Genomic DNA, 230,686 nt, shown 5'->3' with positions numbered 1-230,686 from the left:
GACGCCGGCCGGGCTGGTGTGCAACGGCAATACCGCGTTGACGTCGATTGGGCGGGCCGCAGCCAGCCGCATCTGGTACCGCGCGTTGACGGTCTACATGACCTCTTCGACCAACTACGCGGCCGCACGCAGGGCCACGTTGAGCGCGGCCACCGATCTGTATGGCAGCACCTCCACGCAATACCGCGCGGTTGCCGCAGCGTGGAGCGCGGTGTCGGTCAACTGATGTATGCCGGCCCTTGCCACGCGACCGGCGCGTGGCAAGGTGCCCGGCTGCCACAGCGCCATCCGCGCGCGTATGCTTGGGTCATTCCTGGGAGGGAACATGACCGAACGCACCACGACCGCGCGACCGATCGACCGCTATTTCGCCAGCTATTCCGACGATCATCAAAACGCCACCAACCAGCAGATCCATGTGCTGGCAGTGCCGGCGATCCTGTGGTCGGTGGTGGCCTTGCTGTGGTGCATCCCGGTGGGCGGCACCTGGTTCAGTAGCGGCGTTTGGGCGGCGCTGTCGATGTTTGCGGTGTGGTCGTATTACAACCGGCTGTCGCGCCCGCTGGGGTTGGGCATGCTGGGCATCTTCTTCTTCTTCGGCTGTCTGTGCCGCTTGATCGAGAGCAAGCTTGGCCTGGGCGGGGTGTTCACGTTGGGCGTGGCGGTGTTCGTGCTGGCCTGGATCGCGCAGTTCGTGGGCCACAAGATCGAAGGCCGCAAGCCGAGCTTTCTGACCGATCTGACCTATCTGCTGATCGGGCCGATCTGGGTGTTGGCCAAGGTGTATCGCCAGCTGGGTTGGCGCTACTAGCTCGAGGCACCAACCTCACTCGCGAACGCCGAGTTCTTCCGGCAACGGACGAAACGCACGCGGCGCATAACCGAAATCGCGGCGCGCCGGTTCCAGATCGAACACCAGATCATCGCGCATGCGCTGCAACGCCGCTGCATTCATGCCACGCAGGCGGCCAAAGCGTTGCGCAGCGCTCAGCGCCAACCCGAACAGCGTCGGCGGCACCTGATACAAGCGCGCCGTTCGTGGCAGCGCAGCCAGCACGCGCTCCACCATCTGCATGTAGGCCAACACTTCGCCACCGCCCACCGCATAACTGCGCTGCTGCGTGGCCGGCTGGGTCACCACCGCCAGCGCGGCGCTGGCCAGATCGTCCACATGCACCGGCTGACGTAAACCAGTGGCGTTGGCCGGCAACACGAACGCGCCGGTCCGCTGCGCCAGGCTGGCGATCTGGGTGAGCGTACGGTCGCGCCCGGCGCCATAGACCAACGTCGGGCGCAGCACCGTTGCGGTTGCGCCGCGTGCCTGCGCTGCAGAAAACAGCGCCTGTTCGGCGTTTGCCAGGCGCTGGGCGACATCGCGCTCGGCCGCGTCGATCGAATGTTCCTTGACCTCCAGGCTGGTGGAACCGAACGCCACAATGCGCGGGGCGAGCACCGGATTTTCAGCGTACCAACGTGCGAAATGATCCAGCGGGCCACAGCTGAAGATCACCTCGAACGCTTCGCCTGCCGCTGCCGGCACAGCCAGATCGCCTTGCCGCCAGATCAATCCGGTACGCGCCGCACGCGGCTGCCGCGACCACGCGGTGACCTGCCAGCCACGGCTCAATAGCCGCGTCAGCAGGCGTTCGCCGATCTGCCCACCGCCGCCGAACACCAGGGCGCGTGGCGCAGAGACAGCGGTGGACGGGGCGGGATTGGCAGCGGTCACAGGGCTCGGATGCAGTCTTGGTGAGCCCAGCATAGCGAGTGCAACGCAGCGATGCGACGACGGTCCAGCGGCGATTTCCGCATGCGCCCGGCGATGACGTTGACGCGGACGTCAGTCAACGTTTTGTTAAGCTCTCTGGCCTGCTCGCGAATCTTGTGTTCCCTGCATGCCTTTTTCGTTGGAAATCCTGCTCGCGCTGCCATTCGTGATGGCGGCCGCCACCGCGCTGTTCTGGCGCACCTCCCGTTCGATCACTGCGTGGTTGGCTGCGGCCGCGCCGTTGGGCGGGCTGCTGATCCTGGCGATGCTGACACCGGCGGTACTGCGCGGTGAAGTGATCCGCAGCGAACATGCGTGGTTGCCGCAGATCGGTTTGCTGTTCTCGCTGCGGCTCGATGGCCTGGCATGGATGTTCGCATTACTGGTGCTGGGTATCGGCGCGCTGGTGGTGATGTATGCGCATTACTACCTGAGCGCACGCGACAGCGCCTCGCGCTTTTTCGTCTATCTCATGCTGTTCATGGGCGCGATGCTCGGCATGGTGTTGTCGGGCAACCTGCTATTGCTGATGGTGTTCTGGGAACTCACCAGCATCAGCTCGTTCCTGTTGATCGGCTTCTGGTCGCACCGCAAGGACGCGCGCGAGGGCGCGCGCATGGCCTTCGTGTTGACCGCCGGTGGCGGCCTGGCGTTGCTGGGCGGCATCTTGATGATCGGCCGCATCGTCGGCAGTTTTCAGTTGGATGCGGTGCTGGCAGCCGGCGATCTCATTCGCGCCAGCCCGCTGTATCCGTATGCGTTGGGCCTGGTACTGCTGGGGATTTTCACCAAGAGCGCGCAGTTTCCGTTTCACTTCTGGCTGCCGCACGCGATGGCCGCGCCTACACCGGTCTCGGCGTATCTGCATTCGGCCACGATGGTGAAGGCCGGCGTGTTCCTGCTGGCGCGGCTGCACCCGGCACTGGCCGGCACCGATCTGTTTTTCTATACGGTCACCAGCATCGGCGCGATCACGCTGTTGCTGGGTGCCTGGCATGCAATCTTTCAGCACGATCTCAAAGGCGTGCTGGCGTATTCGACCATTTCGCATCTGGGCTTGATCACGATGCTGTTCGGCCTGTCCACGCCGATGGCGGTGGTTGCCGGCGTGTTCCACATCCTCAACCATGCGGTGTTCAAGGCCTCGTTGTTCATGGCGGCGGGCATCATCGACCACGAAACCGGCACGCGCGACATGCGCAAGCTGGGCAATCTGCGCCGGCTGATGCCATTCACCAGCGCGCTGGCGATCATCGCCTCGTTGGCGATGGCCGGCGTTCCGCTGCTCAACGGCTTCTTGTCGAAGGAAATGTTCTTTGCCGTCGCACTGGAAACCGAAGCGCCGCAGGCGATGCGTGTGTTGGCCAGCATCGCTGCGCTGCTGGCCGGTCTGCTCGGTGTGGCCTACAGCCTGCGCTTCGTGCACGACACCTTTTTCGGCAAGGGCCCACGCGATCTGGACACCACCCCGCACGAGCCGCCGCGCTGGATGAAGATTCCGGTGGAGGTGCTGGTGCTGATCTGCGTGGCAGTGGGCATCGTGCCGGCATGGACCATCGCGCCAGTGCTGCGCGCCGGTGCAAGCGCGATCCTGGGCGACAGGTTGCCCGACTACAGCCTGGCCCTGTGGCATGGCTGGAACTGGCCATTGGCGATGAGCATCGCCGGTATGGTGGGTGGCACGCTGTTGTACATGGCGCTGCGCCGCACGCTGGACCTGTATGCGATCCAGAACCGCTCGCCGGGCAAAGCGCTGTTCAACTGGAATCTGCGCGCACTGTATGCCGCCACCGCGCGCATGACCGATGCGGTCACCAACGGCAATCTGCAACGCATGCTGATGTTGCTGGTGTTGAGTGCGGTGGTGGTGGCGCTGGTCCCGTTCCTGCAAGGCGGCACGCTGCCGGCCTGGCCTGCCCCCACGCCCATGCCGCTGCTGGGCTGGACGGTGTGGCTGCTGATGATCGCCTGCGCGCTGGGTAGCCTGTTCCTGTACAAGCAGCGCCTGCTGGCGGTGCTTGTACTCGGCGGCACCGGCCTGGCGGTCAGCCTGACCTTCGTGTTCCTGTCGGCACCGGACCTTGCGTTGACGCAGTTGCTGGTGGAGATGGTGACGCTGGTGCTGATGCTGCTGGCGATGAATTACCTGCCCGAGCGCTCGTTGCCCGAGCCTGCGCGCTTGCGCAAGATCCGCGATGCCGCCATTGCCATCGTCGGTGGCGCCGGCTTGGCCGCCCTGGCCTACACCTTGATGACACAGCCCAGCCACACCGTGGCAGGCGGAAATGCTGCAGCGTGCGCTGCCGGAAGCGTACGGCCACAATGTGGTCAATGTGATCCTGGTGGATTTCCGCGGCTTCGATACCTTCGGCGAGATCACCGTGTTCGCCATTGCCGGGCTGGTGGTGCACGCACTGCTGCGGCGCTCGCGCATGGCGCCGGAGCGCAGCATGCCGGGGCCGCCGATCAAGTTGCCGGTGCCGGCCGATCTCGCGCAGATCATGTTCCCGCTCACGCTGACGGTGTCGTTGTTTCTGTTCCTACGCGGGCATAACGCGCCCGGTGGCGGCTTCATCGCCGGCCTAGTGCTGGCGGTGCCGCTGCTGATGCAGTACGTGATTCAGGGCACCGCCTCGGTGGAATCACGCTTCGGTTTCGATTACATCCGGCTGATCGGCATCGGGCTGTTGTTCGCACTGGTCAGCGGTGCGGGGTCGCTGCTGTTCGGCATGCCATTCTTGAGCAGCGGGCATGTGGAGATTCCGTTGCCGCTATTGGGTGAACTGGAACTGGCCAGCGCGCTGGGTTTCGATATCGGCGTGTATCTGGTGGTGTTCGGCGCGGCGATGTTGATGCTGTCGATGATGGGCACGATCAAACCTTCGCGCACGCGCAGTTCGCAGCGCGGCGAGATCGACCCCACCCAACGTTCGACACGCACCGCGGAGCAACATTGATGGAATTGGCACTGGCAAGCGCGATCGGCGTTCTCACTGCATTGGCGATCTATCTGTTGCTGCGCGCGCGCAGCTTCGATGTGATCCTGGGGATGACCTTCCTGTCGTATGCGACCAACCTGCTGATCTTCGCCGGTGGGCGCGTGCGTAGCGGTCAGGCGCCGGTGCTGCGCGACGACGTGCCCGCCGATCTGATGCACTACACCGATCCGTTGCCGCAGGCGCTGGTGTTGACTGCGATCGTGATCGCCTTTGCGATGACTGCAGTGAGCCTGGTGCTGGCGATCCGCAGCCGCAGCGACAACGGCAGCGATCATGTGGATGCGCACGAAGACGCCACCACCGGCGTGGACACGCGCGAGGCGCGGCGATGAATCACCTGCTGATCCTGCCGATCCTGATCCCGATGCTGGGTGCGTCTGCGTCGCTGTTTGTCGAGCATCGTCGCTATGGGCCACGCGTGCAGCGCACGGTGGCGTGGGTGAGCATGGCCTTGCTGGCTGCGGCAGTGATCGCGCTGTTCGCGCGCGCCGCCGAAGGCGAGGTCCTGGTGTATCTGCTGGGCGATTGGCCGGCACGCATCGGCATCGTGTTGATGGGCGACCGCCTGTCGGCGTGGATGTTGTTGACCACTTTAATGTTGGGCTCGGCCTGCCTGCTGCATGCGTGTGCCGGCTGGGACCGCCGCGCGCCACATTTCCATGCCTTGTTCCAGTTCCAGTTGATGGGTTTGAACGGTGCGTTCCTGACCGGCGACATCTTCAACCTGTTCGTGTTCTTCGAAGTGATGCTGATCGCCTCCTACGGGTTGCTGCTCAGCGGCGGGCGCGGCTTGCAGATGCGCGTGGGCCTGCATTACGTGGTGTTCAACGTGTGTGCGTCGACCTTGTTCCTGGTCGCGCTGGGTTTGTTGTTCGGCGTGTTCGGCACGCTCAACATGGCCGAGCTGTCGCAACGTATCGCCGAGTTGCCGGCGCAGGATGTGCCGCTGGCCAAAGCCGCATTGGGATTGTTGCTGCTGGTGTTCTGCAGCAAGGCCGCGTTGCTGCCGTTGTATCTGTGGCTGCCGGAAACCTACTCGCGTGCGCCGGCCGCCGTGGCCGCGTTGTTCGCGATCATGACCAAGGTCGGGCTGTATGCCACGCTGCGGGTGTCGTCGCTGTGGTTTGGCGCCGGTGCCGGCGCACTGCAGGGCTTCGGTCGCCACGCGCTACTGTGGCTGGGCATCGCCACGCTGGTGATGGCCGCCATCGGGGTGATGGCGGCATCGCGGCTGCGGGTGATGGTGTCGTATCTGGTGGTGTTTTCGGCCGCGACCTTGTTCATCGCCTTCTCGCTGGATGATGCCGGCGCCTTGGGCGCGGGGTTGTATTACCTGCCGCATAGCAGCTTCGTGGCCGCCGCCTTGTTCATGGTGTCGGATCTGATCCGCCGGCGGCGCGGCAGTGCCAGCGATCGCAAGGAAGTGGTCGCGCCACTGCCACGGCGTGGGATGCCCGGCACGATGTTCATGATCGCCGCAGTGGCGGTGGCCGGTCTGCCGCCGTTGTCCGGCTTCCTGGCCAAGGCGGCGTTACTGCAGCATGTGCCCGATGGCCTGGTCGCGCCGGTCTGGGCCGCGATCCTCGGCAGCAGCCTGTTGGTGGTGATCGGCCTGACGCGTGCCGGCGTGCGCCTGTTCTGGCGCGTACCCGAAGCCGTGGAAGATGCGCCGGAGCTGCAACCGCAACGGCGTGGCCGCATGCGCCCGGTGGAAACCGCCGCCACCGTGTTGCTGCTCAGTGGCCTGGTGGCGATGACGGTAGGCGCCGGTCCGTTGATGCGTTACACCGATGCGGCCGGCGCGCAGCTGCGCGACCCCGGTGCGTATGTGGAACAGGTGCGTGCCACCACACCGCAACGGAGGCAACCATGAGCGCGCGTGTGCCGCTGCGGCGGCGGATGTTTCCATCGGCACCATTGAGCGTGATGGTGTTCGTGTTCTGGTTGCTGCTTAGCGACAGCTTCGGGCCGCAGCAGTGGGTGCTCGGCTTATTGCTGGGCTGGGTGGTGCCGATCTTCGCGGCGCGACTGGACCGCGAGTTCGCACAGATCGGTTCGTTGCGTTCGGTACCGCGCATGCTGCTGGTGGCCGCAGGCGATATCGTGCGCTCCAACATCAAGGTGGCCGGCCAGGTGCTTGGCCCGGAGTCGCGCATCCATCCCGGTTTCATCTGGGTGCCGCTGGATATCGCCAACATCCACGGCATCGCCGCGCTGACCAGCATGATCACGCTCACCCCCGGCACGGTGTCGGCGGCGCTCTCGGACGACCGCAAGTATCTGCTGGTGCACGTGCTGCACCTGGACGATCCGGACGCCTTGATCGCCGAGATCAAGACCCGCTACGAGAAGCCCCTGATGGAGATCTTTCCATGACCGGCCACATGTTCATCGAATCGACCATCGTCATCTGCATGCACGCGGTAGGCCTGGCCATGCTGATGGCGCTGTGGCGCCTGCTGCGCGGGCCGAGCGTGCCCGATCGCATTCTTGCGTTGGATACGCTGTCCATCACCGCCATCGCCGAACTGATGCTGCTGGGCATGTATCTGGATTCGCCGATCTACTTCGAGGCCGCGTTGGTGATCGCGATGCTGGGCTTCGGCAGCACGGTGGTGCTGAGTAAATACGTCTTGCGCCGGGACATCGTCGAATGATCGCCTTGACCGAATACCTGCTCAGCGCGTTGTTGCTGGTCGGCACGTTCTTCATCCTGATCGGCGCGTTCGGGTTGGTGAAGCTGTCGGACTTTTTCAAGCGCCTGCATGCGCCAACCAAGGCCAGCACCTTGGGGGTGGGTTGCGTGCTGCTGGCATCGGTGGGCTATCACCTGTTTTTAGGCGTGGACCCGCAACCGCGCGAGTTGCTGATCACCGTCTTTTTGTTCATCACCGCACCGATCAGCGCGCACATGATGGCCAAGGCGGCGCTGTCGCTGATGATGGAAAACCGCCCGGAAGTGCCGAACAAGGGCGAGATGCAGGAGGAAGGATTACCGCAGGTGCAGGGCGATGTCGGCGAGAACGAAGAAACCGAGAAACAGCATCTGGGGCCAGAGTCGGAGCAGCACTAGGCGTTGAACTGAGGCGTCGAAAGGCGGGTGATCGACTGAGCGGCACCAGGCGTTCGAACGCGATCCGGCAAGCGCTTCAGCCACAGCCTTCGACATAATCCACCTGCGGCAGCTGCCCTACCCGCCAGTTGGTCACCCTGCCCTGGGCATCGGTTTCGAACACCAGCGCCGACTGTGCCGCCGCATCGGCAAAGCGCAAGCTCAGCGCGCCGGGGATGTACCTGTGCGGCTGCTCGGTCAGGCCATCGGGATACAGCGCGCGCAGCTGCGTCAGCGTCATGCCGACCTTGCCGCCACCGGGTGCGAGTTCCTTGGGCTCGCTGGTCTGATAGCGCACGAAGTGGTCGCCCTCGAACATGAAACCAAAGCGGCGCGCATCGTCGGCCCATTGCGGCCGCAGCAGATAACAGCCGCCATCGGTTGCCGCCTCGCCGCGCAGGTCGCCACCCCAGGCAGCGCGCGCCTGCGCCGCATCCATGCCCAGACGCAGATCGCCGTAGCCATCCAGACGCGCGAGTGCGACCGGGTCCTGGCGCAATTGCGGCGGAAACGAGCCGGCGGGTGCGGTGGCGGGTGGCACCTCACCAGGTGGCTGGTCGTTGGGGGCTGCGGGGACAGACGCGTGCTCTGCGTTAGCTGCCTCAACAGTGATTTTGGAATCGTCGGCGCGATTGCAGCCGGCCAGTAACAACAGTGCGCCCATCAAACCAAGCAGTCTGGATGTCATGCGTGCATTCCTTCCGGGTCCGCGACAGCCTACACAGCGCGCAGCGCGGCGATGTGCAGAACGCTGTGACCATTACCGGCGTGACCATATTGCCGGTGTGACCATTGCGTCTTGCCGATGTCATCGGCGCTTCATTGGTTGCGGTCACGCTGACGGCTTCGCAGGACTGCCGCCATGACCCCACGCAAGACCGACCTCGCTGTCACTGCGCTGCAATCGCACCGCAGCCCCTGACCTTGCTGCAGCGACGCGCGCTGATCCTGGCCGATGGGCAGCGCGACCTGGCGACGCTGGCCCAGTTGCTGGGCGGCGATGCCGCCACGCTGGTGCAGACCTTGTGTGCGATGGGATATCTGCAGCTGGGTGAAGCGGGTGCGGGTGCGGGTGGCATTGTCGACTCCCCGCAATTCAATGCCAGCCAAAACTAGAGGTCTGCGGTTGATGTTGATCACGGAACTCGGCGGGCGTTAGCCCGCCCAGGCTGTCGTGCGGGATCTGCTGGTTGTAGTCGGCCAGCCAGTGTTCGGTCTGTTCGCGAACCTCGCTCAGCGTGCGGAAGATGTGCATGTCCAGCACGCCGCGCCGGTAGCTGCCGTTGAAGCGTTCGATAAAACCGTTTTGCATTGGACGCCCCGGCTCGATGAAGTCCAAGGCGATGCCTTTGCGCTCGGCCCACTCGGCCAAGGCTAATGCGACAAACTCTGGGCCATTGTCCAGGCGAAGCTTAGCGGGATAGCCGCGCCAGGCTGCAATGCGCTCCAAGGTGCGGATGACGCGGGCGGCCGGAAGATTCAAGTCCACTTCGATCGCCAAGGCTTCCCGGCTGAAGTCGTCGATGACATTGAACGTGCGGAAGCGTCGACCATCCCACAGCGCATCGGACATAAAGTCGATCGACCATCCAGCATTAGGTCGCTCTCCGCATGCCAGCGGCTGTGGATGACGGGTCGGGACCCGGCGCCTGCTGCGGCGACGTTGATTGAGTTTCATCAAGCAGTACACGCGCCAGACCCTTTTGTGATTCCACACATGTCCGCGACGGCGGATGATCTGAAAGAGTTTTCCAAATCCACGCTCGGGAAAACGCTCGGCCAATTCGGACAACAGCGCAATGACCTCCTCATCCCGATCGGGACGGCGCTGATAGCGTGCAGTCGAGCGCGCCACGCCAACCACCGCACAGGCCCGGCGCTCGCTCCAGCCATGCTGCTCGATGAGCCAGGCAAGAAGCGGGCGCTTATGCGCCGGGTCTACAGCTTTCTTGCGATGACATCCTTCAATGCATGGTTTTCCATCGCGAGCTCGGCATACATGCGTTTGAGCTTGCTGTGCTCGGTCTCCAGGTCGCGAAGGCGCTGCACATCAGCTGCCTCCATGCCACCGTACTTGGACTTCCAGACGTAGTACGTCGCGTCGGAAATACCCAGCTCACGGCATACATCCTTGACCTGGCGGCCGCCCTCAACCTGCTTCAGCGTGGCGACAATCTGGCTTTCGGTGAACTTGCTCTTGCGCATCGTTGGTCTCCTTGGTGGCTAGTGTGCCCGGAGACCTCTAGTTATGGCTGGATCAATTTTACGGGGGCTGACAGCATGCCTGGCACGTCCGCTGCGACAGAGCCGACGCCCGCTGCGCCCGTGCAACTGCCGGATGCGCAGCAGACCGAAGAAGATTTGCAGCGTCAGCGGCGGCGTGCGGCCACCAATGCACGGCTGTATCTACTCGACATCCTGCAGCTGCAACGCAATCCCGCCGCTGCCGCGTTGCATCGTCAGCTGCAGGCCGCGCGCGCGGAAGACGACATCGGCGCCGCCATTGCCGAGGCGCTACGCGAACTGCCGCAGATCACCTCGGCAACCTATGCCGAACGCGTGCGGGCACGCATCGGCGAGTTGCTGCCGGATACGTTGCAGGCGGCGTGATCCAACAGCGGTATCCAGCAGCGATGGGTAGCGCGAGCGGTGCGCCCTGATATCACCCTTGGCTAGCTGTGGGTCTGAAGCGATCGACATCACCACTGCTGCTCACCGCCAAGCAGCACGGTCATTGCTCGGTTCGGCATCTTCCCTTCATGCGCACCGTTTTTCCCCGCAAGGCGAGCGATGCCACGCCACTAGCCGTATCGAAACGCGGTCCAGCGCGGGCTGCAACGGCGCGAACGGGACGGCGAGGGTCGTGCGCGCTGCCTGTGCCGCACCGACGACGCCGGGCCTGGGCGACCGCCGCATGAGTTACCCGATTCCAAAGCGGCGCGTGGTGCTCGATGGCGCGGACCTCACCGAATGCCGTGGCGGCGAAGCCGACCAGCTGGATTTACGGATCCACTACCACGACGGCAAGATGGCGCTATCCAAGCGCACCGTGCTCCTGGCCGTTGCACTGGGCTGGAAAGCCACCGGCCTGATCGACGAAGGCACCTTCATCGTGGACGAGGTGGAATACAGCGGTTCGCCCGACATCATCACCGCGCGCGCGTAGTGCGGATCTGACTACCGAATGTGCGCACACGCGCGAACTCAGCTGGCACAACACCACGCTGGCTGCAGTACAGAACACGCTTGCCGGCGAGCATGGCTTAACACCCCGCGTAGCCGAGTCACTGGCGAACATCAAGCTGCCGTATCTCGACCAAGCCAATGAGAGCGACATGAATCTGCTCACCCGCTTGGGGCAACGCTTCGATGCGGTGGAAACGGTGAACGCAGGAGCGCTGGTCTTTACGCAAATCGGCGCCGGGAGCACGGCGACCGATAACCAGCACCACTACTCCGTGGCCGACCGCGATGCCTACACCGGCGTGTGAGCATACTGGATAGACAAAAGCAAGGCGCGGCGGCAGTCGGTGCTGCTGGGCACGTGACCACAACGCCAAGCGCCTGGGCGAGCCGTATGCCGACGGGGCAACGGTACGCCAACATGCGCACGCTGAGCTAGAGCGAATGAAACGCGGCTTAGCGAAGCTTGACTACACGCTCGCGATCGGCCGGGCGGATCTATTCCCAGAGCAAATCTTCACGGTTAGCGACTTCAAGGCGGACATCGATGGGCAACGTTGCCTGATTACAAAAAACAACCCGCAGCGTCAACGGTTTAGGTGGCTTCGTCACTTCGCTTGAGTTGGAAAGCAGCACTTAATTTAGAAACCCAGCAAGAGATCAAGTGCATGGCTTGGAAATGCAGCTATCACGCCAGCTACGGTAGATAGCGAATGCATACCGCAAAAAATGCAATAAGCCATTCCGCGCGAGATTAATTTTAATTATAAAACCTGGGTGTAGCGAGTAAATTCAGGCCTCGCACCTAAACTTAATACTTTTAAATTTTAATCAGCAGGCATTCCATCATGCACCACAGTTCGTCACATATGTCGTTTTCGCCGTTACTCCATCCGCGTCCGTAAATATCACCTCCCAAGTCATCTGAAACTTCTTGAGTGCTGTCCCGTTGTAGTTGCAATTTCCTTGGACCTTGAAAGGAGATGCACCGGTCAAGCTCTTAGTACTACCCGCACATGTAAGACCGCTTGGGCAGCTAGTTGCCTTACTAACCCTTTTAACTGGAAATCTCGGATTTCCTTTGTAATGCGAGAGAACATCAAATGATTTATTCAATGGAGAATTAATATTTGGCGTTTCTGTTATCTGGAAAGGCTCACAAGCTTTCCCTTCCTGATACATGCGGTAACCCTTCTCAAATCCACGCATCGCTGCTTTTTGGAAAACTGGATCCTTAAGCGCAAGTTGATCGTCTGGATTTGTGTGAAAACCCACTTCCGCAATGACGCTGGGCATTGTAGCTTCACGGGTCTCTGCATTATCATCAAAATTTACGGATCCGGTAGGGTATGTCTCGTAACCCGGAGTAGTGCTAATTGCCTCCTTCATGTAGCAATGAACGCTTTCGGCAAACTTCTTATCTTCAACGCGCCCTGTCTGGTAAAAATCCGAAGCCCCGGGCCGTTGTCTCTGCTACTCCATTGGTATGGACATGCAGGAGTGCATCTACTTTTTGATTGTTTGCAAACAAGGGCCTGGCATAAAGATCTTCGGTCCGCTCTATGTCACCCTCCCTTGGTGATTTAGATTTTGAATTCCAGACAGCTGTAAGCTCTGGATACTTATTCGCCAAGTAATAACGCGAAGCGACCTTCCACCATTCAAGACCACTGGGAGCGTGAATCGTAGAATCCTGCGATCGGACAAATGATGTCAACGCGTTACTATTGGAAATCAAGAACTGTGAAAGATAGGTGGACATTGGCGGAGTCACCAAATCTTCAACAACCCCGTTGAAGTTATCTCGCTGATACCGCCAATCTTTATAACCGTAATGATAATAAGCACCATGCCCCGCTGAAATCATCACTTTCTTTTGAGCAGCCACTGCCGCTTGGGGCAGCGCCACTGGCTTTACGTCAGTTTTCTTTTGAACTGGACTTGGCCTATAGTCCTTTGGGAAATAGTAATAGATATCCTTTCCGCTATAGCGAAACTCAATCCCATCAATGGTGACCACATCGTCGAATAGCGGCAACAATGAGCGCGAGATTGCATGCAAATTATCTTCAAATTCGGCACCATTAATTTTTGGAACGTAATCACGACCAAGATCCACAATCAGAACTTTTCCCGCACTGTCAAACCTCGCACTAACGTCATGCTTGTTAGACAGCTGCCCCTCCAAGGGTGGAAGCCTCTTCACGATCCTTTGAGCTTCTTGCGTCAGATCCTTTTCCAGTTGACTGCGATCAGACTTGGACAGACTTGCAACCGCACTCGCACTTTCTGCCCCCCTGAATTAGCAGCCGAGGAGTTTCCAACAAAGAAAACCAGATTAACAGTCAGCGTAAAAGCTAAGGAAGCTCTGAACAACGCACCATAGATACGCGACACTACCCGCCTCATGTTGAGGAGTAATCCATGCAACTGACGTTCGGCGACGCTGAAGGCCTGGGCAAGCGCAAGCAGACCCGCCGGGAGATCTTCCTGGCCGAGATGGAGCAGGTCGTTCCGTGGCAGCACTTGCTCGGTCTGATCGCACCGCACTATCCGGTGTCGGGACGCCCTGGTCGACAGCCATACGCACTGGCGACGATGTTGCGGATTCATTTGCTGCAGCAGTGGTATGCGTTGAGCGATCCGGCGATGGAAGAAGCGTTGCACGAGATCCCGATCTTGCGGAGGTTTGCCCAGCTCGGTGGCTTGGACAACGTTCCGGACGAGACCACGATTTTGAACTTTCGGCGCCTGCTGGAGACCCATGGCCTTGCCGCGCGGATGCTGGACGCGGTCAACGCGCATCTGGCACGCAAGGGCCAGAGCCTGCGGTCGGGCACGATCGTCGATGCGACGCTGATCGCTGCACCCAGTTCGACCAAGAACGCCGATCACGCGCGCGACCCTGAAATGCATCAGACCAGGAAGGGCAATCAGTGGTATTTCGGGATGAAGGCGCACATCGGCGTGGATGAATTTTCCGGGCTGGTGCACCACGTCCATTGCACAGCCGCCAATGTCGCCGACGTCACGGTGACGCACGCATTACTGCATGGCAAAGAAGACAGCGTGTTCGGCGACAGCGGCTACACCGGTGCGGACAAACGCGAAGAACTGCAGACCTGCAAGGCTGCATTTTTCATTGCCGCCAGGCCCTCGACGCTGCAAGCCATCGGCAACAAACGCGAGCGTGCTCGGGAACAGCGTTGGGAACACTTCAAGGCCAGCGTGCGCGCGAAGGTGGAGCATCCGTTCCGGGTGATCAAGCGCCAGTTCGGTTACACCAAGGTCCGCTATCGCGGCCTGGCCAAGAACACCGCACACGTGCTGACCTTGTTTGCGCTCTCCAATCTGTGGATGAAGCGAAAGCAGTTACTGCCTGCCATGGGGAGCGTGCGCCTGTAACCCGGGAATTCCCATGGAAAGCGCCAGAAATGGCGAAAATCCTAAAATCCAAACGCGACTCTCCGGAACGATGCGACATTCCGCACTCTCAGGCCTCGTTGTTCAGACCTTCCCTAACGCCACACTTGATCGCAAACTCATACAGATTCCCTTTATGACGTTGAAACCCCTGAACCTGAAGTTTACTCCTAAGATCAATCGTCAGTACAAGATTCCCGGCTCCGCCAAACCCCTGCGCAGGGGTCAGAAAAATCTGACAGCAGCCTCAAATTTACATGGAAACGTTTTCTTGACTGCTTTAATTGCCTTTTCCAGCGCAAACTGCAGCACGCACCCGCCTGCCAAGCGCTCGTGGCTTCTTATCAGCCGCTCTGACATCGCATCATTCCGAGGTCGGCACCTGAAACGCAGCACGCAATCCGGACCAACACTGCTGGTAGTCGCCCTGCCGATGCGTGGCCTGCAAGGCCTGCTGGGTGGGGCGCAACACCGCGCGCGTTTCGAACATGAAGGCCATGGTGTCGGTAATCACATCCGGACGCGCGAGATCTGCGTGCGAGGCTTTTTCGAAGGTTGCCGCATCCGGGCCGTGCCCGCTCATGCAGTTGTGCAGCGATGCACCGCCCGGTGCGAAGCCTTCGGCCTTGGCATCGTAGACGCCGTGCACCAGCCCCATAAACTCGCTGGCCACGTTGCGATGGAACCACGGTGGGCGAAAGGTGTGTTGCGCCACCAGCCAGCGCGGCGGGAAGATCGCAAAATCCATGTTCGCGGTGCCATGCGTGTCGCTGGGCGAGGTCAGCACGGTAAAGATGCTGGGGTCCGGATGATCAAAGCTGATCGAGCCGATGGTGTTGAAGCGGCGCAGATCATAGCGATACGGCGCGTAGTTGCCATGCCAGGCCACCACGTCCAGCGGCGAATGGCCGATGTCCGCACGCCACAGATGGCCCTGGAATTTGGCCACCAGTTCGAACGCACCTTCGCGCTGTTCGTAGGCGGCATGCGGCGTTTCGAAATCACGCGCGTTGGCCAGCCCGTTCGAGCCGATCGGCCCAAGGTCCGGCAGGCGCAGCAGGCCGCCGAAGTTCTCGCAGACATAGCCGCGTGCACTGCCATCGGGCAGCTCAACACGAAAACGTATACCGCGCGGTATCACCCCGATCTGCTGCGGCTCCAGCTCCAGCACGCCCAGCTCGGTGTGGATACGCAGGCGGCCGAGTTGCGGCACCAGCAACAGCTCGCCATCGGCATCGTAGAAGAAGCGATCGTGCATGGAGGCGTTGGCCGCATACAGATGCACGGCAACACCGGACATGGTCTCCGGCCCGCCGTTGCCCGCCATCGTGTACAGACCATCGATGAAATCGGTCGGCGTGGACGGCAAGGGCAATGGACTCCAACGCAGCTGGTCCGGTGGCACCGGGCCGCTGCCGAAGTCGTTGTGGAAGGCGGATTGCTCAATCAACGAGAACGCGCCATGAACCGCCGCCGGACGGATGCGATACAGCCAGCTGCGCCGGTTTTCGCCACGCGGCGCAGTAAACGCCGTGCCGGACAACTGTTCGGCGTACAACCCGTGCGCCACACGCTGCGGCGAGTTCTGGCCGACGGGCAAGGTATTCGCCACCGCCTCGCTGGCGAATTCATTGCCGAAGCCGGTCATGTAACGCTGGTCGTTGTGCATGGGTGCGTCCGGATGTTGACCCGCCCTCCACGACAGCAGAAGGTTGGGATCGAGTTGTATCAAGCCGCTCTTACCGAGGAAGAGCTAAAGCCTGGCGAATCAAGCCCCTCTCCCACCGGGAGAGGGTTGGGGTGAGGGTACGGCGTAGCGACCATCTTGCAAATCGTCTCAACCACCGCATCCAGCGAAAACAACACATCGTTGTTCCAGAAGCGCAGCACTGTCCATCCCTTCGATTGCAGCCACCGCGTCCTTGCCTGATCGCTGGATGCTTGGTGCTGCGATCCATCCAGTTCAACAACCAACGCCGCATCGATACAACAAAAATCTGCGATGTACGGCGGAATCGGATGCTGACGTCTGAACTTGAAACCTTGTAGCTGGTTGCTGCGTAGACAGCGCCAAAGTGCGCGCTCTGCGTCTGTCATCTCACTGCGTAATGCACGTGCGTGGGTGCGCGTAACAGTGGGTAATGGCGGTTTGATTTTCATCGCTCCACCGTACCCTCACCCCAACCCCTCTCCCGCAGGGAGAGGGGCTTTGACTACGTCCGTTCTTGTGGATTTGTCTTGTCAGACAACCGGGTCCCGATGGTGTGGCGCTTGAACGATTTGCCTTAAGCGAATCCCGAATAGCGAACAACCAATCCCAGACTTACAGCACCCCACGCTTCATCTGATCGCGCTCGATGCTCTCGAACAGTGCCTGGAAATTACCCTCGCCAAAGCCCTCATTGCCCTTGCGCTGGATGATCTCGAAGAAGATCGGGCCGATGCAGTTGGTGGTGAAGATCTGCAGCAACTTGCGCTGCTTGGTGTCCACATCGGCGTCGATCAGGATCTTGTTGCGGCGCAGGCGTGCGACGTCTTCGCCGTGCTCGGGGATGCGCAGGTCCACCACATCGAAATAGGTGTCCGGCGTGTCGAGAAAGCTCACGCCCGCCTCGCGCATCTTTTCCACGCTGGTGTAGATGTCGTCGGTGAAACAGGCAATGTGCTGGATGCCTTCGCCCTGGTAGGCGTCCAGATACTCGTTGATCTGGCTCTTGGGGTCGGAGGATTCGTTGAGCGGGATGCGCACGATGCCGTCCGGCGCGGTCATCGCCTTGGACACCAGGCCGGTCTTGGCGCCCTTGATGTCGAAGTAGCGGATCTCGCGGAAGTTGAACAGGCGCTCGTAATAGTCCGACCAGCGCTGCATGTTGCCGAAGTACAGGTTGTGGGTCAGGTGGTCGATGAAGGTCAGCCCGAAGCCGGCCGGGTGCTGGTCGGCGCCCGGAATCGGCTCGTAGTCGGCGTCGTAGATGCTGCCCGCGTCGCCATAGCGGTCCACCAGATACAGCATGCAATCGCCGATGCCCTTGACCACCGGCGCCGGCACTGCGCGCGTTTCTGCCTTGTCCTGCACCGCTTCGCCGCCGTTGCCGAGCACGGTCTCCAGCACGGTCTCGGCCGGGGTGCGGAAGCGGATCGCAAAGCCGCAGGCGCTCGGGCCGTGCGCGGCGGCGAAGTCGGCGGCAAACGAATCGGGATCTTCGTTGAGCAGGAAGTTGACCCCGCCCTGGCGATAGACGGTAATGGCGCGGCTGCGGTGACGCAGCACCGGGCTGAAGCCCATCTTGCGAAAATAGTCGTGCAGCTGCGCCGCCTGGCCGGCGGGTGCGGCGAATTCGACGAATTCGAACCCGTCGATCCCCATCGGATTGTCGAAGGTGGTGACCTGCATGCCGGGATCGGGGCGGCTGATGGGGGTGTTCGGTTGTGCATTCATCGTCGTTTCTCCACGCTGGGCCATCCGCAGGGCTATGCGGGGTGGCAAAAGACCCGCGAGAATGTGCAGGCCACCCACGGTTTGTAGTTGCAAATGAAACCAAAATCAAGACACAGTGCAACATGAGCGATCTCGACGCCCCCACTCCGCCGCACCATCCTGTGCTGCTCAACCTCGAGCAGTTCCTGCCGTATCGCCTCAGCGTGCTGTCCAACCGCATCAGCAGCAACATCGCCAAGGTCTACGGTGATCGTTACGGGATGGCCATTCCCGAGTGGCGGGTGATCACCATCCTGGCGCTGTATCCGGGTTCCTCGGCCAGTGAAGTCTCCGACCGCACGGCGATGGACAAAGTTGCAGTGAGCCGCGCCGTGGCGCGCCTGCTGGAGCGCGGCTTCATCCGCCGCGAAACCCATGGCGACGACCGCCGCCGCTCGATGCTGGCGCTGTCGCCGGCCGGGCGCCAGGTGTACGAGACCGTCGCCCCGCTGGTCAACGAGATGGAGCAGCGGCTGATGTCGGTGTTCAGCGCCGAGGAGCAGCAGATCCTGGAAAAGCTGATCGACCGGCTGGCCAAGGACGGGCTGCCGAAGATGGCCGGTAAGGAGTGAGGCTCTCGCACCGTTGAGAGGCGGTGCGGGTGATCGGCGTGTCGGCGCAGACCACTCACAATCCATGCAGCGCGGTCGTGCGGTTCGGTCAACAAAACGGCGCTTCCCTTCGCGGGGAAGCGCCGTTTTTTATTGCGCTTGCACACTGCGCCGAGTCGCCAAGACTCGATCAGAGGCCTGAGTGAACAGCGCTACCCGCAGCGCGGGATTTTGCATCACGCTGCAGCGAGCATCACGCCTGCGGCGGCGCCCACTGCTTGAGGAAGTCGAACAGCTTCTTGCGATCGTAGCCCTCGCCCTTGCGCAGCTCCGGGCCGGACTGCAGGGTCAGCGGCTTGCCGTCGTTATCCAGCACCAACAGCGACGGGTCGTCGTTGAGTTGAGCGAACTGCGACAGGAACGCGGCGTTCTGGTTGGCCGCGTCGCGGTTGACCTTGACCACCACAAAGTGCGCATCGCGGAAGCTGCGCAGCTCCGCATCGCCGCCCATCAGCTCGTCCAGCGCCTTGCACGGCTCGCAGGCCGCGTTGCCGACGTTGAGCACGATGCGCTTGCCGCCGCGCTTGGCCTCGACCTTGGCGGTCTCCAGATCTGCGGCCGGATCGCGTGAGGGGTCGTATTGCGCGTTGAGCGCAGCGGCGGCGGCGATATCTGCAGCGGTGGGCGTATTGCCCGACGACACCGGCTGGCTGGGATCGGCGCTGGGCGGCTTCTGCATCGAGGTATCCAGCGGCCGTGGCGCCTCCTGTTGCTCGCTGGGCTGCCCGCAGGCACTCAACAAGCTCGTGAACAGCACGCCCGCCAGCAGCGGGCCACAGACAGTGGATTTCATCGGCATTGCAGTTCTCCTCACTTCACACCATGCATCAGTTTGTTGATCAACGGCGCGATCAGGAACAACACCGCGCCGGCGCCCAGCAGCGCCCAAAACCCGAAGGTATACCCGCTGAGGGCCGAGGACACGCTCATCCCTTCGCTTCCGCTGACATGCCCGGCAAAAATGCCCGACAGGTTGTTGCCGATGCCGGTAGACAAAAACCAGCCACCCATGCCGAAACCGACCAGGCGCACCGGCGCCAGCTTGGTCACCATCGACAGGCCGATCGGCGACAGGCACAACTCGCCCACCGACTGGATCACATACACCATGAACAAGGTCCAGAACGGCACCTTGCCAGCATCGTTGACCAGACTCGACAGCGCAAACATCAGCAGCAAAAACGCCAGGCCGTTGAACAACAGGCCCAGGCCGAACTTGCGCGGAATCGAGGGATTGAAGCGACCGGACTTGACCCAGATCCAGGCGATGATCGGCGCCAGCGTGATGATGGCGATCGAGTTCACCGACTGGAACCAGGCGGTCGGGAAGGTCCAGTCGCCGAAGCCGCGGTCGACGATGTTGTCGGCCAGGAAGGTGAACGAGCTACCGGCCTGCTCGAAGAACATCCAGAACAGCACGTTGAAGGCGAAGATGATCAGCATCGCGATCACCTTGTCGCGCTGCACCTTGCCCTCGCGAATGCCTTCCACCAACAGCATCACCGACAGGCCGACGAACAACACCGTCAGCACGATCTGCAGCACGTCCGCGCCGACCGCGAGCAGGAAGTACACCACCGGAACTGCGAGCACGCAGCCGACCAACACCATCAACACGCGGCCGATGCCCTGCGCGTTCGGCGCCGGTGCGCCGATGCCCTTGAGCTGTGCGCGACCGATCCAGAACCACACCAGGCTGATCAGCATGCCCACACCGGAGGCCATGAACACCATCTTGTAGGACGGCATGGCCTGCGTGCCGAACACCTTTTCGGCCAGCAGTTGGGTCAGTACCGGCGAGATCATCGCGCCAAGGTTGATGCCCATGTAGAAAATGGTGAAACCGCTGTCGCGGCGCGGGTCGGCCACCGAATACAACTTGCCGACCATGGTGGAGATATTGGGTTTGAACAGCCCGTTGCCCACCACCACGGTTGCCAGGCCAATCTCGAACATGGTGTGGTCGGGGATGGCGATCAGGAACAGGCCGGTGGCCATCACTGCCGCACCGACCAGGATCGAGCGTTGGTAACCGAGCACGCGGTCGGCCACGTAGCCGCCGAAGATCGCTGCGGCGTACACCAGTGCCAGATAGGCGCCGTAGGTGCGTCCGGCCGGCGCCTGGCCGGTGGCATCGCCGTTGAAGAACTGCGCCACGATGTACAGCACCAGCGCCCAACGAATCCCGTAGAACGCAAAGCGTTCCCAGAATTCGGTCATGAACAGCATCCACAACGGCCGGGGGTGGCCGAGCAGTGTCGGGAACTCGGGAGGCGCAGGCGGCTGCGGCGGAGTGGTAGCGGAAGTCGGCGCAGTAGCGTCAACGCTCGCGAGGTGTCCCTTGCGTATTCAGTGATGGCTGGGTGCACCAGGGCGAGCCCTGGGCGACGCGCGAGGATCACTTAGACGTCATGTTCACGTCAAATTCGCCGGAGTCGGCGGCCTGATAGGGGTGGGTGGAGTGGCCGGGTGTTGTTGGGGTTGCTGCGCGTCCTCCCACCAGCGTGCGCGAGACCATTTCCACATGTCTGATGTTCTTTTGGCGGCCCTTTGGGTGATCAGTGGGTTGGTCGGCAAGGCGACCAAGGCGCTGCCAGTCAGCGGTAACCAACGCCCGCATCTCCCACCGCAGCATGCCCGCTTCCCCTTCACCCACCGGGAGAAGGGGCTCGTAGGGCGGAGGAGGGTGCGATGTCGCTGGGTGGTGCCGATCGCCGAGATACAAGCGTCAGCAAGTGGTTGATCCCGGGGATGAGGTCCGTACCCTCACCCCAACCCCTCTCCCGAGGGGAGAGGGGCTTCAGCGCGCGACAACTCCTGCGTTGCTAAGCTTTTTGCCTCGCTCAGCGCTTCCCAGCGTCCGCACTCCCCTGCGGCGGTCGGTTGTCCACGCCCACCGACGTGCGCACGTCGAACAGCTCCGGGAAAAACGTCAGTGCCAACGCCTGCTGCAGAAAGCCCACACCGCTCGACCCACCGGTTCCGCGCTTGAAGCCGATCACCCGCATCACCGTGCGCATGTGGCGGAAGCGCCACAGCTGGAACTGGGTTTCCACATCCACCAGGTCCTCGCACAGCGAATACTCGCGCCAGTAGCGGTCGGTGTTTTCGTAGATGCGCTCGAACACCGGACGCAACGCATCGTCGGCCACATGGGCGCTGGTCCAATCGCGCGCCTGGTACTGCTGCGGAATCGCATGCCCGAAGCGCGCCAGATAGCGCAGGAATTCCTCGTACAGACTGGGCGCTTCCAGCACTTCGCGCAGCCGCGCCTGCCCCTGCGGGTCGTAAGCGAACACCTGCAGCATCTGCGGATTCTTGTTGCCGAGCAGGAACTCGATATAGCGGTACTGCAGCGACTGGAAGCCGGACGACGGGCCCAGCACATCGCGAAACCCCATGTACTCGCTCGGGGTGAGCGTCTCCAGCACCGACCACTGTTCGGTCAACTGGCGCAGCACCTGCTTGCTGCGCGCCAGCACCTTGCGGCACTGCCAGACCTGGTCGTTTTGCAAATGCACCATCGCCGCGCGCAGTTCGTGCGCGAGCAGCTTCAACCACAGCTCGGAGGTCTGGTGCTGGATGATGAAGAGCATCTCGTCGTGATGCGCCGGCTCGGACAAGGGCTGCTGCGCGGACAGCAGTTGGTCCAGCCGCAGATAGCCGCCGTAGGTCAGCCGCCCCTCCAGATCGGTGTGGATGCCGGGTTCCAGGTCACGCAGGTTCTTGTCGACGGGCATGGCGTAGCGCTGACGATGGGCAGGCAAGGGTAGCGCAGAGCTGGCCCGGCTGACGCAGAGCCAGCTCTGCGGGATTGGGGATTGATTCAGCGCTGCTGCCGACACCTGCGACTGGGTTGCGGCGCTGCTGCCGCGTTCGGCTTGCGCGGTGCGGCGTTGTGGCGTGCCCCGTCGGGTCCTTCACAGCTGAAAAACCCGAGCGGGCGCGACCGCCCGGTCGCAGCCGCTGCGCCGGTGTCACCGTATCGTCAACCTAGGTCTGCAAATTCATGCAGAATCGAACGGCGCTGCCGGCCAGGGACGTGGTCGGACCAGGGGAGCGTTTCACGTCTCAAGGATCAGGGGACTCTCATCTCATGCATGTGTTGCAGCGTCGTGCAGCCTTACTTTTCTGTGCGCTGGCGGTTGCCGGCCACGCCAATGCCCAGGTTGTCATCAGCCAGGTCTACGGCGGTGGCGGCAACAGCGGTGCCACCCTCCGCAGCGATTTCATCGAGCTGCACAACATCGGCAGCGCCACGGTCAGCCTGGACGGCTGGTCGGTGCAATACGCCTCGGCCGCCGGCAGCAGCTGGCAAGTCACGCCATTGGCGGGCAACGTGCCGGCCGGCGGCTATTACCTGGTCAAGCAGGCCGATGGCAGCGGCGGCAGCGTTGCGCTGCCCACGCCCGATGCCACCGGCACCACCGCCATGAGCGGCACCGCCGGCAAGGTGGCACTGAGCAGCACGGCTGCCGCGTTGAGCGGCGCCTGCCCCACCGGCAATGCCGACCTGGTCGGCTACGGCAGCAATGCCAGCTGCGCCGAAGGCAATGCGCCCACGCCGGCCCCCAGCAATACGCTGGCGGTGCTGCGCGGTGGCGAAGGCTGCACCGATACCGACAACAACGCAGCCGATTTCTCCACCGGCGCGCCGGCCCCGCGCAATAGCGCCAACGGCGCGCGCCTGTGCAGCGGCGGTGGCCAGCCGATCGCCACGCTGGCCGATGTCAGCCAGGCCGAAGGCAATAGCGGCAGCCGCAGCGTCTTGTTCACGCTGAGCCTGAGCCAGCCGGCCGGCGCGGGCGGCGTGCGCTTCACTGCCGCCACCGCCAATGGCACTGCCGTCGCTGGCAGCGACTACGTGGCCTTGCCCGCGACTAGCGTGCAGATCGCTGCAGGCGAGCGCAGCGCCACCATCACCGTGGAAGTGCTGGGCGACACCACGCCCGAGCCCGACGAAACCTTCGCGCTGCAGATCAGCGGCCTCACCGGCGCGCTGCCGGCCACGCTGAGCGCCACCGGCACCATCCTCAACGATGACTTCAGCCTGCTGCCGATCCACGCCATCCAGGGCAAGGACGCGCGTTCGCCGCTGGAAGGCCAGGTGGTCGCCACCTCGGGCATCGTGACTGCTCGCCGCAGCGCCGGCTTCTTCCTGCAAGCTCCGGATGCCGAAACCGATGGCGACCCGGCCACGTCCGAGGGCGTCTACGTCTACACCGGCAGCGCCCCACCGGACACGGCAGCCATCGGCAACCGCGTGCGCGTGCAAGGCACGGTGATCGAATACGTGCCCACTGCCGACCCGACCCAGCCGCCATTGACCGAGATCGGTGGCAGCCTGACCGTGTTGCTGGATTCCACCGGCAACCCATTGCCGATGCCGGTGGCGTTGAGCGCGAACTTCCCCAACCCGAACGGCGCCTACGACCAACTCGAAGCGCTGGAAGGCATGCGCGTCACCGCCGCCAGCCTCACCGTCAATGCGCCCACCGGTGGCAACGTCAACGAGACCAACGCTACCGCGACCAGCAATGGCGTCTTCCATGCGGTGGTCACCGGCGTGCCGCGCGCCTTCCGCGAGCCGGGCGTGCAACTACCCGACCCGCTGCCGGCCGGCTCGCCGGCGGGCGTGCCGCGCTGGAACACCAATCCGGAAGTAATCGCGGTCGGCAGTGCCGGCGTGGGCGCCGAGCGCCTGGATCTGGCGTCCGGTTGCGTCGTGCTGGATGTCACCGGCCCGCTGGATTACAGCTTCCGCCGCTACACGCTGTATCCGGAACGCACCCCGCAGGTCTACTGCAACGGTGCCGACCTGCCGCGCCCGGCGCCGAGGCCGCAGGCCGACGATGTGGCCGTGGCGACCTACAACATGGAGCGCTTCTTCGACGACCAGAACGACCCGGCGATCGGCGAACCGGTGCTCACCCCGGCCGCGTTCCAGGCCCGCCTCAATAAGGCCTCGCTGGCGATCCGCAACTACCTGCACACGCCCGACATCCTGGGCACGGTGGAAGTGGAAAACATCAGCGTGCTGCAGACGCTAGCTGCACGCATCAACACCGATGCGGTGGCAGCCGGCCAGCCGGATCCGCAGTACGTGGCCTATCTGCAGGAAGGCAACGACGTCGGCGGCATCGACGTCGGCTTCCTGGTCAAGACCGCCGAGGTGGCCAGCCGCGTGCCGCGCGTGGAAGTGGTCTCCATCGCCCAGGAAGGCAAGACCACAACCTGGACCGAGCCGGCAGGCGGCGTGAGCCTGCTCAACGATCGTCCGCCGCTGGTGCTCACCGCCAGGGTGCACCAGGCCGATGGCCGCGTGCTGCCGCTGACCGCCATCGTGGTGCATCAGCGCTCGCTCAACGGCGCTGAAACCGACGATGCGGCCGGCACCCGCATCCGCGCCAAACGCCAGGCCCAGGCCGAGTACCTGGCGCGCCTGCTGCAGACGCGTCAACAGCTCGACCCGGCCGAACAGGTGCTGGTGATGGGCGACTTCAACGCCTTCGAGTTCAACGATGGCTATGTGGATGCGATGGGCACCGTCACCGGCAGGCCGGCGCCGGATGCGCAGACCGTGGTGAGCGGCGATGGCGTGGATCTGGTCGACCCGGACTACACCGACCTGACCTGGTTCAACACGCCCGATCAGAGCTACTCGTACGCGTTCGACGGCAACGTGCAGTCGCTGGATCACATCATCGCCAACGAGGCGCTGATGCGCGCACCCAACATCGCCGCGTTGTCGGTGGGCCACGCACGCATCAATGCCGACTTCCCCGGCACTGCGCGCAACGATGCCAATACGCCCACGCGTTTGTCCGATCACGACCCCACCATCGTGCTGTTGCGCATGGCGCCAGCATTACGTGCCGACCTGGGCGTGATGGTGAACGCCGCACGCGCGCAAGTCACCGAAGGCGAGCGTATCGACTTCAGTGTGGATGTGGAGAACCGTGGACCCGACAACGCAGCGTTTGCAGCGGTAGCACTGGCCTTCGACGTAGCGGTGAGCCCACGGGTGACCGCTGCACCGGGTTGGAGCTGCCAACCGCCGGAAACCGGCACCCAGACAGTGGTCACCTGCACCATCGCATCGCTGGCATCCGGCAATGCACAGCGCTTCGCAGTGCAGGTTGAAGCTGACGCGGAACTGGCCGGACGCACCCTCACCCTGGCCGCTTCGGTCGCCTCTCAGACGCCCGACCCGCAGCCGGACAACAACACCGACACCGCCGCAGTGGCAGTGCAGCCACGCCTGCGCAGCGATCTGGCAGTGCGTCTGGAAGGCCCCGCCACGCTGCCGACCACTGCCTTCAATGCCACTTACCGGGTATTTCTGGACAACCGCGGCAACGCACCGGCCACCGGCGTCAACGTGCGCATCGAGGGCAATACGGTGTCGGCGTTGTCGCTGCTGGTGGCACCCAGCGGCTGGCGTTGCACCAAGCAACTGCAGTCGTTGCGCAGCGCGATCTTCATGTGCAGCACCGCCACGGCACTGCAGCCGGGCGCGCAGGCCGCGTTCCAGCTGACCGTGGCGGCCAAGCCGATCCCGGTTGAAGGCGCGGTACGGGTGCAGGCAAGTGCCAGTTCGATCTCGCCCGATGCCAACCCGGCCGACAATGCTGCGCTGATTGTCACGCCGATCGGTGGAGGCGCCGGGCGCCGCTGATCGCAGTGCAACACGTCGCAGTTTGAACTGCGACAAAGGGCGCGGCCTGGTCCGCGCCCTTTTTTTTGTGCAAGCCAGCATCATTGTGTGTTGCGGTGCAGGACAGCCTTTTGCTGCGCGGTCCTTAACATCGCAACTCATATCATTTGAAACTTCTTGGTGAAGGTGTCGCCGCAATGAGCGTAGCCGCGCAGTTCGAGATCGAATATCTGCAATACATGGACGCGGACGGCCAATGGGTCCGCGACGACCTGCCGGCCGACGCCGCCAACCCGCAACAGTTGCTCGCCCTGTTCAAGCGCATGCTGTTCGTGCGCACCTTCGACAGCAAATCGGTGGCCTTGCAGCGCACCGGCAAGCTGGGCACCTACGCCGCCTCGCTGGGCCACGAAGCCACCCATGTGGGCATCGGTGCGTCGATGCGCCGCGGTGATGTGTTCGCGCCCAGCTACCGCGAGTACGGCACCATGTTCGAACGCGGCGTGCGCCCGCGCGACGTGCTGCTGTACTGGGGCGGCGACGAGCGCGGCAGCGATTACCCGCGCGATGCCGATGCGGCGATCGACTTCCCGATCTGCGTGCCGATTTCCACCCAGTGCCTGCACGCGGCCGGCTCGGCGCTGTCGTTCAAGCTGCAGGGCAAGCCGCAGGTCGCTGTTGCGTGCTGCGGCGATGGCGGCAGTTCCAAGACCGACTTCTACGCCGCACTCAATTCCGCCGGCGCCTACAAACTGCCGCTGATCCTGTGCGTGATCAACAACGGCTGGGCGATCTCGGTACCGCGCTCGGCGCAGACCGGTGCGCAGACGCTGGCGCAGAAGGGCCTGGCCGGCGGCCTGCATTGCCTGCAGGTGGATGGCAACGATCTGGTTGCCGTGCTCGAAGCGATGCGCCAGGCGCGCGTACGTGCACTGGCCGGCGACGGCGGCACGGTGATCGAATTCCTGACCTATCGCCTGTCCGATCACACCACCGCCGACGATGCGCGGCGCTACCGCGGCGAAGAAGAGGTCAAGCAGGGCTGGGCACGCGAACCGCTGCTGCGCCTGCGCCGCTATCTCACCGCGCAAGGCCTGTGGGACGAAGCACAGGAAACCGCCTGGAAAACCGAATGCGGCGCGCGCGTGGACGAAGAGGTCAACGCCTATCTCAACACCCCGGTGCAGCCAGTCGAAGCGATGTTCGATTATCTCTACGGCGACCCGCCGGCCGAGTTGCTGGCCCAGCGCGCCGAAGTGATGGCGCTGGAGGCCCGTCATGGATGAGCACACCCAGTCGCACATCGCCGCCACTCAGCAGGCCAGTGCGCCTTACATCGCCGCAGCCACGCGCGGAGAGACTGCCATGAGTTCGCCCATCACCCTGATCGAAGCCATCACCCAGGCGCTGGCCTGGGAGCTGGAACACGACCCTGCGGTGCTGGTGCTGGGCGAGGATGTGGGCGTCAACGGCGGCGTGTTCCGCGCCACCGCCGGCCTGCAGCAGCGCTTCGGCAGTGCGCGCGTGCTGGACACGCCATTGGACGAAACCACCATCGCCGGGCTGAGCGTTGGCCTGGCTGCGCAAGGCATGAAGCCGGTGGCCGAAGCGCAGTTCGACGGCTTCGTGTATCCCATGGTCGATCACCTGATCTGCCACGCCGCACGCCTGCGCAACCGCACCCGCGGGCGCCTGCATTGCCCGATGGTGTTGCGCGTGCCGTGGGGCGGCGGCATCCGCGCGCCGGAACATCACAGCGAAGCTAACGAAGCCATCTTCACCAACGTGCCCGGTTTGCGCGTGGTGTTGCCGTCTTCGCCGCAGCGCGCGTATGGCCTGTTGCTGGCTGCGATCCGCGATCCGGATCCGGTGATCTACATGGAGCCCAAGCGCATCTATCGCCAGTACAAGGAAGTGGTCGCCAATGACGGCGAAGCGTTGCCGCTGGACGTGTGCTTCGTGCTGCGCGACGGCACCGACGTCACCCTGGTCACCTGGGGCGCGCAGGTGAAAGAAGCGCTGGAAGCGGCCGACAAACTCGCTGGCGAAGGCATCAGTGCCGAAGTGATCGACGTGGCCACGTTGCGCCCGCTGGACTTCGACACCATCGCCGAATCGGTGGCGAAAACCGGCCGCTGCGTGATCGTGCAGGAAGCCCCGCGCACCGCCGGCTTCGGTGCGGAAATTGCCGCGCAGTTGGCGGAAAAATCGATGTACGACCTGCTCGCACCGGTCGAACGCGTCACCGGTTACGACACGCACATCCCGTTGTTCCGGCTGGAGATGAAGTATCTGCCGAGCGTGGAGCGCATCGTCACCGCCGCCCGCCGCGCGGTGGCCGCCGGCTGACATGCGCGCCCGCATGCTCTGCGATCACCACGCCAGAGTCGCCAACCCGATTCGCTTCCACGCAGGTCAGCAAGTGGCGATCGGCGTGCGCGATGAAGAATGGCCGGCCTTTGCCTGGGTCAACACCGGCAAGGGCCATGCCGGCTGGGCACCGGTGGCGTGGCTGCGCCCCTTGGGCGACGGCCTGGCCCAGGCCCTGCGCGATTACGACGCACGCGAACTCGTTGCCATGCAGGGCGAGGACGTGTTGCTGCATCACGAACATGGCGGTTGGTGGTGGTCCGAGCGTGCCGATGGCATGCAGGGCTGGCTGCCGGCCGCTGATCTGGAACTCCTCGACGACACCACGCCGCCGCTGCCTGCGGCGCAAGAGAATCTGCCATGAGCCAAGCCAAGAATTTCCACCTGCCCGACCTGGGCGAAGGTCTGCCCGACGCCACCATCGTGGAATGGTTCGTCAAGGAGGGCGATAACGTGCGCCTGGACGACCCGCTGGTCTCGATGGAGACCGCCAAGGCGGTGGTCGAGGTGCCCTCGCCGTTCTCCGGCACCGTGACCAAGCTCGCCGGTGCGGCCGGCGATATCATCGTCACTGGCGCGGTGCTGGCGCAGTTTGCGCTGGATGCCTCGCAGCCGCAGCGTGCCGATGGTCAGGACACCGGTCACTCACACGGCCCTGCACCAACGCACACGCCCAGCACCGGCGACAGCGCCGCCGGCAACACGGCGCGCGTGGTCGCTTCCGATAACGGCGGCGAGATCGCCGATGCCGATTCCCCTAGCAATGGCGAGAGCGACCGCGATGATGCCGGCACGGTCGTCGGCGCGATGCAGAGCTCCAATGCCGTACAGAGCGAACAGGCAATCGCAGTCGGTGGCGTGCGCGCCATGCCGGCAGTGCGCGCGCTGGCTCGCAAGCTGCGCGTGGACCTGAGCCAGGTGGGCGCAAGCGGCCCCGATGGCACGGTGACCATGGCCGACGTAAAGCAGGCTGCCGCTGCCGGCAGCGCGCCGATGTCTGCGGCGCGTGCGAGTGCGTCAGTCACGCCGATCAATGGCGACAACGCGCATGCAGCCGCGCAACACGCCGCTGCGAACACGCAGACCGCAAACACTGCAGCGAGCGATGCGCAACAACGTTCAGCGCTGTCTGCCAGCGGCAAACCCATGCGCACGCAATCACCCAGCGTGATCGCCAAAGGCCAGCCGGAGCAGCTCAAGGGCGTGCGTCGCAACATGGCGCGCGTGATGGCCGATGCGCACAGCAAAGTGGTGCCCACCACGCTCAACGACGATGCCGACATCCACGCATGGCAACCCGGCAACGACGTCACCGTGCGGCTGGTGCGCGGCATCGTGCGCGCCTGCCAGGCGGTGCCAGCGCTCAATGCCTGGTTCGACGGCGAGGTACTCAGCCGCACCCTGCACACGCAGGTGGATATCGGCATCGCGGTGGATACCGAAGAAGGCCTGTTCGTGCCGGCGCTGCGCAATGCCGACATGCTGGATGCGCACGGCATCCGCGAGAGCGTCAACCGGCTGCGCCAGCAGGTGGAAAATCGCAGCATCGCCGCCTCCGAGCTCAGCGGCTACACCATCTCGCTATCCAACTTCGGCATGTTCGCCGGCCGCTACGCCACCCCAGTGGTGGTGCCGCCGTGCGTGGCCATCGTCGCCGCCGGCCGCGCGCGCTACCAGCTCACGCCGGTGATGGGCGGGGTGGAAACCCACAAGGTGATGCCGCTGTCGCTGACCTTCGACCACCGCGCCGCCACCGGCGGGGAGGCCGCGCGTTTCCTGCGTGCACTGCTGGACGATCTGGCAGCCCCAAACTAAACGCCTTCCGCGGTGGCGCCCAAGACGCCACCGCGTGGCGTGGAAGCAGCAGCAAGCGCTTCGCAAGCTACCCCGTGTTGCGTAGTTCGGTAGCGTGGACACGATGCAGACGCGAACATGATCATTAGGGCTCGCAGTTTACCGGCTGTCCAGTTGGGCTCCTGATGCTGATGGAAACGGATCGCCCCGTTTCGACGCTACTCCTAACTAGTCTTCGGACTTTGGCTTGTAGTTCTGCCAGATATGCGGCTCTTGCTCCCAGGGCGGCGCGCACTGTTCAAATTCAAGATGATACCTCGCGGGCGAATCCAACGAATGGTGAACTTCGCTATAGAACTGGACACGCTGCTGGTAACCGGAATCGTCGCGATTGCGATAAAGGTGCCTTAGCTCCGAGTCGGTGACGCTTGTCCCAGCGTAGTATCCATGTTTGTAGAATGGCTTCTTGGCTGGCGCCGACGTCATCTCGCCATGACCGCTTAGGCCAAAGGCGACATCGCGACCGGTCTCCACAGCGAAAGAGATGGCACCTTTGGATTTTTTCTTGAAAACGTTGGTTTCGTTGAGGGCCGCTTGCTTCTTTACCTCCTTGTAGGTTCTACCTGCCAAGGACACTGGATCACCACTCATCGACATCGCCCTACTCATGTCAGGCGTTTCGTTGCTGAAGTTCTCTCTGTTGTGATCATTCACGGCGGACGCCCATTTCGGATTTGATCGCAAATGATCCGCAAAATGCTGGTTCAATTCCGGACAACGCTCCTCCGGGTCGAACGATGGATGACCACCCAAGAACTGACGCACAGTAATCGGAATATTTTGCAAACTATGCATCATGGCGGCTTCATCGCCGTCATGTGCCCACAGCAAGAATTTATCCTGTGTCTCCTGGCGGCCAAAGAAAAGCGTATTTTCAGTCTCTCCAACAAGGCGGCGCTTGGAACTTTCTGGCGCTTGCGATTGCTTTGGCGCGGGCCTCAGGCCCTCGAATCTTCCGGATGAAGATGTACTAGAACTGATTGAATCGGGACTAGGGAATTCTTCTTGGTCGTGTAACGAATTCAAAGTGTTTGTTGCCGGAGAGTTCGGCAAGCTACTGCACTTGGAGATACATGAACCCATCTTGGCTACCTCGCATTAAATTTTGGTCTGGCGATGGCGTTGATCATCGTAGTGGCGAATAATTTAATCACCACTACCCCTCACTGTCTGCGCAAATACGAATTGGCTCGCAAGAATACGAACGGGCCTCGACACTGAAGGAGCAGCAGAGCCTGCCATCCACCGCGATTGCCACACCCGTGAATGCAATTGGCGCCGCCAATCCTAGATAATGTCCGCATGTCATTTTCCTATCTCTCGCTGTCGCCGCAGCTGCAGCCGTTCTTCGACACCGCGCTGACCCGCGCCGGTCACCACACGCCCACGCCGATCCAGCAGCAGGCGATTCCGCCGATGCTGCAGGGCCGCGATCTGATCGCGATGGCGCAGACCGGCTCGGGCAAGACGCTGGCCTATGCGCTGCCGCTGCTGCAGCAACGCTGTCTCGCTCCGGAGTCCGCACCGCGCGTACTCGGGGCGCTGGTGCTGGTGCCCACGCGCGAACTCGCCGCGCAGGTCGAAGACACGCTTAGCCAGCTGGCGGCGCATCTGCCGCGCAGGCTCAAGATCGTTGCGGCGACCGGGGACAGCTCGATCAATCCGCAGCTGCTCGCCTTGCGCGGTGGTGCCGACATCGTGGTGGCCACGCCCGGCCGGTTGCTGGATCTGGTCGACCACAACGCGCTGCGTCTGAGCGAGGTCGCCACGCTGGTGCTGGACGAAGCCGACCGCCTGCTCGAGCTGGGCTTCGGCGCCGAGCTCGATCGCATCCTGGCGCTATTGCCGGCGCAGCGCCAAAGCGTGCTGTTCTCGGCTACGTTTCCAGCCGGCATCGCCTCGCTGGCCAAGCGTCGCCTGCGCGACCCGCTGCGCATCACCATTGCCGCCACGCCCCAGGCTGCACCTGCGATCGAGCAACGCGCCATCGCTGTCGACGCCGGCCAACGCACGCAGCTGCTGCGCCATCTGCTGCAGGAACATGGCTGGTCGCATGTGCTGGTGTTCGTCGCCAGCCGGCACACCGCCGACAAGGTCGCCGAAAAACTGACCAAGACCGGCATCAACGCGCAGCCGTTGCATGGCGAGTTGAGCCAGGGCCGGCGCGAGCGCACCCTGTATGCCTTCAAGCAGCGCGAGGTGCAGGTGCTGGTGGCCACCGATCTGGCCGGGCGTGGCATCGATATCGACGCGCTGCCGGTCGTGGTCAATTACGACCTGCCGCGTTCGACCGTGGACTACACCCACCGTATCGGCCGCACCGCGCGTGCCGGCGCCAGCGGGGTGGCGATCAGCTTCGTCTCTGCGGAGAGCCAGCCGCAATGGCGCCTGATCGAAAAACGTCAGGGGCTGCGCGTGCCGACCAGCGTGGTTGCCGGCTTTGAACCGACCCTGGCGACAGATGCGCCTGCGACGGAAACACCGAACACCGACACACGCGTTCCGGACGACAACGGCGGCATCAAGGGCAAGCGGCCAAGCAAGAAGGACAAGCTGCGCGCAGCGGCAGCACAAGCAGGCAAACCGGACTGAGAGCGGGGAGTTACGTGTAACGCGCCGTCGTCACGCGAACAAGGCGCGGGAACCGCGCTTAGACACGCAGCACATGCGCAGGCCGGGCAGCGTCCAGCACGCGTCAATACCCGTTTTGTGCACTCTTGGCGCGTTGCGCGTTACGACTTCGCACTGAGCAGACATCTGCTGCCAAACACGTGCCTCTTGTAAACCACGCGATCTGTCTTTAGATCCGCTGAGGCAACACGCGGCGACGGCCACCCGCGTTGCTGATCACACCCAAGCAAAACCTTGCCAACGCAGCGGCAATCCACCGCCACGTCTATGCGGCAAAGACTCAGTCCTGCTCGAAATCCAGCTCGCCGCCCATGCCGCTATCGCCATCCACGCGCGGGATGCGCTTGCCGGGCTTGCGCAGGATTTCCACGAAGAACTGCTCGCCACCTTCGCTGGTGAGCGCATTGATCGAGCGGATCAGCTCGGCCGGCGGCAGCGGCGCGGCGCTGGCCTCGTCCACCCCGAAGCGCATGTCGAAGTCCCAATAATCCGCGCCTTCCGGCAAGTCCTTGCGGCGCTCGCGGCGGATGTACTTGCGGATATCGTTCTTGCTGGACTCCAGCAGACGATCGCGGTTCTTGCCTTCGAGGTTGAGCTGGTAGGTCTTGCGCATGGCGACATCGGTTGGGAACTGGCCGCCTATTGTGAGGCCACACGGCCGTTCTGGGTGAATCGGCGGCTGTCCGGGCGGGATTCGGGCCTGCACTGCGACCGAAGCCGGGAACCTCCCCCGACGCGTGCCGGCCCTGGCCTTCGGACGGAAGCTCGGTCAATCCGCTGAGACACCGCGCCGCTGCAACGCTGCAATGGCAGTGGAGTGGGAATCGCGCGAGCGACACTGCCACGCGATCTCTGCGACGGGGCTCTCGCCACCGTCGCAGACCCAGCTCATGCGTGCTTGGCAGACGTCGGCGCGCCGCTGTTCTCCGGCCGGATCTTGAACCAGATCGAATACATCGCCGGCAGAAACACCAGGGTCAAAATCGTGCCGGCCAGCGTGCCGCCGATCAGCGTGTAGGCCAGCGTGCCCCAGAACACCGAGTGCGTGAGCGGGATGAACGCCAGAATCGCGGCCAGCGCGGTCAGGATCACCGGCCTGGCACGCTGCACGGTGGCTTCCACCAAGGCGTGGAACGGGTCCAGCCCTTCGGCCTCGTTGTGATGAATCTGCCCGATCAGGATCAGCGTGTTGCGCATCAAGATGCCCGAGAGCGCAATCAAGCCCACCAGTGCATTGATGCCGAACGGTTGCTGGAACAGGATCAAGGTGGGCACCACGCCGATCAGCCCCAGCGGGCTGGTCAGGAACACCATCACCATCGCCGACATCGACCGCACTTGCAGGATGATGATGATCAAGGTGACCGCCAGCATGATCGGGAACAACGGCAGCATCGCGGCAGTCGCCTTGCCGGACTCCTCGATGGAACCGGCCTCCTTGATCTGATATCCGCTGGGCAGTTTGTCGATGATCGGCTGCAACTGCTTGGTGATCGCAGCCGAGACATCCGGCGGCTGCAGTTGGTCGTCGACATCGCCGCCCACCGTGATCGTCGGCACACGATCGCGGCGCCGCAGGATCGGCTCTTCCATCCGCACATCCACGCTGCCCACCTGCGACAGCGGCACGCGTTGGCCATTGGCGCCGGCCAGGGTGAAATCGGCGATGCGTGCCGGATCAAAACGCGTCTCGCCGGCCGAACGCGCCACCACCTGCACGCTGCGAATATCTTCGCGCACCAGCGTGATCGGCACACCGCTGAGCAGGAACTGCAGCTGCTGAGCGACTGCGGTCGAGGTCAGCCCCACTGCCTGCAGACGATCCTGCTCCAGAGTGAAATGCAGCGTTGGTGTGCGGGTGCCCCAGTCGGTGTTGACGGTGCGCAGCATCGGGCTGTCCTGCAGGACCTGCTTGACCTGCGCGGCGATACCGCGCAACACCTGCGGGTCGGCACCACTGACACGGTACGCCACCGGAAATTGCGAGTACGGGCCGAAGGTCAGTTGCGTCACACGCACGCGCGCCTCCGGTGCCAGGCCTTCGGAGACGGCCTTGCGCATGCGCAGCTTCAATGCATCGCGTTCGTGCGGGTTGTCGGTGCGCACCACGATCTTGGCAAATGACGGATCCGGCAACTCCGGGCCCATTGCCAGGAAGAAGCGCGGCGCGCCCTGCCCGATATACGCGGTCACAATCTTCGCTTCGTCCTGCTTGGCAAGCCAGGCTTCCAGCTTGGCGGTAGCGGCACTGGTCTGGGTGATCGAGGTGCCGTACGGCAGTTGTACTTCGACCAAGACTTCGGGGCGATCGGAGATCGGAAAGAACTGCTTCTTGACGATGCCCATGCCAAGGATGGCCAGGACAAACAACCCGATCACCGAGCCGGCGACCAGCCACTTGCGTGCGATGACGCGTGCGAGCGCATTGCGGAAGCGGTTGTAGCGCGGCGTGTCGTACATCGCGGCGTGGCCGCCTTCGATCTTCTTCAGGTCGGGCAGCATCTTGACGCCAAGGTAAGGCGTGAACACCACGGCCACCACCCACGAGACGATCAACGCGATCCCCACGATCCAGAACATGTTGCTGGTGTATTCGCCGGCAGTGGAAGCGGCAAAGCCGTTCGGCATGAAGCCCACTGCAGTCACCAACGTGCCGGACAACATCGGCGCGGCGGTATGGCTCCACGCATAGGCCGATGCGGCGACGCGGCTGTAGCCCTCCTCCATTTTCACCACCATCATCTCGATGGCGATGATGGCGTCGTCCACCAACAGCCCCAGCGCCAGGATCAACGAGCCCAGCGTGATGCGGTCAAAATTCTTGCCGGTGGCCAGCATCACCACGAACACCGCCGCCAGCGTCAGCGGCACCGCGGCTGCCACCACGATACCCACGCGCCAGCCCATGCTGACGAAGCACACCAGCATCACCACCAGCAGCGCGACGAAGAACTTGGTCATGAACTCGCCCACCGACGCGTCGATGTTGACCGCCTGGTCGGTGACCTTGCTCAGGCGCATGCCCAGCGGCAGCTCGGCATTGATCGCGCCCACTTCGCTATCCAGCGATTTGCCCAACTCCAGGCCGTTCCAGCCATCGCGCATGATGATGCCCAGCAGCAACGCCGGCTCGCCGCCACTGCGGATCATGAAAGTGGACGGATCTTCATAACCACGTTTGACGCTGGCGATATCCGACAGCTTCAAGGTGCGGCCCTGCACCACCAGCGGGGTGTCGCGAATTTTCTGCAAACTGTCGAGCGCGCCGTCCAGGCGAATGAACACCTGCGGCCCACGCGTTTCCACCGAACCTGCCGCATTCAAGGCGTTTTGCGCATTGAGCGCGGCAAACACCTCCTGCGGACCGACGCCCAGCGTAGCCAGACGTTCGTGCGAGAACTCGACAAAGATGCGCTCAGGCTGCTCGCCGATGATGTTGACCTTCTTGACGCCCGGCACGTGCAACATGCGCTGGCGCAGGCTTTCCACATCGCGTGCGAGCAAGCGTTGCGGCTCGCCCTTGGCCTTCAACGCGAACAGCGCAAAGGTGACGTCGGCATATTCGTCGTTGACCATCGGCCCGATCACGCCGGCCGGCAGGTTGCCGACTTCATCGCCCACCTTCTTGCGCGCCTGATAGAACTGCTCCTGCACCTGGCTGGGCGGTGTGCTGTCCAGCAACGTCAACGTCGTAAACGCAAGACCGGGGCGCGTATAGGTTTCGCTGCGGTCGTACCAGCGCAGTTCCTGCAGGCGCTTTTCGAGTTTTTCGGCGACCTGGTCCTGCATTTCCTGCGGCGTTGCGCCCGGCCAGGCAGTGATGATGGTCATCACCTTGACCGTGAATGCCGGGTCCTCCGCACGGCCAAGCTTGAGGAACGCGACCAGGCCGGCCAACGAAATCAGAAAGATCAGGAACAGCGTAATGGAGCGCTCGCGCACCGCGAGCGCCGAGAGATTGAAGCGGCCCTCGCTCACGGCTGCGCTCCTGCCGCGCTCGCGGTCTTGGTAGCATTGGTCGCGCCACTGGCAGGCGCAATCGTGTTGGCTACCCGCACCTGCTCACCTTCGCGCAACAGGTGCGCACCCAGCGCAACGATGCGCTCGCCACGCGCCAGCTTGCCGGCCACGTTGGCATGGTCGTCGTCCAGGCCCAGCACCGTCACCGGCCGCCAGCTCACCTTGGCCGGGTTGCCGGCAATCACCCACACGCCCGTCCCCTTGCCCGCATCGAACAGCGCGGCCAGCGGCACCTGCAGGCCGGCCTGCGTGCTGGCGGCCGGGCCGTCGGCAATGCGGATGCTGACGGTAGTGCCCAGCGGGGCATCGGCCAATGCGCCGTCGAGCACGTAGCGCGCCTCGAAGGTGCGGGTCAGCCGGTCTGCGCTGTCGGACAGCTGACGCAGCGTGGCCGGCACCGTGACGCCTGCATTGCCGAACAGCGTGGCCTGCGCGACCGAGCCAACCGGCGGGCGCAATGTTTCCGGCAGCTGCACGATCGCCTCGCGGCGCCCGGCATGCGCCAGCCGCACCACCGGCTGGCCGGCGGCCACGACCTGCCCTGGTTCGACCAGTGTTTCCATCACCACGCCGTCGGCGTCGGCCAACAGATCGCTGTAGCGCTTGGAATTGCGGGCCACCTCGGCCTGCGCCTGGGCCGCGCTCAGCTGCGCCTTGGCGGCATCCGCTGCGGCCTTGATCTGGTCGTAGGCGGAGGCGGAGATGGCGCCGGTGCCACGCAGATCGCGGTAGCGCGCCTCATCGTCGGCAGTCTGCTGCGCGCGTGCCTGCGCGGCTGCCACCGCGTCCTGCTGCGCGCGTGCGGCGAGCTGGAGATCGACCGGGTCGATCCGCAGCAACGGCTGCCCGCGCGTGACCCGCTGGCCGGTATCGACCAGCCGCTCCAGCACCTTGCCGGAGACCCGAAAGCCCAGATCACTCTGCACCCGCGCGGCGACCGTGCCGGAGAAGCTGCGCGCTGCCGTACCGGCCTCTTCGACGGTGGCCACGCGCACCAGCGGGGTCGCAGTGCGGGGGTCGGGCGGCGGCGCCTCGCCGCAGGCGATCAATGCCAGCGGCAGCGCACACAGGAAGGTGGAGATAACGAGGCGGCGGCGAAGCATGGAAATCCCAGTGCGTGCTGTTGAAGGCTCGCATCTTGAGACTTGTGACCATATCAGTCAATAGTCACTATCGACTTTCAGGGCGAAAGGCTCCGCAACACCAGACCCGACAGCAGCAGCGGCACCTCGTCGGCATGCTCCAGGCTGTGCTGCAGCAGCAGCGGATTCATGTACGGGCGCATCACCACATAGATCGCCTGGGTGGCTTCGTCCAGTGGCGTCTTGCGCTCGAAATCGCCACTTTGCCGGCCTTGCTGCAGCACGTCCTGCAGCACTTTATGGATGCGCACCTCGTAAGCGATCACCGACTGCCAGCGCTCGGTCGCCGCCGAGGTCGCAATCTCATACAGCTTGCGATCCTGGAAAAACAAGCGGAGGCTGGCCTCAATGATCACCTTGAACAGCCGCCGCAGCTTCTCGGGCGGCTGCTCGGCCTCGTCCACCGCCGCGCGCACCTCGGTCTCGATCTCGCGCAGGCAGTTGCTGCAGATCATCTCGCCGATGGCCTGCTTGGATTCGAAGAACTTGTAGATGTAGGCCTTGGAGAACCCGATCGCCTTGGCCAGATCGGACACGGCCGTCTTCTCGTAGCCGTAGCGGCTGAAGTGCTCGGTTGCCGCTGCCACGATCTGGTCGCGCACATCGTGGTCGGCCGGACCACGGCCTGAAACGGGATAGCTGGATGCTTTGCTCATACCGACAGCTTAGCGCTCAAACACAATCTGCACAAAAGTGACCGTTTCGTATTATAGTCACAGCCCGCCATTGCCTTCGTCGGTACCGTCATGTCGTCACTTCGCACCCTTGCCGCGCTCATCGCCGCCAGTCTTGCCGCAGGCTGCGCCGTTGGCCCGGAGTACACCCGCCCATCGGCGCCCCTGCCGGATCGCTATCTCGGCCAGGCAGCGGCCGAGCAGCGCCAGGCCGCCACACGGGCCGATCTACCGACCTGGTGGACCGGTTTCGACGACCCGGACCTGAGCCGCTACGTCACCCAGGCGCTGGCGCAGAACCTGGACCTGGCCCAGGCCAGCGCCCGCGTCACTCAAGCCCGCGCCGGGCTGACCGCTGCCACGGCCGCACTGCTGCCTTCGGGCAACATCAGCGGCAACGCGACCCGCGCCTATCAGTCACTGGAAACGCCGCTGGGCCAGATGCTCAGCAGCACGCCCGACTTCGACCGCTATGCCAGCACCTACGAAGCCAACCTGAGCGCGAGCTGGGAGCTGGATCTGTTCGGCGGCCTGCGTCGCGGGCGCCAGGCCGCACTCGCCGACTATCAGGCCAGCGAAGCCGGTGCAGCCGCCACCAGGCTGGCAGTGGCCGCGCAGACCGCCGACATCTACATCAGCATCCGCGGCCTGCAGGCACGCCTGGAGGTGGCGCAGCGCCAGGTCGCCACGCAACAGGGCCTGCTGTCCATGGTGACGCTGCTGCATGGCAAAGGACTCGCCCCCGAGCTGCAGCTGCACCAGGCACAAGGCGCGCTTGCACAGGCGCAGGCATCGGTGCCCGGTATCGAAAGCGGCCTGGTCGCGGCAATGAATGCACTGGACGTGATGTTGGGTGTTGCGCCAGGGACGCATCGTGCAGAGCTGGCCACCAGCAAACCCATTCCGCTTGCACCGCGCATTGCCGAAACGGGCACGCCCGGCGACCTGCTGCGGCGCCGCCCGGACCTGATCGTTGCCGAGCGCCGGCTGGCAGCGTCGAACGCGCGCATCGGCGTGGCAATGGCCGAGTACTACCCGAAATTTTCGCTCAGCGGATTACTCGGCAGCGCCACCGCCATCTCCGGCGCCAACCTGTTCACCAGCGATGCCAACCAATCTGCCGGCGTGCTGGGTTTGCGCTGGCGGCTGTTCGATTTCGGCCGCATCAATGCGCAGATCGCACAGGCCAAGGGTCAGGAAGCCGAGCAGCTGGCGGCGTATCGCCTGGCCGTGTTGCGCGCCACGGAAGACGTGGAAAATGCGTTGACCGCACTGGTCAAACGCGAGCAGCAGGCAGCGGTGCTATCGCAAGGCGTGGATGCACTCGGCAAGGCGCGTGGTGCATCGGCGCTGGCCTATGAGAAAGGCGTGGTCAGCCTGATCGAAGTCTTGAATGCCGACGACAGCTTGCTGCGTACCTCCGATGCGCAGGTGCAGGCACGCACCGACGCGGCACGCAGTGCAGTGGCCACCTTCAAGGCGTTGGGCGGCGGTTGGCAATCCGGCGCCACCGATGCGGTCGCGGTGCAGTAGTCGTCACCACGTTGTACGTTGATGCTGTAGCACCATCGACGCGATGCCACTCGCTCAAGTGGCATCGCGCAACGCATCGGCGTGTTCAGTGCGCGTGGAAGCGAATGCCCTGATTGATCGTGCATTGATACGCCAACAGTGCCCCGCGTTGCTGCAGACTCGGCAGGTCGTACATGTAGGTGGTCAGCCGCACACTGTTGTCGGCAAGCACCTGGTAGCGCTGGAACTGCTGGAACGGCCTGCCATCGCTGCTGGCAGCGATGAACTGGGTGTCGGAAAACGCCAGGGTGCCGTCCGCGGTAAGACGGTAGGCGCCGATGCGCACACCACCGCGGCTGCGACTGGATGCAGTGCCCGCTTCAGCCGTGCAGCGTGATAGATCAACCGACACCGCCACATTGCGGCCGGCCTCCAACGCATCGATCAGGCTGGCTTGCGTGTTCAACGATTGCGTGGCGAATGCGGGAACCGCGCTGGCTGACAGCACCGCGATAGCAAGTGAAAAATACAGACGTGAGGACATGTGCTTTCTCGGTAATGAGGGGGCAAACGCACTCAATCGGCGTGGAAGCGGATGCCCTGGTTGATCGTGCATTGATAGGCCAGCACCGGGCCACGTTGTTGCAGGCCCGGCAGGTCGTACATGTAGGTGGTGAAACGCACGCTGCCATCCGGGCGCAGCTGATAACGCATGAACTGCTGGATCGGCTTGCCGTCATTGGCCACGGTGAAATGCGAACCGGAGAATGCGGCGGTGCCGTCCTCGGTGATGCGATAGGCATCGATATGGCGGCCGCCACGGGTCTGGGTGACCGGGGTGCCTTCTTCGGGCGTGCAGCGAGCGAGATCGGTCGTCAGGCTGACGTCATAGCCGGCCTCCAGGGCCGCGAGCACTTCAGCACGGGTGTTGAGCGATTCGCTGGCCCAGGCGGGCAGCGCGCAAGCGCACAGCGTGGCGAGCAAGGCAGTGGCAGCAAGACGGGGCATGGCGGACTCCAGGCGGACGAGGGGATGAAGCGACCTGGACTGTAATCAGCCCAGGCCGATCAACATGACCTACTCCTGTCTGCACCGGTGCAGTGCGCTACGCATCACGCTGCATGATTGCGCTGTTTGGCGAAGTCCGCGCGAGATGGCGAGATGAGGGCTATACCTGCGCGCGCAGATCAAGATCCCGCTGGAAGGAGCGATAAGCCCCTCTCCCATCGGGAGAGGGGTTGGGGTGAGGGTACGGAGCGAAGCTACTCGCATCGTCCAACTACACGAGGCTGCGCTCGTACCCTCATCCGCCCCTTCGGGGCACCTTCTCCCGACGGGAGAAGGGTTTAAAGCCCCTCTCCCGTCGGGATAGGGGTTGGGGTGAGGGTACGGAGCGAAGCTACTCGCATCGTCCAACCGCACGAGGCTGCGCTCGTACCCTCATCCGCCCCTTCGGGGCACCTTCTCCCGACGGGAGAAGGGTTTAAGCCCTCTCCCGTCGGGAGAGGGGTTGGGGTGAGGGTACGGCCACTTACAAACGCGCATTGACCTCGCGCGGCACATGTTCCGGCTCCGGCTGTAACGCCGGCATCGCGCCCAACAACAGACGCTCGGCCAACGCACGCGTGGCGACGCGCAACTCCGGCACCGCAGTGATTTCCCAATAGCGCCCACGCAACAGCGGACCAACGCAATACAACCCCGGCACGATTTGCCCGGCGCTATCGCGCACGCGCAATTGCGCGTCGGTATCCACACCCAGTCCCAACGGATCGGCACGCAGCAGGCCGGCCTCGCGCATACCGGCGATCAGCGGGTCGCTGGTGCGGTCGATGTCAGTATCCAAGCCGGTCGCACGGATCACCGCATCGTAATGGCCGGTCTGCGCGTCGGCAGCACCACGCGGGCGGATCACCGCCTCCACGCCATCGGGCACCCAACGCGCACGCAGCAAGCGTGCAGCGGTCACCTGCAATTGGCCTGAGGCCTGCAGCTGCGCCAGTTGTTCTGCCGCGCCCGGCGCAACCCGATGCCGCGCCACTTCCCAATACGGCCGCAAGTGACGCAGAAAGCGCGCACGCTCAGGTAGCTCAAGACGCTGCCACAACGGCTGCAGATGCGGGCGCAGAGCATCCACAACGCGCCGCCAATCGTCGACCACTGCGCTCAGCTGACGCACGCCGCGTAGCAGGCCACGCAGGTCGGCGTCCTTGAGCGCGCGCTGCAGATGCGGCGGCAATTCCAGCGCCGCGCCTGGCTGACGCAGATGCGCCTGTGGTGCCAGCCCCCGCCGCGAGATCGCCACCAGCCGGCCACGATGCCCGCGCGCATGCAGGGTCAATGCCACATCCACCATAGTCAGCCCGGTGCCAACGATCAGCACGTCATCGTCGGGCGACAACCGCGCCAGGGCATCGCCCTGCCACGGCCAACCGATATAGCGCGGATGCACGCTCAAACGCGGGCCGATGCCGGCAAGCGCCTGCGGTTGCAGCGCACCGACCGCCAACACCACGCGGTCGCTATGGAAGGCATCGCCATTGGCCAGAAACACGCGAAACCCCTTGCGCACGCGCTCCACTGCCACCGCCTCTTGCGATAGCCGCATGATCGAGGCCTGCGCGCCGCTGACCGCGGTATCCAGCTCGCTGCGCAGATAATCGCCATAGGCCAGGCGCGGCAGGAATTCCAACCGCCCGCTATCGCCAAGATGCAGGGTATCTGCGAATGCACCGGGCGCTTGTGCATCGATCCCCAGGTCTTTGGCACGCACGTTGAGCAAGTGCTCCGGCCGCGCCGCACCATAGGCAATGCCGCTGCCGAAGGTCTCGGCCACGCCGACCAAAGTGATGCGGACCTGCGCGTCGGCCGTCTGCGCCAGCGCACGAACCAGCGCGGTACCGCAAAAGCCGGCACCGATGACGGTGATATGGGTTTCCATGTGCAACTCCCACTGAATGACCCGCACGTTGTGCCCGCAGCGCGGCGAGAACGTGTAAACAAATGGTTAGCGGGGAGCAAGCGAAAACGCATGAGCTGATCATGGTTGGTGATGAGGCTTGCGTCGCAGGCCACGCGCGCGCCGCATTGCATGTAGATGACAGCGCACGCGACCGCAGGTAGATGCTGGTGCATGGCTCACCGCCCGGCTCGCAGCGCGGCGCTGCGCACCGCGATTTGGATCTTGGGTGCGCTTGCGATGGTGCAGACGACACCGCCATGGCCCCCAACACCCCGTATGACCAGGCTGCTCGATAATGCCGGTTTCCGATCGAGTGCCCGCCATGCTCATTCCTTCAGCACACCCGCAACTCCCGCCGCGCGACCAACGTGTCCTGATCGCAGGCGGTAGCCGTGGCATCGGCCTGGCCATTGCCGACGCGTTCGTGCGCAATGGCGCGCACGTCTCGCTGTGCGCACGCAATGCCGATGGCCTCGCACACGCCGCACATGCGTTGGCGCCGCACGGCGCGCCGGTCCACACCTTCGCCTGCGACCTATCGGATGCTGCGCAAATCGAGGCCTATGTGGATGCTGCAGCGCAGGCATTGGATGGTCTTGATGTGGTGATCAACAACGCCTCCGGCTATGGACACGGCAATGACGATGCAAGCTGGCAGGCCGGCCTGGACGTGGATCTGATGGCCGCGGTGCGTTGCAATCGCGCCGCGCTGCCACACTTACGCAACAGCGCTGCGGCGGTGATCCTCAACATCAGCTCGATCAACGCGCAACGCCCCACACCACGCGCGATCGCCTACTCCAGCGCCAAGGCGGCGCTCAATTACTACACCACCACGCTGGCCGCAGAACTGGCGCGCGAGCGCATCCGCGTAAACGCGATTGCGCCAGGCTCGATCGAATTTCCGGACGGACTATGGGCACGGCGTCGCGATGAAGAACCGGAACTGTATGCACGCATCCGCGACAGCATCCCGTTCGGCGGATTCGGGCAGGTGCAACACATTGCCGATGCGGCGTTGTTTCTGGCATCGCCGCAAGCGCGCTGGATCACCGGGCAAGTGCTGGCGGTGGATGGTGGGCAGTCGCTGGAAGTGAACTGAAGGCAGAGATCACGGTTGTTGCGCCGCAAGCCGATGAGCACCACGGCCGCAAAAATCGCACCCCCAATGCGCTCCAGGCCCTGCGCGCCGCCCACGCCCGACTGACGCCTGCTCGCTACATAGTGTTAGCCGCTTCTGAAGGAGCGATCCGAACCGTATTGCAACAGTTCACTGACGGCGCCGCACTCAGAGCTTGAACGCGCAACGCTTCCGATCCTTATCTGAGCAGATCGACACGTTCGAAAGGTTCGGGTCTTGCACCCAGCTTGCGCCGACGGGCTGCGCTACTTTTTCAGCTTCAGCGACATGCGCAATCCGGAAAGGCCCGGGCCGGCGTAATCGCAGGCGATCAGATGTTCGTCGCTGAGGATGGATACCGAAGTAAAAGTCAGCTCGCGCGGCTCGACATCGTCTGCCTCAGGGGGATTGACGCCGATCCACGGATTGCCATTGGAGGTCGAAATCGTGGTGTAGGTGTCGCCTTCGACAGATTTGGACTTGGCGATACGAGCACTGTGCAGGTCTGGACACGATTTATTGATATCGGTGGCTGCGGCGGCGTTCCCCGCCATAGCGGCCAACGCGACCACCATCACCAGTGATTCACGATACATCTATCTCTCCTGATTGAGACGCCATGAATATGACGTCAAGCACAGTACTGTCGACTATCGGCAGCGTAGATGCATCCAGAATGCCGAAAGGACAACGCGCCATACGAAAAAGGCGACGGAACCTCGTCAAACATCGGCAAGATAACGTGGCTACGGAATGCACATCGCCTTAGAGCAAATCGCCATCGGGAAGATTCGCCTCTTGCTTGTTATGCAGTTGGCGCCCTTGTGCGCTTGCACTGCGGTGACATGCGCCACCTGCACCGACTATGGCCCAGCACATGCGAGACGCGAGGAGTTCTTCCGCCCGCGTGATCGACCTGCCGGCAGATGGCCGTGATTACGACCGCCGTAGTACGAGCGCCGCAGTTAGAGTGAGGCAATTACGCCACCAACTCCGCTGCCTCCACACAATACTCGCCGCGCGCAGGCGCCAGCGCTGCACACACCATTGCCGCGGCGATCCGTTCGGCCGGGTTGATGCGGAAGCGGCGTGGCAGCAGCGGGCCGAGCGCGCCCAGCACGAGACTGCCGATATGTTCGCCGGTACGCCGCTCTTCGCGCTCGCCGCCGATCAGCCCCGGGCGTACGAAGGTCAGCGAGGGAAAGCCGACTGCGCGCAGATCGCGTTCCAGTTCGCCCTTGACGCGGTTGTAGAAGATGCGCGAATGCGCGTCGGCGCCAGCCGCCGAATTCAGTACGAACACCGAGGTGCCCTGCGCGCAAGCCGCGCGTGCCAGTGCCATCGGGTAGCCGTGATCGATGCGATAGAACGCTTCGCGCGAGCCGGCCTGTTTCATGGTGCTGCCCAAGGCGCAGATGGCCGCTTCCATGCGCGGGGCGGTCCAGCTGTCCAGGCGATCGAAGTCGATCACCTGGTTGCGCAGTTTGGGATGGATCTGCGTCAACGGCCGGCGCGTGATCGCAACCACGCCCGTGCAGCGCGTGTCAGTGAGTAACTGCTGCAAGACGTGTTTGCCGACCAGACCGGTCGCCCCTGCCAACAACACGTCCATCAGTGCGCTCCTGCCATCAGCGTGCGCCCTCGGAGACGATGCGCGCACTGCTGGCGATGCGATCGCGCTCCACCGCCAGCAAGGTCAACGAGTGCGCTGGCGCCTTCCATTCGCTGCCACCGGCCACCACGCGGCCGCCGTGGCGTGCGGTGTCGACCAGCACGCGCCAATGTTCGTCGTGCATCGCCGGCAGCGTGAATGTCACGCTGGTGGCGGCGGCATTGATCAACATCAGCAAGCTCACGTTGGCGGCGATCTCGCGCAGGCCGGTGGTCGGCGAGCGGCCATCCAGGCGCAGCATCAGCGCACGCGCTTCCGGGTCGTGCCAACCGGCTTCGTCCATCTCGTTGCCGTTGGGCGCCAGCCAGGTGAGATCGCGCAGGCCCAGCGCTTCATCGAACTTGCCATCGAAGAAACGTGCGCGATGCAGCAGCGGGTAACGCTGGCGGATGCGGATCAGCCTGCGCACGAATGCGGCCTGATCGGCGGCGGCAGCCTTGCTGGCAGCCGTCCAGTCGATCCAGGTCAGTTCGTTGTCCTGGCAATACGCATTGTTGTTGCCGTTCTGGCTGTGGCCGAATTCATCGCCGGCCAGCAGCATGGGCGTGCCTTGCGAGAGCAACAGCGTGGCGAGCAGATTGCGCATCTGCTGACGCCGCAGCTGCTTGATCGCCGGGTCGTTGGTGTCGCCTTCGACGCCGTAATTGGCCGAGATATTGTGGTCGCTCCCGTCCCTGCCCTCTTCGCCGTTGGCAAAGTTGTGCTTGCCCTCGTAGCTGACCAGATCGCGCAGGGTGAACCCATCGTGCGCGGTGACGAAATTGACCGATGCGGTGGGGCGGCGACCGCTGTGATTGAACAGATCGGCCGAGCCGGTGAGGCGTGTGGCCAATTCGGCCAGCTGCCCACCGTCGCCGCGCCAGAACGCGCGCACGTTGTCGCGGAACTTGTCGTTCCATTCCACCCAGCCCGGCGGGAAATTGCCGACCTGATAACCACCCGGGCCGATATCCCACGGCTCGGCGATCAACTTGGTCTGGCTCAGCACGGGATCCTGGCGCACCGCATCGAGAAAGCTGCCCGAGGGGTCGAAGCCATAACGCTCGCGCCCGAGGATGCTGGCCAGGTCGAAACGGAAGCCGTCGACATGCATTTCCTGCACCCAGTAACGCAGCGAATCCATCACCATGCGCAATGCGCCGACGTTGGTCAGATCGAAGGTGTTGCCGGTACCGGTGTCGTTAATGTAGAAGCGGCGATCGTCGGCCAGGCGGTAGTAGCTGGCGTTGTCGATGCCCTTGAACGAGAGCGTTGGCCCGAGTTCGTTGCCTTCGGCAGTGTGGTTGTAGACCACGTCCAGCAGCACTTCCAGCCCGGCGTGATGCAGGCGCGCCACCATCTGCTTGAACTCGGCCACGGTCCGCGTGGACATGTAGCGCGCCTGCGGCGCGAAGAAGCCCAGCGTGTTGTAGCCCCAGTAATTGCGCAGGCCTTTTTCCAGCAGGTACTGATCGTCGACGAAGGCGTGCACGGGGAGCAGTTCCACCGCGGTGACGCCGAGCGAGCTGATATGGTCGATCAACTCGTCGGTCTTCAGGGCCGAGAACGTGCCGCGATCTTCCGGCGGCACTGCCGGGTGCAGCATGCTCAGCCCGCGCACATGCGCCTCGTAGATCACCGTGCGATTCCATGGCGTCTGCGGCGGGCGATCCTGGCCCCAGGTGAAGGCCGGGTCGATCACGGCGGATTTGGGCATGAACGCGGCACTGTCGCGACGATCGAAACTCAAATCCTTGTCGCGATGGCCGATGGTGTAGCCGAACAGATGCGGCGCCCATTTGAGCTCGCCGACGATCTGCTTGGCATACGGGTCCAGCAGCAATTTGTTGTGGTTGAAACGATGACCGGCATCTGGCGCGTAAGGCCCGTGTACACGGTAGCCGTACAACTGGCCGGGGCGTGCATCGGGCAGATAGCCGTGCCAGACCTCATCGGTGTATTCGGGCAGCGCCAGGCGCTCCTGCTCGCGGCCACGCTCGTCGAACAGACACAGTTCCACGCGGGTGGCGTTGCGCGAGTACAACGCGAAGTTGACGCCCAACCCGTCCCAGGTGGCGCCGAGCGGATTGGGACGGCCTTCGCGGATGCGCGAGCGTTGCGTGAACTTGCGAGTGGCCATCGGTAACTCCTGAAAACGGTGAACTCAAAACCAGTGAGCGAATACGAATGCGTGCGGGTGCACGTTCAACCCTGCATGGCGCCGCCAGCAGGGTGCACCATGCAAGATGACAGAGGCACCGTTACTGACGTGCAGTGACGGGCGGGTTGGCCTGTTCGGCGGCGCGTTCTTCGGCGTCCACCAGGCGCTCGGCCATGGCCCAATGACGGGCCGCATGCCCGTCCGGGCGGCCTTCGGCCTCCCAGATCTCCTGTGCCAACTGGCGAAGTCGTGCCTGCCGTTCCGTGTCGTTCATTGCGTACGTTCTCTTAGGGGGTCGTCAACACTGCCACCGGCGCGCGTGCAAACAGCGTGGATAGCGCCAGGCGGCCTTGCTGCGGCTGCAACGTGCTGCCATCGAGCACATTACGGTATGTACCTTGCGGCAATGCCAACGCCGCCTGACCCCAACGTGCCGGCGGCACCAGCAACGGCAGATCGCCCTCGGTCTGGTCACCGGCACCCAGTCGCATGACCGCCACCACCAGCGACTGGCCGCGGTACTGACGACGGAACGCCAGCACCTGCGCATCGCCACTGACCGCCACGTTGAGCGGCTGATAGTCACCCTGCGCGAACAACGCCGGATGTTCGGCACGCAGCTGCAACAGCAGCGCGGTGAGACGCGCCTTGACCGCGCCATCGCGCCAGCTGCGCAGCAGCGTGTTCCAGTCGCGCGCCTGCGCCAGCCATTGCTGGCGCTGCGCGTAATCGACCGGGCGGCGATTGTCCGGATCCACCAGCGACAGATCCCAGCCTTCGGTGCCCTGATAGAGATCGGGCACGCCCGGCACGGTCAGGCGCAACGTGGTTTGCACCAGCGCATTGCGCGCGCCGGCGGCGGCGATGTGGTTGCTGGCGCGCAGCAGCGCACGCCGCAGCGGCAGCCCGGCGCGGCTGCACAACACCTGCTCCACGGTGGCTTGCACGGCCTGTTCGTAGGCTGGCGAGCCATCGGTCCAACTGGTGTGCAACTTGGCCTCGCGCACTGCCTTGAGCAGCCACTGCGCGATGCGCTCGGCGTAGGCGGCCAGCGGTTCGGTCTGATCGGCGCCCAGGCCGATCGGCCAGGCGGCGACCAGGGTCTGCCACAGCATCTGCTGGTCGCCACCGGCCAATGCCGGCGATTCCAGTGTCTCGGACAAGGCATCGAACTGGGTGCTCTGCTCGATCCACCAACGCGGCTGCTCTGAGACCACCGCCAACCGCATGCGCAGGTCTTCGCCGCGCTTGTGGTCGTGCGTGGCGGTGGCCAGCAGCGCGCGTGGGAAATGTTTGGCGCGCTCTTGATTCTGCGCATGGAACTCGGCCGCTTCATTGGCGAAGTGGGTCGGATGGCTGCCGACCTCGTTGCGCGACAGCAGCACGCCGTGCCGATAGAACGCGGTGTCTTCCACCGACTTGGCATTGAGCGGTGCAGACAACTGCTCCACGCGACGACGCAGGATGCGCCGCAAGGCGATCTGCGCGCGATCGGCGCCGGCATCGTCGAGCAACCAGCGCTCGATCGCATCGACGGCCGCAACGATCGACTCCGGCATGCCCTCGCGCGCACGCGCGGCGGTGGCGCGTAAGCGCTCGGCTTCGCTGCCGGTCACGCCCTTGGCACCGGCGTAGGTGCGGTACACAGGGAACCAGCGCAGCAGCACGCACAGGCCGCGCGCCAGCATCTGCGGGCTGAACTCGCGCGTGGGCGGGTCCAGCCGTGCCAATGCCGACAACGCACCGACGGCGCGATTGAATTCGGTCTGCAGCGGGCCACGCAGGATCTCGTCGCGTGCGGCGCGTTCTTCCTGGGCGAAATCGCCACTACGTCCGCTCATCTTCTGCCAGGCACGCGCCAGCGGCTTGAAGCCGGACGCGTCATGCAGCACGCCGCCCACCTGGTCCATGAAGTCGTAACCGGTGGTGCCATCGCAGGGCCAGTCGGCCGGCAAGGCTTCGCCGGGTGCCAGAATCTTTTCCAGATACAAGGCCAGCGTGCCGGGCTTGAGTCCGCGCTGACGACCGGCCGCATCCAGCCGGCTACGCAGCTTGCGCACATAACCGGTGGGGTCGGTGAGGCCGTCCACGTGATCGATACGCAAGCCATCCAGATGGCCCTCGGCCACCAGCCGCAGCGGCAGCGCATGCACCGCGTCGAACACCGCCGGCAGTTCCACCCGCAACGCCACCAGCGAGGTGATATCGAAGAAGCGGCGGTAATTGAGCATGTCGTTGCCCACGCGCCACCAGTTCAAGCGATATGGCTGGCGTTCGATCAGCTTGTGCAGGCGGCCATCGCCGCGTTTGGCGCCGTCGTTGTAGTCGCGCAGCCATTGGGCACGTGCGGCCTTTTCCGGCACCTCCAGCGTCTGCGGACGGATCGGGTAACGCTGGTCGTAATGCGCCAACGCCGCACTGCCGTCGTCCTCGACCACCAGCGTGATCAGGCCTTCGGCCAGTGCGGTGGCATACGGACGGTCCAGCACCGCCAGCCACAATTTTCCATCGCGGCCCGGTGCGCGCCAGTCGATGTCGAACCAGTCGGCATGTTTGGCGCTGCGGCCGTTACGCAAGACATCCCACCACCACGCATTGTCCGCGTGCGTGGCCATGTGGTTGGGCACGATATCGGCAATCAAGCCCATGCCGTGTTCGCGCGCGGCCTGCGACAAGGCGATCAACGCGGCTTCGCCGCCGAGTTCGGGATTGACCACGGTCGGGTCGATATTGTCGTAACCGTGCGTGGAGCCGGGTACCGCAGTGCCGATCGGTGACAGGTACAGATGGCTGATGCCGAGCCCGGCGTAGTACGGCACCTGCGCAAGTGCATCGTGCAGGGTGAAGCCGGCATGCAGCTGCAGGCGGGCGGTGGCGCGAAGGTCGATCATGGATGCGGTTCCGAAACGGCCGCGACGCGACGCGCCTCGGCAAAGCCCTGCAGCGCCGTACTCAGGCGCGCATGCGGCAAGGGATCGGGCAGGCGTCGGCGCCAGTTGGGATGGACCTCGACGGTGCCCGGCAGATTGGGTTGTTCTTCCAGCGCCAGCGCGTCTTCCACCGGCAACAGGGCCAGTGGCGAGACGCTGGTGGCGGTGAAGCGCAGCGCGCCCAGCAGCGGGTCGTTCGCAGCGCTCAGGCCGGCGTGTTCGACCGCCGCATCCAGACGTGCAAGATCCTTGCTCCGCGCGGTGACATCGTCGCTCGCCTGCGCGGGCTTGATCAGTTCCAGCTTGCGTCGCCAATCGATATCGCGGCCTTCGCGCCAGCCGGTCAAGGTGGGCAGATCGTGCGTGGTGGTGGTGGCCACCGCATCCGGCCGCCACAGCGTCGGCGACACAAAGGCGCCGTTGTCGTCGCGGGTGAACATCAACACATCGATGCCCATCACGCCACGTCGCGACAGTTCTTCGCGGATGCCGGGCGGCACCACACCGAGGTCTTCGCCGATCACGATGGCGCGATGCCGCCACGATTCCAGCGCGAGCAGATTGAGCAGATCGTGCAGCGGATAGGCCAGATACGCGCCCTCATTGGAGCTGGCACCTTCGGGCACCACCCACAGCCGCAGCAGGCCAAGAATATGGTCGATGCGGATGCCACCACGGTCGCGCAATACCGCGCGCAGCAGCGCGATATACGGCGCGTAGCCGCTGCGTCGCAATGCAGTGGGCGAATACGCGCCGATGCCCCAATGTTGGCCATCGGCATTGAAGGCATCCGGCGGTGCACCCAACACCAGGCCACGCAACACGGTGTCTGCGGCAGCTGCAGCTTCGGCGCCATTCGGGTCGAAGCCCACGGCCAGATCGGCGATCAAGCCGATCTTCATGCCACGCTCGTGCGCCTCGCGCTGCGCATCCGACCAACTGCGTGCTGCCAGCCATTGCGTGAATACATGCAGCTGCGGATCGCCATCGCCGAAATCCTGCGCGGCAAAGCGTGCAAAGCCCTCCAACGCAGCGCCGCCCTCGCTACGGAACGCGACCAGGTCGGCGTGATCTGCTGCGACGCGCGTGTACAGATGGCGAAGCAATTGCCACTTGGCCTGCGCAGACGCCGGCCAGTCGATCAATGCACTGTGATGCAGCGTATCGAAACGCTCGCGCAGCCCAGGCACTTCGTTGATCGCATCCAGTGCCAGTTCGCCCAGCACGCGCACCGGCGCGGCATGCAACGGATCCAGAAAGCGCCGGTCGCTGGGCGAATACGGGCTGTAGCCGCTGGTGACCGGGCGCGAGGCATGCACCGGGCTCAATGCCAATGCATCGGCACCAGCCAGCGCGGCATGCCGCACCCACTCCACCGTGCCGGACGCGTCACCAATACCACCGTCGTCGATGCTGCGCGCCGAATACACCTGCAGCGCCATGCCCCAGGCACGCGGAGCCGGCAATCCGCACGCATCGGCCACGCTGAAGCAGCGTTGCGGTGCCACTGCGACCTGCTGAGTCAGCCCGCCGATCTGCAGCGTCCAGTAACCGAACCGTTGCGGTGCACGCACCTGTCCTTGCGCATCCGCACGCGCTTGCTCGCTGGCACCGCTGTCATCCACCCAACGGCCGCTGGCATCAGGGGCAACCGACACGGGCAATAGCGCGGCCACCTGTACGGTCAACAGCGGTGCCGGTTCGATTGCCTGCGCCTTGCAGCGACGCAGGCTGTCTTCGCGTTGCGTGGCGGTGGCGGCAGGCAGTTCCAGCGCAGTGAGCACCGCATGCAGCGACTGTTCGGACACCTGCCGCGGCTGGTCGCTGGCATCCACCCAATCCACCATCACCCCGGCCGCTGCGGCCAGCGTGTGCAGATCCGCCCTGCTCAGATCGCGCGTACTCATGCGCGCTCCTCATGCCAGGCGATGAAGCCATCGACCGGCAACTGCTGCGCATCGGCAGCGACGTTTTCGGCATGCGCCACACGTCCGCGCAGTGGCGGCATCGGCACTGCAGAGGTGCCGACGTTGAAGGCGATATGCCACACCCCACCCGGCAACTCCCAGCTGGCAGTCACCGCGCCTTCGGCCAGCACACTGGCGCCCACGGCGCGCGCTTGCGCAAGACCTGGCACCAACCATTGGCGGCGCACGCCCAGCAAGGCGGTGAACCAAGCTGTCCATTGCGCGCCCTCGCCTTGCGCAGCGTCTTCGATCGGCGACCGCGAAGCGGCGAAGGTGGCGTGGCTGTTCGGGTCGGGAATGGTGGCGCGCTGCGCTTCGTCGGCGAATGCGGCGAAGTGGGCAAACTCGCGACGACGGCCTTCGCGCACGGCATCGTCCAGCGGCGGGCCGAAGTCTGTGAAGAACAGGAACGGCTGCGTGGCGCCCCACGGTTCGCCCATGAAAAACAGCGGAATCATCGGCGTCAGCGCGGTCAACGCCAGTGCGGCGCGCAGGCGTTGTTGCGACACCAGCACGCTCAGCCGCTCGCCACGCGCACGGTTACCGATCTGGTCGTGGTTCTGCGCAAAGATCACAAACTTGTGCGGCGGCAGATCACCACTGGGCTCGCCGCGCACATGTCCACGCGGATCCGGCTGGCCTTGATAGGCGAAGCCTTCGCCCAGCACGCGCGCCAGATGCTGGGTCGGTTGATCGGCAAAGGCGGCGTAATAGCCTTCCTCCTCGCCAGTCAGCAGCACGTGCAGCGCGTTGTGGAAATCGTCGTCCCATTGCGCGGTGTAGCCGCGCTGCAGCTGCGAGGCCTGGTTGAATTCGTTCTCCAGCACCAGATGCACGTGGCGACCGGCCGGCAGACTGGCCTGCACGGTCTGCCGCAAGGTATCCAGGAAGGCGTTCGGGGTGATCGCGTGCACCGCATCCAGACGCAGACCGTCGAAGCCGTACTCGTGCAACCACATCAGCGCATTGTCGAGAAAGTAACGCTGCACCTGCGGCTTGCGGAAATCGATCGCTGCGCCCCACGGGGTGGGCTTGTCTTCGTTGAAGAACGGGGCAGCGTAGCTGTGCAGATAATTGCCGTCCGGGCCGAAGTGGTTGTAGACCACATCCAGCAACACCATCAGGCCATGCCCGTGCGCGGCATCGATCAATGCCTTCAATTCGTCCGGTGTGCCATAGGCTTCCACCGGTGCGTACGGCAGCACGCCGTCGTAGCCCCAGTTATGCGCACCCGGAAACGCGCTCAACGGCATCAGCTCGATCGCGGTGATGCCCATTGCCGCCAGCTGCGGCAATTGCGCCTGCACACCGGCATAGCCGCCGCAGGTGCCGACGTGCAGTTCGTAGATCACCGCCTCGTCCCACGGCCGTCCCTGCCATTGGGTGTTGTGCCAGGCGTAGCCATCGCTGGGCTGCACGGCGCTGGGACCATGCACACCCTCGGGCTGCCAGCGCGAGGCCGGGTCCGGCACCGGCTCGCCGCCATCGACGCTGTAGCGATACCGCGCATCGGCGGCGCAGTCGATCAGCGCAGTGAAAAACCCATCCTGCCCGGCGTGCAGCGCGCGACGCACGCCGTCGTCGAAGACCACATCCACGCCCTTGGCATCGGGTGCCCAGAGCGCAAAGCGCACCTGTCCCTCACCCGCTGGCCATGCGCCCCATGCCGGCAGGGTGTCGTTGCGCTCGTTCATCGTTATTTCTCCGCTTGCAGATAGATCGTGGCCAGCGGCGGTAAGGTCAGGCGCAGGCGTTGTGCGTGCCCGTGCATGCCCATCGGCTCGGTCGCAAGACGACCGCTGTTGCCGAGATTGCTGCCGCCGTAATGGGCATTGTCGGTGTTGAGGATTTCGCGCCAGCCGCCGGCACGCGGCACACCAACGCGATAGTCGTGGTGCGGTTGCGGGGTGAGGTTGCTCACCGCCAGCAAGGGTGCGCCGCCATCGGGATCGTGGCGGATGAAGGCCAGCACGCTGTTGCGCGCATCGTCGGCCACGCTCCAGTCGAAGCCGTCGGCGCGATGGGTGCCGCGATACAACGCCGGCACGCGACGCAAGGCCGCGTTGAGATCGCCCACCAGTTGCTGCACGCCGCGATGCGGGGCGCCATCGAGCAGATGCCAGTCCAGCGATTGGTCGTGATTCCAGTCGCGCCATTGGCCGAATTCGGCACCCATGAACAGCAGTTTGTCGCCCGGATGCGCCCACATCAGCGCCAGATAGGCGCGCAGATTGGCGAAGCGCCGCCAGTCATCTCCCGGCATCTGACCGAGCAGACCACCGGTGCCATGCACCACTTCGTCATGCGAGAGCGGCAGCACGAAGCGTTCGGAGAACGCGTAGACCAGTCCGAAGGTCAGCTGGCTGTGGTGCTGCGCGCGCTCGGCCGGATCGCGCTGCATATAGCTCAGCGTGTCGTGCATCCAGCCCATGTTCCATTTGTGCGTAAAGCCCAGGCCGCCTTCACTGATCGGCGCGGTCACGCCCGGCCAGGCGGTGGATTCTTCGGCGATGGTCAGCACACCGGGAAAGCGCGTGGCGATCTCGCTGTTGAGCTGGCGCAGGAAAGCGACGGCTTCCAGATTCTCGCGGCCGCCATGCGCGTTGGGCACCCATTCGCCTTCGGCGCGGCCATAGTCGCGGTACAGCATCGAGGCCACCGCATCCACGCGCAGACCATCGAGGTGGTAGTGGTCGATCCACTCCAGCGCGCTGCCCAGCAGGTAGGCGGTCACTTCCGGCCGGCCGTAGTTATAGATCAGCGTATTCCAATCGCGATGCATGCCTTCGCGCGGGTCGGCATGTTCGTACAGGGCGGCGCCATCGAACTGCGCCAGGCCATGTGCGTCATCCGGGAAGTGCGCGCTGACCCAATCCAGGATCACGCCGATGCCGGCGCGATGACAGGCATCGACGAATTGGGCAAACCCATCCGGGCTGCCATGCCGCGCGGTCGGCGCATACAGCCCCAGCGGTTGATAGCCCCACGAGCCACCGAACGGATGCTCGGTGATCGGCAGCAGCTCGATATGGGTGAAGCCCAGCTGCTGCACATACGGAATCAGTTGTGCGGCAAGTGCCGGCCAATCCAGCGGCTGGTCATGCCCATCGCGGCGCCAGGAGGCGGCGTGCACTTCGTAGATCGACAGTGGCGCCGGCGCCGCACTCGCATCGCGCGCGGCGATCCAGGCAGCATCGGTCCACGCGAACGCTGCGGCGCCCGGTACCACCGAGGCCGTGGCAGGCGGCAATTCGCTTTGACGCGCTACCGGGTCCGCCTTGAGCAGCACGCGGCCGTCGGCGGCAGTGATGGCGTACTTGTAGCGGGTACCGGCTTCCACGCGCGGCAGGAACAGCTCCCAGAAGCCACCGATCCGCTGGCGCATTGGATGCCGCCGCAGCTCCCAGCCGTTGAAGTCGCCGACCACTGCCACACGTTGCGCGTGTGGCGCCCACACGGCGAAGCGCACGCCCGGCACATCGTTGCAGTGCAGATGCTGCGCACCCAAGGCGCTGCGCAGCGCCTGGCCATCGCCTGCGGCAATCTGCAGCAGCACGGACTCATCCAGCGTGGCGGCGAACGCGTACGGGTCTTCGATCTCCTGCACCACGTCCGGCCAGACGATGCGCAGCCGGTAAGGGCCCTCCACCGCCAACATGCCTTCGAACACACCCTCGATCGCGCCGGGCTGCATGCGTGCCAACAACTTGCCGCGTGGATCGATCAGCCCCATCGCCTCGGCGCCGGGCGCCAGCACACGCACCAGGCGGCGGCCGTCGGCTTGCAGACGCGGGCCCAGCACCGCGAAGGCATCGGTGGGCAATCCATCGGCCAGCGCCTGCAGGCTCCGCATGACTTCGGACGCCTCTTCCATGCTCACCGCCGTCGCTTCCGCCTCCTGCCCCTGCACGCCCAGCCGTTCGCTCATGACACCGTCGCAAGCGCGGGCGCAGTTGCGGCGGTGCGTTCGTAGAGGGAGAGGTACTTCTTGCCCGCCACATCCCATCCGCTGGGGCGCAGCATCGCCGCACGGCGCATCGCCGACAGCAGGCTGGGCAGGCGGAAGGTACGGAAGGCGCGCTCCAGGCAGCGGCGCAAAGCCTCCACGCTGGCTTGCTGGAACAGGAAGCCGGTGACGCCGTCATCCACCGTGTCGATCAGGCCGCCGGTGGCGTGCGCGATCGGCAGGCAACCAAAGCGCTGCGCGTACATCTGGCTCAGCCCGCAGGGCTCGAAGCGCGAGGGCATCAGCAGGAAGTCGGCACCGGCGAACATGCGCCGCGCCAGGCCTTCTTCGAAACCGATGAAGGCACCAACCTGGCCGGGATAACGCCGGGTCAGCTCGGCCACCTGCTGTTCGATCTCCGGCTCGCCGCCGCCGATCACCGCGATCTGGCCGCCGGCCGCCACGATCTGCGGGGCGACCTCGCAGATCAGGTCCAGGCCTTTCTGATGCACCAGCCGCGAGACCACTGCAAACAAGGGGCCGGTGCTTTCGCGCAGCCCGAACGCCTTGCGCACCTGCGCGGCGTTGGCCTGACGGCCCTGCCAATGATTCACGCTGAAATGCACGTCCAGATGTGCGTCGGTGCGCGGATCCCAGCTGGCGTCGATGCCGTTGACGATACCGGTGAGCGCGCCCTTGGCCGCGCGACCGGCCAGCAGGCGGTCCAGCCCGCAGCCCTGGGCCGGGCCGGTGATCTGCTGGGCATAGCTGACGCTGACCGTGTTGACGTGGTCGGCATGCACGATGCCACCGCGCAGGAACGACATCTGCCCGTAGAACTCCAGCTCGGCCACCCGCTCGGCGGGAATGCCCAGCGCGGCGGCCATCGAATACGGCACCAGGCCCTGATAGGCCAGGTTATGGATGGTCAACAGGCACGGCGTGGTGCCGCCGGACCAACGTACATACGCCGCCGCCAACGCGCACGGCCAGTCGTTCAAATGCAGCAGGCGTGGCTTCCAGCCCAGGCCGGCATGGCCGGCGGCAATCTGCGCGGCGGCATGCGACAAGGTGGCGAAGCGGATCGCGTTGTCTTCGAACTCCGAACCACTGGTGCTCACATACGGCGAGCCGTCGCGTTCGAACAGTTCCTTGGACAACAGGATGTAGATCGGCAGGCCATCGGACTGCACGATGCGGCCGATGTCGCAGGCAGGCAGCGCAGCATGCGCCAGCACCCGGCCGACGATCTCCACCTTGCCGGCGCGTGCCAGCACCGCGCGGTAGCCGGGGATCAACACCCGCACGTCGTAACGGTGGCGCAGCGCGCGTGGCAGCGCCGCGGCCACATCGCCCAGACCGCCGGCCTTGATGAAGTCCGCCATCTCCGACACCACGAACAGCGCACCACGCGTGTCGGCCAACGAGACCGGCAGGCGCTCGTGGTGCCGGATGAAACGCCCGCGTGCATCGCGCGGTCGCCCGCTCTTCTTCAGAGTAGGGATCATCGTGCTTCGCTCTAAGCGTGCGGTAGTAGCGTGCAGCGGCATCATGGCAACCATCTAAACGTCCGTCGTAAAGTGGGTGGAGACGGAAAAACAGCGAAGCGGAAACCATCGTCTGCCACTACGGCCAGGCGACCTGCTGCGAATGAGGAGCGGGGATGACGCGCGTACTCCACGTTGTCCTTGGAGATGAATCTACACCCCGACCAAATAAAAAATGCGTGAATACGTGCTGACTTTTCTGCGACAACCGACATTCCGTTGCGCATGGTTGCGCATGCAGGCAGGCATAAGCCGCACATTGCAGGGCAATGACGTGCCTCTATTGGTGCACCAGCACTGCAATGCACCGCAGGCGCGATCTTTCGGCGGCGCCCGCCGTCACTTGTATGACTTGTTCATGCGCACGCGCGCGGCACTGGTCGCGCCCGTGCCTGGCCGATGCGCGCATGCTGGTCATGCAGACTCTTGTCTGGCCCGCTTAAGCCACCCGCCTGCGCGCCGATAACGAGCGATAGCACTACGACTTTGAGACCCTGGCGCATGGCAGACCAGCCTGAACTCCCAAGCCGCCCGCGTGGCGGGCTGCGCCGCCTGTTGCCCTGGGGCGGGGCGGACAGCGCGCGCCCGGCTGCGGCCTTGCCGGCAGTGCTGAGCGGCGGGCAAGGCCTGGCGGCGCATCAATTGGTGCCGGCCAAGACCAAATCCGGCGCGCACGATCCTGCCGCCGCCACTGCCTTGCTGATACGCCTGTTCTCGCATGCGTCGCATCCGGAAGCCTTGTTGCTGTCGTTTGCCGAAGGCATCGCCAGCCTGCACGGCGAACTCGGCGACATGGGCGTGCGCCTGAGCGCGGCCTACGCGGCCGGCGACTGGCCTGGCTACGGCCGCGGCCTGCGCCAGTTGATCGACAAGTACATCCGCACCGTCGACACCGGCGATTCGCTGGCCGAAGGCCGCACCGAGGCCGAGCAGCTGCGCGATCTGTTGCGGCATGCATTGGGCAACGCACTGGCCACGCTGCTGCAACGCAGCCCGGAGCTGGCCGAAGAGGCGCAGACACTGGCCTCGGCGCTGCGTCATTGGCGCCCGGGGCATGAACTGATCACGCTGGAACAGCGGCTGCGCGAGCTGAGCCACCAGATCGGCCTGCGCGCCGAAGATGCCAGCGAGCAACAGAACCTGTTGCTCGGCCTGTTCGACCTGTTGCTGGAGAACGTGGGCGAACTGCTCGACGACCGCAGCTGGCTGCAAGGCCAGATCTCGGTGGTGCGGCAACTGATTTCCGGCCCGCTGGACGTCGGCTCGATCGAACAGGCACGCGGCACCTTGCGCGAGGTCATCTACAAGCAAGGCCTGCTCAAGCAAGGCATCACCGACTCAAAGACGGCCATGCGCGAAATGATGGTGTCGTTCGTCGACAGGCTCGATGGCATGGCCACCAGCACCGGCGAATACCATGATCGCGTTGCCGGTTATTCGCAGGCGATCGGCGACGCACGCGGCATTCCCGACCTCAATCGCCTGTTGCAGGACCTGCTGCAGGACACCGCAGGGGTGCAGGCGCAGGCACTGGCCGCACGCGACGAACTGCTCTCGGCCCGACGCCAGGTCGAAGATTCCGAGCAGCGCATCGCCTCGCTCGAACAGGAACTCAAGGACGTGGCCGGCCTGGTGCGCGAAGACCAGCTCACCGGCGCGCTCAACCGGCGCGGTTTCGAAGAACTGTTCCAGCGCGAAGCCGCACGCACCCAGCGCAGCGGGCAGCCGCTATGCGTGGCGATGCTGGACCTGGACGACTTCCGCCGCCTCAACGAGACCCACGGCCATGCCGGCGGCGACGCCGCGCTGCGCCATACCGTGGACGTGGCCAAGGCCGTGCTGCGCACCACCGATGCCATCGCCCGCTTCGGCGGCGAGGAATTCGTATTGCTCTTGCCGGACTCCACCATCTTCGAAGCCAGCGCGGCGGTGATCCGCCTGCAGCGCGCGCTGGCCCAACGCTCGTTGCTGCATGACGACGTGCGCGTGTTCATCAGCTTCAGCGGCGGCGTGGCATTGCGCCATCTCGACGAATCCCAGGACGATGTGATCCGCCGCGCCGACCGCGCCATGTACGACGCCAAGTCGGCCGGCAAGAACCGGGTGATCAGCGCGGATTAGCGGCACGTGCCGACAGGTGCGTCCCCGCACCGGACCCGACGCCTGCGTGGGGCAAGCAGAGTCAGCGCCCTCCGTCGCCTCATTGGCTGGACAGGCATCTTGCCAATCGCTTCAAGGGCTCTGCCAACGCAGCCTGAGATAGTCCACCACCTGCTGCGTCTGGGCCGCAGCGAGAGATCCGTGGCGAAACAACATGCAGCCGCCAACCTCAGGCAGCGATGCATTCACGTCCAGCTGGCGGGCGATCTCGGGCACACCGCCGTCCACTGTCCAATCCGGCTCCAGTGCGTTGGCAGTGCCGACCTTGTACAACGCCATGCCGATATAGAGTTGCACGCGCCGACCGCGCACGGTGTCCGCCCACCAGCGTGCGATGGTGTCGTAGCGCACTGCCTGGCGTGCCAGCGGCCAGTAAATCTGCGGCACGATGTAGTCCACGAGTTCTTCGCGAACCCAACGGCGGGTATCGGCGTAACTGGTATCGAATGCGGGCGCACCTGCCTGTGTGTCCGAGCCCAGCGGATCATCCTGACGATTGCGCCACACCCCGGCCGGGCTGACCCCAAATGCCACCCCTGGCCTGATCGCCCGAATGGTCCTGGCCACCTCTCGCATCAATCGATAGGTGTTGTCGCGGCGCCAATCCCCTTTGTCGGCAAATCCGGCCCCATGGGCGGCATAGGTCTGTGCGTCGTCGAGGGGAGACTGCGCCGATTCGGTGTAGAAGTAGTCATCGAATTGCACCCCATCCACGTGGTAGAACGCCACCAGTTCGGCGACCACGCCACAGATCCAGCGACGCACGGCCGGAATGCCGGGATCGAGCACCAGCCGATTGGCCGCCACGCCCACCCAGTCGGGGTGGCGCAGATAGACGCTCTGCGGCGAATCGGTCGACGCAGTGGCAAACGCATCCAGCGTGGCCTGGTCCAGGCCGGTCGAAACACGATAGGGATTGAGCCAGGCATGCACCTGGATGCCCCGCGCATGCGCATGCCGCAGCAAGAATGCCAGCGGGTCGAAACCCGGGTCTTTGCCTAGAACGCCGGTCATGACCGGCGACCATGGCAGGATGCGCGAGCGGTACAGCGCATCGGCACAGGGCTTGACCTGAAAGACCAGGGTATTCAGATGCAGCGCCTGGGCCTGATCGACGATTGCCAGCAATTCCCGCTGCTGCACCGCGATGCGTTCGGCAGGGTCGACGATCCGTGCGGACGCGGCACTTGGCCAGTCGAGATTGAACACGCTGGTGATCCAGGTTGCGCGCATCTGAACGCTCGCGGGCGTGGCTGCGCTGGCTGGAACGCCCACGATGGCCGCAGCCATTGCTGCCGAACCCAAACCGAGAAAGCGCCGCCGACCGATCACGGGGGAGCCGCCGGCAGGTGCCGCATCCCGATCCGCTGCAGACATTGCCTGGCGCGCTTGATCCGGCTGCTGCACGGCAGGCCGCGCCGCATGCGTGTTGTCTTGTTCTTTAGCCGTCTTTTTCACGCATCCCTCCTGCATCGCGCTGCTGCAGTGTGGCCCGGTCTCTACGCCAGGCTGCCGTCATGCAGCACATTCCGATACAACCCAGGAGGCACACCCTAGCAATGGCGACCGCCCGAAGAAGCGCGCAACATCGGAATCACGAACTTCGCTTCGTCAGGTACGCAGCCGCCGTGACGCAATGCCCGAAACGGCGGCGCCATCGTGCAGATGGGCGCTCGCAAACGGCCGACAGTCACTGGCGGATCGTTGGCAGCCACCGTCATCGCCCTTGCGCTCGACCGACGCCAGCCAACGATGCCACACCGGCGCCGAGTTGCCTCCCAACCCGGCGGCCGTGACGCGGCGTCAATGCGCCGGTTTTTTCCCGCGCAGCTTCTGGAACAGCATCACCGCGCCCAGCACGATCGCGCCAGCGACCACGCCAACCAGCATGTTGCCCAGTGCATCGACCAACCAACCCATGCCGCCAGCCGACTTGGTCAGGTCCTGCACGACATGGTGCAGCGCCGGGATGTTGTGCACCAGGATGCCGCCGCCAACCAGGAACATCGCCAGCGTGCCGGCCACCGACAGGAACTTCATCAGCCACGGTGCGGCCACCAGAATGCCGCGACCCAGTGCCGCCAACGCCGCGCCCTTCTTGCTCAGGTACAGGCCCAGGTCGTCCAGCTTGACGATGGCCGCGACCAGGCCGTACACACCGATCGTCATCGCCAGCGCGATCGCCACCAGTACCGCGACCTGCTGGCCGAACGACACCCCGGCCACCACGCCCAGCGACAGCACGATGATCTCTGCCGACAGGATGAAGTCGGTGCGGATCGCGCCCTTGACCTTGTCCTTCTCCAGCGCCACCACGTCCACGCTCTCGTCGGCCAGCGCGCGGGTGCGTTCGGCATGCCGCTGCGCTTCTTCTTCCTCGTTATGCAGGAACTTGTGCGCCAGCTTCTCCACGCCCTCGAAGCACAGGTAGGCGCCGCCGATCATCATCAGCGGCATCACCAGCGGCACGTTGTAGCCGCGCCCGCGCAGCCAGGCTTCCAGCGCGCTGATCGCCAGCGCCGCCGGCACCAGGATCACCTTGTTGACCAGCGAGCCCTTGGCCACCGCCCATACCACCGGCAATTCGCGGTCGGCGGTCACGCCGGTCACCTGCTGCGCGTTGAGCGCCAGATCGTCGCCGAGCACGCCGGCGGTCTTCTTGGCCGCGACCTTGGTCAGGATGGAAACGTCGTCCAGCAGGGTGGCGATGTCGTCAAGCAGGGTGAACAGGCTGGCACCGGCCATGCGGGGGTCCTTCGTGGGTGGCGCTGAATTCTCGCCGATCCAGCGCCCGCATGGGGTGATGGCTTGCGTCGGATTCACCACGTCACCACCCAGCGCTGGCCACACTCAGCGATTGCACGAGTGCCGGAGATGGCCTTGAGTCCGAACGATCCTTCCCGCACGCCGGCCCAGGCCGCGATCCCGGCCGATAACGCCGTGGTGGGCGGCATGAGCCGGCGTACACAGATCCTGCGCCTGTTGCTGCGCTATCGCGGCTCGGGCGTGTTTGCCGGCATGAACCTGGACCCGGCGGCGATCAACGAGTACGAAGTGCCTGCCGAAGGCACCCCGGACCAATTCGTCTCCGATCTGGAGGCACTCGGCCCCACCTTCGTCAAACTGGGCCAGATGCTGTCCACGCGCCCGGACATCGTGCCGCCGGAATTCGCCACCGCGCTGGAGCGCATGCAGGAAAACACCAATTCGGTGCCGGTGGAGCGCATCCGCCAGATCATCGAAGAAGAACTCGGCGTCTCGGTCAACAAGGCCTTCTCGTTTTTCGATCCGGTGCCGCTGGGCTGCGCCTCGCTGGCGCAGGTGCACCGCGCCGCGTTGCGCGACGGCACCCCGGTGGCGATCAAGGTGCAAAAGCCCGAAGTGGCCGCACAGGTGCGCTCGGACCTGGACGTGCTCAAGAGCTTTGCCACTGCCGCCGACCGGCTGACCGGCATCGGCCGGCGCGTGCGCTTTGCCGACTGGCTGGGCGAATTCGGCAAGACCCTGCGCGCCGAACTCAATTACGAGGACGAAGCCGAAACGCTGGTGCGCTTCGGCAAGCACCTCAAGCCGTTTCCGATGCTGTGGATCCCGCAGCCGATCTGGGACCTGAGCAGCCGCAAGGTGCTCACCATGCAGCTGGCCGAAGGCGTGCGCGTGGACAAGATCTCCGGCCTGCGTCGCACCGAACAGCCGATGGACACCCTGGCCGCGGAGCTGGTCAAGGGCTATCTGGATCAGATGTTCGTGCATGGCGAAATCCATGCCGACCCGCATCCGGGCAACCTGCGCGTGCTGCAGGACGGGCGCCTGGCGATCTTCGACCTGGGCATGGTGGCGCACGTGCCGCCGCGCCTGCGCGAGCGCTTGCTCAAGCTGCTGTTCGCCGCCGTCGATGGCCGCGGCGAAGAAGTCGCCGAAGAGACCATCGCGCTCAGCACGCGGCTGGAGGATTACGACGAAGACCGCTACCAGCGCGAGACCGGGCAGATGATCGCCCGCTACGCCGCGCACGACGCCACCTCCGAAGGCCGCGTGGTGCTGGATCTGGTGCGCATCGCCACCGCCAATGGCCTGCGCACGCCGCCGGAGTTGAGCCTGCTCGGCAAGACGCTATTGAATCTGGAAGGCGTGTGCCGCGCGTTGTCGCCCACCCTGGATACGCGCCGCATCGTCGAGCGCCATCTGCAGCACGTGATGCGTGCGCGCCTGAAAAAATCCCTGTCCGCCGCCAACCTGGCCAGCGAGGCGATGGAACTGCAGCATCTGGTGCGCGAAGGGCCGCGGCGCATGTCCGAGATCCTCTCGCTGGCCGCAGAAAACCGCCTGCAGATGCGCGTCACCGGGCTGGAAGAATCGCATCTGATGGAAAGCCTGCAGAAGATCGCCAACCGGGTGGCGGCCGGCATCGTGACGGCGGCGCTGATCATGGCCTCGGCGCAGATGATGCGCATCGAAACCGGGCTGAAACTGTGGGGCTATCCGGCGATTGCGATGGTGCTGTTCCTGCTCGGGGTCTTCCTGGGTCTGGGCATCGTGCTTAGCGCGTTGTTCTTCGACCGCCGCGTGCGTGCGCGCGAGGAACGCGGGCACCGATAGCGCCACACACAAACCACCCCCATGCGTAGGAGCGCACCCGGGCGCGACATGGCTCCACCAGGCGTCGCTTGCCAAGACCGCCGCGTCCAGCGGTCGGGCGATGTGGCGCTATCGAGACGTCGCCTATGTGCGAGAAGCACGGCAGGTGCGGAATGCAGAGACCGCGAATCTCCAGCGAGCGCCACCGCGACCAGGTGATCGTCAGCGCGCGCGCTGTGCCGCGTTGCAGCAGGCGCTCGACTCCAGCAAACATTTCAGTCAGCTTCAGCGCGGCATAGTCCGTCATCCGGGTGTCACATTGCAGGTGGCGCACAGGACAGGCGAGCAAGGCGTCCGGTACGCGCTCGCATCATTCCCCCACGGACGCTGCCGCATGCATTGGATGTTGTTGTTCTCGTTGTTGCTGTTGCTTTGGTTGTTGGTCGCCTCGCCGCGTCTGGCGTGGCTGAAGGCTGGCCTGCTGTCGTTGCTGTTGCTGCTGCTTAGCGCCTGGGGTCTGGTCGACCGGCTCAGTGGCGATGGCATCAACGCCGCAACGCTGTACCACCTGCGCGCCGACATGGACGGCGCCGGGGTAAGCGATTTTTCCGGCTACATCGCCGTGTTCATCGGCATGGTGCTGCTGTCGCTCAGCCCGCTGGTGCTGCTCAAGGTGCGGCGTTTCCGTCGCCCGCGCGGAGGCGGCGCGGTGTTCGCTGCGTTCGTGACGATGTTGCTGGTCAGCATCGCGGTCAGCCCGCTGTATCGCGATGGCAAGCGCCTGTACTACCAGTTGCGCCCGGTGGATTACGCCACCGTGGTGCCGGAATATCTGGTACCGCAGCAGCCGTTACAGAAGCGCAAGAACATCGTGTGGATCTACGGCGAAAGTCTGGAACGCACCTACTTCGACGAAGACGTGTTTCCCGGCCTGATGCCGAACCTGCGCGCGCTGGCCACCGAGGCGGTGGACGTGCGCAACCTCACCTCCACCGAAGGCAGCGGCTGGACCATCGCCGGCATGGTCGCCTCGATGTGCGGCGTGCCGCTGACCACCGCGCCCGGTGATGAAAACAGCATGGGCCGCATGGGCCTGTTTCTGCCCGAGGCGCGCTGCCTGGGCGACTATCTCAAGGATCAGGGCTACCGCAATCACTATGTCGGCGGCGCCGATGCCAGCTTTGCCGGCAAGGGCAGTTTTCTGTCCAGCCATGGTTTCGATGTGGTGCACGACGTCAGCTATTTCCGCGACAAGGGCGTGGCGCCGAAACATTTTTCCGCCTGGGGCGTGCACGACGATGTGCTGCTGGACGATGCCTGGGACAGCTTCCAGACGCTGTCGCGCGCCGGCCAGCCGTTCATGCTCACCACGCTGACCATGGACACCCACCATCCTGCCGGGCACTTGCCACTGGCATGCAAGGGCCAGCACTACGACAGCGCGCTGGGCGACATCGGTTTGTTGCATGCGATCAAGTGCAGCGATCGGTTGATCGGCGAGCTGGTCGCGCGCATTCGCAACAGCCGCTACGGCAAGAACACCATTATCGTGATCGCCTCCGATCACCTGGCGATGCCCAACGATCTCAGCGATGTACTCGCCAAGCAGAAGCGCGAAAACCTGCTGCTGTTCCTGGGCAAGGATATCGCGCCGCAGCAAGTGGTCACGCGCGCCGGCAGCACACTGGATTCGGGTGCAACGCTGCTGCAATTGCTGGAACCGGGCATGCGTACGCTGGGCTTCGGCCGTTCGCTGCTGGCCAGCGATGCGCCGCCCAGCGCCAGCGTTGCGGCCAGTCGCGACAGCGGCAAGGACTACCCGCGCTATCTCGCCTACGCACGCACGCTATGGACCGGGCGCAGCACACGCATGCTGCGCATCAACGGCAATGGCGATGTGGTGGTGGGCGTGCAGCAGGTACGCCCGCCGGTGCTGCTGGAATACGACGAGGACACCAATCTGAAAACGGTGTATCTGGAAAACACTTCGCGCCAGTTCGATCGCACGCATACCGAAGGCACGCTGGCGTATGTGGACCGCTGCACGGCATTCGAAGACGGCTCGGCCGACGGCGACTGGTGCGCACTGGTGGTCGATCGCCAGCAGAGCATGAAGCTGTATCGCGACCCGGACCTGACCCGTGGCATCGCCGTCGATGCACCGCTGGAAGCCAGCCAGCAAGGTCCGCGCCCACGCGTGCGTCAGCCGATCATGCTCACCCAGACTGCGCGCAAGACCGAGGCCGGCCGCTACATGCTGGAGCTGTACGCTAAACGCCGGCCCACGCGTGCATTCTGGGTGGAAGCAGTGTCGTCCGAGCGCAAGGTGGTGCTGGCCCAGCAATGGGTAGTGCCCGATGCGGCGGGACGCATCCGCATGCCGGTAGGCCTGGAACATGCGGTGGAGGACCTGGAAATCCGCGCCTGGCTGGATTACACCGAAGACGTCAGCGTGGACGATCTGGCACTGGTCAAGGAAACGCCTGTCGCAGACCGCTCCTGAGTTGCGGCGCTGTACGGGCATCAGGCGTTCGCCGCTGTTGATCGGTGCGGCTGCTCAGCGCTGGTTGCTCGGTGCGGCATGTACCACGCGTACATGCCGGTTCTGAGCGTACCGTCCATAACCGTGTTGCCAATTGCGCGCGACGTTTTGTCGGTCACTTCAAGACCGTGAGATCTCGGTCGTCTTGAAACGATTGGAGGATGTGATTGGACGATGCTCATAGATCAGCTGTAAAGCCGCTGATCTGCTTGTTGGCTGCAGGGCCCTTGCCCGCCTACCATCGCGAGACACGCCGCAAGTACGTCCATGTAGGCTCTTACGCGGCATCCATGCCGCGTAAGGTCCCGCGACGGTAGGCGGGCAAGGACCAGTCGAGGGTGTCGTTTTGCACGGTTGCAAGCAATGCGCGACATTCGCTGTTCGGGTAAGGGCGTGTCCTATCAGCTTTCTAACGCAAGCCGAGCAACCAACAAGCTTTTAAGAAAGCAGCCGACCAACTTTCTGGTGCGGTGCCCTCACCGATTGCGGGACCGTGTGGCGGCATGGATGCCGCCACCGAGCCTACATGGACGTACTTGCGGCGTGTCCCGCGAGCGGTGAGGGCACCGCACCCTCGACTCGACTCGACTCGACTAACCAAGCTTTTGATCTGATCGTTTGACTGTACCCAAACAACGCGAAGCCTCGACATCCCGGCTGTTTTGGAGCAGTTGGACAGTGCGGATAGATCAGTCGTACAGCAGCTGATCTACGGCGTGGCTATGGGTCCCATCCCCGCACACTGCGTGCACTCGCAGGCTCAGTCTTCCGATGCAGGCGTGCCATCGCCTGCATCGCGCGCCACCGCCGCGCCCGCACGGCTGAAACGAATCTCCTGCGGCGATTGCGGTGCAATGCCCACGGTTTCCATCCGCTGCAGCAGCGCAAAGAACAACTCGCTGCGCACGCCATATGCATCGCGCGGGCTGCGGACATAGGCGAACGAATTGAAGTTGACGTGGCCGCCGGCCAGCGAATCGATGAACACCGCCGGCGCCGGCTCAGCCAACACCTTGGTGTGTTCGGTGAACAGTTCCAGCAACATGTCTCGCACCTTGCCCACTTCGGCTTCCAGCGGCACCGAGAACTGCAGCTGCACCCGGCCCATCGGGTTGGACAGCGTCATGTTGCGCACGCTTTTGGTGATCAATTCCGAGTTGGGCACGATCAGGGTGGAGCGGTCACCGACCTGGATTTCGGTGGCGCGCACGCTGATCTTGCGCACATCGCCCTCCTGGTCACCAATGCGCACCCAATCGCCGATCTTCACTGGCCGCTCGGCCAGCAGGATCAAACCCGACACGAAGTTCTGCGTGATCGCCTGCAAGCCGAAACCGATACCCACCGACAATGCGCTCAACACCAGCGCCAGCCGCTTCAGATCCAGCCCCAGCGCGGTCAGGCCCCAGATCGCCACGATCAGCCAACCCAGATAGCGCGCCACCGTACTGATGGAGTTGCGCGCACCGGCATCCAGCTCGGTCTTGGGCAGATAGGTGTTGAGCAGCCACTGCTGTACCACGTGCACCAGCCCCATGCCGAGCAGGAACACACACAGCGCCCTGAACACATCGCTGGGGGTGATCACCAGTTCCTTGCCAATGGGGATGCCGTGGGTAATGTTCTCCGCCCAGCCGGTCACCACATTGATGTTGGCTCCGTAAGGCGTCAGTAGCACTGCGATGCCCAACAGCACCAGCAGCACCCGCGTTGCTGCGGACATCAGCAGCCCCAGCTGGACCAGGCGTCCGCTCCCGATGCTCAGCGCATGCGACAGCGCGCGGCTGAAACGGCCGTCGGGATTGAACATCCAGCTCATCAGATCGTCGGCAAACACCACCAGCAAACCGAGCAGGCTGCAGATCAGGGTGATCCAGATGATCTGCCGCTCCACGAACAACGCCAGATTGAGGTAGCCGAACAAGGCCGATATCAGTGCGAAAATCACCGCCAGATGGCCCAGCAGCCGAATCAGCACGATGAAGCCGCCGCCCCGCGACACCACCGGCGTTGGCGCATCGCTGTCGGGATCGACCGCGCCCGCAGTCGCCGCCTGCGCCCGCAACGACAGGCTCAGGCCGGCCAGCGCCGACAGGATCAACCCCGCATACAACAACGCGGCGACCGCATCGGTGGCGGTCGTCAGCGCAGGGCTGCTGCCTGCGGCTTCACTGATCTTTGCGGCCATGCCGCTGAGCCAGATGACCGCGGCGGTAACCAGGCAATGCACGCGCAGGCGATCGACGGTGGCATCGTCCAGCGGAAACAAGCGCCAGCTGGGCTGGTGCTTCATCAGCAGGCTTGCACTGAGCGAACCGACAAAGGCGGCCACCAGACTGACGGCGACAAACCCGGTCAGCAGTTGATCCAGATCGTCCGGCAGCTCGCCGAGCGCGCGGATGCCTTCAACCAGCACGAACGCCGCAATCCCCAGGCTAAGCGTACCGACCAGCAAGAACCACAATGCCAGCCCGGAGCGTCGCAGGCGTCCGCCGGGCGCACGCGAGGCTGCGTAACGGCGCCCCAGGTGGCGCAGGAAGATCCGCATCGGGATTGCCAGCAGTAACGCGATCACGGCGGCGGTGATCAGCCCGCCCATGCCGTTGGCTGCAGTTCCCGCCTGCACCATCTGCACCGTCTTGGCGGAGAGCGCCTGCAGACGGGCACGATCGTCAGGCCATTGCTGTGCGATCTGGTTCCACAATGTCGGCGACAGCGGCGAGGCGACACGCGTGGAGAGCTGCACGCTGAAGCGTTGCACCCGTTCGCGTTCGAGCCGATCGGCCAGGTCCTTGGCATTGGAGACCAGCAGTGTGGCGCGCTTGAACTCGGCATCCAGCCGATCGCGCTGCTTGGTCAGCGACTGGCGCTGCTCGCGCAAGTCGTTCGGTTCGTTCTTTTGAGCGACGCCCAGCCCCTCCAGCCGCACGTTGAGTTCCTTCAGCGGCGGCTCCAGCGTGCGTACCAGATCCTGCGCCTGCCGCTGCGCGCCGGTGACATCGTCGGTCAGCTTGCCGAGCTGGTCCTTATCGGCCTTGTCCATGCCGGTGTCGGCCTGGCTCAGCACCTTCTGCATGCTGTCCAGCTGGGTCTGCGCGTTCTCCAGCAGCGTGTCGTCGTCCTGCGCCACTGCGGCGCCCACGCACACCATCCATAAAGCAGCCAGCAACAGCACACGCCGCAACACGCCGCGATGGGCACCCAGAGCAAATCGAAATTCAGACACAGGCAGGCATTGGACAAGCGCGGACTACCGCAGTGACGGCATCTTAATCCACTGCTTCGGGTACAGCCGATCGCTGCTGCCGTGAGGATTCAGTCTGGCAGAGCTCGCCAGTGTGGACTGGCACTCCGCGATTGGCGGTTCGTGCGCGACAGCTGCGGCACAGCTGGCAGCCGCAGGGGGGATGGACGCCCCACCCATCCCGACCTGCGCATGAACGCTGTGCAGCTTGTCACCTCGCGGCAACGGTGCGCTGTCGCAGAATCGAGTCACCGCTACGGCAGACGCAGCGGATGACCGCGAAGGAGACACTCTATGCAGATTCAGATCCAGACCGACAAGCACGTGCCGCATGACCCCTCTGTCGTGCAGCATGTCGAGAAGACCTGCTCCGCCCAGCTGGCGCATTTCGCCAACGACATCACCCGCGTCGAAGTGCATTTGCGCGATGAAAACGGTCAACGCGGCGGCGCGGCGGATCGAACCTGCAGCATCGAGGCACACGTCGCCGGCCTGCCGCCGATCGCGGCCACCAATAGCGCCGAAACCACCGCTTCCGCCGTCACCGGCGCCGCGCGCAAGCTGCGTACCGCCATCGAACATGCGCGCGGCAAGCAGCACGCCAAGGCGACCGCACCGCCGCCGGACATGCTCTGATCTGAGCATCCGAGCTACGGCAGGGCCGCATTACGCCCCTGCCGTGCCAAACCGAAAAGAACATCGGCCCGCTGCGGTGACACTGCAGCGGGCCGCTTAGCTAAGCGAGGTGGAGGCACCAGCCACTGCGAGCTGGCGCTTGGACGCCGTCGTTTACGGCACTACTTGCCGCAACCATGCGTGATGGCCTGCGCTTGCGCAACAACGCGGCATCAACGTTTTGCCGGCTGCCATCCGGCCTCCAAGGCTTCTCTGGAACTGCAGAACATCCGCTCGCCACGTGCGGTCGCAATGGAGGTGCGTTCGTAGTCGCGCTGACCGGGCATGTGGAAAATCTTTTCTCCCTTGCCAGAGATATTCCCTTTGATCTTGCAACCCGCGATGCCAACAGTCGATGCGTGGGATGACGCCTTCACCGAAGACGCGCGTTTGGCGCGTCGGAAGTCCGATGGCATCTGAAAGGACCCGCTCCAGATGTTGCGCTCCTGCTGCTGGGCAATGCGTTCGTCTGCGACGAAGGAGGTGGCGTATTGGCGATACGCCACTGCCCAACCCGAGCGGACCATCCAGCCGTTGAGGGACTGTCCCTGGACAAAGCACTCCGCAACGATCCTTCCATAGCGATCCATGTCATGCGGTTCACAACGCACGGTTTTGTCCAGCAGATGGCTGTCCAGCGCTGCGGCTGAGCGTCGGCCACACGGCCAGGCGCGCCCGTCCTTGGCTGTGCACTGCTGTGCGCTTTCCGGGGCATCGATGCCCCAAAGACGGATGCGCTTTTGAGCGACGGTGATGGTGTCTCCGTCGGTCACCGTCGCGCGGCCGCTGAGCTCTTGTGCGAAAACGGATGAAGCAATAAACGCAAGCGAAAAAAACAACGAACATCTGAACAACATCAACAGCAACTTCCTTCAAGAAATCGGCAACGCGCGGTCCTTTCTGCTCGCCTTGTTGGCAACGCTTCAGCCGGTTGGCTGTGTCAGGTCGGCTCCGTCGGCCTGATCGCTGGCAAGCAATGGATGCGTGCCAAAACGGCCCGGCACTGTAGCGGGAAGCGGCTGCGAAAGGGAGCGCGATTCCCATCCCCTTGCCGCCAGGCTGACGTTCTTCCGGCCGCCGATGACCAGGTGGTCAAGCGCTCCGATGTCGAGCAGGTCCGGTGATTGCTGCAGGCGCTCAATGAGCTTGCGGTCGGCTACGGGTTGAGCGAGCGGACAACAACCAGCCGGCCGCCGGCGCTGTCTGGCGGGGGTGAGGCCGGCGCACCTGCGAAGGTGGATCCGCATACTCGTCCCTGTCCTGGGGCTAGCGCCCTCATCCATGCCCCCAATCACGACGGATTCGAGTGAATCGAGGTGGACACACAAGGACCCACAGGCAACAAAAAAACCCCCGATTTCTCAGGGGTTTTGGACTTTCTTGGATGTCCCCGGAGGGACCATCTGGTGCGCCCGGAGGGATTCGAACCCCCGACCAATGGCTTCGGAAGCCACTACTCTATCCGGCTGAGCTACGAGCGCCTGGCCGCGCATTATGCCAGAACAGGCGCCCAGGTGACGGCCTGGCGGGGTCCAGCCTGTGGGAAACGCCCGGAGCACGCGGCGCTTGCCCGGCCAGCGGCCATGCCGGCCCATCTTCGCCCAGACCATTGGCTCATGGCCGCGCCACGCCCAGCGCGCATCGGTGGCGGGCTCGACCACCAGCCAGCGCATGACCGCATCCAAGCCGCACTGCTACCCTTTGCGGCATGAGCAAGCATGCTGTCGAACACGTGCCCGTTGCGGCCGCGCTGACCTGGCCGCAGCGACTGGGCCAGTACTGGAAGTTGATCCGCGGCGATCGCCCGATCGGCAGCCTGTTGCTGCTCTGGCCCACCTGGTGGGCGCTGTGGCTGGCTGCCGATGGCCTGCCGCCGTTATGGACGCTGTGCGTGTTCACCGCCGGGGTCTGGCTGACCCGCTCGGCCGGTTGCGTGATCAACGACTACGCCGACCGCTGGCTGGACCCGCATGTGGAGCGCACCAAGTCGCGTCCGCTGGCCACCGGCGCTGTGTCCGGGCGCGAGGCGCTGTGGGTGTTCGTGGTGCTGATGCTGGTGGCGTTCGCGCTGGTGCTCACGCTCAACTGGCTGACCGTGGCGCTGAGCGTGCCGGGCGTGTTTCTGGCCGCCAGCTATCCCTATCTCAAGCGCCACACCCACCTGCCCCAGGTCTATCTGGGCATGGCGTTCGGCTGGGGTATCCCGATGGCGTTCGCGGCAGTGCAAGGCAGCGTACCGCCACTGGCCTGGCTGCTGTATGCGGCCAATATCCTGTGGGCCACCGCGTACGACACCTGGTACGCCATGGTCGACCGCGAGGACGACATCCGCATGGGCAGCAAGTCGACCGCCATCCTGTTCGGCAAGTTCGATCTGGTTGCACAAGGCGTGCTGTATGCATTGATGTTCGCGGCCCTGGTGCTGGTGGGCCTACGTGCCGGACTCGCCACCGCTTACTGGGCCGGGCTGGGCATCGCCGCGCTGCTGGTGGCCTACGAATTCCGCATCGCCCGCCATCGCGAACGCGGCCCCTGCTTCCGCGCCTTCCTGCACAACAACTGGGTAGGCCTGGCGATCTTCGTCGGCATCGCCGCGGCGCTGGCGTTGCGCTGACGGTCAGATGCGGCAATCGCGTCGCTAGTTAAGCCCGGGACGAGAAGGCACTGTTTGCGCGCCACTGGCGCGCGCGCTTGGAGCGCCCACGTCGCAGACGCGGGCTGAAGCGCGGAGCGGGGTTTGGGGTACGGCGTGGTTCCACTTGTCAGGTGCCGGCTTCGGTGGGATGCGACAGCGCGACCGGGAATCGGCTCCTCGGCTCGGTCAGACATCCTGTCTGACTCGCCGCCGCGACACATCCCTGTGCCGCTCTCCGCCAATCCCCGGTCACGCTGTCGCTTCGGCACGTCATTTTCATGACTTAGGTGGGCTCGCGACTTGATGACCAGTCGCATCAAACAGTGCGGGCGAAGCCACACGGTGCAGGCTACAACGCGCAAGCCAAGCCTCACGGCACCCGCGCGCATACCCACGCATCCACCCGCTGCACACCCGCGTGCCGCAACGCCTGCGCGGCCGCATGCAGCGTGGCACCGGTCGTCATCACGTCGTCCACCAAGGCCACATGCGCTGGCAACACGCCGCGCGCCACGAACGCATCCCGCACATTGCGTTGGCGTTCGTCCGCATCCAGCTCCGATTGCGGTGCGGTCGCCCGCACGCGGCGCAATAACGGCAGGCAGGGCAACCGCAGCGCGCGGCCAATCGGTTTGGCCAGCTCCAACGCCTGGTCGTAGCCGCGCTGGCGCAGGCGCTGCCGATGCAGGCTCACCGGCACCAGCGCCTGTGGGCGCGGCAAGTCCGCACAGCGTTTGGCCATCAACTCGCTGAGCAAGCGCCCGGCCGGTAGATCCTGATGAAACTTGAAACGCCGCAGCAAGCCATCCACCGGCCAGCGATAGGTGAAGCACGCATGCACGCGCTGCAGCGGTGGCGGGTGCTGCAGGCAGTGTCCACATCGCAGCGCTCCATCGGAAACATATAACTGCGTCGCGCAACACAGGCAGGCGTGGCCGTGATCTGGCAGGGCGGCGCGGCATGCCGGGCACAGATCGCAATCGGCAGTGCCGGCCTCTGCACAGACCAGGCACACGCTCGGCAACAGCAGCCGCAACACCCGTTGCGGCCACCTGTAAACCGAGCGCACCCCATCGAAGTTGACAGCCTCTTGCATGCTCACCAGACTGCCTGCCTTCCAAGCCGCTGACTGTCAGGAAACCCCAATGTCTGTTGTCGTACGCCATGACTGGGATCGCAAAGAGCTGCAGGCGCTGTTCGATCTGCCGTTTCCGGAGCTGCTGCACCGCGCCGCCAGCGTGCACCGCGCCCATTTCGATCCGGCCGAAGTGCAGGTTTCCACGCTGTTGTCGGTCAAGACCGGCGGCTGCCCGGAAGACTGCGCGTACTGCCCGCAGGCGCAGCGCTACGACACCGGCGTGACCGCGCAGAAGCTGATGGAGACCGAAGAGGTCGTCGCCAAGGCGCGGCAGGCCAAGGCCGCCGGCGCCTCGCGTTTTTGCATGGGCGCGGCCTGGCGCTCGCCCAAGGAGCGCGATATCCCCAAGGTCGCGGCGATGATCCGCGAGGTCAAGGCGATGGGCCTGGAGACCTGCGCCACGCTCGGCATGCTCGACGCCGGCCAGGCGCGCGCGCTCAAGGACGCCGGGCTGGACTACTACAACCACAATCTGGACACCGCGCCGGATTACTACGATTCGATCATCCACACCCGCCAGTACCAGGACCGCCTGAACACCCTGGAGCACGTGCGCGATGTGGGCCTGAAGACCTGCTGCGGCGGCATCGTCGGCATGGGCGAAACCCGGGAGCACCGCGTCGGCCTGCTGCTGGCGCTGGCCACGCTGCCGTCGCATCCGGATTCGGTACCGATCAACCAGCTGGTGCAGGTCGCCGGCACGCCGTTGCATGGCACCCAGCAACTGGACCCGTTCGAGTTCGTGCGCATGATCGCGGTCGCCCGCATCGCCATGCCCAAATCGATGGTGCGCCTGTCTGCAGGCCGCGAAGCGATGAGCGATGAGCTGCAGGCACTGTGTTTCCTGGCCGGTGCCAATTCGATCTTCTACGGCGAAAAACTGCTGACCACCGGCAACCCGGACACCGAACGCGACCAGGCACTGTTCCAGCGCCTGGGCCTGCGCCCGATGCAGATCACCGTGGACGCCGCCGAGCATGACCACCCCGGCACCGTGCATGCGGACATCACCCGCGGCGCGGCCTGCGAACACGCCGCGTAACCGCAGTTCCACCCAGCCGGCACCGATCGTCGGTGCCGGCTGGGCGCGTTGAGCCGGGCACGCTACGCTAGCGGCCCTTCCCGCCGTTGAACGACTCCATGGCTCGCCCCGATCTGCACGAACGGATTTCGTCGCTGCGCAAGTTGCGTGTGGCCCAGGAACGGGTACGGGTACGGCGCCAGGTGGGCCGCCGCGATGGCGTGCGGCTGGAAATCGATGGCCGCTGGCTGACAGGTTTTTGCTCCAACGACTATCTGGGCCTGTCGCAGCAGTTCGAAGTGGTCGCCGCGTTGCAGGACGCCGCCGCGCGCGATGGTGCCGGCGCCACCGCCTCGCATCTGATCTGCGGCCACCACACCGCGCACGAAACGCTCGAACGCGAGATCGCCGACTGGCTCGGCTATCCATCGGCGCTGCTGTTCGGAAGCGGCTTTATCGCCAATCTGGCCGTGCAGCAGGCCTTGCTCAGCGAAGAAGACGATGTCTGCGTGCAGGACCGGCTCAATCACGCCAGCCTGCTCGATGCCACACGCCTGGCCGGCTGCCGGCTGCGGCGGTATCCGCATCTGGATGTGGAAGGTGCGATGCGTCAGCTCAAGGGCGCGCCCGAAGGCGCGGCGATGCTGGCCAGCGATGGCGTCTTCAGCATGGATGGTGACGTTGCGCCGCTGCGTGCATTGAGTCTGGTCGCGCGCATGCAGGAAGCGCTGTTCTACGTCGACGATGCGCATGGCGTGGGCGTGCTCGGCCCGCAAGGGCGCGGTTGCGTTGCCGATGCGGGGCTCGGCGTGGCCGAAGTGCCGCTGCAATTGGTGACCCTGGGCAAGGCGCTCGGTGGCTACGGCGCGGTCGTCGTTGGCGACGAAGCGCTGGTGCGCCATCTGGCCGAAACCGCGCGCCCGTACATCTACACCACCGCATTGCCGCCGGCACAGGTCGCCGCGACCCGGGCGGCCGTGCGCCTGGCGCGGCGCGACGACTGGCGGCGTGCGCGGCTGACCGAATTGATCGGCAGTTTTCGCGATGGCGCACGCAGGTATGGCTTCGAACTGATGGCCTCCGATACACCGATCCAGCCATTGCTGTGCGGCGAAGAATCCACGGTGATGGCGATGTCCGCTGCGCTGGAACAGGCCGGCTTTTTGATCGGTGCGATCCGCCCACCCACCGTACCCGAAGGCAAGGCGCGTCTGCGCATCACCCTGTCTGCGTTGCACACGCCGCAACAGGTGCAGGCGTTGATCGAAGCCCTGGTGCAGGCGCGCGATGTGGTGAGCCGGCAACCGCTGCGCGCCTCCGCCTGAGGGCGGCGATCGAAACGACTGCGCAACCGCCGGGCAGCGCAGCCGGTGCGCGCGGTGACATGGATCACCCGGCCACTGCAGTGCCGAACGCGCAGTCCACGCCCAGCTGACACTTGCTGGATCAGTGGCGCGGTCATGGTCATGGTCATGGTCATGCGAGCACGCAACGGAACTGGCTCGAATCCCAGGGTCAACGCGCCACGCGCAAGCGCCATGCACTGACTCAAGACTCACAGCTCCTCCCGCGCGGATCTGTGCACGCCGATCCGTGCCGATCGGCGACAATGCGCGCATGCATATCGACGTCATCGGCCACGGGCCTGCACTGGTTCTTCTGCACGGTTGGGCGCTGCACGGCGGCGTGTTTGCACCGCTGGTGGAGCGGCTGGCGCCGCACTATCAACTGCATCTGGTAGACCTGCCCGGGCACGGTTTCAGCCGCGACGAGAGCACGCCATTTGCGCTGCCGTACGTGGTCGCCGACATCGCCGCCGCCACGCCGCCGGCAGTGTGGATCGGCTGGTCGTTGGGCGGCTTGTTCGCGCTGCATGCCGCCGCCACCCAACCGCAGGTGCGCGGGCTGGCGATGATCGCGGCCACGCCGCGGTTCGTGCGTGGCAACGATTGGCCGGAGGCGGTCGAACGCGAGGTGTTCGTGCAATTTGGCCAGGACTTGTCGCGCGATTATCGCGGCACCCTAGAGCGCTTTCTGGCGCTGGACACGCTGGGCTCGGCGCATGCCCGCGCCGAGCTGCGCAGCCTGCGCGAGACGCTGGTTGCGCGCAGCGAACCGGCCGCCGACGCCTTGCAACAAGGCCTGAGCCTGCTGGAACGCACCGACCTGCGCCGCGCGCTGCCGAAACTCGTACGCCCCAGTCTGTGGATTGCCGGCCAACGCGATCGCCTGGTTCCGGCAGCCGGCATGCACGCAGCTGCGGCCCTGGCCCCGCATGCGCAATCACTCACCATCGCCGGTGGCGGACACGCGCCGTTTCTCGGCCACGCCGATCAAGTGAGCGAGGCGCTGCAACGCTTCGTTGCGTCCGTACCGTGAGCGGATCGCCGATCATGCCAATTCACTGATCGAGGGAGCAGCGCATGGACTTGGGCATCGCCGGACGTTGGGCACTGGTCTGCGCCGCCAGCAAAGGCTTGGGGCTGGGCTGCGCACGCGCGCTGGTCAGCGAAGGGGTGAACGTGGTGATCGTCGCGCGCGGGCGCGATGCATTGGAGCAGTCGGCCGATGCGTTGCGCGCGCTGCCAGGTGCCGGCGAGGTGCGCAGCGTGGTGGCCGATATCGCCACCCCGCAGGGACGCACCGATGCGCTTGCCGCCTGCCCGCAGGTCGATATCCTAATCAACAACGCCGGTGGCCCGCCGCCCGGCGATTTTCGGCAGTGGGAACGCGAGGACTGGTTACGCGCGCTGGATGCCAACATGCTGGCGCCGATCGAACTGATCCGCGCCAGCGTCGATGCGATGCGCGCACGGCGCTTCGGCCGCATCGTCAACATCACCTCCAGCGCGGTGAAGGCGCCGATCGACATCCTGGGCCTGTCCAACGGCGCACGCGCCGGCCTCACCGGCTTCGTCGCCGGGCTGGCGCGCAGCACGGTCGCCGATAACGTCACCATCAACAATCTGCTGCCCGGCCAGTTCGCCACCGACCGGCTGCGCGGCAACTTCGCCGTGATCGCGCAACAGCAAGGCGGCACCGCCGAGGACGTCGCCGAGCGCAAGCGCGCGGGCATCCCGGCCGGGCGCTTCGGCGAGCCGGACGAATTCGGCGCTGCCTGCGCGTTTCTGTGCAGCGCGCAGGCCGGCTACATCACCGGGCAGAACCTGCTGATCGACGGCGGCAGCTACCCGGGCACGTTCTAGAGCGCGTCGGCCACGCGGAGGTTGTGGCGACCGCAGCGGACGTCGCGGTTGTTTTCGGCCACGACTCGGCGTGTCGAAACACAGTGCCGGTCCATTGCGGTCGCCACGCAGTCGCTGGCAGAGCGACCGCGTGCAGAGCTCTCCATGCCGATTGCCACGCCACACCACACATCGATTCCCTCCGCCGCGCGCAGCGGCGACAATAGCCCCGCAATGAACAGTACCTTCGACCCTCGCCACGTCCGGCGCGCCTTTGCGCGTGCCGCCAGCAGCTATGCCGCCGCCGCCGCGCTGCAGCGCGAAGCGGAAACGCGCCTGCTCGAATCGCTCGACTACTTTGACGACCAGCTGCCCAAGGTGGTGCTGGATGTCGGCGCCGGCCCCGGCCATGCCAGCGGCGCGATCAAGAAACGCTGGCCCAAGGCGCAGGTGATCGCCCTGGATCAGGCCATGCCGATGCTGCGCCAGGCGCGCAAGGCCGCGGGCTGGTGGAAACCGTTCGCACAGGTCTGCGCCGATGCGCGCGCCTTGCCTGTGGCCGATGGCAGCGTGGATGTGATCTTCAGCAATCTGTGCCTGCAGTGGGTGGAAGACCTGCCGGCGGTGTTCGCCGGCTTCCGCCGCGCGCTGAGACCGGGCGGGCTGTTGCTGTGCTCCACCTTCGGCCCGGAAACACTGATCGAACTGCGCGAAGCCTTCGCCCAGGCCGACCCGGCCCCGCACGTGAGCAGGTTTCCGCCGATCGCGCAATTCGGCGATGCCTTGCTGATGTCCGGCTTCCGCGACCCGGTGCTGGACCGCGACCTGTTTACGCTGACCTATAACGACCTGCCCGCCTTGATGCGCGAGCTGCGGGCGATGGGCGCGACCAACGCGCTCAGCGATCGCCGCGCCACCCTGACCGGACGCGGCCGCTTCGCCGCCGCCAGCGCCGCCTACGAGCCGTTACGGCGGCCGGACGGCACCTTGCCCAGCTCCTGGGAAGTGATCTATGCGCACGCCTGGGCACCGGCACCGGGCGCGCCGATCCGCGAACAAGGGCACGACATCGCCAGCGTACCGTTGGCCTCGATCCCGATCCGCCGCCGCATCGACTGAGCGGCGGTACAGATCGCTGGCCGCAATACACCTGCTGCCGGTGAGACACACAATCTTGGGCCGATGCCAATGCCGACCTGTCAGGCTCGGCGGCGACACCCGGTAGAATTCATTAGTTAACGGCCGCATGTTCCTGTGACGGCTCGCCTTGTTCAACGCCTCAACCAGAGTGGCTGGCAAAACGTGGCAAGCAGTCGTCAGGTGCGTGCAGACGGCGCGGAGGAACCGGTGTGTACGTGTGCAGTACATGCAGGTTCCGAGCACCGGCAACGTCCGCCGGCTGCATCGTCGTTTTGATCCCCGCTCTTGCGTTTGCGGCTCCCGCTCCCCAATCGGCCTTCTACATGTTGAAGTGGCTCATCATCGCGCTGTTCATCGCATCGGCGCTGTACATCCATTACCGCGGTCGCGTGCGGCACCGGCTCAGCCGGCAGCTGCTGGACCATTCCACCTTCATGGCGCCGATCAACACGCTGATGTATCTGTGTTCGCGCGTGCCGACCACGCCCTTCATCGACCCCGGCAAGGAATTCCCGGAGCTGGCGCCGTTGCGCGCCAACTGGTCGCTGATCCGCGATGAAGCGGTGGCCCTGCAGCAGATGCAGAAGATCCGCGCCGCCGACGGCTACACCGACATCGGCTTCAACTCGTTTTTTCGCCGTGGCTGGAAGCGCTTCTATCTGAAGTGGTACGGCACCGCGCACCCGTCGGCGGCCGAGCTGTGCCCGCAGACCACCGCGTTGCTGAAGTCCATCCCCACGGTGAAGGCGGCGATGTTTGCCGAGTTGCCGCCAGGCAGCGAACTGCGCCCGCACCGCGACCCGTTCGCCGGGTCCATGCGCCTGCATCTGGGCCTGGCCACGCCCAACGACGACCGCTGCTTTATCGACGTCGACGGCCAGCGTCACAGCTGGCGCGATGGCGAATGGACCATGTTCGACGAGACCTATATCCACTCCGCGCGCAACGACACCGACCAGGACCGCATCATCCTGTTCTGCGACATCGAGCGCCCGATGCGCTGGCGCTGGGCGGCGGCGGTGAACCGCTTCGTCGGCCGCAGCCTGCTCTCGGCCGGCGCCTCGCCCAATCAGGAAGGCGACAAGACCGGCGGCATCAACCGCGTGTTCCGCTATTTCTACGCCGGCCGCCTGAAAGCCAAGGCCTTGAAGGAACGCAACAACCCGCTGTACCAGACGCTCAAATGGGGCATCTTCGTGCTGGTAGTGGTCGGCATCGTGTTGCTGTAGCGCCAAGACCGACCGCGTAGGAGCGCGCTTGCGTGCGATGAAGCGTTACCGAGAAAGCCTTATCGCGCGCAAGCGCGCTCCTACATAGGCATAGGTCCGGCCGCACTACCGCACCAACCACGTAGGAGCGCACCCGGGCGCGACCAAGCATTCCCGGTAGCGCCTCATCGCGCCCAGGTGCGCTCCTACGCAGGTCTAGCCCGTGCCGGTCGATGCAATCAGCGCGAGACCTGCGCGATCCATTCCTGCAGGTTGTAGTAGTTGGTGACGCGGGTGAGCTTGCCGTCGCGCACATCGAAGAACGCACCACCCGGCAGCACGTAGGTCTGCCCGTTGGCCTCCGGCAAGCCTTCGTCGGTGGTGTGGTAGACCCCGTGCACCACGTACTCGGCGCCGACCCGGGTGCCGTCCTCGTTGGCGGTGATCACGATGTCGCGCAACTGCTCGCGGTAACTGTCGTTCATGCGCTGCAGGAAGGCGGCGAATTCCGCCCGGCCGATCTCGCGCGGCCCCTGATTGAGGTCGTGCGCAACGTCGTCGGCCAGGAACGCCAACATGGCGTCCCACTCGCCGCGGTTGAATGCTTCGTAGTAGGCCTGAACCAGGCCGGTGGCGCGTTGCCGATTGCTCTCGCTCATGCTCGAACCTGCCGCTGGGAAAGCCGCATCATAGAGCGCGTCTTGCACTGCAACGTTATCGCGCGCCGCAGACCCGGCATCAGGCGCCCTGCACCACCAGGTCGCGGTGGAAGTAATAGACCTCCTGCAGCAGAAAGCGCCAGCTGGTGTGGAAGCTGCGAAAGCGCGTGCTGGGGGTGGACGAGGCCAGCGCATCCACGCCCAGCTCCTGGCTCAGCCGCAGCGCGCGCGCCATGTGCAGCGGGTCGCTGACGATGATGGCCCGGTGCATGCCGTGGCGCTCCATCAGCGCGCGCGCCTGCTGCAGGTTCTGGCGGGTGGTGCGTGATTCGGTTTCGATCACGATCGCTTCCGGCGGGATACCGTGACGCAGCGCATAGCGCCGCGCGACCTGCGACTCGGCAAAGCGCGCGCCATTGCCGAAGCCGCCGGTGAACAACAGCCGCGGCGCATAGCCCTGCGCGTATAGATCCAGCGCATGCCGGATGCGCTCTTCGAACACCGGCGAAGGCCGCGCGTCGTAGGCGGCCGCGCCCAGCACGATGATCACATCGGCCGGCGCGGCCTGGTCGCGGTCGCCGATCCACACGATCCAGCCCGCCACGCCCACCAGCCAGATCGCCGCCAGCATGCACAACCGCCAGCCCCAGCCCCACAGGCCGAGCCCGCGCGAGCGCCTGCTCACGCCGCGGCCCATGGCAGCGCGTCCAGATCGACATTGCCGCCGGACAGGATCAGCCCGACCCGGCGCCCGGCAAAGCGCGCCGGGTCGGCCAGCACCGCAGCCAGCGCAATCGCCGAGGACGGCTCCACGACTTGTTTGAGCACCTGCCAGATCAGCCGCATCGCCTGCACCACCGCGGCATCGTCCACAGTGATCACCTGCGCGCCGGCCGCCTGCAACAGCGCGAAATTCGGTGCGCCCAGGGTGCCGCGCAGGCCGTCGCAAATGGTGTCGGGGACAAAATCGACCAGGCGCTCGCCTGCCGCCAGCGAGCGCGCGGTGTCGGCCGCGCCGCTGGGCTCGGCCAGCACCAGTGCGCACCCCGGCGCGGCCTGCAGCGCCAAGGCCGCACCGGCAGCCAGCCCGCCGCCGCCGACCGGCGCCACCAGCACGTCCAGCCCGCCGCTCTGGTGCAACAGCTCCAGCGTGGCGGTGCCCTGCCCGGCGATCACGGCCGGGTCGGTGTAGGGATGGACCAGCGTCGCGCCGCTGCTGGCCTGCACTTCCGCGCACAGCTGCTCGCGCGCGGCGATGGTCGGCGCGCAGCGCCATAGCGTGGCACCGTGCCGGGAAATATTGGCCAACTTGGCGGCCACCGCACCCTCCGGCACCACTACATGGCAACCGATGCCACGGGTGCGCGCGGCCAGCGCCAAGGCGGCGCCGTGGTTGCCGGACGAATGCGTGACCACGCCGCGCGCGGCCAGCTCCTCGGGCAACGACCACACCGCATTGCAGGCGCCGCGGAACTTGAAGGCGCCGCTGCGCTGCAGGTGTTCGGCCTTGAAGAACACCTGCGCGCCGCAGAGCGCATCCAGGCTGTGCGAGGTCAGCAACGGTGTCGGCGCGCACTGCGGCGCGATGCGCGCAGCGGCTTGCAGGACGTCGGAATGGGCAAGAGAAACCGTCTCGATCATGCCTGCAAGATTAACGTATCCCCCACTCTTCACGGTTGCGCGCACAATTCCCGCGCATGCTGGATCGATGAAAAAGCGCCACATAGCGACACAGTTAAGGACCGATTCAATGCATCGGTTCGAAAGTGGGACCATGGTTGCAGGAGGGCACCATCCATGAAATTCCGTCTGATCTTCGCCGCCGGGCTACTGGCTCTGAGCGGCTGCGCGACTTACGACTACACCGGCGGTGGGTCGGGCGGCTATTACCGTGGCGCTCCGGCCGTACAGTATCGCTACCCGCCTGGTTACTCGCCGTATTTCTACGGCAATCCGTACGGCAACCCCTATGGCGCCGGTTCGATCGGGTTGTACGACTACCCGGTGTATCCGGTCTATCGCGGCGGTGGCGGCTACTACTACCGGCAGAACGATCGGCGCCCACAGTACCGGCCGCCGCGCCCGAACGGCTCGTATCACAATGGCCCGCGTCCGAACGGTCCCCGCCCCAATGGCCCGCGTCCGCAGCAGCCCAATCGTCCACCGGCAACCGGCGCTCCGCCGTCGCGGCCGCCCGCACGCATCGGTGCGCCGCCTGGGGTGATCCGGCAGATTCAACGGCAGACCGCACCCCGCACTACCCGTGAGCAGATCCCCTGAGTTGCTGACTGCGACGCGGCCCACAAATGGATAGATTGGGGGCTTGCGTTCAGCCGGCACTTGGTTGCAAGCTAGGTGCTCTGTGACCCGCCACGTCATTTTTTGACCTGACGCGTTCCAACGACTGACTTATGTCGATGTCCGACAGGGAAATCTGGATCCCCCCTGTTCCGGCCCTGTCGGATATCGGCGCCTTCAACGCATAAAGCCCCGGCATGCCGGGGCTTTATGCGTTTGTCCTTCTGCTTAACCTGGCAGCGCCTGACCGCATCAGCCTGGCAGAGCGCATCGGCAGCGGTGCCAACCGCAGAAAAAAATAAGGGTCGGCAGTCCCCCGACTACCGACCCTTACGCTACCCCATCGCACGCGCGGCTGGCCCCTGTTCCAATTCCAGCCTTGCGCCCATGTCGCAATGCCACGACGGGTGCATTAGGGATATCCGCACGGAACATGCCAACTTGAGTGCCACTGTTCTAAAATGTGATTTAAATCACATTTTTATCGATTGAGTGACCTCAATCGCCCTTCAGCCGATAATTCCGCGGCCGCTTGTCTTCCTTCCGCTTCCTAGTCCACGCCCATGTCCGATTCCTTTTATCGCTACGACGTCATCGTGATCGGCGGCGGCCATGCCGGCACCGAGGCCGCGCTGGCCTCCGCGCGCGCCGGCGCCCGCACCTTGCTGCTGACCCACAACATCGAGACGGTGGGCGCGATGAGCTGCAACCCGGCCATCGGCGGGATCGGCAAGGGCCATCTGGTCAAGGAGATCGACGCGCTGGGCGGGGCAATGGCACGCGCGGCAGACTTGGCCGGCATCCAGTGGCGCACGCTCAATGCCTCCAAGGGGCCAGCGGTACGCGCCACCCGCTGCCAGGCTGACCGCACCCTCTACCGCAACGCGATCCGCTGCATCGTCGAGGCGCAGCCCAACCTGACCGTGTTCCAGGCAGCAGTGGACGATCTACTCATCCACAACGGCGCTAGCGAGGGCGACAGCGTGCGCGGAGTCATCACCCAGACCGGGCTGCGTTTCGAAGCACCCGCAGTGGTGCTCACGGCCGGTACCTTCCTGGCCGGCAAGATCCATGTTGGCGAGACCCAGTACGCGGCCGGGCGCATGGGCGACCCGCCGGCCACCACGCTGGCCGCGCGCCTGCGCGAACGGCCGTTTGCGATCGACCGGCTCAAGACCGGCACCCCGCCACGTATCGACGGGCGCACGCTCGACTACAGCGTGATGGCCGAACAGCCGGGCGACGATCCGTTGCCGGTGATGTCGTTCATGGGCCAGCGCAGCGATCACCCGCGCCAGGTCAGCTGCTGGATCACTCACACCACCGAACAGACCCACGACATCATCCGCAGCGCGCTGCATCGCTCGCCGCTGTATTCGGGACAGATCGAAGGCATCGGCCCGCGTTACTGCCCGTCGATCGAAGACAAGGTAGTGCGCTTCGCCGAGAAGACCAGCCACCAGATCTTCGTCGAGCCCGAAGGCCTGGAGGTCACCGAGATCTATCCCAACGGCATCTCCACCTCGCTGCCGTTCGATGTGCAGCTGGCGCTGGTGCGCTCGATCCATGGGTTTGCGCAGGCGCATATCACCCGCCCCGGCTATGCGATCGAGTACGACTTCTTCGACCCGCGCGGGCTCAAGGCCTCGCTGGAAACCAAGGCGGTGGGCGGGCTGTTCTTCGCCGGGCAGATCAATGGCACCACCGGTTACGAAGAGGCCGCCGCGCAAGGGTTGCTGGCCGGCCTCAATGCCGCGCGCCATGTGCAGGCCTTGCCGGCGTGGTCGCCGCGTCGCGATGAGGCGTACCTGGGCGTGCTGGTGGACGATCTGATTACCCACGGCACCACCGAGCCGTATCGCATGTTCACCAGCCGCGCCGAATACCGGCTGCAGCTGCGCGAAGACAATGCCGACGCGCGCCTGACCGGTGTGGGCCGTGCGATGGGCCTGGTCGACGATGCGCGCTGGGCGCGGTTTTCGGCCAAGCAGAAGGCGGTGCAGCGCGAAAGCGCGCGCCTGCAGGCACTGTGGGCAACCCCGGGCAATGCGCTGGGCCGCGAAGTGGCCCAGACCCTGGGCGTGGCGGTGAGCCGCGAGACCAACGTACTGGATCTGATCAAGCGCCCCGAACTCAACTACGCCGCGCTGATGCGCGTGCCGACGCTGGGGCCGGGCGTGGAGGATGCGCAGGTGGCTGAGCAGGTCGAGATCAGTGTCAAATACGCCGGTTATCTGGACCGCCAACGCGACGACATCGCGCGTCAGCAACGCCACGAAACCACGCCGATTCCAGAAGGGTTCGATTATGCCGGCGTGCGTGGCCTGTCGATCGAAGTGCAACAGAAACTCGAACGCGTGCGCCCGCAAAGTATCGGCCAGGCCCAGCGTATTGCCGGCATGACGCCGGCGGCGATCTCGCTGCTGCTGGTGCATCTGGAACGCGCGCGGCGCAGCCAGGTGGCGTGAGGGGCTTGTGGTTAGTCGATTACGTCGCTGCTCGGCAAGCACGTCGTCCGACGGATTCCGCGATGACGTCGGTCATCCATCGCGCTGCCACTCGGTCGCCAGCGAAGGTCTCGCGTACAGCTAGATCAATCAACCAGCCGTCTCTCCCACAGCCACCGAGAACAGTCGGTGGTGCTTGCGCGCGTGCCGGCGTGGGACCTTATGCGGCAGGGATGCCGCATAAGCGCCTACAGGGACGTACTTGCGGCGTGTCCCACGCCGGTACGCGTGCAAGCACCCTCAGTGGACAAACGCGCGAAACGTTGCCAACAGATGTCAGCATGCGATGCCATGTCGCCACGTGCGAAGCCACCGGTACGCGCAGGCTTGCCGCTCGTCCGGCGGACTCTAGCGACACGGGGGAAGTTGCTATGCTCGATCAACTATGACGACTTTCTAATCCATGAACAGATCGAGTGCGATGTTGAAGGCAACTGTGCGCAGTGCCTGTCCGCTTTTAGTGCTGATGCTGGCGAACATCGCGCCGGCGATGGCCACTACCGAAGAAGATGGCCGTTACTGGTTAAGTGTGTATGCCCAGGGCAAGTTGCCGGTCGAAAATCTGTACTGGAGCATGGATATCCATCCGCGCTGGCGCGAGGAAGGCGAGCAGTTCGACCAACTGATTCTGCGCCCCGCCGTGTTTTACCGGCTCAATCCCAAAGCCAGTGTCTGGATGGGCTACGACACCATTATCAGCCATCCGGCCGGGCAATCCTCCAACCGCGAAAATCGCTGGTGGGGGCAGTTTCAATATCAGTTCGATCCGATTGCCAATATCACCATTACCAGCCGCACGCGTCTGGAGCAACGCCACCGCGAAGGTTTCAGCGATGAAGGTTACCGGGTACGCCAGATGATCCGGGCCGTGCGCCCCAGCGCGTTGTCGCCGCAATTGTCGTGGGTGGCGTTCAACGAACTGTTCGTCAATCTCGATCAGACCGAGTGGGGCGCGCGACGCGGTCTCGACCAGAACCGCGTATTCGTCGGTATCAACTGGAAGTTCAACGCCATCTCCAATGTCGATGTCGGGTATCTGAATCAGTTCGTCAATACGCCTGCAGTGGACCGCGAAAACCACGTACTGATGACGACCTTCCGCTTCAACTTCTAGTCACTCGCCCACCGCCCAATGGCGGGCAGCAAACGCTGGCGCAGCACCAGTGCCGCCAGCGCCAATGTCTCATCGGCGGCGCGCAGTACGCCGCCCATGTTGATGAAACCGTGGATCATGCCGGGAAAGCTGTGCAAGGTGACTTCCACCCCGGCGCCGCGCAGACGCTCGGCATAGGCGCGTCCTTCGTCGCAGAGCATGTCGCGATCGCCCACCACGACCAGTGCGGGCGCAACGCCGGCCACATCGGGCACCAGCATTGGCGAGACGCGCCAGTCCTGTGCAATGGCGGGGTCGGCACCAACCACATGGGGCTGGGCCACCAGCCACTGCAGGGTAGCAATCACGTCTTCCACGCCGGCCGGTGCGGGGTGTTCCGGCGCCAGACGATAGTCGACAGCCAGCAGCTGACAGCCGGCACATGCAGCCAGTTGCCGGCAGACGTCGTCATGGGAGTCCAGATCGCCCACCACACCGCCGCCGCCGTGCACGAACAGGCAGGTCGGGGCGGGGCCAGGGGCAAGATCGGATGGTCGATACAACCGCAACGGCACCGGGCCGGCAGCGGTGTCGGCATGCAGATCGCGTACCTGCGCCATCTCCACGCGCGGGAAGCCGAGCTGCGCGCCGAGCGCGCGCATCATCGCGCGCGCACCTTCGATCGGCAGGGTGTCCATGGCCGGTTGACCGGATTGTTGAAGCTGGGCAAACAGGCGCACGACATCGGGATCAAACGACATGACAGACCCTCCAGGAGACGAGGAGCGAGCCTGCCAGATACTTATGATCAATCACCATTAAATTGCATAAATAATTTCAATGGCATTGCCTGATGCACGCCGCAGCGCTGCAAACCCCTTGACTGGCCTTGCATGCGGCGGCAAGGGCGGTACCCGGCGGGCTTGTGCGACAGTCACGCAATCAGCGTCAGTTGGTTTTTTTGCTGCGCCGCATCGCGTCTGCACGCGCTGGCATCGGCGCGCTCAGCGCGCACCGACACGTTGCCAATGACCAGTGCACGCTGGCAGCGCGCCGTGTGCGACGTTGCCAGTGTCGCGCCGCATAGGGCGCGACAGCCGCTGGCTAATCTTCGTCTTCCGCAGCGGCCTCGCGGCCTTGCTGACGGATGAGGTTTTCCTGGCGTGCGTCTTCGATCGAGGCGCGGATGGCGCGCACGTCGGCGCGGTGGGTGTCGAACTTGAAGCGTCCGGTCAGCACGCTGTCCGGGCGCAGCTCGCCCTTTTCGAACAGCGCCCACATCTCTTCGCCGTAGTAGGTTTCCAGCAACTCCGGCGCAAAACGGCCGAGGCAATCGCGCAGGTTGTGCACGTCGCGCAGCAGCATGTCGCGCGCGGCATTGTTGCCGGCGGCGCTGACCACCTGAGGAAAGTCGATCAACACCGGGCCCTCGGGCGAGACCAGCACGTTGTATTCGGACAGATCGCCGTGCACCAGGCCCAGCGACAGCATCTTGACCACATCGCCGATCAGGCTGGTGTGGAACACGCGCGCCTGCTCCGGTTCCAGCTCCACTTCGCCCAGCCGCGGAGCGCTGTGGCCGGCTTCGTCGGTGACCAGATCCATCAGCAGCACGCCGTGGAAATAGCCGCGCGGCTTGGGCACATGCACGCTGGCATCCATCAGCTGGTAGAGCACCTCGGCTTCGGTATTCTTCCACGCGGTCTCGGCTTCGCGGCGACCGAATTTGGTGGCCTTGCCCATCGCGCGTGCCTGGCGGCTGCCGCGCACCTTGCGGCCTTCCTGATATTGCACGCGCGCCTGGAAGCTGCGCTGCGCCATGTCTTTGTAGACCTTCGCGCACAGGATGTCTGCGCCTGTGCTGACCACATAGACGGATGCTTCCTTGCCGCTCTTCAGTGGTCGCAACACTTCGTCGATGATGCCGTCGTCGATCAGCGGTTGCAGGCCCTTGGGGGTTTTCATGGACTAAGAGGACCGATCCGGAACAAATCAGCAGCGATTATGCGGCAAGCAGGGTGAAGCGATTACATGTCCAGGCACAAGCTGCGACCGGGGGCATGCATCTGCCTGAGCGCTTACCATGCGGGAACCTGTCCAACCTGCGACCCAATGCCCGAGCCCGCCGCCAGCCGACGTAAACGCCCCACCGCCGTGCCCGCAGTCGGTAGCGAACGCGGCCTGCCGCATGAGTTGATGCAGCAGATCGCCGCCGCCCAGGGCGACCCGGACTTCATGACCTCGCTGGGACGCGGGCTGGTGGTACTCAGCGTGTTCGCACAGCACGCGCGCGAGGTGACGATGTCGCAGATCAGCCTGGAAACCGGCATCTCGCGCGCGGCGGTGCGGCGGGTGCTGCACACCTTGGCCAAGCTGGGCTATGTCGGCGAACAGGGCCGCGGCTATGTACTGCTGCCGCGGGTGCTCGGGATCGGCGGTGCGTATGCGGCCTCTTCATCAATGACCGCGGCAGCGCAGCCGGTGCTGGATGGCTTGCGTGACCAGCTGCACGAATCCTGCTCGCTAGGCGTGCTGGACGGCGACGACCTGTTGTACGTGGCGCGCGCCGAGACGGTGCGCATCATGTCGATCGGGCTGCGCCCGGGCACGCGCCTGCCGGCCTACTGCACCTCGATGGGCCGGGTGCTGCTGGCCGCCCTGCCCGGCGACACCTTGCAGGCGTATCTGGAGCGCACCACGCTGCGCCCGCGCACCGACCGCACGGTGACCCAGGCATCGGCGCTGCTGGAGCTGCTGGCACGTACGCGCCGCGAAGGCATGTGCCTGACCGATCAGGAACTGGAAATCGGCCTGCGCTCGATCGCGGTGCCGGTGCGCAACCTGCGCGGCGAGGTGATCGCCGCGCTCAACATCGGTGCCCAGGCCGGGCGCGTGAGCCTGCAGACGATGCAGACGCAGCTGCTGGAACCGCTGAAGCAGGCGGCGCAGCGGCTGGGGGCGTTGTTGAGTTAGGGCTTGTCGAACACGCTCAGCGCGGCCGGCGCAGAAAGCCGACCACCGCATCCACCCAGGCGGCATGCGTGTCTTCGACATGCGCCACATGGTCGGCGTGCGGCAGCGTGACCCAACTGCGATCTTCGCTGCGCAGGCGTGCGTACAGGTGGGCGTTGTCCGGCTGGGTCGCGATGGGATCGTCGACGCCCCGCAGCAGCAGCACCGGCAGCGTTGCCACCTGCTCGGGCTGGAAGGCGAACTGCTCCATCGCGCGCCAGTCGGTGCGCACCGGGTCGGCCGACACCGCCTGCGCAGCGTAGGCCGCACGCACGCCGGAGGGCGCGGCATTGGCGGTGATGAAATCCTCGCCGGCTGCTTCGACCGTGGTGCGTGCGCGCAATGGCTGGGCTGGCGTTGGTGTGGCATCGGGAGCCGCATCGACATCGTCCGGAAAACCGTACAGCACCAGCGCAGACAGCGCCTGCGGGTGTTGCTGGCCGATCAGCAGCGCCACCCGCGCGCCGTTGGAATAACCGAGCAGCGCCGGCGGCGGCAAGTGCGCGTGCTTGCGGGCGATCCAGGCCAGCACCTCGGCGACGTCGGCCACCGCGCGCGCCGGTGTGTTCCAGCCGCTGCCATCGCGCGCACTGCCGCCATAGCCGCGCAGGTCCACCGCGTAGGCGGCGTACCCGGCCTGCGCCAAGGCCGCGAGCACCGAGCGCGAATCGCGCGCTTCGCCGGGAACCTGCAGGTCGAAATTGGGCAGCGCACTCCAGGTACGCCCATGCACCAGCAGGATCGTGCCACGCGGCTGTGCCGGTACGCGCGACCACACCGCCAGCGTCTGGCCATCGTCGGCGCGAACCTGCGACAGCTGCGTGCCCGGTCCGGGATGCGGCTGTGCCTGCAGCGCACAGGTGGCGATCAGCAGCATCAGCAGGCAGGCGAAGCGCAAGGTCATGAGTCATCTCCCTGGGACGTGATGTCCGACAGCGGCCATCTTGCCTGCGATGCTTGGCGGTGTACGAGTGGCACATGCCGATTCCGGGCACCGACGTGCCCACCTGGCGGCTACGTAATCGTTTTTTGGCCGCTCTTGCTGCTCGCGCCTCGAGCACGACACACGTGGTTGCGCTGCCGGCATGCGCAGCATCTTCCGGTTCGGCTTCGCTCGGTCGCTTTGTCGCTCGTCAGAGTGTCTGACGCGATGCTAGCGGCTCAGCCTTCGGCGGCCTGTTCTTCGAGAATCGGTTTGGCCAGTGCGAATGCGTGATTGGCCGCCGGCACGCCGCAATAGACCGCCGCCTGCAACAACACCTCCTTGATCTGATCGGGCGTGACGCCGTTGTTGCGCGCGGCGCGCACGTGCAGCTTGAACTCTTCGTCATGGCCCAGCGCCACCATCATCGCCAGCGTCAGCAGCGAGCGGGTATGCGCGGGCAGGCCGTCGCGGGTCCAGATGCTGCCCCAGGCGTAGCGGGTGATCAGTTCCTGAAACTCTTCGGTGAACTCGGTGCGTGCGGCCAGCGAGCGGTCGACATGCGCATCGCCAAGAACGCGCCGGCGCTCGTGCAGGCCGGCCTGGTAACGCTCGTCTTCGTGCATCGGATCTCTCTTGCTTAGGGAATGGTTGGAGCGGCCGTGCAGCGCTGGCGTGCTGGCAGCTGCTTTAGTCGGCCTGAAGAAAGCGCAATACGGTGTCGTTGAACGCGGCCGGCGATTCCAGATTGCAGATATGCCGGCCGGGCACCTGCGCGTAATGGCCGTGCGGAGCGGCAGAGGCGATCTCGCGCAGATCGTTGGGCGAGCAGACCGGGTCATCTTCGCCAGCGACTGCGAGCAATGGCAGCGCCAGCGTGTCGAGCGCGCCACGGAAATCGGCATCGGCCACGGCCTGGCAGCAGGCGATATAGCCGTCCGGCGAGGTCGACACGAACGCGGCCACGATCATCTCCAGCCGTTGCGCGTGGCTGATGGCAAACGGCGGCGTGAACCAGCGCTGCAAGGTGGCATCGACCAGCACGGCCAGGCCTTCGCTGCGCACCTGTGCGATGCGCGCGTTCCAGGTCTCGCTGCTACCGATCTTCTGCGCAGTGGCGCACACCGCCAGCCGCCGCAGCCGTTGCGGTGCGTGCAGGCCCAGCCACTGCCCGGTGAGGCCGCCGATCGACACGCCGCAGAAGTCGCTCTGATCGATCTGCAACGCATCCCACAGCGCCAGCACGTCCTGGCCCAGGTCGGCGACACTGTACGGGCCGGGCGGCGTCTCAGAATCACCATGGCCGCGGCGGTCGTAGCGCAGGATGCGGTAGTGCGGCGCAAAGGCGGCGATCTGCGTGTCCCACATCTGCAGGTCGGTGCCGAGCGAGTTGCAGAAGGTCAGCCAGGGGCGGCCTTCGGTGCCGTCCAGCCGATAGTGCAGGCGGTGCGTGGGCAACTGCAGATAGGCCATCGAAGTACCTTCAGCGAAGAAGAAGAAGCGGCAAGCACGCGATCGATCCAGACCGAGGACATGCCGCGCCAGCTGTCCACATCGAACAGCGCCTGCAGTTGCGCATGCGTGAGCACCGCACCGACCAGTGCATCCTCGGCGAGCACCTCGCGCAGATGCCGCTGCTGCGCCTGCGCGCGTGCCACCGCCTGCTCCACCACCGCATGCGCCTGCGCTTTGCCGAGCTGCGCTGCGAGCGCGAACACCACCGCTTCGGCATACAACACACCGCCATGGCTATCCAGATGCGCGCGCATGCGCTCGCGGTCCAGTTCCAGATCGGCCAGGCACAGCTGCATCTGCGCAAGACTTCCGGCAGTGAGGCACACGATCTGCGGCAAGGTCTCCCATTCGGCGTGCCATTGCCCGGCGGCACGCTCATGCGGCTGCGCCATCGCGCTGAACAAGGTCGCCACCAGGCCGGGCACACGCGTGGCGGCCGCAATCGCGGCGACGCTGGAGACCGGATTGCGTTTATGCGGCATCGCCGAGGAGCCGCCCTTGCCGGCAGCGGCGGGCTCGAACACTTCGCCAACCTCCGATTGCATCAGCAGCACCACATCGCCGCCGATCTTGCCCAAGGTGCCGGCCAACAGGCCGAAGGCGCAGCCGACCTCGACGAGGCGGTCGCGCGCGGTGTGCCACGGCAATGCGGGCAACGGCAGCGACAGCGTCTTTGCCAGCGCTTCGGCGACCTCGAGGCCGCGCTCCTGCAGCGACGCCAACGTGCCGGCCGCACCACCGAACTGCAGTACCAAGGCATCGCGCTGCAAGGCCTGCAGGCGGTGGTGCGCGCGCTGCAACGCATCCAGCCAGCCGGCGACCTTGAGCCCGAAGGTGACCGGCACCGCCTGCTGCAACAAGGTGCGACCAGGCAGGCCGGTATTGCGCTCGCGTTTGGCCAGTGCGGCCAGATCGGCGCACAGGTGTTGCAGACGCGGTAGCAATAGGTCGAGCGCAGCGCGCAGCTGCAGCACCGTGCCGGTATCGATGACGTCCTGACTGGTGGCGCCCCAGTGCACCCAGCGCGCGGCCTGCGCATCGTGTTCGGCCACGCGTGCAGTCAGCGCCTTGACCAATGGAATGGCGGGATTGCCGGCCAGTGCAGTGGCCTGCGCCAGCGCGGCCAGATCGTAGTGCTGCACGTCGCAGGCATTGGCAATGGCCTGCGCGGCCCCGGTCGGGATCACGCCGCACTGCGCCTGCGCGCGGGCGAGCGCGGATTCGAACGCCAGCATTGCCTGCACACGCGCGGCGTCGTCGAACAACGCGTCGCACGCAGGCTCGCCAAACAAGGATCCCAACAGGGAAGACGTCGCAGTCATGCATGGCCTCTCTTGACGTGCGGGCAGCATGGCACCGATGCGCAGGAGTGCCAACTGGCATGCGCGATGCGCACGCGCGCGCATCGCAGCATGGGCAAACGCGCAATGACGCTGCGATCAATAATGGAAGAACACCGTTTCCGCATCGCCCTGCATGTGGATGTCCCACACGTAGTTGCCACTACCGCGCGATTGCGCCAGCAGCGTGGCGCGACGCTCGGCCGGCACCAGGGCAAGGATCGGATCGCTGCGCAGTTGCGGGTCGTCGGCGAAGTACAGCCGTGTCGACACGCCGCGCAGCAGCCCGCGCATGAACACCAGCACGGTCAGATGCGCGGCCTGCAGCTTGCCGTCGGGCCCGGCGACCTGGCCTGGCTTGATGGTGCTGAAGGAAAAACATCCTTGCGCATCGGTGGGCACGCGGCCCCAGCCATCGAAGCCGGGGTCATGCGTTTCGAAGCGGGTGTCGGCGGCATGCGCATAGATGCCGGCGCCATCGGCTTGCCACAGTTCCAGCACCGCGTCGGCCACCGGAGTGCCGGCGCCATCGAAGACGCAACCACTGATCTGCACCTGCGTGCCTGTGGCCTGCGCAGGTGCAAGCCGGTGGCGATACAGCGGCTCCAGCCCGAGCCGGTAATACGGGCCAACGGTTTGCGACGGGGTGGTGTGCAGGCTCATCGACTCACTCCCAGACGGTTTGCTTGCGACCGCGCAACACGATGTCGAAGCGGTAGGCCAGCGCGTATTCGCTCACCGCGTTTTCCCAGTCGAAACTGGACACCATGCGTTCGCGTGCCAGCGGATCGTCCACGCAGTTGTAGATCGGGTCGTGCGCCAGCAACGGATCGCCGGGGAAGTACATCTGGGTGATCAGCCGCTGTCCGATACCATCGCCATGCAGCGAAAAATGGATATGCGCCGGCCGCCAGGCGTTGTAGTGATTGCGCCACGGATACGCACCCGGCTTGATGGTCTTGAACGCATAGCGGCCGTGGTCGTCGGTGAGCACCTGGCCGGTACCGCGGAAATTGGGATCCAGCGGCGCATCGTGGCGATCGCCCGCATGTTGATAGCGGCCAGCCGCGTTGCATTGCCACACTTCCACCACGCTGTTGCGCACCGGCTTGCCGTTTTCGTCGAGCACGCGGCCGGAGACGATGATGCGCTCGCCCAACGGCTCGCCGGCAAAGCCGGCAGTGAGATCGGCGGCATGCTCGCCCAGCGTGAGCCGATCCAGTCGCGGCCCGGTGACTTCCGACAGCGTGACCGGGATGTCGATCGGCGCGCGCGTGGGGCCGCGCAACGCGGTGGATGCATAGGGAAGATGCAGATACGCCGGCTGCGTGCCGATCCGGATGCGGCGATAGCCGAGCAGCGGATCGACTGGCGTGTCAGAGCTGGGGTCGCGCATGCGGGATCTCCATCGGTTGCGCTACGGCGCGGTCGGGAATGCTAGCGTCAACGCTGCAAGCGTCGAGAACGCTCTGGGTGTGCGGTAACGGCAGCGGTGGTTGCAACGGGCGCACTACACGCGCTCGATCGCCAGCGCCACGCCCTGCCCCACGCCGATACACATGCTGGCCAGGCCAAGCCGTCCGTTGCTGGCTTCCAGTTGCCGCAGCAAGGTCAACGCCAGCCGCGCGCCGCTCATCCCCAGTGGGTGTCCGAGTGCGATGGCGCCGCCGTTGGCGTTGACGTGCGGCGCATCGTCGGCCAGCCCGAACGCGCGCGTGCAGGCGAGCGCCTGCGCGGCGAAGGCTTCGTTGAGTTCGATCGCATCGAACTGTTCGATGGTCAGGCCCAACCGCGCCAGCAAGCGCTGCGTGGCCGGCACCGGACCGATCCCCATGAAGGCCGGCTCCACACCGGCGGAGGCGAAGCCGAGCACGCGTGCGCGCGGGGTCAGCCCATGCATCTGCACCGCCTGCGCGGAGGCCAGCAACAAGGCGGCAGCGCCATCGTTGAGGCCCGAGGCATTGCCGGCAGTCACCGTGCCGGGCTGGCGGAAGACCGGCTTGAGCTTGGCCAGCATCTCGGCGGTGGTATTCGGGCGCGGGGGCTCGTCGCGATCGAGAGCGGTTGCCTCGCCACCTTTGCGTGGGGCCACGGTCACCGGCGTGATTTCTCCATCGAAGAACCCGGCCGCCTGTGCAGCGGCAACGCGTTGCTGACTGCGCAATGCAAAGGCATCCTGGTCTTCGCGCGCGATGGCATAGCGCTGCGCCACGTTCTCTGCGGTTTCGCCCATCAACTCCACGCCGTAAGCGCCCTGCAGACGCGGATTGACGAAACGCCAGCCCATCGTGGTGTCCTCCAGCTGTTGCGTGCGGGCGAATGCGCCCTCGGCCTTGCCCATCACCCACGGCGCGCGCGTCATCGATTCGACCCCGCCGGCAATCGCCAGCCCCAGTTCGCCGGCACGGATGCCGCGCGCCACCGTGCCGATCGCATCCAGCCCGGACCCGCACAGGCGATTGAGCGTGCTGCCCGGCACCGAAGACGGCAGGCCCGCCAGCAACAGACTCATACGCGCGACATTGCGATTGTCTTCGCCGGCCTGGTTTGCGCAGCCCAGATACACGTCTTCGATCAGCGCCGGTTCCAGTTGCGGATGACGCGCCATCAACGCGGCGATCGGTACCGCGCCGAGGTCATCGGCACGCACGCTGGCCAGGGCGCCGCCGTAACGGCCGATCGGCGTGCGGATGCCATCGATCAGATAGACCTCGCTCATGCCTCGGCTCCCGCAGCCTGCTTGCCATGCGCTGCATCGGTGCGTGCCTGCAGCGCGCGCAGTGCCTGCAATTCCGCAGCGCTCGGTGGGGTGGTCTGCGCCAGATCGGCGGCGAAGCGGATCGGCCAGCCGGTGGCCGCACTCACCTGTTCGCGGGTGCTCCCGGGGTGCAAGGCGGTGACGGTGAGTTCACGGGTCACGGGGTCGGGCTCCATCACGCATAGATCGGTGACCACCACGGTGGGGCCGGCGCCAGGCAGGCCGGCACGCTGGCGCGCATCGCCACCGTCCAGATGCCCGACCGTGGTGATGAAGTCCAGCACCGGCACGAAGCTGCGTGTGGATTGGCGCATGATGATGAACACCTGCTTGGCGCTGGCCGCAATCTCCGGCGCGCCACCTGCGCCGGGCAGCCGCGTTTTCGGCGCATCGTACGGGCCGATTACCGTGGTGTTGAGGTTGGCATGGCGATCAATCTGCGCCGCGCCCAGAAAGCCCACATCCACACGACCGCCCTGCAACCAGTAGCGAAAGATCTCCGGCGTGGAGACCACGGTGTCGGCGGTGTCGGCCAGTTCGCCATCGCCGATCGACAGCGGCAGCACGTCCGGGCGCGCGCCGATCGGACCGGATTCGTAGATCAGGGTGACGTCCGGCGCATGCGTCAGCCGCGCCAGGTTGGCGGCAGTGGATGGCAGGCCGATGCCGACAAAGCACACCGCGTTATCGGGCAGGCGCCGCGCCGCCGCCACGGTCATCATTTCGTTGGTGCTGTAGTCGCTCATGCGGCCACCTGCAACAGCGAGTGCGCGTACACGCGCTGGAAGGCAGCGAAATCCTCGGTATCGAGAAGATGCGTCTGGATCCATGCCTGAAAGCGCGCACGGTCGCGGGCGATCGCATCCCAGGCCAGATAGAAGCGGTTGTCGCGGGCGTAGTAGCCATGCGCATACGACGGTGCGGCGCCACCGGGCACATGGCAGACCGCATCCACCACCCAACGCGGCAGGATGCAGGCGTTGGGCGGCGCATCCAGCGTGTCGACGATCTCTTCCACCGTCACGATCACCTTGCGCGCCGCCAATACGGCCTCTTTCTGCACGCCCAGAATGCCCCACAGCAGCACATTGCCGCGGCGGTCGGCCTGTTGGGCGTGAATCACGGTGACATCGGGATTCACCGCCGGCGTGGTGGCCAGCGTTTCGCCGGTGTACGGGCATTGCAGGAACTTAATGCTGTCGTTGACGCGCGGCAGGTCCGAGCCGACATAACCGCGCAACACCGCAAACGGCAGCCCTGAGGCGCCGGCCACGTAAGCGTTGGCCATGTCGGCATGGCTGTGTTCGCGGATCTGCAGCGGCTGCGGCCAGGCATGTTCGACCGCATCGCGCAGCCGGTGCAGCGAGCCGACGCCGGGATTGCCGCCCCAGGAAAACCGCAATGCCGCCGCGCACCCGGCGCCGATCAGCTGGTCGTAGATCAGATCCGGCGTCATGCGCACCAGGCGCAGGTCGCGCTTGCGCTGGCGGATCACCTCATGGCCGGCGGCGTGCGGGATCAGATGGGTGAAGCCTTCCATCGCCACGCAATCGCCATCGGCGATCAGCTGGGACACCGCTTCTGAAAGGGAGACGATTTCGGCCATTGCAATAGTCCTGCACAGCGAGCGTGCGGTCACGGTAGGCGCAGCGGCACAGCCCGGTCAATCCGATTATCGGCGTGCATATTCGATAATCGCACAATTTCGCTTGGCGACTGGCGCTCCAACATTGTCTCCGGTGTATACATAACTTCGCTTGCAAGCAGACGCCAGCGCTGGCAAGCGCGTCAACTGGTCGTCAGCCGGCGTACCACTGCCGATCCGCACCCCAGGTTGTATACAAACCCCAGGAGTCACGGTCATGTCCCAGTCCAAGCAGCTGTTTCCCCTCAACGCGTGGTATGCCGTCGCCTGGGACCACGAGATCGAGCACGCGCTGACCCCGCGCAAGGTCTGCAACCTGGATGTGGTGCTGTATCGCAGCACCGCCGGGGCCGTGATCGCACTCGAAGACGCGTGTTGGCATCGCCTGGTGCCGCTGTCGATGGGCAAGCTGCGCGGCGACGATGTGGTCTGCGGTTATCACGGGCTGGTCTACAACACGCAAGGCCGCTGCGTGCACATGCCCTCGCAGGAAACCATCAACCCGTCCGCATGCGTGCGCAGTTTTCCGGTGGCCGAGAAGCATCGCTATGTGTGGATCTGGCCCGGCGATCCGGCGCAGGCCGACACCAGCCTGATTCCCGATCTGCATTGGGCGCACGACCCGGCCTGGGCCGGCGACGGCCGCACCATCTACGCCAAGTGCGACTACCGGCTGGTGCTGGACAACCTGATGGACCTGACCCACGAGACCTTCGTGCATGGCTCCAGCATCGGTCAGGACGAGATCGCCGAAGCGCCGTTCGATGTGATGCACGGCGACCGCTCGGTGGTGGTGTCGCGCTGGATGCGCAATATCGACGCGCCACCGTTCTGGGCCAGCCAGATCGCGCGCCATCTGGATTACCACGGCAAGGTCGATCGCTGGCAGATCATCCGTTTCGAAGCGCCCGGCACCATCGCCATCGATGTCGGTGTGGCCATCGCCGGCACCGGAGCGCCGGAAGGCGACCGCAGCCAGGGCGTCAACGGCTACGTGCTCAACACCATCACGCCCGAAACCGACACCACCTGCCATTACTTCTGGGCGTTCATGCGCAACTACGCGCTGCACGACCAATCGCTGACCACGCTGACCCGGGCCGGCGTGACCGGCGTGTTCGGCGAGGACGAGGCGGTGCTGGAAGCGCAACAGCGCGCCATCGACGCGCATCCGGATCACACCTTCTACAACCTCAACGTCGATGCCGGCGGCATGTGGGCGCGCCGCGTGATCGATCGACTGATCGCACAGGAACAGCGCGCGCAGGAATTGTCGCTGCGCATGGTGGGCTAAAGCACCGCGACGGAGGTTCGCATGTCACCGACCACCCCGTTTCGCAGCAGTGCCGCGCAAACCACGCGCGCACTGCTGTCGCTACGCGAACTGATTCTCGACGGCACCCTGCCGGCCGGCGCGCGGCTGTCCGAGCTGGCGGTGGTGCAGCGGCTGGGCATGTCGCGCACGCCGGTGCGCGCCGCGTTGCAGCGTCTCTGCGAAGAAGGCCTGGCCAGCGCACTGCCGGGCGGCGGCTACGCGGTGCAGGCCTTCAGCGAACGCGATGTGCACGATGCGATCGAACTGCGCGGCACGCTCGAAGGACTGGCCGCGCGCATGGCCGCCGAACGCGGGGCATCCGCCGCGTCGCTGGCTCAGGCTCGCCAGTTGCTGGACACGCTCGACGGCATCGTCGGCTCGCCGCTGCACGCCATCGACTTCACCGCCTATGTGCAGGCCAACGCGCAGTTCCACGCGTTGCTGGTGGCAATGGCCGGCAGCGATGTCCTGGGCCGCGAGCTCACCCGTGTGCTGCAGTTACCGTTCGCCTCGCCCAATAGCCTGGTCATGGCGCAGACCACCAGCGCCGAAGCACAACTGATTCTGACGCTGGCGCAAGACCAGCATCGCGAAGTCATCGCTGCCATTGAATACCGCCAGGGCGCGCGTGCCGAAGCGCTGATGCGCGAGCACGCACGGCTTGCGCATCGCAATCTGCGCCACGTACCGCAAACCCCGGCGGCGATCACCCAGGTGCGCGGTGGCGCCTTGATCGGCCGCGCCCATCCGTCCAACGCTGGCAGCAGCCAGCACCCCTTTCTGCCCGGAGTTCCCTATGCGTAAAGACACCCAGTGGCACCGCGCCCACGTCGTCAGCATTGCCGATGCCTGCGAGGGCGTGCGCGAGATCGTGCTCGATCCCGGCACTGCGGCGCGCCCGTTCGAGGTGGGCAGTCATCTGGATTTTCGCGTGCAGTTGCATGGCCGGCCAGATGTGCGTTCGTACTCGCTGGTGGGCGAACCGCGCTCCGATGGCTATTACCAAATCGCAGTACGGCAGATGCCCGACAGCCGCGGCGGCTCGCGGCATATGTGGACCCTGCAGCCCGGCGACGTGGTGGAGATCTCGCCGCCCAGCAACAACTTTGCGCTGGATGAGAGCGGCGAGGAAATCCTGTTGATCGCCGGCGGCATCGGCATCACGCCGATCATCGGCATGGCGCAGCGGCTGTCACGTCGTCACCGGTCCTTTCGCCTGCTGTACGTCGGCCGCTCGCGTGCTGCGATGGCGTATGCGGATGAGTTGGAAACCTTGCTCGGCGAGCGCCTGCAGCTGCATTGCGACGACAGCGCAGGGCAGCCGGATCTTGCCGCCGAATTGGCGCGCCTGTCGCCCAATGCCGAGGTGTATGTGTGCGGGCCGCTAGGCATGCTCGAAGCGGTGCGCCAGCACTGGCACGCCGCCGGGCGTTCGCGTGCGCGGCTGCATTTCGAAACCTTCGGCAATAGCGGGCGGGTGCCGGCGCAGGCCTTCGTGGTCAAGTTGCCCGGGCTAGGCCTGGAAGTGCCGGTGGCGGAAAACGAATCGATGCTGGATGCCCTGGCCGATGCCGGGGTGGAGCTGATCGCCGAATGCCGGCGCGGCGAATGCGGGCTGTGCGCGGTGGAGGTGCTGGATAGCGCGGCCGATATCGACCACCGCGATGTGTTCTTCAGCGACGAACAACGCCGCGAGAACCGCAAACTGTGCGCCTGCGTCTCGCGCGCGGTGGGCGGCAGCATCAGTATCGATACGGGATATCGCGGCGAGCTGGGCTGAGAGCGCAGCAAAACTGCTGCGCCAACCATCAGCCAGGCGCGGCAGGCACTCGCTGCGGCGTGTGCCACGCGCACACTGCGGTTTCTGCGCGCGCCGTCCACGCCCACCCGACGACTGCTCGCTACGGCTTGCACGCAGCCGTGTTTGCATCCTCACTCACATGCGCGATCATCTGCGCATGGAGTCGACTCACTACAGGACGGTCCCGGCGCCGGCGCTCAACCCGCGCCAGGAGCAATTGGTGGCATTGGTGCGGCAGCAGGGCTTTGCCGAGGTGGAAGGGCTGGCAACGCGCTTCGACGTCACCCCGCAGACCATTCGCCGCGACCTCACGTTGCTGTGCGATGCCGGCGTGCTGCGCCGCTATCACGGCGGCGTCAGCATGCCCTCGAGCGTGGAAAACCTGGCCTACACCGCGCGCAAGGCGCTACAGGCGCGCGAAAAGCAGCACATCGCCGCCCAGGTCGCCCGCTTCATTCCCGACGATGCCTCGCTGTTCATCAACCTGGGCACCACCAACGAAGAAGTCGCGCGCGCATTGCTGCAGCATCACGGCCTGCGTGTGATCACCAACAACCTCAACGTGGCGGTGATGCTCAGCGCCAACCCCAGCTTCGAGGTCATCGTGGCCGGCGGCGTGGTACGCGGACGCGACCAGGGCGTGACTGGCGAGGCGACGGTGGAGCTGATCCGCCAGTTCAAGGTGGACTTCGGGGTGATCGGCATTTCCGGCATCGACCTGGACGGCACCTTGCTGGACTTCGACTACCAAGAGGTGCGCGTGGCCCAGGCCATCATCGAGCACTCGCGGCAGGTGCTGCTGGCTGCCGACCACAGCAAGTTCGGCCGCAACGCCATGGTGCGGCTGGGTGCGATCGCCCAGGTGCACGACTGGTTCACCGACCGGCCACCGCCGCAGGAACTGGCCACGGTGCTGGCCGAGGCCGGCACCCGGGTGCATTTGGCAGAACCGGCCGACGCGGCCTGAGGCGATTGTTCGTTTTTGTCCGTTTGCGATAAGCACACGCCTCCGGATCGTCAAGATCGATCCAGAAGACCGATCAAAAGCGTATTCTCAATAGCTCGCATCACGAAAAACTGTCCTGAAGTGTAGGCCTGATGGCCCTTCACGTCCCGACAAGGCTTGATGTTCGAATATGTTCGAACATGACAACTTGGGTTCGCTCTTGTGGCGTACCCGGACGGAGACACCGATGGGCGAGATATACGATCTTCTGGTGATAGGCGGCGGTATCAACGGGGTCGGCATCGCCCGCGATGCGGCCGGGCGCGGCTTGTCGGTGTGCCTGTGCGAACAGGACGATCTGGCTGCGCATACCAGCAGCGCCAGCACCAAGCTCATTCACGGCGGCCTGCGCTACCTGGAGCAGTACGAGTTCGCGCTGGTCGGCAAGGCGCTGGCCGAGCGCGAGGTGCTGCTGCGGCTGGCCCCGCACATCATCTGGCCGCTGCGTTTCTTGCTGCCGCATCAACCGCATCTGCGTCCGGCATGGATGATTCGTGCCGGCCTGTTCCTGTACGACCATCTCGGCGGCAGCAAGCGCAGCCTGCCGCGCTCGCGCCGGCTGTCGCTGCGTACGCACCCGGTGGGCCAGCCATTGCAGGAATCGCTGCGCACCGGCTTCGTGTACTCCGATGCCTGGGTGCAGGACGCGCGGCTGGTGGTGCTCAATGCGATGGACGCCGCCAAGCGTGGCGCGCAGATCCATACGCGCACGCGCTGTGTCGGTGCCTGGCGCGATGCCGGGTTCTGGTATGCCGAACTCGAAGGTCGCGACGGCCGCCGCCGCACCGTGCAGGCGCGTGCGCTGGCCAATGCGGCCGGTCCGTGGGCGGTGTCGTTCCTGGACAAGGTGGCCGCGGTGCCGCATAAGCATGCGCTGCGCCTGGTCAAGGGCAGCCACATCGTGGTGCCCAAACTGTTCGACCACGACCATGCGTACATCTTCCAGCAACCGGACCGGCGCATCGTGTTCGCCATTCCGTACGAGCACGACTTCACCTTGATCGGCACCACCGATGTCGACCACGAAGACGACCCCGCCACGCCCAAGATCGACGCGGCCGAGGTGCAGTATCTGTGCGAGGCGGTGAACCTGTATTTCCAGCAGCAGATCAGCCCCGCCGATGTGGTGTGGAGCTATAGCGGCGTGCGCCCGCTGCTCGATGATGCCGAGGACAACGCCGCCGAAGTCACCCGCGATTACCAACTGGAAGTGCTCACCGACGGGGCGCCGTTGCTCAATGTGTTCGGCGGCAAGCTGACCACGTATCGCAAGCTCGCCGAAGAGGCGGTCGACCGGCTGACGCATGCGCTGGGCGCACGCAAGCCGGCGTGGACGGCGCGCGGCGACGCGCTGCCGGGCGGCGAACAGCGCGATATCGCCAGCCTGCTCGAACGCGTCAGCAGCGCGCGGCCGTGGCTGCCGGCACCCACCGCACAGCGGCTGGTTCGCAATTACGGCACCTGCGCGGAGCAGCTGCTTGGCGACGCGCAGAACCTGGCCGCGTTGGGTACGCACTTCGGTGCCGATCTGTACCAGGCCGAGGTGGACTACCTGCGTGCCCACGAATGGGCCGTGACCGCCGACGACATCCTGTGGCGCCGCAGCAAACTCGGTCTGCGCATCGATGCGGCCGGGCGCCAGCGTCTGGAAGACTATCTGCAGACGCAATCGGCCCAGCAGGTGGACGTGGTACCGGCCTGATCGCACAACGTTGCCGGCGAGGACGGGTCGTTCGGCAACGTATCCTGGCGCATTCGCCAGCATCATCCTGAGTCACGTGGAGGGCAACCCAGATGAGCACCAGCCAACACCCCTGCGCGCCAACATGCGCGCCGCACCACCCTGCCTGCGTCATTGAGACCAGCATCGGCACTGTCACAACCATGAGCACGCGCGCATGAGCCGCCAACTCGTGGGTGAGTTGATCTCCGAAGCAGTGGCGATGTTCATCATCATCGCGCTCGGCGATTCGGTCGCGGCGATGTACATCCTCTACGACCCCAGCCCATATCAGAACGCCTACTGGGGCGTGTGTATCGCCTGGGGCCTGTCGGTGACGCTGGCGATCTATGTCACCGGCTCGGTGTCCGGCACGCATGCCAATCCGGCAGTGACGCTAGCGCTGGCGTTGTTCCGCGATTTCTCCTGGAAGAAAGTGCTGCCGTACTGGGGCGCGCAAGTGTTCGGTGCGTTTCTGGGCGCGGCCATCGTTTACCAACTGTACGGGCCGGTGATCGATCACTACAACCAGGTGCAACAGCTCACCCGCGAAGCCGGTGGCGCAGCCGGGGTGTTCTTCACCGCACCGGGTCTGGCAGTCACGCCGATGCATGCGTTGGTGGACCAGATCATCATCACTGCGTTCCTGATCTTCGGCATCTTCGCCATCACCGAACAGTTCAACGAGGCGGCGCCGACCGCCAACTCCGGCGCGCTGATGATCGGTTTGCTGGTGGCCACGCTGGGCGCCTCGATGGGCTACCTGGAAGCCTGGGCGATGAATCCGGCGCGCGATTTCGGCCCGCGCCTGTTCGCCTACTTTGCGGGTTGGGGCGAGGCTGCGTTGCCGGCCAAGGACAATTACTGGTGGATCCCGATCGTCGGTCCGTTGATCGGCGGCCCCATCGGCGCGCTCGCCTACCAGTGGCTGATCCTGCCGTTCCTGCCGGCACGCGTGCGGCATCTGCAGGGCGGCAAACCGCCGCTCGACCCGCAGTAATCGCACTGCTGCGCGACTGACAGCACAGCGCCGCTGTTGAGCAGGTCTTGAGTGTTACCGGCCTCTCACACAACGGCGTGCACCACCCACTTTCTCGCCGTGCGCCAGCGCCGGCATTGTTTGAGGAATCTCCGATGGAAAAGCAATACGTCCTTGCGATCGATCAAGGCACCACCAGCTCACGCGCGATGTTGTTCGACCGCCAGGGCAAGGTGGCCGGTGTGGCGCAGCGCGAGTTTGGCCAGATCTTTCCGCAGCCGGGTTGGGTGGAACACAACCCGCGCGAGATCATGACCAGCGTCTACACCACCATCACCGAGCTGCTCAACAACGCGCAGATCGATGCGCGTTCGATTGCCGGTATCGGCATCACCAACCAGCGCGAAACCGCAGTGGTGTGGGACAAGGCCACCGGCCAGCCGATCTACAACGCCATCGTGTGGCAATCGCGGCAGACCAAGGACATCTGTACGCAGCTCAAGGACGCCGGGCACGAGCAGATGGTGCGCGACAAGACCGGTTTGCTGATCGACGCGTATTTCTCCGGCACCAAGGTCAAGTGGATTCTCGACCATGTGGAAGGCGCACGCGAACGCGCGCAGAAAGGCGAGCTAGCTTTCGGCACCATCGATAGCTGGCTGATCTGGAATCTCACCGGCGGCAAGGTGCACGTGACCGACTACACCAATGCCTCGCGCACGCTGATGTACAACATCCACACGCTGGAGTGGGACGCCGAGCTGCTGGCGATGCTCGACGTGCCGGCGGCAATGCTGCCGGAGGTGCGCTCGTCCAGCGAAATCTACGGCATGACCCAGACCCAGTATTTCTACGGCGAGCAGGTGCCCATCGCGGGCATCGCCGGCGACCAGCAGGCCGCGTTGTTCGGCCAGGCCTGCTTCGAGCCGGGCATGGCCAAGAACACCTATGGCACCGGTTGCTTTGCATTGATGAACACCGGCGACAAGGCGGTCGCCTCCAAGGCCGGGCTGCTGACCACGATTGCCTGGGGCATCGACGGCAAGGTCGAATACGCGCTGGAAGGCTCGATCTTCGTGGCCGGCTCGGTGGTGCAATGGCTGCGCGACGGCCTGCGCATGCTGGGCAAGGCCAGCGACTCGCAGGCCTATGCGGAGCGTGCCGGCGACAACGACGGCGTGTATCTGGTGCCGGCCTTCGTCGGCCTGGGCGCACCGTACTGGCGCAGCGATATCCGTGGTGCGGTGTTCGGGCTGACCCGCGGCACCACCAAGGAACACTTCGTGCGTGCGGCGGTGGAATCGATGGCGTATCAGACCCGCGACGTGCTCACTGCAATGCAGGCCGATTCGGGCATCGAGCTGAAAGAGCTGCGTGCCGACGGCGGCGCGATCGCCAACGACTTCATGGCGCAGTTCCAGAGCGACATTCTCAACGTACCAGTGCTGCGTCCGGAAGTTTCAGAAACCACCGCACTCGGCGCGGCCTATCTGGCAGGTCTGGCGACCGGCTTCTGGAGCAGCCGCGAAGAGATCGCCAAGCAGTGGGCAGTGGATCGCCGGTTCGAGCCGAACATGGCCGACGACAAGCGCGAACAACTGTATGCCGGCTGGCAGCAGGCGGTGGAAGCCACGATGGGCTTCCGCATCAGCTAAACGCTGCCATCGAAACAACTGCGCCCACCATCAGGTGGGCGCAACGTTAGGTTGGCAACTCGCGTGAGTTACGCACTGCAGGGCTGCACGCTGCAGCCCTGCAGTGCCGCAGCACTTACTGGCCGCTGGTATTGGCGCGGCCGGCAATCGTGTCCGGATCCCAATGTTCCTTGATCAGGCCTTTTTCGATGCGGAACATGTCGAACCAGGTGGTGGTGTAGGTCTTGCTCGGATCGCGCGGATCCGGCAGCGTACGCACCGACACCAGCGTGACCAGATCACGATCTGCGGTGATGGCCACCAGCGGCAACTGCACGCGTTCCTGCACCGGCGTCGGCGGCACGAAGGCGGTCAGAAATGCAATGAAGGCGTCGCGCCCGTTGGCCACATTCGGGTTGTGCTGAATGTAGTTCTTGTCCATGTACATCGGCGCGTACTGCACCTGACCGGCTTCGAACACGGTGCGCCAGAAATCGTAGACCAGGCGCTTGTTGGCGGTTTCGAACCAGGTGGAACCGACCAGCATCTTCTGGTGGTTGGGATTGGCGGTCACTGCGGTCTGCGCGAACGCAGCCACGGGCGCCACCAGCATGACCAGTAACAGGGCACGGGAGAACAGGGTTTTCATGGAGCACTCCTGGGTGGAGACGGGCACTGCGCTCGCTGCAGGCAGCAGCACGATGCTCCGCTGATTGGGGGAATGACGCGCCCTTGCACACAGCGATTTGTACGCGTCGCCGCCAGCCTAACGGCCGCGTTCGCTCGCCCGCTAGACGCCTTAAAGTGGACCAGGGAACTTCTGAAATGGGTGGTGAGAAAAACATCACCATTCAACGTGATGCGCGTCATGTCACCAGGCGCGGCGAACGCATGCGAGCAGCGTTTTGGCATGTGAGCATGGGTACTGCGTGGGACACACAATGCACGAATCCGTGCGGAATCCGTGCAGCGAGACTGCTTGCCTGACAGCCGTGCAGTTGTATGTCGGCGACCTTGATCAGATCACTCGCCAGCCAACTCCACCAACGGCAAACCGGCATAATTTTCTGCCAGTGTGGCGCGGCCGGCCTCGCTGCCCAGCAGATAATCCAGCTCGGCAGAACGTATCCGCGTGGTAAACGCATCTTCGTCGTCGAAGGTGTGCAGCAAGGTGGTCATCCACCATGAAAACCGCTCGGCCTTCCAGACCCGTTGCAGCGCGAGCGCCGAATACTGCTGCAGCACGCCGGCATCGCCGGATGTGTTCCAGCGTTCGAACAACTGTGCGAGTAAGCCGACATCGGCCAGCGCCAGGTTCAGGCCTTTCGCGCCGGTCGGCGGCACGATGTGCGCCGCGTCGCCGGCCAGAAACAGACGACCGTACTGCATCGGTTCGGCGACAAAACTGCGCAGCGGCGCAATGCTCTTTTCGATCGATGGGCCGGTCGCCAGTTGCGCAGCCAAGGTGTCTGGCAGCCGCGCACGCAATTCATTCCAGAATGCCTGGTCGCTCCAGGCCTCCACCCGCGCATCTGCTGGCACCTGCACGTAATAGCGCGTGCGTGTGGGCGAGCGCATCGAACACAACGCAAACCCGCGTGGGTGACGTGCGTAGATCAGCTCATCGTGCACTGGCGGTGTGTCGGCAAGCACGCCCAGCCATCCGAACGGATACACGCGCTCGAACAGGCGCAGTCGCTCGGGCGGAATGCTGGCGCGGCTGATGCCATGGAAGCCGTCGCAGCCAACGATGTAGTCGCAGGCGATATGCTGGCGTTGGCCATCATGGGTGAATTCCACTGCGGGCGCATTGCTTTGTACCTCGCACAGGGTGACGTCCTGGGCGTTGTAATAGGTCGGCGCAGCGCTACGCGCACGTGCCTGCATTAGATCGGCGGTGACCTCGGTCTGGCCGTAGACGGTGACGCCGCGCCCGCAGCCGCGCAGCAGGTCGATGCGCTCACGCTGGCCATCCAGCGACAGTTCGAAGCCGTGATGCAGCAAGCCTTCGCGCTGCAGGCGCTCTCCGACGCCTGCGCGCTGCAGCAGCTCCACACTGCCCTGCTCCAGTACGCCGGCACGAATGCGGCCGAGCACATGCGCCGGTGTTTGCCGCTCGATAATGACGGTATCGATACCGGCGCGCAACAACAGCTCGCCCAGCAGCAGGCCGGAGGGACCTGCGCCGATGATCGCAATCTGGGTTCGCATGCAATGCTCCTGCCTCAGCGGGCTGATGCAGGCCAGTGTCGGTAGCCAAGCGTGCGCTTTGAAGGGATGATTGCGCGCAGTGCTTGGACTTTTCGACGATGCCGACATGCGCGCCCGATATTGCTGCAGCCACCCACGTGCCCGCCTTTGGTCTGTACGGCGAGCACGATGCCGACGCGCCGGAGTTATTGCACTGGGAGTCGATCGCCGCACGTAGCCGGTTGCACGATTGGCAGATCGTGCCGCACCGCCACGAAGACCTGGCGCAGCTGCTGTACGTGCAGCGCGGGCCGGCAACGCTGCAGCTGGATGGCCGCAACCAACGCGTGCGCGGCGCAACCGTGGTGTGGCTGCCGCCGTTATGCGTGCACGGCTTCGGATTCGATCCACAGGTGCGTGGGCACATCATCACCTTGTGCATGCCGTTGGTACGCAGTGCACTGAATGCCACACCACTGCTGCAGCGCGCATTGGCGGCGCCTTTGGTGCTGCAGGTCAATCAAGCACGCGGATTGCTCGACGTGTTGTTCGCCACCATTGCCGACGATCACGCGCGCCAGCGCATCGGCCACGAGGCCGCGTTGCAGGCGGCTGCGGCGCAGCTGTTGATCTGGACGGCGCGCACGGCACTGGAACGCGCACAAGATGCAGCTGCGGTAAGCCCGCAGGCCGATCCGGCATTGCGCCATCTACGCGGCTACCAGGCCTTGATCGACCAGCACTATCGCGCGCATTGGCCGATCTCCCGCTACGCCAATCAATTGGGACTGACCCCGGGCCATCTCAACGCGCTGTGCCAGCGACTGGCAGGGGCCTCGGCATTACACCTGCTGCAGAGGCGGATCATGCTGGAAGCACGCCGTAGCCTGCGCTACACCAGCCTGAGCGTGCAACAGATCGCGGCCAGCCTTGGATTTTTCGACGCTGCATATTTCAGTCGTTACTTCGCCCGCCACACCGGCTGCTCGCCGACGCGCTTCCGTGCTGGCGATTAAGAGCGGCTAACAAGACTATGGCGCTCACCGCTAGTTGGGCTCAGCCGGCTATTACTCTACCCCCGTACACGTCTTGAAGTGATTGCAGAGCATGGATAGCTCAGTTGCCAGGGCGGCTGATCTGCGGGTTGGCTGCAGGGCCCTTGCCCGCCCACCATCGCAGGACACGCCGCAAGTACGTCCCTGTAGGCTCTTACGCGGCATCCATGCCGCGTAAGGTCCCGCGACGGTGGGCGGGCAAGGACCAGTGGAGATGGTCGGTGTGCATGTGCAAGCAATGCACGATGCATGTTGTTCGGATAATGGTGAACTCGGTCAGCTTTCCAACGCAAGCCGAGCACCAACAAGCTTTTAAGAAAGCAACCGACCAACTCTCTGGTGCGGTGTCCTCACCGATTGCGGGACCGTGTGGCGGCATGGATGCCGCCACCGAGCCTACATGGACGTACTTGCGGCGTGTCCCGCGAGCGGTGAGGGCACCGCGCCCTCGACTAGCCATGCTTTCGGCTGCATCAAAACGACGCCAGGGATACATCCAAAAAACGAAGTCGGGTGCAACCAACACGCTGCAGCCATCGATGCAGCGTTAGAGAGGTTTTGTCAGCAACTCCAAGTCGGTTGCGCCACTCCGATCAGAACGGGTACTGCGGCACCGTGTTCTTGATCGTCAGCCACTGCCAATGCGTGTACTGCTCCCAATCGGCCGGGCCGCCGACGCTGGTGCCATTGCCCGACGCACCGGTGCCGCCGAACGGATTGATGACTTCGTCCACCACCGTCTGGTCGTTGATATGCAGCGAGCCGATGTACAGTTGCTCGCCCAAGTTCATCGCACGCGACACCGATGCCGACATGATGCCTGCGGCCAACCCATACTCGCCGTAGTTGGCCAGTTCCGCCGCTTCGTCGTCGGTATCGAACACGGTGATGTTGATCACCGGGCCGAATACCTCTTCGTCGAATGCGCGCATGCCCGGACGCACGTTGGACAACACCGTCGGCGCATAGAACAGGCCTTCGTTTGTCGCGCCGGCTTCGACCACCGCACCGGCGGCAACACTGTCGCGCACGATATCGATCACGCGTTGCAGCTGGCGTTGGTCGATGATCGGGCCGAGCGCCACGGTGCCGCTGACCGGATCGCCGACCGGTAGATGACGGGCTTTTTCGGCCAGCCGCTGCGTCAATGCCTCGGCCACACTGCGCTGCACCAGCACCCGGCCGGTGGCCATGCAGATCTGGCCTTGATGCATGTAGGCGCCAAACGCGATTGCCGATGCGGCCTTGTCCAGATCGGCGTCGTCGAGCACGATCACTGCGTTGTTGCCGCCCAGTTCCAGCGCGACCTTCTTCAAGTGCCGCCCTGCAATCTCGCCGATGCGTCGGCCGGCAGCGGTGGAACCGGTGAAGGCGATCATCGGCACATCCGGCGATTCGACCAGCGCCTGACCGATCTGCGCATCGCCATGCAGCACATGCAGCAAGCCCTTTGGCAGACCGGCTTCTTTCAGCACCTGCGCGATGATCACGCCGCCGGTATACGGCGTACGCGGGTCGGGCTTGAGCACCACCGCATTGCCCATCGCCAGCGCCGGGGCGACCGAGCGCAGCGACAGGATCAACGGAAAGTTGAACGGCGAAATCACCGCAATCACACCCAACGGCAGATGCCGCGCCAGGCTGAGCTGACCGGCACCGGTCGGCAGTACCTGCCCCACGGCCTGCAGCGGCAGCGCCGCAGCCTGCTGATAGAACACCACCGATTCGTTCACTTCGCGCTGGGCCTTGGGCAGGATGCCGCCGGTTTCGCGCGCGATCAACAGCACGGCTTCTGCACTGCGCGCTTCCATCAGCTGCGCGGCACGGTGAAATATCGCAGCGCGCTCACGCGGCGCAGTGGCGGCCCACGCACGCTGCGCATGTTTGGCTTGCGCCACCGCAGCTGCGACATCGGACAGATCGGCCTTGCTCACTTCATGCAATAGGTTGCCAGTGGCAGGCTCGTAGATCTGCAAGGTGCCGCCGTTGCCGGGCACCCAGTCGCCATTGAAAATGCAGCCGTGCCACGCCGGGGTGGTGGGCGCGGAAACTGCAACGTTGGGGAGAGCATTCATGGTCTAGCCTCCTGCTGTGGGGTGGTGTTACAGAGTGGTCGACGCCAGCCCGCCATCAACCGGCAGCGTGATGCCGTTGATCCAGCGCGCAGCATCGGACGCAAGAAACACGATGGCCTCGGCCACTTCATCGGCATACGCCGGGCGGGTCATGCGCTTGGCATCTTCCTTGACGCGTTCCTCGCCAAGCATGGCGGCAAAGTCGCCCAGAATCGGCGTAAAGACCGGCCCTGGCGAGACGTTGTTGACGCGCACGCCACGCTCGGCAAACCAGGGCCGCGATTGCAGCAACGTCCACACGATCAGCGCTTCCTTGAAGTACTGGTAGCAAGTGTCGTGTGCCACCGGATGTTCCGCCAACCACGCGCTGCCGGCAGCAAAGCTGTCGGTGGCGGCCAGTTGCTTGTGCAGGTCCAACCGCTGTGGCCATTCGGCGCCCAGGATCGAGGCCACGTTGATGATGCTGCCGCCCGGCACGATACGCGGCAGCAACGCCTGGCTGAGATGACGCAGGCCCAGGTAGTTGACGCGTGCCACCAGTTCCAGCGGTGCGGTGCCGGGGACGCCGGCCACGTTGGCCAGCGCGTCGATATGCTCCGGCAAGGCCTTCACCAGCGCATCGATAGAGGCCGGGTCGCCGAGGTCGGCCTGGTGAAACCCATGCAGCGTCATCTGCACCGGTGTGCGGTCGATGCCAATCACGGTGGCACCATGAAACCGCGCCAGCCGCGCGACTTCTGCACCGATACCCGAGGCCACACCGGTGACCACGATCGTCTTGTTCTGCAAATTCATTGCCACTCTCCGAAGAGGCCGGCCACGCCGGCACTAGAACACATGGACGTACTGCAGGTTGACGTTGTTGCCGGAGGCGGCGTTCTTCACTTCCACCGGCAGATAGAGATTGGCGAACACGATGTTGCTGGCATCCAGTTGCCATGATCCGCCTGGTCCGGCGTAGAACACGCTTTGACGCGTGTCTGCAACGCGCTGCCCATTGGTGCGGTTATCGCGGAACTGGGTGAGGTAATACGCATTCACGCCCAGATGGATATCCGGTGCCACTTCCCAGGAGGTGGCGAAGTTGATCCAGCCCGCATCGCCGGCCTGCCCATTGCGGAATTCGAAGCCGGGCGGCAGATTCGGACGACGCTCACTGCGAAAGTTGTAGATGTAATTCAGACGCGCACTGATTTCCCAGCTCGGCGTCGGCAGCCAGGTCAATGCGTAGTTCGGCACCACCGACCAATAGCCTGCACTTTGATTGAGGTCGCGGTCGCGATCGAACTTGCCGATCGGTGCGATGGCATCGATCTCGAAACGTTGTGAAAACACCGGCCTGCCATCGCGTATCACCGGCAGCATCTGCAGATACGGCCCGAACGTCAGATCGCCCACGCCGGCGCCGTTATCGCGCAATGTAGCGACACTGTTGCGGCCGAACGAGGCATCCAGGTTGATCAGCGGAACCAGCGTATTGATGCCCAGTGCGCCGCCAAAGAGCTTGTAGGGCGTGACATAGGCGATCTGGGTCAGCAGCAGCGTGGAATCGATGCGCGGATTATCGAACACCGGCACATCGTTGCCACGCGCGTCCTTGATCGCATCCAACGAACTCTGACGCAGGTAGGTGATCACCGCCCAACCCGGCGTGGTGCGCGTGAACCCGTCGAAGAAGCTGGTACCGCCGGTGTTGATGCCATTGGTCAGCGTTGCACTCTGCGGCACGCCCTGCGCAAACGCAGGCCCGGCTGCCAGCAGCGACATCACCCCGAGCAACACACTGCACTGCAGTAACCCACGCCACCCCACGTGGCGCACAACCGATAGATAACTCACTGCGAACATCTCCAGCGGTGGGAGGAAAACAGCGGTAGATAGGGCGTGGCAACGGTCAGGCAGGCGCAATCGCCGCGCCGCTCACGGCACGTGCGATGGACAAGTTGGTGGGACGGTGCTGCCGAGCGCGGGCTCGGCAGCGGCGGATCACTGCGTGTCGAGACGATCCAGCCGGTCGAGTGCGCGCAGCAACGGCGCTTCGCTGCTGCCAAGCACCGCGCTGAGTTGCTGTTCCATGCGCAGCACTTCGGCTTCGGCATCGGTCAGCAAGGCCACGCCGGCAGCGGTCAGCGACAGATGCTGCATGCGGCGGTCCTGGCGTCCACGCACCTGTCGCAGCAGGCGGCGCTTGACCAGCCGCGCCACCACGATCGCCAGATTGGGCGGCGACACGTGCAGCACATCGCCGATCTGGCGCTGGTTGATGCCCGGGTTGCCGTCCACCAGCATCAGCAGCGAAAAATCGACCGGCTTGAGATCGAACGCCGCCACGCAGTCCTGAAACATCCGCCGCACCAGCAGTTCGGTGCGGGTGATGCGGTAGCCCAGTAACCGCAGCAGGCGCGCCTGGTCCACCGTGGTGACTGCATCGGGCAGCAGTGCGGCATTGGCAGTGACGGACATAACGGTTCTCGCAACGATGGCAGCGGGCGGACCGGTGCGCGCAACACTCCCCGCCCGCAACGCCGATCCGCGGCGTGAGCTGCATTGTAGACGTGGCCGGGGGTAACGATGCGGGCGTGTGCGTTGCCGATGCTGCCCGTTGCTGCATGCGAACTCGCGCCACCGACCAGCGGCCGGCCGGTGGCAGCGCATGGCAGCCGCGTGTGGCAGCTGCAGCACGTAGGGAACGGCGATGATCCAGGCACGGCGTGGGCATGAGATCCGGGTCGGCATTGATTGCGTTCCGGAATAGTTATGGATCATAACTACATTGCCAAGCTGCAGCGCAGCATGGTCGCGCTCGCCAGCGTGTTCACGCGGTGCGGCCGCTCACGGCAGCCAGAGTTTCTCGAGATCGCGAAAGCCCCAGTCGGTGGGGCTTTCCATCTGCGCGATGCGGTCCTGGCAGTCCGGCCGCGACAGATCGATGTCCTGCACCAGCACATGGCTGCGCAGCTTGGCCGAATAGAACACGCGCACCTTGGGCTTGAGCAGCGCATCGGCCGTCTGCTCGATCACCACCGCCAGTTTCTGCGACTCCAGCCGCACCAGCGAACCGACCGGATAAATACCCAGCCGCCGCACGAATGCCTGGAACACCGCCGGGTCGAAATGCCCCTGCCACGATGCCATGCGCTTGAGCGATTCGGCCGGATCCCAGGCCCGTTTATACGGGCGATCCGAACTGATGGCGTCGTACACATCGCACACTGCGCCCATCCGCGACATCAACGAGATCGTGTCGCCCGCCAGCTGATTCGGATAACCGCTGCCATCCATCTTCTCATGATGATGCAGCGCGATCTCCAACACCACCGCATTCTGCACACCGCCAGCCACCAGCAAGCGATGACCATCCATCGGGTGCTGGCGCATGATGTCCATCTCTTCGTCGGTGAGCTTGCCTGGCTTGTTGAGAATGTCCAGCGGCGTCACCGCCTTGCCCATGTCGTGTAGCAGGCCGCCCATCGCCGCTTCCACCACCTGCGCCTCGGGCAACCCCAGCTGACGCGCCAGCCCGCTCATCAGCCCGGCCACGGCCATCGAATGCAGGTAGGTGTAGTCGTCGGCGGTCTTGAGCCGCGCCACGCTGATCAAGGCCTGCGGATGCCGCAGCACCGAATCGTTGATGGCCTGCACCAGCGGCATCGCCGCCTCGGTGTCGACGGTGCGGCCAAGCCGCACGTCGCGGAACATTGCCTCGACCATGTCGCGGCCGTCTTCGAAGATCTTGCGGGCACGCACCACTTCGGACTCGATACCAACCTGTGCGGTGACGCTGTTGGTGCGCGCGGTACGGGAGGTGCATGCAGGCTTGGGCGGCTCCGATGGCTCCGGCAGCTCCGGTTCGGGCGGTGCATCCGCTGCTACGTGCGCTGCGGCCGGCGTTTCCAGATCCAATCCACGCGCGGTATCGATCACCAACTGCTCGATGCGGCTGCCATGGATCTTGTCCACATCGTCGGAGTCGACCAGGAACGAGGTCTTCCAGAACGGGTGGTGCACCCACGCGCCCAGGAGCTTGTAGACATACATGCCGGGGCGGAGTTGATCTGAGTCGATGGTTCTGAGCATGCCGGCGCTGGTCTGCTTGAAATCCGCGGAAGAGCCCGCCACAGGGATGGGGGGTCTGACGGGTTATCGGCAGTGCAGTGGATTTCTTTGGCGCGGCCGACTCCGCTAGCGGCACCTGGCTGACGCAGCGTGAGCGGTTCAGCGAGGGGGCAGACGCATGCTCAGCACGGCCGCCGCAGCCAGCAGCAGAGGCAGGCTGCAGGCCAGGTAGAGCGTGGCCGGCGACCACCCTGCATCCACCAGCACGCCCACGCACAGCGGCGAGGCAATCGCGCCGAAGCGGCCCACGCCGATCGCCCAGCCCATGCCGGTGGAGCGCACCGCCGCCGTGAAGACCACCGGCGCCACCGCATACAGGCCGGCAATGGCGGCAAACATGGCCGCACCGGTCAACAGCGCGATCACGAACGCCCAGCTCAACACCGTGCTGTAGAGCCCGAACGCAAGCATGGCCAGCGCCGACAACCCCAGCGCCCCGGCGGTCAGCCGCGACAACCGCGCACGCGCCGCCAGCCAGCTGAACATCCCGCCGCCAGCAATGCCGCCCAGATTCAACAGCACCCCGCCAGTGACGCCCTGCTCCGCCGACAGCCCGGCCACAACCAGCAGCTTCGGTGTCCAGCTGAGCACAAAGTAGAACGCGAACATCAGCAGGAAGAACGCCAGCGCGATCAGCAGCGACCGCCGCCGCAAGCCAGGCACGAACAGGGCCGCGTAGCCCTGCGCATCATCGGCAACCTGTGGCGGCGGCAATGGCAATTCCGCAAGCGGCGGCATGCCCGTGCGGGCCAGCACCGCGTTGAAGCGCGCAGACGCACCGGGCGGGCGACGCGCAATCAGAAATTCCAGCGATTCGGGCAGCCAGGCCAGCACCAACGGCACGCACAGCAGCGAGCCTGCCGCACCAAGCAGGAACACCGCGTGCCACGACCACTGCTGCAGCAACAACGCCGCGATCGCACCGCCCAGGGTCGCGCCGATCGGATAACCGGTAGCCTGTAGCGCCAATGCGGTGCTGCGCCAATGCGCGGTGGAATATTCGGCGGCGATCACTGCAACGCAGGCCAGCATGCCGCCGATCCCGATACCGGTGAACGCGCGCAGCGCACCGAGTTGCCACGCGCTGCTGGCCAAGGCCGAGGCGCCCATGCCGACGGTCAATATCGCCAGGCACACCAGGATCATCGCCCGACGCCCAATGCGGTCGGCCAACGGCGCAAGCAACAACGACCCCACCGCCATGCCGACCAGGCCGGCACTGAACAACACGCCGAGCAACTTGCCCGACAACTGCCACTGCGCCGACACATGCGGCGCGGTGAAGGCCATTGCCATCACATCGAAGCCGTCGAGCATGGTGAGCAGCACGCACACCGCCACCGCTCTCCACTGGAAGGGCGTCATCCGCTGCAGCACGAAGCTTGCGGGTGTTGCTGCGCTATGCGGCATGCGTAAATCCTGTGATGGAGATGGGTGATTGCTGCAGTGCGCCGACCTGCATGCAGGTCGTCGGAGGGCGCCGCACAGTTGCGGCGCAGATCGAGCTCATGGATGCAGCCGACGCGGTTACACGAATCAGTAGTTTCGACGACATGTAGCGTTGCGATGCAGTGGCAAACCAACACCGCTGCAACAGTGCGTGGCAACGCTAGGCCGATCGCAGGCAGCGTTCAAGACGGCTGCCTGCACTGGTGTGCGCTTATCGGACAGGCCGGCATGCCGCTTCGTTTCGAAGCTCACGCGTTCGTTGCTGGTGACTGCAATCAAACGCCTGCGTCGTGTGCATCGCATGCACTACAAAAGGAAGGCGTAACCATTCTGTCTTTGCAGCCTTGATGGCCTCGATGCGCAGCCACGCGGCACATCCACCGCGCGCAGCGTGTTCTGCATACCTGAAGACGGCCAGTTATCATGCAAGCAGTGCATGCATTGGGCGGCACGCTGTTTTGCCGGAGAGTGCCGTGACCCCGATTCGTTCGTTCCTGGACCACACCCCGCAGCTGGGCGCACGCGTCTATATCGACCCCGCCTGCACCATCATCGGCAAGGTGAGCCTGGGCGATGACGTCTCGGTTTGGCCGGGCACCGTGATTCGCGGCGACGTCAATCATGTGCAGATCGGCGCCCGCACCAACGTGCAGGACGGCACCATCATCCACGTCAGTCACCATAGCCCGTTCAACAAGGCCGGCTATCCCACCGTGATTGGCGCAGACGTCACCGTTGGCCACGGCACCATCCTGCATGCCTGCACCATCGAAGACCTGTGCCTGATCGGCATGGGCGCCTGCGTGCTCGACGGCGCTACCGTCAAACGCTACGGCTTTATCGGCGCAGGTGCGGTGGTTGGCCCGGGCAAGGTCGTTGGCGAAGGCGAACTGTGGCTGGGCAATCCCGCGCGCCTGGCACGCAAGCTCAGCGACAAGGAAATCGAGAGCCTGCATTACTCCGCGCAGCATTATGTGCGGCTCAGGGATCAGTATCTGGGTGTGCCGGCTGGCGATTGATTGAGGGTCTGCGAGGCGGGCTCGCGCCCGGCGTTGACGTACCGGTTCAAGGCTGCGTCGCACGCTCCAAGGTCGTCAGCATCGTCAACGCCTGCTCACGCGAAGCGCCGCACATCTCCAGCGATGGCCGCAGGCTGCCGCATACCACCGGGCGCGTCGGCGAGCCGAACAACCGGCAGCCCAACCGCGCATCCAGCTGCACGCACGCCACCCCGGCCGGCTTGCCATTGGGCATGCCGGGAATCGGCGAGCTGATCGAGGGCGCGATGCAGCAGGCAGCGCAGCCCAGGCGGCAGGAAAGCGTGGAAGACATCGGCACAGTGTAGCGGCGCGACGCAAATGCGGCGCTGGCAAAAAACCACATTTGCCGAGCCCCCTATCCGGAACGCCACCAGCCGGGCGCGCTGCCCGTGCACTCCACGTCCGTTGAAACCAGCCCACTGCAGCCTGATCGCCCGGCAGCGTGCACGCTGCAATGACGGCCGCGCCGAACAGCTGCGTGCTAACGTGCCAGATCACCGGAACGCGCCGCGACGGTTGCAGCAGCAACAGTTGCGACGCGCTCTAATTGCCAGCCACCGCTCGCCAATCAGCCGTCGAATTCGCCATGCCCGAGTACCGCTCCAAGACCTCCACCCACGGCCGCAACATGGCCGGCGCCCGCGCACTGTGGCGCGCCACCGGCATGCGCGATGGCGACTTCCACAAGCCCATCATCGCCATCGCCAACTCGTTCACCCAGTTCGTGCCCGGGCATGTGCACCTGAAGGATCTCGGCCAGCTGGTCGCGCGCGAGATCGAGCGCGTCGGCGGCGTGGCCAAGGAATTCGACACCATCGCCGTGGACGACGGCATCGCCATGGGCCACGACGGCATGCTGTATTCGCTGCCCAGCCGCGAGATCATCGCCGACTCGGTCGAGTACATGGTCAACGCGCATTGCGCCGATGCGCTGGTGTGCATTTCCAATTGCGACAAGATCACCCCCGGCATGTTGATGGCCGCGCTGCGGCTCAATATCCCCACCGTGTTCGTCTCCGGCGGCCCGATGGAGGCCGGCAAGACCAAGTTGTCCGAACATAAACTCGACTTGATCGACGCAATGGTCATCGCCGCCGACGACAGCGCCTCCGATGAAAAGGTGGCCGAGTTCGAACGCAGCGCCTGCCCCACCTGCGGCTCGTGCTCGGGCATGTTCACCGCCAACTCGATGAACTGCCTGACCGAAGCACTGGGCCTGTCGTTGCCGGGCAACGGCACCGTCGTAGCCACGCACGCCGACCGCGAGCAGCTGTTTCTGCGCGCCGGACGCGTGGCGGTGGAGCTGTGTCATCGCTGGTACGGCGGCGAAGATCGCACCGCCCTGCCGCGCGGCATCGCCACCTTCGAAGCGTTCGAGAATGCGATGACCCTGGATATCGCCATGGGCGGCTCGACCAATACCATCCTGCATCTGCTCGCTGCCGCGCAGGAAGGCGAAGTGCCGTTCGGCATGCAGGATATCGACCGCCTGTCCAAGCGCGTACCGCAGCTGTGCAAGGTGGCGCCGAATACCCCGAAATACCATATCGAAGACGTGCATCGCGCCGGCGGCATCATGGCCATCCTCGGCGAGCTGGCGCGTGGCGGCCTGCTGCATACCAACGCAGCCACGGTGCACGCACGCACGCTGGCCGACGCCATCGCGCAATGGGATGTCACCCAGACCGACGCGGAAACCGTGCACACGTTCTACAAGGCCGGCCCGGCCGGCATCCCCACGCAGATTGCCTTCAGCCAGGCCACGCGTTGGGACACGTTGGACACCGATCGCAGCGAAGGCTGCATTCGCGATGTCGCCCACGCGTTCTCGCAGGAAGGCGGCCTGGCCGTGCTGTACGGCAATATCGCCCGCGACGGCTGCGTGGTGAAGACCGCAGGCGTGGACGAATCCATCCACGTGTTCGAGGGCAATGCCCGCGTCTACGAAAGCCAGGATTCGGCGGTCAAAGGCATCCTCGCCGATGAAGTGAAAGCCGGCGACATCGTGGTGATCCGCTACGAAGGCCCCAAGGGCGGCCCCGGCATGCAGGAAATGCTCTACCCCACCAGCTATCTCAAATCCAAGGGCCTGGGCAAGCAATGCGCCCTGCTCACGGACGGCCGCTTCTCCGGCGGCACCTCGGGCCTGTCGATCGGCCACGCCTCGCCGGAAGCCGCCGCAGGCGGCGCCATCGGCCTGGTACGCGACGGCGACAAGATCCTGATCGACATCCCTAACCGCTCGATCAATCTGCTGGTGCCCGACGAAGAACTCGCCAGCCGCCGCGCCGAGCAGGATGCCAAGGGCTGGAAGCCGGTGGAGGTACGCCCGCGCAAGGTCACCACGGCGTTAAAGGCGTACGCGTTGCTGGCGACCAGTGCGGATAAGGGTGCGGTGCGGGATAAGGCGATGCTGGACGGCTAAAGCCAGCGAATGTGGCGAGGCATGCACGCCTCTTCGCGCGAGAGCACCGCAGGAATGCGCCTCGGCCGCTTGGCACGCACTAGATTTTCCATCGATGGCAGCTCGATGCGCAGAACCTCGCGATAAAGAAATAACAGCGCTGCCAATGCCCGGTCCTGCGTCCCCGCAGACACCTGCCCTTCGGTCGCCGGGTCAGGAAGGCATCGACCTCCGCCTGCTCCATCTGCCCTGGGTGCCGCTTGCCGTTGGCTGGAATGAAACGCCGGATCCAACTTACGTACGCCTGCTCGGTGCGCTCGCTGTAATGCCGCAAGTGTAAGCGTCGCGCAGCTGATCCAGCAGCCTGACCGATGGGATTGCTGTTACGCCGTCGTTTTTCTGGGTATCTCATACGCCTGCGTCCTTGCCGGATAACGCTAAAAGCATCCGCATGGTCGCGCCGGCTTGCCATCGTGCGATTCCGTGATTGCAGCTAGGAGTTCCCACTTTTACAAAATTCTTGCAATCGAAGATACTAAGCGCAACACCGCCTTTGGGCGGTCCAATAATAGTTAGATGGCCTTGGACACTTCAACGGTGCGTGACCAATGCTAGAGAAATTTCTCTATGCCGTTTTCGGAGCGCTGATAGCGGCATTGGGTTTCCTCGTGCGACGCCGCATCGAGCAGAGACCCATGTTCGAACAGATCGATAAGCAGCAAAAGTTGCTCGATCTGAAGAAGAACTTAGAGGCTTCAGGAACTACCCTTGATGATCTGAAAGTGCTTGAAGACACGATTCTAGGAAAGGCCAGCTCAGCAAAGACACTGGCCACCGCCTATGAAGAACAGGCCGTCCAGATCTACGCCAGTGATCAATCGGAACACATGACTCAAGCGGACATGAATCGGCACGCCGCAGCGTCCTTCCACAGAGCCGAAGAAAGACTTGTCGCTCTGGTGGAAGATTTGCGAGAAGAGCTTTCTGCTGGCAGACGAGACGCGTTCGAAAAGTCTCACCAGGCATGGCTTCAATATCGCGAGGCTAGCGCTGAGTTCCAGTCTAGCCAGTACCACGGCGGTAGTATCCAGCCTCTCATACACGCCAGCGCGCTAGAGAGCGTTACCATTTCGCGGATCGTCGAGCTCGAACCTCTGCTTAGGGAGCTGCGGACAATATGAGGCGGCCATCTAACAATTCGTCCAAGCCGACGCCGCTTCGCGGCGCGGCTTTACTCAGGCGTTAGGCGGCCATGGAAGATCACGGCGCACCAGAAAAGCTATTCAAGTACCTTTCGTCAACCCGCATCGGAATTCTGTCCGACCGAATGGTTCGCTACACGCCATTAGGGGCATTCAACGACCCGTTCGAAGGAAGACCCGAGATTACGGGGCTTGCCTCGAAGGAAGCAGCACTTGCCTCTTTTACTGCAGCAATTCCCAGTGAACTTGAGGTCGCATATAGCAGCCTCCCCGCGGCACTGAGGGCCCAATTTTCCCTTCAGCAGTGGGTGCAGTTTGCAACCCCATTGATGCAACAGCAGCAAGGTCAATTTCTGGCCATGCTCGGCTCTGTATCAAACCAACTCATCCCGACGATTGATACGCCCAGGGTTCCGTAGACACTCAAGACCCTCGTTGCGCGTAGCACCGTTCAAACTCTACAGGGGACAAGTCGCCAGTTGAACCGTGGCGGCGGTTGGGGTTGTAGAACATCTCGATGTAGTCGAATACCTCGGCGCGAGCGGCGTCCTTGGTGGGATAGGTCCGCCGCCTGATCCGCTCGCGTTTGAGCAGGCCGAAGAAGCTCTCTACGGGTGCGTTGTCGTGGCAGTTGCCACGCCGACTCATGCTGCACACCAAGCCATGGGACGCCAGGAAACTGCGCCAGTCATCGCTGGTGTAGACAGACCCTTGGTCCGAGTGAACCAAGCAACCAGTGTTGGGTTTGCGCCGCCACACCGCAGACAACAAGGCCTGCACGACCAACTCGGTGTCGGCCCGATCGCGCATCGCCCAGCCGACGACCTGCCTGGAAAACAGATCGATCACAACAGCCAGGTACATCCAGCCTTCATGCGTGCGGATGAAGGTGAAATCGCTCGCCCAGGCCGTGTCCGGCTCCGTCACGTCGAACTGTCGGTCAAGCAGATTGGCAGCCGCCTTGCACTGCATCCCTCCATGGAAGCGCGGTTTGCGACCATAGCCCACCTGGGCACGCAGTCCCTCGGTGCGCATCAGCCGATGCACCCGATGGCGACTACAACGCTCACCCAGATCGCGCAGATCCGTGGTGATCTTGCGATGCCCATAGACACCGCCGCTGGCCAGCCAGTGGTGCTTGATTAGTCCAAGCAAGCGATCATCTTCCTTGGCGCGCTCACTGTTGGGCGAGCACAACCAGGCGTAATAACCCGACCGGTTGACCCGCAATACCCGGCACATCGCACACACCCTGAATTCCCCGCAGTGGGCTTGCATGAAGGCGTACTTTGCCTTTACCCCTTGGCAAAGTACGCGGCGGCCTTTTTTAGGATGTCGCGCTCCTCGGTCACTCGACGCAACTCTGCCTTCAGCCGCCGAACCTCGGCGCTCTGGTCCACCTCGGCGCGATGCACCACGCCAGACTTGCCGAACGTGCGCAGCCAGGCGTACAGGCTGTGCGTCGTGACACCCAGCCGCTCGGCGACTTCTGCCACCTTGAACCCACGATCAGTCACTTGCCGGACCGCCTCGATCTTGAACTCATCCGTATACCGCTTGCTGCTCATAGACACCTCCGAATCGACCATTTTCCATGGCCTTGAGATGTCTAGGAAACCCTGGGCGTATCAGATCCCTGTCAAGATGGATGAAGTCTTGGGCGTCCTTTCACTGTGTGAGATTTCGGATAGCCTTCTCATGTGGGCTCACTACGGAATGAGCCATACAGGGTTTGTGTTGGAGCTAGATCCAGGACATCCATACTTCAACGCCCGCCGAACAGATCAAGATGAGTTTGGCCACCTGCGCCAGGTTCGCTATCGAGATGTCCGCCCTAGTGCGTCTCTCATCGACCTGGACGGGACAGAGATGTTCTTGGTCAAAAGCAAAGAGTGGTCGTATGAGCGAGAGTGGAGGGTTCTTCGCCCGCTCAAAGATGCGCACAACATAGTTAATGCAAACGGCGAGGACATTCATCTATTCCAGTTGCCGCCCGACTCAATTAAGGCTGTTATTCTTGGGGCAAGGGTATCAACCACACTTGCAGATCAAGCCCGGCTGGCAATTTCCGGCAACAGCGCAATGACACACATCAAACTACTTAGGGAAGGTCTGAACAACGAGGCCTGAGAGTGCGGAATGTCGCATCGTTCCGGAGAGTCGCGTTTGGATTTTAGGATTTTCGCCATTTCTGGCGCTTTCCATGGGAATTCCCCGGGTTACAGGCGCACGCTCCCCATGGCAGGCAGTAACTGCTTTCGCTTCATCCACAGATTGGAGAGCGCAAACAAGGTCAGCACGTGTGCGGTGTTCTTGGCCAGGCCGCGATAGCGGACCTTGGTGTAACCGAACTGGCGCTTGATCACCCGGAACGGATGCTCCACCTTCGCGCGCACGCTGGCCTTGAAGTGTTCCCAACGCTGTTCCCGAGCACGCTCGCGTTTGTTGCCGATGGCTTGCAGCGTCGAGGGCCTGGCGGCAATGAAAATGCAGCCTTGCAGGTCTGCAGTTCTTCGCGTTTGTCCGCACCGGTGTAGCCGCTGTCGCCGAACACGCTGTCTTCTTTGCCATGCAGTAATGCGTGCGTCACCGTGACGTCGGCGACATTGGCGGCTGTGCAATGGACGTGGTGCACCAGCCCGGAAAATTCATCCACGCCGATGTGCGCCTTCATCCCGAAATACCACTGATTGCCCTTCCTGGTCTGATGCATTTCAGGGTCGCGCGCGTGATCGGCGTTCTTGGTCGAACTGGGTGCAGCGATCAGCGTCGCATCGACGATCGTGCCCGACCGCAGGCTCTGGCCCTTGCGTGCCAGATGCGCGTTGACCGCGTCCAGCATCCGCGCGGCAAGGCCATGGGTCTCCAGCAGGCGCCGAAAGTTCAAAATCGTGGTCTCGTCCGGAACGTTGTCCAAGCCACCGAGCTGGGCAAACCTCCGCAAGATCGGGATCTCGTGCAACGCTTCTTCCATCGCCGGATCGCTCAACGCATACCACTGCTGCAGCAAATGAATCCGCAACATCGTCGCCAGTGCGTATGGCTGTCGACCAGGGCGTCCCGACACCGGATAGTGCGGTGCGATCAGACCGAGCAAGTGCTGCCACGGAACGACCTGCTCCATCTCGGCCAGGAAGATCTCCCGGCGGGTCTGCTTGCGCTTGCCCAGGCCTTCAGCGTCGCCGAACGTCAGTTGCATGGATTACTCCTCAACATGAGGCGGGTAGTGTCGCGTATCTATGGTGCGTTGTTCAGAGCTTCCTTAGGGAAGGTCTGAATAACGAGGCCTGAGAGTGCGGGATGTCGCGTCGGTCCGGAGAGTCGCGTTTGGATCTTCGGATCTTCCGCTATTTCTGGCACTTTCCTTGGGAATTCCCCGGGTTACAGGCGCACGCTCCCCATGGCAGGCAGTAACTGCTTTCGCTTCATCCACAGATTGGAGAGCGCAAACAAGGTCAGCACGTGTGCGGTGTTCTTGGCCAGGCCGCGATAGCGGACCTTGGTGTAACCGAACTGGCGCTTGATCACCCGGAACGGATGCTCCACCTTCGCGCGCACGCTGGCCTTGAAGTGTTCCCAACGCTGTTCCCGAGCACGCTCGCGTTTGTTGCCGATGGCTTGCAGCGTCGAACGCTTGGCGGCAATGAAAAATGCAGCCTTGCAGGTCTGCAGTTCTTCGCGTTTGTCCGCACCGGTGTAGCCGCTGTCGCCGAACACGCTGTCTTCTTTGCCATGCAGTAATGCGTGCGTCACCGTGACGTCGGCGACATTGGCGGCTGTGCAATGGACGTGGTGCACCAGCCCGGAAAATTCATCCACGCCGATGTGCGCCTTCATCCCGAAATACCACTGATTGCCCTTCCTGGTCTGATGCATTTCAGGGTCGCGCGCGTGATCGGCGTTCTTGGTCGAACTGGGTGCAGCGATCAGCGTCGCATCGACGATCGTGCCCGACCGCAGGCTCTGCCCCTTGCGTGCCAGATGCGCGTTGACCGCGTCCAGCATCCGCGCGGCAAGGCCATGGGTCTCCAGCAGGCGCCGAAAGTTGAGAATCGTGGTCTCGTCCGGAACGTTGTCCAAGCCACCGAGCTGGGCAAACCTCCGCAAGATCGGGATCTCGTGCAGCGCTTCTTCCATCGCCGGATCGCTCAACGCATACCACTGCTGCAGCAAATGAATCCGCAACATCGTCGCCAGTGCGTATGGCTGTCGACCAGGGCGTCCCGACACCGGATAGTGCGGTGCGATCAGACCGAGCAAGTGCTGCCACGGAACGACCTGCTCCATCTCGGCCAGGAAGATCTCCCGGCGGGTCTGCTTGCGCTTGCCCAGGCCTTCAGCGTCGCCGAACGTCAGTTGCATGGATTACTCCTCAACATGAGGCGGGTAGTGTCGCGTATCTATGGTGCGTTGTTCAGAGGTTCCTTAGGTGTTTTCCAGATGAATCTTGCTTTGCAATCAAGATTGTAGTGGACGCCGCCTAACAATTCATTCAAGCCGACACCGCTCTGCGGCGCGGCTCAATTCATGCGTTAGGCCTCATAAGGAGCATCATCGCGTGGTCAGGGTTCTGAAAAAGCGATTCAGTGAACTCACCGTCCAACTTGAAGCCGTTGGGGCTTCGCGGCAAGTCAAGCACAGTGAAATGACGGGCTCGCACGAAATAGTCGATGACGAGCTTCTTCTAAATTGGTGCGTCAAAGCGAGGAACCTCATCTCAAGTGCCTGCGGCAAAGACTCCGAGCACTACACTTCATTCGCGGAAGCAGAGAAGCCGAAAAATTGGGGAAGTAGCTACGGCGTTTTTAAGCGCGTCAAAGCCGTATTTATGGCGGCGCAGGAAGACTTTGAAGGTGGCTATCTCGGCAAAGTTCGAAATCTTGTCCAAGCGGAAATTGCAGATTCCGAGCTCGATCAGTCAAGAGAGCTTTTGCGCTCCGGGTACGTTGCTGCCGCTGCAGTTGTTGCTGGCGTCATCCTTGAAACAACGCTCAGAACACTTTGCGAACGGCATGCAATAGCAACGGGTAAGCTAGATAAAATGAACGCAGACCTTGTGAAGGCTGGTGAATATAACGTACTAGTTCAAAAAAGGGTCACGGCACTGGCAGCCATCAGAAACAGTGCGGCGCACGGAAACTCAAATGAGTTTGGGCTTGCTGATGTTGAGTCGATGATTGCCGAAATCGAAAGGTTCGCCCAAGAGGCACTTTCGTGAAACGTCGTAAAATTCGCTCTAACGCCTCATTCAAGGAGGACAGCTGCGCCGCCGCTCAATTCCAGCGTTAGGGCTCACATCATGAATATGCAGCAGCTTCTACAGAAGATCTTCGCTGGTCAGACCAGCTTCGACCCGTCCGGAAGTTCAGAGCCGGAGCTCCATGCGTTTCAACTCATTGCGGCATTGATACTCAAAGCAGAGGAGCTTGGATAAGTTACTGATGTTCTGCCCCACCGAGAGTCGAACAGCGGTAACGACTATTACGATACGGTAGTCGTCGGGGGCATCACCAAGCGCGGCCGCGCGGTGGCGGGATGAGCCCTAACAATTCTTTCAAACCGATGCCGCTTCGCGGCACGGCTTAACTCAAGCGTTAGGCGGTGGTGGAGCAAATGCAGTGATGGGTGCAGCTTCGGTGAGTTGGCTGGCATGCATGCGGTCGGCTCCGGGCAGCAGTTATCACCCTTGTGGGTTGCGGTAAGTTCGGTGCTTCGCCCTTGTCCGTCATCGCCGCGCTGCGCTCATTGCGCTTGACTTCGGTGGCATCGCGCGCCGCTGCATCGCTGGGCAAGTTCCCTCCCGCAAGCTGTGGCACACTCGGTCAGGGCGGCAGTGCTGGGGAGCATGGTTGCACCATCCAACCTTCGCGGCCACTCACTGCCTAACAACTCATTCAAGCCGAAGTTGCTTCGCAACTCGGCTTAATTCAAGCGTAAGGGCGCACGGAGATGACCATGCGAAATGAGACCACTAAGAAGATCGATCCAGATCCATTCACACTTGCGCTTTCGATCTTCGGCGCTATTGGAACACTTGCGACAATCGCAGATTACTACCGTGGCGGGCGAAACCGCACAGAGGGACGATGAGAGGCGTCGTCGGAAGGCCACACAAGAACTGTCCTGATTAGCCCTGACCATCAGCCGCCTGTCGCAGGATCTGCGCCGCGCTGGGTGGATGCTGCTGTCACCTGAAGCCAACGAGGTGGCGTGATGAGTATCAATGCCGTGCAGTTCCAAGCGGGATTGTCGATGCCTGAGTTCTTCGCGTCCTACGGCACCGAAGCCAAGTGCTATCGCGCGCTTTACAAGTGGCGCTGGCCGCAAGGCTTTCGTTGCCCTGTTTGTGCCGGACGCGTGCGCTCGCGTTTCAAGCGGGGTGCTGCGATCTACTACCAATGCAGCGCGTGCCGGCATCAGACCAGCCTGATTGCAGGCACGATGTTCGAAGGCACCAAGCTGCCGCTGCGCACCTGGATGCTGGCGTTGCACCTGCTGACCTCGACCAAAACCAACATGGCCGCGCTGGAGTTGATGCGGCATCTGGGCGTCAACTACAAGACGGCCTGGCGGATGAAACACAAGATCATGCAGGTTATGGCCGAGCGCGAATCCATGCGGAAACTGGCGGGTTTCGTGCAGATCGACGATGCCTATCTCGGCGGCGAGCGTAACGGTGGCAAGGCCGGACGCGGATCGGAGAACAAACAAGCGTTCCTGATTGCGGTGCAGACCGATGCCACCTTCACCGCGCCGCGCTTTGTGGTGATCGAGCCGGTGCGCAGCTTCGATAACACCTCGCTGCAGGACTGGATTGCCCGTCGCTTGGCGCCCGAATGCGAGGTCTACACCGATGGGCTGGCCTGCTTCCGCCGGCTAGAAGACGCCGGCCACGCGCACACCACGCTGGACACTGGCGGTGGTCGTGCCGCGACCGAAACGGCCGGTGCACGTTGGCTCAACGTGGTGCTGGGCAATCTCAAGCGCGCCATCAGTGGCGTGTATCACGCCATCGCGCAAGGCAAATACGCAAGGCGTTACCTGGGAGAAGCGGCCTATCGTTTTAATCGTCGATTCCGCTTGCGCGAGATGCTGCCACGACTTGCCACGGCCATGATGCAATCCACACCATGCCCAGAGCCGGTTTTACGTGCAGCGAGCAATTTTCATGGCTGAGAGTCGGGGCTAATCAGGAGAACTGTTGGAACTTGCAGTCAATGTCGAGGCTGCTGTGAACAACATCCAAGTCGACTATGAGAGTGTCAGGGGTATTCTGTGGGACAACGTGCCGTTGCTTCCAAACGCCGCACAAGTTAACGACCAACCTCTCAATGGCCCGTTTCTGCTCGGGCAGTTGCAGCTAGTTCTTTCGCCACGTGACTTCAATGACTTCGCCAAAGCCCACGAACAAATCGCCAGTCAGTCACGCGATCTGCTTAAGGCCACCTACCGACTTGTCAAATCTATGCACGAGCACGAGGTGAGTATTGGAGAGGACACATACAACAAGCTCATCTCACTGCAGTCACAGATCAACCGCTTGTTCATGGAGCGTCTCAACTACATCGAGGCACTGGAGTTCATTTCTTTACTACTTCGGTTCTCATCCGAGATATCAGCACAAATCAAGCAGGAATTCTTGCCGGGTTACGGCAATGATCCTCAGCGGCAACGTCGCTTTGGCGGCGGTGCGCCCTAACAATTCATTCAAGCCGAACCCGCTTCGCGGGTCGGCTTAATTCAGGCGTTATGCCCCATGGCGACATCTCAGCCACTCACAGAAGAAGAGCTAGTCGCACACAGGCGCGGCAAGTGGTCTGTAGCCGGAGTACCGCATCGCGGCTGGACATGCGTAGATATTGAGGATCTTGGAGAACCGCTCATCGAGTGCCAGATGTGCGAGTCTCAGACTATTCGCTACGTCCATCACATGGAGCACCCAGATTACCCGGAAGTTCTTGAGGTTGGGTGTGTATGCGCCGGTCACATGGAGGGCGATGTAGCAGCCTCACGAGCCCGTGAAGCCTCTATGAAAAGCCGTGCAGCAAAGCGCAAGCGTTGGGCCGCACGTGCTTGGAAAGTGTCGGCAAAAGGCAATCCACATATCACTTCGGATGGATTCCGCATTACCGTTTACCCGCGCGGTGATGGCTGGGCCTGCACCTTGGCAGCATTGGATAACTCAACGGTGTTACACGCTCGTCGCAACTACAAGTCCCAAGTCGAGGCCAAGCTTGCTGCTTTCGACCACATTACCCGCCTACAATCCAAAGATGGGGCATAACAATTCATTCAGCCGAACCCGCTTCGCGGGTCGGCTTAATTCATGCGTTAGATGCCAGTGAGGTTTCGTCGTGACTTCAACGCTTGCTATCGCACTTGCCTCATTGTCCCTATCCGTGATTTCAACCGGGATCGCGATAGCGAGCTATTGGCGCACTCGAAGCAATCAAACCTATGACTACGCGGCTCGCCTGCAGTTGGAGAATGAAAGCATCCAAGGCGGTAGCGGCCCAGAGGCTTTTCATTACTCTGCAGACTTGGTGAACGTCGGAATTAAGCCTGTAGAGATCCGCAACATCTTCATTGACTATGGTGGGCAGTCTGAAGGCACTTACTACAAATTCAACGTCGAAGGTCTGTTCCATCTTCCTCCGAACGGCAAGCGCAGTGTCGGATTCTCCATTTCCAGAGAGGACTATGAGGATGTGTTAACAAAATTCGGCGTGCAACAGTGTCTGTTTCGCTTGCGCGTTTGCTTCGCCAACGCTACTGGCGGCAATGTTGAGGCCACTCGTAATCTCATGGGGCTGGGTCCGAGCGAGACCACCTTTTACGCGCAGCGCGGCGATGCAGTCGTCTGAGCTGGCATCTAACAATTCATTCAAGCCGAACCCGCTTCGCGGGTCGGCTTAATTCAGGCATTAGGCCGTTGCAGACACTATCCGATCACTCGAACGTTATTTCGTCTTGGGCCGCAGTGAACCCCGAGATCCATCGCGCTTGGATTTTTGGTAGCTACGCAACTGGCAAGGCTAGGCCAGACAGCGATCTTGATGTTGCAATTGATATTGTGCCTGAAGCAACGTGCAAGTACGGCATCGTTGCATTCTGGTTCGATCATCACACGCGCCTTGAGAAGCAACTCCAGCAGTGCGTCGGCTCAGTAAAGGTTCAATTGGAGATGTATCACCGCTACCACGGCTCAATCGTTTATCGGGCCATCAATTCTGCAGGCATTAGCCCCGTGTACCGACGCTCCGCGGGGCAACGGCCCAACAATTCGTTCAAGCCGAAGCCGCTTCGCGGCGCGGCTTAATTCAGGCGTTAGACCTCAGGAGGCCACATTGCCAAAGTACGAAACAGCGTGGTATCTCAACGATCAAAAGCATTGGGAAGAGGTTTCCTTTCGAGAACTTGCTAGGGACGAGAGGCGCGCAGGACTTCGAGAGCGTGACCTTAGAGATGAACGGGATGGTATCGTCGAATTAGGCATACGTAACCATCCTAAAACGCCGCATTTCTTTGAACTGCGTCGAATTCGTACTGACCTAGAGCCTGGAGTAAAAGAAAGTGCCTGATTAGCCCCGACTCTCAGCCATGAAAATTGCTCGCTGCACGTAAAACCGGCTCTGGGCATGGTGTGGATTGCATCATGGCCGTGGCAAGTCGTGGCAGCATCTCGCGCAAGCGGAATCGACGATTAAAACGATAGGCCGCTTCTCCCAGGTAACGCCTTGCGTATTTGCCTTGCGCGATGGCGTGATACACGCCACTGATGGCGCGCTTGAGATTGCCCAGCACCACGTTGAGCCAACGTGCACCGGCCGTTTCGGTCGCGGCACGACCACCGCCAGTGTCCAGCGTGGTGTGCGCGTGGCCGGCGTCTTCTAGCCGGCGGAAGCAGGCCAGCCCATCGGTGTAGACCTCGCATTCGGGCGCCAAGCGACGGGCAATCCAGTCCTGCAGCGAGGTGTTATCGAAGCTGCGCACCGGCTCGATCACCACAAAGCGCGGCGCGGTGAAGGTGGCATCGGTCTGCACCGCAATCAGGAACGCTTGTTTGTTCTCCGATCCGCGTCCGGCCTTGCCACCGTTACGCTCGCCGCCGAGATAGGCATCGTCGATCTGCACGAAACCCGCCAGTTTCCGCATGGATTCGCGCTCGGCCATAACCTGCATGATCTTGTGTTTCATCCGCCAGGCCGTCTTGTAGTTGACGCCCAGATGCCGCATCAACTCCAGCGCGGCCATGTTGGTTTTGGTCGAGGTCAGCAGGTGCAACGCCAGCATCCAGGTGCGCAGCGGCAGCTTGGTGCCTTCGAACATCGTGCCTGCAATCAGGCTGGTCTGATGCCGGCACGCGCTGCATTGGTAGTAGATCGCAGCACCCCGCTTGAAACGCGAGCGCACGCGTCCGGCACAAACAGGGCAACGAAAGCCTTGCGGCCAGCGCCACTTGTAAAGCGCGCGATAGCACTTGGCTTCGGTGCCGTAGGACGCGAAGAACTCAGGCATCGACAATCCCGCTTGGAACTGCACGGCATTGATACTCATCACGCCACCTCGTTGGCTTCAGGTGACAGCAGCATCCACCCAGCGCGGCGCAGATCCTGCGACAGGCGGCTGATGGTCAGGGCTAATCAGGAGAAAGTGAAGCTCATGAAGAACAAAAGAGAATGGTTCGAGCTTTCTTATCCAAGTACGAAAAGCATGACATGGGATACTACGAGCGACCCTGGAATAAAGATAAGGGCTTTGAAAGCCTGCTGAAGCTAAAATACGAGTATCAATGGGGCACGGAAGTTCAGTTTGGACTCGTATATGGGAAATTCGTTCGCTTCGACATATTTGGAAGATCGAAGGACGAAATACAACTAACTGACAGATGCCCGCTGGTTGCTATCGAGATAGTAGATACGCACTTCCATTCCCGAGAGGCATTTAAGGTATTACTTGAGACGAGTAGGAACATCCCCCTTGTCGTTGCTTACTACTTCATCCCGGTAGCGCCCCGTCTTAACTGCGTAAAAAACCAGAGCGAAGCAATGGGTATTCGAGAATCCGCCTACAGTGCTACATCGCGGATGGCTCCTTCTGGTTTCGAAATGAGCGTGTCGAGGAAATGGCCGGTGTCGCTCCTGAAAGCCCCGACGTCTATTACAACTTCATCCGCGAGAAGCTATGTGCAGATGGATACATCCGACCATCCAATTGAGACGCTGAGTTCTAACCCTCCGTTCGAGGCGCCTGCGCGGAAAGCCGCGCAGGCGCCTCAACTCCACGTTGGGCCTACGCCTCAAAGCGACGGAGTGGGCCCGCGCTGCTGTTGCTCCTGTGAACGCTGGTGCTCTAGCGACTGTTCCCGCGCGCGGTCTTGTTCCAGGCGTTGGTTGAGGGACTCCAGTTGCGAAAAGCTTTCCTGTACCGGGCGTTGGGCTGCTTCGACTGTCGGCATATGGGCGCGCATCATGGCTGGGTCATTCGGTTTGCCCTGCACCAAGATCAGAGTGTGTGCAGCCGGCAAGTCCTTGGTCTTTTCGCTGAGCAGTACGTGGTCTACCCGGGTTAGCCCATTGTCTTTGGCTAGCGTCAGCAGACTGGCTGTCATTCGTTCACTGGTGGCGTCAAACGTGCGGCCATTCGCGGCGTCCAACTGCTCCACCTTGCTTTGGATCTGCTGATGCATGGCATGGTCCAGGTGGCCCGCCTCTGCAGGCGTCAATGCGCGGCCGGGCTCAATCGGTGGCGCAAGGTTAGGAGAGCTGATGCCGCGTGCGCCAGTGTCGTTGAGCTGGACCATGCCATAGCCGTCCTTGCCCAGGTCAACGATGTTGAACGTCTTCGCAGACCCCAGCTCCAGCCCGTTGCGCTCCAGCTGCCTTGGGTCCAGCCCCAACGACTTGAGATCAATGCGGATTTCTGGAGGCTGCCGATCATGCGCCAGATGCGCGTAGTTCTGTGCGATGTGGCTGATCGGATTGACGCCATAGTAATTCCGGTAATCGGAGTCGCCATATGGGCCTAGCGTGCCGCTGCTGTCATAAAAGCATTGTTCAACAGAGTTGGTCAGCGCATCGTTGCGGGTAAAGGGGTGCTTAGTGAGTGCATCGTAGGTCAGTCCATCTGCGAATTGCGGGGCGCCGTTTGGTTGCCGCACCACGCAGCGGTTGCTAGACCTGTCTAGCAATTCCCGCTCAACCACGTCGTCGGGCATCTGAGGGTTGAGATGTTTGAGTCGATCGTGTAGGGCACGCATCCCTGAAATTTCCGACAGCGCTTCGTCTGTGCGCGTCGAATCCAGGTAACTACGCGTGGGGCCCGTCAAATCGACCTGATACTCCCGATTTTCGTAGGCCTCCTGCATCCGGCTGCCCATGCTTTTTCCGAACTCGGCAAGGGCGTCGGCACGATGCTGGGCCAACACACCATGCATCGTTTCATGGCCCATGACCTCGGTCAGATAGTCGATACGCTCTGATCCTGCGAAGTCTTTAAACGCCGCTTCACTGATATTGAGCGTGCCTGCCTTGCCGTGCTTACCATCCTGGAAGTGACCCCCGTTGTTCTGTCCGTGCGAGACAGCAATAGCGCCAATTCGGCCTTTCTCAATTGCATCACCTAACAGGTTCGACAGATAGGGTGATTCGGCAATTGTCTGCCGGATGCTCGCCTCGGCACCAGCAGGAAGCGCAGGGTCCTTTGCCATCTGGGCGAGCAAAGGCTCGATACGCGTGTCAACTCGAATCATGGCTTGCCTCCATCGATTTTCACGCTGTAAATGCATTCTTTTGACTGCTTTGTTCATTGGTTCGATAGAGAAGCAATGAGACTGAGAAAATCTGACTCCCGCCATCGATCGCGCGCCAGTGCTGGCGTAGCCAGCCACCCTGGAACGGCCGCTGACCGCCGCGCGTGTATCCCATCGCTTCAAGCGCTTTGGACAGTGCTTCTGCTTCCCAGATGCAGGTCGACGTAGGCACGCGCGTGGGATCACTATGGTCAGGCAGAGTCACTGCAATCTCTATTCGCGAGAATCCATCTTTCGTTGGACGATGTGTCGCGTAGAGTGCATAGCCATCGGCTAGAGCTGCATCTTTCAGTTCACGCCACGGGTATGCCGGATCAGACGGGGGTCCGAGCTTGATCCCAAGTGCTGACTCCATTTGTGGGTAATCCAGATCCGCTGGCACTGTCAGTCTATCGATGAAGCGCAGCAGCCGGCGCTCCAGTTCTTGAAGAGTGGTATTGGCAGAGACAACCTCCGCCCCATTGTTGGTACTTTTGCCCTTTTTCTGAAGGGGCGGCGGCACTGTGGCAGCAGATGACGTACCTGCATCCCGTCTTGCTTCACTAGGCGTGCGAGTGCATGCACTCGGCAGCGCTATCGCAATCATCAGCAAAGGAAGCAGGCTTCGGGAGAAATTGCTGTTCATTGGGTTCCTGTTGACCGGCGTGACATTGCAATACTGGCTCATAGTCACGCGTGCAATTGGTACATCTGCGCTACCGAGCCCGAAACTGATGGGCGCAACATTGATGGATAGAGCGTGAGGAGCATTTGTCGGAGTGTAGCGAATGTGCATTGACTAAACCGCTCTTGACCAATGCCCAGCTCTGACTTTGCCGAGTGAAGCGCCAACGCGAAGATCTTCTATCAACGCTATCCAGAGCGCCAGCATCAACCGGTTGACATGTCACGCAGCGCGTAGCAGTCTCCTCGGCAAGGAGCGTAGAAACTCCTCGAACAGCGGTACCCACCTCCGTCAAACCGGTGGGTTTTTTGTGCCTGCAGATTCTTGTGGGTGCAACCGACGCGATGCCTGCGTCGGGAGGGCGGCTAATACAACACCCCTAGGGGAAATACGCCCGCCGACTGTTCGCGGTTTCTAACCTCCCGACATCCCGTCGCCACCCGGCGGCGGGGCCTGTTCGTCAAGGAGGGCTTTGCCATGCGTCGATCCACGTCCCGTCCCACATCCGCACGCAAGCGCGCAACGGCGCCACCGCCCACCGAGATCGTCTGGCGCTCGCTCGACCCCTCGATCAAGCCGCGGCCCTACGTCGAGCGCACCCCCATCCCCCAACCCCGCACCGAAGCCCGCCCCCCACGCCACGGCCACCCGCGTGCCCCAACACACTGCACCGTCGGCTACGGCTATTACCCCGCCAGCGACCAACGCGTGCCCACGCTGCGCCTGCGCGGCCGCTGGCTGGAACAACTGGGCTTTGCCATCGGCAGCAAGCTCCACATCCGCCTACGCGATGGCGAGCTGGTCGTCAGCCTGGCACCCGCCGACTGAGCCGGTGTACCCCGCACGCGCAGCACGCCCGTGCGCATCGAGTGCAGCGCGCATGTCATACACCGTGCGCGCTCATGGCTCCCCGCGAGAGGAGGACACAGATGGACCACCCCGCCGTCGTCTTGCATCTCACGCTGGACCAACGCGACCAGCTCGACCGCCTGCTACGCAGCCTCATCGCTCATGGCGACGTCATCGCCATGAGCAAACCGGAGTGCCTGGAGGTGCAGACGCTGCCAACGTTGGGACAAGCCATCTTCGATGCCGCCCATGCCGTGCGCGAGATGCTTGAGCAGCGGGTGGAGCAAAGGCCGGGCAGGTCGTATCTGCACGCCGAAGATGGCGGTTAGGTTGGTTTGGACCTACTGATGGGTCACTTGCTTTCGCATGACGGCATCTTGAAATCTCAGTGGCTTGCCTCGTTACGCTGCACGTCGTCGAACGTAACGCGATGTCCCTGCAAAGATGCGGCATGGCACATGGCCATGGGCAGCCGCACTGTTGCGCAGGCCGTGCGATTCACAGGCTTGCAGCGATTGACGGCCGTCAACGCCTCGGCGAGGATCGTGTTACACCGCGCTCAGGCGGCCCAATGATAGCCAGGCGGCTTGGAGGTTTCGATGGAGTTGATACTTCTTTTGGGTGCGGTGCTTGCTCTTGGCAATATCGTTGCATCGGTTGCAGTACTTCGCGTTTCGGTGCTCTCGCCATCACAACGCTTACTGCAACTTGCCCTCATCTGGCTTGTTCCAGTCATTGGCGCGGTCGTTTGTGCGGCGTTTGCCTCTTCTCAGACATTTGGCTCCACATCGTCCAGTACAATTGACCCGCTCTATCCGTCATCCGATGGTGGCGCATTGGACGGCCAAGACATTGGATTCTTTAGTTGCGACGGTGGTGACGCTGGCGGTGCCGGGAGCAGTGACTAGTGGCGAGGCCTGGCAATCCATTCAAGCCGAACCCGCTTCGCCGCGCGGTTTAATTAAAGTGTTAGGCAGCACAGGAGATTTTCATGGCAAAAAATAAGGACTATTGGTTTCCTGCCAAGACTTATGGATGGGGTTGGGGTCTTCCCACTGCTTGGCAAGGATGGCTTGCCTATGGCCTTGCAGCCGCCTTCATTGCTGCCGGCGCCTTCATCTTTTCACCAGTCGGTCGCCCGCTCGCTTTCCAAATCTACACGTGGACCGTCGTTCTGCTCCTTGTTGCCGTGTGTTGGATCAAGGGTGAGCCACCGAGCTGGCGCTGGGGCAAGTAGGGGTGCCGCCTAACAATTCATTCAAGCCGAACCTGCCTCGCGAATCGGCTTAGAGCGTGTTATGAACTTTAGCCTTGTCACGCTAACGTATATGGATGAAGCCTCGTAAGCCATATCCGACCGATATTTCCGACGAAGAATGGGCCTTTGCTGCGCCGTATCTGACACTGATGGATGCGCAGGCACCGCAGCGCAAGTACGCGCTACGCGCGATGTTCAATGCACTGCGCTGGATCGCACGCGCCGGCGCACCGTGGCGATTGCTTCCCAACGATTTCCCGCCTTGGGAGGCGGTGTATCAGCAAACGCAACGTTGGCTACAGGCTGGCTGCTTTGAGGCCATGGTCAGCGATTTGCGCTCACTCCTGCGTGTGGCGCACGGGAAGAAAGGCCAGCCGAGCGCGGTCATTTTCGATGGCCGGACGCTGCAGTCCACCTGTGAAAGCGGACCGCGCGCCGGATACGATGGCTACAAACGCAAGAAAGGGAGCAAGGTGCACATGGCGGTCGATACGCTGGGACACCTACTCGCCGTCCAGGTCACGCCAGCCAATGAGCAAGAGCGCGCGCAAGTCCGATCGTTGGCTCAAGAGGTACAACACGTGACCGGTGAAACGGTCAAGATCGCGTTTGTGGATCAAGGCTATACCGGCGAAGAACCGGCGCAGGCGGCCAAGGAAGAAGGCATCGAGTTGCACGTCATCAAGCTGCAAGAAGCGAAGAAAGGCTTCGTTTTGCTTCCACGCCGATGGGTCGTCGAGCGCAGCTTCGGATGGGTCAATCGTTTCAGGCGGCTGGCACGCGACTATGAGCGATTGCCGGAAACCTTGGCCGGTTTGCACTTTGTTGTCTTCACGATTCTGATGCTTGGAAATGCAGCTACGCTCTTTCAAGGTTCATAACACGCTCTAATTAAAGTATTAGGCCGCTTTGCACATGCGCACCTATCCGAAATCATCAAAGACATCAGTGGCGGATCGCGCTCTTCTGCTATTCGCTGTACTGCTCGTCTTCTTCGGTGTGTCATTCACGCTCACTTGGTGGCATCACACCAGAACTTTCTCGCCCTGCGCCACTTCTGGCTCCATCGCAAGAGATCCGGTCGCGTGTCATTCTGGCCTTTGGCTGTTCGGCACATCCTGGGCCGGGCTTGCCAGCTTTTTGTTTACGCTCTTTGGCGTCTGCTTGCTCTTTTCATGGGGATGGTCCTTGGCTCGCCGCAAGCGAAGCTAAAGCCTTAAAATGTATCCAATCGCTCAACGCTGCAATCTGCCACTCACGCATTACCCCGCCAAGGAAAGCATGTTCTCCATCTTCAAGAAGAAAGCCGCTCCGTTACTGATCGTTCGAGCCGATGGGCGAGAGTTGTGTCGCGTTAGCCAGAGCGATGTCCCGTGCGAGATCAAGCCTTGCGCATGGTTGAAGGCCAATAGCATCCTCGAATTTGTCGACTCGGCGGGAGAGGTGCATCGGCATGAACTTGGTGCTGCGACGGGGTGGTTCCACTTTTCTGTTCGTGTGCATCCCAACCTCGGATGCCAGGCAGACTGTGTCATTTCGCAGACCGAGCAGCTCGATCCAGACGCGTTTGCGAATGGCCAAGCATCCGGGATCAGGTTTCAGCCGTTCTTTCTGCCGGGCGCCAGCGTCGGCAGTTCCGCACTTGCAGGCAAGGGACTTTTTGCCAGGGGCCTGCACTTCAGCGGATTAGTCACCGGTGGCAACGTGCTGCTTTCTTGTGAATGCGACCACTGCAAACGTTCGTTCCTGATCCGCTCCTATCACGCGGGTTTTAGCAACGCGGGATACTTCTACTCGGGATCTGGCAGTTACACCATCACGGTCGATAGCCATCTGCCGGGCAGCCCTGCAGCGCTGTCCGAGCCCGATGCCGAAGCGCTTGCTGCGCTGGAAGACGCACTGCCATTGGCACCGGATGGGTCCCGCTACGCCTACCTCAATCCCTTCCGCTGCCCGCATTGCGCCAAGCCCTATATCGATTTTGAGGCGAATCCAGGTTTACGGAAGGGCGAGTATTACGGGAATTACTTTGAGGGCTCGACGCTGTTGAGCTACGTCCCTGAGCCTGTTTAGCGTCAGTGGACCGAGCTTTGAAAGGAAGGTCGGCCACTGTCACTTCGACCGATCAGCGTGCCTGCTGAGATGGCGACCTGTTGCGCTAAGATTCGGCTGATGAACGCTAAATTTTTTCTGATTGCACTCCTGCTGAGCGCCTCTGCATCGGCGCAAGGTGTTTCGCCGGCTACGACGCGTGAGGTTGGTCAGCTTTTCAAAGTCCTTGCGCAATCCAACTGCGAATTTTCCCGCAATGGGTCGTGGTACGCGGCGCCGAAAGCCAGCGAACACCTGCAGCGCAAGTACGACTACTTGCAGAAGAAGGGGCTGGTGACCTCCACAGAATCCTTTATCGAACTTGCCGCCACCAAGAGCAGCATGTCGGGCAAGCCGTACCAGGTGCGTTGCGGTGGTAATGCGCCGGTGTCGAGCCAGTCTTGGTTTACTGGCAAACTGCGCGAGTTGCGCAGACGATCTTCGGGTAGCAGCACGACTTCTACAAAACCACACATTCCCACACTGCGGTTTGATCCGCTCACCCTCAATCACTGGCAGATATGAAACTCTTTCAGGCTGATGCAGTTGCTCAAGCGATACTCATGCGGGATCCTGCGGAGCAGGAGGCCTTGCGGCTCAAGCGTGCCAAAGAGGCACAATGGCTGATTGAGCAGCGTAAAGTCGCAGGCTTAAGCCTTGCCGGCTTCGTCGCAGGTGCTGCAGTGGCACACTTTTTCGGCGAACGCTGGGTGACCGGCGGACTACTGGGTTCGCTTCTTGGTGCAGCAGCAGGTTGGATCTGGATTTCTGGGCGCAATCCGCCTGACAATTGGCTCAAGCCGAACCCGCTTCACAAGTGGGCTTAATTCACAAGTTAGGGACCGGAACAGGATTGATGCGCGGCGAGATGGAAAACTGGAAGAACGGTTGGTATGGAGTCACTCTCGGGCTATCTGCCGCGGAGATTGATCGAATGATTGGCCTTTTCGCACGACTCGGCGATGACCCAGACCAGCACTTTCATGTTTCAAGCGACTATTCGGGCTCGAGAGGACTCGGTGACATTGAGGTTTACGTCTCCGAGGAAGACTGGAGATGCGATAAGGCGGCGGCGCACGGCTGCGCAAGTAATTTCGCAACCTGCTAATTCATTTCGCACCTGTCCGTTAAAGTGCGGTGTAGCCGCCTCATAATAAGCGCTCATCTAGACCGTTGGCGGCGCTACACCTATAGATCAAACTTCGAATAAAACGCCATATCCTGCTTGCCTCTAAGAAAAAAGCATTCCAGATGCTCCGCGCCCTGCGTCCGAGGTTACTCTTCCCGAGGCGCTGCACCTGCGCCGCGTAGTCGCGCCATCCAGCTCCGCTGACCAGTCAGAATATGCCGGCATTAGATCGATGTCACATTTATTATGTTGGAGATCTCCATATAGGCTAGACGATTTACCGCATTTGTTAACCGGAGGTGGTTGGACGGTCAATTAAATTCTGACCCGCGGCCAAGCATAGCGCTCATTGGCCAAGATCCCGCCTCATTTTTAATCATGAAACAGCGCATCAACGCGGCTCTTCCAGTAAAAAAAGAAGGTCCATGCCAAACATCTGGTGTTACGGAATGGCTTTCTCCATCTGGGCTGGGAAGGTCTCGCCACAAGCTGTATTTGCGTTACCCAAACCTGATGAATTTTCCATAAGGTGAACAATATGAAGGCAGTGCTTGCACGATCCCATTCCTTGTCGTCACTCGATCACATACGCCAACCTGAATCTGGCACGGATAATAACTCCGGTTTGGCACCTGACGCGCAGCTTAACCATAGCGTCTACCGTCAGTCCGAAGACAGCAGGCTGCCAACCACCAGGCCCCCGCAGCGGCGCGGTGTAAGCCTCCGGCCAGCTAGCCCAGAGGCTGCCGGGCAAGGATCCGGCCGCACTGATAACAATGGATTGGAAACCCCACTAATGACCTCGTTAGCGGCTTTTCAAAAACCCGGGCATGTCGGCTCGGTGCGCAGGGAGTCGGGCCGACTTGTTTCTGACAACCCGGTCGTGCACGCGTTGTTATCTTTCGCGCAGGCTGACCAGCCATTCCCGTCACAGGCCGCGAGCATTGAGGGGGTCCGACTAGAGATGGTGTCGCGTCGAGACCCGGAGAAAGCGCTTGAGGAGTTCAAGGACGCATTCACGGTTGAGACGGCGCAATTGATGCCCGCCGCCGACTCGTCAGAGCGGACAGCTGAGCAAATCGATGCTGACATTCATATCCCCTTATTGCTTAAGGCGATTGAGCGGGGCTCCGCAGCATTTGGTTCAAACGCGTTGATCGAGATGGCAGACGGCAGCCAGATCAGCGCGAAAGCGTTCCTCGCCTCGTGCGCCCCCAATGTCATGTCCAATGACGATGTCCTGTCGACGTTCATCAACCAGAAACTCAAAGGGGACGAGGACCTCCAGGTTCGTCTGGGTGCACAGGAATTGCTACATGTAGCGACCAAGAAAGAATTCCAGCTCGGCGGCCTGGCTGGTAGCATCGGCGTCAGCAGCATACTCGGCTCAGCATGGGAACTCGGCGCTTCTGAACTATTGAAAAAAGCCATCTTCGGCAAAAATTTCTCGCCCAGTCAGTATGCTCTGCAATTGGCCGGGATCGATTCAGTGCCGCCTTTGATAATCGAGACCATGGACACCATGTGTGTGCTTGCAATCATCAAGGGGATGAAAGGTGAGGACTGGTCCATGCGCGACTTGCTCCCCAAGGCGATGAAAGCCGGTGCCATCTCTTCAGTTGTGTCATTCCCCAATAACGTCTTGCAGTACGCAGGCTTTAAATCAGGATTAGGTGATCTTGCGGCCAATACGACGACAACCGAAGCTGCCATTTTTGGCGCTGCTTCGGGTATTCCACCCGAAGTCAAGGAAAGCGAAGAGTTGATGCGTGCTGGATTGTTCCAGAGCATCAAGGATGGCGTGATGGCGCATCCCGGCGAGAACATGGGCCCGGAGGAGGCCATTGAGCAGATGACGCGCCATGCGCTCGATATTGCTCCCGGCGAGAGCACCGCTGTCAAGTCTATGGGGCTGGCATCCATTGTCGGGATGATCCCGCTGATCGCCAGCGACAAAGCCACAGGATTGCTCTCGGAAAAGGTGCTACGTATCTTCCGGAGCGCCGTCTTCAATCCGATCGAAGCCATCGCTCTGAACGCGCTGGCGCTTGGCGGACGCGTGCATGTTCCTGGGCTATTCGAATCCGACAATGCCAAGCACGCGCGCGTTGTGCAAACCATTCTGACGCGAGCAAGCGAGCACATGGAAAGCGGGGCACGGGAAATTACCGCAGAAGAGTTGCATCAGATTTTGGCTCCCAGGAGCGAGTTCCTTCGTCATGTAGGAACCGCGATTGTCAAAGGCATGAATGCAAGCTTCGAGGCCCTTCCCGCCCTGGCCCGTAAACTTGGATATGGCGAAACTCCTTTGGCCGAACGTATTCCGTATCAGGACCTGGCTGTGTCTGATACATCGCACCAACCCGCACCCTGAGCCGTAATCCACGGGATAGCCAGGGTTGCGATCAGTGGTTGGAGGGTCATTGGGAGACCTTGCTCCGCAGCTTCGAGGGATGCACGGCGCTGGCGAAGTCAGCGCCGTTGCCTGCTGCCTAATCCAACAAGAGCGGTAGAGTACCTAGCACAACAACTGCAAATGGTTGTGCTAGGCATCTCAAGGCGTGCTACCAAGTTGTTTGCAACTCGGCCCAACTTGGGTTGACAGCGCTTACGCCATCGCTTCGTCGGCATCCAGCGCGACCGCCGGCTGCTGCGCATGATCGAAGCGTTCGCGTGCGGAGCGAATGGCCGCATGGTTCTCGCCTGCCCAGTTGAGCAACTGCGAGATCGGGCCGAGCAGCGCCACGCCAAGCTTGGACAAGGCATATTCCACGCTGGGCGGCTTGGTGGCGTAGACCTTGCGGGTGATCATGCCGTTGCGCTCGAGGTTGCGCAGGGTCTGGGTCAGCATCCGCTTGGAGATGTCCGGCACGGCACGCTGGATGGCGCTGAAGCGGGAGGGCCCGGGGATCAACGTCAGCAGGATCAGCATGGTCCATTTGTCGCCGATCTGATCGAGCACATCGCGCACCGGGCACTTGGTGGCGTCGAAGGGCATGCCTTGCAGGGACGGCGGCGGTGGAAACAGAGCAATCGCGTTCACGGGGGTATCTCACGGTAACCAGGGGGAAGAAAACTGCCTCCTTGTGGAGGATCGAACGGCCCTGATAATGAGTGCGCGGACCTAGAGTCTAGATAGTAGACCACACCTCTTATCAATACCAACTGGAGTTCACCATGGCACACACTTCCCCCCTGATCCTCGTCACCGGCGCCAGCGGGCAGTTGGGCGCGTTGGTCGTCGAAGCCTTGCTAGAGCGTGTGCCAGCGGCACGCATCGTAGCAACGGCCCGCGATACTGCGTCACTCGCAAAGTTCGCAAAACGCGACATCAGCGTGCGTCGCGCCGACTATGCAGACCCGCAGAGCCTGGATGAGGCCTTCGCCGGGGTGGGCCGCGTGCTGCTGGTGTCGTCCAATGCGGTGGGCGAACGCGTGCCGCAGCACCGCAACGTGATCGAGGCGGCCAAGCGTGCCGGGGTGGAATTGCTGGCCTATACGAGCGTGCTGCACGCCGATACCAGCATGCTGTCGCTGGCACCCGAGCATGTCGCCACCGAAGCGCTGCTGCGCGAGAGCGGCGTGCCGCATGTGCTGCTGCGCAATGGTTGGTACACCGAGAACTACACCGGCTCGATCGCGGCCGAAGTGGCGCATGGCGCGGTGATCGGTAGCGCTGGCGAGGGCAAGATCAGTGCGGCCACGCGTGCCGATTACGCCGCAGCCGCCGCAGCGGTGCTGGCCACCGACACACCGCAGGCCGGCAAGGTCTACGAGCTGGCCGGCGATACCGCCTTCACCATGGCCGACTATGCCGCCGAGCTGGCGCAGCAGTCCGGCAAGCCAGTGGCCTATCACGATCTGCCCGAAGCCGACTATGCGGCGGCGCTGGTGCAGATCGGCTTGCCGGCTCCGTTCGCCCAGGTGCTGGCGCAGTGCTCGGCGTCCTCGCGCGGCGGCAGCCTGTTCGACGACAGCCACACCTTGAGCGGGTTGATCGGCCGCCCGACCACCTCGCTGCACGATGCGGTGGCTGCGGCATTGGCGGCTGCGCCTTCGGCAGGCTGACCGGTGTGATCGACCGAAGCCGGGCACAGGCCCGCTTCGGTCGGTGTAGCGCCGTGCAAGCGGCGCATGGACCTTGCGTGCGGTGATCGGCGCAGATGCGGTCAGTGCGCAGGCACTGCGGCGGCCGTGTGCTCCAGGCCCAACCCAGTTCCAGGCACACCCGAGCACCGAACACGCTTGGCAGGCTGCGTGGTCGCCTCTCGGGTCGTGCCTCTGTCATGCCTTCACTTCATTGCCGCGTGGAAAGCAGCAGCACCGGCGCCGTGCAAGACGCGCGCCCCCAGTCGCAAGGCATCCAAGATGCGACCTGATGCCCGATCCGCACGCGATCCCGCCAGCGGCAGGCTAGAACCTGCGCGGACCGGCTCGCCTCGCATTCGTCGCATAACTGACATCGGCTGGACACGCTGCTGACACAGGTATGCGTACGCAGGCGCGGTCGATGTCACCAAACTGACATCAAATCTAAATATAACTGCTGCCATTGCCGCTACGTCAGGACGACCTGGGCGCCTGGCAGGCGCTCAGACGCCATGTTCGCCGCCCCGGTTGGGGGCAGCCGCAGGCCTGACGCTGCCGCCGACCCGTTTCCCTTGCACGAGCCGGACCCATGAAAAAACGCAATCTCGCCACCGTCCTGTGCGCCCTCAGCGCGACCGCCAGCGGCAGTACGCTGGCCGCCGAGCTGGAGTTGTACGTCGACCGCAAGACCAAGCAGATCTTCGCCGAGCCGGCACCGGGGCGCGACAAGCTGGGCAAGTTCGTGCAGGTGGACGAGAACGGCAAGCTGCCGGCCTCGGCACTGCCTGCCGCGCCGGCATTGCCGCCACCGCCCGCCGCGCCAGTGGCGGCCGACACCGCCATCGCCCAGACCGCGCCCGCACCCGTGCCGGCAGCAGCGCCGGCCAAGCCCGGCGAGGCCGGCAAGAAGTGGTACGACAAGCTGAGCCTGCGCGGCTACACCCAGATCCGCTACAACCAGGGCATCGGCGGCGACGCGCAAGACCTGCGTGCGCCGGGCGACCGCTTTATCGGTAACGACCAGAGCCTGGGCATCCGGCGCGCGCGTCTGGTGCTGAGCGGCGATCTCAACGAGCATGTGTCGCTGTACTTCCAGCCGGATTTTGCGAGCACGCCGACCGGCTCGACCACCTCCAACTTCGCCCAGCTGCGCGATGCGTATGCCGATATCTACTTCGACAAGAAGCGCGAATACCGCGTGCGTGTGGGCCAGTCGAAGATGCCGTACGGCTGGGAAAACCTGCAGTCCAGCCAGAACCGTCTCACGCTGGATCGTGCCGACGCGCTCAACTCCGGCCTGCGCGACGAACGCGATATCGGTGCGGTGTTCTATTACAGCCCCACCGTGGCCAAGGGCCGCTTTCAGGATATGGTCAAGTCGGGCCTGAAGGGCTCGGGCGATTACGGCGTGATCGGCGCCGGCGTCTACAACGGCCAGGGCGCCAACCGCGCCGAACGCAACGACGGCATGCATGCGGTGGTGCACGCCACCTACCCGTTCAAATTCGCCAATGGCCAGTATCTGGAAGTGGGCGCCGATGCCTACAGCGGCCGCTTCGTGCCGACTGCGGCGGCGGTGAATATCGGCGGCCGCAGTTTCACCCCGGCCATCACCGACCCGAACGGCTACACCGACCAACGCGTGGCCGCGCACATCATTTACTACCCGCAGCCATTCGGTTTGCAGGCCGAGTGGACGGTGGGTCGCGGCCCGGAGCTGGATGTCGCGCAGCGGCGTATCCGTACCCGTTCGCTGAGCGGCGGTTACGTGCAGGCGATGTTCAAGCACGACTTCAATTATGGCACCCTGCTGCCGTACCTGAAGTGGCAAACCTACCGCGGCGGCTCCAAGTTCGACACCAATGCGCCGCGCATGCGCCTGGACGAAGTGGAAGCCGGCGTCGAGTGGCAACCGATGGATGCGCTGGAACTGGTATTCGCGTATTCGAAGATGAAGCGCACCGACGTCACCACTGCGCCGTATCCGGTGGTGGAAGGCGATCTGCTGCGGCTGCAGTTGCAGGTCAATTATTGATCGCTGCAACCCGATGGAAGACAAACAAGCCCCCGCATGCGGGGGCTTGTTTGTTAGTGCGGTGCCGGTCTCGGTCGCCCGTTGCAGCGGCGGGATAGCGTTCGCATCGGCCCGCATTCCTTCGGCCGCTGATCTACGCAAGCATCAGCGCGCTACCGCGCCGACAGTTCTGCGCGAATGATGTCTGCGCCTGCACTGAGGGCACTGAGCTTGCCTCGTGCAACGTGGCGGGCGAGCGGCGCCATCCCGCAGTTGGTGGACGGGTAGAGCTTGTCGGCGTCGACAAACCGAAGCGCTTTGCGCAGCGTATCGGCCACCTCCTGCGGTGTTTCGATCGTGTTGCTCGCCACGTCGATGGCACCGACCATCACCTTCTTGCCGCGAACGAGTTCGATCAGATCGATCGGCACATGCGAGTTGTGGCACTCCAGCGAGATGATGTCGATATTGGATGTCTGCAGCTTGGGGAACGACTCTTCGTACTGACGCCACTCCGACCCCAGCGTCTGCTTCCAGTCGGTATTGGCCTTGATGCCGTAGCCATAGCAGATATGGACGGCGGTCTCGCACTTTAGCCCTTCGATGGCCCGTTCAAGGGTGGCAACGCCCCAGTCGTTGACCTCGTCGAAGAAGACATTGAAGGCCGGCTCATCGAACTGGATGATGTCCACGCCAGCAGCCTCGAGCTCCCTGGCTTCCTGATTGAGGATCTTCGCAAACTCCCATGCCAGCTTTTCGCGGCTTTTGTAGTGCGCATCAAAGAGGGTATCGATCATCGTCATGGGACCAGGCAGCGCCCATTTGATCGGCTGCCGGGTTTGCTGGCGCAGGAACTTGGCATCGTCGACGAAGACGGACTTCGGGCGGCTCACCGCGCCAACGACGGTCGGGACGCTGGCGTCATAGCGATCGCGGATCCTGACCGTCTCGCGCTTTTCGAAATCCACACCGCTGAGATGTTCGATGAAGGTGGTGACGAAATGCTGGCGGGTCTGCTCGCCGTCGCTCACGATATCGATGCCGGCGTGCTGCTGTTCCTGCAGCGACAAGCGCAATGCGTCCTGCTTGCCTTCGATCAGTTCCTCGTCCTGCAGCTTCCAGGGAGACCAGAGTTTTTCGGGCTGCGCGAGCCAGGATGGCTTGGGCAGGCTACCGGCGGTTGAGGTGGGGAGCAGCTTATTCATGATGAGTGATGTCTTGCGTTCGTGTTGATTAGACAGCGTGGCTGGAGGCCCACTGCTCGAGAATGTTCCCGTAGGGCTTGATGAAGTGCTCCTGCGTGAATTTGCCCTGCGTCACCGCGAGCTGACTGCGCTCTTCGCGGTCGTAGACGATCTGGGTAGACGAGTAATCCTGATGCTTCAGGCTCGGCTGGTAGATGGCCCCTGCTGCGGAATTGGCGTTGTAGATCTCTGGCCGGTAAATCTTCTGGAACGTCTCCATGGTGCTGATGGTGCCGATCAGCTCGAGATTGGTGTAGTCGTTCAGCAGGTCGCCGAGAAAGTAAAACGCCAACGGGGCGACACTGTTCGGCGGCATGAAATAGCGCACCTGCAGGCCCATTTTCTCGAAATACCGATCCGTCAATGACCCTTCGTCCTGCCGGTATTCGATGCCCAGGATAGGGTGCTGGTTTCCGGTGCGGTGATAGACCTTGCTGCTGGAGACGCTGATGCAGATGACCGGCGGCTTGGCGAACCGCGCCTTGTAGGCGTCCGAGTGCACGAAGTGCTTGAACAGCTTGCCATGCAGGCTGCCGAACTCCGCCGGCAGGCTGAAGTTGGACGCGTCCTGATTGTGCGCTGGCAGCAGCACGCTGAAATCGTAGTCGCGCACATAGGAGGAAAAATTATTCCCTGCAATGCCGTCGATGCGCGCGCCGGTCGTTTTATCGAGGATGCTGGGTTTCAATATCTCGATCAGCGGAAATGCATCGCCTGCTTGAAATCCATCACCTGCTTCGCTCCCACCGATCTTCATCTCGACAGAGATGATTTCGAGTTCGACCGCGTAGCGGTCAAGCGTGGGGTTATCCCAATGCGCCAGGTCGTTGAAGCGGTTGTTAATCATCGCCAGCGTGTTACGCAGATTTTCCTGACGACGCTGCCCCCTGGCCAGGTTGGCAAAGTTGGTCGTGTTGCGCGTATTGGCCGCGGGACGGTAGTCCTCATCGAACCAAAGGCTCTTGATGCTGAAGGTCAATTCTTGAGTCATTGCAAGCTGACGCCTTGTTTCGAGATTAAATACGAGCGCACTTTTCAGCGGAGCTGTTGATGCCTGCTGGATGGAAGCCGGAACTCTGGATCGGCGGGCCATCGCCAACGGATCCGGTGGCCGAAGAGGGCGTGGTGGCCCGCCAGGCAACCGTGGGCGGGATGGCCCTCAGGCCGCTGCGACTTTTTCTGCGGCGATGGCACCTGCCTGCCGCGTCAATGCGATCAGCGGCAATGCCCGCTGCACCGCCAGCCTGGCGCGCTCGGCCAGCGCCTCGTTGTGCACGCGGTAATCCAGAAAATCCCGGTCGGTGGCGTAGACGCCCAGCGGCAAGGTGCGTGCCTGGAAGAAACTGAAAAGCGGCCGCAGCTGGTGGTCGATCACCAACGCATGGCGGTCGCTGCCGCCGGTTGCAGCCAACAGCACGGGCGTGTCGATCAAGGCGTCCTGATGGATGAAGTCGAAGAAGTGCTTGAACAGCCCGGTGAAGGAGCCGCGATAGACCGGTGTTGTCACCACCAGCACGTCGGCCTGCTCCACGGCGATCAGTTCCTGCTCCACCGTTGCGGGCAGCTGCGAGCGCCAGACCGCCCCGGCGAACTGCGGTGCCAACGCCCCGAGTTCGACCAGATGCTGCTCGCACGGCACTGCATCGGCGATCAGGGCCAGCAGATGCTCGGCCAGGGCGACGGCCTTGGACGGGCGTTGCATCCCGCCGGAGACCGCGACGACGCGGAGGGGTGTGGCACGTTGACAGTCATGCAGGTGGACCTAGAACGACGAACCCCGATGCTAGGGCTCGCATTCAATGAAGTAAAATGGTGTTATTTCAACAATCCATGAATTCGGATCATCTGAATGCTTGAGCGCATCCATCTCACCATCGTCCAGCAGGTCGAGCAGCAAGGCTCGCTGACGGCCGCCGCCGGCGTGTTGAACCTGACCCAGTCGGCGCTGAGCCACAGCATGAAAAAGCTGGAGCAGCAGCTGGGCACCGACGTCTGGCTGCGCGAGGGGCGCAGCCTGCGGCTGACCCAGGCTGGCCAGTATCTGCTGGCGGTGGCCAACCGGGTATTGCCGCAACTGGACCTGGCCGAAGAGCGCCTGGGGCAGTTTGCGCAGGGCGAACGCGGTGCGTTGCGCATCGGTATGGAATGCCATCCCTGCTACCAGTGGCTGCTCAAGCTGGTGGCGCCCTATCTGGCCACCTGGCCGGATGTGGATGTGGACGTCAAGCAGAAGTTCCAGTTCGGCGGCATTGGCGCGCTGTTCGGCTACGAGATCGATCTGCTGGTCACGCCCGACCCGCTGTACAAGCCCGGGCTGCGGTTCGAGCCGGTGTTCGACTACGAGCAGGTGCTGGTCGTGGCCAGCGGCCATGCGCTGGCGTCGGCTGCCTACGTCAAGCCGCAGCAGCTGACACGCGAGGTGCTCATCAGCTATCCCGTGGACCTTGAGCGGCTGGACATCTACAGCCAGTTCCTGCTACCGGCCGGTGTCACGCCCAGGCGCCACAAGGCCATCGAAACCACCGACATCATGATGCAGATGGTGGCCAGCGGCCGCGGCGTCGCCGCCATGCCACGCTGGCTGGTGGAGGAATATGCCTCCAGGATGGACGTGGTGCCGGTCCGGCTGGGTGCACGCGGCATCCCCAAACAGATTTTCCTGGGGGCACGCGAGGCAGATATCGCCATCGACTACCTGCGCGCTTTCATCGAACTGGCGCGCGCGCCTGGCAATGCCAATGCCACAGCCAATACCAACACCAACCAATACGCCGGGAGCCAACTGATGGACAGCATCGCCACGCGCACTCCACTTCCACTGCCTGCCGGCCACGACAAGGTCTTGTTGCATTCCTGCTGCGCGCCGTGCTCTGGCGAGGTGATGGAGGCCATGCTGGCTTCCGGCGTCGACTACACCATTTTCTTCTACAACCCCAACATTCATCCGCGCAAGGAGTACGAGCTGCGCAAGGACGAGAACATCCGCTTTGCCGAGCAGTTCGGCGTGCCCTTCATCGATGCCGACTACGATCGGGACAACTGGTTCGAACGGGCACGCGGGATGGAAAACGAACCCGAACGCGGCGTGCGTTGCACCATGTGCTTTGACATGCGGTTTGAACGCACCGCACTGTATGCGCACGAACATGGCTTCCCGGTGATCACCAGTTCGCTGGGCATCTCACGCTGGAAAAACATGCAGCAGATCAACGACTGCGGCGTCCGCGCTGCGGCCAAATATCCCGGCCTGCTGTACTGGGAGTACAACTGGCGCAAGGGCGGTGGCTCCTCGCGCATGATCGAGATCAGCAAGCGCGAGAACTTCTATCAGCAGGAATACTGCGGCTGCGTCTACTCCCTGCGCGACACCAATCGGCACCGCGTGGAAAGCGGGCGCAATCGCATTCAACTGGGTGTGAAATTCTACGGCGATGGGGAACAGGAAGACTGAGTGCCTCGCCAGGGCAACAACGCCACCGGGATTTTAGTGCGTTCCATGGCGCCCTTCCCGCTCGATCAGAGCTGATGTACCTATACCACCCAATCACCACCAAAGCACGGCAAAACATCTTGATTTATCCGGATACGCCCAGCCTCGCCAGCACCATTACCGACGCTTATTCGTTGGAGGTCGGCGCAACCGACATGCCCGCGCTGGCCGCAGCGGCGCCGCGGATCTTGCGTGGCTCAACCATTGCCATCCCCTACCTGCCCAGCCAGAACGACGACGCGCGACTGGCCGCCGCACAGACGGTGCGCACCCTCGGCTTCGCGCCCATGCCGCACCTTTCCGCGCGCCGCATCGCCTCGCTCGATGCGTTGCACGCCTTCGTCGGGCGTGCCGTCGATGAAGCCGGCGTTGAGCGCTGCCTGGTGATCGCGGGTGATGCGCCCTCTGCGATCGGGCCGTTTTCGGACAGCGTGTCGCTGATCGATACAGGTGTTTTCGAGCGCTCGGGCATCACCACCATCGGCGTGGCGGGACATCCGGAAGGACATCCGGGCATGCCTGCAACCGATCAATGGGATGTGCTGGAACGCAAGTGTCGCAGCATCGCCGAGCGCGGCATGGCGCCGCTGATCGTCACCCAATTCGCGTTCGATGCCGACATCGTGCTGACGTGGCTGGAAGCGCTGCGCGCGCGTGGCATTGCACATCCCGTGCGTGTGGGCGTTCCCGGTCCTGCCGGCGTCGCGGTGCTCGCGCGCTATGCCGCACGCTGCGGTGTCGGTGCATGCGCATCGATGCTGTCCAAGTACGGCATCTCGATCGGCAAGCTGTTCGGTAGCGCGGGGCCGGATCGTTTTGTGGATCGCCTCGCCACCGGCCTCACTGACGCGCATGGAGACGTGAGCCTGCACTTCTTTCCCTTCGGCGGCATTGCACAGTCTGTCGCGTGGGTAGAGCAGTATCGCTCCCGCAGCGCGGCCCACATCTTGTCGACCTCGGCATCGCGAAGATCGCAATAGATTTCGCACGGTAGTCTGCAGTCCGTGCGGACTAAGACCCGTAGAGTTCGGCGGTCAACAGCGACCGCAGACTTACAGTTTTAGTTGGTACGGAAGTGTGGATCGTCGACATGTCCACGACCTGGATCACAGTCCGTACTATTCATTTATGTGGGTTTGTTGGCTGCGCGTGAGGTGCTGCAGCGCACAGCAGACCTGTCACAAGCGCGCGGTATAACCATCGGCGAATCGCGGCGAGGGGGCGCTGCATCCGGTGTCGTTGCCATGCGCAGCGGCATTGCTTCGCAACGTTCAAGGAGAGATGTCGCCATGCCGAAGCCGTCGCTATTGTCGTTACTATGCAGCCTCTCGCTTGTGTCCCTGCCGCTTGCGGCGGCGGAGCTGCAGCCCAAACAACTGGCTGGCCCACCGGAGGAGTTCGCGCAGATGCGCGCACCCGATCCGGCCGAGTCGGCGATTCTGTCCAAGAGCGCGTTACTACCGGTGGAATTGACGCCGGCCGGTAAATCGGCGCGTTGGCAAGGCACCTTGCCGGTGGAAAACGGCCACCTGCGTTTCATGGTGTTGGCCGGCGATCAGCTGTGGGATGCGGCAGTGACTGCACCACGCGTTGCCGGCGCGCGTGCCGCTGCCGTTGCACCGCAACTGCAGGCACAACGCACATTGCTGGGCAGCGCAGAGAGTGGCACCAGCGGCATGCGTTACGCAGTGGAATCCGCGCAGAACGGTGCATGGTCGCTGACCCTGCAATCGGCATCGCCGGTGGCGCAACGCGGCTATGTCTTGATGGAAGGCGATGCACGCACGCAGTTGGCTTCGTATGCGCGCAATCGTCGCCAGCAGGTGGGTCAATCGCTGACGCTCAATGCGCTGCTCAGCGGCAACGATGCGCGCGGGGCGACCTTGCTTGCCGCGCAGGCTGGGCAGATCGAGACAGCCAGCCTGCGTGTGATCGATCCGCAAGGCGGCATCCGCACGCTGCCGATGGCCGATGACGGGCAACACGACGATGGCGCAGCCGGCGATGGCGTGTATGGCGGTACATTTCAACCGAGTAGTGAGGGCACCTGGATCGCACAGGTGATCGTGCGTGGTCACGACCAGGCCGGGCAGCCGTTCGTGCGCACCAGCGAGCATGTGTTGCCGGTGCTGGATACCTCGTTGCGTCTGCTTGGCAATGCACTGAGCGCACGTGCTGCCGATGGCACGCGGCTCAACATTGGCTTACCCATTGCCGCGCGCGGCAAGGCGCCGTCGCACTACCGCGTGTTCGGCCAGGTGTGGGGCACCGATGCCAAAGGCAAGGAGGTGCCGGTGGCGTGGATCGGCGGCATGCTGACGCTGCAACAAGGCCAGCTGCCATTGAGCCTGGACGAACGCTGGATTGCACGTGCCGGTGCGCGTGCGCCGTTTAGCGTGCGTGGGCTGCGTATCGAAGATCCGGACCATTACATCCCGCTGGTGCAGGCCGACACGCTGCCGTTGCAGCTGCCCGCGTTACGGCGTGCCAGCATCGCGCGGTCTGCCGGTGCGATCGACGAAAGCATGCGTATGGGGCCGCGTCCGACTGCGTTGGCCAGTGCCAGTGCAATGGCGCAGCCGCAGGCCGCCGGCTCGCAACTGGTGCTGGTGCACGGCTATTGCTCCAACGGCGTGTGGCCGCAGGCGCAATTCACCAATGCCTCGTCGTTTATCGATGCCAAACAAAACCGCAGCAACGACCAGTTCGCGCAGCGGTTGGCGCAGTTCGCCAGCCAGTGGTCTTCGTTCGCCACGGTGGCGCACAGCCAGGGCGGCATGGCCGCGCTGCATCTGTATACCTACTACTGGAGCGGGCTGGATAACGCCAGCGGTGGGCGGGTGATGCAGTCGGTGGGCACGCCGTATCAGGGCACCGACCTGTCGGGCATTCTGGCGGCGGTGGGTTCGTGGTTCGGGGTGGGTTGCGGCACCAATACCGACATGACCTACGACGGCGCGAAGGCGTGGCTGGCCGGCATTCCGGCCGATGCGCGGGCCAAGGTCAACTACTACACGACCTCGTTCGCCAAGACCAACTGGTACACCAACGACTACTGCAACGCGGCCTCGGATCTTGTGTTGAACGACCCGGAAGATGGCACGGTGGAGCAGGTCAACGCGCAGCTGCCGGGCGGCGTCAATCGCGGCCACACCACGGGGCAATGCCACACCACCGGCATGCGCGATCCGGCGCAGTATCTGGCTGCCAGCCGCAATGCGGTGATGAACGCCAACGCAGCGAAGTGATGCGGTTGTAGCGGTGTGCAATGCGATGGCCGGCGTCTGCGTCGCCATCGCGGCATGCGGGGGAACACGTAGCGTGTTGGCGGCCGACACAACTCCTACGTTCACCAAATTTGATTCCTCCTCCCCTTGAAGGTAACGAGGTCCCAAAGGGTGCTTGATCCCTTCTCCCGCCGGGAGAAGGTGCCCCGCAGGGGCGGATGAGGGTACGGGCGAATCCTCTCAATTCTCATCTCACTCTCGTGTGGCTTCGCTCCGTACCCTCGCCCCAACCCCTCTCCCGAGGGGAGAGGGGCTTTGGTTGTCTTGAAAGGTGATTGAACGGTGTGGGTGCGTGGGTTTTAGAGCGGATGATTTGCGGGTTTGCTGCAGGGCCCTTGCCCGCCCACCATCGCGGGACACGCTGCAAGTACGTCCTTGTAAGCTCTTACGCGGCATCCATGCCGCGTAAGGTCCCGCGACGGTGGGCGGACAAGGACCAGTCGAGATGGTCGGTGCACGTAGCTCTTTTCCAAGCAACCTACAAACTCTCTGGTGCGGTGTCCTCGCCGCTTGCGGGACCGTGTGGCGGCATGGATGCCGCCACCGAGCCCCAGGGACGAGTTTACGGCGTGTCCCGCAAGCGGTGAGGGCGCCGCGCACTCGACTCACCGACGCAAGCGCATCCATGCAGGACTACTGTTGCGCCAACGGTTGCGACTGCGCATCGGCGCCACCGCCGAGCACCTTGTACAAGCTCACCCGATTGCTCGCCTCGGTCAGTCGCAAGCTGATCAAGGTCTGTTGCGCGCTATAGAGCGTGCGTTGCGCGTCCAGCGCCACCAGATAACTGTCCACGCCATTGCGGTAGCGCGCATCCGAGAGGGTGAAGCCGCGTTGTGCGGCATCCACCAGGGCGCGCTGCGCGTCCATGCGCTCGTCCAGTTGTGTGCGTTCGGCTAGTGCATCGGCCACTTCGCTGAAGGCAGTCTGGATCGCCAGTTCGTACTGCGCGATGGTGATGTCTTTCTGCAACTTGGCGACGTCCAGTTCGGCCTTCAAGGCGCCGGCACGGAAGATCGGCACGCTGACGCTGGGCGAGAACGACCAAGTGTGGTCGCCCTCGAACAGGCTGGACAAGGCATCGCTGCCGCGCCCGACGTTGCCGGTGAGCGAGATGGTGGGGAAGAACGCGGCGCGGGCGGCGCCGATATCGGCATTGGCGGCCTTGAGCGTGTGCTCGGCCGACAACACGTCCGGGCGCTGCAGCAGCACGCGCGATTCCAGCTGGGCCGGTAGCGGTGCCAATGCCACACCGGTATCGATCGCATCGGCAGCCGGGAGCAACGCCACTGGCACCTGTGTGCCGGCGACCAGATTCAAGGCATTGCGCGACTGCGCCAGCTGGGTGGTGAAACTGGCCACGTCGGCGCGCGCACTTTCCACACTGGTCTGGATCTGGGCCAGATCCAACCCGGAGACAATGCCGTTATCGTGTTGCAACTCGGTCAGGCGTAGCGTCTTGCGCTGGCTCTCCAGCGTTTGCTGCGCAAGCGCCAGCCGCTGCTGATCGGCAGCCACGGTGAGCCAGCCGCTGGCCACTTCGGCCACCAGGCTCAGGCGCGTGCTGCGTTGGGTCTGCTCGCTGGCGAGATAGGTTTCCAGCGCCTCGTTCTTGAGGCTGCGGATGCGCCCGAACAGATCCAGCTCCCAACTGGTGATGCCCACTTGCCCGGTAGCGCTGCGGATGATCTGCGGCGCACCGGTAAAACTGGTCGCTGCCGCAGCACGTTGCGCACTGTGCGAGACAGTGACATCCACCGCCGGGAACAGGTCCGCACGTTGAATGCGGTACTGCGCCCGCGCCTGTTCGATGTTGAGCACCGCCACGCGCAGATCGCGATTGTTGTCCAGCGCCAGTGCGACTACTTGCTGCAGGCGTGGGTCGACCAGCACGTGCCGCCAATCCAGCGCAGCTGCATTGGACGTAATGCTGTCCGCGCTGCCGGTGTCGCCGACCACACTGGGCACCGGCGCATCCGGGCGTGCATAACGCGGCGCCATGCTGACGCAGCCACTCAATGCGATGGCACAGGCTACCGCCAGACTTACGGACAGGTTGCGCTTCACGGAGTCACCTCGGACGTACGGACGACGGTGGAGTGATCGGCGGCTTTACCCGGAAACAGGCTGCGCACCATCACGTAGAACAGCGGCACGAAGAAGATGCCCAGCACCGTGGAGGCCAGGGTGCCGCCGAGCACGCCGGTACCCAGCGAATGACGCCCACCGGAGCCGGCGCCGCTGCTGATCACCATCGGCAGCACGCCGAGCATGAAGGCCAACGAGGTCATCAGGATCGGCCGCAAGCGCATGCGTGCGGCATGCAAGGTGGCTTCGATCAACGGCTGGCCTTTTTCTTCCAGTTCCTTGGCAAATTCCACGATCAGGATGCCGTTCTTGGCGGCCAGGCCCATCGTCGCCAGCAAGCCCACCTGGAAGTAGATGTCGTTGGACAAATCGCGCATCCAGGTCGCCAGCAGCGCGCCGACGATGCCTACCGGCACCGCCAGCATCACCGAGATCGGGATCGACCAACTCTCGTACAACGCGGCCAGGCACAGGAACACGAACACCAGGGATACCGCATACAACATCCAGGTCTGGGTGCCGGCGGCCTGCTCCTGATACGACATGCCCGACCAGGCGTAGCCCACGCCCTTGCCCATGCCATCGACCTCGCCGGCCACCGCCGTCATCGCATCGCCCGAGCTGATGCCCGGTGCAGCACTGCCGGTGATTTCCATCGATTCACTGCCATTGAAGCGCGTCAGCACCTGCGGTGCGTAGGCCCACGCACTGCTGGCGAACGCCGAGAACGGCACCATGGCGGCATCGCTGTTGCGCACGTACCAGCGGTCGATATCGCTGGGCAACATGCGTGCGGATGCTTCGCCCTGCACGTACACACGCTTGACCCGGTTGTTGTTGAGGAAGTCGTTGACGTAACGCCCGCCCATCACCGTGGACAAGGTGGTGTTGATGTCGGCGGCGGCCACGCCCAACGCACCGGCCTTGGCATCGTCGATCTGCACGCGGTAGGTGGGCGCATCGTCCAGCCCGTTGAAGCGCACTGCACTCAGGTTCTGATTGCCGTTGGCCAGCTGCAGCAATTGCTTGCGTGCTTCCACCAAAGCCTCGTGGCCGTTGCCGGCGGCATCCTGCAACTGCAGGGTGAAACCGGAGCTGGTGCCCAGCCCGTTGATGGCCGGTGGCGTCAACGCAAACACCTGCGCATCCGGCAGCGTCATCATCATCGCGCCGGTGATGCGTTGCGCCACTTCCTGCGCCGAGCCGTCGCGGTCGGCCCAGTCCTTCAGACGGATAAAGCCCATGCCCGAGTTCTGGCTGCTACCGGCCAGGCTGAAGCCGGAGATGGTCATGATGCCCTGCACTTCCGGTTGCTTGAGGATGAACTGGGTGGCCTGGTCGATCGACTGCTGGGTGCGTTGCTGGGTGGCGCCGGCCGGTGCGCTGAACATCACCATCAGCATGCCCTGGTCTTCCTCTGGCAGGAACGCGCTGGGCAGGCGCCAAAACAGCAGGCCCAGCAGCACCAGCAGCACCACATAGATCAGCGAGCCCAGCTTGCGATGGCTGACGATGCGCTCCACACCGCGCCCGTAACTCTCGGTGCCGCGATCGAAGCGTGTGTTGAACCAGGTGAAGAACCTGCCCAGCACGCCCTTGCGCGAGACATGGCCGCCCTTGTCGATGGGCTTGAGCAAGGTGGCACATAGCGCAGGGCTCAAGGTCAGTGCGACTACCAACGACAGGATCATCGCCGCGGCAATCGTCACCGAGAACTGCCGATAGATCTCGCCGGTAGCACCGCCGAAGAAGGCCATCGGCAGAAACACCGCCGTGAGCACCAGCGCGATACCAACCAGCGCGCCGGTGATCTGGCCCATCGAGGTATGCGTGGCTTCGCGCGGCGACATGCCTTGCTCGGCCATCAGCCGCTCGACGTTTTCCACCACCACGATGGCATCGTCGACCAACAAGCCGATCGCCAGCACCATCGCGAACATGGTCAGCGTGTTGATCGAAAAGCCCAGCAGCGACAACACGCCGAAGGTGCCCATTAACACCACCGGCACCGCGATCACCGGCACCAGCGTGGCGCGCCAGTTCTGCAAAAACAGATACATCACCACGACCACCAGCACGATCGCTTCGATCAGGGTCTTGACCACTTCCTCGATGGAGATGCGCACGAACGGTGTGGTGTCGTAGGCGACCTCGTATTTCAGCCCGGCCGGGAAGTACGGCTTGAGCGCGTCGAGCTTGGCTTCCACCAGTTTGGCGGCGTCCAGCGCATTGGCGCCGGTCGCCAGCTGCAGGCCCATGCCCGAAGCGGCCTTGCCGTTGAACTTGGAACTGGAACCGTAGGATTCCGAACCCAGCTCCACCCGCGCGACATCGCGCAGGTACACGGTGGCGCCGCTGGCATCGGACTTGAGCACGATGTTCTCGAACTGCGCCGGCGTGCGCAGCTTGCTGCGCGAGGTTACCGTGGCGTTCAACTGCTGGCCTTGCAGCGCCGGCAATGCGCCCAGCGCGCCGGAGGACACATCGGCATTCTGTGCGGCGATGGCCGTGCTCACATCCGATGGCATCAACGCGTAGGTGTGCAGTTTTTCAGGATCCAGCCACACCCGCATCGCGTATTCGGCGCCGAACACGTTGACGCTGCCGATGCCATTGAGGCGGCTGATCGGGTCCTGCAACGTGGACACCATGTAGTCGCCGATGTCGGTGCTGTCCATGCTGCCGTCTTCGGAGGTGAAGGCCAGCACCATGAACATGCTGCCGCTGGCCGACTTGGTCACGGTGATGCCGTTGGTCTTGACCTCGTCGGGCAGCAACGCCTCGCCTTGCGACACCTTGTTTTGCACCTGCACCTGCGCGGTATCCGGGTCGGTGCCGGAGTCGAAGGTGAGCGTGAGTTGCGCGGTGCCCGCCGAGCTGCTGCTGGAGGACATGTAGAGCAGATTGTCCAGACCGGTCATCTGCTGCTCGAGGATCTGCGTGACCGAGTTCTGCACGGTCTCTGCAGAGGCGCCGGTATAGGTGGCGCTGACCGTCACCGAGGGCGGTGCGATGTCCGGGTATTGCTCCAGCGGCAGCGAAAAGATCGAGATCGCGCCGGCCAGCGTGATGACGATGGCGATGACCCACGCGAAGATGGGGCGGTCGATAAAGAAACGAGCCATAAGAGTTCCTCAGTCGGCCTTGGGCGTGGCGCTGGCCGGCGCTGCGGGCGTTGGCTTGGCATTGGGCGTAGTTGCGGCGGGTGCACTCGGCGTCACCGTTGTGGGTGCAACCGGTGCCGCTGCAGCTGGCGTGGCCGCAGCGGCCTTTACTTCGCGCGTCTTCACCGGCATGCCGACCTGAATTTTCTGCAGGCCCTGCACGATCACGCTCTCGCCTGCAGACAATCCTTCACTGACCACCCAGCGGTCGCCCACTGCATCGCCGGTCTTGAGCACGCGCTGGGCTACCTTGCCATCGGCACCGACCACCATCGCCACCGCCTCGCCCTTGCTGTTGCGGGTGACGGCCTGCTGCGGCACCAGGATCGCCTGCTCGTTGACGGCCATCGACAGCACCGCCTTGACATACATGCCGGGCAATAGCAGATGGTCCGGATTTGGAATCACCGCACGCAGTTTGACCGTGCCGGTGGTGGCATCCACCGCGGTGTCCACCACTTCCAGCGTGCCGGTACGCGCGTAGGCGCTGCCGTCTTCCAGCAGCAGCTTGACCTCGGCCTTGCCGTCCACCGCCTTGACCTGGCCGGCATCGAGCTTGCGGCGCAACTGCAGCAACTGCGCGCTGGATTGGCTGACGTCTACATAGATCGGGTCGAGCTGGTTGATGGTGGTCAGCACATCGGTCTGGTCGGCAGTGACCAGTGCGCCCGGGGTAAAGCTCGAGGTGCCGATACGGCCGCTGATCGGCGCGGTGATGCGGGTGAAATCCAGATTGAGTTTTGCGGACTGCAACGCGGCCTTTGCGGCGGTCACCGCGGCCTCGTTCTGACGCAACGTGGCAATCGCATCATCGCCATCCTGCTGACTCACAGCATCCAGCTTGACCAGCGTCTGATACCGCTGCGCCTTGGGCTTGGCCGAGAGCACTGCCGCTTGCGCCTGCGCCAGCTCGCCCTGCGCGGAGGCATACGCGGCCTGGAACGCGGCCGGTTCGATCTGATACAGCACCTGCCCGGCCTGCACCTGCTCGCCTTCGGTAAACAGCCGCTTGCGCAGGATACCGCCCACCTGCGGGCGCACCTGCGCGCTTTGATAGGCAACGGTGCGGCCGGGCAGGGTCTGGTCCAGCGCCAGGCGCTGCACGTCCACGCGTTGCACGCCCACTTCCACTTGCCGCTGCTGCGGCGCTTGCGCAGGCGAACAGGCCGCCAGCGCGGCGGTGATCATGGCGGCCAGCAGCCATTGGCGCGGTACCACGGCAGAACGGGAAGAAGCGACGGAACGCATGCGGCGCACTCGGGAATGATCGGAGGATGCGCACGCTACGCTGCGAATATGGAGCAAATTTGAAGATTTGCGTTGACAGACAGCAGGCGCTTGCTTTCGGGGTTTAATGAAGTCCCAATACGGGTGTGCAAGACAGGCAGCGCACTTGGCGTCTGCAGTCGACGCTGCTGCAGTCGCCATTCAATGCAGGCAGTCATTTCAGCAAGCGAACGTGCGTGACCTCATTCGCAACAAGGTTTTCCCAACGTCGATGAAACTCGGAATCACCGCCAAACTCTTTCTCGCCATCCTGAGCGCGTGCATCGCAGTGCTGCTGATCAATGGTCTGGCCGGGCAGCTGTTGCTCAGAAAGCAGTTTCTCGACTATCTCAGCGAGCAAGGCATCGAGCGGATGATGGAAGTGTTGCCGCGCGTGCAGGCCGATTACGCCAAGCATGGCGACTGGAACTTCATCCGCGACAATCCCGATGCCTGGTTCGTGCTGATGCGCCCGGAGCTGGCGCAGAATCTGCCACCGCGCGCGCCGCCGATCTCCGATCAGACCGGCGCGGTGTTTCGCTTCGCGCTGCTGGATCGCGATTACCGCGTGATCATCGGCAACCCCGATGTCAGCCGCACCGACACGCTGCGCCCGGTCGTGGTGCGCGGGCAGACGGTGGGCTGGATGGGCATGCTGCCGTTCGAGAAGGTGCTGACCGCCAACGACGCACGCTTCTTTCAAGCCCAGCAACGTGTGTGGTGGACAGTGGGCGCGGCATCGATCGGTGTCGCTGCGCTGTTTGGGTGGTTGTTGTCGCGCACCTTGCTGCGCCGCCTGCGTGGTTTGACCGTGGCAACCCATCGCCTGGCCGCCGGCGACTACGGCACGCGATTGGACGCGGGCATGCGCGATGAACTCGACCAGCTCGCGCGCGACTTCAACCGGCTGGCGCAGGCACTGGACAACAACGAGCGCGCGCGCCGCGATTTCATGGCCGATGTCTCGCACGAACTGCGCACGCCACTGGCGATACTGCGCGCCGAACTGGAAGCGCTGCAGGACGGTATCCGGCCGATGACGCGTGAGTCGCTGAGCTCGTTGCATCAGGAGGTCGGCCAGCTCGGCAAGCTGATCGAAGATCTCTACGACCTCTCGCTGACCGATGTGGGCGCGTTGGCGTATCGGCGCGCGCCAATCGATCTGAGTGTGGTGTTGCAATCCACACTGGCCGGCATGCAGACGCGCATCGCTGCAGCCGGGCTCACGCTACGCGCCGACGGCATCGATGCGCCGCTGCATGTCAACGGCGATGAGCGCCGCCTGCAGCAGTTGCTCTCCAATCTGCTGGAAAATTCGTTGCGCTATACCGATGCCGGCGGCCAACTCGTTGTGCACTGCGCACGACGCGGACATGCAGTGGACATCGTGGTGGAAGACAGCGCGCCCGGTGTGCCGGCAGACAAGCTGGATCGCCTGTTCGAGCGCTTCTATCGCGTGGAAGGGTCACGCAATCGCGCCAGCGGTGGCAGCGGGCTGGGTCTGGCGATCTGCCGCAATATCGTCGGCGCGCACGATGGCGAGATCCACGCGACCGCCTCACCGTTGGGCGGCCTGCGCGTAACGCTGCAGCTGCCGGCATTGGAGGCGTAATGGACACCCAGACCGCACCGGCCGCACATGTGCTCATCATCGAAGACGAACCGCGACTGGCCGCGGTGCTGGGCGAGTATCTGCACGCGGCCGGCTATTCGCATCATTGGGTAGCCGATGGCGCGCAGGCGATCGCGGCGTTCCGTGCGCAGTCGCCGGATCTGCTGTTGCTGGATCTGATGCTGCCAAATCGCGATGGCCTGGACATCTGCCGCGAACTGCGCAGCCTCAGCGCGGTACCGGTGATCATGGTGACTGCGCGCGCCGAAGAGATCGACCGCCTGCTCGGCTTGGAGATCGGCGCCGACGATTACATCTGCAAACCCTTCAGCCCGCGCGAGGTGATCGCGCGCGTACGCGCGGTGCTGCGCCGGCAACGGCATGACCCCAACAGCGAGCCGACGCACGGCCTGGTCATCGATGACGCCGCCTGCCGGGCCAGCGTGGCCGGACGCGACCTGGATCTCACGCAGGTCGAATTTCGCCTGCTGCGTACGCTCTCCGCATCGCCGGGCCGCGTGTATTCGCGCGAACAGCTGATGGACCGCGTGTATGTGGACCACCGCATCGTCACCGACCGCACCGTGGACAGCCACATCAAGAACCTGCGCCGCAAACTGGCCGATGTGGGCGGCGAAGAGTGGGTGCGCTCGGTGTACGGCGTGGGCTACCGCTTCGAATATTTACCCACCGAGGCGTAATCCCCGCTCCGCCCTTGGTAGGAGCGCGCCCGCGCGCGACGCTTTACCGATAACCCACCGACGACAGGCGGATGACGCCCAACACTCACACCTTCAACCACCGCGTCGACACCGCCACGCCCACCATCAACACCGCAACGCCGATCAAGGCACCGACCAGGCCGATGCCGTGGGCGGCGAAGCCGATCAATGCCGGCCCGGCCAGAATGCCGGCGTAGCCCAATGTGGTGACTGCAGTGATGGCGATGCTCTCCGGCATGTGCGTCTGGTTGCCGGCCAGCGAGAACAGGGCCGGCACGATATTGGCGCACCCCAGCCCCACCAACACGTAACCGGCCAACGAGGCCTGCCACGGGCTCACCAGCGTGAGCACCAAAAACCCCGCGCTGGCCAGCAGCGCGCCAATCACGATCGAACGGATGCGCCCCAGCCGCTCCACCACCGAGTCGCCCAACAGACGGGTCACCGTCATGGTCAGTGCAAACGCCACATAGCCCAGGCCGGCGGTGCTCGGGTTGACCTGGTGCACATCGGCCAGGAACACCGAGCTCCAGTCCAGAATGGTGCCCTCGGCCAGAAACACCACAAACGCCAGAATGCCGATAAACAGCAGGATACCCTTGGGTAACGCGAGCAACGGCCCCTGCTGGGAGATGCGCTCGGCACGCCAATGCCGAACGGACAGTGCACCGACAAGCAGCATGGCAATCACACCGGCGATCGCAGCGCTCAGCGGACCAATGCGCGCCGACAACAGCAGCGTCATCGCACCGGCACCGACAAAGCCGCCGATGCTGAAAAACGCATGGAATCCGGACATCATCGCGCGCCCGGCATCGCGTTCGACCACCACCGCCTGCATGTTCATCGCGCAATCCATCGCGCCCACGCCGGCGCCGAACACGAACAGCACCGCGCCCAGCATCCACGGGTTGGCGACAACGGCCAGAAACGGCAGGCTGATGCAGATCAATGCAGCCGTCACCGCCATCACCGTGCGAAAGCCGAAGCGCGCCGACAGGGCGCCGGCCAACGGCATCGCCAGGAACGAGCCTGCGCCCAGGCACAGCAGGATCAACCCGAGCGCGCCATCGTCCACGCCGGTTCTGGCCTTTGCGAACGGCACCAGCACCGCCCAGATGGCCGCAGCAAAGCCGGGAATGAAGAACGCCGCGCGCGTGGCGTGTTGTTGCGCGCGAACGCTGGAGATAGGTGCAAGCGACATGCAAACAATTCCAATAGGAGCGGCGAACAGAAACGGCAACGGGGTCGCCAAGCCGGTGCTCGCTGGTTGAAACGTGGCATGACCACTGCTCCACCACGCTTGCTGCAATCGTCCCTGGCCGATGGGATGCGACGCGTGAACCGCTAGCGAAACACCACCGTGCGATGGCCATTGAGCACCACGCGATGTTCGACATGACGGCGCACCGCACGCGCAAGTACCAGCGATTCGGTATCGCTGCCCAGCCGCACCAGATCGCGCGGCGTCATCGCGTGATCCACGCGCGCCACGTCCTGTTCGATGATCGGGCCTTCGTCCAGGTCTTCGGTGACGTAATGCGCGGTGGCGCCGATGATCTTGACCCCGCGCGCGTGCGCCTGGTGGTACGGCTGCGCGCCCTTGAAGCTGGGCAAAAAGCTGTGATGGATATTGATCGCGCGCCCAGCCAATGCGCGGCACAGTTCCGGCGAAAGAATCTGCATGTAGCGCGCCAACACCACCAGATCGATCTGCAAGGTCTCGACCAGTGCGAGCAGCTGCGCTTCCTGTGCAGCGCGCGTGTCTGCCGTTACCGGCAGATGGTGGAAGGCAATGCCGTAGGAGGCCGCCAGCGGCGCGAAGTCGGCGTGGTTGGAGACCACCGCGGCGATGTCCACCGGCAGTTGCCGGCTATGCATGCGGAACAGCAGATCGTTGAGGCAATGCCCCTGCTTGCTCACCAGCACCAGCAAGCGCGCACGACGACGCGCGTCGTGCAATTGCCACTGCATCTGGAACTCGTCGGCCAGCAGCGCGAAGCGCCGCTCCAGACCGGCGATCTCGGTGGCCTGCGGCTTGTTGAAGTGCACGCGCAGAAAGAAGCGGCCGCTTTCGTCGTCGCCGAACTGCTGTGCGTCGAGAATGTTGCAGGCCAGATCGAACAATAGCCCGGTCACGCGATAGACGATGCCGGTACGGTCGGGACAGGACAGGGTAAGGATGTAGTCGGAGCGCATCTACACAATGATAGCCAATGCGCGCAGCTGCGGGCGCGGTGCTTGCGCCCGTAACTTTTCCATCCGACTCAACGCGGCGGCAGGCGCAGCATCAGCCGCCGATTGATCTCGTCCAGTTGCGCCATCGATGCCTCCACCGAGGTTTCCATCGCTTCGTGCGTGGTGATGTGCGCGCGCAGATGCGCGGGGTCGGAGAGCTCGCCACGCACCAGGAACACGTTCTCGCCCACTTCGCCCACATGCCGGCTGAGCACCACGTAGTCCACCTGATCGAAGCCGTGCTGTTTGGCCAGCGGCAACAAGCGCGCGGCCATGCGCACGCTGGCCTCGTCGGTGGGTTTGTTCAACTCGGCATCGAGCACCGCCACCGCTTCGCGGATCTGCGCGAACAGATAATGGTCCGGATGCTCGGGATGGTCCGGGCCTACCGGGCCGTGGTCGACGACCGGTGCGGCGGTCATCGTGTAGCACCGGCGCAGGCAAGTGCGCGCGGTGTGCGCTCGGTCGAACCGAGCGTGATATGCAGGTGTCGCATCGCATCCTCCCTGGAGCGGCGGCTATAACGAGCCGGCATTTTAGAAGGTCTGCTGCATGTTGGGGTGAGCAAGATGCATCGCGCATCGCCTTCAAGCGAAGCGCGATGCGCGCAACCCACTTGCGCCCTGGCGCTGCGATCAGGCCACCTGCCCTGCCCGGCGCGCCGACACCTCTGCCAGCACCGCCCAGTCGGCGTTGCCGTCGCCATGGGCGATCGCCTCGTCCAGGCCGGCGCGCAGCAACTCGCCCAGCGGCATCGGCACCTGCTTGTCGGCGCCGGCCTGGATCGCCAGATCCACATCCTTGCGGCCCAGCGTGGCGGTGAAGCCGGCCGGCAGGTACTCGCGCTGCATGATCAAGCGGCCGTAGCCCTGATACGCGGGCGCGGCGAACAAGGTGCTGGTGAGCATGCCCAGGAACTGGGTGGCCTCCACGCCGTGGCCGCGTGCCAGCGCGCTGGCCTCGGCCATGGCGCCGATCGCGCTGGCCAGGCAGAAGTTGGCCGCCAGCTTGACCGCATTGGCCTGCTCAGGAGTGTGGCCGATCTCCCAGGTGCGTTGGCCGAGCACATCGAACATCGGCTGCACGCGCGCCAATGCTGCCTCGTCGCCAGCGGCCAGGATGTTGAGCTTGCCGGCTTCGGCCACATCGACGCGGCCGAGTACTGGTGCGGCCACGTAGGCCACGCCGCGCTCGGCATGCAGGGCGGTCAGCTCGTGCGCCAATGCCACCGAGATGGTGGCCATGTTGACGTGCACGCTGCCGGCCGGCAGCGCATCCAGCACACCGCGTTCCAGTAGGGTTTCACGCACCGCGTTGTCGTCGGCCAGCATCGAGAACAACAGCGGGCCGTGTGCAGCGTCGCGTGGTGCGTCCACCACCGTTGCACCGGCCTGCCGCAGCGACTGCGCGCGCTCGGGCGAGCGATTCCACACACTCAGCTCGAACCCGCCGCGCATCAGGTTGTGTGCCATCGGCAGGCCCATCGTGCCCAAGCCCAGAAATCCTATCGGCATCTGTTTTCCTTATGCGATCTTGCGTCAAGAGCGGCGATCAAGACACCGGCCCGCTCTGCTTCTTTACCACCACCAGCGTAAATCAGCTGGCGAACACGCCGCGCGCCTCACGTGGCTCGCAGCGCAAATATTGCGGCGCGGGCGTGACCGAGGCACCGAGTGCAGCGGCCGCATGCCACGGCCAGCGCGGGTCGTACAGAATGCCGCGCGCCAATGCGATGGCATCGGCTTGCCCGTCTTGCACAATCGCCTCGGCCTGCGCCGGCTCGGTGATCAGGCCCACGCCGATCACCGGCGTGTCGACCTGCGCCTTGATCTGCTGCGCAAACGGAATCTGATAGCCCGCCTGCACCGGAATCTGCTGGCGCGGATCCAGCCCGCCGCTGGAGACATGGATGTAATGCGCACCGCGTGCATCCAGCGCCTTGGACAAGGCAATGCTCTGCGCAAGATCCCAACCGCCTTCCACCCAATCGGTGGCAGAAATCCGCACGCCGATAGCGATCTTGTCCGACACCGCCGCACGCACCGCATCGAAGATGCGCAGGGTCAACCGCATGCGGTTGTCCAACGAACCGCCATACGCATCGCTGCGCCGATTGCTCAGCGGCGACAGGAACTGATGCATCAGATAGCCATGCGCGGCGTGCAGCTCGATCAACTCAAGGCCGAGGCGTTCGGCGCTCTGTGCCGAGGTGACAAATGCATCGACCACCGCATCGATACCGGCCTCGTCCAGCGCCTGCGGCAACGGCTGGCCCTCGCGAAACGCCAGCGCCGATGCGGACACGGTCTGCCAACCATGCGTGTGATCCGGCGCAATCGCCTCGCCACCTTTCCACGGCAGATCGGTGGAGGCCTTGCGCCCGGCATGCGCCAATTGAATGCCGATCGGCATCGGCGACCAGCGCCGTACCGATTGCAGCACTTCATCCAATGCCTGCTCGGTGGCGTCGTCGTACAAGCCCAGATCGGCGTAAGAGATGCGCCCCTGCGGCTGCACTGCGGCCGCTTCCAGAATCAGCAGGCCGGCACCGGATTGCGACAAGGTGCCCAGATGGATGCGGTGCCAGTCGCTGGCGCGGCCGTCCTGTGCGGAGTACTGGCACATCGGGGCGATGACGATCCGGTTGGCAAGCGCAAGCGGACCGAAGCGAATGGGGGAGAACAGCTGGCTCAAGAGGGCATCCACACATGACACGGGGATGCCCATTGCACTGCGCCGCGCGCGCGCGCACAACCGCTGCGATGGATCACTGCGTCATGCCGAGCGCGCACTGACGTCATTGACGCCGCGCGTACGCTGCGGGTCGACCGGCGCATGCAGGAACGCCAAGGCCTGCGCGCACGACTGCTCCACCTTCAGACTGAGCAGTTCGTCCGCACGGGTGCGCCCGAAGTTGAGCGCGGCGATCGGCAGGCCGTTGCGCGCAGCGGTCTGCACGAAACGAAAGCCCGAATACACCATCAGCGACGAGCCCACCACCAGCACCGCATCGGCCACCTGCAGATGCGCAAACGCGCGCTCCACGCGCTCGCGCGGCACGTTCTCGCCGAAGAACACCACATCCGGCTTGAGCACGCCGCCGCACACCGGGCATGGCGGCACCGCAAAACGGTCGAAGGCCACATCGTCCAGATCGGCATCGCCATCGGGGGCCTGCGCGGCCTTCAGCTCGGCCCAACCGGGGTTAGCCTGTTCGAGCAACACCTGAAACTCGGTGCGTGGCATGCGCCGCTCGCAACCCATGCAGCGCACCACATCCAGCCGGCCGTGCAGATCGATCACCGCCTGGCTGCCGGCGGCCTGATGCAGGCGATCCACATTTTGCGTGAGCAGCAGCTCCAGTTGGCCACGCGCTTCCAGCGCGGCAAGTGCGTGATGGGTGGCATTGGGTTGCGCCAACCCGAAGCGCGGCCAGCCGACCAGACTGCGCGCCCAATAACGCTGCCGCGTGGACAGCTCGCCCATGAAAGCCTGGAAGGTCACCGGTTGCGGACGCTTCCAGCCGCCTTGCAGATCGCGGTAATCCGGGATGCCCGAATCGGTGCTGCAACCGGCGCCTGTGAGCACGAACAGGCGCCGATGGCGCTCGATGAAGTCTTGCAGCACGTAGCTGTCTTGAACGAGTGCCGCAGTCATCGTGCAACTCCGGTGGCGATGAGATAACTGTGCAGCAACAGCACCAGTTGCGCCTGTAGCGGTGCAACACGCGCCGCTGGCGCACCATCTTCCAGCAGGCTTCTCAGCGGCCCGGTGATGGCCGCCATGCCGATCTCGGCCACTGCCTCGCAATCGTCGAAGCGCACATCCGAGGCAGTGGCGAGCGCGGCCGCAAATGCCTGCTGCGAGCGCTTGCGCGCCTGCGATCCCAATGCGGCGCCACCATGCAATTCGGAGATCGCATACAACGCGCGTGAGACATCCACGTGCTGCAATTTGGCCTGTACGAAGGCATGCACCAACGCCTCGCATTGCTGCGCCAGCGTGCACCCATGGTGTTGCGCGCAGGCCTGCTCCACCGCGTGGATCGCCGCCTGCAGATGCCAGTCCAGCAAGGCGGTCAACGTGGCCTGACGGTTCGGGTAGTACTGGTACACGCTGCCCACCGACACACCGGCGCGCTCGGCCACCCGCGTGGTGGTGCAACCCTGCAGTCCGTCGGCCACCAAAACCTGAATGCTGGCCTGGCGGATGACCTCCACGGTGGCGCGCGAACGCGCATGTTGCGAGGATTTACGCGTTTTTTGCAGCGGCAAGGAGGTGCTCACGAATGCGAATGTACACACTGACGGATGACACCTAGTCTGGGGGGCCTTCTTGGTGATTCCAAGGAAGCGTCTTCTGTCCCAGCTCCGCGCCTGTTGCGCTGCGCGACGGTGCCGACCGCGCCTGATGCCTTCACCGTGCTGCTGGCAAGGGAGCTGCGTGGCGCAGCTTGCGATGTCCGAGCTTGGCACCGACGCGATGACACCGGAGCGGACGACTGGCTTGGTGATGCGCACCGAATGACGCACAGCCGGAAACCTGCTGCGCACGGTTGAAACCGCTTGAAAAAAGGCAACACGTCACAGATCGGCATGCGGGTCCGCCAAGCTAGCGTGATCCGGTGCACACGCAACGCTGCGGAAACATGTCGCCGCGACAGTGGGCAACTCCCCCGCTGCCCCACTCTTTGCCATGCCCTATACCCACATCCGGACACGCTCCGGAGTGCGTCGTGCCGTGTCGCGTCGTCCGCTCGCCATCGTCCTTGCACTGAGCATGGCCACACCCGCATTCGCGCAGGAAACCGGCGCGCCCTCCACGCCTGCGACACGCAAGAGCGAGGACGGCATCTTCTCGCTGGACCGGATGATCGTCACCGGCGCCGGCCAGGCCCAGAATCAATTCGACGCCTCGTATGCGATCACCGCGCTGACCGCCGAACAGATCGACAAACTGGCACCGCTCAACCTCGCCAGCCTGATCGGCTCGATGCCCGGCATCTATGCCGAGTCCACCGGCGGTGAAGTGCAGAACGTCTACCGTATCCGCGGCATTCCCGACGAAGGCTCGTTTGCGGTGATCCAGGAAGACGGCATCAGCCCCTACCCGGACAACAACGGCTACTTCTACAAGACCGAAGGCCTGGTGCGCCCGGATTTGATGGTCGAATCGGTGGAAACCGTGCGCGGCGGGCCCTCGCCGATCTTCGCCTCCAATGCCGCAGCCATCGTCAATTTCGTCACCCGCCAGGGCGGCGACACGCCCGAAGGCGCAGTGCGCACCACCGTCGGCGACACCGGGCTGTATCGGCTCGATGGTTATTGGTCGGGCAAGCTGGCGCAGGATTGGTATCTGGCTGCTGGCGGCTTCGTGCGGCGCAACGACGGCTACCGCGATGTGGGCTTTCCGGCCGACGAGGGCGGGCAGTTCCGCATGAACCTCACGCACACGCTGGACAACGGCAAGATCACCTTCACCGCCAAGCATCTGGACGACAAGAACGCGTTCTACATGCCGATCCCGTTGTACGACCCGCGCGACACCACGCGCTCGCTGGACCCGCTGATCGACCGCTTCACCGGCACCTTGAGCACCGCGCAACTCAAACGCGCCAGCATCATTTCCAGCGATGCCAACGGCGCGCCGCAGCGCGAGTTGCGCGATCTCTCCGATGGCCGCCATATGAAGTTCAATCATCTGGGTGCCAACCTGGATCTGGCCTTCGACAATGGCTGGAGCCTGTCCAACAAGGCCATCGTCAATCGCCTGGACATGACCTTCGATGCACTGTATTCCAGCAATGCGCCGCAGGACGCCACTGCCTATGCCAACAGCCGCCGCGCTGCCGCCACCGCAGCATTTCCCGGCCTGACCTCGCTCGGCTATGCGTACACCGACGATGGCAGCCGCTTCGACCCGGCCAGCACCGACGGCCTGGTGATCCAGGGCCAGTACCGCGCCATGAACGTGCGTGCCGATTCGTTTGCCGATGATCTGCGCCTGCATCGCAGCTTCGATTGGGGCGGCGACACCCATGACATCACGTTGGGCCTCTACGGCGCCTATTACGCCCGCTCCTACAACTCGCGCTACCAGAGCTATCTGTTCGAGATGCGGCAGAACCCGCGCACGATCGACCTGCTCGGCTACGACGCGGCCGGCAACCTGGTCGGCGGCGTGACCAAGGACGGCGTGGTGATCTACGGCGCCGACCGCACGCAGGGCAAGGCCTACACCAGCATGCTGGCGCCCTACATCGCCGACACCTGGCAGGTGACCGACAAGCTGCGTCTGGAAGGCGGCGTGCGTTACGAGCGCTACCGCTATCGCGCCTGGAGCATGCTGCGCAGCACCGGCAACCTGGGCATGACCGACACCCTGGCCGACGATGCCGCACGCCTGTTCACCGGTGCCCGCGCGCATACCGCGCTGGACGTGGGCGTGACCAACTGGACGGCGGGTTTCAACTACGACATCAACCCGATGGTCGGCATCTACGGCCGCGCCTCGCGTGCGCACCGCGCGCCCAGCGAAGGCGTCAACGAAGGCAACGTCAACATCCCCACCGCCGACCAGTTCGAGCTCGGCACCAAGCTCAACTTCGACACGCTGGACGTGTTCGCCACCGCCTTCTACACCAAGTACGACCCGTACAACATCGGCACCAGCGCGGTAAACCCGCAGACCGGCGCGGCCGAGTCCAAGGACTACCGCGGCAGCGTTACCAACCCCGGTATCGAATTGGCGGCGGTGTGGACGCCGACGCAGTGGCTGCGTTTCGATGCGAATCTGACCTACAACGACACCAAGGTGTCCGATCTGACCGAAGTGGTGGCCAATGGCGCGGTCGCCGTGGTCGATGTGGACGGCAACATGCCCAACCGCCAGCCGAAGTTGTACGGCAACGCGGGGCCAACGCTGTTCTTCACCACCGGCAGGCTCGATTGGGAAACCTCGTTGCGCTACGCCTATGTGGGCAAGCGCTACGCCGATCTGGAAAACACCACTGAGCTGGCCGCCTACGACACGTTGGCAGCCAATCTCCTGGTACGCAGCGGTCCGTGGGATGTGCAGCTGTCGGTGGACAATCTGACCAACACGTTTGCGCTGACCGAAGGCAACCCGCGCACCGACACCATCTCCGGCCAGGGCACGCGCGAGCCGATCTACGGGCGGCCGATCTACGAGCGCAATTCGCGGCTGGTAGTGACTTACCACTTCTGAGTGCGCTGACGTCGAGTGCTGCATCGCTCGATGTCAGCGCCTTACGCTTCCGATGCATCGCCTGCAGCGCGGCGTACGCGCTGCAGGCCAAAAGGACTGCCATGACACTTTCCCGTCTTGCCTATGCGCTGCTAATTGCAGCAGCCACGTGTTCCGGCAATGCCGCCGCCTGGGGCCACCGCGCGCATGCCGCGATCAATCGCGCCGCGGTGCAGGCCCTGCCCGACGATGGCCCGGCCTTTCTCAAACAGTACGCGCAGGTGATTGCCGACGGTGCCACCCTGCCGGATGGCTGGCGCAACGAAAGCGAGCCGTTTCTCAAGATCGAAGAAGACCCCAACCACGGCTGGTTCCGCGAGCAATTTTCCTTCATGCAACACCCGCCGCGTTCGCGTTACGCCTTCGTGCTGGCGCTCTACGACGAGCAGCGCCGCATCGCCAAGCGCAACCCGCAACTGGCGCAGCGTATGAATGTGCGCTGGGCCGGCACCCTGCCGTACGCGGCTACCGAGGGTTACGAGCGCATCGTCGCCACCATCCGTCAGATCCGCACGCTGCGCGCCAAGGGCCAGGACACGCGCGAGCTCGAACGCACCTGCGCGTTCTTCGTCAGCTGGTTTGCGCACTACATCGGCGATGGCGCACAGCCGCAACACGACAGCATCCATCACGATGGCTGGCAAGGGCCAAACCCGAACGGCTATAGCACCGACCCGAAGGTGCACGGCAAGTTCGAGAGCGATTATGTCGACAAGATTGCGCTGACCCCGCAGGACCTGCTGCGCCGCATGCCGGCCCTGGCGCATCAGCAGGGCGATGTGTTCGAGCAGATCCTGGGCTTTCTCGACACCGGTACCGGCCGTGTCGAGCAGGTGTATCGCCTGGAAAAAGCCGGCGCCTTCGACGATGCCTCCCGCAGCGACGGCCGCGCGATGGTCTATCTCACCGCCGGCGATGGCGCGGCGATGCTGCGCGATCTGCTGGTGCGCGCCTGGCGCGAAAGCGCGCTGCAGCCGGGCACATCCACGCTGCCGCGCAGCATGGACCCGAGCCATCCGCAGTACGACCCGGCGACCGGGTCTGCGCCTGCCGGCACCTCGCCAACCTTGTAACCACCATTGGCGGCATGTGCCGCCAGCGGCGTGCCGAGATGTGCGTCGGCCAATGGCCGCTGCGCGCCTGTCGGCAGCGCAGCGGGCAATCCAGATCGGGCATGCCGTCACGTGGCGTCAGTGGGCCGCCTCGGCCTGTTCGACAAAGCGCAGCAGATCCTGAGTGAAGTGCACGCTGTCTTCCACAAATGGCGCATGTCCGGCATCAGGATAAACGCGCGTCTGCGCACGCGGCTGCAATTGCCGCGCACGCGCCAGCGTCGGCTCGGTGGTCACCAGCGCATCGCGTGCACCGTACATCAGCAGCACCGGCAGGCGCGTGCGCTGCAGGCCGGCGACATCGATCGACATGCCCTGCACGGCACGCTGCATGTCCCATGAGGCCAGCGATGCGTTGGCCAGCAAGGTGTCGAACACCGGTGCAGGCGGTTGAGTGGCAAAGCACAGCCGCAGAAAGTCCTGCACCGCCTGCAGATGCGTGCGCAAGTCATCGGAGACCAGATCGCGATAGACCGCCGGATGCGCGCCCAACTGTTCCGCACGCAGTTCGATCACGCCATCGACATACACCACACCCGCAAGCCCCGCATCGCCGTGGCGCGTGAGGTAGTTGGTGATCACCGCGCCGCCCAGCGACCAGCCCACCAGCACGGCGTTGCGCGCGTTTGCGGCTTTCAACACGGCAGCAAGATCGTCAGCCCAGCGCATGCCATCCCGATAGGCCGACGCTGCAATCGGCTTGCCGGACAAGCCATGCCCACGCAGGTCGTAGGTGATCAGGCGATAGCCTTGCAGGCGTGCATCGGCCAGCTGCGCATCCCAATTGATGCGGCTACCGAGCAGGCCGTGCACGAACACGATCGCCGGACCATCGGTGGCGCCATGTTCCTGCACGGCCAGGGTGACGCCGTCGGGCGCGGTCACGGTGTAGCTGCGGGCAGCAGGGGTGACCGCCGGGCCCGCCGCAGCCGCTGTTGAAGAAACCAGCAGCAGGCAAGCCAGCGCGTAGCGCATCGGCAGCATGCCGATGACAGGGAGGAAGCGAACAGACATCGCAGTGAGTTCCAGACAATGGGAGCCGCCATCCTGGAGCCTCACACCAATGTGAGGGTCAAGCGTTGCGTGCAACGTATGCTTGGCGCATGACGAGATCGTCCGAACCATCGCTGAGCATTGGCGCACTGGCGCTACAGACCGGCGCCAGCGTGCGCTCGATTCGCCACTACGACGCGCATGGCCTGCTGACCTCCTCGCGCAGCGCCAATGGCTACCGGGTGTTTCCCGCCACCTGCGTTGCACAGGTGCGGCAGATCCAGCGGTTGATTGCCACCGGCTTCAGCCTGGACGACATTCTCGGCTTCCCCGATTGCATGCGCCTGGTGGAAGGCGCGCAGATGTGCCCGGAAACCGCGCAGGCGCATCGCGCACGCCTGCAGCTGATCGAGCGCCAGCTGGCCGATCTGGAACGGCGGCGTGCGCGTTTGCTGGAAACCCTGGCGCAGGGTGCGGCGGATACAGCGACCACGCGATCGCCTGCAGCGCAGATCAAACCCAGCAAGCGGGCGCCTCAGAGCGGCTGACAAACGCTGCGCAGTCGTGTTGTCAGTCGCGCTTAGACGCGTTGGTGGATCTGCATCACTCGCCCCGCGCAGGGTGCGGGGCAAACCGGCCGTAAGGCCGCGTGTCGTCGGCGCGTTGGCGCAGCACGTAGGCCGCTGCAAAGGCGAGCGCCAGCAACGCCAGGCACATGCCCACCAACGCGCCCCAGCCACCGTGTTGCCAGAACCAGCCACCGAGCGCACCGATCACGCTGGAGCCTGCGTAATACGCCAGCAGATACAACGACGCCGCATGACTGCGATGCGCACCGCCGAGCCGGCTCACCCAGGCGCTGGCGGCCGAATGCGCGATGAAAAAGCCGATCGTCAACAACACGATGCCGCCCACCACCAGCGCCAGCACATGCGCCAGGGTCAATGCCACGCCGAGCACGCACAACACGATACCGGTGGTGACCACCGGGCCGCGACCGAAACGATCCGACGCCGCACCGGCCACCGACGAACTGACGATGCCGAACACATAGGCGCTGAAGATCATCCCGATCTGACTTTGACTCAAGCCGAACTCCGGCCCGCCCAACCGAAAGCCGGCGTAGTTGTAGAGGCATACGAACACGCCCATCAACAAAAACGGCAACGCAAACAGGAACGGCAGATTGCGATCGCGCAGATGCCCGGCCCAGGCGCGCAGATGGAAGCGCAGGTTGATGCCGTGCCGGCGCACGAAGTTGCGCGACGGTGGCAGCAACCAGAAGAACGCCAGCGCGCACAGCAGGTCGAACACGCTCAACAACGCCAGTGCGGTGCGCCAGTCGTAGTGATCGGTCAGCACGCTCATCACGATGCGCCCGCTCATGCCGCCGAACGCATTGCCGGCCACATACAACCCGGTGGCCGCGCCCATCTTGTTGGCCGGCAGCTCTTCTCCCAGATACACCATCGCCACCGCCGGCACCCCGCCCAGCGCAATGCCGGACAGGGTGCGCACCAACACCAACGCGCCCCAATGCGGAAGGAACGCAGCGACCAGGTTGAGCACTGCGGCCAGTGCGATCGACACGAACATCAGCCCGCGCCGGCCGAGGTTTTCAGACACTGCGCCGGCGCAGAAGATCGCCAGCGCCAGCGCGCCAGTGGCCAGCGACAACGGCAGCGAGGCGGTGGCCGCGTCCACGCCGAAGGCGCGCGCAAATTCGGGCAGCACCGGCTGCACGCTGTACAACAGCGAGAACGTGGCAAAGCCGGCCAGAAACAATGCCAACCGGATGCGGCCGCTGGCGGGCGCATCGATGGCAGGCGCCTGGGTTGCACCGCCGGCGGCGGTATCCGGTGAGGTGCCGGAGGGGCGATCAGAACAGGACACGGGGGCGATGATGAGACGTGGGACGGCGAGTATTCGCCTGCCGCCACCCCCTGTCCAATATATGATGCTGGCAGTTGCCATATGCAGAACAGATAGCATGGAGCTTCGTCACTTCCGCTACTTCCTGGCCGTTGCCGAAGAAGGCAACTTCACTCGGGCAGCAGCGCGCGTCGGTATCGGCCAGCCACCGCTGAGTCAGCAAATCCAGGCGCTTGAGCGCGATCTGGGCACGCCGCTGTTCCGGCGCACCCATAGCGGCGCCGAGCTGACCCCGGCCGGCGAGGCATTCCTGGTCGAGGTGCGCCGCGTGCTCGCCGATGTGGAGCGCGCTGCCGAAACGGCGCGCCGGGTGGCGCGTGGCGAATCCGGCCGGCTGCGGCTGGGCTTCACCGCCTCGGCGGCGTTCAACCCGGTGGTGCCGCATCTGATCCGCGACTTTCGCCGGCAATGGCCGCAGGTCGAGTTGCTGCTGGAAGAAACCAACACCGCCGGATTGCTGGTGGCACTGGCAGATGGCCGTCTGGACGCAGCGTTTGTGCGTTACGGCTTGAGTACGCCGCCCGATCTGCAGCTGCTTCGCTTTGCCGATGAGCCGATGAAGATCGCCGTGCCCGCCGCGCATCGCCTGGCTGCACGCAGCAGCGCGCCGTTGGCGGCACTGGCGGGCGAGCCGTTCATCCTGTTTCCGCGCAGTTTCGGTTCGAGTCTCTACGACGAGATTCTCGCCGCCTGCCGCGCATCCGGCGTGACCTTGCGCATCACCCAGGACGCGCCGCAGATGTCGTCCATCGTCAATCTGGTCGCCGCCGAATTGGGCGTCTCGGTGGTGCCCGCCTCCACTGCGCAACTGCAACTGCCCGGCGTGCGCTACCTGGACATCGAAGGACAAATGCCGCTGGCCCGGCTTGCGTTGGCGGTCTCGCCCGGTGCATTGGAGACCGCGCCATTGGTACGGCATCTGTGGGCACTGGCGGAGCTGCTTTGAGCGAAAGCGATTTGAGCCGGTAGCAGTAAAAGCAGCGCGGTTTTTGTAGGAGCGCACTCGTGCGCGATGTGGCTCTCCCGGTATCGCCCCGTCGCGCACAAGTGCGCTCCTACCCGCATCCAGGCTTGAACACGTCTTGACCTCAACCACGATTGAGGTCGTCCAATGCATGCACCTTCTGCCACGTGCGCCTGCCATGCATCTTCGCCATCTGTTGCTGCCCTGCCTCGACCCCGATCTCAGCCTGCGGTTCTACCGCGATGTGCTGCAGCTGCCGCAGCACGGTAACGCGTTGCGTATCGGCTGGAGCATGCTGGAATGCGTGCAGGCACAGCAACCGGTGGGCAGTGTGCATCTGGCCTTCAACGTGGCGCCGTCCCGCTTCGATGCAGCTGCGCAGTGGATCGGCGCGCGCGCAACGCTGCTGGCCGATCCGCAGGGCCGTCAGCAGTTTGAACTGGGTGGCGTCTGGCAGTCGCAGTCGGTGTATTTCGCCGGCCCCGACGGGGCGGTGCTGGAACTGATCGCGCGCAATGCGCTGCAACAGACCACCACCGGGCAAGGCGATTTTCATGGGGAGGAATTGCTGTGCCTGAGCGAGATCGGGCTTCCCAGCAACAACGTCGAGGCGGTCACCCGCAGCATCGCCAATCACTTCGGCATGCACCCGTTTGCACCGGCACTGGACGGCTTTGTGGCGCTGGGTGACGATCAGGGCCTGTTGATCGTGGTCGACCAGGGGCGGCGCTGGTTTCCGCAACAGCGGCAGCTACCCTGGGCCGATGGTTTACGGATCAGCGTGGATGCACCGCAACCGGGGCTGCGGCTACGCGACGCGCAAGGGTGGGAATTGCTGGCGGCGTGACCGCCCACGCCGCTCGACTCAGGCAGCGACCGCAGGCGCGGGCAAACGGAAAAACGCACGTGCTGCTGCCGTGCTATTGGCCGCGGTCAGCGCCACGTCCTCACCACGATCGCGTGCGAGTTCTTCCACGATATGCGACAGAAACATCGGCTCGTTGCGGCGGTCCTTGGGCATCGGCTTGAGCGTGCGCGGCAGCAGGTAAGGCGCGTCGGTTTCGATCATCAAGCGATTGGCGGGAATACTGCGCACCAGCTCGCGCAGATGCGCACCGCGGCGCTCATCGCAGAGCCAGCCGGTGATGCCGATGTAGTAATCGCGATCCAGATACGCGAACAGCTCTTCGCGCGTGCCGGTGAAGCAATGCACCACCGCCGGGCCCAGGCGGCCATCGAAGCTGCGCATGATCGAGAGGAAGTCGTCGTGCGCATCGCGCTGATGCAGGAACAACGGTTTGCCGTTGTCGGCGGCCAATTGCAGTTGCCGTTCGAAGGCCCTGTGCTGCGCCGGGCGCGGGGCGAAATCGCGGAAGTAATCCAGCCCGCATTCGCCTACCGCCACCACTTGCGGGTGCGCGTGCAGCGTGCGCATTTCGGCCTCGCACTCGGCGGTGAATTCCACCGCGTGGTGCGGGTGCACGCCGGCGGTGGCGTAGAGAAATCCAGGGTGTTGTTGCGCCAGTTGCAGGGCGAGTGGTGAGTGCTCACGGCTGGCGCCGGTGATCACCAGTTGCGCAACGCCCGCGTCGCGTGCGCGTTGCAGTACCGCGTCGCGATCGCGGTCGAAGGAGTCGTGGGTGAGGTTGGCGCCGATATCGATCAACTGCATGTTGCGGGTGTCGTGTGGAGAGAGCCGGGCAAGTGTAACGAGTGGGAATTGGGTGCGCTGCCCTTCTCCCTCGGGAGAAGGTGGCGCGCAGCGCCGGATGGCGCCTCCTGCATCTGTCAGTGCCTGCAGTGACAAACGCGTCGCCACGCGCCTTCAGAAGTGCTGCACCGACTGCTTCGCCGCCGGACCCTCACCCCAACCCCTCTCCCGCAGGAGAGGGGCTTTGCTCCCTTCTTCCAAGAGGGAGAGGGGTTCAACCAACCACCGGCACAGCCATCGCTTCAATCCGCGCCGCCAGCGCCTGGATCGCCAGTTGCGCGGAGCGCGAAAGTTGCCGCTGCGGCGCCACACACAGCGCCAGCGTCATCGGCTTGGTCAAATGACGGCGGAACGGCACGAACGCCAACCGCCCATCCGCCACATCCGGGGCGGCATCCAGCCACGACATCAAACCCACACCCGCGCCGGCGCGCACCAGGCCACGCAGGGTGCGCACATCGTTGCAGTGGGTCAGCCGCTTCACGTCGATATGCTGGCGTTGGTACAGCACCTTGGCGTGCTCGCCGACGATCAGCGGGGCGGCCGGCAGCAGCAGGCGGTGCTCCAGCGTCTCGCTCAGCTGCAGCTCGGTGCGGGTGCTCAGCGGGTGGCCCACCGGCATGGCAATCCCCAGCGGGATGTCGGCGAATGCGCGCACCTCCAGGTCCACGCTGCTCACCGGGTCCAGCAGCAAGCCGATGTCCACATCGGCCGAGGTCACCATTTCCATCACCCGCTGGTTGCGCGCGGTGGACAGGTTGAAGGTGATGCCGGGGTACTCCTGCACCAACGCCGCCACCGCCGACGGCACCACGCCCTCGCTGAGCGCATCGATCATGGCGATCTCCACATGCCCGCGGCGCAGCCCCTTGAGCTCGTCGAAGCGCTCCAGGGTGCGCGCATAGGCCTTCTCCCAGCCGCGCACGTCCACCAGCAGCAGCTCGCCGGCGGCAGTCAGCCGCAACCGGCCGGGCAGGCGCTCGAACAGCTGCGCGCCCAGCTCCTCCTCGGCCTTGAGGATCTGCCGGTCGATCGCCGAGGCAGACACGTGCAGCACGTCGGAGGCCTTGCGGATGCTGCCGCAGCGGGCCACTTCGATGAAGTAACGGGTGAAGCGGGAAAAGGTCAGCATGCGGCGGGGCTCGGTTGGCGTTGCATTTTTTGCAATGGCTTGGCTGAAAATCGATGTTTGATAACACACCCCCGGCTTCCTAGAGTCAATCCGGCACCGCTCCCGCCCTACGCCAGAGACTGGACCCATGGATGTCGCCGTCCCCGCCTTGCCGCTGCACTGCACCTTCGAGGCCGCCGACTGGCAGCGCCTGGCCCAGCATTGGCACGCGGTGGCGCTGAGCAGCGAAGTGGGCGAGGCGCCGTTCAAGGCCACCCTGCTGGACGAGCCGCTGGTGCTGTACCGGCTGGGCAGCGAGCTGGTGGCCGCGCGCGATGTCTGCCCGCACCGCGGCGTGCCGCTGAGCATGGGCACCGCCGATGGCGGCGGCGTGGTCTGCGCCTACCACGGGCTGCGCTTCGGCGCGGGCGGGCGTTGCAATCACATCCCCGCCAGTCCCAGCCAGAACATCCCCGCCAAGATGCGGCTGCATACCTACGCGGTGGCCGAGCGCTACGGGCTGATCTGGGTGTGTCTATCCAAACCGGCCGGGGTGAGCGAGGCCGAGGTGCAGATTCCGCCGATGCCCGGCTGGGACGAGGAAGGCTTTCAGCAGATCGTCTGCCCGGCTTTCGATATCGGCGGCAGCGCCGCGCGCCAGCTGGAAGGTTTCATCGACGTGGCGCATTTCGCCTTCGTGCACACCGCGACCTTTGCCCAGCCGGACAAGCGCGAAGTGCCGGCCTACACCACCACCGAAACGCCCACCGGCTTCAATGCCGATTACCTGAGCTCGGTGGCCAATTATTCGGTGGACATGCCGCTGCCGGACGTGGACCCCAACTTCCAGTGGCTGCGCCATTTCGAGGTGCATCTGCCGTTCACCGCCACCCTCACCATCCACTTCCCGGTGCCGGGCAAGCGCTTGGTGATCATGAATGCGGCCAGCCCGGTGTCCAAGCACAAGACGCGCCTGCTGGTGCCGATCGCGCGTAATTTCGACACCCATCTGCCGGTGGAAGACGTGCACGCCTTCAACCTGCGCGTGTTCGAGGAAGACCGCGCCATGGTGGAGGCGCAGCGCCCCGAATACCTGCCGCTGGACCCGCTGCTGGAAGTGCATATCCCGGCCGATCGCAGTTCGATCGCTTACCGCCGTGGCCTGCGCAGTCAGGGCTATAGCGACTTCTTTCTGCGTTGACGGCCGAGGAGCACGCCATGCAACTGCACGAGGTCCGCGTCGCCGACGTCTTTGACCAGGGCCATCGCCAACGCGCGATCCGGCTGGAGCCGGTGGGCACGGAATTGCCGGCATTCGAAGCCGGTGCACATGTGGACCTGCATCTGCCCGATGGCTTGATTCGCCAATACTCGATCGCCAGTGCGCCGCATGTGCGTGATCACTATCTGCTGTGCGTGAAGTTGGCCGATGCGTCGCGCGGCGGCTCGCGGCATCTGTGCGAACAGCTGAGCACCGGCGACCGCCTGCGCATCTCCACGCCACGCAATCTGTTCCCCTTGCATCCGGGCGAACGCCACGTGCTGCTGGCCGCCGGCATCGGCATTACTCCACTGCTGTCGATGGCCGAGGCGCTGGAAGCGCGTGGCGAGCCGTTCGTGCTGCATTACTACGCGCGCCGGCATGCCGATGTGGCCTTCGTGCAGCGGCTGCAACAAGGCTTCACCCATGGGCAGGTGCACGTGCATCTGAGCGACGGCGGCGAGAGCCCGCGCGTGCATGTGCCCGAGGAACTGGCGCAGGCGCGCGCGCGCGATCAGCTATATCTGTGCGGGCCTGCCGCGTTCATGGACCATTTCACGCTGCTTGCCAAAACCCACGGCTGGGCGTCGGAGCAACTGCACCGTGAACACTTCGCCGCTGCCGATGCCGGCCTTGCGCATGATGCCGATAGCGCCTTCGAAGTGGAGCTGGCCGCCAGTGGCCGCGTGGTGCAGGTGCCGGCCGATTGCAGCATTGCCAGCGCCTTGCTCGATGCCGGCATCGAGGTGCCGCTGTCGTGCGAGCAAGGCATGTGCGGCGCCTGCCTCACCGGCGTGCTGGCCGGGACGCCGGATCACCGCGACAGCGTGCTCAGCGACAGCGCGCACGCCGCCAATACCCAGATCACGCTGTGTTGCTCGCGCAGCCGTTCGCCACGCCTGGTGCTGGATCTTTGAGCGCTCCGTATGTCGTGCGCCTGCGCAGACAGGACGACGGCGGGCGCGCAGGTGGCTGACGCCGGTCACGCTGCAGCGCGAAGCGGCGGCCAACGTGGCAGGACACCTGTGGACGGACGTGAGCCCCGCATCTTCTTTCACGGTTTGATCGATGGGTGCACAGGGCGCCGCCGGCGCAGATACAGACAAAGCCTGCGGTCATGCCATTACGCCGCGCAACACGGATTGCACTTGCAGCGCAATCCGCGCCCAAGGTCCGTGGCAACCGCCGTCGCACAGTGCAAGATATTCGGCCCGCGCGCGTCCACCGCAATCGCGCGTGCCCCTCTGTGCCGATGAGATACCTGCCGATGGTTGTTTGTGCGATCGCCTTCGCCCGCCCGTGCTGGGGCGCACGCTGATGCGCTGGCCCGGATTTGCGCTGTCCGCCAATGGCAGCAGCGTGCGTACCGAGGTCCTGGCCGGTGCCACCACCTTCCTGACGATGGCCTACATCGTCTTCGTCAACCCCGACATCCTGGCCACCACCGGCATGGACCACGGCGCGGTGTTCGTGGCGACCTGTCTGGCCGCCGCGCTTGGCTCGCTGCTGATGGGCGTGCTGGCCAACTATCCCATCGGCATGGCACCGGGCATGGGCTTGAATGCGTTTTTCGCTTTCTCTGTGGTGGGCACGCTGGGTTACAGCTGGCAGCAGACGCTGGGGCTGGTGTTCGTGTCCGGCTGCGTGTTCCTGCTGCTCAGCGTCACCGGCGCGCGACGCTGGCTGGTGGATGGCATCCCGCCCACCTTGCGCAGTGCGATTGCAGTGGGCATCGGCCTGTTCCTGGCGTTGATCGGCTTGCAAAAAGCCGGGCTGGTGGTGGCGCATCCGCAGACGCTGGTGACCCTGGGCGACTTGCATCGGCCCGAGCCATTGCTTGCGTTGGCTGGGCTGCTGCTGATCGGCGTACTGGAAGTGCGCCGCGTGCGCGGGGCGATGTTGCTGGGCATCCTGGCGGTCACCGTCGCTGCGCTGGCGCTGGGTCTGGTGCACTATCAGGGCGTGCTGTCGCTGCCGCCGAGCCTGGCGCCGACGCTGCTGCAGCTGGATATTGCCGGCGCCTTGCAAGGCCATGCTGGCAGCGGCGCACTGACCGCCGTCCTGCACGTGGTGCTGGTGTTCGTGCTGGTGGAAATGTTCGATGCCACCGGCACCTTGATGGGCGTGGCCCAGCGCGCCGGCCTATTGCACACACAGGCGCACCGTCGCCAGTTCGACCGCGCCCTGCTCGCCGACAGCACCGCCATCCTGGCCGGCTCGCTGCTTGGCACTTCCAGCACCACCGCCTACGTAGAAAGCGCTGCCGGTGTACAGGTGGGTGGGCGTACCGGGCTCACCGCGCTGGTGGTGGCAGCGCTGTTTCTGCTGGCGCTGCTGTTCTCGCCATTGGCGGCGATGGTGCCGGCGTATGCCACCGCACCGGCGCTGATCTACCTGGCATCGGTGATGCTGCGCGAGTGCACGCAGATCCAGTGGGACGATGTCGGCGACGCGCTACCGGCCGCGATCTGCATGCTGGCCATGCCGCTCACCTATTCCATCGCCACCGGCCTGGCCTTCGGCTTCATCACCTATGCGGCACTCAAGCTGGGCAGCGGCCGCTGGCGCGCCGTGCATCCGGCCACCTGGGCGATTGCCGGCCTGTTCGTGCTGCGCTATGCCTTGGAGTGAGCGTATCGCCGTAGCTATTTCAGCTCCTGCCCCCCTGGTCACCCACCGCGTCGCGCGGCAAGCTGCACCGCAACCGGCAGCGCCACGACGGTGCTGTCTCATTCCCAGAGCTCACCACATGCCACATCGTTATCGCTGTCTGATCCTCAGCTTGTGCACCTTGTTACCGGGCATGACGCTCGCACGCCCGGCGCAGGCGCCTGCGCAACAGCGCGAGCAGCAGGTGGCGCAGCTGTTTCACGACGCGGCCGCGCAACCTGCGCAATTGCGCGCGTGGCTGCAAGCCATGCCCAAGGGCGGCGACCTGCATAACCATCTCTCCGGTTCGGTCTATGCCGAGAACTATCTGCAATGGGCCAGCGACGACGGCGCCTGCGTGCAGCTGGACGACCTGAGCCTGCGCGCGCCGCCGTGCGGTAAAGGCCGGGAGCCTGCACGCGATCTGGCAACGCGCAATGCCGCGCTGTATGGCCGGGTGGTGGATGCCTTGTCGATGCGCAAGTTCCTGCCCAGCCCATCGCAACCCACCGGGCACGATCAGTTCTTCAGCACCTTCGGCAAGTTCGATGCGGTAGTGCGTGCACGCGTCGCCGACACCGTGGCCGCGGTGCTAGAACAAGCCGCACGCGACCGCGTGCCCTATGTGGAAATCATCGCCAACCCGCCGCAGATGGATGAGGCGGCAAAACAGATGCAGGCGCTGCCATGGAAGGCCGATGACGACGCAGCCAATCTGCGCGCCCTGCAGGATGCCTTGCCGCCGCTGGTGCAGGCTGCGCAACGCGACCTTGCCGACACCGATGCCCAGGTGCGCCGCGTGCTGCAGTGCGACCAGCCCGATGCGCGTCCCGGCTGCCAGGTCGCGTATCGCTACGTGCCTTACGTGTTGCGCGTGTTGCCGCAACCGATGGTGTTCGGGCAGATGGCGCTTGCGCACGCACTGATCGCTGCCGGCGGCAGCCGCGCGGTGGCGTTGAACATCGTTGCGCCCGAAGACAACCCGGTGGCGCTGGCCGATTACGCGCGCCACATGGCGATGTTCCGTTTCTTCGCAACGCGCTATCCCAACGTGCCGCTGTCCCTGCATGCCGGCGAGCTGGCGTTGGGCCTGGTGCCGCCCGCGCAACTGCGCTCGCATATCCGCCAGGCGGTGGACGTGGGTGCACGCCGCATCGGTCACGGTGTGGATCTGCCTTACGAAGACGACGTGGATGGATTGCTGCAGCGCATGCGCCGCGATCAGATCGCGGTGGAGATCAACCTCACCAGCAACGATGTGATTTTGGGCGTCAAAGGCGGCGCGCATCCGCTGGCAATGTATCTGCGCGCCGGTGTGCCGGTGGTGCTGTCCACCGACGATGCGGGCGTCTCGCGCGCGGACATGACCCACGAGTATCAACGCGCGATGCAGGAGCAAGGCATCGATTACCCCACGCTCAAGCAGCTCGCTCGCAACGGGCTGACTTACAGCTTCCTGCCGGGCACCAGCGTGTGGAGCGCAGACGGTACAGCTGCGCAGGCCTGCGCCACTGCATTGCAGCGCGAAACCGATGATGCTGCGTGCCAAGCATTCCGCCAGAGCAGCGAGAAGGCACGGCTGCAATGGCAGCTTGAAGCCGATCTGGCGCAGTACGAGCGCATGCTGCTGGAGCAACGCAGAGTGCAGACAACACCAGCTGACGCATAACCCGTAGGAGCGCGCTTGCGCGCGAACAGGCGTTATCGGTGAAGCCTCTTCGCGCGCAAGCGCGCTCCTACAAACGCAACGTCCATCAAACGCAGCCTCCATTCCATCTTCGCCGTGATGCATTCCATCCCCATGACCAAAGCGCAATGACCGATCAGCACTCCGCCCCATCAAAACGCCGCGTCATTCTCGAAGACGATATCGACGGCTTCACGCCTGCGCAGTTGCTGTTGTTGCAATCGCCTGAGGTCGAGGTGCTGGGCATCAGCGCGGTGAGCGGCAATATCTGGCGCGATGAGGTGCTCGCACATGGCTGCCGTCTGCTGGAATTGGCCGGCCATCCCACTATCCCGGTGCTGCCCGGCCCGGTGCATCCGCTGCTCAACAGCGAGCTCGCCACCGAGCGTTGGGAAGCGCTGTACGGCAAGCTGGTCTGGAAAGGTGCATGGACCAAGCACTGGGTGGATGGCGACACCGTGCAGAGCGCGCCGCGTTATCACGCACACGACGTGGTGCCCGACCTAGCGTTGGGCAATCCCAGCGTGGTGCGCGCATCCGACGAACCGGCTGCGTTGTTCATGCTGCGCATGGTGCGCCTGTATCCGGGCGAGGTGAGCATCATTGCCACAGGCCCGCTGACCAATCTGGCGCTTGCGCAATCGCTGGATCCGGCGTTCGCCACACTGGCGCGCGAGCTGGTCTATATGGGCGGCAGCCTCAACCCGCGGCAGCAACGCAACAGCGTCAGCGCACAGCAATTCGCGCGCGAATTCGTTAACTCGCCACGCCGCGAATTCAACATCCGCTGGGATCCGGAAGCGGCCAGCATCGTCATGCGCGCGCCCTGGCGCAAGATCACCATGGTGCCGGTGGACCCATCGACTGACACCGAACTCACGCCAGTGTTGCTGGCGCGCATGAGCGCTGCCGATACCAGCATCGGCCACGCATTGCGCCGTCGCGAACCCGGCTTTCCGATGTGGGATGAGCTGGCCACTGCGGTGTGGCTGCGCCCCGAATTGGCAACGCACACCGAGACGCTTTATGTCGATACCAATACCGCTTTCGATGCCGGCTATGGCGACATCCTGTCGTGGGCACCTGGCTATCAGCCTGGACTGGGCGAACAGGCACAGACGGTAGTGCATGCGGTGGATGTGGAAGCGTTCGAGCAATTACTGGTAGACCACCTCACTGCGCCGCAACCACCAGCAGTCGGGTTGCCGCTACCCCTTCTCCCTCCGGGAGAAGGTGCCCGAAGGGCGGATGAGGGTACGGCAACTGAGAAAAATGCTGCGCCAGTTGATTGGGGTGCAAGCAAGGTAAACGCGTACCTGATACATCTCCAACTAGCGGGGCACCCTCACCCCAACCCCTCTCCCGGCGGGAGAGGAGCTTGGACAACACCCACACCCGCAACTCCCAGCAACCCAAGGTGACCCCATGCAACTCCCAGCGCAGTGGCAGGCCGGCATCGATCGCAATACCGAGGTCCTGCGCGGCCACGCGCAGCTGCTCGCCAGCTTCAATGCACCGCGCCCCGCATCACCGGACACAACCACTTCGCGCGGCCAGATCGCCTCCATCGTCAGCACCACCCGCAGCCAGCCCACGCTGGCCGCACGCCATGCCACCCAGACGCTCACGCATATCCACCAGGCCAACGACCGCCTGCGTGCGATCACTCGCCTATTGCCCGCACGCGCCGCAGCCGATGCCGCGCGCGTGCAGGCCGCGCTGGCCGGTGGCAGCGACGGCGGTGCGTTGGCCGGCGTGCCGTTCGTGGTCAAGGATCTATTCGATGTCGCTGGTGAGGTCACCACCGCTGGTGCCGTCGTCCGCGCGCAATGCGCACCTGCCACCCGCGATGCGGCTTTGGTGCAACGGCTGAGTGATGCAGGCGCGGTGCTGGTAGGCACCGCCAACATGGACGAATTCGCCTACGGCTTTGCCACCGTCAACGCGCATTACGGCACCACCGCCAACCCGCACGATCACCGCCATCTGGCCGGCGGTTCGTCGGGCGGCTCGGCTGCCGCGGTGGCCGCCGGGCTGGTGCCATTCGCGCTGGGCTCGGACACCAACGGCTCCATCCGCGTTCCGGCCGCATTGTGCGGCGTGTACGGCCTGCGTCCCACCCATGGCGCGTTGCCGCTGGACGGCGTGTTCGGCTTCGTCGATGCGCTGGATGTGGTCGGCCCGTTCGCCACCTCCATCGCCGATCTACGCCGCGTCTATGAAGTGATGCTTGGTCACGCCGTTGCCTCCTGCAATGCCGGCAGCTTGCGCATCGCACGCCTGGGCGGCTGGTTCCAACGCAATCTCGACCCCGACCTGGATGCCGGCCTCAGCGCATTGCTCACCGCCTGCAACAGCACCACCATGATCGAATTACCCGAAGCAGAACGCGCCCGCGCTGCTGCCTTCGTGCTCACCGCTGCCGAGGGCGGCCATCGTCATCGCGCCGGTTTGAGCACGCATGCCGAACAGTTCGACCCGGCCACCCGCGACCGCCTGCTTGCCGGCCTGCAATTGCCTGCCAGCGCGGTCGCCGATGCACACCGCTTCGCGCACTGGTTTTGCGCCGCCATGCAACGCCTGTGGGACGAGGTGGATGTGTTGATCGCGCCAACCACACCGTGCGTGGCACCACGCATCGATCAGGACACCATCCAGATCGACGGCCTGCCGGTGTCCGCGCGCGCCAACTTAGGCATCTTCACCCAACCGCTCGGGCTTGCCGCCTGCCCGGTATTGGCCGCACCGTTGCCGCGCCCCGGCCGCCTGCCGCTGGGCGTGCAATTGATTGCCGCGCCCGGCCGCGAAGACCGCTTGTTCGCACTCGCCGCGCAACTCGAACGCGACGGCCTGCTCGCCTTCAGCCCACCGGCGGAGACGCACTGATGCTGCACACCTTGCGCGCGCGTCGCGGCATGGTCGTGGCCCCGCATCATCTGGCCGCACAGGCCGGACGCGATGTCCTGCGCGACGGCGGCAACGCCATCGAAGCCGCCGTCGCCACCGCCGCCTGCCTGGCCGTGGTGTACCCGCACATGACCGGCATCGGTGGCGACGGCTTCTGGCTGATCCACGAACCCGACGGCCGCGTTCACGCCATCGATGCCTGCGGCCGCGCTGCACAGGCGGCGACCTTGGACTTCTATCGCGGCCACAGCAGCATTCCATGGCGCGGCCCCGGTGCGGCGAATACCGTGGCCGGCACCGTCTCCGGCTGGGCACTCGCGCTGCAGCACGCAGGCGGCAGCTTATCGCTGCAACGCTTATTGCAGGACGCCATCCACCACGCCAGCGACAGCGTACCGGTCACGCTTGGCGGCGCGCACATCGCCGCCAGCAAGAGCGCCGAACTGCGCGTGCAACCCGGCGCCTACTCCAGCATTTTCGAACCACACGGCGTCCCCCTGCACGAAGGCGCACTGCTGCAACAGCCGCAACTTGCACGCACCTTGCAACGACTCGCCGACGAAGGCCTGGAGAGTTTCTATCGCGGCGCACTGGCCGACGACATCGCCGCCGATCTGCAAGAGCTCGGCAGCCCGCTCCACGCACACGACCTCGCAAGCCATCATGCCGAAGCCACTGTGCCGCTCTCGGTCGCCATCCACGGTGCACGCCTTTACAACCACGCACCACCCACGCAAGGCCTCGCCTCACTGCTGATCCTCGCCTTGTTCGATCGCCTGCACGCCGAACACCCCGACAGCTACACACACCTGCACGGCCTGATCGAAGCCACCAAACAGGCCTTCCTGATCCGCGACGCACACATCGGCGACCCCGCCTGGATGACGCTCGACGCACAGGCCCTGCTCGATGACAGCGCCGCACTCGACGCGCTGGCCGCACGCATCGACATGCGCACCGCACTGCCCTGGCCACAGCCCTCGCAGGCCGGCGATACCGTCTGGTTCGGCGCCATCGACGCACATGGCCGCGCCGTCAGCTGCATCCAGTCCACCTATTTCGAATTCGGCTCCGGCCTGGTGCTGCCGCGCACCGGCATCACCTGGCAAAACCGCGGCTGCAGCTTCCGCCTCGCCGCCGACGGCTGGAACGCACTCGCCCCTGGGCGCAAACCCTTCCATACCCTCAACCCGGCGCTGGCTACTTTCGACGACGGCCGTGTCATGGCCTACGGCACCATGGGCGGCGAAGGCCAACCACAGACCCAGGCCGCCCTCTTCTCCCGCTACGCCCGCTTCGGCGTGCCGCTGCAACAAGCGATCACAGCGCCGCGCTGGTTGCTCGGCCGCACCTGGGGTGAAGACAGTACCTCGCTGAAGGTGGAAGACCGCTTCGATCCAGCGGTCGTGCAAGCACTGCGCGATGCCGGGCATGCGGTAGAGCTGCTGCCCGCATATACCTCGGTCATGGGGCATGCGGGTGCATTGGTGCGCGAGGTGGATGGCGTGATCAGTGGAGCGAGCGATCCACGATCGGATGGAGTGGTGGCTGGGTGGTGATGGATGGGGCCTAGATCCGTCAATGCTGTGACTGATAATTTCAGCGAAGAACTTAACTGATGATTCATGTTAGGCAAACTAACTTCCCCTGATCATTTGCGCGGAACGAGTCAATGAGATTTTCAAGAACCGTCCTGCTTTCGATACTCGCGCTATGCGGAACCACACTCTGTGCTTGCGCGCACACCTCGGCCGATGCAATACAGCCACCCGCGAAGGAGCATGGCACCATGACCTCGACTGACAGTACATCGGCTAGCACCTCTGAACTCAGCGCCGACGAGATCGGCAAGCGGTTCTTGAAACTGATCGGTGCTCTGAAATCCTCCAGCGATCTCAGCCCTGAGCGTGTGAATGAAGTGGTCGGAGTTCGCCTTGAACACTTCAACGCGATTCCGGGGCAGCGAGTCGAATCCTTTGCCTACAGCCAACTATTAAGAGGCGATTGGGCATACGAAATTCAGTACCTGCCGTCAGCCGCTATGCGTAGCCCTGGCGTGTCGCTGGACTTCGTGCACAAGTCAGATAGATATGCAGCCATGACGGATATTTGTCAGCTCAGTTTCGAGGATTACCACAACGCCATGAAGGCAATGGGCTTTGGCGATGCGCCTAACTACGGCGAACTTGGCCAGCTCATTGATTGGCGCTATTACAAAGACGGCATGACGGTCTCTATTGCTTCCAGGCCTGAAGTAACAGCGCTTGATGGCAAGAAATATCGCGCCTGCGTAACGTCGATTTCTACCGTGAATGAGTAGGAGCACCTACCGACATGGCTAGTCCAAATGCTCAACTTGAAGCGGCTTTGAAGCAGTTCGCAAGTCAATCAGGTGTTACGCCAGAGCAAGTTGCGCAACTTAGCTCGGCCGTAGTTGCTGACTCACAACAGCTTGGGCTTCTCAATCAAGATGCCCAGAATGGGCACTTGAAAGCATTTGCACTGCAAGGTTCTACAGGACAACAAAATCTTGCTGGGAGTTACGATATTCAGTCCGGGACCGTCACTCTACCGGCAGCTGATTTTCAATCCTCTGGTGCTAGACACAACCCGGATCTACAAGCAACTCTCAGGCTGCAGCATATGTCGATCGAATTTTCCCAGAAGACATATCTGGATGCATCGAGAGCGACTCATCCAGTGACGCAAGATATGGTCAACAACCTCCAATCGACCATCAATGGCTCGCCAGTGCTTGCAGATGAGATTAAACGAGCGGTAATGACGACCGACAAGGGTGATCCGCCGCATAAGCATTTAGAACACTTCGACTTTATACCTCCAGGATTCACTGCTGGTGGCACCTACAGCGCTAGCAGTCACTCCATGAACATGCCTGCTGCCAGATTACAGGGAAGGTCTGCGGCAAATCCTAACGGGTACGATCCCAATGACATGACGTTTGTCCTCGGACACGAGATTCAACACGGTTTCAATGCCCCCGAAAGAAGGCTAGCGAACGCGGCGTTCCACAACGATGCCGTTTCCATAGCTAAAAGTACAAATCCTGTTCACGATTACACGCGCGTCTTCGCCACTTCCATTCAAGCAAGCAGAGACGACGAAGCGAAAGCAGAAATTGCAGGTTGGAACGCGTTACTGAGTAGACAAAAGCAGGGCAATCCAGCTGCAGGCTTACCAGAAATGAATGCTCTAGGAAACCGCAGGATTGAAGATTTTATCGTCAAGCCACAGGGTGCCGGCGCAACTATTCAGCCACGGCCAGGACTAAAATTCGACCCGGATGGTCAGCTACAAATGTCGCCGACAAATGTTGCGGCAATGGGACAACATTACTTCAATAGACCAGATCCGACACACCCTATCCCAGGTCGAAACCCAATTGGAATCGGGGATAGAGGTACATCAGACTATCCAAACTATTACGCGACTTCAGGGGTAGAGCATATAGTTGAGTACGAAAGGAAGTATGCAAGGCCCATACAGGGTGTGATGCCTGCTGTAACCGTCAATATGGCCTCTGTCGGAATGAAAGAGCCGATCATTGAAGCTGAGGGTTTGGACTTTGGCAAGAACAAGGCTCCCTTTCCTTACTACGACAGCAGCACAACACCACCAGTCCTCCATCACTTCGATCACACCCAGGATGGAAGCGTAAATCCGGCACATGATCATAAATATGTACCAGTCGCGCCCACATCCAGTTCGACTCCAGCCCAGCACGGTCCAGACGATCCAGATCATCCCGACCACGCCATGCTTGAGCAGATCCGCGATGGCATGCGCAAGATCGACGAGAGCGTTGGCAAGCCCTACGACGAGATGAGTGAGCGAGCAAGCCGATGCCTCCTGGCCGCATGTAAAGATAACCGTGAAAGCTACCCGGAAGCGGCAGATCGCTCTATGGAGAGTAATGCGTTGACGCGCGTCGATCACGTATTGATGAGCAAGACCGGCAACCTGTTTGCGGTAGAAGGCCGGCTGGACGACCCGGCGAACAAGCGCGTGCATGTGCAAATTGATCAAGCGATCAACATTCCGATTGAGCAATCAGACCAGAAGTTGCTGGCAGCTAATCAGGCGATTGCACAGGAAAGACAGGTCACGCAACAACAGGAACTCGCGCGTGGGGTGAGTGATCCTAATCCAAGCGGACCGACACGATGAGGTATGCCACGACCAAGCTGTTTTCCACATAGGTCTGCACATACGTATCCGACCATACCCTCATTGAGTTGAGGTCAGCCTGATATACGACTTTCACCTCTGAAAGGAAAAAACTTCAATTTAAGGTCGCTCGGCACCCTCTCCGCCCACCTCAATGAGGTAGCAAATCATTGATAAGGCAGTCTGTACAATCATTTCAGCCTCGGCTCTCGTAGGAGCTACTCCATCGATGTGTCCATGACGAACGAACGGAGAGTCATTCGAATAGGCATATAGCTTTTCTATGATGTCCAAACTCCAGCGGTTGAAATCACCTCTCTTTCGAAGCTCTTTTACTCCGGCACCAAGAGTAGCTACCTTAGGAGCGATGACCTTGATGACGCTTTCCAATGCGCTGATGATCTCTCGAACACTGTTTGCCTCGTCGACCGGATGAGTTAGCAGGTAGCTCAATGAACGCTTGTAGTGCTCGCGAGCGCTTTTAAACCGGCTATCGAGCGCAGCATTGGCTGAAGAGATTGATCGATTCATTGCACGGATCTTGCGCTTCAGTTCCCCATGCGCATCCATTTGCCAGCCGATGTTCTCCTCATCCAGGAGATCGTTCAGACGAATCCTATAAACTTCAAACTTAGCAGGGCTATCAAACGAAAAGTGATCATCCTTCTCAATAAGCAGTTCGGCGAGCAACTCGACAAAGTCAAAAAACTGAGGCCAACAACTACCTTTGAGGTGTGTCGTCAGTGCTTCCCAAGAACTACACTCGCCCCATTCGTGCGGATCTCCGTCTATACGGCATCGAGCCAAAAACAGCTCATGCACCTCATCGATTCCTAAGGGCTCTCGCCTGGCTATTCGCGTGGAACGGCTTTCACCAACATAAGTTGGTAGCAACAGCTTTATATATCCAACGCGCAGAGATAACGGTGCGTCGTCAAAAATCAGTGGGCCTCGCTTTTTGAGCCTAGCAGAGAAACGACGACGCTTAGTTTGAACAACCATCTGACCAGCCAGGTTTGTGAGTTGGGCTGAGTGTACGAGGGGCAGGCCTCGGCAGCCATGCACAACTCTGTGGATAAGTCCTCTCTGGGATTCAAGAGAAATCTTGGGTACGGCCAAAACCCAATTCGGGCTTAGATATCTTAGGGTGCACCTTATATATGGTAGAACCACCCAGCAGCCTGGCGATCCTTATCAGTGCGCCTGAGGATCGAAGTACGCCTGCCAGGACTGAAGCGATGACTTGAATGCCTTTGACTTGTTGAAGAATGTCATGGCATCACTGCTTCTAGGGAACCTCTGAACAACGCACCATAGATACGCGACACTACCCGCCTCATGTTGAGGAGTAATCCATGCAACTGACGTTCGGCGACGCTGAAGGCCTGGGCAAGCGCAAGCAGACCCGCCGGGAGATCTTCCTGGCCGAGATGGAGCAGGTCGTTCCGTGGCAGCACTTGCTCGGTCTGATCGCACCGCACTATCCGGTGTCGGGACGCCCTGGTCGACAGCCATACGCACTGGCGACGATGTTGCGGATTCATTTGCTGCAGCAGTGGTATGCGTTGAGCGATCCGGCGATGGAAGAAGCGCTGCACGAGATTCCGACCTTGCGGCGCTTTGCCCAGCTCGGTGGCTTGGACAACGTTCCGGACGAGACCACGATTTTGAACTTTCGGCGCCTGCTGGAGACCCATGGCCTTGCCGCGCGGATGCTGGACGCGGTCAACGCGCATCTGGCACGCAAGGGGCAGAGCCTGCGGTCGGGCACGATCGTCGATGCGACGCTGATCGCTGCACCCAGTTCGACCAAGAACGCCGATCACGCGCGCGACCCTGAAATGCATCAGACCAGGAAGGGCAATCAGTGGTATTTCGGGATGAAGGCGCACATCGGCGTGGATGAATTTTCCGGGCTGGTGCACCACGTCCATTGCACAGCCGCCAATGTCGCCGACGTCACGGTGACGCACGCATTACTGCATGGCAAAGAAGACAGCGTGTTCGGCGACAGCGGCTACACCGGTGCGGACAAACGCGAAGAACTGCAGACCTGCAAGGCTGCATTTTTCATTGCCGCCAAGCGTTCGACGCTGAAAGCCATCGGCAACAAACGCGAGCGTGCTCGGGAACAGCGTTGGGAACACTTCAAGGCCAGCGTGCGCGCGAAGGTGGAGCATCCGTTCCGGGTGATCAAGCGCCAGTTCGGTTACACCAAGGTCCGCTATCGCGGCCTGGCCAAGAACACCGCACACGTGCTGACCTTGTTTGCGCTCTCCAATCTGTGGATGAAGCGAAAGCAGTTACTGCCTGCCATGGGGAGCGTGCGCCTGTAACCCGGGGAATTCCCAAGGAAAGTGCCAGAAATAGCGGAAATCCGAAGATCCAAACGCGACTCTCCGGACCGACGCGACATCCCGCACTCTCAGGCCTCGTTGTTCAGACCTTCCCTAGGGAACCTCTGAACAACGCACCATAGATACGCGACACTACCCGCATGTTGAGGAGTAATCCATGCAACTGACGTTCGGCGACGCTGAAGGCCTGGGCAAGCGCAAGCAGACCCGCCGGGAGATCTTCCTGGCCGAGATGGAGCAGGTCGTTCCGTGGCAGCACTTGCTCGGTCTGATCGCACCGCACTATCCGGTGTCGGGACGCCCTGGTCGACAGCCATACGCACTGGCGACGATGTTGCGGATTCATTTGCTGCAGCAGTGGTATGCGTTGAGCGATCCGGCGATGGAAGAAGCGCTGCACGAGATCCCGATCTTGCGGAGGTTTGCCCAGCTCGGTGGCTTGGACAACGTTCCGGACGAGACCACGATTCTCAACTTTCGGCGCCTGCTGGAGACCCATGGCCTTGCCGCGCGGATGCTGGACGCGGTCAACGCGCATCTGGCACGCAAGGGGCAGAGCCTGCGGTCGGGCACGATCGTCGATGCGACGCTGATCGCTGCACCCAGTTCGACCAAGAACGCCGATCACGCGCGCGACCCTGAAATGCATCAGACCAGGAAGGGCAATCAGTGGTATTTCGGGATGAAGGCGCACATCGGCGTGGATGAATTTTCCGGGCTGGTGCACCACGTCCATTGCACAGCCGCCAATGTCGCCGACGTCACGGTGACGCACGCATTACTGCATGGCAAAGAAGACAGCGTGTTCGGCGACAGCGGCTACACCGGTGCGGACAAACGCGAAGAACTGCAGACCTGCAAGGCTGCATTTTTCATTGCCGCCAAGCGTTCGACGCTGCAAGCCATCGGCAACAAACGCGAGCGTGCTCGGGAACAGCGTTGGGAACACTTCAAGGCCAGCGTGCGCGCGAAGGTGGAGCATCCGTTCCGGGTGATCAAGCGCCAGTTCGGTTACACCAAGGTCCGCTATCGCGGCCTGGCCAAGAACACCGCACACGTGCTGACCTTGTTTGCGCTCTCCAATCTGTGGATGAAGCGAAAGCAGTTACTGCCTGCCATGGGGAGCGTGCGCCTGTAACCCGGGGAATTCCCAAGGAAAGTGCCAGAAATAGCGGAAGATCCGAAGATCCAAACGCGACTCTCCGGACCGACGCGACATCCCGCACTCTCAGGCCTCGTTATTCAGACCTTCCTTAAGCAATGCAACACCAAGATTTAAGAAGGTATTTCTGTCCTGTGATCCGTGCGCTATCGCGTAGCGCAACTGCATTGCGGCGGCTTTGTGTTGACCTTGATCACAAAGGACTGCACCCAAGCAGGTGAGCAAGAGCGGGTTGTTTGGATCGTCCAACAGCGCTTCCGAAAGCAGTCGCTCGGCTAGTGCAAGATTTACCTCCCACTTCTCTGGAGATAGAAACCCCTCTCGAACCAGCAATTTGCAGTCTTCTACGGTCTTCATTGGTAGCGAGCTTCTCTCTACACGATATGGGTAAATCTTGATCGAGACCGAGCCAAGTCATTGCAATGGCATCCCTTTCTTAGCTCGCTAAACATCTTGGCAAATGGCTATATATCTTCGGGGGTTCGCTGGGCAACGCGCAACCAATGTGTTCTTTGGGCGACCATCGCCTATCACAGCCACTACGATTGGCCTTCTCTTCGACGCGGTTTGATTTTATCGGTGCCCCTCTAATGAAGAGACGGGCGTGAGTGGCGAGCGATCAAGGCTAACAAGTGTCAGAAAAACCATATCTAGTCGCGAAATTTCATCAGAAAATTTCATCCCTTGAGGCCTATACCGGGCCGTGGCGGACTGCTAAGGACATCGCCAAGCTGCGCCGCTACTCCCCGATGGCTCGGAACGAACGTTGACTGACAGCCCCAATAGAGCACCCGCGCGAGCAAAGAGCTTGTGCAACAGCACAAGCTAGCGCTGAGGATCAAGACTCCAACCAGGGCAGGCCAACAAGGCAAACATGTCATAGACTCTGGGGCATGCTCTCCAAGGCGACGATAGCGGACCCAACCGCGCCGATCACTGGACAGGACGCACCTGCTTTCTTGGGCATGCGGGGCGATACGTAGGCACGTCGCTGCGCTTACTTCAACATACGCGTTACACCTTCCACCAAGGAGAGCCACATGACAGATCAAGACGACAATCAACCGAACCTGGAAGACGTCAAGCTGGCGTTCGATGGCCAGAGCCTGGATTGGTATCTGCAGAAGCTGGTCGCCACCGTCAATAGTTCGAACGTGCAGTTCGGCATTACGCTGTTTGTCGAAGGCATCATCGTTTCTGGCCAGCTGGTCAGCGGCAAGCAGTACTTCGAGGCATTCGCGCAGGAATTTTCTGCGGCCTATCCCGGCAGCGCCGAAGAAAAAGAAGATATCCGTCGCGCGTTTGCCAGCCATGCCAGCATCTACGACACGGAAGAGGACGCTCAGCAGAGCAGCACACCTCCGCAGTTCCTTCACCTGATCGAGTCGCGTTGCTTCTCGCCCGGCGGCCAGCCCCTGCCCAGCAACCGTGGTGTGCTGTGGCGCGGCAAGGTGAATGCCGTCTCCGGTTTTACCCTGGGGTCGCTCTCGGCAGATTAGGCCTGGCAGGCTCGGTCTTCGTGTGAGGTGCCCGTCATCTCACACCGGACTATCTGAAAGATCGGCAAGAGCGCCCTCCGCTGCGCGACGCGATCTGGGCGCAACGCCACGTGGCGAGTGGATCCGCAGACGCTAGGCTTCTGACTGCGCTTTGAAAGGGCAAAGCGCCACACAGGGAGAACACCATGGCGACATTCAACGTGGCAATCGATCCACTGGGCGCAGCCCAAAGCGAGACCCCGTCGGATGCGGTCGGCATCTGTCTCTCCGGCGGCGGCAGTCGTGCGCTGTCGTGTGCGCTGGGTCAACTGCGCGGGCTGCGCTCCCTGGGGCTTTTGGACAAGGTGGCGGCGATCTCTTCGGTGTCCGGCGGGACATAGGCCAATGTGTTGTTCACCTATCTGCCGACGTCGATCAGCGATGACGACTTCCTGGGGCCGGTGGTGCTGGATCCAGCGCAACTCACCTTGGACGAGTTGGGGGAAGATGGGCAGCAACAATCTCGGCCAGGTGCCGTACCGGCTCGGCACGTTGCCGATCGTCGCCGAACTGGCCGAGTACCGGCTGAGCAAACGCTACGCGCCGGCGGATATGTGGCAGGCGGTGATCGGCAAGCTGGTACTGAAGGATTTCGGCTTGTGGAATCCGGATGCCACAGGCGTGGATCCGCGTTATTTCACCGGCACGACGCAGTATCTGGCGGAAGGCCCGCTGCTGCGCAATCCGCAGTTGAGCAGCGACAACTTCTACACCATCCGCGACGGGCGGCCGTTACCGATCTTCAATACGTCTGTCTTCATCAACGACAGCGTGACCTCGGATCTGGTGCCGTTCGAAGCCAACTGGTTGCTTGGCGTGCGTGGCGTTTTCAACCAGCCTGAGCAACTCGGCGTCATGGGCGGAGGCCTGATCGAGTCGTTCGCGATGGGCAGCGATTACGTCGCCGACGCTGGTGCCGGCGGAGTCACTACCAGCGTGCCGCTGCGTGTCTTCAGCCTCAACGACATCGCCGGTTGCAGCAGCATGGCGCCGGCGCAGGACTTCGAAGAGAAGTTTCCCGAGATCAATGGCCTGGTGCCGCGTTATCCGTACTGGCCGGTCGATGGTCGTGAGAGCCAAGCGACGCTAAGTTACCGCTTCGCCGACGGCGGCAACCTGGAGAACCTGGGCATCATGCCGCTGCTGGCACGCGGCATTGCGCGTCTGCTGGTGTTCGTCAATTCCGATCAAGGGGTGAACATCGACCCGGAATCAGGCGAAACCGTGGTTGCCGACGACCTGCCGCCGCTGTTCGGGCTACAGCCGTTCTGCGAGAAAACGCGCAGCTACCCAGCATATGCCAATGAGCAATTATGCGAAGACGCCAACGGCATGTTCCGGCACAACCAGGTGTTCGACACCGCCGCATTCAATGCCTTGAAACAGGGGCTGCTGGCAGCCAAAAAATCCGGTGGCGCGTTACTGGTGCGGCAGACCTTGCGCGTGCTGGCAAATAGCTGGTTCAACGTGCCGGCGCAGCAGTCGGTCGAGGTGCTGTGGGTGTACAACGATCTGGTGCGTGCATGGTGGAAGCAATTGCCGGATGAAACGCAGATTGAGCTGGATCTGCAAAGCGTGGACGATTTTCCACTCTATGGCACGGTCACCCAGCTGCATCTGTCCTACCCGTTGGTCAACGCGCTGGCGCATCTGAGTTGCTGGAACCTTGCTTCCGACAGCACGGTGGGCAACCCCAACGGGCAAAGCAATGCCGATGTGGTGCGTGGCATGTTTGCCTGATACGTGCACAGCGCTGTAGCCGCCAATGCAGCCACTCACCAAACGGGGCCGGAGCGCCCTTTACCAGACAGCATCTGCCTGCAAAGAACGCTCCAACCCCGCGCTGATGCCAATGCCAGCTTTGAATAACACGCTGCATTGGCACGCCACTTACTGCTTTGGCTTGCTAGCCGCATCGCGCGGCGGCGCGTTTTTCACGTAACGGTCGAACCAGTCCAGCATCTCAGCGACCACATCTTCGGTGGATTCGCGTGCGGTGTACCAATGCGGTTCGAACGGCAGCAGCACCAGCCGCGCGGTGCCGCCGTTGCCGCGAATCGCCTGGAACAACCTCGGTGCCTGGGTGGTTTCGGTCCCGGGGTTGGCGTCGTCCATGCCGTGCACGATCAACAACGGTTCGTTGATCTTGTCGGCGTGGAAGAACGCGGATGCCTGCGCATAGACCTCCGGTGCGGCCCAGAACGAACGGCGCTCGTTCTGAAAACCGAATGGCGTCAGCGTCTTGTTGTAGCTGCCGCTGGTAGCCGCGCCAGCGCGGAACAGGTCGGTCTGTGCCAACAGGTTGGCCGTCATCAGCGCGCCGTGGCTGTGCCCGGTGACGCCGATCCGCTGGCGATCGACCACGCCCAATTCCACCGCCTTGTCCACCGCAGCGGTGGCGTCGTCCACCAGTTGCTGCAGGTAGGTGTCGTACGCGGTCTTGGGGTCGCCGACGATGGGGAAGGCGGCATCGTCGATGATCGCGTAACCGGCCAGCAACAGCAGTTGGTAGTAGCGCAGGCGAGTGAAGTCGCGCTCGCTGGCGCCGCTGACCTGGCCTGCCTTGGAGGGGTCGGCATAATCGAGCGGGTAGGCGTACAGGATCGCCGGCACGCGCGTGCCTTCCTTATAGCCGGGCGGCGTGTACAGGGTGAACGACAGCTCCACGCCGTCCTTGCGCTTGTAGGTCACCAGCCGCTTCTTGATCTGCCGCACCAGCGGGGTCGGATCCGGAAAGTGGGTGACCGGCGTGGCGGTCGAGGCAAGGACCGCCTCGCCCGTGGCCGCCGTCGGCAGCGGCTGGCCCAGCGTGCGCAGATACACATTGGGCGGGTCGGTCAGCGACTGGTGCCAGGTCAACAGGCGCGACACATCGTCGCCGGCAAAACCGAAGAACAGCTCGTCCACACTGGCATCGCTGCGGAACAGCCGCTGGGTCTTGCCACTGGCCAGCGCATAGCGATCCAGAAACGGCCGGTCGCCCGCCGGCGAGGCGCCCTGCCCGCTCAGGAACAACGCACCCCGCTCTTCGCGCAGCACGGCCTGGCCGTTGGCCAGCACACGCATCTCCGTCAGGCCAGGATCGGCGTACAGGTCGTCGGTGGACAGGTCGAACAACACCCTTCCGGCAGTGCCGGGGCGGTCGGCATCCAGCAAGGTCGTACGCCGCCAATGGCGGTTTTCGTCGTATTCGTCCAGCAGCGCTTGCCCGCCTTCGGCAAACCACGACACGCCGGAATAACGCTACTGCACGCGGGTGACTTCACGCGGTTTGGCGGTGAACGGTGCAGCCAGCGTCATCAACTTGTCGCGCGCGGGCACATTGATTTTCCAATCGCCACCATCCAGCGCTTCGGCCCAGACCAGCGTGGCCGGCTGGTTGGCGCGCCAGGAATACGCACGCGGGCCGGTCGGCACGCCTTGTACCGGCACCCGGTCGGCAACCGGCAGATCGGCCAGCACGCGCTCGCTGCCATTGGCCAGATCCAACACCGCCACAGCGTGAGCGAAGCGTGCGTAGGTGGTGACGTAGGAATAAGGCTGCTTCAACCGTTCCACCAGCACGTGGCGGCCATCGGGCGCGCCATCCACGTTGCTGTAGACCGCAGGCGTACCGAGCTTGCGCTGGCTGCCGTTGGCCACATTCACCGTGAGCAGCTGGGAGGTGGCGTAGTAGGTAAACAAGGCCTCGTCTTCGGGGCTGGAGAGCGTATCGCGCGCTTCATAGGTGCTGCTTTCGCCCTTGCCCTGGATGGTTTCCTTGACCTCCGGGCCTGGCGGCACCGCGGCCTTGCGCGGGGCGGCGCCCAGGTCTTGCGGCACCGTCTTCAGCAGCAGGGTGTCGCTGCCGCCCAGCCACTGGATCTCGCCGCCCAGCACCGGGTTGAGTTGCACACCGTCGATCCTGCGCACGTTGCCGGTGGCCACCTCGCCCACCCACAGCTCGACGCGATCGGCCGCAGTGTTGTTGAAGGCGAAGCGGCGCCCGTCCGGCGACCACACCGGCGCTGCCGGACAGGCACCGGCCGGCAGGCTCACGGCGGTCTGCCTGCCGCTTGCAACATCCACCAGGCTGAAGCCCTGCAGGCAGGAACGAATGCCGTAACCGTTGGACATGTCGTGGCGGCTATGCGTGCGCGGCTCCACACGCACGCCGGCCAGCTTCAGATACGGCTCGGCCACGCGCGCGATCGGCGGGTACTGGGTGCGCTGCACCAGCAACAAGGTCTTGCCGGTGGGGTCCAACCGCGGCGACGGATTGAGCGGTGCGCGCAACACGCTCAACAATGGCTCCGGTGGCTGCCGGTAACCGCCATCGGGCGTGCCGGCAACCGCGGACACCGGCAAAAGGCTGGCAAGCACCAGTAACCCGCTCCATCGGTACGCGGTGAGCATCTCGGTAGTTCTCCGGGGAATGATCACAGCAACCTAGCACGCCGACACAACGGCTCATATGCGCGCGAACGCAGCCCTGTCGCTGCGTCCGCAGGACGCGTGCAAACGACGCAGTTACGCCGATGCCTTGAACGTGCGCGACAGGAACTCGCCGATGTAGCGCGCAATCTCCGGCGCATGCGTTTCCAGCGCGAAGTGGCCAGCATCCAGCAGATGCACGTCGGCCTTCGGCAGATCCTTGCGATACGCCTGCGCGCCCGGCGGAATGAAGGCTGGATCGTGCTTGCCCCACACCGCCAGCAACGGTGGCTGATGCTTGCGGAAATACGCGTGGAATCGCGGATAGGCGGCCACGTTGCTGCGGTAGTCCAGGATCAGATCGAGCTGGATCTCTTCGGCACCCGGGCGCGCCATGTAGGCGATGTCCAGCGTGTAGCCATCGGGCGACAGCTTGCTCGGGTCGGCACCGGTGCCGTACTGCCAGTCACGGATGGTTTGCGGCGACAGCGACCCGCGGCAAGCCTGGCGATTGGCTGCGGTTGGCTCGCGCCAATATGTCTGCCATTGGCCCCATTGGTCGCTGAAACCTTCCAGATACGCATTACCGTTCTGGCTGATGATGGCGCTCACTTTGTGCGGGTTTGCCGCAGCCAATCGAAAACCGACCGGCGCACCGTAATCGAACACATACATGCTGTAGCTGGCGAGTCCCAACGCCTCGGTGAAGCTTTCGATCACTTTGTAAAGGTTCTCGAACGTGTAATCGAACTGCCCGCGCGGCGGTGCCTTGGTATTGCCGAAACCGGGTAAATCCGGCGCGATCAGGCGGTATCGATCTGCCAGCAGCGGCATCAGATCGCGGAACATATGGCTGGCACTGGGGAACCCGTGCAGCAGCAACAACACCGGCGCATCTTGACGCCCGGCCTCGCGGTAGAACACCTCGACATCGCCGACCTGTTGGGTGTGGAAGCTGACGCGGGATGTGTCGTCGATCGGCATGGCGGTCTCTTTGGTTGCAATTGTTGTATTGGAACGTTCGGCAGCGCCGAGCGCGCCGGCGCCAAGTGCGTACGCGGTGCCTATGCACGATGCCAGCAGCAGGGTGCGGCGGCTGATCCCTGTTGTGGCGTTGTCGGTAGTGGCTGCGATGAGCGCATCGGTATGCGCCATGGAAATTCCCAGATCGCTGACGTGGCGGCCATGCTAGGTGCGCAGGCAGGTGTCGAGAACCGCCGAGAGTGTCAATTCACCATTGCCGTTGCTGCAATGCTGGGCGCAGGTGCGCAGTGCATGCGATCGCCAGTCATTGTGTGGGTCGCGTAGCGCGCGTCTGCAGGCTGCTACCCTGCCGCCACCTCCGACCTTGGAACGCACGTGGACCGCATCCAGGAAATGACACTGTTTGCCGCGCTTGCAGAGCAAACAAGCTTTGCCGGCGTTGCGCGGCGTCTTGGCATTTCCACCGCAACGGTCACCCGCACCATCGCGCAACTGGAAAACCGCCTGGGCGTGCTGCTGGTCGTGCGCACCACACGCAACATGCGGCTCACCGAAGCCGGGCAGCAGTACGCCATCGACTGCCGGCGCCTGCTTGCCGATTTGGACGACATCGAAAATAGAGCGGCCGGGTTGCATGCACTTCCCAGCGGCTTGCTGACAGTGACCGCGCCGCAGATGTTCGGCGCATTGCATGTCACACCGGTATTGACGCGCTTTCTGAGTCAATACCCATCGATGACTGCGCGCGCGGTGCTGGTCGACCGCGTGCTGCCGCTACTGGACGAAGGCATCGATGTGGCGGTACGCATCGGCGTACTGCCCGACTCGTCGCTGACCGCCATCCCGGTCGGCAGCGTGCGTCGCATGGTCTGCGCCTCGCCCGGCTATCTGGCAGAGCACGGCACTGCGCAGCGGCCGGACGATTTGTTGCAGCACGCCACCATCTCCACCGCATCTTCCGAGCGTCCACCCAAATGGCCGTTCCGCATCGATGGCAGCGAGCATCTGGTAGAGGTCGCCTCACGCCTCAATGTGACCTCGTTCAACGCCGCCATCATCGCCGCAATGCACGGCTGGGGACTGACGCAGGTGCCGTCTTACCAGATCCGCGAACACCTGCAGAGCGGCAAGCTCACGTGCATCCTCGACGCGTTCGAGATCGCACCAGAGCCGGTGCACGTGGTCTACGTGGAAGGACGCCGGGGCTCCTCCAAGGTGCGCACGTTTGTCGATTATTGCGTGGATGCCCTGCGGCAGGATCTGGGTTTTTACATCGGCGTTTGAGCTGATGACTTGATCGAACCCTGGTTCTGGCGGCATAGCCTGGCGCGAGCTGCCTTCCATGCGATGAACGCTGCATCGTGCAATCACCAGCACTCATGGCTGCAAACGATCGCCCCGCCCTGCCACCAAGGACGACGCCAGCAGCAACACGCTTGCACCCACGAACGTGGCACCAATGGAGACATGATCCAGCAGGACACCGCCTGCGGCGCCGCCCAGCATGATGGAGAGCTGGATCGCGGCAACCATCAAGCCGCCACCACTTTCCGGCGCATCCTTGATGCAGCGGCTCAGCCAGGTGGACCACGCCACCGGCATCGCCGAATTGAGCGTGCCCCAGGCGATCATCGCAATTGCCACAGCCCACACCACATGGCCGGCGAGCAGCATGCACATGGTCGCCACGCCCAGCGCGACCGGCAGCACCGTGAGCAGGGTGAACAAGCGCTTGGGCACCAGCGCGGTGGCGGCATAGGTCCCGACGAACCCGGCCAAACCCAGGCCAAGCAGCAACAACGACAGTTGCGAGACGTCGACCCGCGCAATGGTTTCCAGAAACGGTCGGAAATAGGTGAACGCAGAGAACGCACCGGCAAAGCCGAGCATCACCGCCAGCATGGCGCGCGCAACATAACGACGCTTCAACAAGGTGACAATGCCGCTCAGCGAGGTGGCGCCTTGCGCGGGCATCGACGGCAGGCTGCGCCATTGCCAGACGATGGTGAGCGCAACCAACGGCAACATGCCCCAGAACACCCCACGCCAGCCGATGCTGGCGCCCAGATAGCTGCCCAACGGCGCGGCGAATGCCGCAGCCACCGCGTTACCGATAAAGATAATGCCCAAGGCCTTTGGCACCGCGGGCTCGGGCATGATGCGCATCACCGTGGCGGTGGACAACGCCCAGAACCCACCGATGACGACGCCGAGCAGTGCACGCGCGGCCATCAACATGCCGAAGCTGTGCGCGTTGGCGATCAACAACAATGACACCAGCATCGTGGCGGTCAATGCGATCAGCACATGGCGTCGATTGAAGCGCGACGACAGCGGCGCGATCAACAAGCTGGCGATCACCGCAAACAGGCCGGAAATCGAAATCGCCTGGCCGGCCATGCCCGCGCTTGCATGCAGATCCGCAGCGATCGGCGTGAGCAGGCTCACCGGCATGAACTCGGAGGCGATCAACAACGCAACGCACAGCGACATCGAGCCGACCGCGCTCCAGGTCTGGCGTGTTGCTGCGGGTGCGGCACGGGATGGTGTGTCTGTGGCGAGCGAACTGGCTGGCATGTGGGGGCCTTGCGCGAAGAGTGGATGCGGTAAGAACGCCACGCCGCAAGCGCGCGATGTAGCGCCGCTCGAGAGCGAACCTGGCGTTCAAGAGGGATGCGCTGCAGACAGCGATGCGACGCATCGACATGCCACTGCAGCGACGTACGACGGGCGCAATGAAGCAACGGATGCTGCGGCTCGGGCGTGCGCGTGTCTGGATGTGCTGCAGCTTACGCAGGCAGTGGGCGGCGATAAAGATGGCTGATCCGCACGGGCTTATGAAGCCCGCTCATCAACGGCCCGTTTGCGTTAAACGCAAGTCCAAGGAGCGCATCCATCAGCCTTTGTAGCGCAACGCATCGACCACCAGGTTGAACGCCGGCGAGGAATGCCGGCGACTGGGATAGAACGCGTGCAAGCCCGGCCAGGTCGGCGACCAATCCTTCATCACCCAGCGCAGGCGCCCGGCCTTGAGATGCGGGCGCGCCAGATCTTCCTGCACGAACGCAATGCCGAAGCCATCCACCGCCGCGTCCAATGCTTCGTAGGTGCCGTTGAAGGTCAGTTGGCCATCGACGCGCACAATGACCTCGCGGCCGTCTTTTTCCAGTTCCCAGGCGTAGATGCCGCCGGCGGTTTTCATGCGCAGATTGATGCAGCTGTGCGCGGTGAGATCCTGCGGCGTCTTGGGAATGGGCCGGCGCGCGAGATAGGACGGCGCAGCGACGATGGCCATGCGCATGTCCGGCGCGATGCGCGCGGCGATCATGTCTTTTTCCACCTGATCGCCCAGGCGCACGCCCAGGTCGTAGCGGTCGGCCACGATGTCGGTCAGACCGTTGTCGACCACGATCTCGACCTTGATGTCCGGGTATTGACGCAGCAGCTTGGACAACTTGGGCCACAGGATCGCGCGCGCGGCGTAGTCGGTGGCTGTGATGCGCACCGTGCCTGCGGGCGTGTCGCGCATTTCGCTCAGTGCAGACAGCGCCTCTTCGATTTCTGCAAAGCGCGGCGCCACCGTCTGGATCAGGCGCTCGCCGGCTTCGGTCGGCGCCACGCTGCGCGTGGTGCGGGTCAGTAAACGCAGCCCGAGGCTGGCTTCCAGCCCACGAATGGTGTGACTCAGCGCCGATTGCGAGACACCCAACTTGGCTGCAGCACGCGTGAAGCTGGCCTCGCGAACGATGGCGATCAGCGCCAGCAGGTCCTTGAAACTGTCGCGGGCCATTGGTGAATCCGATTCATGGAATGTAGGCGACTGTAGCAGCCGTTCGGATGCGAGGCGCCGGCGCTTCTGCCTCTCTCCTTTTTTCGGCAGAGGGGTTGGGGTGCGGGTACGGCTGCTCAGTAGTCTCGATGCGGCCGTACCCTCATCCGCCCTGCGACACCTTCTCGCGATGGGAGAAGGATCCTGCGGGGCGCCAAGGCACGGCTTGCGCGCCACTGGCGTGCGTGCATGTTGCGCCCGCGCCCCAGCGCAGGCCAGGGCGCGGAACGAAGCAGTCGGTGATTCACTTCTGAAGGCGCGTGGCGACGCGTTTGTCATTGAGAGGACTGACAGCTCTCTGCGGCGCACCCTCATCCGCCCCTGCGGCTACCTTCTTCCGTCAGGAGAGGTGATACCAAAGCCCCTCTCCTGCGGGAGAGGGGTTGGGGTGAGGGTACGGCCGCCTAGCATTCTCGACGCTGCCGTACCCTCATCAGCCCCTTCGGGGCACCTTCTCCCGATGGGAGAAGGAAAAAACGCAGCCGCCACCGCCCGTCGCATTTTTTGCAACGCCTGACCCTAAAAAAACCGCTTTGGGGTGACGGGGGCGGTTCGTATAGTCGATTGGACGGCTGCCGACTGCCGTGCACGCTCCTGTCGCCATCGCTGCAAGGGCGACCAACTGTCGGCGCGCCCCTTTTCCACGCCGCCTGCGGAGGTTCCATGCGTCAGCATCTTTCGCCTTGCGGTCCGCGCAGCGCCTATGAAACAAAGTACCTGCACGGCGCAACATGCTGAGCGCTCCAATCACCGCAGCAACCGACCATTGCTCCGGCGCACGCGCGGTAGCGCGCTGCGATGCACTGGGCGTCGCACCGTACAGCGACACGCCCGGCGGCCTGTTCCGCGCCTGGCTCAGTCCGGCGCATCGCGCGGCCACCGCGCAGGTGAGCGAGTGGATGCGCCAGGCCGGCATGCAGGTGCGACTGGACGCAGCGGCCAATCTGATCGGCCGCTACGACGGCGCACATGCAGATGCACCGGTGCTGCTGATCGGCAGCCATCTGGACAGCGTGCGCGATGCCGGCCGCTACGACGGCCCGCTCGGCATCATGCTCGGCATCGAATGCGTGGCCGCGCTGCATGCACAGGGTCGGCGCCTACCGTTTGCGATCGAAGTCATCGCCTTCGGCGACGAAGAAGGTTCGCGTTTCCCGGCATCGATGTTCTGCAGCCGCGCAGTGGCAGGCACACTCGATCCGGCCACACTGGCCGTGGTCGATGCCGACGGCGTCGAGGTGGCGGCCGCACTGACCAACTGGGGCCTGGATATTGCAGCGATCGGCCACGCCGCACGCGCCCCGGGCAGCGTGCTGGCCTATCTGGAAACCCATATCGAACAAGGCCCGGTGCTGGAAGCCGAAGGCCTGCCGGTCGGCATCGTCACCGCCATCGCCGCGCAACGGCGCTTCGCCCTGCGCTTCGACGGCCGCGCCGGCCATGCCGGCACCACCACGATGGGCTTGCGCCGCGACGCGTTGAGCGCAGCGGCCAACGCACTCCTAGCGATCGAGCGCATCGCCCGCGCCGGCAGCGACGATCTGGTCGCCACCGTCGGCAAACTGCAGGTCGCGCCCGGCGCCACCAACGTGGTGCCGGGCCGGGTGGACTGCACGCTGGACGTGCGCGCAGGCGACGATGCCAGCCGCGATGCGGCCGTGCTACAGATCGAACACGCACTCGCACAGATCAGCAAAGAACGCGGCATCGCCATCGCCATCGATCCGTTGCAGACACTCGCCGCCAGCCCCTGCGCACCGGCGTTGATCGCGCGCCTGCAACACGCAGTCGCCGCGCAAGGCATCGCGCCGCGCCAACTGGTCTCCGGTGCCGGCCACGATGCGATGGTGATGGCCGCGCTGTGCCCCACCGCGATGCTGTTCGTGCGCTGCGCCGGCGGCATCAGCCATCATCCGGACGAACACGTCGCCCCGGCCGATGCCGAGGTTGCCTTGGCGGTCATGCGCCACTTCATCGAACACCTGGGAGATCCCCTTGTCACCTGATCTGCGTCACCTGCACACCTTCGGCGAACTCGATCCCCCGCAGCGGCTGTTGATGGGCCCGGGCCCGGTCAATGCGCATCCGCGCGTGCTGCGGGCGATGGCGGCCGATCTGCTCGGCCAGTTCGATCCGGAAATGACCACCTACATGAACGAGGTGATGGCGCTGTACCGGCCGCTGTTCGGCACCGAGAATCGCTGGACGTTTCTGGTCGATGGCACTGCGCGCGCCGGTATCGAAGCGGCGCTGGTGTCGCTGGTCACCCCGGGTGACCACGTGCTGGTCATCAACTTCGGCCGCTTCGGCCTGCTGCTCACCGAAATCCTTGGCCGGCTCGGCGCCGAGGTGCATACAGTGGATGCGCCCTGGGGCGAGGTGGTGCCGCTGAGCGCCATTGCCGAAGCGATCGAGCGCGTGTCACCCAAGCTGGTGGCCACCGTGCACGGCGACACTTCCACCACGATGGCGCAGCCGCTCGATGGCCTCGGTGCGTTGTGCCGGGCGGCTGGTGCGCTGAGTTACGTGGATGCCACCGCCACCATCGGCGGGATGGAGATCGCCAGCGATCGCTGGGACGTGGACGTGGTGACCGGCGGCCTGCAGAAATGCCTGGGCGGGCCGTCCGGCTCGGCACCGATCACCGTGTCCAGCGCGGCGGCCGAAGCGATCTTCGCGCGCCGCCATGTCGAACGCGGCATCGTGCGCGACGACATCGTCAACGGCAGCGGGCCACGCATCGCCTCGAATTATTTCGATCTGGCGATGATCATGGATTACTGGTCCGACAAACGCCTCAACCACCACACCGAAGCCACCACCATGCTCTACGGCGCACGCGAATGTGCGCGCGTGGCCCTGCAGGAAGGATTAGATGCACGCTTCGCCCGCCATGCTGCGGCCGGGCGCGCGGTGAGTGCCGGCATCCGTGCATTGGGGCTGGAGGTGTTCGGCGACGATGCGCACCGCATGACCAATGTCACCGGCGTGGTGATTCCGCCAGGCATCGACAGCGATGCGGTGCGGCGACGCATGCGCGAGGATTTCGAGATCGAGATCGGCACCGCATTCGGTCCGTTGCAGGGCAGGATCTGGCGCATCGGCGCGATGGGCTACAACGCGATGAAGCACAAGGTGTTGATCACCTTGGCCGCGCTGGAAGCGGTGCTGCGCGCCGAAGGCTACGTCTGCACGCCAGGGTTGGCGGTGGAAGCCGCGCTGGCGGCCTGGCATGCGGAGCCGCATGCATGAGCACAACGCGCGACCTGGTCGGCTATGGCGCCACCCCGCCTGCGGCGCAGTGGCCCGGTGGCGCGCGCATCGCGGTGCAGTTCGTCATCAATTACGAAGAGGGCGCGGAAAACTGCGTGCTCAACGGCGATGCCGGCTCGGAAGCGTTTCTGTCGGAAATGGTCGGCACGCAATCGCAACCCGGCGCGCGCGCCATGGCGATGGAAAGCCTGTACGAATACGGCAGCCGCGCCGGCTTCTGGCGGCTGCATCGGCTGTTCACCGCGCGCAACGTGCCGGTGACCGTGTTCGGCGTGGCGCAGGCATTGGCCTCCAATCCCGACGCAGTGGCCGCGATGCAGGCAGCCGACTGGGAAATCGCCAGCCACGGCCTGCGCTGGATCGATTATCAGCACATGGATGAGGCCACCGAACGGGCGCATATCGCCGAGGCCATCGCCGTGCATACCCGCGTCACCGGCAGCCGCCCGCTGGGCTGGTATCAGGGCCGCACCAGCCCCAACACTGCGCGACTGGTGGCCGAAGAAGGCGGCTTTGTCTACGACGCCGACAGCTATGCCGACGATGTGCCGTATTACGACACGCGCCACGGCCACGCACAGTTGATCGTGCCGTACACCCTGGACGCCAACGACATGAAATTCGTCGCCTACAACGGCTTTGCCGATGGCGAGCCGTTCTTCCGCTATCTGCGCGACAGCTTCGAGCAACTACGCAGCGAAGGCGGGCGCATGCTGTCGATCGGCCTGCACGGGCGCATCGTCGGCAAGCCCGCACGCGCGGCCGCACTGGCGCACTTTGTCGATCACGTGCTGGCCAGCGGCGATGCGTGGGTAGCGCGCCGCATCGACATCGCACGCCACTGGCTGCAGGTAAACCCGGCATGAGCATCCACGCCTCCGACATCGATCTGCCTGAAGTGATCGCACAAGTGACTGCCGCCTTCCATGCCTACGAGGATGCCTTGATGGCCGACGACATCGCCGCAATGGACGCGCTGTTTCACGCCGCGCCAAGCACGGTACGCTATGGCGTAGGCGAAGTGCTGTACGGCATCGAGGCAATCCGCGCGTTCCGCATCGGCCGCGGCGGTTCGCCGCAGCGCCGGCTCGCGCATGTGCAAGTGCACGGCTTCGGCCGTGATTTCGCCACCACGCATGCGGAATTCATTCGCGACGGCAGCAGCGCGCGCGGCCGCCAGAGCCAGAGCTGGGTGCGCTTTGCCGATGGTTGGAAAGTGGTCGCAGCGCATGTCTCGCTGCAAGGCACGCACGCATGAGCGTGGTCGATGCCAACGCGCTGGACAATGCCGCCTTCGTGGCACGCTACCGCGAGTTGTTCGAGCACTCGCCGTGGGTGGTCGAACGCGCCGCACAACGGCGCCCGTTCGACGATGTACATCGCGGACTGATGCAGGTGGTGCTGGAAGCCTCGCAGGTAGATCAGGTCGCCTTGATCCGCGCGCACCCGGAGCTGGCCGGCAAGGCGGCGATCGATCGCACGCTCACGGCAGCATCGGCCGCCGAACAGGCCTCCGCCGGCTTGGATCGGCTCAGCGAAGCCGAGTTCAAGCGCTTCCATGCGCTCAATCAGGCGTATCGCCATCGTTTCGGATTTCCATTCGTGATCTGCGTGCGGCTGCACGACAAGGCCGGCATTCTTGCCGCGCTGGAACGGCGGCTGGACGCATCGCGCAGCGAAGAAATTTCCACCGCCCTCGCCGAGATCGGCAAGATCGTTCACCTGCGCCTGGAGGCACTGCCATGAGCCTGGCCCAACTCGAACGCGAGCTCCACCACGATCTGCAACGCCTGGCCCACGGCGGCGACGCATGGACGCAGCCGCGCGTGCATCCGGCCGGGCATGTGTATGACGTGGTGATTGTCGGCGCCGGCCAGAGCGGCCTGGGCGCGGCCTTCGCACTGCAACGCGAGCGCGTGCACAACCTGCTGGTCATCGACGAGAACCCCGCCGGCCAGGAAGGCCCGTGGGTGACCTACGCGCGCATGCAGACCTTGCGCACGCCCAAGCAGATCACCTCGATCGACCTGGGCGTGCCCTCGCTGACCTTCCGCGCCTGGTGGGAGGCCCAGCACGGCACCGCCGGCTGGGACGCACTCGACAAGATTCCGCGCGGCAGCTGGATGGACTATCTGCGCTGGTACCGCGCCGTGCTGCGCCTACCGGTGCGCAATGCCACACAGCTGGCGCGGGTAGAGCCGGACGTGGCGCCGGGCATCCATCGCCTGCATCTGGCGATGGGCGCGCCGCTGCTGACGCGCAAACTGATCCTGGCCACCGGCATCCAGGGCGGCGGGCAATGGATGGTGCCGGAGTGGATCAGCAGCGCGCTGCCCGCACAGCGCTACGCGCACACCTCCGGCCATATCGATTTCGCCGCACTGGCCGGCAAGCGCGTTGGCATTCTGGGCGGCGGCGCCTCTGCATTCGACAACGCCTGTTTCGCGCTGGATCAAGGCGTCGCCACTGCCGAAGTGTTCGTGCGCCGCAGCGAGTTGCCGCGCATCAATCCGTTCCGCCACATGGAGCAGGCCGGCATCATTCCGCGCTTTCTGACGCTACCGGATGCGGACAAGTACCGGATGATGGCCAGCTTCTTCGCGCACAACCAGCCGCCCACCAACGACACCTTCCAGCGCGCCTGCGCGCATGCCGGCTTTGCGCTGCATCTGGGCACGCCATGGCTGGAGGTGGCCGAGCGCGATGGTGAGGTGGTGGTGCGCACGCCGCAAGGCGAACATCGCTTCGACTTTCTCGCCGTTGCCACCGGCCTGGTCACCGACCCGCAGCTGCGCCCGGAGCTGGCCGCGCTGTCCGGGCGCATCGCCTGCTGGGCCGACCGCTACCAGCCGCCACCGGGCCAGGCCAATCCGGTACTGGATGCGCACCCCTACCTGGGGCCGGGCTTCGAACTGCTGCCGCGCACGCCCGAGGATGCCGCGCTGCTGCACGGGCTGTTCGCCTTCAACTATTCGGCGCTGATCAACCACGGCCCTTCGGCAGCGGCACTGTCCGGGCTCAAGGTCGCGCTGCCAAGGCTGGCCCGCGCGGTGGCCGATCAGCTGTTTCTGGACGATCGCCAGGCCATCGTCGACAGCTACCTGGCCTACGACCAGCCCGAATTCGTCGGCCAATGGCCGCAACCGACCCAGGCGGTGGCATGAGCACGCTCTCCACGCACGTGCTGGATACCGCCAGCGGCCGCCCCGCCGCAGGTATCGCGTTGCGCCTGTTCGCCGGCGAGACGCTGCGCTTAGAGGGTGTCACCAATGCCGATGGGCGCTGCCCGGAACTGGCCGCGCTCACGCTGCAACCGGGCCGGTATCGGCTGGAGTTCGAGGTGGCCGGCTACTGGCGCGCGGCCGGCACTGCGCTGAGCGACCCGCCGTTTCTGGAGCAGGTTCCGATCGCCTTCGGCATCGCCGGCGAGGGCCACTACCACGTGCCGCTGCTGCTCTCGCCGTACGGGTATTCCACTTATCGCGGCAGCTGAGCGGCCGTCGGTTCCGCAACTGGTCGGCTCGGCACACGCCGTGTTGCGCATCGGCCCCGTAGAATGGCGCCTTTCCGGCGACAGGCCGGGGCCCCGGAATTGTCATGATCCACAACGATGTACTGCGCAGCATCCGTTACATGCTCGACCTCAGCGACGACAAGGTGGTGGAAATCACCCACCTGGCCGACCCGGAGTTCGCGCTCGACAAGGCGCAGTTGCAGGCCTGGCTGAAGAAGGAAGACGAGCCCGGCTTCGAACCCTGCCCCGACGCGATGATGGCGCGCTTTCTCGATGGCCTGGTGCTGCGCTTCCGCGGCCGCGACGAGAGTCAGCCGGTGCGCCCGCTGGAGACCCGCGTCGGCAACAATCTGGTGCTGAAGAAGCTGCGGGTGGCCTTCGAGCTGAAGGACGTGGACATGCACGCGATCTTCGCCAGCGCTGGCTTCCCGTTGTCCAAGCCGGAACTGTCTGCGCTGTTCCGCCAGCCCGGCCACAAGAATTTCCGCCCTTGCCTGGACCAGTTGCTGCGTGCCTTCCTCAAAGGCCTGACCGCCCGGATGCGCGAAGCGGGTTGATGTCTGTGTGACTGGCCTGTTGTGTGTCACGAGCAATGCGTGGCAAGTGCATCATGGATGGGCCCAGCGCCGGAAATCCTTCAAAAACGTCTGAGTGCGGAACAGCCAACCTTGTTTCCTGGCTCTTATCCCGCTGTCATCGCACCTGGTTGGACAGAGCGGATAGATCAGTTGCAGAGCAGCTGATCTGCGGCTTGGCTGCAGGGCCCTTGCCCGCCCACCATCGCGGGACACGCCGCAAGTACGTCCATGTAGGCTCTTACGCGGCATCCATGCCGCGTAAGGTCCCGCGACGGTGAGCGGACAAGGACTCGTCGAAATGGTCGGTCTGCGTAGCTTTCAACAAAGCAACCGACTACTTCTCTGGTGCGGTGAGGGCACCGTGCACTCGACCGACAAGGCTTTTTACCTGAGCTTCTGATTGCATCTAAACGGCGCTACGACTCAAGTCTCAGTGTGTCGAAGTGATTGCTTAGCACGGATAGATCAGTGGCAGAGCGGATGATCTGCTGCCTGGCTGCAGGGCCCTTGCCCGCCCACCATCGCGGGACACGCCGCAAGTACGTCCGTGTAGGCTCTTACGCGGCATCCATGCCGCGTAAGGTCCCGCGACGGTGGGCGGGCAAGGACCAGTCAAGATGGTCGGTGTGCAGGGTTGCAAGCACTGCATGACGTGCTTCTGATTTGCTAGCTATCGTGTAGTTCTGCGACCCGCACCAGCAAGCCCACTCAACCTGCGAAACGCTCAGCTTTTTACCCGGCGACCGACCAACATTCTGGTGCGGTGCCCTCACCGCTTGCGGGACCGTGTGGCGGCATGGATGCCGCCACCGAGCCTCCATGGACGGATTCACGGCGTGTCCCGCGAGCGGTGAGGGCACCGCGCCCTCGACGAACTCAGCTTTTGATTGTATCTAGACGGATATCGACTGCGCGCCGCGCTGTCCCCAAACGTTGTGCTGCACCACTCTTGCACTCAACGTGAGTGCAAGAGTGGTGCGTCAGTGCTTCGGCAAGCAGTGACACGGCGATCTGGAGCCTTACGCCGCAGCCCCAAGCCGCGGCCGGCGTGCATCCAGACGGAACACCGACACCGCCTCGCTCAGTTCCACCGCCTGTTCTTCCATCGCACGTGCCGCTGCAGAGGCTTCTTCCACCAGTGCGGCATTGCGCTGAGTGGTTTCGTCCATGTCGTTGACCGTGCGGGCAACCTGCTCGATGCCGGACGACTGTTCGCGCGATGCGGCGGAAATCTCGGCAATCAACGTGGTCACCTGCTGCACCGATTGCACGATCTGCTGCATCGTCTGCCCTGCCTGATCCACGCGGGCGCTGCCGCGCTCCACGCTGGCCACCGAGGCGTCGATCAACTGCTTGACCTCCTTGGCCGCGCCGGCCGAGCGCTGCGCCAGCGCGCGCACTTCCGAAGCGACCACGGCGAAACCACGGCCCTGTTCGCCGGCACGTGCGGCTTCCACCGCCGCGTTCAAGGCCAGGATATTGGTCTGGAACGCGATGCCGTCGATCACGCTGATGATCTCGGCGATTTTCTTGGACGAGACCTCGATCTCGCCCATGGTGTCGACCACGCTGGCCACCATCTCGCCACCGCGGCCGGCGATCTCGGCGGCGGCTTGCGCACCGCGGCTGGCCTGCTGTGCGGTGTCCGAATTCTGCCGCACCGTGGAGGTGAGTTCTTCCATCGAGGCGGCGGTTTCTTCCAGATTGGCGGCCTGCTGTTCGGTGCGCTGCGCCAGATCGTTGTTGCCGGCGGCGATCTCTGCCGACGCGGTGCGAATGGTCTGCGCGGCCACGGTGATGTCGCCGACGATATCGGTCAGGCGCTGCACGGTGGCATTGGCGTCGTCGCGCATGCGTGCGAACACGCCTTGCTGGTTGCCGTGCATGCGTGCGGTCAGGTCGCCCTCGGCAATCGCCTTGAGCAGCTGCGACAACTCGGCCAGATTCTGGTCCACGTTCTGCATCAAGCCATTGAGGCCGGTGACCATGCCGCGGAATTCGAACTGGTAGGCCTCGGCATTGCCGCGCGTGGCGAAGTCGCCCGCCGCAGCGGCTTCGACCAGGCCACGGATTTCGCCATTGATCGCAGCCAGATTGCGCTTGGTTGCGTCCATCGCTTCGGTGATCTGCGCCTTTTCGCCCGGCAAACGCGGCATATCCACCGACATGTCGCCCACCGCGTAACGCTGCATCACCTGTAGCATGCCGCCGATCAATTCCACCTGCGCGCCGATCAAGCCATTGGTGTCGTCGACCATGCGGCCGTACGCACCCGGAAAGGCGTGCGCGTCCATGCGGTAACTCATCTGCCCGGCTTCGTGGCGCTGCGCCATGTCGGCCTGCGCGGTGGAGACATCGGTCAATGTGGTGACCACCTGGCACATGGCCTGACCGAGCAAACCGATTTCATCGCGATTGCTGACCACCGCGCGTGCCGACAGATCGCCGGCAGCCACCGAGCGTGCCGCACGTGCAACCGTTTCGATCGGGCGCACGATCGAGCGGCGGATCCACCAGCCCAACACCACCACCAGACACAGCGCCGCAAACATCGTGGCCACCGCCGACAGCACCAGCTTGTGCTGCGCCGCCTGCGAACTGGCGAGCACGGCGGCATCGGCCAGGGTCTTGCTGCGCGTTACCAGCGCTTCCAGCGTCTGGCTGGGCGCACGGTCCATGCCCTTGACCAGCTGGTCGCCAACCTGGGTGTCGTAGCCGGCCTGCGCGAACTTGCCCAGCGCTGCTTCGTAATTGCTCTGCAAGGCCAGATGCGCCTTGGCGAAGTCCTGTGCCAGCGCGCGCGCCTGCGGGTCCTGGGTTGCCTTGACCAGCGCCTCGGTGCCTGCCTGCACCTTGGTGCCGTCCTTGCGGAAGGCGCTCAGGTGTTTGTCCAGCTGCGCCGGGTCGCGGCTGCGGATCAGCACGTTCTTCCATTCCTGCACTTGCAAGCGGAAATCGCGGCTGATCTCCTCGCTGCTGGAAGCCTGCGCCACTTCCGGCGGCACCTTGCCCGACAGGCTGAGCCAGGCCGTGCCCAGGCCCCCGAGCGCACACAGCAAGATGACTGCCAGGCCAAGCGCAAGGGCGCCGAGCAGTTTGCTTTGCAGGCTGACGAACTTCGGAGTGGCAGCAGACATGGTGAATCCAGAAAGGGGGTTACACCGGTTATCGACGTTCCTGCCCGGGTCTGAAGCAATCTCGGCCTTTGAAATAGTCAGATATGCCTTGGCAGGCACTTCGCCACTCGGCATTCCCTGACAGCCTTCACCCAGCAACCCGACCATCGCGCAGATTCGGGCCGCCCCGTATCCTTCCCGCGCATGACCGACCCCGCGTTTCCGATCTCCCCGTTATTGCCGCAAATTCGCGCCAGCCTGGCGGCCCATCCGCGGCTGGTGCTGGAAGCCCCGCCCGGCGCCGGCAAGACCACCCAGGTACCGCTGGCCTTGCTGGACGCGCCGTGGCTGGCCGGCCGCAAGATCGTGATGCTCGAACCGCGCCGCGTGGCCGCCCGTAGCGCGGCGATGTTCATGGCGCGCCAGCTCGGCGAGCCGGTCGGCGAAACCGTGGGCTACCGCATCCGCTTCGAGAACAAGACCTCCGCGCGCACCCGCATCGAGGTCGTCACCGAGGGCATCCTGACCCGGCTGATCCAGGACGACCCGATGCTGGAGAGCATCGGCGCACTGCTGTTCGACGAATTCCACGAACGCCATCTGGCCGGCGACCTCGGTCTGGCGCTGGCGCTGGATGTACAGGCACAGGTGCGCGAAGACCTACGCATCGTGGCGATGTCGGCCACGCTCGATGGCGAGCGCCTGGCCGGCTTTCTCGACGCACCGCGCCTGAGCAGCGCCGGGCGTAGCTTTCCGGTGGACATCGCACACTTCCCCGCGCGGCGCGACGAGGCGCTGGAGCCACAGACGCGGCGTGCGGTGGAACAGGCCTTGGCCACCCATCCGGGCGATGTGCTGGTGTTCCTGCCCGGCCAGCGCGAGATCGCGCGCGTGCACAGCGCGTTGCAAGAGGTGCTGGACCCGGCGGTGCAGGTGCTGCCGCTGCATGGCGAATTGCCGGTCGAGGCGCAAAGCCAGGTGCTGCAACCCGACCCGTCAGGGCGCCGGCGCGTGGTGCTGGCCACCAACGTGGCCGAGTCCTCGGTGACCCTGCCCGGCGTGCGCGTGGTCATCGACAGCGGGCTGGCGCGCGAGCCGCATTACGACCCCAACAGCGGCTTCTCGCGGCTGGACATCGCCTCCATCGCGCAGGCCTCGGCCGACCAGCGCGCCGGCCGTGCCGGGCGTGTGGCCAGCGGCTGGGCGTACCGGCTGTGGCCGCAATCGCAGCGGCTGGAACCGCAGCGGCGCGCGGAGATCACCCAGGTGGAACTGGCCGGCCTGGCGCTGGAACTGGCCGCCTGGGGCAGCGCCGCGCTGCGCTTCGTCGATGCCCCGCCCGCCGGCGCGCTCGCCGCCGCACACGAATTGCTGCAACGGCTGGGCGCACTCACCGACAGCGGCGGCATCACCACCGTGGGCCGGCGCATGCTCGCGCTGGGCACGCATCCACGTCTGGCCGCGATGCTGGCGCAGGCCGGCGATGCCCCGCGCGTAGCGCTGGCCTGCGACCTGGCCGCCTTGCTGGAAGCGCGCGACCCGCTGCGTCAGGGCGGCGATGGGCTGGCCGCCCGCTGGCGTGCGCTGGCCGCATTCCGCCAAGGCCGCAGTGGGCACGACGCGAACCGCGGCGCCCTGGCCGCGATCGACAGCGCCGCCAAACAATGGCGACGCCGGCTGCGTTGCGACAGCGCACCGCCCGCCAGCGTGGAGGCGCATGCACTCGGCGATCTGCTCTCGCACGCCTTCCCCGACCGCATCGCTGCGCGCCATCTTGCCGACCCGCTGCGTTACCTGCTTGCCAACGGCCGCAGCGCGCGCCTGTTCGACCACAGCGACCTGCGCGGCGAACCCTGGCTGGTCGCCAGCGAATTGCGTTACGAAGCCAAGGACGCGCTGCTGCTGCGTGCCGCGCCGGTGGACGAAGGCTATCTGCGCCGCAGCGTGCCCGAGCGCTTCGTGCAGCAGGATCTGGTGCAGTGGGATGCGGACAAACGCGCGTTGGTCGCGCGCCGGCAATCGAGCTTCGACCGCATCGTGCTCGACAGCCGCCCGGCCGGCCGCGTCGATCCCGCCCAGGCCGCCAGCGCACTCACCGAGGCGGTGCGCCAGCTGGGTCTGGATGCCCTGCCCTGGACCGACGGCCTGCGCCAATGGCGCGCACGCGTGCAGTCGCTGTGCGCCTGGATGCCGGAACTCGCGTTGCCCGATCTCTCCGATGCAGCCCTGATGGCCACGCTGGAGACCTGGCTGCGCCCGGCGTTCGTCGGCAAAACCCGGCTCGACGCACTCGACGAAAGCAGCCTGGGCGAAGCGCTCAAGGCCGCCTTGCCATGGGACCGCCGCCAGGCCATCGACCGCCACGCGCCCACCCGGATCAGCGTGCCCTCGGGCATGGAGCGGCAGATCAGCTACGCCGTCGATCACGCCGAGCAACCGTTGCCGCCGGTGCTGGCGGTCAAGTTGCAGGAACTGTTCGGCCTGGCCGAAACCCCGCGCATCGCCGACGGCCGCATCCCGTTGACCTTGCACCTGCTCTCGCCAGGTGGGCGACCGTTGCAGGTGACGCAGGATCTGAAAAGCTTCTGGGTAACGACGTATCCGGAGGTCAGGAAGGAGATGAAGGGGCGCTATCCCAGACATCCATGGCCGGAAGACCCATGGACAGCAGCCGCAACGCACAGGGCAAAACCGCGTGGCACCTAAAGCCCCTCTCCCGTCGGGAGAGGGGTTGGGGTGAGGGTACGGAGCGAAGCACCTGTGTTGCTCCAACTGCACGCGGCTTCGCCCGTACCCTCATCCGCCCCTTCGGGGCACCTTCTCCCGATGGGAGAAGGGAAGTGCCGCACATGCCCATCAGATCTGTTTTTATCGCTTCCCCAGACCCCCACACACCAACACCCCGCATCATTACTTAACCGCAACCCAAACAAGCTCCACCACCGCTAACACGGTCTATACGCACCAGCCCACACACTGCGGCCCACGTACTCAGAAAGGAAACGCCTCCAATGAGCAAGCTGACTGTGATCACCGAACGCGCCCTGGAGCGTGCCCTGGAACTGGCTGGCACTGCCGGCGACCACCTGCGTCATGCTGCGTCCGACGCGGGCGACAAGGCACGCAACGCAGGCAGCAGCCTGCGTCATTTCAGCCCGGGTGCCAGCGAATGGCTCAAGACCGGCGCCGCGCTGGGTGCCGTGCGTACCGGCGGCAAGGTTGTCAGCAAGGCGGTCAAGCGCAACCCCGCCATCACCGTGGCAGCGGCCGTCGCCGGCCTCGGCCTGATCGGCTATGCGGTGTATCGCAAGCGCCAGCGTGATCAGCAGGTACTCGGCGGCAACGTGCATCGTTTCGATCGCGAAAACGCCGGCAACGCCAGCGCACGTCGCGCGGCCTACCAGCGTCGCGGTGCGGTGACCCCGAGCGACGGCATCGAATAAGCCATCGCTCCAGGTAAAACAGACAACGCCACGGCCCTGCGCCGTGGCGTTGTCTGTTATGGATCTGGATTCAACCGCATCCGCGACGATTTAGCGTCGCGTCCGGCTTGGCCGCGCGTGATGGGTTTCATCCGCGCGCCACTGCCCAGGCGCCAGAGTGTCCAACGTCCAGTCACCGATCGCTACACGGATCAGACGCAAGGTGGGAAGACCCACCGATGCGGTCATGCGCCGCACCTGACGGTTACGGCCCTCGGTGATCTGCAGTTCCAGCCATGCGTCGGGCATGGTCTTGCGCACGCGTACCGGCGGATCGCGCGGCCACACCTGCGGTGACGGATCGATGCTGCGCACCTTGGCCGGACGGGTCGGGCCGTCGTTGAGCACCACGCCATCGCGCAAGGCCTGCAACTGCGCTGGCGCAGGCTTACCTTCCACCTGCACCCAATAGGTCTTGGGTTGTTTGTGGCGCGGGTCGGTCAAGCGGTGCGCCAATGCGCCGTCGTCGGTCAGGAGCAGCAAGCCTTCGCTGTCGTGATCCAGACGGCCGGCCGCATACACGTCGGCCGGCAAGCCGAATTCGGCCAGCGTGCGTTTGGGCGGCTGCGAGCGGTCGCTGAATTGCGACAGCACACCATAGGGTTTGTTCAACAACACCAACATGCCAATCCTGTTGCGTCAGAGCGATGCACAACGCCGGCAAGACGCAATGCACGTGCGTGGCGTCATGCGTTGGTTGGTGGTGTGCAAACAGCTGCATGCCGAACGCGCACTGCGCGCCGGCATGCAGGCACTGCCTCACTGCTTGACGAACTTCAATGTCATGCGGTCGCTCTCGCCGATCGCCTTGTACTTGGCATCGTCGGCCTTGTCGTGGCTGTTGCTCGGCGGCAACGTCCACACGCCACCGGCATAGTCCTTGGTGTCGCGCGGGTTGGCATTGACCTCGCTCTTGCCGGCCAGCTTGAAACCGGCCGCTTCGGCCATCGCAATCAACTGCGCCTGGCCCACGTAACCGCTCTTGTCGTCCGCCGGCACATCGGCCTTGGCACGATGCTCCACCACGCCGAGTACGCCGCCGGGCTTGAGCACCTTGTAGAAGCCGTTGAACATCGCCTCGGCATTACCGGCCATGCGCCAGTTGTGCACGTTGCGGAAGGTCAGCACCAGGTCGGCCGAATTGTCCACGCCGAACGAGGGCGTCTTCGGCACATACGACACGAACGCGGGCTTGCCATACACCTGCGGCTTGGCCTGGAACTTCTTTTCCAGCTCGTCGCGCCCGCGCTGCGCGGAGTCGCGGCCACGGCCTTCCGGCACCGCCGCCGGGTCAACCACTGCTGCTACGTACTTGCCCTTCTCGCGCAGATACGGCGCCAGAATTTCCGAATACCAGCCACCGCCCGGTGTGATCTCGATAACGGTCTGGGTCGGCTTGATGCCGAAGAACGCCAGCGTCTGACCCGGATGGCGATAGACATCGCGCTGCACATACACACGGTCGCGCCAGTTGCCGTCGATGGCCGCCTGCAGCGCCGCATCGGGCGCCGGCAGGGTTGCGCTATCGGCCGGTTTGATTGCCATTGCCAGCGGCGCGCTCATCGCCACTGCCATCCCCACCACACATGCACACACCAGCTTGTTGCGGATCATCACAGCGCCCTTTACGGGAAAAAGTAGCGCGAGCCTAGCATGCGATTTGGAGCCTGCCATGTGCAGGACTTCGTATGCTGCACTGCGCGCGACGCACGACATGTTCAAATTCTGTGAGGCATTGCGGCAGCTGGGCGGAACGCTGAATCCACGTTGGTGTCACACGCAACGCCGGCGTGCATGACTATCCTGTTGGGCAGTTTGGAATCAGGAGCTTTCACCATGACTCACTCCCGCGCGCTGGGCCGCTCCGGCCTGCAGATTCAACCGATCGTCTTCGGTGGCAATGTGTTCGGCTGGAGCGCCGATGAAGCGACCTCGTTTGCGCTGCTCGATGCCTTCGTCGACGCCGGTTTCAATCTGATCGATACCGCCGATGCCTACTCCGGTTGGGTGCCTGGCAACCATGGCGGCGAATCGGAAACCATCATCGGGCGCTGGCTCGCACGCAGTGGCAAGCGCGACAAAGTGTTGATCGCCACCAAGGTGGGTAAGTGGAACGAGCATCCGGGCTTGTCGCCCGAAAACATCGTCGCAGCTGTGGAGGATTCGCTCACGCGTCTGCAGACCGATGTGATCGATCTATATCAGGCCCACGCAGACGACGAATCGGTTCCGCTGGAAGCCACGCTGGCTGCATTTGGCCGCTTGATCGAACAAGGCAAGGTACGCGCGATTGGCGCCTCCAACTACAGCGCCGCACGTCTGCGCGATGCACTGGATATTTCCGAGCAATACACGTTGCCGCGCTACGAAAGCCTGCAGCCGGAATACAACCTCTACGACCGCGTCGGTTACGAGGCCGAGCTGGAACCGCTGGTGCGCGAGCGCGAGGTGGGTGTGATCAGTTATTACTCGCTGGCCAGCGGCTTTCTCACCGGCAAGTACCGCAGTGCAGACGACGCCAGCAAGAGCAGCGCGCGCGGTGCGTCGGTGGTCAAGCAGTACGTCAATCCGCGTGGTTTGCGCATCCTGCAGGCGTTGGACGATCTGGCCGCCACCCACACCGCCACGCCCGCGCAGATCGCCTTGGCCTGGTTGATCGCGCGGCCGGGCCTGAGCGCGCCGATCGTCAGCGCCACCAGCGTGACCCAGCTGCACGACGTACTGGCGGCAGCGCGCGTGTCGCTGAGCGCCGATCAGATTGCGCAGCTGGATAGCGCAAGCGCGCCGGATCCTTCCGAAGCCGCTTGACGCCTCGCCTCTGCAGCGCATGTAACCCATCGCACGCACTCCCTCGCGCAGCCGCCGTGCGGCTGTGCTCCCTCGACCGCGCACGCGTGGTCCTTTCCGCGAGGAATTCCGCATGACATCGATCACCAACCGCCGCATCGTGCTGGCCTCACGCCCGCACGGCGAGCCAAGCGCCGACAACTTCCGCCTGGAAGAGGTCGCCTTGCCGCCCACCGGGCACGAACAGGTTCTGGTGCGCAATCGCTTTCTCTCGCTCGACCCGTACATGCGTGGACGCATGGACGAAGGCCCGTCCTACGCCGCACCGGTGGAGATCGATGCGGTGATGGAAGGCGGCACCGTGGGCGAAGTGCTCGAATCGCATCATCCCGACTATCAACCCGGCGATCTGCTGGTGCTGCCGGGCGGCTGGCAGACCCATAGCCTGTTCACCCCTGACACGCCATTGCGCAAGCTGCCCAAAGACGATGCCTTGCCGCTGAGCACCGCGCTCGGCGTGTACGGCATGCCCGGCTTCACCGCCTACGCCGGCCTGCATGAAATCGGCAAGCTGCAGGCGGGCGAGACCCTGGTGGTTGCGGCCGCCAGCGGCCCGGTCGGCGCCACCGTGGCGCAGCTGGCGCGCCTGCAAGGGTTGCGCGTGGTCGCCATTGCCGGCGGCGAAGAAAAGGTGCGCTACCTGCGCGAGACGCTGCGCGTGGATGTGGCACTGGACCATCGCGCCGAGGACTTTGCCGAACAGTTGCGCGCCGCCACGCCGGACGGCATCGACATCTATTTCGAAAACGTCGGCGGCAAGGTGTTCGACGCGGTGTTACCGCAGTTGAACGCGTTCGCACGCATCCCGGTGTGCGGTGTGGTCGCCACCTACAACAGCCGTGGCCAGGTGTTGCCGGGGCCGGACCGTCTGCCGGAGTTCATCGGCCAGGTGCTGCGCAAACGACTGACCGTGCGCGGCTTCATCCAGCACGATTTCATTCGCCTGATGCCCGCCTTCCTGCGCGAAATGGGCCAGTGGTTGCGCGAAGACCAGATCCACTATCGCGAACACGTGCTGCACGGCCTGGACAGCGCACCGCAAGGCCTGATCAGCCTGCTACGTGGCGAAAACTTCGGCAAGGCCGTCGTCGCGCTCGACTAGCTCAACTCACAGCGCCCCGAACACTTCGCTTCTTACAAATCCCCATTCCCGAATCCCGTTACCAAAAGGAACACCATGACAGTCCCCGCATTCGGCCTCGGCACCTTTCGTCTCAAGGACCAGATCGTCATCGACTCGGTGCGCAACGCGCTGGAGTTGGGCTACCGCGCCGTCGATACCGCGCAGATCTACGACAACGAAGAACAGGTCGGCCAGGCCATTGCCGCCTCCAACGTGCCACGCGATCAGCTGTATCTGACCACCAAGATCTGGGTCGACAAGTTCGGCCGCGATGCCTTGCTGCCGAGCATGCAGGAGAGCCTGCGCAAGCTCGGCACCGAGCATGTCGATCTCACCCTGATTCACTGGCCCTCGCCGAAAGATCAGATGCCGATGCGCGAGTATCTGGAAGCGCTGGCCCAGGCCAGGCAGCAGGGCCTGACCCGCGCGATCGGTGTATCCAACTTCACCATCGCACTGATCAAACAGGCCATCGAGATCCTGGGCGCCGATGCCATCGCCACCAACCAGATCGAAGTGCATCCCTACCTGCAGAACCGCACCCTGATCGCGTTCCTGCGCGAGCAAGGCATCCATGTCACCTCGTACATGACGCTGGCGGTCGGCGAGGTGTTGAAGGATCCGGTGATCCAGGCGATTGCCGCGCGCCACGACGCCACACCGGCACAGGTGACCTTGGCCTGGGCGCTGCAGCAGGGGTATTCGGTGATTCCGTCCTCGACCAAGCGCGAAAATCTTGCAAGCAATCTCAAGGCGCAGTCGTTGCAGCTAAGCGAGCAGGACATGCGCGAGATTGCCGCACTCGACCGCGGTCAGCGCCTGGCCAATCCGAAGGCGATTGCACCCGACTGGGATTGAGTTCTCGGTTTTTCCACGTATCGGCATCGCCCGATAGGGGGCATAACAGCCGCGACGACCGCTCGTCGTCGCGTGCTGGTTGCACGTGACAGGCGCTGCTACGGTGCCAGCCACAGGGGGTAAGTCTCGACAACGGAGTCCTACCCATGCACACCGCATCCGTCTTGACCCGCCGCGTCGTCAACCTCGACGCAGAGATCGCCTATTGGCGCGATGTCCACGCCGAAGGCCATCTGGGCGGCTACGATTTTGCCGACTATGCCCGGCTGCTTACGCTCGGCTACGACATTTATCTGGCTTACCCGCGCGCTACCGAGGCGCAGCTCTACAGCGTGTTGCAGGACGGCTTTTACCACTATCAACCGATGCTGTCGGTGCCCTGGGATGAGGCGCGCTGGATCGTGCGGCATGCCTGGCGGCATATGGAAGAGGCGGCCGTTCGGCACTGAAGCGGCGGCTCGGACAATTGCGCCGCCGCTCAGCCACGCAGTGCAGCAATAAACGCTTAGTTCGACTGCCCCATCGCCATCGCCTGGCGATCGATGCGGTGCTTTTCGGCCAATGCCTGCATCCCTTGCAAGGTGGAGGCGATCAGGCTGGCATACCGCAGCCGCCACAAGTTGGCGCGGTCGTTGTCGTCGTGGGTGCTGCCCAGGCCGTCCAGCACCTGCGGCAGACGCCGATCGGCCAACGCCGAGGCAGCCAGATAGGGCTTTGCCGGGGCAATCACATCCACCGGTTCGCGCCAGTCGTTGGCCACCTGCCGGGCGATGCCGGCCAGATGCGAGAGCTGGTGCATGCCGATCAGCGTCTCGTGCAACATCTCGCGGCAGGCCCATTGCCACAGCGCCACCTTTTCCGATGGATTCTGGGCGATCTCGGTGAGCGCCAGATCAACCTTTTCGATGCGTGAGTCGAGCATTGCGGAGCTCCGATGCTGCTGTGCAACATAATTCACACCATACGCCGTGAGAGTCAAGTGAGCCAGCAGCTAAAAAGATGTCAGCGTGCAGGTGCTCGACCCGTTTCACGCTTTTGCAGTTGCCGTTGTTCGGATAAAGGGGTGCGGCACCCTGACTTCCTGCCCATGGCGGTGCGCATCGCCACGCGTGATGCTGGGGTCCTCCGATTCCCAGGCCGCCTCCATGCGCCCCACTGCCTTTCTTGCGCCGCTGTTATTGCTGGCGGCCTGTAGCGCGCAGGCCGAAACCGCCAAGCCGCAGGTGTCTTCGCAGCAGTGCGAAGTCCGTACGTCCTACGACGTGCTGGCCGACAGCGGCGGCATCTGGCTACGCCGCAAACAGGGCGTGCCGCGCGAGATCTTTTTCCACGGTGGCGAGCTCAACGTGGACCGCCAACCGCAACCGGTCAGCGCTGCAGACGCGCAACGCCTGCGCGACATCGAGCACGGCGCCCGCACGCTGATGCCGGCAGTGACCGACATCGCCCGGTCGGTGGTCGACATCACCTTCGATGCGCTGGCCGGCGTGGTGCAGATGCTCACCGGCAGCACGCGCCAGGAGCGCAAGGTCGAGCGGCTGCGCGTCACCGCACTTGCACAGGTCGATACCACCCTGGGGCGCGGGCGCTGGGAGCAGGAGCTGTTCGACGAACACTTCGAAGCCAACGTCGAACAGGCCGCAGAAGAATTGGCCGGCGGCCTGACACGCAGCGTGATGTGGACGGTGATGACCGGACGCACCGCGCAGCTGGAGCGCCGCGGGGAGCAATTGGAAGCGCGGATGGAACAACAGATGCAGGCACGCAGCGAAGCGCTGGAGGCGCAGACGCACACCTTATGCACACAGGTAGAAGCGTTGTACGCGGTGCAACAGG

Annotated in this window: 187 protein-coding genes, 1 tRNA gene, 4 other RNA genes and 12 pseudogenes (2 of these 204 running past the window's edge); 110 read left to right on the top strand and 94 right to left on the bottom strand. The window is 63.8% G+C overall.

What is annotated here, in order from left to right:
• Both NDY25_RS13340 and NDY25_RS13335 read left to right on the top strand, forming a co-directional pair.
• Positions 1-226, top strand: a pseudogene (locus NDY25_RS13340) (M4 family metallopeptidase) (it extends 1,369 nt beyond the left edge of the window).
• 99 nt (positions 227-325) lie between these two features.
• The gene (locus NDY25_RS13335) at positions 326-811 is read left to right on the top strand and encodes an Mpo1 family 2-hydroxy fatty acid dioxygenase (RefSeq protein WP_115037386.1); all 486 of its coding nucleotides are present in this window, start codon (positions 326-328) and stop codon (positions 809-811) included.
• Positions 812-826: 15 nt separating this feature from the next.
• On the opposite strand, the gene NDY25_RS13330 is transcribed toward NDY25_RS13335, so the two are convergent.
• The gene (locus NDY25_RS13330; protein WP_256627492.1) at positions 827-1,729 is read right to left on the bottom strand and encodes an NAD-dependent epimerase/dehydratase family protein; all 903 of its coding nucleotides are present in this window, start codon (positions 1,727-1,729) and stop codon (positions 827-829) included.
• A gap of 166 nt (positions 1,730-1,895) precedes the next feature.
• Between NDY25_RS13330 and NDY25_RS13325 the strand changes: the two are divergent.
• From NDY25_RS13325 to NDY25_RS13300, 6 genes and pseudogenes are all read left to right on the top strand, one after another.
• A pseudogene (locus NDY25_RS13325) lies at positions 1,896-4,725 on the top strand (monovalent cation/H+ antiporter subunit A).
• On the top strand, positions 4,725-5,099 hold the full coding sequence (locus NDY25_RS13320; RefSeq protein ID WP_006451720.1) for a Na+/H+ antiporter subunit C: 375 nt from the start codon (positions 4,725-4,727) through the stop codon (positions 5,097-5,099). The pseudogene NDY25_RS13325 and the gene NDY25_RS13320 overlap by 1 nt, the downstream one beginning before the upstream one ends.
• Entirely contained in the window at positions 5,096-6,640 is a 1,545-nt protein-coding gene (locus NDY25_RS13315) for a monovalent cation/H+ antiporter subunit D (RefSeq protein ID WP_104551385.1), read from the top strand. Before NDY25_RS13320 ends, NDY25_RS13315 begins: the two co-directional genes overlap by 4 nt.
• Positions 6,637-7,143, top strand: coding sequence for a Na+/H+ antiporter subunit E (locus NDY25_RS13310; protein ID WP_023902358.1), 507 nt, complete (start codon positions 6,637-6,639; stop codon positions 7,141-7,143). The genes NDY25_RS13315 and NDY25_RS13310 overlap by 4 nt, the downstream gene beginning before the upstream one ends.
• Complete coding sequence (locus NDY25_RS13305; RefSeq protein WP_023902357.1) at positions 7,140-7,424, top strand: K+/H+ antiporter subunit F; 285 nt, start codon at positions 7,140-7,142, stop codon at positions 7,422-7,424. Before NDY25_RS13310 ends, NDY25_RS13305 begins: the two co-directional genes overlap by 4 nt.
• Complete coding sequence (locus NDY25_RS13300; protein ID WP_168959931.1) at positions 7,421-7,840, top strand: Na+/H+ antiporter subunit G; 420 nt, start codon at positions 7,421-7,423, stop codon at positions 7,838-7,840. The genes NDY25_RS13305 and NDY25_RS13300 overlap by 4 nt, the downstream gene beginning before the upstream one ends.
• A gap of 76 nt (positions 7,841-7,916) precedes the next feature.
• On the opposite strand, the gene NDY25_RS13295 is transcribed toward NDY25_RS13300, so the two are convergent.
• A complete protein-coding gene (locus tag NDY25_RS13295) occupies positions 7,917-8,543 on the bottom strand; it encodes a lectin (protein WP_256627994.1) in 627 nt (208 codons plus the stop codon).
• 198 nt (positions 8,544-8,741) lie between these two features.
• Between NDY25_RS13295 and NDY25_RS13290 the strand changes: the two are divergent.
• Positions 8,742-8,956 (top strand): annotated as a pseudogene (locus tag NDY25_RS13290) (hypothetical protein); the annotation flags it as partial.
• 19 nt (positions 8,957-8,975) lie between these two features.
• Here NDY25_RS13290 and NDY25_RS13285 read toward each other — a convergent pair.
• Positions 8,976-10,084 (bottom strand): IS3 family transposase gene (locus NDY25_RS13285; RefSeq protein WP_256627491.1). Its coding sequence is split into 2 segments (ribosomal slippage): positions 8,976-9,823 and positions 9,823-10,084, totalling 1,110 coding nucleotides; the frame shifts between segments, so codons are not numbered across the junction.
• 114 nt (positions 10,085-10,198) lie between these two features.
• Between NDY25_RS13285 and NDY25_RS13280 the strand changes: the two are divergent.
• A pseudogene (locus tag NDY25_RS13280) lies at positions 10,199-10,489 on the top strand (hypothetical protein); the annotation flags it as partial.
• A gap of 304 nt (positions 10,490-10,793) precedes the next feature.
• Positions 10,794-11,702: pseudogene (locus tag NDY25_RS13275) on the top strand (contractile injection system protein, VgrG/Pvc8 family).
• A gap of 206 nt (positions 11,703-11,908) precedes the next feature.
• On the opposite strand, the pseudogene NDY25_RS22950 reads toward NDY25_RS13275, so the two are convergent.
• Together NDY25_RS22950 and NDY25_RS22945 are read right to left on the bottom strand one after the other, a co-directional pair.
• Positions 11,909-12,460, bottom strand: a pseudogene (locus tag NDY25_RS22950) (N-acetylmuramoyl-L-alanine amidase family protein); the annotation flags it as partial.
• A 25-nt stretch (positions 12,461-12,485) separates the two neighbouring features.
• Positions 12,486-13,250: an N-acetylmuramoyl-L-alanine amidase CwlD gene (locus tag NDY25_RS22945; protein ID WP_343243403.1), complete on the bottom strand. Its 765-nt coding sequence runs from the start codon at positions 13,248-13,250 to the stop codon at positions 12,486-12,488.
• 236 nt (positions 13,251-13,486) lie between these two features.
• Between NDY25_RS22945 and NDY25_RS13265 the strand changes: the two genes are divergently transcribed.
• The gene (locus NDY25_RS13265) at positions 13,487-14,467 is read left to right on the top strand and encodes an IS5 family transposase (protein ID WP_256627481.1); all 981 of its coding nucleotides are present in this window, start codon (positions 13,487-13,489) and stop codon (positions 14,465-14,467) included.
• Between the two features lie 382 nt (positions 14,468-14,849).
• Here NDY25_RS13265 and hmgA read toward each other — a convergent pair whose 3' ends face one another.
• The 3 genes from hmgA to hppD all read right to left on the bottom strand — a co-directional run bounded on the left by hmgA (position 14,850) and on the right by hppD (position 17,924).
• Positions 14,850-16,154, bottom strand: coding sequence for a homogentisate 1,2-dioxygenase (gene hmgA, locus NDY25_RS13260; protein WP_168959077.1), 1,305 nt, complete (start codon positions 16,152-16,154; stop codon positions 14,850-14,852).
• Between the two features lie 59 nt (positions 16,155-16,213).
• Positions 16,214-16,645 carry an endonuclease domain-containing protein gene (locus tag NDY25_RS13255; protein ID WP_256627490.1) on the bottom strand — a complete coding sequence of 144 codons (432 nt, stop codon included), beginning with the start codon at positions 16,643-16,645 and terminating at the stop codon, positions 16,214-16,216.
• A gap of 163 nt (positions 16,646-16,808) precedes the next feature.
• Complete coding sequence (gene hppD / locus NDY25_RS13250) at positions 16,809-17,924, bottom strand: 4-hydroxyphenylpyruvate dioxygenase (protein WP_168959079.1); 1,116 nt, start codon at positions 17,922-17,924, stop codon at positions 16,809-16,811.
• 122 nt (positions 17,925-18,046) lie between these two features.
• Between hppD and NDY25_RS13245 the strand changes: the two genes are divergently transcribed.
• Positions 18,047-18,535: a MarR family winged helix-turn-helix transcriptional regulator gene (locus tag NDY25_RS13245; protein WP_168959080.1), complete on the top strand. Its 489-nt coding sequence runs from the start codon at positions 18,047-18,049 to the stop codon at positions 18,533-18,535.
• A 232-nt stretch (positions 18,536-18,767) separates the two neighbouring features.
• Here the strand turns inward: NDY25_RS13245 and NDY25_RS13240 are convergent, their stop codons facing one another.
• The 3 genes from NDY25_RS13240 to NDY25_RS13230 all read right to left on the bottom strand — a co-directional run bounded on the left by NDY25_RS13240 (position 18,768) and on the right by NDY25_RS13230 (position 22,314).
• Positions 18,768-19,373 carry a thioredoxin family protein gene (locus NDY25_RS13240; RefSeq protein ID WP_168959081.1) on the bottom strand — a complete coding sequence of 202 codons (606 nt, stop codon included), beginning with the start codon at positions 19,371-19,373 and terminating at the stop codon, positions 18,768-18,770.
• Between the two features lie 11 nt (positions 19,374-19,384).
• On the bottom strand, positions 19,385-20,923 hold the full coding sequence (locus tag NDY25_RS13235; protein ID WP_487248491.1) for a peptide MFS transporter: 1,539 nt from the start codon (positions 20,921-20,923) through the stop codon (positions 19,385-19,387).
• A 494-nt stretch (positions 20,924-21,417) separates the two neighbouring features.
• Positions 21,418-22,314, bottom strand: a complete 897-nt coding sequence (locus NDY25_RS13230) for a tryptophan 2,3-dioxygenase (protein WP_168959083.1) — start codon at positions 22,312-22,314, stop codon at positions 21,418-21,420.
• Positions 22,315-22,670: 356 nt separating this feature from the next.
• Here NDY25_RS13230 and NDY25_RS13225 point away from each other — a divergent pair, with 356 nt between their 5' ends.
• From NDY25_RS13225 to NDY25_RS13205, 5 genes are all read left to right on the top strand, one after another.
• Positions 22,671-26,252, top strand: coding sequence for a lamin tail domain-containing protein (locus tag NDY25_RS13225; protein WP_168959084.1), 3,582 nt, complete (start codon positions 22,671-22,673; stop codon positions 26,250-26,252).
• A 176-nt stretch (positions 26,253-26,428) separates the two neighbouring features.
• The gene (gene pdhA, locus NDY25_RS13220; protein ID WP_168959085.1) at positions 26,429-27,517 is read left to right on the top strand and encodes a pyruvate dehydrogenase (acetyl-transferring) E1 component subunit alpha; all 1,089 of its coding nucleotides are present in this window, start codon (positions 26,429-26,431) and stop codon (positions 27,515-27,517) included.
• The gene (locus NDY25_RS13215; protein ID WP_168959086.1) at positions 27,510-28,580 is read left to right on the top strand and encodes an alpha-ketoacid dehydrogenase subunit beta; all 1,071 of its coding nucleotides are present in this window, start codon (positions 27,510-27,512) and stop codon (positions 28,578-28,580) included. The genes pdhA and NDY25_RS13215 overlap by 8 nt, the downstream gene beginning before the upstream one ends.
• A 1-nt stretch (position 28,581) precedes the next feature.
• Positions 28,582-28,965: an SH3 domain-containing protein gene (locus tag NDY25_RS13210; protein WP_168959087.1), complete on the top strand. Its 384-nt coding sequence runs from the start codon at positions 28,582-28,584 to the stop codon at positions 28,963-28,965.
• Complete coding sequence (locus NDY25_RS13205) at positions 28,962-30,416, top strand: dihydrolipoamide acetyltransferase family protein (RefSeq protein ID WP_168959088.1); 1,455 nt, start codon at positions 28,962-28,964, stop codon at positions 30,414-30,416. The genes NDY25_RS13210 and NDY25_RS13205 overlap by 4 nt, the downstream gene beginning before the upstream one ends.
• 207 nt (positions 30,417-30,623) lie before the next feature.
• Here the strand turns inward: NDY25_RS13205 and NDY25_RS13200 are convergent, their stop codons facing one another.
• Complete coding sequence (locus NDY25_RS13200; RefSeq protein ID WP_168959089.1) at positions 30,624-31,508, bottom strand: hypothetical protein; 885 nt, start codon at positions 31,506-31,508, stop codon at positions 30,624-30,626.
• A gap of 249 nt (positions 31,509-31,757) precedes the next feature.
• Here NDY25_RS13200 and NDY25_RS13195 point away from each other — a divergent pair, with 249 nt between their 5' ends.
• Positions 31,758-33,047 (top strand): DEAD/DEAH box helicase, encoded by a 1,290-nt coding sequence (locus NDY25_RS13195; protein WP_256627488.1) that lies wholly within the window; start codon positions 31,758-31,760, stop codon positions 33,045-33,047.
• Between the two features lie 319 nt (positions 33,048-33,366).
• Here the strand turns inward: NDY25_RS13195 and NDY25_RS13190 are convergent, their stop codons facing one another.
• The 4 genes from NDY25_RS13190 to NDY25_RS13175 all read right to left on the bottom strand — a co-directional run bounded on the left by NDY25_RS13190 (position 33,367) and on the right by NDY25_RS13175 (position 38,904).
• Positions 33,367-33,699: a DUF6172 family protein gene (locus tag NDY25_RS13190; protein ID WP_006448752.1), complete on the bottom strand. Its 333-nt coding sequence runs from the start codon at positions 33,697-33,699 to the stop codon at positions 33,367-33,369.
• A 275-nt stretch (positions 33,700-33,974) separates the two neighbouring features.
• Positions 33,975-37,064 (bottom strand): efflux RND transporter permease subunit, encoded by a 3,090-nt coding sequence (locus NDY25_RS13185; RefSeq protein WP_168959091.1) that lies wholly within the window; start codon positions 37,062-37,064, stop codon positions 33,975-33,977.
• A complete protein-coding gene (locus NDY25_RS13180) occupies positions 37,061-38,209 on the bottom strand; it encodes an efflux RND transporter periplasmic adaptor subunit (protein WP_168959092.1) in 1,149 nt (382 codons plus the stop codon). Before NDY25_RS13180 ends, NDY25_RS13185 begins: the two co-directional genes overlap by 4 nt.
• 77 nt (positions 38,210-38,286) lie before the next feature.
• Complete coding sequence (locus tag NDY25_RS13175) at positions 38,287-38,904, bottom strand: TetR/AcrR family transcriptional regulator (protein ID WP_168959093.1); 618 nt, start codon at positions 38,902-38,904, stop codon at positions 38,287-38,289.
• 90 nt (positions 38,905-38,994) lie between these two features.
• Between NDY25_RS13175 and NDY25_RS13170 the strand changes: the two genes are divergently transcribed.
• On the top strand, positions 38,995-40,455 hold the full coding sequence (locus NDY25_RS13170; protein ID WP_168959094.1) for an efflux transporter outer membrane subunit: 1,461 nt from the start codon (positions 38,995-38,997) through the stop codon (positions 40,453-40,455).
• Between the two features lie 85 nt (positions 40,456-40,540).
• Here the strand turns inward: NDY25_RS13170 and NDY25_RS13165 are convergent, their stop codons facing one another.
• From NDY25_RS13165 to NDY25_RS13155, 3 genes are all read right to left on the bottom strand, one after another.
• Entirely contained in the window at positions 40,541-40,978 is a 438-nt protein-coding gene (locus NDY25_RS13165) for a VirK family protein (RefSeq protein ID WP_168959095.1), read from the bottom strand.
• Positions 40,979-41,010: 32 nt separating this feature from the next.
• On the bottom strand, positions 41,011-41,442 hold the full coding sequence (locus NDY25_RS13160; RefSeq protein WP_006448758.1) for a VirK family protein: 432 nt from the start codon (positions 41,440-41,442) through the stop codon (positions 41,011-41,013).
• A 523-nt stretch (positions 41,443-41,965) separates the two neighbouring features.
• Complete coding sequence (locus NDY25_RS13155) at positions 41,966-43,375, bottom strand: FAD/NAD(P)-binding protein (RefSeq protein ID WP_168959096.1); 1,410 nt, start codon at positions 43,373-43,375, stop codon at positions 41,966-41,968.
• Between the two features lie 343 nt (positions 43,376-43,718).
• Between NDY25_RS13155 and NDY25_RS13150 the strand changes: the two genes are divergently transcribed.
• Positions 43,719-44,498, top strand: a complete 780-nt coding sequence (locus NDY25_RS13150) for an SDR family NAD(P)-dependent oxidoreductase (protein ID WP_168959097.1) — start codon at positions 43,719-43,721, stop codon at positions 44,496-44,498.
• Positions 44,499-44,553: 55 nt separating this feature from the next.
• A non-coding RNA gene (locus tag NDY25_RS13145) (sX9 sRNA) lies at positions 44,554-44,629 on the top strand.
• A 153-nt stretch (positions 44,630-44,782) separates the two neighbouring features.
• Here NDY25_RS13145 and NDY25_RS13140 read toward each other — a convergent pair.
• The 9 genes from NDY25_RS13140 to glgA form a co-directional block, all read right to left on the bottom strand.
• Complete coding sequence (locus tag NDY25_RS13140; RefSeq protein ID WP_256627487.1) at positions 44,783-45,112, bottom strand: hypothetical protein; 330 nt, start codon at positions 45,110-45,112, stop codon at positions 44,783-44,785.
• Between the two features lie 383 nt (positions 45,113-45,495).
• A complete protein-coding gene (locus NDY25_RS13135; protein WP_168959099.1) occupies positions 45,496-46,128 on the bottom strand; it encodes an NAD(P)H-binding protein in 633 nt (210 codons plus the stop codon).
• A gap of 16 nt (positions 46,129-46,144) precedes the next feature.
• Positions 46,145-48,307, bottom strand: a complete 2,163-nt coding sequence (gene glgX / locus NDY25_RS13130) for a glycogen debranching protein GlgX (RefSeq protein ID WP_168959100.1) — start codon at positions 48,305-48,307, stop codon at positions 46,145-46,147.
• Positions 48,308-48,428: 121 nt separating this feature from the next.
• Positions 48,429-48,602, bottom strand: a complete 174-nt coding sequence (locus NDY25_RS13125; protein WP_023902329.1) for a DUF2934 domain-containing protein — start codon at positions 48,600-48,602, stop codon at positions 48,429-48,431.
• 13 nt (positions 48,603-48,615) lie between these two features.
• The gene (gene treY, locus NDY25_RS13120) at positions 48,616-51,219 is read right to left on the bottom strand and encodes a malto-oligosyltrehalose synthase (RefSeq protein WP_168959101.1); all 2,604 of its coding nucleotides are present in this window, start codon (positions 51,217-51,219) and stop codon (positions 48,616-48,618) included.
• Positions 51,216-53,165: a 4-alpha-glucanotransferase gene (gene malQ, locus NDY25_RS13115; RefSeq protein WP_168959102.1), complete on the bottom strand. Its 1,950-nt coding sequence runs from the start codon at positions 53,163-53,165 to the stop codon at positions 51,216-51,218. Before malQ ends, treY begins: the two co-directional genes overlap by 4 nt.
• On the bottom strand, positions 53,162-54,919 hold the full coding sequence (treZ, locus tag NDY25_RS13110; protein ID WP_168959103.1) for a malto-oligosyltrehalose trehalohydrolase: 1,758 nt from the start codon (positions 54,917-54,919) through the stop codon (positions 53,162-53,164). Before treZ ends, malQ begins: the two co-directional genes overlap by 4 nt.
• Before the next feature lie 2 nt (positions 54,920-54,921).
• Entirely contained in the window at positions 54,922-57,153 is a 2,232-nt protein-coding gene (locus tag NDY25_RS13105; RefSeq protein WP_168959104.1) for a 1,4-alpha-glucan branching enzyme, read from the bottom strand.
• Positions 57,150-58,733, bottom strand: a complete 1,584-nt coding sequence (gene glgA / locus NDY25_RS13100; RefSeq protein WP_168959105.1) for a glycogen synthase GlgA — start codon at positions 58,731-58,733, stop codon at positions 57,150-57,152. The genes NDY25_RS13105 and glgA overlap by 4 nt, the downstream gene beginning before the upstream one ends.
• Before the next feature lie 486 nt (positions 58,734-59,219).
• Between glgA and NDY25_RS13095 the strand changes: the two genes are divergently transcribed.
• Positions 59,220-60,839 (top strand): GGDEF domain-containing protein, encoded by a 1,620-nt coding sequence (locus NDY25_RS13095; RefSeq protein ID WP_168959106.1) that lies wholly within the window; start codon positions 59,220-59,222, stop codon positions 60,837-60,839.
• 111 nt (positions 60,840-60,950) lie between these two features.
• On the opposite strand, the gene NDY25_RS13090 is transcribed toward NDY25_RS13095, so the two are convergent.
• Both NDY25_RS13090 and NDY25_RS13085 read right to left on the bottom strand, forming a co-directional pair.
• Complete coding sequence (locus NDY25_RS13090; RefSeq protein ID WP_251754963.1) at positions 60,951-62,255, bottom strand: glycoside hydrolase family 10-like protein; 1,305 nt, start codon at positions 62,253-62,255, stop codon at positions 60,951-60,953.
• A 426-nt stretch (positions 62,256-62,681) separates the two neighbouring features.
• Positions 62,682-63,623 (bottom strand): DUF808 domain-containing protein, encoded by a 942-nt coding sequence (locus NDY25_RS13085; protein WP_168959108.1) that lies wholly within the window; start codon positions 63,621-63,623, stop codon positions 62,682-62,684.
• Between the two features lie 129 nt (positions 63,624-63,752).
• On the opposite strand from NDY25_RS13085, the gene NDY25_RS13080 reads away from it, so the two are divergent.
• From NDY25_RS13080 to NDY25_RS13070, 3 genes are all read left to right on the top strand, one after another.
• Positions 63,753-65,477, top strand: coding sequence for an ABC1 kinase family protein (locus NDY25_RS13080; protein ID WP_104551510.1), 1,725 nt, complete (start codon positions 63,753-63,755; stop codon positions 65,475-65,477).
• A 373-nt stretch (positions 65,478-65,850) separates the two neighbouring features.
• Positions 65,851-67,959, top strand: coding sequence for a phosphoglycerol transferase I (locus tag NDY25_RS13075; RefSeq protein WP_168959109.1), 2,109 nt, complete (start codon positions 65,851-65,853; stop codon positions 67,957-67,959).
• A gap of 78 nt (positions 67,960-68,037) precedes the next feature.
• A non-coding RNA gene (locus tag NDY25_RS13070) (sX9 sRNA) lies at positions 68,038-68,115 on the top strand.
• Positions 68,116-68,758: 643 nt separating this feature from the next.
• Here NDY25_RS13070 and NDY25_RS13065 read toward each other — a convergent pair.
• The gene (locus NDY25_RS13065; RefSeq protein ID WP_256627993.1) at positions 68,759-71,182 is read right to left on the bottom strand and encodes a DUF3772 domain-containing protein; all 2,424 of its coding nucleotides are present in this window, start codon (positions 71,180-71,182) and stop codon (positions 68,759-68,761) included.
• 354 nt (positions 71,183-71,536) lie between these two features.
• Between NDY25_RS13065 and NDY25_RS13060 the strand changes: the two genes are divergently transcribed.
• Positions 71,537-71,878 carry an HPF/RaiA family ribosome-associated protein gene (locus NDY25_RS13060; protein ID WP_006451224.1) on the top strand — a complete coding sequence of 114 codons (342 nt, stop codon included), beginning with the start codon at positions 71,537-71,539 and terminating at the stop codon, positions 71,876-71,878.
• 212 nt (positions 71,879-72,090) lie between these two features.
• On the opposite strand, the gene NDY25_RS13055 is transcribed toward NDY25_RS13060, so the two are convergent.
• The 3 genes from NDY25_RS13055 to NDY25_RS13045 all read right to left on the bottom strand — a co-directional run bounded on the left by NDY25_RS13055 (position 72,091) and on the right by NDY25_RS13045 (position 73,398).
• The gene (locus NDY25_RS13055; protein ID WP_256627992.1) at positions 72,091-72,774 is read right to left on the bottom strand and encodes a thermonuclease family protein; all 684 of its coding nucleotides are present in this window, start codon (positions 72,772-72,774) and stop codon (positions 72,091-72,093) included.
• 66 nt (positions 72,775-72,840) lie between these two features.
• A complete protein-coding gene (locus tag NDY25_RS23175; protein WP_425526342.1) occupies positions 72,841-73,164 on the bottom strand; it encodes a JAB domain-containing protein in 324 nt (107 codons plus the stop codon).
• Positions 73,165-73,321: 157 nt separating this feature from the next.
• Positions 73,322-73,398, bottom strand: a tRNA-Arg gene (locus tag NDY25_RS13045).
• A gap of 227 nt (positions 73,399-73,625) precedes the next feature.
• Here NDY25_RS13045 and ubiA point away from each other — a divergent pair.
• Complete coding sequence (gene ubiA / locus NDY25_RS13040) at positions 73,626-74,531, top strand: 4-hydroxybenzoate octaprenyltransferase (protein WP_168959110.1); 906 nt, start codon at positions 73,626-73,628, stop codon at positions 74,529-74,531.
• A 391-nt stretch (positions 74,532-74,922) separates the two neighbouring features.
• Here ubiA and NDY25_RS13035 read toward each other — a convergent pair whose 3' ends face one another.
• Positions 74,923-75,648: a ComF family protein gene (locus NDY25_RS13035; protein ID WP_180336574.1), complete on the bottom strand. Its 726-nt coding sequence runs from the start codon at positions 75,646-75,648 to the stop codon at positions 74,923-74,925.
• A 49-nt stretch (positions 75,649-75,697) separates the two neighbouring features.
• Here NDY25_RS13035 and bioB point away from each other — a divergent pair, with 49 nt between their 5' ends.
• The 5 genes from bioB (at position 75,698) to bioC (ending at position 81,015) form a co-directional block, all read left to right on the top strand.
• Positions 75,698-76,732 (top strand): biotin synthase BioB, encoded by a 1,035-nt coding sequence (gene bioB / locus NDY25_RS13030; RefSeq protein ID WP_168959112.1) that lies wholly within the window; start codon positions 75,698-75,700, stop codon positions 76,730-76,732.
• Between the two features lie 98 nt (positions 76,733-76,830).
• Positions 76,831-78,036: an 8-amino-7-oxononanoate synthase gene (gene bioF / locus NDY25_RS13025; protein WP_168959113.1), complete on the top strand. Its 1,206-nt coding sequence runs from the start codon at positions 76,831-76,833 to the stop codon at positions 78,034-78,036.
• A 292-nt stretch (positions 78,037-78,328) separates the two neighbouring features.
• On the top strand, positions 78,329-79,090 hold the full coding sequence (gene bioH, locus NDY25_RS13020; protein ID WP_168959114.1) for a pimeloyl-ACP methyl ester esterase BioH: 762 nt from the start codon (positions 78,329-78,331) through the stop codon (positions 79,088-79,090).
• A 44-nt stretch (positions 79,091-79,134) separates the two neighbouring features.
• A complete protein-coding gene (locus tag NDY25_RS13015) occupies positions 79,135-79,917 on the top strand; it encodes an SDR family oxidoreductase (protein WP_168959115.1) in 783 nt (260 codons plus the stop codon).
• A gap of 213 nt (positions 79,918-80,130) precedes the next feature.
• Positions 80,131-81,015: a malonyl-ACP O-methyltransferase BioC gene (gene bioC / locus NDY25_RS13010; protein WP_055828366.1), complete on the top strand. Its 885-nt coding sequence runs from the start codon at positions 80,131-80,133 to the stop codon at positions 81,013-81,015.
• Positions 81,016-81,186: 171 nt separating this feature from the next.
• On the opposite strand, the gene NDY25_RS13005 is transcribed toward bioC, so the two are convergent.
• Positions 81,187-81,264, bottom strand: a non-coding RNA gene (locus NDY25_RS13005) — sX9 sRNA.
• 95 nt (positions 81,265-81,359) lie between these two features.
• Here NDY25_RS13005 and lpxO point away from each other — a divergent pair.
• Positions 81,360-82,265: a lipid A hydroxylase LpxO gene (gene lpxO / locus NDY25_RS13000; protein WP_168959116.1), complete on the top strand. Its 906-nt coding sequence runs from the start codon at positions 81,360-81,362 to the stop codon at positions 82,263-82,265.
• 218 nt (positions 82,266-82,483) lie between these two features.
• Here lpxO and NDY25_RS12995 read toward each other — a convergent pair whose 3' ends face one another.
• The 3 genes from NDY25_RS12995 to NDY25_RS12985 form a co-directional block, all read right to left on the bottom strand.
• Positions 82,484-82,903: a nuclear transport factor 2 family protein gene (locus NDY25_RS12995; RefSeq protein ID WP_168959117.1), complete on the bottom strand. Its 420-nt coding sequence runs from the start codon at positions 82,901-82,903 to the stop codon at positions 82,484-82,486.
• Between the two features lie 79 nt (positions 82,904-82,982).
• A complete protein-coding gene (locus NDY25_RS12990) occupies positions 82,983-83,600 on the bottom strand; it encodes a YdcF family protein (RefSeq protein WP_006451966.1) in 618 nt (205 codons plus the stop codon).
• Positions 83,585-84,544, bottom strand: a complete 960-nt coding sequence (locus NDY25_RS12985; protein ID WP_168959118.1) for a pyridoxal-phosphate dependent enzyme — start codon at positions 84,542-84,544, stop codon at positions 83,585-83,587. Before NDY25_RS12985 ends, NDY25_RS12990 begins: the two co-directional genes overlap by 16 nt.
• 156 nt (positions 84,545-84,700) lie before the next feature.
• On the opposite strand from NDY25_RS12985, the gene NDY25_RS12980 reads away from it, so the two are divergent.
• From NDY25_RS12980 to NDY25_RS12970, 3 genes are all read left to right on the top strand, one after another.
• Positions 84,701-85,183 (top strand): hypothetical protein, encoded by a 483-nt coding sequence (locus NDY25_RS12980; protein WP_168959119.1) that lies wholly within the window; start codon positions 84,701-84,703, stop codon positions 85,181-85,183.
• A gap of 581 nt (positions 85,184-85,764) precedes the next feature.
• Entirely contained in the window at positions 85,765-87,669 is a 1,905-nt protein-coding gene (gene mnmG / locus NDY25_RS12975) for a tRNA uridine-5-carboxymethylaminomethyl(34) synthesis enzyme MnmG (RefSeq protein ID WP_168959120.1), read from the top strand.
• A 442-nt stretch (positions 87,670-88,111) separates the two neighbouring features.
• Entirely contained in the window at positions 88,112-88,822 is a 711-nt protein-coding gene (locus NDY25_RS12970; protein ID WP_081376509.1) for a DUF2490 domain-containing protein, read from the top strand.
• Here NDY25_RS12970 and NDY25_RS12965 read toward each other — a convergent pair.
• Together NDY25_RS12965 and NDY25_RS12960 are read right to left on the bottom strand one after the other, a co-directional pair.
• Positions 88,819-89,562, bottom strand: a complete 744-nt coding sequence (locus NDY25_RS12965; protein ID WP_168959121.1) for an alpha/beta hydrolase — start codon at positions 89,560-89,562, stop codon at positions 88,819-88,821. The two genes, NDY25_RS12970 and NDY25_RS12965, sit on opposite strands and share 4 nt — an antisense overlap.
• A 343-nt stretch (positions 89,563-89,905) precedes the next feature.
• Positions 89,906-90,766: a PA4780 family RIO1-like protein kinase gene (locus NDY25_RS12960; RefSeq protein ID WP_006451961.1), complete on the bottom strand. Its 861-nt coding sequence runs from the start codon at positions 90,764-90,766 to the stop codon at positions 89,906-89,908.
• A 147-nt stretch (positions 90,767-90,913) separates the two neighbouring features.
• Between NDY25_RS12960 and NDY25_RS12955 the strand changes: the two genes are divergently transcribed.
• A complete protein-coding gene (locus NDY25_RS12955) occupies positions 90,914-91,774 on the top strand; it encodes an IclR family transcriptional regulator domain-containing protein (RefSeq protein WP_055828399.1) in 861 nt (286 codons plus the stop codon).
• A gap of 16 nt (positions 91,775-91,790) precedes the next feature.
• Here the strand turns inward: NDY25_RS12955 and NDY25_RS12950 are convergent, their stop codons facing one another.
• The 9 genes and pseudogenes from NDY25_RS12950 to NDY25_RS12910 form a co-directional block, all read right to left on the bottom strand.
• A complete protein-coding gene (locus tag NDY25_RS12950; protein ID WP_168959122.1) occupies positions 91,791-92,717 on the bottom strand; it encodes an alpha/beta hydrolase in 927 nt (308 codons plus the stop codon).
• Between the two features lie 257 nt (positions 92,718-92,974).
• The gene (pcaC, locus tag NDY25_RS12945; protein WP_006449044.1) at positions 92,975-93,361 is read right to left on the bottom strand and encodes a 4-carboxymuconolactone decarboxylase; all 387 of its coding nucleotides are present in this window, start codon (positions 93,359-93,361) and stop codon (positions 92,975-92,977) included.
• Positions 93,362-93,425: 64 nt separating this feature from the next.
• Positions 93,426-94,208, bottom strand: a complete 783-nt coding sequence (gene pcaD / locus NDY25_RS12940) for a 3-oxoadipate enol-lactonase (RefSeq protein ID WP_168959123.1) — start codon at positions 94,206-94,208, stop codon at positions 93,426-93,428.
• Between the two features lie 17 nt (positions 94,209-94,225).
• Positions 94,226-95,572, bottom strand: a pseudogene (locus tag NDY25_RS12935) (3-carboxy-cis,cis-muconate cycloisomerase); the annotation flags it as partial.
• A 117-nt stretch (positions 95,573-95,689) separates the two neighbouring features.
• On the bottom strand, positions 95,690-96,253 hold the full coding sequence (gene pcaG / locus NDY25_RS12930) for a protocatechuate 3,4-dioxygenase subunit alpha (RefSeq protein WP_168959125.1): 564 nt from the start codon (positions 96,251-96,253) through the stop codon (positions 95,690-95,692).
• Between the two features lie 4 nt (positions 96,254-96,257).
• Positions 96,258-96,986: a protocatechuate 3,4-dioxygenase subunit beta gene (gene pcaH / locus NDY25_RS12925; protein WP_168959126.1), complete on the bottom strand. Its 729-nt coding sequence runs from the start codon at positions 96,984-96,986 to the stop codon at positions 96,258-96,260.
• 114 nt (positions 96,987-97,100) lie between these two features.
• Positions 97,101-98,309: a 3-oxoadipyl-CoA thiolase gene (gene pcaF / locus NDY25_RS12920; protein WP_168959127.1), complete on the bottom strand. Its 1,209-nt coding sequence runs from the start codon at positions 98,307-98,309 to the stop codon at positions 97,101-97,103.
• On the bottom strand, positions 98,306-99,094 hold the full coding sequence (locus NDY25_RS12915; RefSeq protein ID WP_168959128.1) for a CoA-transferase subunit beta: 789 nt from the start codon (positions 99,092-99,094) through the stop codon (positions 98,306-98,308). Before NDY25_RS12915 ends, pcaF begins: the two co-directional genes overlap by 4 nt.
• Entirely contained in the window at positions 99,091-99,954 is an 864-nt protein-coding gene (locus tag NDY25_RS12910; protein ID WP_168959129.1) for a CoA transferase subunit A, read from the bottom strand. The genes NDY25_RS12915 and NDY25_RS12910 overlap by 4 nt, the downstream gene beginning before the upstream one ends.
• Before the next feature lie 256 nt (positions 99,955-100,210).
• Here NDY25_RS12910 and NDY25_RS12905 point away from each other — a divergent pair, with 256 nt between their 5' ends.
• The 8 genes from NDY25_RS12905 (at position 100,211) to glpK (ending at position 108,469) form a co-directional block, all read left to right on the top strand.
• Positions 100,211-101,287: an aromatic ring-hydroxylating dioxygenase subunit alpha gene (locus NDY25_RS12905; protein WP_168959130.1), complete on the top strand. Its 1,077-nt coding sequence runs from the start codon at positions 100,211-100,213 to the stop codon at positions 101,285-101,287.
• Positions 101,288-101,308: 21 nt separating this feature from the next.
• Positions 101,309-102,112 carry a GntR family transcriptional regulator gene (locus tag NDY25_RS12900; protein ID WP_256627486.1) on the top strand — a complete coding sequence of 268 codons (804 nt, stop codon included), beginning with the start codon at positions 101,309-101,311 and terminating at the stop codon, positions 102,110-102,112.
• Positions 102,105-103,088, top strand: coding sequence for a PDR/VanB family oxidoreductase (locus NDY25_RS12895; RefSeq protein WP_168959132.1), 984 nt, complete (start codon positions 102,105-102,107; stop codon positions 103,086-103,088). The genes NDY25_RS12900 and NDY25_RS12895 overlap by 8 nt, the downstream gene beginning before the upstream one ends.
• Before the next feature lie 59 nt (positions 103,089-103,147).
• Positions 103,148-103,237, top strand: a non-coding RNA gene (locus NDY25_RS12890) — sX9 sRNA.
• 11 nt (positions 103,238-103,248) lie between these two features.
• Positions 103,249-104,076 (top strand): DeoR/GlpR family DNA-binding transcription regulator, encoded by an 828-nt coding sequence (locus tag NDY25_RS12885; protein WP_168959133.1) that lies wholly within the window; start codon positions 103,249-103,251, stop codon positions 104,074-104,076.
• A gap of 226 nt (positions 104,077-104,302) precedes the next feature.
• Complete coding sequence (gene glpD, locus NDY25_RS12880) at positions 104,303-105,817, top strand: glycerol-3-phosphate dehydrogenase (RefSeq protein ID WP_251754991.1); 1,515 nt, start codon at positions 104,303-104,305, stop codon at positions 105,815-105,817.
• A gap of 196 nt (positions 105,818-106,013) precedes the next feature.
• Entirely contained in the window at positions 106,014-106,835 is an 822-nt protein-coding gene (locus tag NDY25_RS12875) for an MIP/aquaporin family protein (RefSeq protein WP_168959135.1), read from the top strand.
• Between the two features lie 134 nt (positions 106,836-106,969).
• Positions 106,970-108,469, top strand: a complete 1,500-nt coding sequence (gene glpK, locus NDY25_RS12870) for a glycerol kinase GlpK (RefSeq protein ID WP_168959136.1) — start codon at positions 106,970-106,972, stop codon at positions 108,467-108,469.
• 115 nt (positions 108,470-108,584) lie between these two features.
• Here glpK and NDY25_RS12865 read toward each other — a convergent pair whose 3' ends face one another.
• Together NDY25_RS12865 and pobA are read right to left on the bottom strand one after the other, a co-directional pair.
• Entirely contained in the window at positions 108,585-109,097 is a 513-nt protein-coding gene (locus tag NDY25_RS12865; RefSeq protein ID WP_168959137.1) for a nuclear transport factor 2 family protein, read from the bottom strand.
• Positions 109,098-109,471: 374 nt separating this feature from the next.
• Positions 109,472-110,659: a 4-hydroxybenzoate 3-monooxygenase gene (gene pobA, locus NDY25_RS12860; protein WP_168959138.1), complete on the bottom strand. Its 1,188-nt coding sequence runs from the start codon at positions 110,657-110,659 to the stop codon at positions 109,472-109,474.
• Positions 110,660-110,757: 98 nt separating this feature from the next.
• On the opposite strand from pobA, the gene NDY25_RS12855 reads away from it, so the two are divergent.
• Positions 110,758-111,654, top strand: a complete 897-nt coding sequence (locus NDY25_RS12855; RefSeq protein ID WP_168959139.1) for a helix-turn-helix domain-containing protein — start codon at positions 110,758-110,760, stop codon at positions 111,652-111,654.
• A 632-nt stretch (positions 111,655-112,286) separates the two neighbouring features.
• Here the strand turns inward: NDY25_RS12855 and NDY25_RS12850 are convergent.
• From NDY25_RS12850 to NDY25_RS12825, 6 genes are all read right to left on the bottom strand, one after another.
• Positions 112,287-113,768: a benzaldehyde dehydrogenase gene (locus tag NDY25_RS12850; RefSeq protein WP_168959140.1), complete on the bottom strand. Its 1,482-nt coding sequence runs from the start codon at positions 113,766-113,768 to the stop codon at positions 112,287-112,289.
• Between the two features lie 27 nt (positions 113,769-113,795).
• Complete coding sequence (locus tag NDY25_RS12845) at positions 113,796-114,563, bottom strand: coniferyl-alcohol dehydrogenase (RefSeq protein WP_104549955.1); 768 nt, start codon at positions 114,561-114,563, stop codon at positions 113,796-113,798.
• A 33-nt stretch (positions 114,564-114,596) separates the two neighbouring features.
• Complete coding sequence (locus NDY25_RS12840; protein ID WP_425510765.1) at positions 114,597-115,616, bottom strand: SphA family protein; 1,020 nt, start codon at positions 115,614-115,616, stop codon at positions 114,597-114,599.
• A gap of 138 nt (positions 115,617-115,754) precedes the next feature.
• Complete coding sequence (locus NDY25_RS12835; protein WP_006451709.1) at positions 115,755-116,231, bottom strand: MarR family winged helix-turn-helix transcriptional regulator; 477 nt, start codon at positions 116,229-116,231, stop codon at positions 115,755-115,757.
• Positions 116,232-116,600: 369 nt separating this feature from the next.
• Entirely contained in the window at positions 116,601-117,845 is a 1,245-nt protein-coding gene (locus NDY25_RS12830) for an HD-GYP domain-containing protein (protein ID WP_168959149.1), read from the bottom strand.
• Between the two features lie 138 nt (positions 117,846-117,983).
• Positions 117,984-119,294 carry an MFS transporter gene (locus tag NDY25_RS12825; RefSeq protein ID WP_256627485.1) on the bottom strand — a complete coding sequence of 437 codons (1,311 nt, stop codon included), beginning with the start codon at positions 119,292-119,294 and terminating at the stop codon, positions 117,984-117,986.
• A 512-nt stretch (positions 119,295-119,806) separates the two neighbouring features.
• On the opposite strand from NDY25_RS12825, the gene NDY25_RS12820 reads away from it, so the two are divergent.
• Positions 119,807-120,352 carry a gamma carbonic anhydrase family protein gene (locus NDY25_RS12820; protein ID WP_256627484.1) on the top strand — a complete coding sequence of 182 codons (546 nt, stop codon included), beginning with the start codon at positions 119,807-119,809 and terminating at the stop codon, positions 120,350-120,352.
• Positions 120,353-120,398: 46 nt separating this feature from the next.
• Here the strand turns inward: NDY25_RS12820 and NDY25_RS12815 are convergent, their stop codons facing one another.
• Positions 120,399-120,665: a YkgJ family cysteine cluster protein gene (locus tag NDY25_RS12815; protein WP_168959143.1), complete on the bottom strand. Its 267-nt coding sequence runs from the start codon at positions 120,663-120,665 to the stop codon at positions 120,399-120,401.
• Positions 120,666-120,959: 294 nt separating this feature from the next.
• On the opposite strand from NDY25_RS12815, the gene ilvD reads away from it, so the two are divergent.
• Positions 120,960-122,798 (top strand): dihydroxy-acid dehydratase, encoded by a 1,839-nt coding sequence (gene ilvD, locus NDY25_RS12810; protein WP_168959144.1) that lies wholly within the window; start codon positions 120,960-120,962, stop codon positions 122,796-122,798.
• A gap of 29 nt (positions 122,799-122,827) precedes the next feature.
• Here the strand turns inward: ilvD and NDY25_RS12805 are convergent.
• A pseudogene (locus tag NDY25_RS12805) lies at positions 122,828-123,155 on the bottom strand (phage integrase N-terminal SAM-like domain-containing protein); the annotation flags it as partial.
• Between the two features lie 230 nt (positions 123,156-123,385).
• Here NDY25_RS12805 and NDY25_RS12800 point away from each other — a divergent pair.
• Both NDY25_RS12800 and NDY25_RS12795 read left to right on the top strand, forming a co-directional pair.
• Complete coding sequence (locus NDY25_RS12800; protein WP_168959145.1) at positions 123,386-123,958, top strand: lysozyme inhibitor LprI family protein; 573 nt, start codon at positions 123,386-123,388, stop codon at positions 123,956-123,958.
• 71 nt (positions 123,959-124,029) lie between these two features.
• Positions 124,030-124,398 (top strand): hypothetical protein, encoded by a 369-nt coding sequence (locus NDY25_RS12795; RefSeq protein ID WP_233366578.1) that lies wholly within the window; start codon positions 124,030-124,032, stop codon positions 124,396-124,398.
• A 4-nt stretch (positions 124,399-124,402) separates the two neighbouring features.
• Here the strand turns inward: NDY25_RS12795 and NDY25_RS12790 are convergent.
• A protein-coding gene (locus tag NDY25_RS12790; RefSeq protein ID WP_256627483.1) for an IS3 family transposase occupies positions 124,403-125,547 on the bottom strand; the annotation gives its coding sequence in 2 pieces (ribosomal slippage) (positions 124,403-125,310 and positions 125,310-125,547; 1,146 coding nt in all).
• Positions 125,548-125,677: 130 nt separating this feature from the next.
• On the opposite strand from NDY25_RS12790, the gene NDY25_RS12785 reads away from it, so the two are divergent.
• The gene (locus NDY25_RS12785; RefSeq protein ID WP_256627482.1) at positions 125,678-126,109 is read left to right on the top strand and encodes a DUF2971 domain-containing protein; all 432 of its coding nucleotides are present in this window, start codon (positions 125,678-125,680) and stop codon (positions 126,107-126,109) included.
• Positions 126,110-126,198: 89 nt separating this feature from the next.
• Here NDY25_RS12785 and NDY25_RS12780 read toward each other — a convergent pair.
• Both NDY25_RS12780 and NDY25_RS12775 read right to left on the bottom strand, forming a co-directional pair.
• Positions 126,199-127,103: pseudogene (locus tag NDY25_RS12780) on the bottom strand (IS5 family transposase).
• 257 nt (positions 127,104-127,360) lie between these two features.
• Entirely contained in the window at positions 127,361-128,341 is a 981-nt protein-coding gene (locus NDY25_RS12775; protein WP_256627476.1) for an IS5 family transposase, read from the bottom strand.
• 196 nt (positions 128,342-128,537) lie between these two features.
• Between NDY25_RS12775 and NDY25_RS12770 the strand changes: the two genes are divergently transcribed.
• The 6 genes from NDY25_RS12770 (at position 128,538) to NDY25_RS12745 (ending at position 133,298) form a co-directional block, all read left to right on the top strand.
• Entirely contained in the window at positions 128,538-129,197 is a 660-nt protein-coding gene (locus NDY25_RS12770; protein ID WP_168960131.1) for a DUF4145 domain-containing protein, read from the top strand.
• 995 nt (positions 129,198-130,192) lie between these two features.
• Positions 130,193-131,155 (top strand): IS1595 family transposase, encoded by a 963-nt coding sequence (locus NDY25_RS12765; protein WP_006448937.1) that lies wholly within the window; start codon positions 130,193-130,195, stop codon positions 131,153-131,155.
• 25 nt (positions 131,156-131,180) lie between these two features.
• Positions 131,181-131,678 carry a hypothetical protein gene (locus NDY25_RS12760; protein ID WP_233366677.1) on the top strand — a complete coding sequence of 166 codons (498 nt, stop codon included), beginning with the start codon at positions 131,181-131,183 and terminating at the stop codon, positions 131,676-131,678.
• A gap of 330 nt (positions 131,679-132,008) precedes the next feature.
• Positions 132,009-132,263 carry a hypothetical protein gene (locus NDY25_RS12755; RefSeq protein WP_218974173.1) on the top strand — a complete coding sequence of 85 codons (255 nt, stop codon included), beginning with the start codon at positions 132,009-132,011 and terminating at the stop codon, positions 132,261-132,263.
• 70 nt (positions 132,264-132,333) lie between these two features.
• Positions 132,334-132,843 (top strand): hypothetical protein, encoded by a 510-nt coding sequence (locus NDY25_RS12750; RefSeq protein WP_168960122.1) that lies wholly within the window; start codon positions 132,334-132,336, stop codon positions 132,841-132,843.
• 116 nt (positions 132,844-132,959) lie between these two features.
• Positions 132,960-133,298: a nucleotidyltransferase family protein gene (locus NDY25_RS12745; protein WP_168960121.1), complete on the top strand. Its 339-nt coding sequence runs from the start codon at positions 132,960-132,962 to the stop codon at positions 133,296-133,298.
• 275 nt (positions 133,299-133,573) lie between these two features.
• On the opposite strand, the gene NDY25_RS12740 is transcribed toward NDY25_RS12745, so the two are convergent.
• From NDY25_RS12740 to NDY25_RS12730, 3 genes are all read right to left on the bottom strand, one after another.
• Positions 133,574-134,536 carry an IS1595 family transposase gene (locus NDY25_RS12740; protein ID WP_006448937.1) on the bottom strand — a complete coding sequence of 321 codons (963 nt, stop codon included), beginning with the start codon at positions 134,534-134,536 and terminating at the stop codon, positions 133,574-133,576.
• A gap of 742 nt (positions 134,537-135,278) precedes the next feature.
• Positions 135,279-136,730, bottom strand: a complete 1,452-nt coding sequence (locus NDY25_RS12735; RefSeq protein ID WP_168960106.1) for an XVIPCD domain-containing protein — start codon at positions 136,728-136,730, stop codon at positions 135,279-135,281.
• A 19-nt stretch (positions 136,731-136,749) separates the two neighbouring features.
• A complete protein-coding gene (locus NDY25_RS12730; protein ID WP_256627480.1) occupies positions 136,750-137,415 on the bottom strand; it encodes a hypothetical protein in 666 nt (221 codons plus the stop codon).
• Between the two features lie 516 nt (positions 137,416-137,931).
• On the opposite strand from NDY25_RS12730, the gene NDY25_RS12725 reads away from it, so the two are divergent.
• The 9 genes from NDY25_RS12725 (at position 137,932) to xopB (ending at position 145,155) form a co-directional block, all read left to right on the top strand.
• A complete protein-coding gene (locus tag NDY25_RS12725) occupies positions 137,932-138,282 on the top strand; it encodes a SymE family type I addiction module toxin (protein WP_046933725.1) in 351 nt (116 codons plus the stop codon).
• A 101-nt stretch (positions 138,283-138,383) separates the two neighbouring features.
• Positions 138,384-138,632 (top strand): hypothetical protein, encoded by a 249-nt coding sequence (locus tag NDY25_RS12720; RefSeq protein ID WP_046933126.1) that lies wholly within the window; start codon positions 138,384-138,386, stop codon positions 138,630-138,632.
• A 472-nt stretch (positions 138,633-139,104) separates the two neighbouring features.
• On the top strand, positions 139,105-139,308 hold the full coding sequence (locus NDY25_RS12715; protein ID WP_168960108.1) for a hypothetical protein: 204 nt from the start codon (positions 139,105-139,107) through the stop codon (positions 139,306-139,308).
• Positions 139,295-139,540, top strand: a complete 246-nt coding sequence (locus NDY25_RS12710; RefSeq protein ID WP_080959955.1) for a hypothetical protein — start codon at positions 139,295-139,297, stop codon at positions 139,538-139,540. Before NDY25_RS12715 ends, NDY25_RS12710 begins: the two co-directional genes overlap by 14 nt.
• 95 nt (positions 139,541-139,635) lie before the next feature.
• Positions 139,636-140,442, top strand: a complete 807-nt coding sequence (locus NDY25_RS12705) for an IS5 family transposase (protein WP_251761629.1) — start codon at positions 139,636-139,638, stop codon at positions 140,440-140,442.
• 400 nt (positions 140,443-140,842) lie between these two features.
• Positions 140,843-141,634, top strand: a complete 792-nt coding sequence (locus NDY25_RS12700; protein WP_168959768.1) for a hypothetical protein — start codon at positions 140,843-140,845, stop codon at positions 141,632-141,634.
• Between the two features lie 99 nt (positions 141,635-141,733).
• Positions 141,734-142,177: a YfeK family protein gene (locus tag NDY25_RS12695; protein ID WP_256627479.1), complete on the top strand. Its 444-nt coding sequence runs from the start codon at positions 141,734-141,736 to the stop codon at positions 142,175-142,177.
• Positions 142,174-142,479: a hypothetical protein gene (locus NDY25_RS12690; protein WP_168959766.1), complete on the top strand. Its 306-nt coding sequence runs from the start codon at positions 142,174-142,176 to the stop codon at positions 142,477-142,479. Before NDY25_RS12695 ends, NDY25_RS12690 begins: the two co-directional genes overlap by 4 nt.
• A 1,098-nt stretch (positions 142,480-143,577) precedes the next feature.
• The gene (xopB, locus tag NDY25_RS12685; protein ID WP_168959765.1) at positions 143,578-145,155 is read left to right on the top strand and encodes a XopB/HopD1 family type III secretion system effector; all 1,578 of its coding nucleotides are present in this window, start codon (positions 143,578-143,580) and stop codon (positions 145,153-145,155) included.
• A 234-nt stretch (positions 145,156-145,389) separates the two neighbouring features.
• On the opposite strand, the gene NDY25_RS12680 is transcribed toward xopB, so the two are convergent.
• Positions 145,390-145,824, bottom strand: a complete 435-nt coding sequence (locus tag NDY25_RS12680) for a winged helix-turn-helix transcriptional regulator (RefSeq protein ID WP_039513244.1) — start codon at positions 145,822-145,824, stop codon at positions 145,390-145,392.
• A gap of 134 nt (positions 145,825-145,958) precedes the next feature.
• Here NDY25_RS12680 and NDY25_RS12675 point away from each other — a divergent pair, with 134 nt between their 5' ends.
• Both NDY25_RS12675 and NDY25_RS12670 read left to right on the top strand, forming a co-directional pair.
• Positions 145,959-146,849: an SDR family oxidoreductase gene (locus NDY25_RS12675; RefSeq protein ID WP_168959764.1), complete on the top strand. Its 891-nt coding sequence runs from the start codon at positions 145,959-145,961 to the stop codon at positions 146,847-146,849.
• Between the two features lie 610 nt (positions 146,850-147,459).
• Positions 147,460-148,905, top strand: a complete 1,446-nt coding sequence (locus tag NDY25_RS12670) for an OprO/OprP family phosphate-selective porin (RefSeq protein WP_168959763.1) — start codon at positions 147,460-147,462, stop codon at positions 148,903-148,905.
• Between the two features lie 152 nt (positions 148,906-149,057).
• Here NDY25_RS12670 and NDY25_RS12665 read toward each other — a convergent pair whose 3' ends face one another.
• From NDY25_RS12665 to msuE, 3 genes are all read right to left on the bottom strand, one after another.
• Positions 149,058-150,089: a methionine synthase gene (locus NDY25_RS12665; protein ID WP_168959762.1), complete on the bottom strand. Its 1,032-nt coding sequence runs from the start codon at positions 150,087-150,089 to the stop codon at positions 149,058-149,060.
• 28 nt (positions 150,090-150,117) lie between these two features.
• Positions 150,118-151,119 (bottom strand): DUF1852 domain-containing protein, encoded by a 1,002-nt coding sequence (locus tag NDY25_RS12660; RefSeq protein WP_168959770.1) that lies wholly within the window; start codon positions 151,117-151,119, stop codon positions 150,118-150,120.
• A gap of 168 nt (positions 151,120-151,287) precedes the next feature.
• A complete protein-coding gene (msuE, locus tag NDY25_RS12655) occupies positions 151,288-151,830 on the bottom strand; it encodes an FMN reductase (protein WP_256627478.1) in 543 nt (180 codons plus the stop codon).
• Positions 151,831-151,977: 147 nt separating this feature from the next.
• On the opposite strand from msuE, the pseudogene NDY25_RS12650 reads away from it, so the two are divergent.
• From NDY25_RS12650 to NDY25_RS12635, 4 genes and pseudogenes are all read left to right on the top strand, one after another.
• Positions 151,978-152,871, top strand: a pseudogene (locus NDY25_RS12650) (LysR family transcriptional regulator); the annotation flags it as partial.
• A 42-nt stretch (positions 152,872-152,913) separates the two neighbouring features.
• On the top strand, positions 152,914-153,579 hold the full coding sequence (locus tag NDY25_RS12645; protein WP_104551064.1) for an epoxyqueuosine reductase QueH: 666 nt from the start codon (positions 152,914-152,916) through the stop codon (positions 153,577-153,579).
• Between the two features lie 119 nt (positions 153,580-153,698).
• Positions 153,699-154,598 (top strand): methylenetetrahydrofolate reductase, encoded by a 900-nt coding sequence (locus tag NDY25_RS12640; protein ID WP_168959759.1) that lies wholly within the window; start codon positions 153,699-153,701, stop codon positions 154,596-154,598.
• 309 nt (positions 154,599-154,907) lie between these two features.
• Entirely contained in the window at positions 154,908-156,866 is a 1,959-nt protein-coding gene (locus tag NDY25_RS12635) for a choice-of-anchor X domain-containing protein (protein WP_168959758.1), read from the top strand.
• 672 nt (positions 156,867-157,538) lie between these two features.
• Here the strand turns inward: NDY25_RS12635 and NDY25_RS12630 are convergent.
• Genes NDY25_RS12630 through NDY25_RS12620 form a run of 3 tightly spaced genes read right to left on the bottom strand, consistent with a single transcriptional unit; the run spans position 157,539 to position 163,405 of the window.
• Complete coding sequence (locus tag NDY25_RS12630) at positions 157,539-158,972, bottom strand: efflux transporter outer membrane subunit (RefSeq protein WP_168959757.1); 1,434 nt, start codon at positions 158,970-158,972, stop codon at positions 157,539-157,541.
• A complete protein-coding gene (locus NDY25_RS12625; RefSeq protein ID WP_168959756.1) occupies positions 158,969-162,118 on the bottom strand; it encodes an efflux RND transporter permease subunit in 3,150 nt (1,049 codons plus the stop codon). The genes NDY25_RS12630 and NDY25_RS12625 overlap by 4 nt, the downstream gene beginning before the upstream one ends.
• A gap of 9 nt (positions 162,119-162,127) precedes the next feature.
• Positions 162,128-163,405: an efflux RND transporter periplasmic adaptor subunit gene (locus tag NDY25_RS12620; RefSeq protein ID WP_168959755.1), complete on the bottom strand. Its 1,278-nt coding sequence runs from the start codon at positions 163,403-163,405 to the stop codon at positions 162,128-162,130.
• 250 nt (positions 163,406-163,655) lie between these two features.
• On the opposite strand from NDY25_RS12620, the gene baeS reads away from it, so the two are divergent.
• Both baeS and NDY25_RS12610 read left to right on the top strand, forming a co-directional pair.
• Entirely contained in the window at positions 163,656-165,035 is a 1,380-nt protein-coding gene (baeS, locus tag NDY25_RS12615) for a sensor histidine kinase efflux regulator BaeS (RefSeq protein ID WP_168959754.1), read from the top strand.
• Positions 165,035-165,736, top strand: coding sequence for a response regulator (locus tag NDY25_RS12610; protein WP_168959753.1), 702 nt, complete (start codon positions 165,035-165,037; stop codon positions 165,734-165,736). Before baeS ends, NDY25_RS12610 begins: the two co-directional genes overlap by 1 nt.
• An 85-nt stretch (positions 165,737-165,821) precedes the next feature.
• Here NDY25_RS12610 and NDY25_RS12605 read toward each other — a convergent pair whose 3' ends face one another.
• The 7 genes from NDY25_RS12605 to NDY25_RS12575 all read right to left on the bottom strand — a co-directional run bounded on the left by NDY25_RS12605 (position 165,822) and on the right by NDY25_RS12575 (position 172,269).
• Complete coding sequence (locus NDY25_RS12605; RefSeq protein WP_168959752.1) at positions 165,822-166,961, bottom strand: MFS transporter; 1,140 nt, start codon at positions 166,959-166,961, stop codon at positions 165,822-165,824.
• A 143-nt stretch (positions 166,962-167,104) separates the two neighbouring features.
• Positions 167,105-167,956: a formyltetrahydrofolate deformylase gene (purU, locus tag NDY25_RS12600; RefSeq protein ID WP_162498242.1), complete on the bottom strand. Its 852-nt coding sequence runs from the start codon at positions 167,954-167,956 to the stop codon at positions 167,105-167,107.
• Between the two features lie 68 nt (positions 167,957-168,024).
• On the bottom strand, positions 168,025-168,417 hold the full coding sequence (locus NDY25_RS12595; protein WP_168959751.1) for an XVIPCD domain-containing protein: 393 nt from the start codon (positions 168,415-168,417) through the stop codon (positions 168,025-168,027).
• Between the two features lie 213 nt (positions 168,418-168,630).
• Positions 168,631-169,509: an NAD(P)-dependent oxidoreductase gene (locus NDY25_RS12590; protein ID WP_168959750.1), complete on the bottom strand. Its 879-nt coding sequence runs from the start codon at positions 169,507-169,509 to the stop codon at positions 168,631-168,633.
• Between the two features lie 82 nt (positions 169,510-169,591).
• Positions 169,592-170,710, bottom strand: a complete 1,119-nt coding sequence (locus tag NDY25_RS12585) for an NADH:flavin oxidoreductase/NADH oxidase (protein WP_168959769.1) — start codon at positions 170,708-170,710, stop codon at positions 169,592-169,594.
• Positions 170,711-170,770: 60 nt separating this feature from the next.
• Positions 170,771-171,652: an NAD-dependent protein deacetylase gene (locus NDY25_RS12580; protein ID WP_168959749.1), complete on the bottom strand. Its 882-nt coding sequence runs from the start codon at positions 171,650-171,652 to the stop codon at positions 170,771-170,773.
• Positions 171,649-172,269 carry a TetR/AcrR family transcriptional regulator gene (locus NDY25_RS12575; protein ID WP_343243429.1) on the bottom strand — a complete coding sequence of 207 codons (621 nt, stop codon included), beginning with the start codon at positions 172,267-172,269 and terminating at the stop codon, positions 171,649-171,651. Before NDY25_RS12575 ends, NDY25_RS12580 begins: the two co-directional genes overlap by 4 nt.
• 466 nt (positions 172,270-172,735) lie before the next feature.
• On the opposite strand from NDY25_RS12575, the gene NDY25_RS12570 reads away from it, so the two are divergent.
• Together NDY25_RS12570 and NDY25_RS12565 are read left to right on the top strand one after the other, a co-directional pair.
• Positions 172,736-175,222 (top strand): TonB-dependent receptor, encoded by a 2,487-nt coding sequence (locus tag NDY25_RS12570; RefSeq protein WP_233366620.1) that lies wholly within the window; start codon positions 172,736-172,738, stop codon positions 175,220-175,222.
• Between the two features lie 101 nt (positions 175,223-175,323).
• Positions 175,324-176,334 carry a phospholipase C/P1 nuclease family protein gene (locus NDY25_RS12565; RefSeq protein WP_168959747.1) on the top strand — a complete coding sequence of 337 codons (1,011 nt, stop codon included), beginning with the start codon at positions 175,324-175,326 and terminating at the stop codon, positions 176,332-176,334.
• Between the two features lie 117 nt (positions 176,335-176,451).
• Here the strand turns inward: NDY25_RS12565 and NDY25_RS12560 are convergent, their stop codons facing one another.
• Positions 176,452-177,387 carry an alpha/beta fold hydrolase gene (locus NDY25_RS12560; protein WP_168959746.1) on the bottom strand — a complete coding sequence of 312 codons (936 nt, stop codon included), beginning with the start codon at positions 177,385-177,387 and terminating at the stop codon, positions 176,452-176,454.
• An 89-nt stretch (positions 177,388-177,476) separates the two neighbouring features.
• Here NDY25_RS12560 and NDY25_RS12555 point away from each other — a divergent pair, with 89 nt between their 5' ends.
• Entirely contained in the window at positions 177,477-177,914 is a 438-nt protein-coding gene (locus NDY25_RS12555; RefSeq protein WP_233366619.1) for a MerR family transcriptional regulator, read from the top strand.
• Positions 177,915-177,969: 55 nt separating this feature from the next.
• Here the strand turns inward: NDY25_RS12555 and NDY25_RS12550 are convergent, their stop codons facing one another.
• Complete coding sequence (locus NDY25_RS12550; protein ID WP_168959745.1) at positions 177,970-179,259, bottom strand: MFS transporter; 1,290 nt, start codon at positions 179,257-179,259, stop codon at positions 177,970-177,972.
• 97 nt (positions 179,260-179,356) lie between these two features.
• Between NDY25_RS12550 and NDY25_RS12545 the strand changes: the two genes are divergently transcribed.
• Both NDY25_RS12545 and NDY25_RS12540 read left to right on the top strand, forming a co-directional pair.
• The gene (locus NDY25_RS12545; RefSeq protein ID WP_168959744.1) at positions 179,357-180,244 is read left to right on the top strand and encodes a LysR family transcriptional regulator; all 888 of its coding nucleotides are present in this window, start codon (positions 179,357-179,359) and stop codon (positions 180,242-180,244) included.
• A 196-nt stretch (positions 180,245-180,440) separates the two neighbouring features.
• Positions 180,441-181,109, top strand: a complete 669-nt coding sequence (locus NDY25_RS12540) for a VOC family protein (protein WP_168959743.1) — start codon at positions 180,441-180,443, stop codon at positions 181,107-181,109.
• 18 nt (positions 181,110-181,127) lie between these two features.
• On the opposite strand, the gene NDY25_RS12535 is transcribed toward NDY25_RS12540, so the two are convergent.
• Both NDY25_RS12535 and NDY25_RS12530 read right to left on the bottom strand, forming a co-directional pair.
• On the bottom strand, positions 181,128-181,934 hold the full coding sequence (locus tag NDY25_RS12535; protein WP_168959742.1) for a TatD family hydrolase: 807 nt from the start codon (positions 181,932-181,934) through the stop codon (positions 181,128-181,130).
• 253 nt (positions 181,935-182,187) lie between these two features.
• Positions 182,188-183,105: a LysR family transcriptional regulator gene (locus NDY25_RS12530; RefSeq protein ID WP_168959741.1), complete on the bottom strand. Its 918-nt coding sequence runs from the start codon at positions 183,103-183,105 to the stop codon at positions 182,188-182,190.
• A 127-nt stretch (positions 183,106-183,232) separates the two neighbouring features.
• On the opposite strand from NDY25_RS12530, the gene NDY25_RS12525 reads away from it, so the two are divergent.
• The 9 genes and pseudogenes from NDY25_RS12525 (at position 183,233) to NDY25_RS12485 (ending at position 195,776) form a co-directional block, all read left to right on the top strand.
• Entirely contained in the window at positions 183,233-184,285 is a 1,053-nt protein-coding gene (locus tag NDY25_RS12525; RefSeq protein ID WP_168959740.1) for an aromatic ring-hydroxylating oxygenase subunit alpha, read from the top strand.
• A 17-nt stretch (positions 184,286-184,302) separates the two neighbouring features.
• Positions 184,303-185,262 carry a PDR/VanB family oxidoreductase gene (locus NDY25_RS12520; protein ID WP_168959739.1) on the top strand — a complete coding sequence of 320 codons (960 nt, stop codon included), beginning with the start codon at positions 184,303-184,305 and terminating at the stop codon, positions 185,260-185,262.
• A gap of 400 nt (positions 185,263-185,662) precedes the next feature.
• Positions 185,663-186,976 carry an NCS2 family permease gene (locus NDY25_RS12515; protein WP_168959738.1) on the top strand — a complete coding sequence of 438 codons (1,314 nt, stop codon included), beginning with the start codon at positions 185,663-185,665 and terminating at the stop codon, positions 186,974-186,976.
• 118 nt (positions 186,977-187,094) lie between these two features.
• Entirely contained in the window at positions 187,095-188,663 is a 1,569-nt protein-coding gene (locus NDY25_RS12510; protein ID WP_168959737.1) for an adenosine deaminase family protein, read from the top strand.
• A gap of 146 nt (positions 188,664-188,809) precedes the next feature.
• A pseudogene (locus tag NDY25_RS12505) lies at positions 188,810-189,943 on the top strand (nucleoside hydrolase); the annotation flags it as partial.
• A 163-nt stretch (positions 189,944-190,106) separates the two neighbouring features.
• Positions 190,107-191,567, top strand: a complete 1,461-nt coding sequence (locus NDY25_RS12500; RefSeq protein WP_168959735.1) for an AtzE family amidohydrolase — start codon at positions 190,107-190,109, stop codon at positions 191,565-191,567.
• Positions 191,567-193,147 carry a gamma-glutamyltransferase family protein gene (locus NDY25_RS12495; RefSeq protein WP_168959734.1) on the top strand — a complete coding sequence of 527 codons (1,581 nt, stop codon included), beginning with the start codon at positions 191,567-191,569 and terminating at the stop codon, positions 193,145-193,147. Before NDY25_RS12500 ends, NDY25_RS12495 begins: the two co-directional genes overlap by 1 nt.
• Before the next feature lie 230 nt (positions 193,148-193,377).
• On the top strand, positions 193,378-193,908 hold the full coding sequence (locus NDY25_RS12490) for a hypothetical protein (protein WP_168959733.1): 531 nt from the start codon (positions 193,378-193,380) through the stop codon (positions 193,906-193,908).
• Positions 193,909-193,922: 14 nt separating this feature from the next.
• Positions 193,923-195,776 carry an XVIPCD domain-containing protein gene (locus NDY25_RS12485; RefSeq protein WP_168959732.1) on the top strand — a complete coding sequence of 618 codons (1,854 nt, stop codon included), beginning with the start codon at positions 193,923-193,925 and terminating at the stop codon, positions 195,774-195,776.
• 120 nt (positions 195,777-195,896) lie between these two features.
• Here the strand turns inward: NDY25_RS12485 and NDY25_RS12480 are convergent, their stop codons facing one another.
• Positions 195,897-196,778 carry an AbiJ-NTD4 domain-containing protein gene (locus tag NDY25_RS12480; RefSeq protein WP_168959731.1) on the bottom strand — a complete coding sequence of 294 codons (882 nt, stop codon included), beginning with the start codon at positions 196,776-196,778 and terminating at the stop codon, positions 195,897-195,899.
• Between the two features lie 353 nt (positions 196,779-197,131).
• On the opposite strand from NDY25_RS12480, the gene NDY25_RS12475 reads away from it, so the two are divergent.
• Positions 197,132-198,112, top strand: coding sequence for an IS5 family transposase (locus NDY25_RS12475; protein ID WP_233366556.1), 981 nt, complete (start codon positions 197,132-197,134; stop codon positions 198,110-198,112).
• A 178-nt stretch (positions 198,113-198,290) separates the two neighbouring features.
• Positions 198,291-199,271 (top strand): IS5 family transposase, encoded by a 981-nt coding sequence (locus tag NDY25_RS12470; protein ID WP_256627476.1) that lies wholly within the window; start codon positions 198,291-198,293, stop codon positions 199,269-199,271.
• A gap of 90 nt (positions 199,272-199,361) precedes the next feature.
• Here the strand turns inward: NDY25_RS12470 and NDY25_RS12465 are convergent, their stop codons facing one another.
• Positions 199,362-199,652, bottom strand: coding sequence for a tetratricopeptide repeat protein (locus tag NDY25_RS12465; RefSeq protein WP_256627475.1), 291 nt, complete (start codon positions 199,650-199,652; stop codon positions 199,362-199,364).
• Positions 199,653-200,335: 683 nt separating this feature from the next.
• Here NDY25_RS12465 and gvpU point away from each other — a divergent pair.
• The 3 genes from gvpU (at position 200,336) to NDY25_RS12450 (ending at position 202,573) form a co-directional block, all read left to right on the top strand.
• The gene (gene gvpU, locus NDY25_RS12460) at positions 200,336-200,794 is read left to right on the top strand and encodes a gas vesicle accessory protein GvpU (RefSeq protein WP_074058586.1); all 459 of its coding nucleotides are present in this window, start codon (positions 200,336-200,338) and stop codon (positions 200,792-200,794) included.
• Positions 200,795-200,979: 185 nt separating this feature from the next.
• Positions 200,980-201,174, top strand: coding sequence for a hypothetical protein (locus tag NDY25_RS12455; protein WP_168958551.1), 195 nt, complete (start codon positions 200,980-200,982; stop codon positions 201,172-201,174).
• Positions 201,175-201,280: 106 nt separating this feature from the next.
• Complete coding sequence (locus tag NDY25_RS12450) at positions 201,281-202,573, top strand: hypothetical protein (RefSeq protein ID WP_256627473.1); 1,293 nt, start codon at positions 201,281-201,283, stop codon at positions 202,571-202,573.
• Positions 202,574-202,723: 150 nt separating this feature from the next.
• Here the strand turns inward: NDY25_RS12450 and NDY25_RS12445 are convergent.
• Positions 202,724-205,228 (bottom strand): annotated as a pseudogene (locus NDY25_RS12445) (S9 family peptidase).
• A 114-nt stretch (positions 205,229-205,342) separates the two neighbouring features.
• Positions 205,343-206,401 (bottom strand): alpha/beta fold hydrolase, encoded by a 1,059-nt coding sequence (locus tag NDY25_RS12440; protein ID WP_168958553.1) that lies wholly within the window; start codon positions 206,399-206,401, stop codon positions 205,343-205,345.
• Between the two features lie 222 nt (positions 206,402-206,623).
• Between NDY25_RS12440 and NDY25_RS12435 the strand changes: the two genes are divergently transcribed.
• Positions 206,624-207,514, top strand: a complete 891-nt coding sequence (locus tag NDY25_RS12435) for a LysR family transcriptional regulator (protein ID WP_168958554.1) — start codon at positions 206,624-206,626, stop codon at positions 207,512-207,514.
• A gap of 93 nt (positions 207,515-207,607) precedes the next feature.
• On the opposite strand, the gene NDY25_RS12430 is transcribed toward NDY25_RS12435, so the two are convergent.
• Together NDY25_RS12430 and NDY25_RS12425 are read right to left on the bottom strand one after the other, a co-directional pair.
• Positions 207,608-208,807: an MFS transporter gene (locus NDY25_RS12430; RefSeq protein WP_168958555.1), complete on the bottom strand. Its 1,200-nt coding sequence runs from the start codon at positions 208,805-208,807 to the stop codon at positions 207,608-207,610.
• A 319-nt stretch (positions 208,808-209,126) separates the two neighbouring features.
• The gene (locus NDY25_RS12425) at positions 209,127-210,020 is read right to left on the bottom strand and encodes a LysR family transcriptional regulator (RefSeq protein ID WP_168958556.1); all 894 of its coding nucleotides are present in this window, start codon (positions 210,018-210,020) and stop codon (positions 209,127-209,129) included.
• A 770-nt stretch (positions 210,021-210,790) separates the two neighbouring features.
• Between NDY25_RS12425 and NDY25_RS12420 the strand changes: the two genes are divergently transcribed.
• The 8 genes from NDY25_RS12420 (at position 210,791) to NDY25_RS12385 (ending at position 217,403) form a co-directional block, all read left to right on the top strand.
• On the top strand, positions 210,791-212,065 hold the full coding sequence (locus NDY25_RS12420; protein ID WP_168958557.1) for an allantoate amidohydrolase: 1,275 nt from the start codon (positions 210,791-210,793) through the stop codon (positions 212,063-212,065).
• A complete protein-coding gene (locus tag NDY25_RS12415) occupies positions 212,055-213,311 on the top strand; it encodes a pyridoxal-phosphate-dependent aminotransferase family protein (protein ID WP_168958558.1) in 1,257 nt (418 codons plus the stop codon). Before NDY25_RS12420 ends, NDY25_RS12415 begins: the two co-directional genes overlap by 11 nt.
• Positions 213,308-214,198, top strand: a complete 891-nt coding sequence (gene puuE, locus NDY25_RS12410) for an allantoinase PuuE (RefSeq protein WP_168958559.1) — start codon at positions 213,308-213,310, stop codon at positions 214,196-214,198. Before NDY25_RS12415 ends, puuE begins: the two co-directional genes overlap by 4 nt.
• Positions 214,195-214,590, top strand: a complete 396-nt coding sequence (gene hpxZ, locus NDY25_RS12405) for an oxalurate catabolism protein HpxZ (RefSeq protein WP_168958560.1) — start codon at positions 214,195-214,197, stop codon at positions 214,588-214,590. The genes puuE and hpxZ overlap by 4 nt, the downstream gene beginning before the upstream one ends.
• Positions 214,587-215,078: a 2-oxo-4-hydroxy-4-carboxy-5-ureidoimidazoline decarboxylase gene (gene uraD / locus NDY25_RS12400; RefSeq protein WP_168958561.1), complete on the top strand. Its 492-nt coding sequence runs from the start codon at positions 214,587-214,589 to the stop codon at positions 215,076-215,078. Before hpxZ ends, uraD begins: the two co-directional genes overlap by 4 nt.
• Positions 215,075-216,496: an FAD-dependent urate hydroxylase HpyO gene (hpyO, locus tag NDY25_RS12395; protein WP_168958562.1), complete on the top strand. Its 1,422-nt coding sequence runs from the start codon at positions 215,075-215,077 to the stop codon at positions 216,494-216,496. Before uraD ends, hpyO begins: the two co-directional genes overlap by 4 nt.
• Positions 216,466-216,825, top strand: a complete 360-nt coding sequence (gene uraH / locus NDY25_RS12390; protein WP_180336554.1) for a hydroxyisourate hydrolase — start codon at positions 216,466-216,468, stop codon at positions 216,823-216,825. The genes hpyO and uraH overlap by 31 nt, the downstream gene beginning before the upstream one ends.
• A gap of 104 nt (positions 216,826-216,929) precedes the next feature.
• Positions 216,930-217,403 (top strand): YehS family protein, encoded by a 474-nt coding sequence (locus NDY25_RS12385; RefSeq protein ID WP_055825363.1) that lies wholly within the window; start codon positions 216,930-216,932, stop codon positions 217,401-217,403.
• Between the two features lie 1,040 nt (positions 217,404-218,443).
• Here the strand turns inward: NDY25_RS12385 and NDY25_RS12380 are convergent.
• On the bottom strand, positions 218,444-220,561 hold the full coding sequence (locus NDY25_RS12380) for a methyl-accepting chemotaxis protein (protein WP_168958564.1): 2,118 nt from the start codon (positions 220,559-220,561) through the stop codon (positions 218,444-218,446).
• A gap of 183 nt (positions 220,562-220,744) precedes the next feature.
• Here NDY25_RS12380 and hrpB point away from each other — a divergent pair, with 183 nt between their 5' ends.
• Together hrpB and NDY25_RS12370 are read left to right on the top strand one after the other, a co-directional pair.
• Positions 220,745-223,246 carry an ATP-dependent helicase HrpB gene (hrpB, locus tag NDY25_RS12375; RefSeq protein WP_168958565.1) on the top strand — a complete coding sequence of 834 codons (2,502 nt, stop codon included), beginning with the start codon at positions 220,745-220,747 and terminating at the stop codon, positions 223,244-223,246.
• Positions 223,247-223,551: 305 nt separating this feature from the next.
• The gene (locus NDY25_RS12370; RefSeq protein WP_168958566.1) at positions 223,552-223,983 is read left to right on the top strand and encodes a hypothetical protein; all 432 of its coding nucleotides are present in this window, start codon (positions 223,552-223,554) and stop codon (positions 223,981-223,983) included.
• A 90-nt stretch (positions 223,984-224,073) separates the two neighbouring features.
• Here the strand turns inward: NDY25_RS12370 and NDY25_RS12365 are convergent, their stop codons facing one another.
• Both NDY25_RS12365 and NDY25_RS12360 read right to left on the bottom strand, forming a co-directional pair.
• On the bottom strand, positions 224,074-224,646 hold the full coding sequence (locus NDY25_RS12365; protein ID WP_168958567.1) for a pseudouridine synthase: 573 nt from the start codon (positions 224,644-224,646) through the stop codon (positions 224,074-224,076).
• Positions 224,647-224,781: 135 nt separating this feature from the next.
• Positions 224,782-225,636 carry a class I SAM-dependent methyltransferase gene (locus NDY25_RS12360; RefSeq protein ID WP_168958568.1) on the bottom strand — a complete coding sequence of 285 codons (855 nt, stop codon included), beginning with the start codon at positions 225,634-225,636 and terminating at the stop codon, positions 224,782-224,784.
• 222 nt (positions 225,637-225,858) lie between these two features.
• Between NDY25_RS12360 and NDY25_RS12355 the strand changes: the two genes are divergently transcribed.
• From NDY25_RS12355 to NDY25_RS12340, 4 genes are all read left to right on the top strand, one after another.
• A complete protein-coding gene (locus tag NDY25_RS12355; protein WP_168958569.1) occupies positions 225,859-226,830 on the top strand; it encodes an aldo/keto reductase in 972 nt (323 codons plus the stop codon).
• 112 nt (positions 226,831-226,942) lie between these two features.
• Positions 226,943-227,971: an NADP-dependent oxidoreductase gene (locus NDY25_RS12350; protein WP_168958570.1), complete on the top strand. Its 1,029-nt coding sequence runs from the start codon at positions 226,943-226,945 to the stop codon at positions 227,969-227,971.
• A gap of 75 nt (positions 227,972-228,046) precedes the next feature.
• Positions 228,047-228,850: a 2,5-didehydrogluconate reductase DkgB gene (gene dkgB / locus NDY25_RS12345; RefSeq protein WP_168958571.1), complete on the top strand. Its 804-nt coding sequence runs from the start codon at positions 228,047-228,049 to the stop codon at positions 228,848-228,850.
• Between the two features lie 146 nt (positions 228,851-228,996).
• The gene (locus tag NDY25_RS12340) at positions 228,997-229,299 is read left to right on the top strand and encodes a hypothetical protein (RefSeq protein WP_168958572.1); all 303 of its coding nucleotides are present in this window, start codon (positions 228,997-228,999) and stop codon (positions 229,297-229,299) included.
• Between the two features lie 56 nt (positions 229,300-229,355).
• Here the strand turns inward: NDY25_RS12340 and NDY25_RS12335 are convergent, their stop codons facing one another.
• Positions 229,356-229,772, bottom strand: coding sequence for a hypothetical protein (locus tag NDY25_RS12335; RefSeq protein ID WP_168958573.1), 417 nt, complete (start codon positions 229,770-229,772; stop codon positions 229,356-229,358).
• Positions 229,773-229,962: 190 nt separating this feature from the next.
• Here NDY25_RS12335 and NDY25_RS12330 point away from each other — a divergent pair, with 190 nt between their 5' ends.
• Positions 229,963-230,686, top strand: the 5' portion of a protein-coding gene (locus tag NDY25_RS12330) for a DUF2884 family protein (protein WP_168958574.1). 119 nt of this gene lie beyond the right edge of the window; only the first 724 of its 843 coding nucleotides appear in the window; its start codon is at positions 229,963-229,965; its stop codon lies beyond the right edge, outside the window.

Source organism: Xanthomonas hortorum pv. pelargonii, from assembly GCF_024499015.1.
GTDB lineage: Bacteria > Pseudomonadota > Gammaproteobacteria > Xanthomonadales > Xanthomonadaceae > Xanthomonas > Xanthomonas hortorum_B.
The sequence above is the reverse complement of the archived record's forward strand: the minus strand, read 5'-3'. Positions and strand labels throughout refer to the sequence as shown.

Coding starts and splice junctions, on each gene's coding strand:
- NDY25_RS13335 (WP_115037386.1), top strand. CDS start 326: ATGACCGAACGCACCACGACCGCGCGACCGATCGACCGCTATTTCGCC.
- NDY25_RS13320 (WP_006451720.1), top strand. CDS start 4,725: ATGGAATTGGCACTGGCAAGCGCGATCGGCGTTCTCACTGCATTGGCG.
- NDY25_RS13315 (WP_104551385.1), top strand. CDS start 5,096: ATGAATCACCTGCTGATCCTGCCGATCCTGATCCCGATGCTGGGTGCG.
- NDY25_RS13310 (WP_023902358.1), top strand. CDS start 6,637: ATGAGCGCGCGTGTGCCGCTGCGGCGGCGGATGTTTCCATCGGCACCA.
- NDY25_RS13305 (WP_023902357.1), top strand. CDS start 7,140: ATGACCGGCCACATGTTCATCGAATCGACCATCGTCATCTGCATGCAC.
- NDY25_RS13300 (WP_168959931.1), top strand. CDS start 7,421: ATGATCGCCTTGACCGAATACCTGCTCAGCGCGTTGTTGCTGGTCGGC.
- NDY25_RS13295 (WP_256627994.1), bottom strand. CDS start 8,543: ATGGGCGCACTGTTGTTACTGGCCGGCTGCAATCGCGCCGACGATTCC.
- NDY25_RS13265 (WP_256627481.1), top strand. CDS start 13,487: ATGCAACTGACGTTCGGCGACGCTGAAGGCCTGGGCAAGCGCAAGCAG.
- hmgA (WP_168959077.1), bottom strand. CDS start 16,154: ATGCACAACGACCAGCGTTACATGACCGGCTTCGGCAATGAATTCGCC.
- NDY25_RS13255 (WP_256627490.1), bottom strand. CDS start 16,645: ATGAAAATCAAACCGCCATTACCCACTGTTACGCGCACCCACGCACGT.
- hppD (WP_168959079.1), bottom strand. CDS start 17,924: ATGAATGCACAACCGAACACCCCCATCAGCCGCCCCGATCCCGGCATG.
- NDY25_RS13245 (WP_168959080.1), top strand. CDS start 18,047: ATGAGCGATCTCGACGCCCCCACTCCGCCGCACCATCCTGTGCTGCTC.
- NDY25_RS13240 (WP_168959081.1), bottom strand. CDS start 19,373: ATGCCGATGAAATCCACTGTCTGTGGCCCGCTGCTGGCGGGCGTGCTG.
- NDY25_RS13230 (WP_168959083.1), bottom strand. CDS start 22,314: ATGCCCGTCGACAAGAACCTGCGTGACCTGGAACCCGGCATCCACACC.
- NDY25_RS13225 (WP_168959084.1), top strand. CDS start 22,671: ATGCATGTGTTGCAGCGTCGTGCAGCCTTACTTTTCTGTGCGCTGGCG.
- pdhA (WP_168959085.1), top strand. CDS start 26,429: ATGAGCGTAGCCGCGCAGTTCGAGATCGAATATCTGCAATACATGGAC.
- NDY25_RS13215 (WP_168959086.1), top strand. CDS start 27,510: ATGGATGAGCACACCCAGTCGCACATCGCCGCCACTCAGCAGGCCAGT.
- NDY25_RS13210 (WP_168959087.1), top strand. CDS start 28,582: ATGCGCGCCCGCATGCTCTGCGATCACCACGCCAGAGTCGCCAACCCG.
- NDY25_RS13205 (WP_168959088.1), top strand. CDS start 28,962: ATGAGCCAAGCCAAGAATTTCCACCTGCCCGACCTGGGCGAAGGTCTG.
- NDY25_RS13195 (WP_256627488.1), top strand. CDS start 31,758: ATGTCATTTTCCTATCTCTCGCTGTCGCCGCAGCTGCAGCCGTTCTTC.
- NDY25_RS13190 (WP_006448752.1), bottom strand. CDS start 33,699: ATGCGCAAGACCTACCAGCTCAACCTCGAAGGCAAGAACCGCGATCGT.
- NDY25_RS13180 (WP_168959092.1), bottom strand. CDS start 38,209: ATGCTTCGCCGCCGCCTCGTTATCTCCACCTTCCTGTGTGCGCTGCCG.
- NDY25_RS13175 (WP_168959093.1), bottom strand. CDS start 38,904: ATGAGCAAAGCATCCAGCTATCCCGTTTCAGGCCGTGGTCCGGCCGAC.
- NDY25_RS13170 (WP_168959094.1), top strand. CDS start 38,995: ATGTCGTCACTTCGCACCCTTGCCGCGCTCATCGCCGCCAGTCTTGCC.
- NDY25_RS13165 (WP_168959095.1), bottom strand. CDS start 40,978: ATGTCCTCACGTCTGTATTTTTCACTTGCTATCGCGGTGCTGTCAGCC.
- NDY25_RS13160 (WP_006448758.1), bottom strand. CDS start 41,442: ATGCCCCGTCTTGCTGCCACTGCCTTGCTCGCCACGCTGTGCGCTTGC.
- NDY25_RS13155 (WP_168959096.1), bottom strand. CDS start 43,375: ATGGAAACCCATATCACCGTCATCGGTGCCGGCTTTTGCGGTACCGCG.
- NDY25_RS13150 (WP_168959097.1), top strand. CDS start 43,719: ATGCTCATTCCTTCAGCACACCCGCAACTCCCGCCGCGCGACCAACGT.
- NDY25_RS13140 (WP_256627487.1), bottom strand. CDS start 45,112: ATGTATCGTGAATCACTGGTGATGGTGGTCGCGTTGGCCGCTATGGCG.
- NDY25_RS13135 (WP_168959099.1), bottom strand. CDS start 46,128: ATGGACGTGTTGTTGGCAGGGGCGACCGGTCTGGTCGGCAAACACGTC.
- glgX (WP_168959100.1), bottom strand. CDS start 48,307: ATGGCCACTCGCAAGTTCACGCAACGCTCGCGCATCCGCGAAGGCCGT.
- NDY25_RS13125 (WP_023902329.1), bottom strand. CDS start 48,602: ATGAACGACACGGAACGGCAGGCACGACTTCGCCAGTTGGCACAGGAG.
- treY (WP_168959101.1), bottom strand. CDS start 51,219: ATGATCGACCTTCGCGCCACCGCCCGCCTGCAGCTGCATGCCGGCTTC.
- malQ (WP_168959102.1), bottom strand. CDS start 53,165: ATGAGTACGCGCGATCTGAGCAGGGCGGATCTGCACACGCTGGCCGCA.
- treZ (WP_168959103.1), bottom strand. CDS start 54,919: ATGAACGAGCGCAACGACACCCTGCCGGCATGGGGCGCATGGCCAGCG.
- NDY25_RS13105 (WP_168959104.1), bottom strand. CDS start 57,153: ATGAGCGAACGGCTGGGCGTGCAGGGGCAGGAGGCGGAAGCGACGGCG.
- glgA (WP_168959105.1), bottom strand. CDS start 58,733: ATGGTTGCCATGATGCCGCTGCACGCTACTACCGCACGCTTAGAGCGA.
- NDY25_RS13095 (WP_168959106.1), top strand. CDS start 59,220: ATGGCAGACCAGCCTGAACTCCCAAGCCGCCCGCGTGGCGGGCTGCGC.
- NDY25_RS13090 (WP_251754963.1), bottom strand. CDS start 62,255: ATGTCTGCAGCGGATCGGGATGCGGCACCTGCCGGCGGCTCCCCCGTG.
- NDY25_RS13085 (WP_168959108.1), bottom strand. CDS start 63,623: ATGGCCGGTGCCAGCCTGTTCACCCTGCTTGACGACATCGCCACCCTG.
- NDY25_RS13080 (WP_104551510.1), top strand. CDS start 63,753: ATGGCCTTGAGTCCGAACGATCCTTCCCGCACGCCGGCCCAGGCCGCG.
- NDY25_RS13075 (WP_168959109.1), top strand. CDS start 65,851: ATGCATTGGATGTTGTTGTTCTCGTTGTTGCTGTTGCTTTGGTTGTTG.
- NDY25_RS13060 (WP_006451224.1), top strand. CDS start 71,537: ATGCAGATTCAGATCCAGACCGACAAGCACGTGCCGCATGACCCCTCT.
- NDY25_RS13055 (WP_256627992.1), bottom strand. CDS start 72,774: ATGTTGTTCAGATGTTCGTTGTTTTTTTCGCTTGCGTTTATTGCTTCA.
- NDY25_RS23175 (WP_425526342.1), bottom strand. CDS start 73,164: ATGCGGATCCACCTTCGCAGGTGCGCCGGCCTCACCCCCGCCAGACAG.
- ubiA (WP_168959110.1), top strand. CDS start 73,626: ATGAGCAAGCATGCTGTCGAACACGTGCCCGTTGCGGCCGCGCTGACC.
- NDY25_RS13035 (WP_180336574.1), bottom strand. CDS start 75,648: ATGCAAGAGGCTGTCAACTTCGATGGGGTGCGCTCGGTTTACAGGTGG.
- bioB (WP_168959112.1), top strand. CDS start 75,698: ATGTCTGTTGTCGTACGCCATGACTGGGATCGCAAAGAGCTGCAGGCG.
- bioF (WP_168959113.1), top strand. CDS start 76,831: ATGGCTCGCCCCGATCTGCACGAACGGATTTCGTCGCTGCGCAAGTTG.
- bioH (WP_168959114.1), top strand. CDS start 78,329: ATGCATATCGACGTCATCGGCCACGGGCCTGCACTGGTTCTTCTGCAC.
- NDY25_RS13015 (WP_168959115.1), top strand. CDS start 79,135: ATGGACTTGGGCATCGCCGGACGTTGGGCACTGGTCTGCGCCGCCAGC.
- bioC (WP_055828366.1), top strand. CDS start 80,131: ATGAACAGTACCTTCGACCCTCGCCACGTCCGGCGCGCCTTTGCGCGT.
- lpxO (WP_168959116.1), top strand. CDS start 81,360: ATGTTGAAGTGGCTCATCATCGCGCTGTTCATCGCATCGGCGCTGTAC.
- NDY25_RS12995 (WP_168959117.1), bottom strand. CDS start 82,903: ATGAGCGAGAGCAATCGGCAACGCGCCACCGGCCTGGTTCAGGCCTAC.
- NDY25_RS12990 (WP_006451966.1), bottom strand. CDS start 83,600: ATGGGCCGCGGCGTGAGCAGGCGCTCGCGCGGGCTCGGCCTGTGGGGC.
- NDY25_RS12985 (WP_168959118.1), bottom strand. CDS start 84,544: ATGATCGAGACGGTTTCTCTTGCCCATTCCGACGTCCTGCAAGCCGCT.
- NDY25_RS12980 (WP_168959119.1), top strand. CDS start 84,701: ATGAAATTCCGTCTGATCTTCGCCGCCGGGCTACTGGCTCTGAGCGGC.
- mnmG (WP_168959120.1), top strand. CDS start 85,765: ATGTCCGATTCCTTTTATCGCTACGACGTCATCGTGATCGGCGGCGGC.
- NDY25_RS12970 (WP_081376509.1), top strand. CDS start 88,112: ATGAACAGATCGAGTGCGATGTTGAAGGCAACTGTGCGCAGTGCCTGT.
- NDY25_RS12965 (WP_168959121.1), bottom strand. CDS start 89,562: ATGTCGTTTGATCCCGATGTCGTGCGCCTGTTTGCCCAGCTTCAACAA.
- NDY25_RS12960 (WP_006451961.1), bottom strand. CDS start 90,766: ATGAAAACCCCCAAGGGCCTGCAACCGCTGATCGACGACGGCATCATC.
- NDY25_RS12955 (WP_055828399.1), top strand. CDS start 90,914: ATGCCCGAGCCCGCCGCCAGCCGACGTAAACGCCCCACCGCCGTGCCC.
- NDY25_RS12950 (WP_168959122.1), bottom strand. CDS start 92,717: ATGACCTTGCGCTTCGCCTGCCTGCTGATGCTGCTGATCGCCACCTGT.
- pcaC (WP_006449044.1), bottom strand. CDS start 93,361: ATGCACGAAGACGAGCGTTACCAGGCCGGCCTGCACGAGCGCCGGCGC.
- pcaD (WP_168959123.1), bottom strand. CDS start 94,208: ATGGCCTATCTGCAGTTGCCCACGCACCGCCTGCACTATCGGCTGGAC.
- pcaG (WP_168959125.1), bottom strand. CDS start 96,253: ATGAGCCTGCACACCACCCCGTCGCAAACCGTTGGCCCGTATTACCGG.
- pcaH (WP_168959126.1), bottom strand. CDS start 96,986: ATGCGCGACCCCAGCTCTGACACGCCAGTCGATCCGCTGCTCGGCTAT.
- pcaF (WP_168959127.1), bottom strand. CDS start 98,309: ATGAGCGAGGTCTATCTGATCGATGGCATCCGCACGCCGATCGGCCGT.
- NDY25_RS12915 (WP_168959128.1), bottom strand. CDS start 99,094: ATGAGCGACTACAGCACCAACGAAATGATGACCGTGGCGGCGGCGCGG.
- NDY25_RS12910 (WP_168959129.1), bottom strand. CDS start 99,954: ATGGCCGAAATCGTCTCCCTTTCAGAAGCGGTGTCCCAGCTGATCGCC.
- NDY25_RS12905 (WP_168959130.1), top strand. CDS start 100,211: ATGTCCCAGTCCAAGCAGCTGTTTCCCCTCAACGCGTGGTATGCCGTC.
- NDY25_RS12900 (WP_256627486.1), top strand. CDS start 101,309: ATGTCACCGACCACCCCGTTTCGCAGCAGTGCCGCGCAAACCACGCGC.
- NDY25_RS12895 (WP_168959132.1), top strand. CDS start 102,105: ATGCGTAAAGACACCCAGTGGCACCGCGCCCACGTCGTCAGCATTGCC.
- NDY25_RS12885 (WP_168959133.1), top strand. CDS start 103,249: ATGCGCGATCATCTGCGCATGGAGTCGACTCACTACAGGACGGTCCCG.
- glpD (WP_251754991.1), top strand. CDS start 104,303: ATGGGCGAGATATACGATCTTCTGGTGATAGGCGGCGGTATCAACGGG.
- NDY25_RS12875 (WP_168959135.1), top strand. CDS start 106,014: ATGAGCCGCCAACTCGTGGGTGAGTTGATCTCCGAAGCAGTGGCGATG.
- glpK (WP_168959136.1), top strand. CDS start 106,970: ATGGAAAAGCAATACGTCCTTGCGATCGATCAAGGCACCACCAGCTCA.
- NDY25_RS12865 (WP_168959137.1), bottom strand. CDS start 109,097: ATGAAAACCCTGTTCTCCCGTGCCCTGTTACTGGTCATGCTGGTGGCG.
- pobA (WP_168959138.1), bottom strand. CDS start 110,659: ATGCGAACCCAGATTGCGATCATCGGCGCAGGTCCCTCCGGCCTGCTG.
- NDY25_RS12855 (WP_168959139.1), top strand. CDS start 110,758: ATGCCGACATGCGCGCCCGATATTGCTGCAGCCACCCACGTGCCCGCC.
- NDY25_RS12850 (WP_168959140.1), bottom strand. CDS start 113,768: ATGAATGCTCTCCCCAACGTTGCAGTTTCCGCGCCCACCACCCCGGCG.
- NDY25_RS12845 (WP_104549955.1), bottom strand. CDS start 114,563: ATGAATTTGCAGAACAAGACGATCGTGGTCACCGGTGTGGCCTCGGGT.
- NDY25_RS12840 (WP_425510765.1), bottom strand. CDS start 115,616: ATGTTCGCAGTGAGTTATCTATCGGTTGTGCGCCACGTGGGGTGGCGT.
- NDY25_RS12835 (WP_006451709.1), bottom strand. CDS start 116,231: ATGTCCGTCACTGCCAATGCCGCACTGCTGCCCGATGCAGTCACCACG.
- NDY25_RS12830 (WP_168959149.1), bottom strand. CDS start 117,845: ATGCTCAGAACCATCGACTCAGATCAACTCCGCCCCGGCATGTATGTC.
- NDY25_RS12825 (WP_256627485.1), bottom strand. CDS start 119,294: ATGCCGCATAGCGCAGCAACACCCGCAAGCTTCGTGCTGCAGCGGATG.
- NDY25_RS12815 (WP_168959143.1), bottom strand. CDS start 120,665: ATGTCTTCCACGCTTTCCTGCCGCCTGGGCTGCGCTGCCTGCTGCATC.
- ilvD (WP_168959144.1), top strand. CDS start 120,960: ATGCCCGAGTACCGCTCCAAGACCTCCACCCACGGCCGCAACATGGCC.
- NDY25_RS12800 (WP_168959145.1), top strand. CDS start 123,386: ATGCTAGAGAAATTTCTCTATGCCGTTTTCGGAGCGCTGATAGCGGCA.
- NDY25_RS12795 (WP_233366578.1), top strand. CDS start 124,030: ATGGAAGATCACGGCGCACCAGAAAAGCTATTCAAGTACCTTTCGTCA.
- NDY25_RS12785 (WP_256627482.1), top strand. CDS start 125,678: ATGTGGGCTCACTACGGAATGAGCCATACAGGGTTTGTGTTGGAGCTA.
- NDY25_RS12775 (WP_256627476.1), bottom strand. CDS start 128,341: ATGCAACTGACGTTCGGCGACGCTGAAGGCCTGGGCAAGCGCAAGCAG.
- NDY25_RS12765 (WP_006448937.1), top strand. CDS start 130,193: ATGAGTATCAATGCCGTGCAGTTCCAAGCGGGATTGTCGATGCCTGAG.
- NDY25_RS12755 (WP_218974173.1), top strand. CDS start 132,009: ATGAAAAGCCGTGCAGCAAAGCGCAAGCGTTGGGCCGCACGTGCTTGG.
- NDY25_RS12740 (WP_006448937.1), bottom strand. CDS start 134,536: ATGAGTATCAATGCCGTGCAGTTCCAAGCGGGATTGTCGATGCCTGAG.
- NDY25_RS12735 (WP_168960106.1), bottom strand. CDS start 136,730: ATGATTCGAGTTGACACGCGTATCGAGCCTTTGCTCGCCCAGATGGCA.
- NDY25_RS12730 (WP_256627480.1), bottom strand. CDS start 137,415: ATGAACAGCAATTTCTCCCGAAGCCTGCTTCCTTTGCTGATGATTGCG.
- NDY25_RS12725 (WP_046933725.1), top strand. CDS start 137,932: ATGCGTCGATCCACGTCCCGTCCCACATCCGCACGCAAGCGCGCAACG.
- NDY25_RS12720 (WP_046933126.1), top strand. CDS start 138,384: ATGGACCACCCCGCCGTCGTCTTGCATCTCACGCTGGACCAACGCGAC.
- NDY25_RS12710 (WP_080959955.1), top strand. CDS start 139,295: ATGGCAAAAAATAAGGACTATTGGTTTCCTGCCAAGACTTATGGATGG.
- NDY25_RS12705 (WP_251761629.1), top strand. CDS start 139,636: ATGAAGCCTCGTAAGCCATATCCGACCGATATTTCCGACGAAGAATGG.
- NDY25_RS12700 (WP_168959768.1), top strand. CDS start 140,843: ATGTTCTCCATCTTCAAGAAGAAAGCCGCTCCGTTACTGATCGTTCGA.
- NDY25_RS12695 (WP_256627479.1), top strand. CDS start 141,734: ATGAACGCTAAATTTTTTCTGATTGCACTCCTGCTGAGCGCCTCTGCA.
- NDY25_RS12690 (WP_168959766.1), top strand. CDS start 142,174: ATGAAACTCTTTCAGGCTGATGCAGTTGCTCAAGCGATACTCATGCGG.
- xopB (WP_168959765.1), top strand. CDS start 143,578: ATGACCTCGTTAGCGGCTTTTCAAAAACCCGGGCATGTCGGCTCGGTG.
- NDY25_RS12675 (WP_168959764.1), top strand. CDS start 145,959: ATGGCACACACTTCCCCCCTGATCCTCGTCACCGGCGCCAGCGGGCAG.
- NDY25_RS12670 (WP_168959763.1), top strand. CDS start 147,460: ATGAAAAAACGCAATCTCGCCACCGTCCTGTGCGCCCTCAGCGCGACC.
- NDY25_RS12665 (WP_168959762.1), bottom strand. CDS start 150,089: ATGAATAAGCTGCTCCCCACCTCAACCGCCGGTAGCCTGCCCAAGCCA.
- NDY25_RS12660 (WP_168959770.1), bottom strand. CDS start 151,119: ATGACTCAAGAATTGACCTTCAGCATCAAGAGCCTTTGGTTCGATGAG.
- msuE (WP_256627478.1), bottom strand. CDS start 151,830: ATGCAACGCCCGTCCAAGGCCGTCGCCCTGGCCGAGCATCTGCTGGCC.
- NDY25_RS12645 (WP_104551064.1), top strand. CDS start 152,914: ATGGACAGCATCGCCACGCGCACTCCACTTCCACTGCCTGCCGGCCAC.
- NDY25_RS12635 (WP_168959758.1), top strand. CDS start 154,908: ATGCCGAAGCCGTCGCTATTGTCGTTACTATGCAGCCTCTCGCTTGTG.
- NDY25_RS12625 (WP_168959756.1), bottom strand. CDS start 162,118: ATGGCTCGTTTCTTTATCGACCGCCCCATCTTCGCGTGGGTCATCGCC.
- NDY25_RS12620 (WP_168959755.1), bottom strand. CDS start 163,405: ATGCGTTCCGTCGCTTCTTCCCGTTCTGCCGTGGTACCGCGCCAATGG.
- baeS (WP_168959754.1), top strand. CDS start 163,656: ATGAAACTCGGAATCACCGCCAAACTCTTTCTCGCCATCCTGAGCGCG.
- NDY25_RS12610 (WP_168959753.1), top strand. CDS start 165,035: ATGGACACCCAGACCGCACCGGCCGCACATGTGCTCATCATCGAAGAC.
- NDY25_RS12605 (WP_168959752.1), bottom strand. CDS start 166,961: ATGTCGCTTGCACCTATCTCCAGCGTTCGCGCGCAACAACACGCCACG.
- purU (WP_162498242.1), bottom strand. CDS start 167,956: ATGCGCTCCGACTACATCCTTACCCTGTCCTGTCCCGACCGTACCGGC.
- NDY25_RS12595 (WP_168959751.1), bottom strand. CDS start 168,417: ATGACCGCCGCACCGGTCGTCGACCACGGCCCGGTAGGCCCGGACCAT.
- NDY25_RS12590 (WP_168959750.1), bottom strand. CDS start 169,509: ATGCCGATAGGATTTCTGGGCTTGGGCACGATGGGCCTGCCGATGGCA.
- NDY25_RS12580 (WP_168959749.1), bottom strand. CDS start 171,652: ATGACTGCGGCACTCGTTCAAGACAGCTACGTGCTGCAAGACTTCATC.
- NDY25_RS12565 (WP_168959747.1), top strand. CDS start 175,324: ATGACACTTTCCCGTCTTGCCTATGCGCTGCTAATTGCAGCAGCCACG.
- NDY25_RS12560 (WP_168959746.1), bottom strand. CDS start 177,387: ATGTCTGTTCGCTTCCTCCCTGTCATCGGCATGCTGCCGATGCGCTAC.
- NDY25_RS12555 (WP_233366619.1), top strand. CDS start 177,477: ATGACGAGATCGTCCGAACCATCGCTGAGCATTGGCGCACTGGCGCTA.
- NDY25_RS12545 (WP_168959744.1), top strand. CDS start 179,357: ATGGAGCTTCGTCACTTCCGCTACTTCCTGGCCGTTGCCGAAGAAGGC.
- NDY25_RS12540 (WP_168959743.1), top strand. CDS start 180,441: ATGCATCTTCGCCATCTGTTGCTGCCCTGCCTCGACCCCGATCTCAGC.
- NDY25_RS12535 (WP_168959742.1), bottom strand. CDS start 181,934: ATGCAGTTGATCGATATCGGCGCCAACCTCACCCACGACTCCTTCGAC.
- NDY25_RS12530 (WP_168959741.1), bottom strand. CDS start 183,105: ATGCTGACCTTTTCCCGCTTCACCCGTTACTTCATCGAAGTGGCCCGC.
- NDY25_RS12525 (WP_168959740.1), top strand. CDS start 183,233: ATGGATGTCGCCGTCCCCGCCTTGCCGCTGCACTGCACCTTCGAGGCC.
- NDY25_RS12520 (WP_168959739.1), top strand. CDS start 184,303: ATGCAACTGCACGAGGTCCGCGTCGCCGACGTCTTTGACCAGGGCCAT.
- NDY25_RS12515 (WP_168959738.1), top strand. CDS start 185,663: ATGCGCTGGCCCGGATTTGCGCTGTCCGCCAATGGCAGCAGCGTGCGT.
- NDY25_RS12510 (WP_168959737.1), top strand. CDS start 187,095: ATGCCACATCGTTATCGCTGTCTGATCCTCAGCTTGTGCACCTTGTTA.
- NDY25_RS12500 (WP_168959735.1), top strand. CDS start 190,107: ATGCAACTCCCAGCGCAGTGGCAGGCCGGCATCGATCGCAATACCGAG.
- NDY25_RS12495 (WP_168959734.1), top strand. CDS start 191,567: ATGCTGCACACCTTGCGCGCGCGTCGCGGCATGGTCGTGGCCCCGCAT.
- NDY25_RS12490 (WP_168959733.1), top strand. CDS start 193,378: ATGACCTCGACTGACAGTACATCGGCTAGCACCTCTGAACTCAGCGCC.
- NDY25_RS12485 (WP_168959732.1), top strand. CDS start 193,923: ATGGCTAGTCCAAATGCTCAACTTGAAGCGGCTTTGAAGCAGTTCGCA.
- NDY25_RS12480 (WP_168959731.1), bottom strand. CDS start 196,778: ATGGTTGTTCAAACTAAGCGTCGTCGTTTCTCTGCTAGGCTCAAAAAG.
- NDY25_RS12475 (WP_233366556.1), top strand. CDS start 197,132: ATGCAACTGACGTTCGGCGACGCTGAAGGCCTGGGCAAGCGCAAGCAG.
- NDY25_RS12470 (WP_256627476.1), top strand. CDS start 198,291: ATGCAACTGACGTTCGGCGACGCTGAAGGCCTGGGCAAGCGCAAGCAG.
- NDY25_RS12465 (WP_256627475.1), bottom strand. CDS start 199,652: ATGAAGACCGTAGAAGACTGCAAATTGCTGGTTCGAGAGGGGTTTCTA.
- gvpU (WP_074058586.1), top strand. CDS start 200,336: ATGACAGATCAAGACGACAATCAACCGAACCTGGAAGACGTCAAGCTG.
- NDY25_RS12455 (WP_168958551.1), top strand. CDS start 200,980: ATGGCGACATTCAACGTGGCAATCGATCCACTGGGCGCAGCCCAAAGC.
- NDY25_RS12450 (WP_256627473.1), top strand. CDS start 201,281: ATGGGCAGCAACAATCTCGGCCAGGTGCCGTACCGGCTCGGCACGTTG.
- NDY25_RS12440 (WP_168958553.1), bottom strand. CDS start 206,401: ATGGCGCATACCGATGCGCTCATCGCAGCCACTACCGACAACGCCACA.
- NDY25_RS12435 (WP_168958554.1), top strand. CDS start 206,624: ATGACACTGTTTGCCGCGCTTGCAGAGCAAACAAGCTTTGCCGGCGTT.
- NDY25_RS12430 (WP_168958555.1), bottom strand. CDS start 208,807: ATGCCAGCCAGTTCGCTCGCCACAGACACACCATCCCGTGCCGCACCC.
- NDY25_RS12425 (WP_168958556.1), bottom strand. CDS start 210,020: ATGGCCCGCGACAGTTTCAAGGACCTGCTGGCGCTGATCGCCATCGTT.
- NDY25_RS12420 (WP_168958557.1), top strand. CDS start 210,791: ATGCTGAGCGCTCCAATCACCGCAGCAACCGACCATTGCTCCGGCGCA.
- puuE (WP_168958559.1), top strand. CDS start 213,308: ATGAGCACAACGCGCGACCTGGTCGGCTATGGCGCCACCCCGCCTGCG.
- hpxZ (WP_168958560.1), top strand. CDS start 214,195: ATGAGCATCCACGCCTCCGACATCGATCTGCCTGAAGTGATCGCACAA.
- uraD (WP_168958561.1), top strand. CDS start 214,587: ATGAGCGTGGTCGATGCCAACGCGCTGGACAATGCCGCCTTCGTGGCA.
- hpyO (WP_168958562.1), top strand. CDS start 215,075: ATGAGCCTGGCCCAACTCGAACGCGAGCTCCACCACGATCTGCAACGC.
- uraH (WP_180336554.1), top strand. CDS start 216,466: ATGGCCGCAACCGACCCAGGCGGTGGCATGAGCACGCTCTCCACGCAC.
- NDY25_RS12385 (WP_055825363.1), top strand. CDS start 216,930: ATGATCCACAACGATGTACTGCGCAGCATCCGTTACATGCTCGACCTC.
- NDY25_RS12380 (WP_168958564.1), bottom strand. CDS start 220,561: ATGTCTGCTGCCACTCCGAAGTTCGTCAGCCTGCAAAGCAAACTGCTC.
- hrpB (WP_168958565.1), top strand. CDS start 220,745: ATGACCGACCCCGCGTTTCCGATCTCCCCGTTATTGCCGCAAATTCGC.
- NDY25_RS12370 (WP_168958566.1), top strand. CDS start 223,552: ATGAGCAAGCTGACTGTGATCACCGAACGCGCCCTGGAGCGTGCCCTG.
- NDY25_RS12365 (WP_168958567.1), bottom strand. CDS start 224,646: ATGTTGGTGTTGTTGAACAAACCCTATGGTGTGCTGTCGCAATTCAGC.
- NDY25_RS12360 (WP_168958568.1), bottom strand. CDS start 225,636: ATGATCCGCAACAAGCTGGTGTGTGCATGTGTGGTGGGGATGGCAGTG.
- NDY25_RS12355 (WP_168958569.1), top strand. CDS start 225,859: ATGACTCACTCCCGCGCGCTGGGCCGCTCCGGCCTGCAGATTCAACCG.
- NDY25_RS12350 (WP_168958570.1), top strand. CDS start 226,943: ATGACATCGATCACCAACCGCCGCATCGTGCTGGCCTCACGCCCGCAC.
- dkgB (WP_168958571.1), top strand. CDS start 228,047: ATGACAGTCCCCGCATTCGGCCTCGGCACCTTTCGTCTCAAGGACCAG.
- NDY25_RS12340 (WP_168958572.1), top strand. CDS start 228,997: ATGCACACCGCATCCGTCTTGACCCGCCGCGTCGTCAACCTCGACGCA.
- NDY25_RS12335 (WP_168958573.1), bottom strand. CDS start 229,772: ATGCTCGACTCACGCATCGAAAAGGTTGATCTGGCGCTCACCGAGATC.